Raw genomic sequence first — 229,325 nt, 5'->3', positions numbered from 1 at the left:
CAATATGGGGTTTGGCGCTCTGGAAGAGCAACTGGCGACAAACGGCAAAGGGCCCTTTATCGGCGGGGAAAATCCGGGGCTGTTCGAGTGCTGCCTGATGCCACAGATATACAATGCCGAGCGCTTTGGTCTCGATACCAAACCCTACCCGAGAATTCACCGTATTGCCGAGGCCTGCACCGCCCTCCCCGCCTTCGAGCGCGCACGCCCGGAAAACCAACCCGACAGCACGATCTGAAACGCCCAGCCCGGCCACTGACCGAGACAGGTCAGACGTCGTTTGCCTCGGCCTTGCCGACGGTGAGCGACTCTTTGAACGTCAGCGTGCGGTACGGGAAGGGAATCTCGATACCGGCATCGTCCAGGGCCTTCTTGACTGCCGTGACCACCTCTCCGCGGGATCGGCGTCCCTCCAGCGGAGAGGAACCGGACCACCAGGTGACTTCAATATCGATGCAGCTGTCACCGAAGCCTTGCGGAAAAATCTGCACAGGCTCATCGTCGCGCACCGTTTCGCAGTCGAGCACCGCGGCTTCAATGACTTTGACCGCCGTGGCGACATCTTCGCCATAGGCCACGCCGGCAATGATGGTGATTCTGCGCTTGTTGCGATCGGTCAATATCTCGCAGGGGTTCTTGAACAGAAACAGGTTGGGTACGATCACCAGCTCCCCGGTGGTTCTGCGGATCGCGGTATTGCGCACCTCCACCGCCTCTACCCGCCCCTCCACATCGCAGCACTTGATCACATCACCGGCCTCGAACGGAAAGCGCCAGAGAATCAGGATGCCGGCGAAGAAGTTTTCGAAGATATCTTTGAAGGCAAGCCCCACCGCCACCGACAGCAACCCCAGGCCACCCAGCGCCCTTCCCGGGGTAAGGCCAGGGAAAAGCACCATTGCGGTGAACAGCAGCCCAATCACCCAGATCACAATCTTGGTCAGCCGCACCATCAGGTCTTGCAGCGAGGGACGCTGGGTGGTTTTGCGCATAAAGCGCCGGGTAGCCTTACCGGCCAAGGTCGCCAGTATCCAGGTAAACACCAGCATCAGCAGGCTGGCAACGAAGAATGGCGTGTGCCCGAGAAACGCCTGCCAGATATTCAGCAGAGAGTCAGATACCGTCTGTACGATACCCGTAAGTGAAGAGGGAGCCGCCTTGGCAAGCTCAAGGGATTCCGCCAGCTCTTTCGCCTTATCCTGTCCTGGCAACTGCTGGCCTTGTGCCCATAGAGAGAGTGTGAACGCCATGGGCGGATCAAAAGAATTCATAAGGTGTCATACAATCGCGAGCGGTTTCGCCCTTTTGATATTCCAGACTAGCAAAGCCCGCTCCACCTGCGGTCTGGGGTGTAATATGAGTGCGATACGGCCGCGTTTACACGCTTTTCACCCATTCAGCTCTTTGGCCCCACTGAGGACGAATTTTGCCCCCCAATAATGCTTCTATCCGCCAACATCATTGGTTTTCCTGGTTGCGCAGTGCCATAGCCATAATCGCCATCGGCGTAATGAGCGGCTGCGCGGTACTATCTCCCGACTTCGAGAAACCGGACGTACAGATCACTTCGGTGGAGCCCCTTCCCTCCACAGGCGGCGATCTTCGCTTCCGAATCCATTTGCGGGTATTCAATCCAAACAACACCGAACTCGCGCTATCCGGGCTCTACTACACCCTGAGTCTTGCCGGCCACAAGGTAGTCACCGGCACCTCGAGCGACCTGCCTACCATCACCCCGTTCGGGCAGGACGCCATTGTGGTGGATGCCTCAGCGAGCGTGATGGGGTCCTTCATGGCGGCAGCAGAGCTGCTCAAGATGCAGGGCAATACCGTACCCTATGAGCTGGAGGCGAGACTGGGGCTGAGGCGATCGCTGGTACCGTACATCAAGGTACGCAGGGATGGACAGATCCAGCTGGACCAGTACCGATAAGGCGAAGTTGTGAAGGGTTCAAATAAAAATGGCCGACAATAGTCGGCCATTTTTTTGTGAAAGGTTGTCTAAAGATTGTCTGTAGAAGGCAGAACCCCCTCCTGATCAGCGGCGCGCAGCGACAATCCCGCCGGTCATCGCCACCAATGAGGCCAAGGCACCAACCCCCAGCAGGCTGTACAGGCTGATGCTCTGTTGCGCCAACTGGGCCAAGACAGATTCCAGAGGGAACTGCCAACACACAATCGCGGAAGCGGCAATCACCGCCCCATACTGGAAACGGCTCGCGCGACGCTGAGCGCGCCTGGCCGGCACTGCAGGCAGCGCCGCCATTACCTGCTCACAGAACCCGTCATTATCCAGATGTGGCTCGTTGAATTGCAGCTGCTGCGAAAGCCAGGTATCGAAATCCGGCTCGTCGCCGGCTCCACTGGGCATATCCACCATTCCGTCTTTACCAACCATGCCTGATTCTGTACCGGTCACTTCTGTACCAAAAGTCCTGGAATTAGCCACTGACTACCTCCTCCCGCCAGGCCTGCAGCAATGACTGCAATTTTGCCCGTGCGCGGTTAACGTGGGATTTTACCGTGCCCAGCGGCAACTTCATAATGCTGGCAGCTTCCTCGTGTGAAAAGCCTCGTTGCATACAGAGGTGCACCGCCTGTCTCTGGGCTTCGCTCAGCTCCCCCATGGCAGAGTTCAGATCTCTGGCCATCCCCAATTGTTGTGATTCTTCTACTGATTCCTGCGACTGGGCGCGGTCTACCGCCTCCTGATCCACATCCGGCGCATTCTTGCGCTTGTGGCTCATTACGAGATTGTAGGCGATCCGATACAGCCAGGTACTGAACCGCGCATCACCGCGAAACGCAGGCAATGCCTTGTAAGCCTTGATAAAGGCTTCCTGGGCCATATCGTCGGCCAGCCCCTGGTCCCCGTCGCACAACTGCCGTAACGAATAGCGCAGTTGCGACTGATAGCTGCGAACCAGCTGGGCGTACGCCCGCTGGTCCCCGTCCTCGACCACTCGCCGGATCAGTTCCTCGTCAGTGAGGTTCATGATGGGCGATCCCTAGACGGTCGGGTTGACTTGCTGGTTGTCGAGCTTCCAGTTGATATAACGCGCCACACCGATGAACAGCGGGATCAGGCCAAGACTGCCAACACCAATCCCGGCGCTGGCGCTCAGCCAGATAAATACTGCGGCACCTACCGCAATCAGGGTAAAACCACGATCCTTGGTCTTGGCCGGACTCGTCTCATCCATAGCATCCAGCAGCTCCTGCGGGATATCGCGGCCTTCCGCTACCAGGCGATTGATGTTCTCCATCATCAGCTGCTTCTTGCGGTAGCTGTTGCGGGTCACCAGCCACACGATCAGCACCGGGGTCATGAACACCGCCAGGATCGCAACGATGGCGACATTCAGCTCACTGATCTCGTCACTATCGTTATTGCGGACGCTCTGCTCTATTTCGTGCTCGTGTGCGCGGCGGTGGTTCTCCGCAATCCGGTGAGCTCTTTCCATCTCCGCCGAGATTCCGATGTCGATATTGCGCGGTACCGACTCCAGTGCAGAATCCATGGCTTCTTCCACCACTAGGCCCTGTTCATCGAGAATGCCCTTTTCCTCGAGCTTCTCGTAGATCCGGCGGGTTACCGCACCGCCGAACTCCTCGCCCAGGTCAACCTGGATATCCGCATTCTCACCGCCTTCGCCGCGCGCGATGATACGCAGCGAGCCATCATCCTGACGCAGAATCCGTACCTGTTTGCTGGTTCCATCCACTTTGGATGCCGGGGGCGGCGCCGGCACTGCGGGAGTGCTTGGCGCTTCCGGCTCGTTGCCACCGTCCTGTGCCCAGGCGGGGGCCCAGCTTCCCGCCGCCACCATCGCCGCCAGTACCAGCGCGGCAAAACGGTTTGTGATTAGAGTCATGGGTTCGCTCAGTGTCATTGGTATTATCTCGTTCAGATCAAGCAGTCCCGGTACAGGTCTCCACTCGATTGTACCTTTTTTGATCACATGCTTCAGGAAAATCATCAGGAAATTCGCATCGGGAGCGCCCGACAGGTAGGCTCTTTCCTGCTTCCCTTTCCCAGATGGACGACACGGGAAGCCTAAATGGATGCAACCCGAATAAGAATTTATCGACGGCCCAACACTCAACACCCTGTGGCCGACGACAGCAAGGAGCGGATATGTCTCAAGTCGCAACACCCGATGCGGTACTGACCTTCTGGTTTGGTGGTCACAGTCCCGACCACGCCTCTTCCCCTCAGCAGATTGGCCGCTGGTTCAATGGTGGAGACGGTTTCGACGAGGAAATCCGCACCCGGTTTGGCCACACGGTAGACATCGCCCTGGCGGGTGGCCTCGATCACTGGCAACAATCTCCAGCAGAGCAGTTGGCGCTGATCCTCGTGTGTGACCAATTCACCCGCAATATATATCGCGGCAGCGAGCGCGCCTTCGCCGGAGACCCACTCGCCCTGTCGACCAGTCAGGCGATGATCCGCGACAACCTGCAGACCGGCTTCGGTCTCGATCAACGGGCTTTTCTCGGCATGCCGCTGGAGCACTCGGAGCTGCCAGAGGTACAGGCACAGTCCGTCACCTATTTCAGCCAGCTGCAACAGGACTTCAGCGAGGACCAGGGGGTATCATCTGCCGACGCCAAGCGCGCGCGCAGTTACTACGGCTTCGCCGTTTCCCACCGCGATGTCATCGAGCGCTTCGGCCGCTTTCCTCACCGCAACGCGGCTCTGGCACGCGACAGCAGTGGCGAGGAGCAGGAGTGGCTGGACAACGGCGGCGGTTTTTGAGCAATAGCATTACAAGAGCAGTAAACAATGTATTGGATTGAGTGGCTGTCACTGGCCGGCATCTGCGCTCTGGGCGCCATGACACCGGGCCCCAGCCTGCTGATCGTCCTGCGCAGCGCCAGCGCGGGGCTCTATCAGGGGCTGGCCAGTGCCATCGCCCATGGCCTGGGCATCGGGATCTATGCCCTACTGACCGCCCTTGGCCTCGCCGTCGTGATCACCCAGACACCGATGCTCTTCAACGGTCTGCAGTGGGCCGGCGCGCTGTTTCTCGCCTATCTGGGGGTTCAGGCCTTGCGACACGCCGGTGCCCCCCAGCCGGGAGAGTCCCAATCAAAACAAGCCTCGACAGCCTCCTTGAGCGTCGGCAAAGCGGCGCTGCAGGGCTTCGGCATTGCCTTTTTCAATCCCAAGGTCGCGCTTTTCTTTGGTGCCCTGTTCAGTCAGTTTGTCTCCAATGAGCAGGCCCTGGCCACCAAGATCTCCATGGCTGTGCTGGCAGCCACCATCGACACCGCCTGGTATCTCATCGTGGCCCTGGTGGTGATCTACGGTAGCCGGCGTGGACTCACTACCGGCTCCTGGCGCCCCTGGCTGCAGCGGATATTCGGTGTACTGCTGATCGGCCTCGCCCTGCGCCTGCTGTGGAGCCTGTAAGTTGGGCGCCTTGAGATGCGCACCCGGCGGTACGCAATTGATCAGTGCTCGTTGACAGCGAACACGCTTACCAGTACTGTATATTCATACATACAAAAAACCACTAAACACAACAACCAAGCAATAAGCGGTACACATAGTACTCGTAGATACAGGAGGCCGTTATGGCGGTAGTAGCCGTTTGGAAATGCGACAGAGACGGAGCCATGTTCGATAACAAGAAAGACGCTGAAGAACACGACAAGATGCTGGAGCTGGCCGCCAATATTACCGCCCTGATTGAGCGGCATGTTGAAGGTGTCTCTGAAGAAGCCAGCGAAAATATCGGTTTGATGCTGGCCAAGCGCCGCGACGCGCTGGCCAAGGCCTGCAAAGGCAAGCCAGACGTTCTGCTGGAGAGCGACGAAGAAAATGACACTCCGGCGAGCAAGGCATCAGAAGAAGCCGCTCCAGAAAGTGAGGATGACCAGGTTACCCCACTCGCTGCGAACCAGTAATTCGCAGTGATATCAGGTGGGTCACGATTTCTCTCCAATAGAAGATTGACCCACCTAAGATTCCATCCCTGTACTCTGCCCGGTTCACCGGGCTTTTTTTGTTTCGGCCTTTTTATAGGGTCGAAACTTAGAGTGCCGAAACAATATTGATCACCGCAAGAATCAAAATAACCAGCCAACTCAGCGCAGTGCCGCCAAAACGCCCCGGATGATACCCACCTTTCCCCGACACCAGGCCGACCGCGTGCATCAGGCGGGCCAGCACAAACGTTGCACCAAGGCAGTGTAACCAGACAGCGCTTAGCCCGTTGATTTCCGCAATCATCATCAGGATGAGTGCGAGCGGCACATATTCAATGGCATTGGCGTGGGCCCGGACCGCCACCTGCCCCATGTGGTGCCCGCCACTACCGAGACCCACCTTTTCTCCACGCCGAAAAGCCACCACCCGGTAGGCCAGCGCGATCACCAATAGTGCGCAGATTCCCGCATACAACGCGGTCACTTTTATTGCCAACATCATCATTCCTTCAACGGTTTACTTCTGAATTTATATTGCCTGGTGGGCCGTGCGTAAAATGCTGCAACATGCGCATGGCCCACTCAGGCGCTCAATAACTGTACCCGTGTTCGTGTCCAGGTTTCGGATGCAGATAGCGGTCTCTCAATCGTGTGGAGCGGGTAACCAGCGATTGCGTTGCCCCATCAATCAGCACCACTTCCGGATGGGAAGTAACTTCCAGCGGGTCGCCGCTCCAGATCACGATATCAGCCACCGCACCCGGCGCGATCACACCACCATCGAACCCGAAAGCGCGCGCAATATTGACCGACACAGCCTTTAGCGCCTCATCATAGGGCAGCCCGTAGGCCACAGCATTTCCCGCCCCCTGACGAGAGAGATAGCTATTGTGCGTACCGGCGTAGCCGGGGCTGCCGATCAATATCGTAACACCGGCTTTTTGTAGTAATGCCGGGTTTTCGAGGCGGGCGCCAAGCCGCTCGAATGCGTCGGGACTGTTCCGCAACGGGTCCAGCACGACGGGAACACCGGCCGCGGCCAGTTGTTCCGCCACCATCCAGCCCTCCGCGGCACCTTCGATAATCACGTTCAAACGGAATGTGTCGGCGAGTTCAAGCACCTGCAGAATATCGCTGGCTCTGTCCGCACGGATCAATACCGGTTGCTCGCCAGAAATTATCGGTTGCAGTGCCGCCAGGTCTTCCAGTGAATAGTCCAATGTTCGCCAATCACCGCGCCGAATCGCCGCCTTGTTATCTGCATACTCACGAGCCTGAGTGAGCGCCGCCTTCACCTGTGCATAGGCATTGGCCCGGCTTCCACCGGCAAGTTCGGCACCGTACTCCCCCAGGTAAATACGCTGCGCCAACGACGGTTTTACCACACTGTCGAAACTACCGGACAGGTTGATCGCAAACCCTTTACCGGCAAAGATCTTATCCTCACTGGCGGGCATCACAATGGCGCGGGTGATCCCACCGGCACGATTGAACGGAATCAGGGTGGAGCGCGGATTGAATGCCGGTACGGGATCAAATGCGGCTCCGATATGCTCGTCCATTACCGCTGCATCGTTGGTAGAAGCCGCGGCGCCGATTTCGATCAACCCGAGTTCGGTGATTGGCGCCCAGAGCCCGGGCGTTACCAACTTTCCACTGGCATCGATTGTTCGATCTACAGGGCTGTCAGACAGATCCGCTGCAACGTTCACGATCCGGTCATCGCGCACCAGAATGTCCGCCCGCGCCAGAGTACCCGCCTCCCCCAGTGTCATTACCTTACCGCCTTTGATCAAAACGGTTTCGGCGGCGGCCGAAGTGGTCATCATCAGGCCAAGGACAAAGGCGGTGCTCAGGCGCTGCAGGAGCAGACGCGAACACTGCACCAGGGCGCGCAGCTGGTTATCCGATTTACGATTGATCAAAATCACAGCCGCTCTCCTTCTGCATCAAGAATTCCCAGTTCAAAATCGCTGCGGGGCTGGCGGGAAGGATCGTCACGGTCGAACATCAGCTCGCCGTCGATAAAGACTTTTTCCGCTTTGCTATAAACGCTGAAGGGATCGCCGGACCAGACCACAACATCCCCCATCTTGCCTTTCTCTAGTGTTCCGGTCATTTCTTCGATGCCCAGTGCCTTAGCCGGATTCAGGGTCATCCACTGCACCGCGTGTTCGGGCTGGATATCGAATCCGGCCCGACGACCTGCGGCCATAGCCTTGGCAGTCTCCTCGTTCAGGTGCTGGATACCAATGGCGGAATCGGAATGGATCATGGCGCAGGCACCAGCCTGGTCAACGATGGCAATATTGGCCTCGGTCATATCGAAGGCCTCATGCTTGAACCCCCACCAGTCCGCCCACATGGCCGCACAGACGTTATTTTCTGCCAGCAGATCCGCAACCTTGTAAGCCTCAACCGCGTGATGGAAGGTGGAGATCTGAAAATCAAATTCGCTGGCAACATCCATCATGATCGCCATTTCCTCACCGCGATAACAATGGTTGTGCACCAGGATTTCACCGCTCAGGACGCCGGCCAGAGTTTCCAGCTGCAGATCCCGTTCGGGTGCATCGCCACCATTTTCCCGGTATTCCTCCCACTTCTTCTTATAGGCAGCGGCAGCAATCCATGCCTCGCGATACCCGGCCACATTTCCCATGCGCGTAGAAGGAAGCTGGCCCTTGCCGCCGTATACCCGCTTGGGGTTTTCGCCGCAGGCCATCTTCAAGCCATAAGGCGCGCCCGGAAACTTCATGTCCTGAACCCGTCGGCCGGGGACGTTCTTCAACGTCACGCCGCGGCCCCCAAACAGGTTGGCGGAACCCGGCAGGATCTGCAGTGTAGTGACCCCGCCAGCCAGGGCCAGAGAGAACTGGGGATCCTGGGTCCACACAGAGTGCTCGGCCCACACCTGTGCGGTGTTGGGAGCCGTCATTTCATTACCGTCCTGGGAAGATTCGATGGCGGGCGCGGGGTAATCCCCCAGGTGCGAGTGCACATCAATGATGCCAGGGGTCACCCACTTTCCTTCCGCCACTACGACCAGAGTGTCCTCCGAAGCTTTGAGATCTTTACCCAAGCGAGCGATCTTGCCGTCTTTCAACAGCAGATCCGTGTCTTCCAGCCTCTCACCGGTCCCGGTCAGGATGGTGGCGCTCTGGATCAATACCGGTTTGGTCTCTTTAACTTCATAGGTCGACGGAAAAGCACTCTGACGGGCAAAGCCCCGGGTATCATCTGCGCTTTTGCTATCGTCGCCACCACATCCGGTCAGCAACACGCCCAATACCGTGAACGCCCACGCGCTACAGTAGCGTTTCAACCCGGTGCTGAGCTGCACTCTGGGCGTGCGTAAATTAGTCCTGCTTTGTATCACCCTGTCCCCCTTATTATTCTGGCAAGTACAACAGACCTTTAATGCTAGCACCGTCTACGGGATGCGATAACACCGAAAGCTACAATCATACGTACAACTTTGCACAACACGCGGCTTCATGTAGACATGCTTGCTACAGCATGTTGCAATCCTTTCACACCAAGGGTCGGGACTGACGGAATGGAAGAAGACAAGGAAAAGGTACGCTTAAAATCCACTTACCGGGACCTATCGGAGCCCAACTCTCACCTGGTCTATGAGGCGCTTCGGAAAAGTGAAGAACGCTACCGGGAGCTGGTTGAACATGCCAATTCCATCATTCTCCGCTGGAACAAGAACGGCATCGTTACCTTTTTCAATGAGTACGCACAGCGCTTCTTCGGGTACAGTGAACACGAGATCATTGGCCAACATGTAGTCGGAACGATCGTACCAGAAAGTGAAAGCACCGGCCGTGACCTTCGCCCACTGATGGATCATATCTGCAACCACCCGGATGAGCATCGATACAACGTCAACGAAAACGTCACCAAATGCGGAAAAAGAGTCTGGGTCGCATGGACCAACAAGCTGCTGCGAAATGATGACGGCGACGCTATCGGTGTGCTCAGTATCGGCAGTGACATCACCAAACAGCGACTGCTCGAAGAGGAACTGCGACAGGCGCAGAAAATGCAGGCAATTGGTGAATTGGCCGGCGGTATCGCGCACGATTTCAACAACATGATTCACGGTATCGCCGGCTTCGCTGAAATCATTCACCAGACCACATGCGATTCCAAAACTGCCGAGTACTCAAAGCAGATCCTGACAACCGCGCAGCACGCCACTGAACTCACCAAACAGCTACTGACCTTCGCCCGCAAGGGTTCCTACCACCTGAGCGACTGTAACACCCACGATATCATTCGCGACGTATGCGCCATGTTGGAGCGCACCATCGACCGGAAAATACAGGTTCAACAACAACTGAATGCCGAGCGGCCACATGTGAAAGGTGACAGTGCTCAATTGCAGAGTGCGCTGCTCAATCTGGGCATCAATGCCAAAGACGCAATGCCGGCAGGCGGCACGCTGGTTTTCAGCACCAGTGATGTCACCGTAGACAGACCCATTTCTATTTCTGACTTTCAGCTGGAAGCAGGCAAGTATCTACAGATCAACGTCAGTGACAGCGGCACGGGTATGTCGGAGGAAGTACGCCAGAGAATTTTCGAGCCCTTCTTTACTACCAAGGCCAGTGGGCGCGGCGCTGGTCTCGGGCTCGCCGCGGTTTACGGCACCACGCATTTACACAAGGGGGCCATTCAGTGTCGCTCAGAATTCGGCAAAGGCAGCAGCTTTGACCTCTACCTCCCCATCATCAAAGACTGCAGTAAAGAATTGTCCAAAGTTTCCAAAGTCAAAGCGACAGAAAGAAGCATTCACATGATGGTGGTAGATGATGAGGCCATCGTACGCAGTTATTCCAAGACGCTTTTCGAAATGCACGGTCACACCGTCGATACCTTTGCCTCCCCGCAGGAAGCTATAGAGCATTACCGGAAAAACAGCCACAAAATCGATCTGGTCTTGCTGGATATGATCATGCCGCAAATGGATGGACAACAACTGTTTGCGGAGCTGAAGCGTATCAACCCGGACATCAAGGCCATGCTGTCATCTGGATACAGCGTAGAGAGCAAGGTTCAGGAGATCCTGAAGGCAGGTATTCTGGACTGTATCAAAAAGCCATTTACCTACGATCAGCTACAGGCAAAAATTTCCACATTGGTGGCGGACGGTATTATTCCACCTGAGAATGAGTGAACCAGGGATCGAACAAAACGGCGCTACACTGTTTATCGAACTGAGCATCAGTAGTGGCGCAATTTAAGAATCTTCTCGCCATTGTCACACTCACCGACCACTTCCGGGTCTGACAACTTCGCCCCCGCCTGGATCACCTTGTCTGAAGGATAGGATATAAAACAGGCAAAATTGAAGTTGACTGCCCAGTTACAACGCAGCAGCCCGTCATCCTCGTCATAGAAGCGCTCCTGACAGAAGCTGATAGACGGACTCTGCCCCCCAGCATCTATCTGGATTGAATCCTGCCCATCCTGTGCGCCCGATGGTGTCGCAAGCAAAGCCCCGACGACCAACGTTACCGCACTGACTCCGAAAAAATGCCAACGGTGCATGCCGCCACCTGCTCGGTCAATGAACTCTCTAATTCAGACTAGCAGCCGCTGGCGCATTTTTCCTTGGCGCCCTGACTAATACTTTTATCAATCAAGCTCCCCCATACTAGACCCAGCAGTCTGCCTATCACTGACCGCCTGCGGTGCATACTGGTATCATCCCGCCCCCAGATACACGCCAACCGCAATACAGCGACCGACCAGAGACCTGCGATGCCCCAAAACTGCCCCTGTGGATCCAGCAAACCATTCGCACAGTGCTGCGACCTCTATCTTTCTGGAAAGAGCTACCCCAATACTGCCGAAGCTTTGATGCGCAGCCGATATACGGCGTTCACCACCAGCAACCTCGCGTGGCTGCGTCAAACCTGGCACCCGGACACTTGTCCGGAACTCAGTGCCGAGGACCTGACCACTGACTGGCAGCGCCTCGAAGTGGTGAAGGCCAAACAGGGCCTGAAGAAATCCATTGTGGAGTTTCGGGCGTGGTTCAATGACGGTGAGCACGAACGTGCGTTGCACGAAATCTCGCTGTTCAAACTATACAAAAAGCGCTGGGTGTACGTAGAGGCACTACCACAATGGCCCTGAACGAGACCGGGAGCCAAGCGCTGGCGCAACCACAAATCCTGTATCAGGACGAAGCGTTGGTCGCAGCCTACAAGCCCGAGGGCTGGCTGGTACACCGTTCCTCCATCGACCGCCATGAGACACGCTTTCTACTGCAAACCCTGCGGGACCAGGTAGGCTGCCACCTGTATCCCATTCACCGCCTGGACAAGCCCACTTCCGGTGTCATCGTGTTTGGCAAGAGTGGGGAGATCGCCGCCCGAGTGCAGGCACAAATGGAAAGTGACAATACGCTCAAACAATACCTGGCGGTATGCCGGGGCTACTGCCCGGAATCGGGGACCATTGATTATCCTCTACCGCCGGTGAGTGATTTCAGGCATCAGCGCAAACGCCCCAAAAGTGAGTTGCCGCGACAGGAGGCCGTCACCCTGTTTCAGCGCCTGGAGACGGTGGAACTGCCAATTGAAGTCGATCGATATCCCACCAGTCGCTATTCCCTGGTGTCGATCCAGCTGAAAACCGGCCGTCGCCACCAGATCCGCCGCCACTTCAAGCATATTCATCATCCGCTGATCGGCTGCCCGAAGTATGGCAAGTCAGTGCACAACCGGTTTTTCACCGAACATTTCGGCTGCGCGCGCCTGCTGCTCCACGCTTCCAGACTGGAGCTGGATCATCCGATGACTGGAGAACGACTGAAACTGGAAGCGCCACTACAGGGGAGCTTCCGGTTACTGATGGATCAGCTCGGCTGGCAGGTGTAACCGAGCTGATCGCCCTGGGGAAACTGCTGGGAAACAGAAACGATCAGAGAATGATATGCGGCAGATAACGGCTGGAATCGAGGGTGATCAAGCTACTGTCTTCCCGCAGGGAAATACCAGCCGCCTCGTCATCCACCAGCCAGCTGCCCACCAGGGTGTAGCTGTCGCCGAACTTCGGTAAGGGGTACATGGCCTGATAGACAAAACCCTCTTCCCCGTACGGGCCGTCAGAAAGCGATTCTATTTCCTGCTGACCATTTTTCACGATGGAGATATTGGCCCCTTCACGTGAGAAGATGGGTTTTTTCACCAGCGCATCGCAGTCCCCTGCCCTATCCAGCTCGTCTTCGAAAAACGCCGGCAGTAGATTCGGATGCTCCGGAAACAGCCGCCACAGCATGGGCAACAGCGCCTTGTTGGAGAGAATGGATTTCCACGGCGGTTCCAACCAGCGGATATTGTTGCCACCGAGGTAATCCCCAAACTCTTCGCGGAACATAAACTCCCACGGGTAGAGCTTGAACATCCAGGTGATCACCTGATCCTTCAGATCGGTAAACTGGCCTTTGGCATCGCGGCCAATATCCTCGACGAAGACAAAATACTCTTCGATACCCGCTTCCTGCGCACAATCCTGCAGGTACTGCACCGTACCGCGATCTTCCTCGGTATCTTTACAACATGCAAAGTGGAGCGCACGGCCGGGAGTGAGAAACTGCAAGTCGCGAAAGCGGTTGACCAGCTTCTCCTGTAGGCTGTTGAACTGGTCCGACTGCCGTGGCAATGCGCCGCGATCTACATTGTCCTCCAGCCACAACCACTGCCAGAACCCCGTTTCAAACAGGCTGGTTGGGGTGTCCGCGTTGTTTTCATACAGCTTGGCGGGACCGCTGCCGGTGTAGGCGAAGTCCAGACGGGAATACAGGCTGGGGTCACCGTTTTTCCAGGAATCGCGCACAAAGTCCCAGTGCTTTTCCGGAATACAGAAGCGGCGCATCAGTGCGTCGTCCGCGATGACCTGCGCCACCACTTCCAGACACATCTGGTGGATTTCTTCTGTGGGGTTTTCCAGGTCCTGCTCTATCTGTTGCAGGGAAAACTGGTAGTAGGCAGATTCATCCCAGTAGGGTTCGCCATACATGGTATGAAAGCCGAAGCCGAATTCCCGCGCCCGGTCTTTCCAGTCCGGGCGCGGTTTGATGGGCATACGCAGCAAGGATCAGCCTCCCCAGCCCCCGGAACGTCCACCACCCCAGCTGGACTTGGCCGAAGCAACAGCGCCGAAGCCACCGCGGGAAACGGTTCTGGACACCGCCGGTTTCGGCTTGGTGGCGGATTTGGGGACGGTGTAACTCGCTCGTCCGGAACGCCCCACCACACCGCCATCGGCGGTCATCAGGCGATCGTAATGGCGGGAATACGGGTTGGAGTAACGGTAAACCGGATTGTAGTAGTGGTGACGATCGCGTCCGTCCAGCATCTGCCCCACCATAAAGCCGGTCATCAGCGGCATCCAGAAACTGCCGGAATCACGGCAGGAACCAAATTCCGCCTCACACAGTTGGCGCGAATCGTACTTGGGCCCGGTGCGTTCGGCCTCCCGCAGTGCCTGCTGATACGCCGCCTCACACTGCTCCTGATCCAGCTCGGTCTGATCGACACATTCGGTCACCGAGGCAACCACTTTCACTTCTTCTTTGGAGCTACACCCCATCAGGGCCGCAACCACCCCCAGGGCAATCGGGCGCAATACCAGATTGCGGGCAGTCTTCTTGCGCATGTGGTCCAGATTGATGGACCGTGTACGTTTTGTCGGTTTCATGCCACCCCCAACTCAGTAGGACATACAGGCTGCGTTCAGCACGCCAACAGAAATGGTCGTCGCCGCCAGCATCACACCGGCACTGATCTCACCGTCTTCAATACGCTTCACAATACGCGGCATAAACACGAAACGAATAATGGCAAAGGCCAGAAGCTGGGCAATCAGGGCAATTGCCGCCCAGGTGGCAAAATCCACCAAGGAAACGGAATTGCTGGCAGCGCCACCCAGGGCAATAGCAAAGCCGAGTACCGCACCGCCGAAACCAACGGCCGCCGCGGTATTCTTATCTTCACGGATCAGTTTCCATTCGTCGTGGGGCGTCACCAGGGTATACAGAAACTTGAATGCAATCAGCAAGGCCAGAGACAGGCCAAAATAAGCAGCAAAATGCAGGATACCAGTCATAAGGTTATAGGCCTGGTCCATTGATACTTCTCCTTTTTATACGTGTTAAACGTGATTTGTAATTTATCCGTGAATCGTAATTTGTGATGGGGTTAGTGTAACACCGGTACTGAGCACCAGGCAGCGGCTGAGGTAGCCCCCAGGCTCGAGCTTTTCTTCTGCAGACAGGAACAGGGATTCCGTGCGCTGATCGGAGAGCGGGCGCTCGAACAACATGGTGAACTGATCCGTACTGGAGTGGTCACCACCCTCTTCGTAGGTGGTTTCCGCCATATGTACCGGATTGTGATAATCCCCGGCGGCTGTCCATACTCGTGTGTATTCGCGGCCATCGAGTGTATAACTACCCGCCCCGATTTCCTGCTTCAACAGTGTATTCCACGCCGCTTCGTTGGCGATGTCCCGGGTATCGTAAAAATGGAACAGCTTTACATCGACGACATGCTCGTCCCGCTGCCCACCTTCGGCCACAACCTGCAACCAGGCGTCGTCATCCGTATAAAAGCGGTATACCCAGGTGCCATCGAGGTCCACCACACCAGCGGCTTTGATGATCTGGGTAGGTTCAAACGACTCGATCGCCAGCTCATCCAATATCAGGCGGATGGCCAGAGGATCGATCTCAAAGCTGGCGCCCAGGCGCAGCCCGATGATTTCCGGGGTCTGTGGCTTGACCTCGGGCTTTTTAAATTTATTGATCAGTTTGTCAAACATTCGCCGAGCTTATCCCTGTCGGTTTTATCATTACCGGAACTTGGAACATCAAAGCAGCGCTGTTCCGGTAAACGTTTCGCGGCAATGTAATACAAAGAATCGCCAGTAGAAACATTTTCATCCAGCCCCGGATTGATCGCGATTTTCTCCTCACCTTTATGGCGCACGCCAATCATCGTCGCAGACAGGTTGTGCTTGAAGTGATCAAACAGCGCACCAACCGGCAGTGGCGTTTCGCCCCGGTACTCTACGCTGTATTGCGTCATACCGTAAGTGCTGTCGAGCAATTGGCGGTGCAACCGGGCAGAGCCCGGATCCAGCGAAGACTTCGCCAGCAACTCCACCGCCACCGAAGGGATGCATTCAATCTTCGGGCAGTGTGAGCGCAACAATTCGCCAACGCTTTCGTCCTGGAAGTACGCCGTTTTATGGCTGTCAGGGCTCATTTGCTCGCAGAACAGCGCCGTGGTAAGGGTAACGTCATCCAGTGGATTATCAATGATAATGCGTGCCGCCTTATCCAGGCTTGCGCGCAGCATACTTTCCTTGTGGGAGAAAGACTCCACCCGCACAAAATCGATCTGTCTGGGCATCGGATTTTCGATATCGGCTTCCACGCAGAGAACAATCTCTGCAGCATCGCCATTGGTTTTGGACAGCAACAACTCAATCAGGCGCAAGGTGCGGGAACCGTTCCAGCCCACAATCACCGTATGGTTTTCATGACTCATATTGCGTAAACCTTTCTTACCCCGCTGTACAAACTCGGAAACCCCGAACCCAACGCGAGTAACAATCATCGCGAACAGACTGAGCCCCAGGGGAATCACCCAGAGACTGACCACCCATTTACCCGCGGGTGTCACCGGAGAAAAATCCCCGTACCCCACAGTGGAGGCCGTCACTACCAGCCAGTAAATAAAATTACCCGGCGCGACGATGTCCGATTCTCCCACTGCGGCCAGGAACACATAGCTGCCCAACACATATATCGCAGTAGCGAGTACGACCGTGGTTCCACTAGCCCTAATAAAAAGCGACGCCAAAAGGCGTCGCACTTTATACAGCACCATGGCTTAGGCCTGGGTGCTTTTCTTGGCCAGCAGCTGCGCCAACTTGTCGCTCCCGCTGACCTGGCCTCCCGGCGCAATACCGGCAGCCTTCAGCTTGGAGTCCAGGCTGGAGCCGCTCTCTTCCGAGGCCAGCTCGTCCGCCGCTTCCAGCTCCGCAGCTCGTTGCTGCTGCTTGGCTTTGATGCGCTCCATACTATCCAGCGCGGTCTTTACTTTGCTGTTGGCCCCCATATGGCGGGTGGAAACGGCTACCTGCGCCTTCTGTACAGACTCGGTGGCCTTGATCTGGTCGATCTGCTGTTCCATGCGGCGCACATTGGCCTTCGCCTTGGAGATATTGCTCTTCAGAGAAGTCTCGGAAGATTTGAAGCCTTGCAGCAAGCCCTGCTCCACCTCGATCTGGGACTCCAGCTCGGCGACCCGTTCGGCACACTCGATCGCCAGTGCCTCATCGCCCTTCTCGCTCGCAGCAATCGCGTGCGTGGTGTAGTTATCGATATCGGCTTGCAGCGCCTTCACCTTATTCTCCGCCAGCTTGCGCTTGGCCATGATTTTGGTCAGGTTTTCATCGCAGGCTTTCAGTTCCGATTTTGCATCGCGCAGTTCCTGATCCAGGATCCGCAGAGACTGGCTGTCAGCGACTGCCTCGGTACCTTCGTTTACAGCGCCGCGCAGAGCGGTCCAAAGTTTCTTCAGGCTCATGCTACACCCTCCAGTTCAAAATGTGCCGCGTACAGGTCCAGGAAGTCACCCACGTTACCAAACAGGGTTTCCACCTCTTCAATCACCACCTCGTCCTTGCTGGACACAGACAATGCGCCAAAGGCTACGTAATAGTCCTCCCCACCGATGTTCTTGATGGCGACGGTCGTCAACGGCAGCAGCTGATGGGTTTGCAGAATCAGCTTGTTCAGCGCCGCCTCATCGTCTACCTGACTGACGGGAAACAGAATGCTTTCAACCACAATCTGGCGTTCGCCCACATAAACAAAGGCATCGACGCCCTCATCATTAGATACGCTGAGGCAATCACCCTCTGCCTCGACCACCCAGTCGGGATGCTGTTCGGCCAGCTGGCGCAGATTTTCGTTGTTCCAGGTCATTTCAACTCCCTTGTTGATATGGACTAGTTGATGTGGAATATGAGTCACAAATATATCAGTAATTTTTTCTAGGTCAATGCCTTGGCGGCACTTTTGTTGCAAATAAGACACACAAGGCTATTATGAGCAACAAAGCAGAGGAAAACCCATGGATCAGAAGCAAAGCCTCGAGAACCACCGAGCACTGACACCCTATAAACAGGCCATAGCCCGCTACGTGCGCGCCTCTATGGCACTCAAAAACGTACGCTACAACGATCTGGCCAGTGCCCTGGCTGAACGGGGCATCAGCGTCACGCCGGAAAACCTGCGCAGCAAGGTCAGCAAGTGCATGTTCTCAGCAGACCTGCTGGTAGCGATTATCGACGTACTGGGCGTAGAAGACAGCGCAGTGCCCGATATTCTCAAGCAGGCGCGGGAAATGCAAAATGAACCGCAATAACCGCCTGAGGATTATCGCACGCGATCTATTGGAAAAACGCTAAAGCGCGCAAAGTTTCATCGTTGCCAGCTTACCCGCGCCCCAAGCGCTGAAGCAGACCTCTGACACACTCTTCACGCCCCTGTTTCCACTGCCGGTAAACCAACGGAACCATGTGCACCCCCGCCCGGTGCAATACGTGGTAAGCCTGCAGTGAGAAGTGGTCAAAAAATGCACCAGGATACCCAACCAGGTCTATACCGAGCAGGCGCCCATCCCTCTCGCAGACGACATCCACTTCATGCCCGGCAATAGTAAACCCAATCCAGGAGTTGGCTCCGGCTTGCTCCAGCGCACCTTTCACTTCCTCGGCAAAACTGCAGAGAACGTCATTGCCACCGGCATTATTTTCCCGATGATCATACGACAGGTAGCGCGCGAACAGGTTCTCCGGGGGCAAACTGCCGGCATCGACCGAGTGAATCACCAACTGGCGCTTTCTCGCCCGAGTCACAGCAACGTTAAACATATCCGGCCGATTTAGATAAGCGGCAGCGCGGGTGGAATCGGCATCAATCGATATCGAGAGCACTATGAGATCCCGCTCCTCTCCCTGAAACCCATAAGGGGTTGCTGCACGAAAAGCGTACTCATCCAGCACACCCGTTGAATATGCCTTCCGCACCTCCCGGTCAAGATATTCGGCCTGTTCACGATAGGGCGACAGCACCCCTATAGATGGCTTGACTGGAGATGCAGCATGTTGCGCTATATGCGCGCCGACCACGCGGATGACCTCCTCGCATTCCACCTTATTCCGGCCATTCGAAGCTCTCCTGCCCGCTACCCGGAGAAATTCCAACGAAAGCTCTCCGGACACCCCCGGGCGTGACTGCATGATTTTCAGGCGCCCGCGGTAAAAATGCCGATTGCTAAAGTGGATCAACTCAGGCCTGCTTCGGTAGTGCTCATCCAGCATGGTCACCGACGATTGGCTACTGATCATGTCCGAGGTCAGGTCCAAAAACGCGTGTTCACGATAACGGTAGCAAGATGGGGGGCCCTCTTCTCCCGTACAGTCATACCAGATTCTTTCCTGAACACTCTTCGACAGAAAGGACACATGACGCAACTGCTTACCATCTCCGACTACCACGGCACGCTTGCTGCGCTGCACCGCTGGTAGAGCGCTGGCAATATCACACTGGGTTGCTTCGTCAAAGATCACCAAATCGAAAAGCGACCCAATATTGGGTAGTACCTGACTTATTTCATCCAGCCCGACCAGCCAGATCGGATAGGCCTGAAGGATGACATTAAAATCCAGCTGGGCGAATCGTTCCGCCTGGCGCTTGGAAGTTCGAGACCGGAGCGCCTGATTGAACAGCGACAGTGTCCCCCGCTCCGTATCCAGCAGCTGCGTCAGACGGTTTAACCAGACAGCGTTCAGGTACTGTGTCGCCGCTTTTTCAAAAGTATCCCGACGACGACCAATGGACGCCTGTTGCGCCCACAGTGTTTCTGTATCGGGGAAGGATCCGTAAACCGCCCCCAACACCTTGACCAGCCAGTTGGGCAATGTACTGGAACCGAATTTCCTTGCCCCACGCAAGGCGCGTGTAAAGCGCCGCTCTTCCCGGCACAGCGCCTCGTAGGCCTGGTCGCGATCTTTGCGGACCTCCGAGAGTGGTTTGCTCGCGGCGTCTACCCCTTCTTTGAGAACCGACTCCAGATGGGACTTCAGGCTTTGGGAAACCCCATTCTCCCCTGCCCGCACAAACCCGGCTTGCAACCCGTAACCACTGGCAAGCTTCTCGCCCACCACATCAATGGCCTGCGGTGTTTTGGATACGATAAGTACCGATTCTCCCTGCAAGATGCGATCAATTGCCATCGCCGCAATGGTGAAACTTTTCCCCGTACCCGGAGGCCCCGAGACTAAACTCAAGCCGCTCTTGGCGGCATTGTGCAGTGCCCGCTTTTGCGCTTCGCTCAGCAGCCCGGGCAGCACATTTGGGGTGCTGGCAGAGGACTTGGTCTGCTGCCCGCCCTCACTCAGCAACTGCAAGACCGGCCGAGACAAATCTTCACGCTCGGTCAGCAACGTCAACTCATGCAGGACGCCACGTACCCCCTTGCTGCGATCCGCGAGAACCACACAAGCCGTCGACGACAACTGCAAGCCTTTTTGACTCGCTCTCGCCGCCACTTCATCACCACTGAGCAATCGGGGCCAACACCCAAGCTCCTCCACATCACCCAACACACTGTACTTGTGCAGCCATCGTCCCATCGCGGCCACCTGGCTCGTATCCAGCGGCCAGCGAGGTACCGGAAATTGCTCGACAGCGGCCGAGTCTTCTTCAGGTTTCAGCAATAGCCGTAAGACTGGAAGGTTTATCCGTATATCAGTCGCATCTGCCTCGAGAAAGATGTCCTCATCACGAGTCAGGGTTGCCGGGGTGTAAATAAGCGGCGCGCACAGTTTACGCTGGGAAGCAAAGCCACCGGCACTGGCGATGCTGCCGGTAACAGAGAAAATGCAATAAACCAGCTTCCGCTCCCTACGATAGCTATCACTGAGCTCCCGCAAATTCTCAGCAGCCGAAGAAACCAAAGGCACACGCGGCAGCGAGCCGGAAGCCAGCTCATCTTCACCTTCAAGATAAATTCGACGATTTTTGGGAAGTTTCTCAATATTGGAAATAGAGAGATCGTAGCTGTCCGCCCTGTAGCAGCGGCGGAAATATTCGATTATTGGTGAAAGCTTATGCGGCATGCCGGAATCTTATTAAAAAAGCTCCGAGGCATTGTATTCGGGTTAAAACTTGGAGAACAGCTCAGTCGTACTCCCAACAGGGAGAGCACGACTCGCCGCCCCCATAAAGATTGCCTCTATCAGCCACTTCTCCCCCCTGGACCAGCAAAGAACCACAAAATCAGACCGATCACCGGCAGAATCAGCACTACCAGCACCCAGATCACCTTCTTCAGCGTGGAAGCCGAGCTTTGCAGGATCTTTACGATTGCGTAGATATCGGCAATTAGTATCAACAGTCCTAATAGCCCTTCCATATCAACCTCCCGAAGATTGACCATCCCTTAAGCATGAAGCCCAAGTATAGAATCCGGATCGAAGATTCCTAATGTTCGGAGATGGGTGTCGGAGGATAGGTGTCGGAGGTAGGTGTCAGAATTGACAGTCAGGCTGCAATAAAGGGGGGGGATTGAGGAAGGGATATCGGGGAAAGGACAGTGGAGGAAGGACAGTAAAGGCCGTGTCGTGGGCACGGGAGCCCTGCCACTCCCGTGCCGCTTTTCTGGTTTGCTGTTTGCCGCTGAAACGCTCTCCGGACTTGGCCTTCACATGAGGGCCGCCTTTACGCAACAGCGGGTTGCAGGCAACGCGATTGCGACTTGGTTTTAGAACAGCCGCGCTGCGCACAGTCTTTCGGGTAGATTTCCCCGATCGTTTTTTCGACATTAATAGTCTCTCCTTTTCATAACGATGTTTATCCTTTGATGCAGACCACCTGCTTCAGGGTATGCACCACATCCACCAGGTCACGTTGGTTTTCCATCACCCGGTCGATATCTTTGTAGGCCGCCGGAATCTCGTCGATGACGCCCTTGTCCTTGCGGCACTGTACCCCGCGGGTCTGCGCCTCCAGATCCTCCCGTGAGAAGCGCTTGCGCGCAGCGGTCCGACTCATACGGCGACCGGCGCCGTGGGCACAGGAACAGAAGGACTCCGGATTGCCACGGCCGCGAACGATGTACGAACGTGCCCCCATGGAACCCGGAATGATTCCCAACTGATCTTTCTGCGCACTGATCGCGCCCTTGCGGGTCACAAATACATCGCGCCCAAAGTGCTGCTCACGCACCACATAATTGTGGTGGCAATTGATGGCCTCAGAGGTCAGCTGGAACGGCGGCAACTGTTGCTGTAGTACGCTCACTACCAGCTTCATCATCTCCTGGCGGTTCACCCGCGCGTATTCCTGCGCCCAATGCACGGCCTCGATGTAATCGTCGAAGTGGCCGTTGCCTTCGCTGAAATACGCCAGATCTCGGTCGGGCAGATTATGCATATGCCCTTCCATGTCCCGCTTTGCCAGGCGGATAAAGTGCTGGCCGATGGCATTGCCAATGCCACGGCTACCGGAGTGCAGCATCACCCAGACCATATTGTCTTCGTCGAGACAGATCTCGATAAAGTGATTGCCACCACCCAGGGTCCCCAGTTGGGTTACCCAGGTTTCCTGTGGTTTGCGCAGCTTCTTCAGCAATTCCGGGTGCTTGGCAAATAGGTGATCCGCCCCCCCGCCAGCTGTTTTGCTGCCGCTTCACGAGCGCTTATCCGCTTGTGTCGACCAAACCCCACCGGTACACGGCGCTCAATCGCGTCACGCAGCGGCTTCAGATTGTCCGGCAGCTGGTGTGCTTGCAGAGACGTGCGCACCGCGTTCATACCACAGCCGATGTCCACCCCCACAGCGGCGGGAATAATGGCGCCGAGGGTGGGAATTACAGACCCTACCGTTGCACCAATCCCCATATGCACGTCCGGCATGGCCGCCACGTGAGAATGCACAATCGGCAACTGGGCGATGTTTTTAAGTTGTTGCAATGCTGCCGCTTCCACATCCTCGGTATAGATTTTTACCGGCACGGTATTCGGCGGTGCATTGCTGTTCAGTACCATTTTTACAGGCATAATGATTCCCTGGATTTCTCCACGATTTATAGCTTGGAAATGCCTTTCCGAGTACCAGGCGGTGTTTCCAGATAGATTACCGAATGCTCGGTATCAGAAACGAAAAAGCCCCGGCACAAGCCAGGGCTTCAGGAAGTTCCGGCTTGAAAGGCATCGATTTTCTGACACCTTTCAAGCTCGAGCGCATGAAAGGTAAATCAGTTCGATTTGTTGATTAATCTCGGGTTGTACATTTCATGGCTCCTTTGACGGGCACACAGAGTGTGCGTTAATAATTGCCGGCAAGCATATTGCCTGAAAAAAGTAAGTCAACCCCTTTTCGAAAAAAAGCAGAGACCCCGCCCGGTATGAAAAGCAACTTCTTTCGCGCCCAACCAACGCATAAACGGAATCACCTGACAACAGCACTCATTGGCGGTATCGCCCTTTTCTCTATCGGCGGCGGTGCAATGGCTGCAGATTCCATCCCTTCTATCCAGGCGCCCTTACCGCCGCTACTGCCCTGGCAAGGCGCCTCCGAGCAACTGATTGTCAGCGAAGGACAATGGGTGACACCAGCGGAGGCAACCGGCTTCAAAACTACCCCCGATTACACCGCCACCCGAGCCTTCGCAGAAAAGCTCGCCGCAGCGAGTAAAGATATCCGCGTTGAAGATATTGGCCACGCCAGCAGTGGCCGCGCCATCCAGTTGATCACCCTCAGCGCCGATGGCAGTGACCCGCGCAACAACGGCAAACCTACCCTGCTCGCCCAGGCCGGAATCCACTCCGGTGAGATTGACGGCAAGGATGCGAGCTTTATGTTGCTCCGGGATTACATCAATGGCGATCAGGAGCTGCAGCGGCTGGTGGAACGCGCAAATCTGCTGATCATCCCGATTCTCAATGTGGATGGCCACGAACGCGCCGGCCCCTATACCCGCATGAATCAACGGGGACCGGAAAATGCAGGCTGGCGCACCAACGGCAACAACCTGAATCTCAACCGCGATTACACCAAGCTGGACACGCCGGAACTGCGTGCAGTGATGGACATCATCAACGACTACCAGCCAGAGCTATATCTCGATATCCACGTCACCGATGGTGAGGACTACCAGTACGACATCACCTACGGTTACAACGGCGCTTTCGCCAGCGACTCCCCCGCAATCGCTACCTGGCTGGAACAACAGCTGCAGGGCGATATCGACTCCGCCCTCAAGGAAGCCGGCCATATTCCGGGGCCGCTGATCTTCGGAGTCAACTACGACGAGTTCTCCGATGGCATCAGCCATTGGACAGCCAGCCCACGTTTCTCAAACGGTCTCGGCGACCTGCGCCACACACCCACCGTTCTGGTAGAGAACCATTCGCTCAAACCTTACCGCCAACGCGTTCTCGGCACCTATGTACTGATCAAGGCTGCTCTAGCCTCTGTGGCGGAGCACAGCAGCGCACTGCAGAAAGCCATCGCCAGCGACCGGAAACGCCGCCCCAGGACCCAGGTTCTGGCCTGGAAAGCCAACGACGAGCCGGATCTTTCTGTCTACGCAGACAAGCCCTTCAAAGGCATGGCCTACGAGAAAACAAAGAATCCCATCAGCGGTGACGAGCGGGTAGTCTGGCTGGGCAAAGCCAAGGACTACTTCAAGCTCCCGGTATTCCGGGACGAAGTGAAAGCTGTAGAGGTAACAGTCCCCAAGGCCTTCTACATTCCGCGCCACGACGCCCTCGTGATCTCCAGGCTCAAAGCCCACGGAATCCAGTTAGGCAAGCCCAAACGGGAATCCGCAACCCTCACGCGCTTCAGTATCAGTGAACCCGAATTTGCCGAGGCTCCCTTTGAAGGGCATCTCCGGGTCAATGCAAAATTCACCAAGGAGAATATAGAAACTTCGCTGGCGAATTACATCGAGGTCAGCACCGACCAGCCGCTGGGTGAAGTGGCGGTGGCACTGCTCGACCCCAGAGGGCCGGACTCCTTCTTCCAGTGGGGATTCTTCAACCAGAGCTTCCAGCGCACGGAATACGCCGAGCCCTACGCCCTGGTCCCTCTGGCCGAAAAGATGCTGGCACAGGATCCAAAACTCAAAAAGGCGTTTGAAGAGCGCCTGCAGGACAAGTCCTTCGCCGACGATCCCCGTGCACGGCTGGCCTTCTTCTACGAGCGCAGCCGGTATTACGACCAGGCGTATATGAAATATCCGGTTTTGATGCAGTATTAATGGGTGTCGGGGAGAAATCAGGTTAAACAGTGAGCGAATTTTCCGTTAACCCTATGATTTCCATACAAATTCCCAAAGTACCTCTTGACCTCCCCGCCACCGCTCTGTATTGTTCGCCTCCTCGACGCGCTCGTAGCTCAGCTGGATAGAGTACCTGGCTACGAACCAGGCGGTCGGAGGTTCGAATCCTCCCGAGCGCGCCATACAGAAAAGGCCTGATCCGCAAGGATCAGGCCTTTTTTATTGTCTTCTACATTGTCTTCTGCCAGCTCCGGCCTCACCCCTCGGGATCAGCCGGATATACGGCAATCAGTACTGGCTGACATCAGACGGAGACACATCGCAACTGGCCGTATTCCAGCGTTCACCGTACTTGGTCGAAGAACTCCCCTTCTGCACACCCAGGTATTCCTCACATACCGGCGGATTACTGCTGCTGTAGTTCAGAATCCGCAAATCCCGGATGGTGGCCACATCGCCGTAGTTACCGTTGACCCCGGCAATAGAGCCGATATCCGCATTGATATTTACATCGTAAATCAGCGCATTGCGCGGACCACCGTTGTTGGTGCAGTTACCACAGGAGCGCCACAGCTTGCCGTGGGTTCCCACAGCGGTAAATCCGCCGGTAATGATCGTGGTGCTGTTTTTGGAGTTATGCTGAAAGATCTTGTCCGGATTGCCGCCATACCCACCATTACTGTTATAGGCAGACCCACCGACAATGGTCATTGTCCCGCCCTCTGACTTGTTGGTGGCCGCGTCCTCGCAGATATCATTCCAGACAACATCCGCCAGGGTACAGTTACCGCCCTCGCAGTGGATACCATCTGCACCGCCATTCGCGGCGAGCTTTACATTGCGGACCGAAGCATTATTGAGCCTCAGCACCGGCGACTGGGATTCGCTGTCACCGGTGCAACTGAGGCCGATTGTCTTACCGCCACAGTCCACAAAGCGGTCACTGATGGATGCGCCGGCATAGCATTCACTGGAGCTACCCACTCGCTGGAACGCCCACAGCTGGCCGGCGCCGCCCCAGTAGGTAAACAGACGGGCATCCGCTCCCGCATACATACTCATTTCCCACACATCGATGGCCTTGTTACTCAGCTTGGAGCTAATCGAGTAATAATCGCCGCCCTGATGATCAATCCACCAGCGCTGGTTGTCGCCGCCGGTGTACGTCCACTGACGAACCTCCGCACCGTCTTCGGTATTCCACTCATAAACATCGAGAGACTTGCCACTGTGCACCGGGCGGATGGAATAACTTCCATCCGACAACTGGGTGACATCGAACTGCTGATTGTTATTACCCAGCGTCAGCCAGGTCATCACATTGGCACCATCGGCGGTATCGAAGTCACTCACATCCAGCGCATTACCGTTAAGCTTGGAAACGATGACATACCGGCCCGAGGAAATGGCCGATGCGTTTGCACACAACAGCAGCAAAGAAAGAATTAATAGAACTTTTCTCATCACACTATTCCTGATTTTTTTACATTATTTTTGGATTTGGGTTCATTCAGGAACGAAGAACCAAAGCCGTCGTGAAGCCACAAGACTTCAAACGTCAACCCGGCACCAGAAACAAGATGGCAAACCGAAAGGCTACAGCGCGTTACATGCAGCATTGGTCGAGGCAAAGAAAACCTCGACGGCAGGATCATAAACAATATTATATTTTTATACTACTTATCGAACAGTATTGAGACTTCTGTTCCAATTAGCCGTAAAAAGCAATATCCACACTCCGAAAATGACGAATAGAATAATCCTTATGCCAAATACTACAGTTCACACCAAATTCTGCTGGTCAACCTTCGACCAGCTGACATCCACCGAGCTCTACGAAATCCTTCGCACCCGCCAGGAAGTATTCATCGTGGAACAGAACTGCGCCTATCAGGATGCGGACGAAATAGACCAGCGCGCCTGGCACCTCACTTGCTGGGACAGCAACGCTGAGGCACCCACCCTGCTCGCCTACCTGCGGGTAGTGATGCCGGGAGAGAAATACAGCGAACCCTCTATCGGCCGGGTGCTGACTCGAAACAGTGTACGAGGCACCGGGGTCGGTAGAGAGTTATTACGACTGGGGATTCAACACACACAGCGAGAATACCCGCAGGCCGCCATTCGTATTTCAGCGCAGTTGTATCTAAAGCGTTTCTACGAAGAGTTTGGGTTTGAACAAACTTCCGGGACCTATGATGAAGATGGCATTCCACACATAGAGATGGTGCACCACGCTTCCGGATGATATGCGCCGATAAACTGGCCCGCCGCCATCACATGGAGGACAGAGGACAGACGATGTGCAGCCTATTTGACGCTGATGACAGAGAGCCAGCGTGGCAAGAATCCGGTGGGCGGTCAGCCGCTGATGGTGCGACCCGTCGAGCGAGTGGCTCCAACTAACTACACAGGCCCTCAAAAGCGAGTCTAAAAATTCATTCCACGTGTCGCCCTAGTATGCATGCAATCTAAACTTGCCCGAGAGGCAACTTAAACCGCTTGGAAAAGAACACTCGACAAACCTACAAAGTAGGTTTATAAACCTACTTTGTAGGTTTTAAAACCCACTTTATAGGTTCATCGATGATCGAAGCAATTCTGGGCTCCCTGAGCGCCGAACGGGTTCTGCTATTCATTACCGCCAGAGAATCTGGTTACGCGGCAGAGATAGCCAAGACGTTCTCCACTGACCTCAGCCCAATTCAGAAACAGCTGGATCGCATGGAGCGAGATAGCCTGTTGATCAGCCAAAAAGTCGGGCGGACCCGAGTTTATAGCTACAACCCCCGGTACCCTTTTGTGCCCGAGCTGAAACTCTTGATAGAAAAGGCCCTAAGCATGCTCCCCGATGAACTTCGTGAACAACTGGAGCTAGATCGTCGCCGCCCCCGGAAAAAGGGCAAGCCATTATGAGCCCCATAAGTGGACTGACTCGTCTTGAACTCGCCGCCTTAATCGCAGAGACCTTAAAGAAGGCGGGCATCAACGTGGTTCTTTCGGGAGGCTCCTGCGTCTCAATCTACTCGTCAGAAAACTATGTATCCAAAGATCTGGATTTCATTGATATCAGTCTGAAGAGCAACCGCCAGATCGCCAAAGCCATTCAGTCACTCGGCTTCGAAAACCAGCCCAAAAACAGCCGTCATTTTATCCATCCCGACACAGAGTTATCTGTAGAGTTTCCCTCAGCACCACTGACTATCGGCGATGAATACATTCCATCCAGTGCTGTGAACTCGATAGCGACAGAACACGGCACCCTCAGGTTGCTGACTCCAACGGACTGCGTGAAAGACAGGCTGGCGAACTACTACTATTTCGGTGATAAACAGTGCCTGGAACAGGCCCTTTTGGTTGCCAGAGCGCACCCGGTCAATCTTGCAAGTTTGCAACGATGGCACGACAACGAGCAGGAGCAAGAGGGTTATCAGGACTTTCTAATCTTATTGAGCGAGAAGTGAGCGATATATAGATTCATAGTGCCTCCAGTGGCTCACTAGCCTATTCCTTACCAAGCAATTTAGGTGGCTAAGACGGTAGCAACTCAACGAGAAATGAAAACTTTTATTTCGGCAGCAAAAACCCGACTATAGAGATAGCGACCATTAAGGCGGGCTGAATTCGCACCACAGTTACTACCGACAAGGACTCACAATGCTCAACTTTCTACTCTGGCTCATACTATTCGTTTTCTGCTGGCCGCTCGCTCTGCTCGCTCTTCTGCTGTGGCCAATCGTCTGGCTTCTGTCACTGCCATTTCGCCTTGTGGGCATCACCTTCGAGGCCCTGTTTGCGTTCCTGCGCGCAGTACTCATGTTGCCCGCCCGTGCGCTGGGACATAAACCGACAACATAGATGGGTTATCCAGCCGCAGCGCTTTGCCCATCGAGACAAGATAGGCGCCCGTCGAGCAGCCATTCCCACAAGCCTCATCCGCTAGCGTCGACGAATGGCGCCCCGCATATTCAAATATCTTGGGACTGCCACTCCCGTTATTTCCAATCGATATTTAAAAACGCCCGTACCTGGGCATTCATCACCCTCTAAACATACTAATTATAATACTATTGTATTACCTATTAAAAATAGGTGTCGATCACGCTTAAGTAGTGCGTGCTTTCCCCAAAAATAACGAATGAATGGATAGTACAAGATGGATAGTACAATGATGAAAATGAGAGATACCTTCAGGGTATTGGGTCTATTTTTCGGCCTGCTTTGCGCTCTACAGGGCCATGCCATTACCTTAAATGGCACCACGGATATTCACGATCCTTCAACCATCGTAAAAGATGGTGATACCTATTGGACCTTTGGTACTGGCGCAGGGGCAGGCAACTTCCCGATTAACGCGCTCTATTCCACCGACCTGATCAACTGGTCGCGAGGCCCATCACCGGTGCCCCTTAATACTTATCCCAACTGGATCAATGACAAAGTCCCGGGGTTTGATGGCAACTTCTGGGCACCTGATCTGATTAAAATGAACGGCAGGTACTACCTGTACTATTCGGCGTTTTCCAACACCACCGGAATGAAATCGGCCATCGGCGTTATGGTGACCGACTCGCTGAATAACCCCAACTGGCAAGATCTAGGCATGGTGGTCTCCACCGTCGACGAACCCTATTCCGGTGGGCAGCCCGTCAACGCGATTGATGCCGGGCTGTTTCGCGATGCCGATAACAATGTCTGGATGGTCTACGGCTCGCACTACGCCGGTATCTACATGCGCCAGATCAATCCAGCCACCGGCCACTTGCTGAACGGCAACCGCTACCCCGTGGTTGGTAACAACGGCGCCTGGCACGAGTTTGAAGCCGCCCAGGTACAGTACATAAACGGCTACTACTATATGTTCGTCAATCTGGGCGAATGCTGTGCCGGTAACGAAAGTGACTATTACATTGTCATGGGACGCTCCACCAGCCCGACCGGCCCTTATATTGATCAGGGCGGCGTCGACATGTGGAACCACGGCGGCAGCCCTGTTCTTGCCACCGACGGCATCTACATTGGCCCCGGGCATTTCGGTTACCTGAACAACCACGGCCAAAACCTGGCGACCATTCATTACTACGATGGCACCAGCCCCACCGGTTGGCCTGCCCGTTTGGACATCCTGGAAATGTCATTTTCCAATGGCTGGCCGACGTTTAACCGCAACTTCTCGCTGGCCGATGAACCCGCCGGCCCCCTGTCAAATGGCCGGGTAACCTTCACCTCTGTGCACAGCGGAAAACTGTTAGAAGTGCAGTCTGGCAGCCACGACGACGGTGCCAACGTTGTCCAGTGGGAAGACAACGGCAGCGCGAATCAGAAGTGGGATATTGTCAATTTAAACAACGGCTATTACTCCATACGCGCCGCCCACAGCGGTAAATCACTGGACGTGTACGGCTGGAGCACCGAAGACGGTGGCGAGATTCGCCAGTGGGAATACCAGGGCGGCGAAAACCAGCAATGGCAGATTATCGATGAAGGCAACGGCACCTATGGCATTATTTCGCGCTTTAGCGGTAAAGCGTTGGATGTCTACGAATTCAGTACCGAAGACGGCGGTGACATTCGTCAGTGGGAGTACTGGGGTGGCGAGCCACAACGCTGGATTGTTAACTATCAATAAGGCCATCTTTTAATCAGCGAAGGCATCGCGCCACTCGGCGCGGTGCCTCCAGGGCCAAACAGCACACCTCCTACTCCAACTGCTGCGAGATGCCCACCGAGTGCGCTCAACACTCCCCGCACCACCGCCCCGCGTCTGCCCCCTCCCCCAATACGCTATCGCGTCAAGCACGTCCTTGTGGAAGAATACGCCACCTCCAAAAATGACCAGTTAACGGGGATACAACGTTGTACAAAGTATTTATGGCAGCCATCGCTGCGACGACATCCATCTCAGCCAATGCGCAAGTCAGCGACCAGCGCCCAGGCTTCCTGGATAAAGCCTACCTCCGCAGCAGCATCGGGGTAGCGAGCCTAAAACTCGACGAAAGGGCCGAAGACTTTACCAAGGACCGCAGTTTCGGCTTCTCTGTGGTTGGCGGCTATCAATACAATCGCTATATCGCCTTCGAACTTGGTCTCTACGATATCGGCGAGAGCGATACTCACATAGATTACGAATATGGCGACCTGGCACTCTATGGCGAGGAAGGCAGAGTACGGGGGACCCAGACTTTCGCCGGGCGTTTGCTCGGGGCATCCGTCCGGCTGCACACCGACATGCAACAACCCGTCTACGTAGGATTCTCGGCCGGATATCAATACTGGAGAGTCGCTACGCTTTCCAATTTGATGCAGGAATACACATACGACCTCGGCTTTTTTTATGAAGAATACTCGGAGGAACCTCCGATATCTGAAAGCTATAGGTATGAGAGCAGAAGAAGCGAGAACGGCCAGGATCCCTTTTACGGTGCCTTTGCCGTATGGAACGCGCCGATCGGGGAACTGGGACTGGAATACACCCAGTTCGCGGTAGATGGTGACCAACCTGCTCTGCTGACCGGCTCCTATACCGTTCGGTTTTGATCGATCAGCCTGTTAGCTGTCAGCAGACGAAAGGGGCCACTGGCCCCGCTCTCTGTGGGGAATGGCGGCGTGCGATGACTCGCGGCTTCGCTCCTGGATCAGAATGGGTTTACATGAAAGCTGTTGAGTCAAGGTTTGACCGTTAGCTCCTCCCTTCGCCGAGCTGTCCCGCGGCCCTACTCCAGAACGAGCCAGCCTGCCGTTGCGGGCGCTGCATGTCATCAAAGAGAGACTCAACAAGTACGGCCAAGAAGCTCAAAAATTGATTGGACTGCTATTTCAGGGGAGATCCAGGGTTATCACGCGCTTTCACGAGTGGACAGTTCGACCGGTTGCTGAATTTGAAAGTTACGGAGTGGAAGCGAGGGCAATAGGAGGGGCTAACGCCCCTCCCTTGGAGTACTGTCAATAACTGTACGGCCGCAGCTCAAAAGCCACTGTCAGCGTAATTTTCAACCTAAAAGTGCCATAACTTGAGAGTCATCACGCCATTAATGATAAGATTGTACAACCTATGGATACCTAGCTTGATAACAACTTGGAAATCGCATTTTTGACTAAAGCGCTTCGTGATCAATGCGAGAATGAATGCGTTGCCCAAGACTGTTTTGGGATTAATGTAACTGAAGTCTTGAAAAAAAGACTGGCTGATATTCGTTCAGCAACCACGGTATTTGACTTGCTGGTGGGGAAGCCTAGGCCAATACTGGAAAATGGAGATGAACTGTTTGTTCTGGAGTTAGCTGATCAATACTTAATCAAATTTTCAGCTAATCACGTTTCAAACCCTAGATTAGTCAATGATCAAATTGACTGGTCAAAAATTTACCGAATTAAAATTTTAGGGATCGAGAAATAAAATGAACAATTCCATAGCTTTTCAGCCAAATTGGGCAAGCCCTCCTGGCGATACAATAAAAGACATTTTGCATGAGAAAAATATCGAAGTTAGCGAGTTTGCACGAACAATAGAAAAGTCTGTCAGAGACACCGCTAAATTACTAAAAGGTAATTTTCCTATAGATGAAGAATTGGCACTTGATTTGGAAAAAATCGTCGGTGGCTCGATGGAATTCTGGATCAACCGTGAGAAGCAATATAGAAATGATCTACTTCATATAGCTAATAGCGAAAATGAGCAAGAGACCTGGTTGTCCAAGTTTCCAACTAGAGATATGGCAAGTTTTGGGTGGATTCCGAAGACAAGATCAAAAAGAGAAAAATTCAAAAATCTACTGGATTTTTTTAAAGTTTCATCCATGCAAGAGTGGGAAAATAAGTACAAAGGTCTAATTTTAGACACTGCATTCAGAACAACTGAAACCTTTGAGCCTGTTGTAGAGGCAACTATATCTTGGCTTAGGCAAGGGTCTATCGTAAGTGAAAATTCAAACTGCACACCACTGTGCAAGCGGAAACTTTTAAGCGCCACAGATAAAATAAAAACACTGAGTCAAGAAAAAAACCCTGCAACATTTCTCCCTCCACTTAAGGAAATACTAGCCAACTGTGGAGTTGTACTTGTTATTGCCCCAACCCCCTCTGGCTGTAGAGCAAGCGGAGCGACGTTTTCAACTCCAAATGGTAAAGCAGTGGTAATGCTTAGCTTTAGATACCTTTCCGATGATCATTTTTGGTTCACTCTGTTCCATGAAATAGGTCACCTGATTCTCCATAGTGATCGCGAGTTATTCATAGAAGAAAAGCACATATCGGAAGCTGCGGCAGAGACTGAAGCCAATCAGTTTGCAAGAAACATCCTCATTCCAGAAGAATACGAGAATGAATTCTCAAAATTAAATTCACGAAAATGGAGAGAAATCATTCGCTTCGCAAAGAAATTAAAAATTTCTCCAGGTATCGTCGTAGGGCAACTCCAGCACGCAGGATTGTTGAGGCATGACTATCTGAACAAACTAAAGAATAGATACAATTGGAAATCTATACCTCAACATTAATTAACCTCTGAATCTGACGTGCCGTTCTGGACTTTTTTGCCAATTACATAACGCATCTTCTAACACTTGCATACTCAAATATCCAAGTGACATGTTCTCATTTAGCAGGACTAGAAAGCCTTCTAAATTTTCAGTGCTTTCATTTGAATCTCGACTACCAGTGAAAAGTAGCTTTGCACCTTTTTTGGGGCCGGTGGCCATCTTCAAGTAGGCACGAGGAGGGGATATATCAACAACACCGACTTTGGCCAACATCGTCAAATAATCAAATATTGACAACCTAGAGAAACGTCGCACAAAAAACATTGAGTTATACAAGTAATCAAAGTGAGCATTCGGACAACAGTCGACTTCCTGTTGCGTAAAGGAGAAAAATGCTTGATGACTCCCGCCAACCCATTCAACGTAGCTCCGCACTACATTTATCGGGCTTCCCTGTACATTCGGTCTTAATGATTCATATTTTCGATGATTTCCGAACGCCCCACCTATATTCATATAGTTGCGTTCAAGCCATACACCAAAATCATCCAAATTACCGCACACCCTCTCCCAGGACCAAATATCGGCACCCAATGCTCCGTATAAGTCTCGAACTCTCACCCAGCCGGATCTGGCATTTTTACCTACATGGATAGCCAAGAAAACCAGCCAGCATGCCTCATCGATGCTTCCTTGCTCTTGATAGTGGACTGCCGCCTTTATAGGATCAAACATGTCATTAGTAGGATCAGAAACTTGCTCAGAAACCCCCCTCTCGCTAAGTACACGAACGTAATCAATTCTTCTAATGCTATCTATAAACTGCTCAACCAAGCAGCTACGCATATTTTCGTTACGTATCCCCTGGAGCGGAACAACCCCATCGAGCTGCTCCAGCTGGTTTCCTAGCAGTGCCCGATACTCTTCACGACTCATAATTTGCACAAATACGCCCTCATGAATAACTAGAAATCCATTTCTTAATGGAGCTTTTAACTTTTTTCGTCACTCCAAAACTGCTCTGGATGTTATGGTTAAACCCGACAACCTTTATACTCCTTCCTAATTCAACTCCGTTGACATGATCGATACTACCAACGTAAGAAACACCCTTAACATGCGCCCCATTACTCCGAGGCAGGCACCAGGAAGCCTTCTCCCTTATCGAAAAGTTAGCTTGAGTGACCTTGTTAAATTGATTGACCACGGTTGCACCGTTCAAAACAATCAGTTTTATCTTTGATATCTTTAACAAGTTAGCAAGAGAGCCTATAGAGCTCTCAAGCAAGATTTTTTTCTCTGCAGAATTTAAGCTTGACCATTTGCAGTCAGTTGCGAACGGCACTAAATCCAAATGGCATGCGGGAGACATTTCATTGTAATAAGAGAATCCGGTACCCGATATTAATTCATCCAAAGCACCAAACCACCTATCATAAGGGTTTTTCTCGAAATATTTTCTGCAAGAAATTTCAATTCGAGATAAGTGACTCCCTTTAACATCAGACCAATTTTTTACCCCCAAAGATTTTAAAGTCTCGAATCTCCGGTCCTTACCATTCAACTCCAACCCGGCATCATCAACGAACTCTTTATTGCTCGGATTCAGCCCTAACGTCGCCACATAAGACTTCACAGGATCACCAAATGAAGGAACTGGCGTACTCCAAGGTATCACTTGAACACGTGAGCGCTCCAAGCTATCCATTTTCTTAACCAAATCAAGGATTGTACTTTTAATAACCCCCTCCAAATCAGGCTCCTTCCTTCTCGAAAAGCTCTCTTTGCTTCGTCACCTCTTTCAAAACTCTCTCCCGCATTGCTATATACGGAACATATATTTCCGACGAAAGCTTACTCTTTAAATAGGAAACTACCTGAGCCCCACCCGCTGTTTTGGACTCCCTAAAAATAAGCAGAAGTATAATCAAATCCTTCCAATAACTTCCGACATCAATTTTCTCTATATCAATTTTTTCGCCCCTCCGGATTCTCCCTTCCACGTTAAGTAAAACCTCTATACTTGGCCAAGGATCGCCAGTAGGCATAGGCGGCATTGGTATGTTTGACTGGAAGCCTTCGTCAATAAAACTAACCGCCTTTGTTTCCTCTACATCGTACAAATGCAAACTTCCAACTGAGTGCTTATAAGTTCCCACCTTTACTTTTAGTGTTCTTGCGACTATCTCCTGTAAAAATGTGAATGCAAAAATATCGTGTGGCAACCCTCTAAATGCATCGTTTGACCGCATGTTTACATGCAGATGCAGCATTTCTTGACGAACGAAAAACTGTAACGTGCAGGTGCAAGGAATATCTGTATGATGTTCGAAAAGATCTTCACCATCGAAAAGCTGGATCACCGCTCTCCTAGTTGAGCTCTTCCTTTCAAGAAGCTCAATCACATTTGCTAGTTGATCGTAATGTCCTCGATGCCGAAAGATCCTGGGGCCATAACCGCCGTAAATAGTCTTGCCATCATCGGAATTCTCACCGTAACGTGGAAGGTAGTACTCAATAAAGTCCACTTCGTTTGAGCCCGAGAGATACCACAGCAGCTCACCTAAAGCGCTAAAGAGCTTTCCCTTAGTTTCCGATCGACTTAGCCTGGAAAGTGGGTTTTTAAGCTCGAGAAGTACGCCAATTAGCTCTGTAGACTTCCCGCGAGTTGAGCTAACAGAGCGACCTTTTGAAAAAAGCCTTGTAAATACCGTTTGGAGCAGATCATCCAAACTGGATTCAGACAAAAACACTTGCGATTCCTTTCTTCTTATCTTTTTTGACCGAGATCTCAAAACCCGGGTGAGCGAATTCTCCATTAGGAAAATATCCTAACTTCCAGGGTACTTGCAATGCTTTCGACGACAATGAGGGAGCGAATCTTAGATGACTTGCAGATAACCACTAGAGGATCGCACACTTACAAAAGACGGCAATAGCAGATCTGAGCTCTGGACTTAAATTCCAGACACAAAAAAGCCCGCTCAATTGGCGGGCTTCTAAGCCGTTGATTTACAACGATTGTATGGTCGGAGCGGCCGGATTTGAACCGACGACCACCACACCCCCAGTCTAGCTGGAACACTAACCCAAGTTATTGATTCTAAATGTGAAAACGACAATCACCAAGCTTCACCCGTGACCGAATAGCCGCGACGTGAGATCATACCCTGAAAGGAGGTCAAAATATGATCAAATCATGGCTTTTCGGCCGACTCAAGCCGGGCCCAGGCGGAAGAACTATAGAGGAGCCCGGCATCATACCGGATTGGCTCATTCTGGCCGGAATGGGCACTATCGCCGTTATGTTTTTGGGTTTGCTGCTCTGGATAATGGCAGGGGCACTGTTTGGATAATTTTGAATCCGTTAGTACGCCTGCTCTAGCTGCCACACCATCTCAAAATCTGCGTTGCCATCCGTCTCTACCAGCACATACCACTGAGGGTTTATTTTCTCCCAGTACAGCTGCTGTGTGACGCCGATTTCTTGACCAACAGAGACGCCCAGGGCGAGATCGTAGTCAAACCCTATTTCTGCCACCTGCTCCAGGGTTGTAGGGCTGCTGCCGACATAGAGACGGGCAGTACCGGTGACCTCCTGAAGCCCCAGAGTAACCACCTTGGACATTTTGATTGAGTAGCTAACGCGGTGCGCCTGGAACCCGGCGTGAAGCTGTTTCGGGACGTTGAATTCTGCCGCGGTGGCGACACTGCAGAACGCGGAAAGAATGATCGCTAACAGGGTGGCAGTTACTGTTTTCATGGCTGTTTTCCTATGGTGGGATTCCATCGGCAAATCCCGTGGTTGAATTGACGTAGACATACCGTTTGATGCCCCCGCCAGTGAGAGAAATAGTGGTAGCACCGTCCTCGTGGTAGTTGTGCCCCCCGCCCTGTATATCCAGGGATACGGCATTAACCGCCCACGATGTGCCCGGGCTATCGACAACAATCAGGCTGTCTCCTGGCTGCCATCCGGCGGAATCCGGGGTGAGCGTGAATGCTCCGGAGCTGGAATCAGTCGGGACGATTATTGTGCGGCTGGTGTTGTCAGGTGCGGGGATCGTGAAGCTCGAGCTCTTAATAGGCTGAACAGTGGGGACCAGCGATGTGGCTGACACTCCGTAACTGAACCGGATAATGATGTTGTCGCCGGTATTGACCGTTCCAGACCCATCCACCCGATTGATGGGAATCAGGAACCAGGTGGTGTTATCTGTCGGCGTACCGGTGATTTCAAACCGAGCCCAATTGGCACCGCTGGAGGTCTGAGCGTAAAGAATGTCGCCAGCCCGCAATGTCTGAAATAGAGCCGTGAAATCGTTCCCAGTTGAACCGGATACGCTGATAGCCATGCTGGTGGCCGACACTGGAGCGTCGTCCGTGCGAACGAATCCAAGCCCCGGATCAACCATCGTGGTATCTGCGGCGTAGAACCAGTCTCCGGTGAACTCTGACGGTGGCGCTCGGTAAACCAGCCGATCGCTGGATTCATCCACAGTCGGGAACCGCCCATCCTCGCCAGTCTTGCTATCTGGCGTGTCGGCCAGATCATCAAACCGTATCGCCACCCCGGGGCCCGGGAATGTTTGCTGGTATCGAAACACCCCAAACTCGTTGTAGGCAGAAACCTGATAGCTGACCGTATCATCAACAAATATCGCAGGAAGCTGCCCCATCCTGTCCAGGGTAACCGGCTGGGCATGCTCTATCGTTGCGCCAGCATCAGAGAAAACGGGCGCCCGGGACATGGTGTCCGAATCTACAAACTCCAGCCGCCAGCGGGGCGCGAGAACAGAATTTAGTATCAGGTCTGGCTGAAACTCTACGATCGGCATCTGGTCACCGTAAAATTGTCGCGCTCATAAAGGCGCCGCCGCCGATAGTCGCGGACTGTCCCGATCCATTGACCAGTTCCAGCTGGAACGTCTGCCCCTCTGAAACCGAAATTTCGCCGGAGGAAATGTTGAATGCCAGCGGGGCGCTGCCGCCTATATCCGTCACGTAATTACCGTCAGCCGGATACGTCGCCGGATGGCTGCCGTCGCGCAGCAATCGCAATTGATAGCTACCCTCCTGGTTGACTGTCAATTTACACCCCCCCGTTATAGATACTCGGGTCACTCCAGCGGGTATGACAATTTCATTTGATACAACGATGTCAGCATCGTCGAAATCAGTGGCTGTGAATACAACAGTGGTATCTCCGCTGGGGGCGGGCTGAGTAGCACCGCGGGTGATTTTTGCCCCGAGCCCGATATTTCCTAAATCGACCTCCTGGCCCTCTAGCGCCGTAATGCGTGACTCATGGTCCGAAACATCAGTCTGCAGCTGGTCAATATCACTCTCAGCGGTCAGTAGGTCTCCCTCTACGGCCTCAACATCGAGCTGGAGCTGCGCAACGCTCTGGGAAAGACCCGCGCTATCCTCGATGGGGTACTCGTTCGTGGTCCACCTCTGAACGTCGTTGGCGTCGTCGAGAACCACCTTCGGCGGGTTGCCGGTGGAGTCGATATAGATCGGCGGGAACCGGCCAGCAGCGTCAGCTACGATGGGCTGCGGTGCGGGAGTGGATAGGCCTGCGTCGAGGTAGACAGTCAGGTCGGTGGTGGTGCCCACCTCATAGAAATAGAGCTGGTCACCAGACTCCACAATCGTGGCAAATACTGGCTCATGGAATATTACTGCGGTCACAATTGTGCCTCCTGAAACAAAAAGCCCCGCTCAGTGGCGGGGCTTAGTTACTGTCGGTAGTGGTCTGCGGGGGTGCTGTGGTTTGAGCTGGAGGCCAGAGCTTTGCCGCGGCGTCCATGAAATCTGGCGCCTTCCATATGAACGCAAAAACAAGAATTGGGATGCAGAGCGCCCAATACCGAAGGATTGGGATGTTCATCACCAGCCTCCTAATCTCTTTGGCTGCAAGCAGCCAGCTGCTATAATCCATTTATGCTCCTTGTCTATCTCAAGGGGTGAAATAAAAAGGCCCCGCCAGCTGCAACTGACGGGGCCTTTGTTTTTTGGCATGTCTACTTTTTCTGCTGTCTATCTGTCCAGTTGCACCCATAGACGGGGGCGGCTATGATTCTTCCTGGAGCCTCAAAACTCTTCACATAGCGGTAACCGCGCCCGACAGCCAGCGGTTTTTTTGTGCCTGCGATTTGCCTCGGGGTGCATCTTTTTATGTCGGGAGGGGACGGAAATAGCCTCCGGGTAATACCGTCCGCCCTCTATGTGGGGTTTTGAGCCTCCCGGCGCCCTAATTGGGCAACATCCCTCAAAAGATGCACATAGGAGGTCTCCATGACCGCTCAACCCCTTATCCCCACTGACGCTATCGTCCTGCATGACAATCAAGTGCGCACCACCTCCCTCAAGGTTGCCGAAGCCTTCGGCAAGCGCCATGACAACGTGATACGCAAGCTGCAAACCATTGATTGCTCTCAAAAATTCAATGAACTCAATTTTGAGGGCATTGAATACACCGATGGCCGCGGCCGTCAGAAACCGGCCTTCGAGATGACCAAAGACGGCTTTGTCTTCCTGGTCATGGGCTTCACTGGCCACAAGGCCGCCCAGGTCAAAGAGGCCTATATCGCGGCCTTCAACGAAATGGCCGCTCAGCTTTATGGAGGGCCTATTCAGGGCCTCACTCCAGCCCAGCAGCGCGAGATTCAGCAGATTGTCTCCCGCCTGGCCCAGCGCCCCGGCAACACCTACGCCAGCCTGTACCGAGGATTGAAGGACCACTTTCAGGTCGGCACCTACAAGGACATCCCGGCGGAGCGGTTCGGATCGGCCAAGGCGTTTCTAATGGGCGTGGAGTCGATCGAGGGCGACTACGAACCGGCCCCGCCGACCCTGTACCACTACCCCATCGAGACCGCAAAGCCCCGGACCATGCCGCTACCACAGCAGGCGTGGCTGACGCATGAGGCCGTACTCGACCCGGGCTATGGCCGGCCGTGCGAGAAATTGCTCAACGAGCTGGCGGCGAACGGGCACGACATTTCAGGCGCGGCGCAGGAGTACAAAGCCCTGTACCTGCTGGCCCGCACCGGCAGCAGCATCATGCACGAGATGCGCGACCTGGCGGATAATGCGCTGATGCGCGGGCTCAACACCTGGTTCGGGCCGCGGCACTGACCTGTATACCTGTCCACCTTGCTCCACACTGTAATTGCCCCAGATAATGGTTCTTTTGCCGTGTGGAGCGATACGTGCCAGCCAAACAGCGCTCGTTTTTCGATAGGATCGACTGGGGATTGATCATCCCGATAGTTTTGATATCCGCGTTAGCCGTCTATACGATACATGATGAATATGGCGCCGAGATGGCGGCCTTATGTTTTTTTGGGGCTATTTTCCTGGCATTGGCCATTTATCTCGCCATGCGTCCTTGGTTTTGGATAATCGCCTTCTACTTGGGTGCTGCCGCCTGCTTCCTGACCATGCTGGCCTATGCCGTCCATTTTCAAATATTGGCGGCCTTGGGAATGTGTGTCATCGGATTTATTTCAGGATTTATAGGCCGCGTTATCGGTGTTGCTTACTATCGTCTGAACGGTTTCTTTTAAAGTTGTTGTTTTAGCAACTCCCTCATTGACCGAAACGCGGCGTCATCGTTAACCCCCCGGGCCTTCGCCAAAGCCTCAGCCGCAGCTTCTGCCGCAGCGCCGGTAACCGTTCTTTGCCCGGTGGCAAGTTCGGCGGCTCGCTTTGTTCCCTTTTCAACCTCTCCCGCCAAGGAAGTACGAGCAGTCGGGCCGAAACGCTTATCCAGCTCGTCGGCAAACAGCATCTGTGCTTTCAAGTCGTCGGTGAACCTGCCGCCATATTTCCGGCCTACAGTCTCCAGCTCATCAATTGCATCGATCAGGTTGACGCGGGATTGGGTATTGCTCATCAGCCGGCGCAGGACGGTGCCGATAGCCTTGTCGGCATTCTCCCCGTAAAGATTCACCTTGGTACCGGCCGCATCCTGGAGCGCGTCGATGGCGTTGACAGTGTCCGAATACTGGGTGTTGACGCGGTTGTATTCCTCGAACTGGCTATCCAGCGTGCTGTCCAAATCTCGGCGCAGCTTTTTGAGGACTCGCTCTGTTTTTCCTCCCAACCCGTCGGCGCTCTTCCCATAGGTAACCTGCTCGTCGATGTAGCGTTTTAGTCGGTGCAGGTCGTATGCATCCGGCGTTTTCGTGTCTCGCATCCGGGCAATTATTCGCTTGACCACCCTTTCTGCGCCTTCGACCCCCTCAATATCCGACCCTTTGAAAGCCGGCCTCAGGCGATCGTCCATGGTTACGCCCATATCGCGCAGGCTAGATAGGAAATCACCTATAGGGCCGTTGTAATTCACCTGCTGACCTTTGAGAGTTTTAGCCACAGAGTCCAGTCTCTTGCCGGCACCTTCATTGGTGCGCTTTACATGGCGAACGCGCCGCATGAGCGAATCACCGGCCACATCGGAAGCGCGGTTGTCCATCGCATAGCGGGCGTTTTTATGGCCCCGCTGACGTATTGCCAACATCCGCATCATCTTTTGGCGATCTTCCGGGGTGGCTGCCTTGACGGCGGAAATTACAGATTCATCGAACCCCTGATTAATGGCCTTTTTCGCCACTGGATCACCGGCCACGCCTTGCCATCGGTCCAGGCGGTACGGTGCCACGCTCGCATCTGTTGAGCCTTGCTCAATATTTCGAGCAATCTCCTGTTTTTGTGGAGATAAGTCAGCAGCAGATGGCCGTGCTGGCGGGGTCACACCTACACCCTGAGCGGTAGGTGTGGCGTCTATCGGCGCATCAGCGTCGCGGATCGCGGGCAATCCCCCGACCTCCTGCCTGCCGGGGTCAGTCCGTGGCCGCATGGCGCGGCCCTGTACGCCTCCATAAACCATGGATGCAATGGTGGGGAACGTGGAGGCCACAGCCCCCACCTCAGGGCCTCCAGCTCTATAGCCGGCCTCTCCGGACAGCTCTGTGGCCTTTTCCATGGCTGCGGCAGGCGCGGCTGAGGGGGCAGTGAGCACCTGTGAGGCTATTTGACCCCCGGCGGTCTTGGGCTCATAGGCCAAAGCTCCAGACACCCTTTGTCTCAAAGCTTCGGCGGCATCCGGATCTCGTGTAGCTGCAAGCTCATAAAGGCCAGCGAGGCCGCCGGCCACCTCACCAACAGCAGCGGAGCCTAGGGTTAATATAGGCTCGACCATGCTGCCAGTTAGCTGCTTCTGGACATCCATAAGCCCTGGCTCTTCCTCTTGCTGCCGGGCCTGGGCCGGCATCTGCTCAACCTCAAATCCGGCAGGGATCCCACCTGATGGCTGTGCTTGCTGCCGTTGCGGCTGCGATTCTATTTCAAACCCTTCGGGTAGTGGCATTATTGATCCCCCGCCGGTGCCCATTGGCCACCGCGCATGATCAGGCGTTCGCCCGTCTGTGGATTGCGAATTACGGTTCCATCCGGATACTCCTGTGCATCAGCTTGGCGTTGCTCAGATCCAGATTGCGACGGTCCGCCGCCAAACGCCTGCCCCAGCTGCTCCAGGTTGGCGATGGCCTGCTCGTCGCTCTGCCTGCCTACAAGGCCGCCGCCGGCAATATTGCCAATCACCTTAAGGTCGCTTTCAGACAGCACGCCGGACATGATCCCCATGTTTTCAGCGGTCGCAATATCCTGCAGCTGCTTCAGCTTGGCTTTCGCATTGAGCACATCGGGGTCGAATGTCATGCCGCGCGCAAAGTTAGTCCCCTGGAGGGGGCCAAACAGCTTTTTGGTGCTCTCGATCATCTCCGGGCTCAGCAGCTCTCGGACCAATCGCGCCCCGGTTTCCCGCATTTGAACGGCTTTCGGGTTTTCTAGTTCAGCTTGCTTTCTGGCCTCTTGTTGTGCCCTTGTGACCGCCCCAGCTCTTTCTGCCTCATTTTGAGCCACATCCTCAGCAGTGATTTGCCTGCGGCCGCCATCTGCACCCGCTTGAGGCGCGCCGCCAGGGGCCCCACCGGGAGCCCCGCCGACCTGAGTCACCTCAGCCGGGTACCACCCGCCACTGGCCGGATCAAACCGATGGGGGACGCCGCCAATATCAACGCTACGCTGAGACTCATAGCGCTGCAGGTCCCGGAAGTCGCCGCTCTGCTGGTACTGGGCCAGGGACTCCGCTGTGTAGTCGCGCGGGTTGATGGTGCCGAATCGTGGGCCGCCTTGCTCTTGCGTCCCCGGCGCCGCCACCCCAGCCACTCCCCGAAGCCTCTGCAGCACCTGCGGGCTGTACTGGTCCGGCGTGGGCTCGCCCTCCAGGTCGTAGCCGCGGCGCTGGGCCTCGCTGTACCAGCCGGCGTAGACCTGCGGCTGAGCGGTCTCAGGAACTGATTGCAGCGCCTCGACGCCCTCACGCAGGAATTGCCTCTGCTCCTCGACCTGCTGCGCCTGCGCCATTCGATTGCGATCCTGCATAACATCCTGGCGCTCCTGCTCAACCATCCGGTTGCGGTAACCCCGCTCCAATCCACGATCTACAGAGCTGGCAATTCCGGCTCCTGATCCACGCCCGAACTGCGCGACATAGTTTGAAATATCAACCATTTATATTACCTGCCTCAGGATGGCTGCGGGAGCCACGACGCCCCGTAACCTGTAACCGCATTTGTGATGCCGCTCATCAGCGAGTTTTTGATGTTTGCGTCGGCCATGTAGCCGGAGGCCCGGGCACCAGCGGCACCGATCTGGGTATTGGCCACACCGGAGGCCGTGTCCTGGTCGATTCCCGCCTGCGCGCCGGCGACATTGGCGCCGAGGCCCTGCTGGCCGACCAGCCGGTTGTACCAGTTGCCGTACTCGGTACTTGCGAGGCCCTGACCGAAACGGTTGAGGTCTTTCAGCGTGGCTCCGGACAGGTTCATACCCCGGGCAGCCGCGCCGCGCTCCAGGGCCTGCTCGCCCTGCTCCAGACGGAACTGGTAGTCGGGCGATTCGTAGAACGATGAGAAGTCCCCATCCATCACATCCTGAATCATCCTGTTGGCAGTTTGCCCAGTCTGGGCGTATGGAGCGTATCTATCGAGCGCAGAGTCACCGCCGGCCTGGATAGTCTGCCCGGCCTGCTGGTAGCCCTGGCGCTGCGCATCGGCTGCGCGCTTGGCTTCATCGGCGCCGAACAGGTTAGTTACGAATCCCATGATTCCCCCCCCCCTTACGGTGTGTGCAGCTTGCCGCCGATTGGCGCGACGTTGACGGATGATGCCTGATCGGCCAGTGCCTGAATGGATCCGCCGTTGGCGAGGCGTGGCACCGGGATGATGATGTAATCGTTTGGTGGTACGGACATGTCTACAGCGATTGCATTATTTGCAGATGCGCTACCTCCAGATGGCACGGCATGCGCAGTTATTGTCCGGGTTGCTGACGTGACGTTGGTAAATTTCAGCTGTAGATTTTGCAGAGACTGCCCGGACGGTCCGCCAGAGACGGTATACGGCGTTGATAACGTGGCTCCCAGCATCTGCGTATCAAATAGCACAGGGAATGTATTCGTACTCACTGGGTGTCCTCCAGCTGGCTGATTCTGTGTTTCAGTTTTTTGAGCTCGGAGAGTATTGCTGCGCGCTCGGTGTTGAGTTCGTCAGAAAGGTGCTCCAGAGCGCCGGAGAGGCGCTTTATATTAGCGGCAGTAACTGAGTCGCTCTCAATCTCTGCCGCCATCTGCTCGGCAATCCGTCTCGCCTGGTGCAGGCTGGCGCCCTGTTCGGTCGTTGACTGATCAATCTGGGTAATTTCGTTGACGACCTGATTCAGATTTTGGTCTGGCACTGGGCCACCGCCGGCGCGCCGCCACAGTTCCTCGAGAAAACGAACGGCTTGCTCGTTTTTCAGGTGCTGGCGCCACCAGATCCCGTTAAAAAACAGATTGCGGTCGGTCATGAGTTGCTGGGCTCAATGTCGGCGTAGGCAGCAATAACAGCCCGTTTGACCGGAGCGGAGATGGCAATGCGTGGGGTGAATGAGCGGTGCTGTCCGAGCCGGCGCCAGATGACCCGTTTATTGTACTCGCCCTTTTTGCCCATGCTGCGCCAGTTTTGGGTCATGTCGAATATTCTTGTATTCCCTGACACATCCAATATAACTTGAGGGTCCACTCCAGAATTATTAACAGCGAGATCGGACTCTTCGTACTGGCCAATTGCGCACAAATAATTTCCAGAAGAAACACCAGATAATTGAGCCTTAATCGACCAATTCTCACCATCAAAGTCAAGCGCTAGCAGCCTACTATTGCCATCATCTAAAGCGACAATAAGCCTATCAGATAGTGCGCATCCAGATTCAAAGGAAGTTCCTAACGGAAATCCTAATGTATTTCCTATCTGAGAAAAATTAGACCCATCCCAAGTTAAACATTTCACTGTCCGGCTTTCAATCCCAAATATGGCTACCCTATTATTGCCCATATATATAGGAATATTAGTGTTTCCGTCATCGAACGTGTTCCCTACCTGTGAAAAATCTTGGCCATCAAAATTAACCATATACAAGGCAAGCTGAGTATCTCCACCCAAAACAAATTCATTCGTTATAAATTTATTTGATGAATATCTAGAAAAATATACATCTGCATTCGCCCCCCCCAAGTAAAAAAGGCTATTACCCTTTTGAGACCATGTTGCTCCGTCTGTCTCCATCGCTCTTAGAAGATTGTCAGAGTTATCAACATAAACAATCAAATTATCGGTTAGAGCGCATACAGCCATCCCGCTGGGACTCCCACCAATTCCAGTGAGAGACCCAGGACTTGCTTGCTCCCAGCCTGTATTTAAATTATAAGTCCAATTTCTTATCCTAGTTGCTTGGTGAAGTGCTATATTCCTCTCGGTTAGAGGTATAGCTCTCCCCCTTAGCGTATCAATTCGCAAAATATTGGCGTTAAATCCTAATGATGTGGGGCCAGACACAAGAGATATTGAGCCACCATCTAATTTGTATGTGCTTATTGTGTCTCCATTGCTTTCAATTAGGCCAATTAAACTTGTTTCTTCCGCAACTGGAGCCTGGAAACCTTGTCCTATTCCGACTTCGCAATCAACTTGGAATTTGCGGACAATGAATCGGTTGCCGTCATTTTGTATTTGCGGGAACTGCATTTCTGCAATCAGGTGCTCGCCGTCCTCTTCGTAAACGTCGAGGCTCTGCTCGTACAGCCGGCCGCGGTCTATATCCGCAGTAATGTGCTTGCCGTAAGCGCGGGCGTAGAAGCCGGAGCGGGAATAGTCCTGACGGTAGGATTTGCGTTCGTGCCAGAGCTGGGTGGCAGCGTCGTAGACGTAGGTGCCGGCCTGCTGCGTTGCCAGGTCACGAGCGGGAACGGTCAGGACGTAGAATTGGTGGCCCTCCTCCACATAGGACCAGGCGGAGGCGTTTCCCCAGTCACCACGGGAAATGTCGAACTCAATGGCGTGGGTGGAGATGCGAACGGGTGTGCTGCCCTCCAGGCGTCGGACAATGCCCTCGTTATCCAGCCAGACCACGGTTTCGTCCAGTTTCGCGACGGACCATCGTGCGCCCAACCCTTGCTCGATAACCGAGCCCTGAGCGCGGACAAATGGGAAATCAGCCGCGCCGCCGTTGAACCAAATTTCGATTGTCTCGGAGCCGAACAGCAGCAGCTGGGAGTGATCGGCGAATACCCGTAGCAGGTTATCCGGATAACTCTCGGCGGTGGCGAAATCGGTCGCGTCGTAAACTTGGCCATTCAGTAAATCGGAAATGAAAAACTGGCCGCGATTTCCTGCCGTGGAATTGTTGAATATGAAATAGCCGTCGAGAAAAGTCACCGTATCGGCACCCGGAAACCCGTCGTCAGTGATTTCCTGCAGGCCGTCAGATACTGAATAAGTGTAACCGGTGGCGCCAGTCACGATGCACAGCTGGAGGCCATTATCTGCCATCCCTACGCGGCCAGAGCCAGCGATTGTGCCCAACGCCGTGGAATTTCCGTCAGCGTCGATAAAATACAAGGTGTTGCGGACTACGGCATATAGTCGTCCATCTGCCGGCGTCCGGTACAGGCCTCGAGTTCGGCGCACGTCGATGTCGGCAAACCGTGTCAGGCCCGGGCAACCAAGAACCACCACCGGCGATTTCGACCCAGCCGGCGCTTTCTCGGCATACATGTTGACCAGGCGCTCAGCAGTGAGCGGAATGCTTCGGCCCTGCGAGGAGCTAGTGGCTATTGGGATGCGCATCAGAAGTCACACACCGGTATATCGCGCTCGTCGACAGGCTGGGCGGACAGGCCGATCAACATTCGGTAACCCTCTTCGCCGCGGGCGACAATCTCTTGCGTGGTAGTTCCGAAATCTCCGGAAACCTTCCAGGCCATGTGGTTGATCCACGCATCCTCACAGCGCATCGGAATGCTGGATAAAGGCCAGTCGATCAGACCCATATCCAACAGTGAGGCGTGGACACTGGTCATCACGGTGATGATGTCCTGCGACTCCTCGTGCGACGGCTCCTCTCCAGATTGGAGGATTCCGAGCCGCAACATGATGCGTTTGGCAAGGTCTTTAGGCGTCGCCGCCATTCTCTTTCTCCGCCAGGGCCGCTTCCACTTCGGCGATTAGCTTTTTCAGGCCTTTTCGCTTGTCGAGGTCGATGCCGAGATTTCGTTTTGCCCAGATCTCGAGCTTGCCTTTGTCATCGGTCGGGAACGGACGCGTACCGGTGGTCTCGGTCTCGGTCTCGGTCTCGGTCTCGGTCTCGGTCTCGGTCTCGGTCTCGGTCTCGGTCAGAGATTTTGCCGACTCCTCAACGGAGAAATACCGATTTTTGCGGAGCTTTTCCGCATATTTGCCGTCGTAGTCGGTGGGCTGGCCCTGCACGAAAATCGTGCTGTCAAACTCGACCGAACGGCTCTCACCGGTGTAGGTCACTTTCATAAAATCGCTCCATATCCTCCCGGTATCGTTCCACCGCCACCGCCCGAAGTTCGGGGGTGTAGAACGATTGCCAGTCGGCATGCTGAGTTGAGTTGTGCCGGCCGATTGGCCGGGCGTTGAAGTGTTTCTGGACGTGGCGCCAGTCTTCCGCGAGGGATTCAACCCTACCGATAAAGTCGGGCTCCCCGCGGATAATTGCGGACTGGCTTTGGAAGTGCATATCAGCCCTGGAATCAGGGATTGCCGAAACCGCCTCCACGAAATAGGGAAACGGCATCCGCTCCGTCAATCCTTGGATTGCCATCCGGTGGTGAAACCGGTCGACAATCCAGTGCTGATAGCAGGAGACCAGGCGGGCTAAAGGGTGACGGACAAATGCCACCCAATATCCCTCTGGCTCCTCGCGCTCTCGCACATCGTAGAGGCGGCCGAACAGCGCCATGCGAATACTGGAGCTGCCGGCCTTGGGGGCGGCCGTAACCGTCCCCTCTCCTACTGCGAAGTGCACAGGTTATGCGTCGGCTACGCCGGCGGCGAAGACGCTGACTACACTCCAATCAACCGCGCCGGTGCTGCCCTGGCCATACTGCAGTTTGGACACCTCGCGCAGCTCCTGGAAGCCCACGCCGTAGAAGAAGCCGTAGTCATCCTCTTTCCGGGTGGTGGTCTTGGTGCGCATCGCCCACACCGCAGCGAGTGCCTGCGCGCCGCACAGATAGCACGGGGCCACATCAATGGCCGGGGTTCCTGCGCCGACACCAGACAGGGTGGCGATTTCGGGGATTTCCCGCACAATCACGCCGTCCCATTCGATAGAGGTAGGACCGGAGAACAGCGGATTTTCCTTGGAACGGCGCAGCGCGTCCTGCCAGTAGCCTTTGGCGATCATGTCTTCACGCAGATCGCGGAAGGCGAAGCTGGGGACGAACATGACGAACGACTCCATGTCCTCACCGTACTTGTATGGGCGGATACCATCACCGTTGACAGTTTGCGCTGTCTGGGCGATGCGTTTTGCCAAGGAAACGACACCGTGGGTCAGCTTGTCATCGGTGTTGTCGATGTTGGCCAGGGATGCGGCATGATCGCCGGCCACGAAGTTGGACTTCGCAGAGCCGTACAGGACCCGGTCGGCATTGTTGTCGTGCCAAGTGTTGCGCTGACCCGCTGTGGCCGTTCCGTACGCAACTCCATCGATGCTGCCCAGGGCAGTGATGGTGTCGTTGCGCAGGTAGCGCATCTGCAAATCCTTGAGGGCGACCTTGCCGGAGTTGCGGATGTTGATCGGCGAGGCCTGCTCTTCCTCGACGTTCACCACGGTCGCGTCACGCACGACGCGGACGGTTACGCGGTGGCCGTCGTTGGGTAGAGCCTTTTCGTTGCCGACCAGGTTGGATGAGCCATCGTTCGGGCCGCCACTGGCATCCAGAGCGCCCACCAGAGGGATGGTGATCGCATCGCCGCGCTTTTTGGTCAGGTCTTCTTTGACCTGGATGATGGCGTTTTCATTCGACCCCATGTACCGCTTGAAGCGGTTGGAGCGAATGTATTCCATGTGGGCTTTGTCGTCCCACTGTTTGACGCGATTCGCATCGTTGATAATGGTCTGAGCCATGATTAAATCCTCGATTTAGCGGCGCATCGGCCGCGCTATTTATTTCAAGATTTCGTCGAGGGGTGTTGGTCCTGACCAGTCATCGGATTTCAATCCGCCTCTGGAGGGAGCGTCGGAGAGGCTGGGCAAAATTGCGCCCTCTTTCTCCTGCTGCTTTTGGAGCTTGGCTTCGTACTCTGCGCGCACTTTGGCCTCTTCTTCTTTGCGTACTTCTTCGCGCAGCCTGGCTTTGTAGCCGTCCACGTCTTTCAACGCTTCCGCCTCCATCGCCTTCTTGGCTGTCTCGTACGCATATTTGGCCGGGTTTGCGGCAGAATGCAGGCCGGCACCCAATTGCGGGTTTTCTTCGAGCATTTGGAAAAATCGCGTTTCCATCTCGTCGAAATCATCATGCTGGTCACGCATGATTTCCTGACCTATCTGCGCCCGCTGCTCGAACAGCATTTGCTGCATCTGCTGTTGTTGCTGCTGGGCCGCCGTTTCCGGATCGTTGAACCAATCGGGCTTTTTCGGCTGCTCCGGCTGCTGTTGCTGCCCGCCGATGAACTGTTGGAGTTTCTCCTCCAGTTCTTTGGCGCGCGCCTCTGCGGCCTGCCGCTTGGTTCGCTCGTCCTTGACGGCTTTAAAGGTCCAGTCTTTCGGCTCCTCATCCTCAGGCGGGTCACTGGGCTTTTCCGGCTCCGGCGTCGAGTCGTCTTTTTTCGGGTCGTCACCTTCCGGCTTCTCAGGCTCTTCGCCTGTCGGCTTTTCGGGTTCCGGCTCCTCGCCCGTGGGTTCCGTCGGCGTCTCCGGTGTTTCCGGTTCTGCCGCTGGAATCTCCTTATCGCTCAGCAAATCCTCTGTACTGTATTCAGACATACACACCTCTATCTCGACCGGTTAGCGCGTCGTCCGCTCTCGCCCGTTCCGCGGCGTCCGGGCACAAAAAAACCCGCTCAGTGGCGGGTTCTTCGTGCGGGTAATTCGGTTGTCAGATATTCACGTTTGGTCTGATATCCGGCCATGCCGTTACTGTGGCGTTCTCGATTTCCGTCTGCCGGGTCTGAATCTCGGTATTGCGGGTTTCGGCCATCAGCTTGCGCACCTTGGCGGCAATCTCGGCGGTTTCCGCGCGGATCTGGTCGCGCTCGGCGGCGGTCTTCTCCAGGTCAAGCTGCGCGGCCAACTCCTGCAGGCGCTGCTGCATCTCTTGCAGTTGTGCGGCGCGGGCTGCCTGTTGTGGATCTCCCTTAAGCTCATCCAGGACGCGCTCCTTATTACGCAGGCTGGAAAGCTTGACGATGGTGGAAAATGGCACATGTTGCGGGCCGTAAATCTTCGCCAGCTCGGAGATAGTCTCGAACTGTTCCTGCTGCACCGTCACCGCGTCTGGCGCCTCACCTATGATGATGTCCACATCGGTTTCGGCGACGTTGTTGCGGATCTCGTAAACCTCGTTAAGGCGCGGATCCTGGTTGGCGATCATTTCGCGCAGCATCATGACTGCACGCTCGTCACCTTCCTGGGCCTTCTCTTTCAGGCGGTCTCCAACGGTTACTGGCTGATTCAGGCCAATCCACTTGAGGTTGTCTTCGTCATCGGTGACACGGACCCATTTCTCCTCATCCCAGAACTGCTTTATGCGGTTCCAGATCTGGCGGTAACAGCGGCGCTTCCAACCTCGGTAGGCATCCATCAACGGACCGATTTCCATCTGTGCGTTGTTCTGGATGGTGCGGAGGGCGCGGCCGCTCATCTCCGCGCCGCTGGCCGACAGGCTGTTCAGGATATTGCTGGCACCGCGGGAGTCGAACTCCGATTTCGCCTCCTGCAGCAACTCAAACTGGCCGGCGCCCATGTCGGTGTTGCGCTCTATCTGTACCTTTCCTTCAGATAGGGAGCCCGGCGGTAGCTCTACAGCGCCATCAGCCTTTTTCAGCTCGTTGGCGGTTTTGCGTGGGTCAGTCAGGGCACCGGTCTCGTACAGAACCTGTTTCGAGCTGAAACTGTGCAGCGCCTTAGATCGGCGGTGGTTGATCTCGTCCTGCAATCCCAGCATCGACAGAACCAGGCCGTAACGCTCCCCATCGCGGGTGATGTAGGCATGAACCAATTCGATCGGACACTCCGGTTCACCGTACTCATCCACGAGAGGGCACGGCTGAGGCTTTAGCAGGAATATTTGGTCGGTGAAGTGAGCGACATGCCAAACACCCTTGTGCAGGAAATAGTGCTGGCAGACCTTCACCCGCTTGCGCTTTCCATCCACCCAGCGTGGCTTATCGTCGAATGTGTCACCGCCGCTGTACTGAGTCTGCAGCTCGGATATTTTCCCGGCACTCTCTGGGTATTTACGCTTTGCCTCGGCCATATCCATCCAGACCACAAACCCCTTATAGGTGCAGTCGGAGAAATCGCGCTTGCGACTGTAGGGGTCGTAGTAGCAACGGTCGAACGGGACAAAATTGACCGCTATCTCGACCTGACCGCGCACCATCTTCGGCTCAATGATCGCGCCGGCGTAGCCCTCGACAATCATGCCCTGCTCAAATACATCGCTGGCCGTCTCGTCGAAATCCACGTTGTCGGCGACGTACCGGAGCGCGTCGGTGATGGCATCGGCCGCGTCTTCGTCTTCCCGGGTACGCGGCCAGGCCCTGGGGTCCATGCGCTGCTGCCGCTCCAGGCCACACAGGAAATCGACCTTTTCGGGGATCTTCGGAATCACCAGCGCCGCCTGCTTCCGGCGGGCAAGCTCGGCGATCTCATCACCAGACCACTGCTTTAGGTCGCGGTAATCGCGGCATTTCTCGGACCACAGACGCGCGTCACGTGTCGTATCGTCGAAATCTTCGAACTGCCGCTTCAGCTCTTCAACGGTCAGTTCATCATTCATGCCATTTTCCACGAGTCGTCGGCCTCGAAGTCGTCGTCGGTGTAGTCGTCCAGGGGGTCTTTCGCTTTTTCTTCCGGTACCGGGTCGTAACCACTGAGCCCCGCTGCAATCATCGGTTGCAGGGCATAGCGGGTTGCGTCGATATAGTGGTTATTCAGGTCCAGCGGGACAGGGAGAATATCGCCGGATAGTCGGTCGGTTTTGTAGGAGTACAGCCGGCATTCCCGCGCGGTTTCTTCGCATCGCGGATGAACGACGATCTCCCGAAAGCTGCGTAGGTATCGAATGCCATCCTCTACGCTGCCGGGGCCTTTCTTGACGCCTACCACCTGGGGCATCCCGTGGCGGCGCAGATAGCTGATTGACTCGGGGCGGGCGTTGTCAGCCCTCACCACATGCCGGTCTATGCCCGGCAGGCGCTCGCGCATAAATGCGGCGGTATCGTCCAGTTCCAGGCCGGTCTTGCCGCCCTCGTACTCAATCCATAGCCGTTGGTCATGAACCCAACACTTAACCGCTGCGGCGGGGTCTTGGGCAAAGCCGAAGTCCAGGCCGAAATAGGGGCCGTTCCAGCTGCTACCAGGCTCGAATTCCCTAACAGCCCATTTCCCGGCCAGTATCTGGGCATCAGACAGGGTTAGGCACTTGCCCTCCCATATCCAGGCGTACCGCTCCGGATCGAGGTCTTTTTGTCGGCGGCGAACTCGATCCAGCCGAGCCGGGAACCACGGATTGTCCCGAAAGTTCATCTCGACAATTTTGGAGTTCGGCGGCGGGTTGTCCTGGTACCGCTTCTTGGTCTCGGAATCCTCGCTTTCCGGATTCCAAGTTACCCAGACCTCTGATCCATCCTCTCGAACGGTCGCGTCCAGTTTGTCCCACGCCGTTTGCGATACCGGCTCTGCCTCATCGGCCCAGGCAATCAGCACCCTCGATTTGCCCTTGATGCTGTCAATGTTGTGACGCAGGCCGGCAAACCCGTACTTGATCCGACCATCCCGGCTGCGAATGTATTTCTCGCCGATCTCGTAGTATTCATCCAGCCAGGGATAGAGGAGATTGCCATCTTTGTCGGTGGCCCTGATCGCCGCCTTGATCTCCTCGAGCGAGGAGTCCTCGAGGCTGTTCATGAACTCTCGACAGCCGAGAATCATTCCGCTGACGCCAGCCATGCCAAACCGGTAGCCGAACACAGCAGACATCAGGGCAAACGATCGTGTTTTCGCGCTCCCTCGGCCTCCGTAAGCGCCACGGTAGTCCGCCTCTCCACTGAATACTGGTATCAGCTTTGGCGGAAGTTCAATTCGCGCTGTCGTCACCGGGTGCGACAAACTCTATTCGGGTGGGTTGCGGAGTCATTGAGCCGTCAGTACTGGAGTGATCCACCTGCTCCCGGAACGCACTGACTTCGATGTGCTTGCCCAGGAGCTCGAGATTCTTCAATTTGTCGGGCCATTTGATCTTCTTTAGCACACCGATAATTTCGCGCTCTTCGCCCCGGCCATCCCAAATCTCGGCCAGATCCATGCCGGCGATAAACTGCCTCCAGACCTTCGGCCAGTCCTTGATCGGCTTCAGTGAGCCTCCATCGGCCATGATGTCCAGCACGTCCATCTGGTCTATCTCCACCAGGCGGCCGAGAACGTAGTCGGCGTCGATCTTGGTGCGCTCGGACCGGCTTCTTTTGGCTTCCGCAACGAGTTTTGCGATATGAGGTTTTCTCAGGTTCTCAGCGCCCACTGCGGCAGCTGTCTTTTCGCTGTATCCAGCCCTGATAGCCGCCTGAGTGGCATTGAGATCGATCAGGTACTCATCGACGAATCGCTGCTGTTTTGCAGTCAACGCCATTACCACCACGCTCCATAGCCATAACCGTAATACGGCCACGCGTTCCAGCCACGCTCTCGATCTTCGACCTTGATCTGGACCGTGGCCGCTCTCGTCTCACCTCCGCCAGTCGCAATCACAGCCAGGTCGTACAGACCGTGCGCGCGGCCCTCGTCCAGTGTCACAGTGACAGTGGCACCGTCCTGAGTGTCACCGGTTACCGGCATGTCGCCCTCAATGGTGTAGCTGTCGATCTCGGGCAGCAGTAGGGAGAAGTCGAAATTCACCGGTGTGATATCCCGGGCCTCTTTGCTGATCCGGGTCGGCATCACTTTGCCGCGACTGTTGACGATTACGGTGCGCATTACCTGCTCCGGATTGAATCTGTCTGCGTGCCAGCGCGTTTGTCGTGGCTGCGCATTACCCCTATGCCCAGCATGCCCGTCACGATCGAAAACAGAGCACCGGTCTCCATCACCGGAGGGGGCTCTACACCTGCGGCGCCCCAGATTGCCCAAGCCCACAGGAGGGGCGGATAGATAACGAACTGGTAGGCCATGGCCATACCGCCAACCCAGCCGATCCAGGGGCGCCAGCCGGCGACAAACACGCTTTTGTGCTGCGCCTCGGCCTTGTTGACCTCCAGCTGGCCGAGCAGCAGCTTCACCTGCGCATCCAGCCGGGCCATGTCGCCTTGCTGGTGCAGCTCCTCGAGCTTGCGCACCTCCTCTGCCCGCTTTAGGGGATCCGGCCAGATGCGCTCAATGGCGGCCTTGCCGAGATCCAGTATCGAGTCGAGGGGATTCAGATCCATCAGCCAGATCTCAGCATTTCAGCCAATCGATCAGCGCGAGCGCCGACCTGGCGGGCGTAGAGGCTATTCAGGAGCTGTGCAGAGGCCTCCTCCCAATCCTCAGACTGGATCGCGGCGATCATCCGGCGAAACTGCAGCAGGCCATTAAGCCCCAGGTTGAAGCACATATTTGCGATCGCGCGGCGGCGGGCACCGGTGAGCGGATGGAACCACTGCTGCGTTTCCAGCTCTCCCAGAACCCGGGAAATATCGCCGCGTAACAGGGTTCGAGCCTCCCCCTCGGTGATCCCCACATCATCCAGGTTTCGGCCAATGCCGATGGTCAGCTTGTTGCCGGTGCAGCGATACGGTCGCAGGCGCAGCCTCTCGTCGCGCTCCAGTTCCGCAGCCAGAGTGTTCAGTTCTTCGACTTGGTAAACGGCGCTGCGGGGTTTCCGCGGGGGCTGACTGGTGCTGCTCACTGTTCCATCTCCTGCTCAAATCGAATTTGGTCCCGACGATCCCGGCGGCGCTGGTAGTACCAGTTGATCGCTAGGGCCGTGATGCTGACGACGACGGCGGCATTCGCGGCCACCAGGTCCTGCAGCTCGGCAAATACCGCGGATGCCAGACCGCCGAAGAAGGCGATGGCAGTGGACAGCTTATGAATCAGCGCTTCGACCGGTGAAACCATTTACAGCCGACCACCCACATCCCGAGGCGGATTATCAAAACGAGGACGGCGGAGGCGGCCAGAGCTGCGATAACGTACTCCATGGATCGCCTCCCGAATCGTCCCCTCCGCCATGCCGGCGCCGACGGCGGACAGCCACAGCTGATATATGCACAGCCACGTCATCAGAGCGGGGCGGGCGGCGTAAACCACTGATGCGCCTACAAAAAATTCGCAGAATACTGCCGTCGATAGCAGGGCGGACAGGATCAGGGTGGCGGCGTACTCCCGGGCGAGCCGGTGGCGAACCTTCATTACCAGCCAGACAAACACACAGTTTTGGCCGGCGTAAGCGAGGAACCACCAGGGGTCGCCAACAGGTAGATTGATCCAGGCAGCAGAGACCGCGAATTCCGCGGCGATCAGCCACAGGAACGGACTCCGGCCGCCGGCCAGCAGCGCGCAGGCCACGGCCAGGCCGATGAATATCAAATCCATGGGCGCTCCAAATAAAAAAGCCCGCTCGGGGGATGAGCGGGCGCAAGACCATTCTTGGGGAAAATGGATTTTCAGGCACAAAAAAACCGGCTCAAGGCCGGTTTCTGGTGTTCAGAGCGGAAAAACCGCATGCTGGTAAAAATGTACTGCCGTGGGACAAAATTGTCAACTCACATGTCGAGAGACTCCACTAGTGCCACGCGATCGGCGATGCTCATGCCGCGTATGCGCTCCGCCAGGTCGCGCAGAGTGGACTCGTCGGCTGCGTCGCTGTCCTCAATCTCGCCGTCCAAGTGGCGGATCAGCAGGGGCTCCACCAGCGAGCCGGACAGGGTGTTGCCGATGATGTTGCGCTCGCTGTCGGTCAGTTCCGGTACTTGCCGGCAGATTAGGGCGTAGCGCTCGGCGATTTCGCCAAGGCGGGCGCTAAAGCTCTGTCCCTCTCTGAGTGCCGCCTGCACTTTTTCCAGCGGCGGGTTCAGGTAGATGCTGGGGCGTTTTTGTTTCGACATAGATCCTCCAGAAATTAAGAGCCCCGCCGGAGCGGGGCTTGCTGTGGTTACTGAACCCGGCGCCACTCAAGGACGCGGACACCCGGAAGCGCTTCGCGAATGGCGCCAATGTAGTTCGGGCCAGCATCCGGAGCGCGCAGGGCACGGAGTTCGTTGATCGACTCATTTATGTCAGTGTCGGCCGGCAGGCTGACTTTGCAGATCAGTGCGCCCTGCACCATTGCGCCGCCGTAGTAGTCTGAGCAGCCGTCCAGTTCGATGATCACGCGGCCTGTGCGGGTAGTGCGAGTTTTAGTAGCCATGATATTTTCCTCTTAGTTCTGCGCCCGGTATGGGCCAGTTCTTCAGTTGATGTGGTCTTTTTCTCAACCACATGGATATAGTGCCACTGCAAGTGGCACCTTGCAACAAGTTTCTTTGGTTATTTGAGGAAAAAGGCGCCTTTATTTCTGAGCGCGGCATCTCTCCTGATAATCTTCAACCAGCTCCGCAACCGGCCCAAGAGCCCTGCCCGGCAACGGGTCCAGGCGCCGCTGTAGGCGCCTCCAGACCCGCACCCAATCCCTATCCCACTCCGCCTTGTCCACAGCCAGAATAATGCGCGCCTGCCGCAGATCCACATGCCGGCCATTCACATCTCGCAGGGCGCAGGCCTGGATGCAGAATACCGCCAGCTGGCCGACCTTGGTCCGATCATGCGGCTCCCCCCATGTATCGAACTCGGTCATAAGGTGCTGCAGGAGCGCCGCGCGCTCGGTTACCCTGGAGGCTGGCGGTGCGTAGGCGGCCATACCCCAGCAGTACGCCAGCGGATCGCGCTGGCGGATCTTGCCTATCACGCTTTGGACCATGCCCTTTTCACAGGCATCCATGATGCGGGCGCTACTGCCCCGCCCTACTCGCGTTTCAACCGCGTAGGTGGTCGGAACCCGGGCGCTGGCGATAACCCGGCCCTCGTCGTCGGTGATCGTGTCGTAGGTCTGCCGGCGAGTTCGGCTGCGGTCGGTCTTGCCGGCCACCATCGCCTCGTAATCGGATTCTGCCGTGGGGCTGTCATAGGCGTCGTGCCACGCCTGGCGGGCTGTTGCGAATCTCATTCACGCCTCCCGGCCAGCGCCCTCAGCTGCGACAGCGTCTCCATCACAGCCTTCATCCTGGCAATCTCAGCCTGCGCCATATCCCGAGGTATCTTTCCGTCTTCCACCAGCTTCGGGAAAAGCCTCTTGCGACGCTGATACTCTTTCTTCACACACGCAATCTGCTCGTCAATGTCCATCAGAAATACCCCACGATTTCGAGGCGTCCGGTAATACCCAGATCGCGCTGTGTCAGCATGTTCTTGTGCTGGTCCCGGTAGTACTTCGCGATCTCCGCCTTTTCCCGCTTCGCCAGCCTGCCCAGCTTCGTATCATTCGCCCGCTCCAGGACGATTTCGAACAGACCGTCTCCCTGCTGGCGGCGCACCCAATCCGAGAACTCCTGTGGACGGCTACCCAGGTACTGGTGGCATCCGTAGCAGTGCGAGAACGCGTTATCAGGGTCGAACCGTACCGACCATTTGCCGCGACCATGGAAATGCGAACAGTGCAGTCCCATGGAATTGATCTGGTGCTGCGCGCCGCAGCGCTCACAGGTCCACCCTGCCCGCTCACGAATGCACTTGCTGAATGCTATGTCTGCCGGCGTCCGCTTGATTGCCCCCATGCTACTTCGCCTCTCTGTACTGTTCGTATATCTCGATAGTCGGCGGGGTGAACGTCACACCCATATCCACGCCCTGCGCGTACAGGAACTCAATGAACGCAGCCGCTTCTCGTTTTTTGAGGTCGGTTGTACTGGGGCGCACCGTAACCACTCGACGCCCATCCAGGCTGGGAACCACCTGACCCGGTTTACTCAACGGCTCGCCCATCGACTCGCACTCTTGCTCGAATGCGTCCACCAGCATTGCCTTCCAGATCTCAGGGCGGTAGCGTTTCCCCATCACCGTGACCTGCTGGGCTATCTCACCGATTAGGGCATGGAAGTGGCGGTTCTGGTTGCCATCGCGCTTCGGGCGCCCGAGTGTTACCACCACCGGGCCGGCCTGGATTCCGCGACACACCAGATTCCAAACAGCCAGCATCCGCTCGCGGAGAGACTGCTGGTCACCAATGATGATCTCCATCAGCCCACTATCCCCAAAGTGCAAACCACAAACACCAGAGCCACCACGGCGCCGACAATCGCGTCTTTGACCTCTTGCTTGCGGATCTCCCGCTTTACTTCCGGTAACCAGTCAAAACTATCAGGGGCTTTCATCGTCCACCTCCTCAATAAATTTTCGTTCTGCCCAAATCACCCGGCAGCCGTGAACCATCCAGGCAGAGCCTAAAATCAGAATCACCTCAATGGGCATCGTCCACGACTCTCCCAATATGTGGCACAGCCACGCAAGGCCGAACGAAGTCAAGGCGGCGAATGCGGGCCCCGCCAGCAACAGCAGGGTGATGAAGAGGTTCCAAATTCTGTCATTCCCCATCGGTCGACCTCTCCAGTTTCAGCCAGTAATTGATTGTGCCGTGTGCAACTCCGATGACTTTTCCGATCTCGCGCCGGCTCTTCCCCTCGGCCAGCATCTGGCGGACCTTCGGCATTTGCTTTTGTCTCCGGGCACGGGCGGCCTCATTCAGAGCCTCAGCGTTCTTTCTGAGCGCCTCTCTGGATTTTTCCCTCGCCTGGCGCTGACGGATGCTTGAGGCCTTACCCTCCGCACTCTGGAGATTCATCTTCGGGTCAGCGTAGCAGCGGCGAGTGCCTCGGTTTTTATCCTCAACTGGTCGAATCTGCAGATTGTGGACGCTCTGTCCGCGCGGAATTTCGGTAATGCTTCCTCCGCGTTCCAGGTACGCCGCGATTTGCTCGTTAATGAGCTCGCGAGCGTTCAGAGTTTTCTGTGTAGCTGTGTGAGTTATGCTCATGCCCTACCCTCAAATAATTTGCCCGCCCATACTGGCGCGGGCCCACCCTGTGATGGTGATCGTTACGCTGCCTCGCTGACGTACTCGCGCAGCTTCTCGCGAGCCTCCGGGAGGTTGTCGCGGTGGAATGTGCCCAGGTAGTTAATATCTCCCTGCTCGATGCGGCGCTGGGTCAGCACGGTACCGGCAAACATCGTGTTGACACTGCCTGGTACCCGCGCCCGGAAACACGCTAGCGGGCTGCTCGGGTCGGTTTTCTCGATCCGCTCCAGAGCGGTTGATAGGTTGGTTACGGTCATGCGGTTTCCTCGTTGAACAGTGATTTCATCTCGTCCAGGGCTCTAGCCCCGGCCTCCTGCGCCCGCTCCTGCGCCCCTTTGTCGGGGAGCTTTAGGGGCTCGAATGACTTGTACATCTGTGATCCGGGGCGCGGGTCGCAAAACCCGAGGAACGCTGCGTAGCTGGGCGGCCACTCGTCGTCACCGCCCTGACGGGCCGCCTCCCGAACCTTGTACTCAACGTGATCCATCCCCCGGCGCCATTGCGTATCGCTCAGGTGGGCGGTCTTGCGGGCCCAGAACAGAAAGTTTCTGGAATACTCCCCGCGCTCGTTTCGGATCTCACCTTCCTGGGATACCCACTTGTGGCCGAACAGTTGGGTCATGCGTTGCCACAGGGCGTTCAGCAGCTTCTCGTGCCTCGGCAGCAGCGAATCCTGCTGCTGCCTGCTCCTCGATGCGTCGAATGGCGTTTTTCGGATTTGGTCGATGGTTTTCACGGCTTCCTCCGTGGGTCGGTAGCGGGAAATCGCCCTGCCAGTGCTTGCCAGGGCCGAAGAATGTTTTCGCTTGCTGGACGTACTCAGTCTCGATCTTGTTGGTCAGCTCACAGAACCGGCGATAGCGGAGCAATCCAGCATGGATTTCGTCAAACGGGTGAGATTTTCTCTGCTTGCGGTACGCCTTCAGGGCATCGGCCCGAGGGTTGCCACCTGCGCGTTTTGGGTAGTCAGTCCAGAGTTGATCAAATTCGGATTCGATCGGGTCGACAGGGGGTTCGTGCTCAGTAGATATATCTCCTACTGTATTGCTCTTAGGTGTATTACTCCCCTCAGCGTTTTCCGAATACCCCCCTTCGGGATTCCGAATAGGGTTCGCCGCGTTTTCCGAATACCCCCTTCGGGATTCCGAATACCCCTTTTGAACGAAAATGTTGCGCTCAACAATTCGCTTCCCGTCACGCTTTTGGGCAATTTTCAGATAGCCTTTTTTCTCCAGGCTGGAGATTATTTCTGACACTCTGGATGCGGACAGATTGAAGAATTCAGCGAATGCTTTATTCGACTTGTAACAGCCCCTGGCGGCATCCACAGACAAGCTCCTGATCTCCACCAGCATGACCTTTTCCTGCAGGCTCAGGTCCCTGGAGAGCCACAGCTCTGCCGGTATCCAAACGCCCTGAAAAGCGCGCTTATCACTCATTAACGCCCCCGTCCGCTTCTGCGGCTCTGTAATGCTCTTGATGGTGCTCGACACACCAGGCAGCGGACTCTGGCACCGTGGCGTGTGGGGTGCCGGTGGGATGTGCCCCGGCGGTAGGCAACGCCGGTGAATCCGCTATCTGCTGTGCCGATTTGTTTTACCTATTCGACTGCCGACTGGTACCCGCCATACACGGAGCGGCTGTATGGGACCGCGTCTCCCAATCGGCATGCGAATAGGTGCCGGGTATTAGCCCCCGGCAGGCAAAGAGCACCAGCACTGCGAGTTGCTGGTATTTCCCCGCGTGTCTCCAACAACACATCCCAAGCGTGCGGGGGAATTCGCGCCGGCAGCCCGGCAGCCTCACCACTCCCCAGGTGACGGGTTTCTCGGTACACTGAAAGCTCCTACACCAACAGATACCGGAGAAATTGCTATGTCCTATAACCTGTTCATCGCCTACGATTTGATGACCCCGGGCCAAAATTACGAAGCTGTTCGGGATGCAATAAAATCACTTGGCCAGTGGCACCAATTCCAACTGTCACTGTTCTATGTCCACACCCAGCACAACCCCAGTACGGCGTTTAGCATCGTTGCGGCGGCAGCTGACACCAACGACCGAATTGCTGTCATCAATGCGCACAGTGGCGTTATCAGCAACTGGGATAACCCTCCCATCGACGCGATAAACTCCATCTGGGCTGCGGGTCAAATCGAACCGGCGTTCTGAATTTTTCTGTATAGGCTGGCCCATTTGAGCGCCCCTCAATAAGTCACTTTTCAGGGCCTCTTGAGGCCCTCCGAAACTGCATGATCTTTCCGCCACTGCTTTTTGGCTGCGTTGACTTCAACTCCCTATCCAATAAATCTACGGCCAAATCTTCCGGATCTAACCCCAGGCGATGAGCCTGCCGGCGAATACGCTCAAGCTGCTCGCGACTCAACAGGTCTGCGAGTTCTTTCATAGGCCCTCCCAAGGGCCTTCAGGCCGCCTGACCTTCGTTGGTATCTTCTGCTTCCAGTCGTGATAGTTGTGCCTCGACCATATCGCGCACCAATACCGCTTTTTGGGTGCGGTGGTACTGGGCCATCGCTTCAATCAGCTGATACGTCGCGTCATCAACACGCAATTTAATTTCACGATCCCTTATGTGTTTGGGATTTGCGTACATGGGATTTCCTTATGCTTCTGTTACTGCTTCTATCAAAATCATCAGACCAACAATCAGTAGCTCTGCTGTCAGTGCGATTGCTATGGGGTCCATGGGGTTATGCTGCTCCCTGCTCCAGATGCTCCGCCAGCCTAGAAAGCGTCTGCCACCTAGGGTTGTCAGTGGCTCCGCTGGCAACTTTGGCCAGGGTGAAATAAGGCACTCCGGAGGCTTCGGCAATCTGCCGCCACTCGCCCCGACGATCACGCAATTTGGCTTTAACCTGCTGTAGCAGGTCGGCTTTGTTGTCCATTGAATCCTCCATTTACGGCTAGATTAGCCATCTATGGCTTATTCGTCAAGCCATACATGGTTAGCCATTGCTGGCAATATTGGCGCATGAAAAAAGACGACCTTTTTAAACGGATAGCCCGGCGCCTGAGGGCGCTGCAGGATGCTTATCCAGAGCTGGGAAATCAGCAGGCCATCGCGAAGCGCAGTGGCGTCGGCCAGTCAACTGTCGGGCGGATAGCCAGGGCGGCCACTGACCCACAGATAGGCACCCTGGCTGACATCGCAGGCGCTTTTGGTAAGCCTGTAACCTACCTTTTCGAGGAGGAGCCTTCGCCCCCTGACATGGCGGTCGGGGAGCCTCCCCCAGACAACAAGGTGACCTCAAGGCGCCTCAGTAAACGTCAGCAAGCCCTGGTGAAAACCTTGGTGTCAGGGTTCGAGTCTGGGGATCTGACCGACTGGGATGCGGACGCGCTGCAGTCATTCCTTGCTGGCCGCATGTCAGCGCGATAGCAGAATCAGACCCTCCTATCAAATCCGGAAAAATCTGGCATATCTTTTTGCCACTTTATAGCCATTTATGGCTTGACACGTCAATTTTGACTAGCCTAATATGGCTACACCGACAGCAACAACAACCAATCCCGAGGCAGCAGACATGAACGAAACCACAGCCCCCAAAACCATCACCCACGCCAACCTCGAATGGAGCGAAACACTCCTGGATGGCGAAGATGTAACTTTCGAAGAGGCCGAGAAAGCCATTGCAGAACTCGGCGAAGGCTGGCGCATGCCGACTCGCCTCGAGCTGGAATCCATTCTGGACCTGTCTCGAGTAGATCCCGCCGTAGATACCGAGAAATTCCCCGACACCCAAAGCGATTTTTACTGGGCTTCTACGCCCTGTGCTTGGAATGACGCTGCTGTTTGGTGCGTCGATTTCAGCCTCGGCTATGTCGGCAACTACCACCGCGACTACGGCGCGTGTGTTCGGGCGGTTCGTTCCGGTCAGTAATCTTTGATTTTTTGAATGGAGACGTGCCGTGAACTCAGCAGAACCTGTAGAGCTCAGCGAATACAAATTCCAGCGTCAGATTGAGGCCGAGCGTGAGCCGCAGATCGAAAAGATGGCGCAGTTTGTGGAGCGTCGCCTGCTTTCCTCTGCTGGGCGCCTCAGTGAGAACCAGGTGCTGGCTCAGCGGCTCTTTGAAGACCTCATCGGTGATCGCGCCGAGTCACTTTCTGCCGTAGCCATCACCGCACTGAGTGACGGCGCAGAAGCCGGAATGGCACTGGCGCGGATGGCCCGAGAAGTTGCTGACGAGATTGCGGTAACTCACTACGACGAATTTGAAAACGAAGCCCGGGAATGGGGCTGGATCGAATGATTAACAAACTTTCAGAAAAGCGCGTAATCGCGTTTATGAAGTGGTTGTCGGCACAGGGGGCAGAAATGCTCCCAACCACCAACGAATACGAAGTGTTGCGTTTTAAGTGCCAGCTCGGAACCGGGGTTATCTACAAGAACAGCAGAGGCAAGCATTCCGTTAGTGGGCCTCTCGTCACGGAGGCCCTGACTGCTTACTTCGCGGGCGAGAGCTGGAGAGGAAAAGCCCAGCCAACCAAGCGCGGAAAGATCGGCCGCAGGAAAGAGCGGCTTCTAAAGCGCGATGGTGACGAATGTTTCTTCTGCGGCGAAAAGCTCGGCGAGGACATGACAGTAGAGCACCTGATGCCGGTAAACCAGAAGGGGCCGGATCGGATTGAGAACATGGTTCTGGCTCACCAGAAATGTAATTCACTGGCGGGAAGTATGCCGCTGATCGAAAAAGTGAAGCTGCGCGAAAAGATGCGGGGCTGGATCTAACAACAAAAGGGGAAAAGTCTTGAAATTCAATCTATCAACCATCGTCGCTTACTTCGTAGCGCTCACTCGCTGGGTCACCGCTCTATTTCCGGAGCCCTCAGAGGTTGCCGGTGAAGAGGTGGCGGCCATCAGAAAGCGCTGCCAGGAATCTTTCCGGAAGTGGCACCACTGCGAACACCCCTACCCCGCCACCTGGCCTTTGCGCCGAGGCCTGTGGGTGGAGGAGACCTGCAACCTAGTGCGCGAATCACTCAGCAAGGTTGTAAACGATCCGGAATACCTGACCGCCGATTGTGTTCGGGAAGTATGCGGCGATGACGATGACGATGGCGAGGATATGCCTCTGCCGCCCGCTCCGGTACCGGAAGAAGAATTCGAGGAGGAGTTGCCGCAAGCGGCGCGGCTGATCCAATGGAATGGAGAGTTTGTGCATGTCTAACCAAATCGCAAAAACCGGCGGCTTTGCATTGCAGCCACAGAACATGGGCGAGGCCATGGAAATGGCCAACATGCTCTCCGGTAGTCAGATGGTGCCGAAGAACTACCAGAACAAGCCGCAAGACACCCTGGTGGCGATGATGATGGGCTCTGAGCTTGGACTGAACCCTATCCAGGCGCTGCAGAACATTGCGGTGATCAACGGCAAGCCTTCCATCTACGGGGACGCCCTGCTGGCGCTGGTTCAGAACCACCCATCGTTCGGCGGGATCGTTGAGTCATTCGACGAATCGACCATGACCGCAACCTGCACCGTATGGCGCAAGGGTGGCGAAAAGCATACCCAGACGTTCAGCGCTGCCGACGCAAAAACTGCGGGACTTTGGGAGAAGGCTGGCCCTTGGACTCAGTATCCAAAACGGATGCTCACTTTTCGGGCTCGCGGTTTTGCAGTTCGTGATCAGTTCGCCGATGCACTGGCGGGCCTGATCACTCGGGAGGAGGCTGAAGATATGCCGACCGAGCGCAACATCACGCCACGGAAAGAACCCGCGCAACAGAGCGCACTTGAACACTATCCGGAAGAAAAGTTCGACGCGAACTTTGAGGCTTGGAAGGGGTTGGTCGAAGCCGGCAAAAAATCGCCCGAGCAAATCCTAGCCACGGTAGAGAGCCGCGCGGCACTCAGTGAGCAGCAGCGCCAGAAAATCCTGAACATCGGCAAAGAGGAGGCCGAAGCGTGAAAATTTTGAACCTTACCCAAGGAACACCAGAATGGCATGCCGCCCGCTCAAATTATTTCACCGCCAGTGAGGCGCCGGCAATGATGGGCGAGAGCAAATATAAATCTCGCTCCCAGTTGCTCAAGGAGAAATCCACCGGCGTTGCCGAAAAGGTTTCCGAATCCAAGCAGTTCCTGTTCGACAAGGGGCACGCTGCAGAGGCATCTATCCGGCCGCATATTGAGCTGGAGTTGATGGACGAGCTGTTCCCCGCGACCGCTGTCAGCGATTGCGAAACCTGCCTGGCGTCGTTCGATGGCGTGACCATGGACGAATCCACGATCTGGGAGCACAAGCTCTACAGCGCTGGCTTGGCCGACAATGTGCGCGCCGGCAACCTCGAGCCGCACTACTACTGGCAACTGGAGCACCAGCTTCTGGTCAGCGGCGCCGAGAAGGCGATATTCACCACGTCCGACGGCACACCAGATGCCTGTTACAGCATGGAGTATGTGTCCGTGCCTGAGCGTCGCGCCGCACTGATCGCCGGCTGGCAGCAGTTCGCGCAAGACCTCGCCAGCTACCAACCAGAGGCCGAGCAGCTCGAAGCCGTTGGCCAAGCCCCTGAAACCCTGCCGGCGCTGCGTATCGAGGTCACCGGCATGGTCACCGCCAGCAACCTGAAGCAGTTCCACGACCACGCCGTGACAGTCTTCAAGGGCATCAATACCGAGCTGCAGACAGACCAGCACTTCGCCGACGCAGAGAAGACTGTGAAGTGGTGCAAAGAAGTCGAGCAGCGCCTGAGCGCCGCCAAGGACCACGCCCTGAGCCAGACCCAGAGCATTGATGAACTGTTCCGGGCAATCGACGACATCAGCGAGCAGGCGCGCGGCAAGCGCCTGGAGCTGGAGAAGCTGGTCAAGGCCCGTAAGACGCAGATCCGCGACGAAATTCGCATGACCGCCGCCGAATCCATGACAAAGCACGTCGACCAGATCAACCAGTCACTGGGTGGCGATGTGCGGCTACCACCGATTCCCACCGATTTTGCAGGTGCGATGAAGAACAAGCGGACAATCAGCAGCCTGCGCGATGCAGTGGATACCGAACTGGCGCGCGCGAAGATCGAGGCCAACCAGGTCGCCGACAAGATTCGCCTCAACCTGGAAACGCTGCGTAATGAAACTGCTGGTTTTGAAACCCTGTTCGCCGATTCCCAGCAGCTGGTGCTCAAGGAAAGCGATGATCTGAAAGCGGTTATCACTGCACGGATTGCGGATCACAAAACTGCCGAGGAGCGCCGACAGGCTGCATCTACCCAGCGGGAAAATGTAGAGCAAGCTCGGGGTGCTGAAGCGAGATCACACGGTGCTGCACCTCGAGCTGTGCCCGGTCGCGACCCCAGGCCACAACAAGAGCCTCAATTTTCCGAATACCAACGAGGATACATCGACGGCCTCAAGGCATTCGCGCACTGGAAAGACGGAACCCAATATGTCGGCACCTCCGGAAAAACGCTGAAGCAAGCGATTCAGGAATTTATCGAAGAACCGGCCGCAAGCAATTTTTAACCGCGCTCAGCGCACAGTCAGTAGTAACCATCGGGCCGCTGGTATGGGGCCCTCTTTTCAACAAACTGGAGAGAATCATGTCCACAAACGTAAGTGAGTTTCTTGGCGACCTCGACGGCGGTGTGTTCGAGGAAAAGCTGTCCCACATCCTCAGCGAGGTGGCTTCGGCGGTAACCGACCACCAGCGCAAAGGTGAGGTGACCATCACCCTGAAGATGGCGCACATCAACAACAGCAGTCAGGTGCAGATTGACCACACGCTGAAGTACAAGCGCCCGACCTCGCGCGGCTCCGTGACCGAGGACAATTCCACCACCACCCCGATGTATGTCGGCACCAAAGGCTCCCTGTCTTTCTTCCCGGAAAAACAGGACCAGATGTTCGACAAGAAAGGCGGAGTGAACGAGGTGACCCCGCTCCGTAAGTCGTAACCCAGATAAAAACAGAACCCTCAGTAACCAGTAAAACTCCTGACCATTAGAGGAAACATGTAAATGAGTATGGATAAAAGCGCAATTGAGGCCATCCAGGCGGCGCAGACAGTTGCCGACTTAACCCTGGCACTGAAAGACGCAGAGCTTAAAACGCCGCTGGCAGCCGTGCCGGATAATTTCAGGCTATCCAGCCTGGAGCAGTATCTCCCCGGCCGCTGCCGGTACCGCGGCACCATGGAGACCGTCGCCCTGGATGACTTCACCAACTACTGTGAAGAATTTTCGGCTGCCGGCGCGGCCTGTTTCGTCGACCCGCAGAAGATGACGGCCCGCAGTATTTTCAATTTGGGTGACATCGTGGAACCCGGCCACGCCGATTTCTCCGCAAAGCTGTCACTTGTCAAAACCGCAGAGTATTCGGCGCTCCTGGACATCAACGGCAGCCGTAGCAACCAGAAGACCATGGCCGAGTTCCTCGAGGACTACCAAGACTCGATCGTCTGCTACGCAGCGGATGGTGAAGCAATTCCCAACTCCAAAGCGATCGCTGCAGTTCGCCGTCTGACCATCGAAGCCTCTCGCAGAGAGGATCACGAGTCACAGGACTTCAAGGCCAGCCGCAGCGCCTTGGAGAGTATCGAGGCGCGCAGCGAACACGGTTTGCCGGCAGGGTTCCGATTCGAGTGTACCCCCTACAACGGTCTCAATATCCGCAGTTTTGAGCTGCGCCTATCGGTCCTCACCGGTGGCGACGCTCCCTCCCTGATCGCGCGTATCAAGCGCCTGGAGGCGCAGCAAGAAGAGATGGGGCGCGAATTGCAGGAGAAGCTGGCCTCTGCATTCAGCGGTACCGACATCAAGACCTACATCGGCAGCTTCGCTGCTTAACTCCGCGCCGGGCCTGGTGCCCGGCCAATCAGTCAATAACCGGAGGGGAAATGCAAAACCTAAATATCAAGATGCCCGGCAAGACCATCAGTATCGACATAAACGGTGGTGATCTGTCGATCAACATGGATTCCGGAGTCGCCAGCAATCAATCCACAGCAGAGCTGGAGTGGAGCCACACACTGCTCGAAGGAGAGGTCGTAACCTATGAGGCCGCAGAGGATGCCATCTCAGAAATGGGCGATGGGTGGCGCATGCCCACTGTCGACGAGCTCGCAACCCTGGTGGACCGAAACCGGCACGACCCGGCAATCGATACCGACAAATATCCGGATACCAAAAGCCGAGCTTATTGGACTTCTACCCCTTGTGCTTGGAATGACGCTGCTGTTTGGTGCGTCAGTTTCCGCCTCGGCACTGTCCACCACGACCGCCGCTACGACAGCGCGTGTGTTCGGGCGGTTCGTTCCGGTCAGTAATTTTTGATTTTTTGATGTGATGCCATGAAGCCTTACCAGTTGCCAGAAATCGTGAAAAAGTCCGAGCGCCTGCTTGTTGATATTGAACAGGCAGTGCGCGGATTCGCCCGATACCACAAGTACACCCTCGGAACTGACATGCGCCGTCAGGCCATGGCCGTGCTGCGCATGTGTCACCGCGCCTGGCGCGATCGCAGTCGTCAGCTTTACTGGGTAAACGAACTGGTATGGGCAATCGATGAGCTCAAGTTGAGCCTGCAACTGGGAAGCCAGCTTCATGCCTTTAAAAGCTTCAAGCAGTTCGAGTCGTTAATTCGCGCCGCCGAGGAAGTTGGCCGGTGCGCGGGTGGCTGGAAACGTCAACTTCACCGAAAGGGCCAGAATTCGGGTAGCAATGCCTCCCCGGAGCGTGCCCAGATACTGAGTGGCCGCGCCGCCTCTGCAGGGTATGTGGGGGCCAACCAATGACGAAACCGTACTACCGTGCTGGATGTTCGGAAGGGTCGAAAGAGTGCGGCAAAGCTGCTGTTTGGTGCGTCAATTTCAACAACGGCAATGTCAACAACAACCACCGCAACAACAACGCGTGTGTTCGGGCGGTTCGTTCCGGTGAGTATCACGGTGACAGGGAAGTTTCTCTTCAAGAGCTGCACAAAGCATGGCGCGGCGCCCGATCAGGTAAAAAGCCAAGCCAGAACCAGCTGGCGTTCGATGCCAGGTGGGCCGATGGTCTGCTGGGTCTTCAGCGTCGCATCAACGATGGATCATGGGAACCAGGGCGCAGCGCCTGCTTTGTGGCCACGCGCCCTAAGGCCCGGGAAATCCACGCCCCGGACTTCGCTGATCGCGTAGTCCATCACTGGCTGGTGCCCCAGCTGGAAAAGCTATGGGAGCCAGCGTTTATTTTCGACAGCTACGCCAATCGCAAAGGCAAGGGCAGCCATGCCGCCGTGCGTCGCCTGCAGAAGTTCGTTCGCCAAGTCGACAGCGGCCAGCACAGCGGCTGGTATCTGCAGCTCGACATTCACAACTTCTTCAATTCCATTCACCGCCCAACCCTGTGGGCGATGCTCAAGAAGAAGTTGACCAAAGCCAACGCATCCAACCAGGTGATGCATGCCACCCATGCCCTGCTGCGTAGGCCGCCACTACATGTCGGAGTGATCTACCACGGTACGGCAGAAGAGCGTGCAATGGTGCCACCACACAAGCGACTGGAGAATGCGCGCCCTGGTTGTGGACTGCCTATCGGAAACCTGAGCTCCCAGTTTTTTGCCAATGTTTACCTGGACAAGCTCGACCAGTTCGTAAAGCACACCTTGAAGGCAAAGAGATACCTGCGCTATGTCGACGATTTCGTGATAGTTCACAGCGACAGAAACCAGCTCGCCGAATGGCAACGGCAGATTGTGGAATTCATAGACAGAGAGCTACAACTTCGCTTGAAACCAGACATCCGATTGCGGCCCCTGAAAGATGGAATCGACTTTCTCGGTTACATCGTCCGACCAACCCACACCCTTGTGCGCCGCCGGGTTGTAACTCATGCGCGCCAGGCACTATCGGATTGGCAGAAAAAGTGTGTGCGCGGCGGAACCATCCAGGCAACGCCGGAGCAGTACCGATCCATCGCGTCTACCGCAGCCAGTTACGAGGGCCACTTTCGGCACGCCAATAGCGCAAGGCTCAAACAAAAGATGAATCGGGAATTTCCTTGGCTTCCTACCGCCATCAGAAAACGGAAGTTTGACTACCGGCTTGAAGAGCGAACAGTTCCAATAAAATTAGTTTAGTTGGGTCGCGCCGGTAGGGGCGGCTTTAGTATCGGAATGAGAAAAATGAATTCAATCTCTGTGAATAGCTATTTCTGTGGGGCCGGGTTGATGGATGTGGGTCTGCTGCAGGCGGGAGTGCAGATCAATCAGGCGTTTGAACTGGACACCGACGCCTGCAAGACCTACCGACACAATCTCGGAAATCACGTCCGCCAGTGCGACCTGACCGAAGAATTGGTGCTGGAGCAAGGCGCGGCAGATGGCATGGTGTTCACCTATCCCTGCACCAAATACAGCACCATTGCGGACATTCACGGCACGCGCACCGGTGACGAGCTGTTCCTTCACGCACTGCGCCATCTCGCTCTTGCCCGTCCTGAATTCTATGTGGTTGAGAATGTGCCGGGGCTGCGAGCTTTCCCAGTAGTGATGGAGGCCATGTGCCAGCTGCCGGATTACTACGTGCATGTGTTCTGCCCTGTCGAGTCCAGTACCTGGCTACCGCAGCGGCGCAGTCGGCTGATTATCATCGGCACCCGCCGTGAGTTCGCCATTCGGCCACCGGAGTCTGCCCGAGCGGTGAGGTTGTCCGAGATCCTCGAGGAAGAACCGCGCGTAACTCTGCCGAAGGCCATAGGCGAGCGCATGGGTGGCAAGTACCGCGACCTTCCGATTATCAGCGACCCGGCCAACGACGACCAGGCACCGACCTGCGTGGCTCACTACGCAAAGGACAAGAGCACCCGGCTGGTGCGGGATAAGCGCTACCCGCTGGGAGTGCGGCCCTACTCCGTTCGTGAGTATGCTCGCCTGCAGGGCCTGCCGGATAGCTTCACATTCCCAGTCTCGGACACGGCCGCATATCGACAGATCGGCAACGGCGTATCGGTACCGGTTGGCCGCTGGATAGGCGGTGAAATCCTGAGGTATATGAGTAAATCTACAGGGCTTAGGAGGGTCGCATAGATGTGTGACCTGATTCCCCACACCAAAGCCAACCGCGAATTTTTCGCCCCCGGAGCCGCCCCTGCACGCACTAAGTGGTGCGATTGGATAGCGCGTGGCGTGGTGCGCGGCAAGATCATCGACGGCGCACCCTACATCGACGCCAACTGGTTCGCCGCGAATGACTGCATGGCGCCGCCACCAGAAGAGGTAAAAACAACCGCAATGGACCTGCTGAGATAACGTAATGGTAAGGCCGAAAAAAACCCGCATCGTCGACGGCACGGAGCTGGTAGACAACCTCTACCCCGATCCGCGCAAACGTCCCGGTTACTACCGGTACCGCCGCGCCAATGGCACGGACAAGATTTTCCAGGCGGAAAGCGTTCAGGAAGCAAATCGTATTGCCACTGAGGCCAACGCGCTGCGCGATACTGCCGTGGCCACGCCAGAGCGCGTTCCTAATCGCCAGCAGCTGGCATTCCATGTGCCCGAGTACATCGCTTACCAGCAGCGCCTAAACCCCGCGCTGGTCGGCAAAAAGAGCTGGCACAACCGGGTCTACGCGCTGCACCAGTTCGCCGAAAAGTTCAGCGCTACCCCAGTGGGCCACATCACGTGGCAGCAGGTTTCCACCTGGTGGGACGATCTCACCTACAACCAGCAGAAGCTGCGCCATGCGGAGTTCCGCAAGCTGTTCAATTGGCTGATGGCCAAAGGCCTGATGCCAAAGCTGCAGTACAACCCGTTCACCACCGCTGACGACCGACCGCGCCTGATCGCCAAGCAAAAGCCGCCAAAATCTCGCGCCGCACTCACTGTTGCCCAGTACTGGAAAATCTACCGGCAGGCCGGGGAAATGGAGCTGGAGGCCCTGCAGGTCGCTATGGCCCTATCCCTGCTCACCACCTGGCGTCGGGAGGACATCTGCAGCCTGCAGTGGGATCAAAACATCAAAGACCGCACCCTGCAGCTCGTAGTCGCCAAAAGCGCCGCGCAGAAAGGCCACGCCCGCGCAGCCCGGCAGGCATGGAACCTGGATCAATACCCAGCGCTTGCGAGGGTAATAAATCGGGCGCGAGAACTGAGTCTGCAGAATCGCAGATGCCCATTCATCGTCAGCCACTGGCCAGAGCGTAGAATCTGGGGGAGCAAGGAACATTTGGCTCAAGTCACGCCGGAGCGGCTTAGCAGGATGTTTGCAGAGGTGCGGGACGCCTGCGGGATCAAGGGCGGGCAGTCATTCCACGAGGTCAGGGGGCTCGCATCAACGCTATACCGGATCGCGGGATATGGTGTGGAGCAAATACAGGAATTGATGGCACACGAGAGCAAGGGCACAACCCTGGGCTACCAGGACGCGGACGCCCTGCCCTATACGCCGATGAATTTTGTGTTACCGGATGATGTGATAGGTGGGGAGTTTTGAGTTTGTGTGCGGTGTTTCTGTGCAGTTAATGTGCGCCCGGTTCAAGGAACCGGGAGTTCACAAAAAACTGTTTTAAAAACAGATAGATATGGTCGGAGCGGCCGGATTTGAACCGACGACCACCACACCCCCAGTGTGGTGCGCTACCAGGCTGCGCTACGCTCCGACAAGTAGCAATCAATCGTGCCGCTTTCCTTGGAAAAATCAGCTAAGTGATTGATTTATAAGGGGCATCGCTTGGCGATGAGGCGCAAATAATACCGAAGTGCCGGGGGAATGCAAGCCCGAATTTGCGCCTTTTGGGCTTTGTGACGTTCAGGTCTCCAGCAGGGTCAGAACGTCTTCCAGTTCGGCGATCATCTGCGGGATGATCTGCTGTGCCTGTACCGTCTGCACCTTCTCTGAGGCGCCGGATTCCATCTGCAGCCGTGCACCGCCGATAGTGTAGCCCTCTTCGTACAAGAGCGCGCGGATCTGGCGGATCAGGATGACGTCCTGATGTTGGTAGTAGCGGCGGTTGCCGCGGCGTTTGACCGGGCTAAGCTGCGGGAATTCCTGTTCCCAGTAGCGCAGTACATGAGGTTTGACGGCGCACAGCTCGCTGACCTCACCGATGGTGAAATAGCGTTTACCGGGGATTACCGGCAGTTCGCTGTTATGACTCGCTTCCAGCATCTTCTTCTACTCGTGCCTTGAGTTTTTGCCCTGGCTTGAAGGTAACCACCCTTCTCGCGGAAATGGGGATTTCTTCACCAGTTTTGGGATTCCTTCCCGGGCGCTGGCTTTTGTCACGCAGATCGAAGTTACCGAAACCGGATAGCTTCACCTGCTCGTTATTTTCGAGGGCATTACGGATTTCTTCAAAGAAATACTCGACGATTTCTTTGGCTTCGCGTTTGTTAAAACCCAGCTCTTCGTACAGCTTTTCGGCGAGCCCGGCCTTTGTCAGTGCCTCTGTCATTGGTTCCTGCCAATAAGTCCAGAGGCGTCGACTCCCGGTTGTAAGCCCAGTACCGCAGCGGCTTTAACCCGGAGGCAGACGCTCTCGGGGTGCGCATATCAGGCTGCGCACCCCGAGCACTGTCGGTTAACGCAGACTGGCGTTGTATTTTTGTTCTAGTTCACGGACTACCGCATCCACTGCGGCATTGATTTCTTCGTCGTTAAGGGTGCGCGAGGGATGCTGAAAGGTCAAGCCCATAGCGACACTTTTTCTATTAAAATCAATGCCTTTGCCCTGATAGACGTCAAAAATGTTGAAGTCGGTCAAGAATTCTCCGGCAGTTTCGACGGCGGTCTGTTTGAGGCTGCCGGCGGTGACATCTACATCCACCAGCACGGCCAGATCGCGACGCACTTCCGGGAATTTGGACAGCGGCGCAAAGGCCGGCAGCCGGGTGTCGCCCATTGCCTTCAGGCTGAGTTCGAACAGGAACGCGGCCTTGGGCAGGTCCAGCGCTTTCTGCAGTTGCGGGTGCAGGGTTCCCAGTACGCCGACAGGCTTGCCGTTGCGCAGTACCTGGGCGCACTGCCCCGGGTGCAGCGCCGGGTGGCGTGCGGGCTCGAAAGTGAACTCGTCATCGGCCGACAGGTGAGAGACCAGGGCTTCCACATCGGCTTTGATATCGTAGAAGTCCACCAGGTCTTTACCGCCAGTCCAGCCTTCCGGGGCACGGGTGCCGTAGATCAGGCCTGCAATCATCGGCTCCTGCGCCAGGTTCTCGCGGGACTGATCGGCACCGGGCACAAACCGCAGACCGGTTTCAAACAGGCGAACGCGGTCTTGCTGACGGTTCAGGTTGTACTGCAGCGCTTTGACCAGTCCGGGCATCAGGGTGGAGCGCATCACGGACAGTTCGGCACTGATAGGATTCTGCAGGGCGAGCGGCTCTACGTCCGGATCGAACTGGGCGGCGGATTCGCGATCGATAAAGCTGAAGGTGATCGCCTCTTGATAGCCACGGGACAGTAGGGTGCGCTCCAGGCGCTCGCGGTCCAGCTTGTCTTCGCGCTCGGGCACAACATCCAGGGCCGCACTGAAGCTGATGCTGGGGATACGGTTGTAGCCGTATACCCGGGCCAGCTCCTCCAGCAGGTCGGATTCGATAGCGAGGTCGAAGCGGAAGCTGGGCACCAGGAAGGTCCAGCCTTCCCCGTCTTCGCTCAGCTTTTCCAGGCCCAGGCGGGTGATGATCTCGACGATCTCGTCGTCCGCCATATCGATACCGAGGCCGTTCTTCACCCGTGCGCGGCGCAGGGTAATGCGGCGCTCGGCAGGTACGGATTCTGTGATCTCACGTAGATGTACCGGGCCCGGCTCACCGCCGACGATATCCAGCAGCAGCTGGGTGGCGCGCTCTACCGCTTTCTCCTGCAGGCGATAGTCTACGCCGCGCTCGAAGCGGTGGGAGGAGTCGGTGTGCAGACCATAGGAGCGCGCCTTGCCGGCAATCGCCAGTGGGCTGAAGAAGGCGCTCTCGAGGAAGATGTCTTTGGTCTCGGTGGTTACCGAAGAATCCAGCCCCCCCATGATACCGGCGATGGCCAGCGGGCCCTTGTCGTCGGCGATGACCAGGGTGCCCTGCTGCAGTTTCACTTCCTGCTCGTCCAGCAGCGTGAGTTGCTCGCCGGCTTCCGCCATGCGTACCTGGATGCCGCCATTCAGTTTGGCGAGATCGAAGGCATGCATGGGCTGACCGAATTCCAGCAGGACATAGTTGGTGACGTCTACCACCGGATCGATACTGCGCAGGCCGCTGCGACGCAGGCGTTCCTGCATCCACAGAGGCGTAGTCGCACTGATATCAATATTGCGGATGACGCGACCCACATAGCGCGGACAGGCGTCTTCCGCCAACAGGGAGACCTGCAGGCTGTCGTCGATTTGCGGCGCGACCGGTTCAACTGCCGGGCCCTCTACCGCGGCGCGGTTGAGTACGCCCACTTCGCGCGCGATACCGGCCACCCCGAGGCAGTCGGAACGGTTCGGGGTCAGGTCGACTTCGATGATGCTGTCGTCAAGCTGCAGGTATTCCCGCAGATCGGTACCGGTGGGGGCATCGGCGGGCAGCTCCCAGATACCGTCGCTGTCATCGCCCAGTTCCAGTTCGGTCTGTGCGCACAGCATGCCGAAGCTTTCGACACCCCGCAGCTTGGCTTTCTTGATTTTGAAATCACCGGGTAGCTTGGCGCCTACCAGGGCAAACGGTATCTTGATGCCGACGCGGGCATTGGGTGCGCCGCAGACCACCTGCATTTCCCCTTCCGGGTGGCCCTGCACTTTACATACGCGCAGCTTGTCCGCGTCCGGGTGCTGTTCGCAGGCGACGATCTCGCCGACCACGACGCCGGAAAAGGTACCGGCAACCGGCTCTACTGCGTCCACTTCCAGGCCGGCCATGGTGATCTGGTCTGCCAGTTGTTGCGCTGTCAGGTCCGGGTTTACCCACTCCCGTAACCAGGCGTTGCTGAATTTCATAAGCGTTCTCTAGTTCAGAATTCTTTCTTGCTGCTGTTCGTTGGGCGGGCCTTTGGCCCGTTTGCGGAGCGGGAGCTCCGCGTTCCCGGGGGTCAGAACTGCTTGAGGAAGCGCAGGTCGTTGTCGAAGAACAGGCGCAGGTCGTTGACGCCGTAGCGCAGCATGGCCATACGCTCTACCCCGAGGCCGAAGGCAAAACCGGAGTACTTCTCGCTGTCGATATCACAGGAGGCAAACACGTTCGGATGCACCATGCCGCAACCGAGAATTTCCAGCCAGCCGGTACCGGAACATACACGGCAGCCGTCGCCGCCACAGGCAGTACATTGAATGTCCGCTTCTGCAGAGGGCTCGGTGAACGGGAAGTAGGACGGACGGAAGCGCACGGGCACGTCCGCCTCAAAGAAGGCTTTCAGGAACTGATCAATACAGCCCTTGAGGTGCGCAAAGCTCACCCCTTCATCCACTACCAGCCCTTCCACCTGGTGGAACATGGGCGAGTGGGTAACGTCGGAATCGCAGCGGTATACGCGGCCGGGGCAGATGATGCGCAGCGGCGGATTCTTTTTCTCCATGGTGCGGATCTGCACCGAGGAGGTATGGGTGCGCAGCACGGTAGTCGGATCGATATAGAACGTATCGTGCATGGCGCGCGCCGGGTGGTGCGCGGGAATATTCAGGGCTTCAAAGTTGTAGTAGTCGCCTTCAACTTCCGGCCCTTGCTCCACGGAAAATCCGAGGCGCTGGAAAATCTCTTCAATACGGCGCAGGGTGCGGGTGATCGGGTGCGCATTGCCCTGCTCTTCTCCGCGGCCAGGCAGCGTGACATCGATGGTTTCTTTCGCGAGCTTTTCTTCAATCGCGGCCTTTTCCATCGCTTCGCGGCGGGTATTGATGGCCGCCTGCACCTGCTGCTTGGCTTCATTGATTTTGGCACCAGCCGCGGGGCGTTCTTCGGCAGACAGTTTGCCGAGACCTTTCAGTAACGCGGTGAGGTGGCCCTTTTTGCCCAGGTAATCTACCCGCACCTGATCCAGTGCTGCCAGGCCATCCGCCTGGCCAACCAGTTCCAGCGCCTGATCGGTGAGGGACTGCAAATCTTGCATTGAAAGCTTCTCGTTTTGATCGATGAGTTGCGTGTTTTACGTCCGCCTGTGCGGTTTTTATACGCTGTTGCGATACGCTTGGCCAAAACCGGCAGAACAACCGGTAAAAAAATAGGGAAGAGCCATTACAGCCCTTCCCTATTTTTAAAGCATAAATCCACCCGGACGGATGGATTTATTATGCAGACGCAATTAAGCGGCCAGGGCTGCCTTGGCTTTTTCAACTACGGCAGCAAAAGCGGCTTTATCGTATACCGCCAGATCAGCCAGAACACGGCGATCCAGAGCGATGTCTGCTTTCTTCAGGCCGGCGATCAGTCGGCTGTAGGACAGACCTTCAGCGCGGGATTGCGCGTTGATACGCGTGATCCACAGTGCGCGGAAGTTACGCTTCTTAACGCGACGGTCGCGGTAAGCGTACTGACCAGCTTTGATGACTGCCTGCTTGGCTACGCGGAATACGCGCGAACGCGCACCGTAATAACCTTTAGCCTGCTTCAGAATCTTCTTGTGACTACGACGCGCCACTACACCACGTTTAACACGGGCCATAACTATATCCTCTTAAACCTTTGCGAGTGGAGCCAATTACTTGGCGCGCAGCATGCGATCGACCAGGGTGGCGTCAGACTTGTTCATGGTCTGAGTGCCGCGCAGCTGACGCTTACGCTTGGTGGTCATCTTGGTGAGGATGTGGCTCTTGTTAGCGTGCTTGTGCTTGTAGCCCGCAGCCGTCTTCTTGAAGCGCTTGGCAGCGCCGCTGTGTACTTTTGCTTTCGGCATTTTGTACTCCAAATATTAAGGCGGACCTGAAAACAGGAGCCCGTATTGATGTTGACCACCCAACCGGGTGGCTTTCTTGGGAGTGAGAAGGCAGCCGTCGCCCGATCACATCCCTAAAAGAAGACTCGGGGTTGAACCCCAGGCCTTACTTTTTCTTTTTACTGGGAGCGATGACCATGATCATCTGGCGGCCTTCCATTTTCGGCCGCTGCTCCACAGTGCCCAGCTCCTCGAGATCTTTCTCGATGCGCTGCATCATTTCCATGCCCAGCTCCTGGTGTGCCATTTCACGGCCGCGGAAACGCAGGGAAACCTTGGCTTTGTCGCCCTGTTCCAGGAACTTGGTCAGGTTGCGCAACTTGATCTGGTAGTCGCCGATATCGGTACCGGGACGGAACTTCATTTCCTTGATCTGTTGCTGCTTCTGTTTCTTCTTGGCAGCGTTTTTGGCCTTTTTGGCCTCAAAAACGTGCTTACCATAGTCCATGATCTTACAGACGATGGGATCGGAGTCCGGGGCGATTTCAACGAGATCCAGGCTTGCACTCTGTGCCTTGTCCAGTGCCTCATCCAGAGACACAATGCCGACCTGTTCACCATCCGCGCCGATCAGCCGTACTTCTTTCGCCTCGATCTGATCGTTAATGCGAGCCTTTTTGGACTTTCCTTTCATATCTCGTTTAATAACACTCTTCTCCGGTTATTCAAAAAAATGTCTGTGGGGCGCCTGATGCCTTGGCAGTTTCTGTTGCTGCCTCGGCACATTCAGGAATACGTCGACCTGATCAGGCCTCGGCACTCTCAACAGCACCCTCAATAGACGAACGGCCGCGGCGATCCACATCCTGCCGGAGGAGTTCAAGGAATGACTCGAAAGTCATTGTTCCGAGGTCCTCACCGCTTCGTGTCCGCACGGCGACCGTCTGGTTTTCAACTTCCTTATCGCCGATTACCAGCAGATAAGGAACACGCTGTAGCGTGTGCTCGCGGATTTTAAAACCGATCTTCTCGTTTCTCAAGTCGGCAGCGGCACGGAAGCCGCCATCAGTGAGCTGAGACTCAAGATTTCGACAGTATTCCGACTGTCGATCGGTGATATTCATGATTGAAACCTGCTGCGGCGCCAACCAGGTGGGGAATGCCCCTTCGTAATGCTCGATCAGGATACCGATAAAGCGCTCGAACGACCCGAGAGTCGCCCGGTGCAGCATCACCGGGGTCTGACGGGAGCCGTCTTCCGCCACATACTGGGCGTCGAGACGACCCGGCATGGAGAAATCCACCTGAATAGTACCGCACTGCCATACCCGGCCGAGACAGTCCTTCAGGGAGAATTCGATCTTCGGTCCGTAGAAGGCGCCCTCACCCGGCAGTTCTTCCCAGGGCAGTTCCGCCGCATTCAGGGCATCCGCCAGGGCTTTTTCTGCCTTATCCCAGCTTTCGTCGGAGCCGACGCGCTGCTCGGGACGGGTGGAGAGGCGGTAAATCACCTCTTCAAAGCCGAAGTCCTTGTAGACCGCGTGCAGCAGGTCCATAAAGTCGGACACTTCCGACTGAATCTGGTCTTCGGTACAGAAGATATGACCATCGTCCTGCACAAAGCCACGTACGCGCATCAGGCCATGCAGGGAGCCGGACGGCTCGCTGCGGTGACAGGAACCAAATTCCGCCAGGCGCAGGGGCAGATCGCGGTAGCTGCGCAGGCCCTGGTTGAACACCTGCACGTGGCAGGGGCAGTTCATGGGCTTGATGGCGAACTGGCGGTCTTCGCTGGTCAGCGAGAACATGTCATCGCCGAACTTGTCCGCGTGGCCGGATTTCTCCCACAGGGAGAAGTCCACCAATTGCGGGGTCTTGATTTCACTATAGCCGCAAGCGCGCTGACGCTGACGCATATACTGCTCAACGGTACTGTAGATGGTCCAGCCATTGGGGTGCCAGAACACCATGCCCGGCGCCTCTTCCTGGATATGGAACAGGTCGAACTTCTTCGCCAGCTTGCGGTGGTCGCGCTTCTCCGCCTCTTCAATGCGGCGCAGATACGCTTTGAGTTCTTTCTTGTTGGACCAGGCAGTGCCGTAAACGCGGGTCAGCATTTCGTTTTTGGCATCGCCGCGCCAGTAGGCGCCGGCCACTTTGGTCAGCTTGAAGGCTTTCAGCTTGCCGGTGCTGGGCACGTGCGGGCCGCGGCACAGGTCTTCGAAGTCACCCTGGCGATACAGGGAGATATCTTCGTTGGTGGGAATACTGGCAATAATCTCTGCCTTGTATTCCTCGCCCATTTCGCGGAAGTATTTGACCGCTTCGTCCCGCGGCAGCAGGCGGCGACTGACCGGGATATCTTGCTTGGCCAGCTCTTCCATCCGCTTCTCGATCTTCTCGAGATCTTCCGGGGTAAACTGACGCTCGTAGGCAAAGTCGTAATAAAAGCCGTCTTCGATCACCGGGCCGATGGTGACCTGAGCACCGGGGTAGAGCTGCTTGACCGCCTGGGCCAACAGGTGCGCAGTGGAGTGACGGATAATTTCCAGCCCTTCCGGCTGGCGATCGGTCACGATCGCGAGATCGGTATCGTGATCGATGACAAAACTGGTATCCACTTCCTTGCCGTCGACCACACCAGCCAGGGCAGCTTTCGCCAGACCGGGACCAATATCATTGGCAACGTCGAATACGGAAACAGGATTGGAGAACTCGCGACGGGAACCGTCAGGGAGGGTGACAACAGGCATTGCACTTCCTTTTCTATCAGTGGCGATCCCTACGAAAGACCGCGTGATTGATCATGGTGTAGATAGCGGGCGAGACGCCCGGAGCGGGTCACAACAGCCTAGCAGCATTTGCTTTAACAGAAGTAACACGCGGGAAATTGGTAGACCCGAGCAGATTTGAACTGCTGACCTCTGCCATGTCAAGGCAGCGCTCTAACCAACTGAGCTACGGGTCTGAAGACTGGCAAACCGGGAATACTCAAAAACACGCCCGGCTGCAGAGGACGCGAACTTTAGCACCAGCTTTTTTGCTTTTCAACAAGCAAAATAAGAAAATTTTTCCGCCACTGGAGGTTGTTGCTGTATCGTGCCTTATCTCCATCTAGATCGAGCCTGGAACAGGACGCAGCAGGACGCATGCAGCAGTCATCCCCCTCTTCCCCCATCGCCTCCACTACCGCCAACACCATTGCGAACAATGGTTATCTGTTGGCACTAGCTGCGGCCGCCCTATTCTCGGTGAAAGCCATCTTTATCAAGTTGGCCTATCGCCACGGCGTCGACGTGGAAACCTTCATCCTGCTACGCATGGCCCTTGCCTTACCGTTCTACCTTGCAATCCTGATGCTGCTGAAGCGGCAGCGTGCGTGGCGTCCGATAAGCCGCCGCAATCTGCTACTGACGGTCGTGCTGGGACTTTGCAGCTACTACCTGGCGAGCTTTCTCGACCTGCAGGGGCTGCGCTATATCAGCGCCAACTTTGAACGCCTGATCATTTACCTGTACCCGACGCTGGTGCTTTTTCTGGGATGGTGCTTTCTGCGCAAACCGATTTCCCTGCCACAGTTGCTATGCATCTTTGGCGCCTATGCCGGCATTCTGCTGATTTACTGGCAGGATCAGAACTTCAGCACCAGTGCCCTGCCCCCATCCTGGGTCCAGCTCGATGGCACCAGCTGGGGCGCACTGCTGACCTTCGGCAGTGCGCTGAGCTTCTCGTTTTATGTCGCATTCAGCGAGGGCGTGATTCGGCAACTGGGCAGCCGCCAGTTCACCGCGCTGGCGATGCTGGTAGCGAGCGCGGCCATCGCCCTGCACTTTGCCCTGCAGGCAGACTGGAGCAGGATCAGTCAGCCCTGGCAGGTTTACGGGTATGCACTGACGGTAGCCTTTGTGTGCACCGTGGTTCCGTCACTGATGATGAGCGCGGCCATTGCGCAAATTGGCTCCGCCAGCACCGGCGCCATCGGCTCGTCCGGCCCGGTGATCACCCTGATTGCCGCGGCGCTGGTATTGGGGGAACCATTCACCGCCTATCACCTCGGGGGAATGGCCATCATTATCGGCAGCCTGCTGCTGATGAAACGCGTGGCCAGCCAGGAGACAAAACGCCCGACCGAGAAGGCCCAGCAAGCGGGTTGAGCAAGCGCTGACCGGCAACTCCCGCAGGAGATTACCGGCCAGCACTTCAGTCGCTCTGCAATGCGTCGATAGGATTGAGGCGGGAAGCCTTGATCGCGGGGTAAACCCCGAACAGCAGGCCGATGGCAGCACACACTGTGAACGACAACAGGATTCCGCTCACGGACCAGGAAACAGCCCACCCCGCATAGAGGGCAATCACCTCGGACAACAGCACACCGAACAGAATACCCAACAGACCGCCGAGAATGGCAATGGTAAAGCTCTCCACCAGATACTGATTACGAATATCCCGCCGGGTAGCACCGACAGCCCGCAACAGGCCGATCTCGCTAGTACGCTCCAGCACGGTCGCCAGCATGATATTCATGATTCCGATCCCGCCAACCAGCAGGGAAATGCCGGCAACACAGGACATGACGATATTGAAAATGGCCTGGGTTTCCATCTTCTGCGCCATCAGGGCAGCGGGCACCACCATGGTGAAATCTTTGACATTGCTGTGGCGACGATTGAGCAGATGGGTAATGGCCCGCGCCGCCTCGCCGGCATCCGTACCATCTACCAACTGAAACTTCAGCTCACTCACTTCCGCTGCCAGCGCCTCACTGGGAAACCGTTGCATGGCGGCGGATAGCGGGATAAACACCTGACCCTGCTCTGCCCCCAGCCGCACACCTTCAAACTCGGACCCGGCTACAAACGGAGAATCCAGCACGCCGACCACGGTGAACCACAGCTGGTTGATCTTGATCTGCTCTCCCACTGCGGACCGCGCGGGAAACAACTGCTGCGCCACCGACTCGCCCAATACCGCCACCTGGGCAAAGTACTGCTCATCTGCATCGTCGATCAGACGTCCGGCGGACAGCTGAAACGGGGACATACGAAAATAACCGGGGCTGACACCGGTGGCAGCAGCCTCACTCTTGCCGTACGCGCTAAACAGACTGTAAGTCTCAATGGATTTCTGCGCAGCAAAAGCCTCCACAAAACCCAGAGTAGCAAGCACCGCTTCACCATCGCGGAAACTGAGGCCGGTAGAATGCTTGCGCTGCTCGAAGAGCTCCTCCTGCTCCAGCTCGACGCCCTGCACGATCAGATTGTTGAGCCCCATGGTTTCGATCATGCGCAGGGCCTCGCGCTCAGCCCCCTTACCGATATTGAGCATCGCGATCACTGCACCGACACCAAAGATCATCCCCAATAGCGTCAGCAGCGTGCGCAACTTGTGCTGAGCCAACTCCCCCAACGCTTCACGAAAGCTCGCCAACAGTGCCCGGCGACCCTGGGACGGCCGAAGCAATGACGACAGCCGCAAATACCAGGCCGAACTGACCGCACCATCTTGTGCAGCATCTGTCGGTTCAACACCTGCGTCTTGTGCACTCATGTTCCGACCTCCTGCGACAAGACACTACCCGGGCTGACTTCATACAGGGCAATTCGATCGCCGGGGGCCAGGCCGTCGACAATCTCCACATGGGTGGGCGTGGCACGCCCGGGGGTAACGTTGCGCCGCAGGAACTGACCGCCGCGGTATAGATAGACAAACACACCCGTGCTGTCCCGAAACAGGCACTGCGCTGGCACTTCGAGACGTCGCCCGGCATCCGCCACCCGGATCTGTGCGCGCACACCACGGCCGAGCTTGAACTGCTGCGGGAACTGCTTATCGAATACCGCGACCACCTGGTAATACTTCTGCGGATTGCCGCGTTCGATGGTAGACGGCGCCGCGCTAATGCTTTCCACTTGACCGGCAAAACGCTGCGCCGGATCCGTTTCAAACCACAGCGTGATTCCCTGCCCCTCAGTAAGGCCTACCGCTTCTCGCTCCGCAACCTGCAACTTTGCCTGCATCACACTGGTGTCCGGCAGATCCGCCACCTTGTGTCCCGGCCAGATCTGACCACCCACCTGAGGCTTTTCCCCGCGCCAATTGGCGGAATAGGTCAACAGCCCATCGTGCGGGGCAACAACTTCCAGCTCTGACAACCCCTGTGACAATCGCGCAATCTGCGCACTGTGCTTCTGTTGCTGTACGGAAAGGACCGCCAGCTCTCCTTCGGCACCCGCGGAAAAGCGCGCATTTTTCCAATCCAGGTAGCTGAGCTTCGACTGCAGATAACGGGTATCCAGCTGTTCTTCGAGAATTTCCAGGCGCGACTTGAGGCGTTCGTCATCCACTGAAAACCGCTCGGCAAATCGTTTCTCCACCGATACCTGATCGATATCCGTCAAAATACCCATTTGTTCCGTATCCAGAAGGCCACGCTTTTCCCGCAGGTCCTCCTCTGCCAAAGACAGCTCCCCTACGGCCCTGCTCTTTTGGCGCCGCATCGATTTGCCGTCAAAGCGTGCAATTACATCCCCTTTTTTGACCAGGGAATACTCCGGTGCAAGCCACGAGATAAACTTCGGTGGCCCGGAAGACGGCGCCTGAATCGAGGTCGCGGATGCCGCCTCCAGTTCACCCCGTGCCGGCACCAGCGCCTGGCGCTCGCTGTACTGGATTTGGTACAGCAGCGGGTCCGACTGTTTTTCCGCACAAGCGGATAGAAAAAGGGAGACCCCCAACCAAACGATCGCGCGTATTCTCATGGTGCCTCCCCGGTCGACGACACTTGCTGCGCCCCTTGGCTGGTGGAGGCAATCAGTGAAAGGGCCGCTGTCATACCCGGTTTCAACGTACGACTGCCATCGTCTTCCAGGCCCACCAACAGATCCACCACCCGGCGACGATCCCCTCGGGCGCGATCACGTACCACACGCCCCTGCTCCTGAATCTGGCCCCGCAGGGTGATCGCTTCGGCACCATCAATAACCACTTCCATATCCGCGCCTACGCGGAGAAAAGCCTTGTCCACCTCGTCTGCCTGTGCGCGCACCCGCATCTGGCTGAGGTCGGAGATCTGTATCACCGGCTGACCAAAACGCACCGATTCGCCCTCGGAAGGTTTCTCGCCTTTCCAGTTTGCGACGTACTGCACCAGACCACCGATGGACGCCTTTACCTTCAGCTTTTCCAGCTCCGCTTCCAGCGCCGCCACCTCTCCCTCGAACCGCGTCACCTTGCGTCGGGCCATGGAAATGCGCAGCGCACCGGTACGCTTATGCATTTCTGCCAGCTTCCGCACCAGGGCCAGATCGTTACTGGCAATTTCAAAATCAATTGCGGCTTTTTCCCGCTCATTTCTGGACATGGAATGATCGAGAATACTGGCGCGGCGTTGGGCCTTCTCGAATTCCGCCCGCTTTTCTTCAATCGCCAGAATATCGTCCTTTGCGATCTGCTTTTCCTTCAGCAAGGTATTGTTAAGCTCACTCCGCCAATGCTTCAGCTCAGATTGCTTTTCGATCAAGCGCTCCCGTACGGGCTTATCGCCAAACTCGACGACCACCATCCCTTCTTCCACGAAGCTGTTTTCCGGCACCATGTGCTTGATGTTGTACTGCCACATGCGATGAATTGCCGGCGGCGCCACCATTACCGCGCGCGCGGACTCCAACTCCCCCGAAACCGATAACGGCGAGCTCCGCACCGCTGCCACGGGTGCGCCATCAACCTTTCCCGAAGTGCTCCCGCCCGCACTGCTGTCACCCGCACTGTTGTCACCGCAGGCGGTAACCAGAAACGCCAGAATGCATACTTGCCACTTCATTGAACGGCCTCCGGGAACTCAATCCGCGCGCTCATGCCCGGCAACAATTCCAGCTCCGGTGTTTCGCTAAATTCAAACATCAACCGGTAATACAGCCCGGGGCCCAGCTCCTGTCGCTTTTGCGGCTGGACTGCGATTTCGGCGAGCTGCGCCGGGAAGCGGCGCTGGAGATAGGCATCAAAAATGAGCTCGGCTGCCTGACCACTGCGCACCCGGTCAACGTCAATTTCATGCAACCAGGCCTCTACGTAGAGGTCGCTCATGGAGGGGATCTCTGCAATCGTCCACCCCGGCTGCGCCGTCATTCCCACAAACACCCGCTCACCAGTCCAAGGGTGCTTGCCATATAGCACCGGCCCGGAACGCTCTGCATGCAGGGACATAGACGCCAGCTGTCCGCGCTTGTATTCGAGCCTGGTCTCGGCACCGGCGATCTTTACCCGTTGTTTTTTTGCCGCCACCTGTCGAGTCAATTCCGCCTGGGCCAAATCTTTCTCTGCTTTACGCACCGCGGACTCGGCCTCTTTTTTGGCCACCTGGTAGGATTCATACTCGTAGGCGCTCAGGTACTTTTTGGGGACCGCGGCATCAATAGCGGCCTTTTTCAGCAGTAACTGCGCACGCTCCAGAGCATAGGTTTTCTCCAGCTCATCCTGCGCGAATTTGCTGTCATCTTTGTCAAGCTTTTCCCGCGCGGTATCCAGAACAACCTCTTCCGAATCGATTTCCCCCTGGATGGCCGCACCGTCAAACACGGCGACAATGTCACCGGGCTGCGCCACCTGACCCTCTGGCATCAGCCATTGCACCTCTACGCGCCAGTTATCGGTCATCGGCGAGATGAAAGACTGGCTTTTCTCTGCCCGCACCTGACCACTCAGCAACAGTGGTGCTTGCTCCGCCCATACCACCGAAGGCACAAGACTCAGCAGCAAGCACGCCATCAACGGAAACCGCAGGGCTATACAACGCATTGCGTAGCCTCCGTTTTTGAATCCTCTATAACAGTGCCATCGCTCATCCGGATAATACGCTGGGCACGACTGGCCACCTCCGGCTCGTGGGTCACCATGACAATCGTCTGTCCCTCACCGTGCAGGGCGCAGAGCAATTCAAGAATTTCTTCGGAGGTTTTGCTATCCAGGTTGCCGGTGGGCTCGTCAGCAAAGATAACCTTTGGGCGATTGATCAACGCGCGCGCAATCGCCACCCGCTGGCGTTGCCCACCGGACATTTCGAATGGGCGATGATCAATACGGTGTCCAAGGCCGACCCGGGTGAGCATTTCCACGGCGCGCTCACCGGGATCCTCCAGCAGCCCTTCCGTCTCGGCGGCCCCGGTGTCGGCAAAACGCAGGGGCAACATCACGTTCTGCCGCGCAGTCAGTCGCGGCAGCAGGTGAAAGGTCTGGAAAATAAAGCCGATATGGCGATTGCGGATAGCAGAGAGGGATTCGTCATCAAAGCTCGAGACTTCGCGGCCATCGAGCCAGTAGTGACCGGCCGTCTGTTGATCCAGACAACCGAGGATATTCATCAATGTCGACTTGCCGGACCCGGAAGAGCCCATGACTGCGACAAATTCGTTTTGCTCGATGTGCAGTGAGACATCGCGAAGCGCCGTAACTCTGGCATCCCCGTCGCCATACTCCCTGCGCAGCCCTGTTATTTTTATCACGCGTCAATCCATTGAGATCGTTGAGTGCTTCTAGTTCGTTACACCACACTCGTAATACGATATTCAAATTATTACCGCAGACTACCCAATCCCTCCACAGGGCGCAACACGCGAAGACGCCGCCCGAATCGTCGCCGTACGCACCTGCCGGCAACTACTGCAGCGCTTTGAGCCGGGAGATTTCGTCGCGCAGCTTGGCGGCCGTTTCGAATTCGAGGTTCTTGGCGCTTTCGTACATCTCCTGCTCCAGCTCTTCGATACGCGCCCAGCGCTCTTTGTCTGACAGCGGTTTCTGCCCGGCATTGTAGGTGCCGCCCTTCTCCGCCACCTTGCGCTTGCCACGGGCTGGCACGCCGGGGGCAATGGCGCCCTCCATGATGTCAGCGACGCTCTTACTGATCCCTATCGGAGTGATACCGTGCTCGGCGTTGTGACTGAGCTGTTTCTCTCGGCGCCGCTCGGTTTCATCCAGTGCCCGGCGCATGGAGTCGGTTACCTTGTCCGCATAGAGAATCGCCCGGCCCTCCAGATTCCGCGCGGCGCGACCGATGGTCTGGATCAGTGAGCGATCCGAACGCAGGAAGCCCTCCTTGTCCGCATCGAAAATCGCCACCAGGGCGACCTCGGGCATATCCAGACCTTCCCGCAACAGGTTGATCCCCACCAGCACATCGAACTCGCCGATACGCAGGTCGCGAATAATCTCGACCCGCTCCACGGTATCGATATCCGAGTGCAGGTAACGCACCCGTACATTGTTGTCCTGCAGGTACTCGGTGAGGTCTTCCGCCATGCGTTTGGTGAGTACGGTAATCAGCACGCGCTGCTCCGCCTCCACGCAGCGGCGGATTTCAGACAACGCATCGTCCACCTGAGTGGCCGCGGGGCGCACTTCCACTTTCGGGTCTACCAGACCTGTAGGCCGCACCACCTGCTCCACCACGGCACCGGCGTGTTCCGCTTCATATTTCCCCGGTGTGGCGGACACAAAAATGGTCTGCGGGGATAGCTGCTCCCACTCTTCAAACTTGAGCGGACGATTATCCAGCGCCGACGGCAGACGAAAGCCGTATTCCACCAGGGTTTCCTTACGCGACCGGTCACCGCGGTACATCCCGCCGATCTGCGGCACGGTTACGTGGCTTTCATCAATAAACAGCAGCGCATCGTGGGGCAGGTAATCAAACAGGGTCGGCGGCGGCTGACCAGGATCGCGCCCGGAGAGATAGCGGGAGTAATTCTCTACGCCGTTGCAGTATCCCAACTCCTGCATCATCTCAAGGTCATAGCGGGTGCGCTGCTCCAGCCGTTGCGCTTCCAGCAACTTATTGTTGTCCCGCATCTGCTTGAGGCGCTCTTTCAGCTCCTCTTTGATCCGGTCGATGGCATCCACAATCGTTTCCCGCGGTGTGACATAGTGCGACTTGGGAAAGATGGTGATCCGGGGCACTTTTTGCAGCACTTCTCCCGTCAGCGGATCGAACAGGGTGATTTCTTCGATCTCTTCATCAAACAGCGACAGGCGTACCGCCTCCATATCGGAGTCCGCCGGATAGATATCGATGATGTCGCCGCGCACCCGATAGGTGGCACGCCGGAAATCCGCATCGTTGCGGGTGTACTGCAGCTCGGCGAGGCGACGCAGAATAGTCCGCTGATCCACCAGATCACCGCGATCCAGGTGCAACACCATCTTCAGGTACTTGTCCGGATCCCCCAGACCGTAGATCGCGGAAACCGTGGCAACGACGATAACGTCTTTACGCTCAATCAGCGCCTTGGTGGCGGAGAGGCGCATCTGCTCAATGTGCTCGTTGACCGATGCGTCCTTCTCGATAAAGGTATCCGAAGACGGCACATAGGCTTCCGGCTGGTAGTAGTCGTAGTAGGAGACGAAATACTCCACCGCATTTTTGGGGAAGAACTCTTTCAGCTCACCGTACAACTGCGCCGCCAGGGTTTTGTTGTGCGCCATGACAATGGCAGGGCGCTGCACGCGCTCGATGACATTGGCCATGGTGAACGTTTTACCGGACCCGGTCACACCCAATAGCGTCTGATGGGCGAGACCATCCCCCACGCCTTCCACCAGCGCCTCAATGGCGGCTGGCTGGTCACCTGCGGGCGCATACTTGCTTTCCACCTTGAACGGGCGAGATTCCATACACTGCTTACCAAATTAAACTGTCGTCACCCCCGATACCGGGGAATGGGAAATTGTAGGCGCACTGGTGGCAATGCGACAAATAAAGCCCCTCACCTGACCGCGGCGGCGAGAAAATAAACACTGCAAAATCAACAAGTTAATTTTGAACAAAAGGGTTGACCTGCCCAGAGGGGCTCTATAAGATACGCGCCATCTGACCGGGACGGCATCTGCAATTCGGTTCAGATCACAGTTCCGCCTTAGCTCAGTTGGTAGAGCAAATGACTGTTAATCATTGGGTCGCTGGTTCGAGCCCAGCAGGCGGAGCCAAATTTGAAAACCCCGTAGATCGTAAAGATTACGGGGTTTTTATTTAGATTTAGCGCCGCACCGCTTATAGTGCCGCTCCAAAAAATTCCGCCTTAGCTCAGTTGGTAGAGCAAATGACTGTTAATCATTGGGTCGCTGGTTCGAGCCCAGCAGGCGGAGCCAAATTCGAAAAGGCTTAACTCTTACGGGTTAAGCCTTTTTTCGTTGTGCCGCAGAAATGGGAATACTCCCCGGCTTCTGCCACCTCCCCTTTTCCAACAATCGCCCCACCAATAAAAAGCGCCCAGATGCTGCAGACACTGAGCGCTTATGGTTAGCTAGCCGACAGGCTACCTGTCAGCTGCGACCACTCTCCCCCACCGGCAACCGCTTTACCACGGCTACTGCAGCTTTCCGCTCCATCCCTTCGGTACACTGCCACACTGAATCCACCAGGCTCTGCTTGGGCGAGTAGTCTTTCACTGCTTCTGTCAGCAGTCGATGTACCTTCTCGCAATCATTCTGGGCACAGGCCTCTCTCAGATCCCCCAGGATCAATTGCAACCGTTCGCTGGTGAGGCGCTCCTCTTCCGCACGCATGATCATGGGGTGCTCGGTTCCGGCAACCTTATCCCCGAGCAGCAGCTCTTCGTAAAGCTTTTCCCCGGGGCGCAGACCGGTAATCTGAATCTCTATATCACCATCAGGGTTGGACTCTTCGCGCACCGTGTGCCCCATAATCTGGATCAGGCGCCGCGCGATATCGTAAATGCGCACCGGCTCCCCCATATCCAGTACGAACACCTCACCGTGGCGCCCCATATTCCCGGCCTGCAACACCAGCTGCGCAGCCTCCGGAATCGTCATGAAGAATCGAGTGACCTTGGGGTGCGTGACGGTCACCGGTCCGCCGGCATTAATCTGATCGGTAAACAGCGGGATCACGGAGCCTGACGAGCCCAGCACATTACCGAAGCGGACCATGCATACCCGAGTACGGCCAAAGCGGCGTCCGAAATCCTGACATACGAGTTCCGCCAGGCGCTTGGTGGCCCCCATCACATTGGTGGGGCGCACTGCCTTATCGGTAGAAACCAGTACAAACTGTTCGACACCATGCGCTTCGGCAGCCTCGAGTACCGAGAGGGTTCCCAACACATTGTTGTCGGCGCCCACCACAACGTTCTGCTCTACCAGTGGAACATGCTTGTAAGCCGCGGCGTGATAGATGGTCTGCACGGAAAAGGCCTGAATGATTTCCGCCATTCGCGCGCGATTGCGTACATCACCCAGCAATGGGATCACGTGCACCGCTGATCCCTCATCCTGTTGCTGCTGGCGCAGTTCCCGCTCGAGCTGGTAGAGGGAGAATTCGGATGCCTCCAGCAAGATCAACTGAACTGGCCCCCACTGGACGATCTGCCGACAGAGTTCAGAGCCTATCGAGCCACCCGCTCCCGTTACCAGCACCACTTTGCCGGCGATGGAGCCCGCGATCAGGTCTTTCTGCGGTTCAACGGGCGCACGACCAAGAATGTTCTCGTAGATTTGCGCCACATCGGAAACCCGGCCTGCGCTGTCGACAAGCTCCTCCATACCGGGAATCACTTTTACCACAACGCCGCGCTCTCTCAGGCTCCGGGTGATTTCACGACGACGCCGCTTCGGGACGCCCGGCATGGCCAGCAAAATCTCGGAAATATCCCGATCGGCAATGACATCAAGAATTTTTGCCGGGCTGTACACCAGCACCCCATCGATCAGGGTGTTCTGCTTTGAGGCATTGTCATCAAAAAACGCTACCGTTTTGTACATCTCGCCGTGGATCAACCCTTTATAGAGCTGCAAACCGGCAGTACCGGCACCGTAAATCGCGACCCGGGTTTTATGAATCTCCAGCGCCATCTGGTAGTAAAGGCGCACCAGCCAACGGGACCCCCCCACAAAGACCAGAGCAAAACACCAGTAAATGACCGGAACGGACCGGGGAACCCCGGCATAGGTTAGATAGGAAGCTACCGCCAGGACTACCGCAGAGGCAGTCACCCCTTGCAAGACGGCGACGATTGCCTGCTGCCCCATGTAGCGGATCACGGTGCGATACAGCCCCAAGCGCAGAAAAATCAGGCTGCTGGACATCAGGGTTATCCCCACGCACAGCGCCATGTTCTTTTCAGTGATCAGGCCGGCCCCGTTAAAGCGGACAGTCATCGCCAACAGGAATGCTACCGTCAACATCAACAGGTCGTACGACAGCATCAGTACTGGCTTGTAGTTTTTTTGTGCGAGCGTATATAAGCGCTTCACCCTTCCCCCGAGTTTTCCATTGCCAACATCTCCGGCACTTGCACCGGAACGTCTTCCGGATGCTCCCAATACCACTTACAAAAACGCCGCACCTCCCGGAAAGGTTCCCAGGCGGGCGCTCATTAGTCGGTTTCGTGAACCGCATCCCCAATTTATCGATTTTTCAGCGCCGGTTACTGCAGCCCCGATACCACCAGTGCGACAGCCGTCACCGACAGGCCGGCCATCACGATCACTTCACGCCGCAGCGTCTTCCCCACCCCGATTTTCAGCGCCGTACGCTGGTAATAGTGCTGCCGGTGCGCTTCCCACCAGCGCTCCCCCTTCCGTATACGCTTTAGCAGTGTCCAGGTGGCATCTACCCAGAAAGGCGCAAACACCAAAAGCGGGATCAGTGGACTGAAGACTTCGTCGGACCACCCGGACACCGCGACAGCAAACACCGCCAAGCCAATGACCGTGGAGCCCGCATCACCGAGAAAAATCTTTGCCCCCGGCAAGTTGAAATACAGAAAAACCAACGTACTGACTGCAATTACGGCGCAAATCCCGGCGAGCTCTCCATTTCCCTTCCAGAAACTGATCCCGCACAGCGTAGCAAAACCGATTGCGGTCATGCTGCCGGCAAACCCGTCCATGCCGTCCATAAAGTTATACAGGTTCACCACCCAGATCCCGACCACCACCAACGGCGCCAGCCACCATACAACCAGCTCCGGTACCAGCGCTGTCAAAACCAGCCACACAGAAAGTGACTGCACCAGAAACCGCACCCTGGCCGAAAGCGGTTTCAAATCATCCATCAGCGACACGGTCAGCAGCAGCGCAAATGGCAGCGCAACGTCCCAACGCAGGGCGACCGGACTCAGCGCCAGGGCTGAAGCCACCCCCGCCCAGATGGCCCAGCCCCCGGTGCGCGGTACCGGTGCCGTATGCATAGAGCGGTGATTGGGTACATCCAGAGCCAATTGACGCAACCGCGACAACAGCAACTGAATCGCACCGAAGGTACCCGCAGCAGCCACCAACATAGCCAACAGCCAGCCCTGATGATCAATCGCCATCAATTACCTCTTAAAAAATCCGCGTAAAACTGCGTGGGGTTCCAATTGAGCAACCGCCTCAAACGGCGCGCGCTGTACATTTCACTCTGCTGCAGGCGTCGATACCGACTCCCAAGGCCAATACTCAACAGCCGGGAGAAACTCCGGCTTATTCGCGGGCGGCGCCCCGCCACTGCTTCTATCATGCCTGCCATATCGTAATAACGAGGTTCAGCAGCGATAAACCGCTCTCGATCGCACTGATGCCGCTCAATCAAAACCACCGCTTGCAGCAGATCCTGCAGGCTCACGACACTCCGGTAGCCGGTACTGGGAACAAATCGCAGCACCCTGCTGTATGCGCTCAGCGCACGCTTGAGTTTATGGGTTTTTCTGGTCCCAGCTTCTCTACCAGCCTGACCAGCCTGACCAGCCTGGCCGGATGACGATCCCCCTGCAGCCACTTGCTCGCGATCCCCCGCGATACCACCAAATACTGCCGCCGGTCTGATGACATTCAAGCGACAGCTAATGTTCTCTGCAAACAGAGCAGATTCAGCCTGCCACTTGCTTGCACCGTAGGCGTCGGTAGCGGGCTCCCCGGACGTCTCATCCGCGAGAACGCCAGAGGCAATGTTGCGCGCCTTGACGCTGGAGAAATACAAAAATGATGCCACTCTGGTGTCATCTGCACGACGCAACAGCGCCACCGGCAGATCACAATTCAACCAGGACGCCTTTTCAGGGTGCTTCGCGCATTCGGCAGCGGATGCAACACCCGCGGCGTAGACCACTCGATCTCCGGGCCTGAACAGCGCCCCGATGGCCTCGGCAGTGAACTGATTAATCTTTATATGCGTACAGCCCCGCGGCCCTATTTCACGACGCGACACCGATATGACCGGTTCTCCCAGGATTTGCAAATGCCTGCAGAGCGCGCCGCCGATATACCCTGAACTCCCGATTATCACCCACCGCATGGACCACTAACCACATTATTGTTACCCATGAAGAAAGACAGCGCCGAATGGCGCTGTCTTTCAATGCAATCAAAGCTGAATGCGCTCCCGGTTTTTCTCCAGGGTCGCCATTCCTATCCCCTTGATTTCCAGCAGCTCCTCCACACTGGAAAAGCCACCCTTCTCTTCCCGGTACTGGATGATCAGTTCTGCCCGGGCCTCGCCGACGCCATCCAGCGCCTCTGCGAGCTGCGCCGCCGTAGCGGTATTCACATTGACAGATTGTATTTCAACGCTCGCCTGCGCACTGCTCTCGGCAGTAGTTTCGTCAGCGGCGTATACCGTGGCTGTCCCCAGCAGCAGGGTTGCCAATACGGCAACCAGAGTCGTCTTAATCACTTTCATGTGAAAATTCCTTTTGCAGGTTGGTCTTCAATCCCTTGGGACCACGTAAATCCCCAAGACCACAGAACTCTACCATTAAAAACGGCGCGGCTGACACACTCCCCGATTACATCTTATTACAGAAATATTTCAGACATTCGTACCAATTTCACTCACGATTGCGTCCAATGCTGCCAGAGGATCGCTGGCACCAGTGATCGGCCGACCGATCACCAGATAATCAGATCCATTTTTCAGGGCTTCCGAAGGGGTCACGATCCGACGCTGGTCGTCCGACGCCGATCCTGCAGGCCGAATGCCCGGGGTCACCAGCGCGAAGTCTTCACCACATGCCGCTTTCAGCGCCTGAGCCTCCATCGCGGAACAGACGACACCGTCGAGTCCGCTGGCCTTTGCCAGCTCCGCCAGCGCTTTCACCTGCTCTGCCAGAGGCCTGCTGACACCGATGGCCGGCAGTTCCTCTTCAGCGGTGCTGGTCAATACGGTGACACCGATCAGCAGAGGCTTATCACTGCCCAGCGGCGCCAGCGCCTCGGCCGCGGCGCGCATCATGCGCTCACCACCGCTCGCATGCACATTCACCATCCATACACCGAGCTGCGCGGCCGCCTTCACTGCCGCTGCCACCGTATTGGGAATATCGTGAAATTTCAGGTCCAGGAAAACATCAAATCCACTCTTCACCAGTGCACGCACCAGATCCGGACCGGCAATGGTAAACAGCTCTTTGCCCACCTTGACCCGACACTTGGCGGGGTCAAGACGCTCTGCCATGGCCAGCGCGGCCTCGGGGGTATCGTAATCCAGTGCAACGATCACTGGGGAAGCAACTTGACTGCTCAATACAACCTCTGACGTTTAAAATTGTTTAAAAATTACTCACCCTCGATCCCTCGGACCGAGCGCACGCTGTCCCAGCGCTTACAGCTTGGGCACAACCAATGCAACTGGTTGCCGGAAAAACCACAGTTGTTACAACGGTAGTGGGGCCGGCTGGCAATCAATTGATCGATCAGGTTTTTCAGCAGGAACAGATTTTCCCGCGCCCGGCCCTGGGTGGAATCCATATGCAGGTTGAGAAAATGCCCCAATCCGCGCAGTGACGGCCGCATAGCCAGCTGCTTGCCCATAAAGGCAGCCGCCGCGGACTCACTCTGCTGCTGATAAATACGCTCCGTCAGTGCGATCAGGACACTGTTGGAGGGATGCTCCCGCTGCAGGGATTCCAGGTAGCTTTCCAGTCCCTTTTCATCACCCACCTCCTCGTAGCAGGTGATCAGCAATTCGAGAATTTCCGGGATGTAATCCGGGTTTTGCCTGGGTACCCGCTCCAACACACGAATGGCCTCTGCCGGGCGCCCCAACAGATGCTCCAAACGCCCCAACAGCAGGTTCGCACGTACCGAATGGCGGTCGTAATTGAGCGCTGCATCCAGGTGTTTGCGGGCACTGAGATAGTCTTTCCCGGCAATCGCCTCTTCGGCGAGTTCACAGCAGAAGTGCGCCTGGATCGGCGCCCATTCCGCCGGCAATCGCTTGAACCTCCGCCCGTGAAGCAGGTTGACCGCGTGAATGGCCTTGGCCCATTCCCGCTCATCGCGGTATACCTCAACCAGATGCTCCAGGCTGACATTGCGCAGATCACTGGCGGTCTCCACCAGCTCCTGTAGCAATCGCTCCGCCCTATCCAGCCAACCGGCAGCAATGTAATCCCGCGCCAACTCCAGCTGGGCCTTCTGTTGACTGCCCCGGCTGAGACTGGGGCGGGCCAGCAGGTTCTGGTGCACCTTGATCGCCTGGTCGTGCTCACCGCGCTTGCGCAGCAGGTTACCGAGAGCGAGATGCGTGTCGAATGTGGCACTACTGACTTCCAGCGCATCGATAAATTTGTCGATGGCGTCGTCATGTCGCTCACTGAGGAGATAATTCAGCCCCTGGGCGTAAGACTGAGCCAACGCCTGATGCTGATTGCTCTTGGCGCCTTTCTTTTTGCCGCTCTTTCTACCCAGGTACCATCCAATGGCAATGGCGGCAAAAACAAAGATAAAAAATGTCAGGTCGCTCAAGTCAGTCTCCAGACACTTGACGCCTTACTGTCTGCAACTCGCGCTCGGTTCTCAGGAGCTGACGCTCCAATCCGCGGACGCGACGGCGCTCGGTATAGTACGGCAAAAGACTGGCTAAAAACCCCAACAACGCTCCAATCAATAGAAAACCGATCAACCAGAACCCTACGCTGCCAGGAAAAAGCGTATAGCCCGCAAAGCGTGGTGAGATGCTTTCAGGGTTATCCACTGCGAAATAGACACCGACGGCAATGCAAAGCAATGCGAGAACGCCAAACAAGAGACGCGACAACCAGCGCAAGAATGACAAGAGAACCTCCGGCCGAGGAGTAAATAGATGGTTATATCCGTTAAAGTGTTAGCCCACCATCAGCCAACGGGCAATTACGCGTTTTCCGGCGTTTCCCGCTGCATCTGCTGGTTGACCCTGTCCCTGAGCTCCTTACCGGGTTTGAAGTGTGGAACGTACTTACCTGAAAGCTCCACAGAATCCCCGGTTTTGGGGTTCCGCCCAGTGCGCGGCGCGCGGTAATGCAGTGAGAAACTGCCAAAACCGCGGATCTCAATCCGCTCTCCTTCTGCCAAGACACCCGACATGGTGTCCAGCATGACTTTTACCGCCAGTTCCACATCCTTTACCGGCAGCTGATCCAACCTCAGAGCAATCTTTTCGATCAGTTCAGACTTTGTCATGCACTCCGCAATCCTTTCTAAGTCATTGATTATTCTGGAATAGCGGCAATCATCTAATAGAAAGCCGGACTGGGCAACCCCAGTCCGGCTTTCGGATAGCCCCGGCTCATTGAGCCGAGACCGAGAATAGCAAAGATCTATTAATCTTTGTTATTCATTTGCGCCTTGATCAGGTCACCGATAGTCGCCGGCTGAACCTGCTCAGCCTGCTTCTTGCTGTGATCCTTGACGGCTTGCTTCTCGTCGTCCTGATCCTTGGCTTTGATGGAGAGGCTGATCACGCGGTTCTTGCGATCCACGCTGGTGATCTTGGTCTCGATCTCTTCGCCTTCTTTCAGGGCATTGCGAGCATCTTCCACCTTGTCGCGGCTGATTTCGGAAGCGCGCAGTACACCCTCTACTTCATCCGCCAGAGTGATGATGGCCTGCTTGGCATCCACTTCTTTGATGGTACCCATAACGATGCTGCCGCGATCGTTGGTGGTTACGTAGTCAGAGAACGGATCGGATTCCAGCTGCTTGATACCCAGGGAAATACGCTCGCGATCGGAGTCGATACCCAGGATAACGGTTTCCAGCTCGTCACCTTTCTTGAACTTGCGTACGGCGTCTTCGCCAGCTTCGTTCCAGGAGATGTCGGACAGGTGAACCAGACCGTCGATGCTGCCGTCCAGACCGATGAAGATACCGAAGTCAGTGATGGACTTGATCTTACCGGAGATCTTGTCGCCTTTAGCGAATTTACGCGCGAAGGCATCCCACGGATTTTCCTGACACTGCTTGATACCCAGGGAGATACGACGACGCTCTTCGTCGATATCCAGAATCATCACCTCGATCTCGTCGCCAACATTGACAACTTTGGACGGGTGGATGTTCTTGTTGGTCCAATCCATTTCGGAAACGTGCACCAGACCTTCCACACCTTCTTCCAGCTCGGCGAAGCAGCCGTAGTCGGTCAGGTTGGTAACAGTCGCTTTTACGCGGCTGTTTTCCGGGTAACGCTGCTTGATGGAGACCCAGGGATCTTCGCCCAGCTGCTTGAGGCCCAGGGATACACGGCTGCGTTCGCGGTCGAACTTGAGGACTTTTACGTCGATCTCGTCGCCAACATTCACGATTTCGCTCGGATGCTTGATGCGCTTCCAGGCCATATCGGTGATGTGCAGCAGGCCGTCGATACCACCCAGATCTACGAAAGCACCGTAGTCGGTCAGGTTCTTCACGATACCTTTGATGGTCATGCCTTCCTGCAGGCTGGCCAGCAGCGCTTCGCGCTCTTCGCTGTTCGCAGCTTCCATAACGGCACGACGGGATACCACAACGTTGTTACGCTTGGCGTCCAGCTTGATCACTTTAAAGTCGAGCTCTTTGCCTTCCAGGTGCGCGGTGTCGCGAACCGGACGTACGTCTACCAGGGAACCCGGCAGGAATGCACGGATATTGGCAACGTCAACAGTGAAGCCACCTTTAACCTTGCCGCTGATAACACCCTTAACCACTTCGTCAGCTGCATGCGCAGCGTCGAGGATTTTCCAGGCTTCAGCGCGCTTGGCTTTTTCACGGGACAGACGGGTTTCACCGAAACCATCTTCTACCGCTTCCAGGGCAACCTGTACTTCGTCGCCCACCTGCAGTTCCACTTCACCATTTTCATTCTTGAATTGGTCTGCAGGGATAACGCCTTCAGACTTCAGGCCCGCGTGCACGGTTACCCAGTCTTTATCTACGTCGATGACAACACCGGTGACGATGGCGCCCGGTGCCATTTCGACGCTCTTCAGGCTCTCTTCAAATAGATCAGCAAAGCTCTCGCTCATTACATTACCTATATAGTTGGGCTCAACCGATGGCAACTGTTGAATCAGTCAACCGCCAGTCGGAGCCCCACCGCGCTGCCAGCACGCGGGTCGAATTACAACGGCGGCCGGGCAATTCTGGCTGACCCCGGCCGCTGTCGTTAAAAATCTGTAGTGACATCCCAGCTGATAAAAGCGAGCTGTCGGAAACTGGTTTTCCAGTATGGCTCACTGGGTACGCGCATGTACCAGGTCGAGCACCTTCTGTAGTACAGCATCTATATCGATGTCCGTACTATCCAGCACCACCGCATCTTCAGCCGGTGCCAGCGGGGAGGTTGCGCGGTTCATATCCCGGTCGTCCCGGGCGCGGATGTCCTCCAGCAGGTCGCGGAGGCTAACAGAAACCCCCCTGCCCCGCAACTGCTCATAGCGCCGCCGGGCGCGCTCTTCGGCGCTGGCGGTAAGGAAGATCTTGACTGGCGCGTCAGGGAATACCGTAGTACCCATATCACGCCCGTCGGCAACCAGTCCCGGGGCAGCCCGAAAGTCGCGCTGGCGTTGCAACAATGCCTCACGCACTGCGGGAACCGCAGCCACCTTGGAGGCTGCCATACTGACACGCTCCATGCGGATATCACGACTGACATCTTTGCCATCCATCACCGCGCTCACCTCGCCATTGGCGATATCGAAACGGATATCGAGATTGGCCGCCACTTCCGCCAGCTTCGCCTGATCATTGAGATCGACATCGGCATTCAACGCAGCCAGCGCAGTCAATCGGTACAGGGCGCCGGAATCCAGCAACGCGTACCCGAGCCGGTCTGCCACCAGCTTGGCGATTGTCCCCTTCCCGGAACCACTGGGCCCATCAATGGTGATCACTGGGGCCTGAATGGAATGTTCAGTCATGTGTAATAGGTGCTTCTCAATCCGTCATTTAAACTGCCAATGGCATCCGATTCCCGCCGACTGGCCCGAACACCGCGGTAGCGTCAGCTTACTGTCAGCTTCATTCCTGCCCGACCCGCCAGTTCTGCGAAATTCGGAAAGGAGGTGGCTACGTTGGCGCAGTGGAGGATGCGGATTTCTGCCCCGGCACGCAAGGCCGCCACGGCAAATGACATCGCAATCCGGTGATCGCCGAGACTATCCACCTCACCACCGGCAAAGACCTCCGCACTACCCTGACCGCCGCGCCCTTGAATGACGATACCGTCCGGGGTGGGCTCGGCATTGATGCCAAGCACCTTCAAGCCATCCGCCATGGCCTGGATACGGTCACTTTCCTTCACCCGCAACTCTTCCGCACCGGTGAGGACTGTCTCGCCTTCAGCACAGGCCGCGGCCACAAAAATGGCCGGGAATTCGTCGATCGCCAGCGGCACCTGGTCTTCCGGGATCCGGATCCCCTTGAGCGGTGCGTAACGCACGCGGATATCCGCCACCGGCTCACCGCCCACTTCGCGCTGATTCTGAAGAGTAATGTCGGCACCCATCGCCCGCAGGATATTGATGGCACCATCGCGGGTAGGGTTGATACCCACATGCTCCAGCAGCACGTCGGACCCGGGCGCAATGGAGGCCGCCACCATAAAGAAGGTCGCGGAGGAAATATCGGCCGGCACATCGATGTGGCAGGCCGTCAACTTACCGCCACCGGTGACACAGGCGCGGGCGCCATCGCGGCGGACATCGTAGCCAAAGCCTGCCAGCATACGTTCGGTGTGATCCCGCGTGGGGGCGGGCTCCGTGGTGCTGGTGTCGCCCTCGGCATACAGACCGGCCAGCAGCACACAGGACTTCACCTGGGCACTTGCCATCGGCAATGGGTAATCAATCGCCTTGAGGGTCTTGCCGCCGCGGATCTTCAGCGGCGGACGACCACCCTCTCCGGTTTCCACGACTGCACCCATCTCGCGCAGGGGGTTGGCGACCCGATTCATCGGGCGTTTTGACAGGGACTCATCGCCGGTCAGCGTGACGTCAAACTGCTGCCCGGCGAGCAGGCCCGCCAACAGGCGCATGGATGTCCCGGAGTTCCCCACGTACAGTGGTCCCGGGGGTGCCTGCAGACCATTCATGCCGACACCGTGGATGGTAACCCGACCATTGTGAGGCCCCTCGATCACCACCCCCATGTCGCGGAATGCCTGCAAGGTAGCCAGCGCATCTTCGCCTTCCAGGAACCCTTCGACTTCGGTCACACCTTCCGCCAGGGAGCCAAGCATGATGGAACGGTGAGACATGGATTTGTCTCCCGGTACCCGCAGTTCGCCATTTACCGCGCCGCCCGGATGGGCGACAAAAGTTACATCCTTCACTTCCATAGTTTCCGTGTACGCTTTTTTGGCCAGCATTTTTGTGAAATGGTCCCGCGCCGCCTTGGCCCGGGTGAAAACCCCCATCAGGTGCTCGCTGTCGCCGCTGGCAATGGCGCCGCGCAGAGCTTCCAGGTTGGAGGTGTAAAGATCGATGGATTTCAGAATCGCATCCCGATTGGCGAGCATGATGTCCCGCCACATGACCGGGTCGCTGGAGGCGATACGAGTGAAATCCCGAAAACCACCGGCGGCGTAGCGGAAGATATTTTCGTTCTCCGCGTCATGGGCCAGGGTATCCACCAGCCCGTACGCAATCACATGGGGCAGATGGCTGGTGGCCGCCAGCACCTCATCGTGCTCGGCCACCGGCATGGTAAGCACCTCGGCACCAACCGCGCGCCACATCGCATCGATACGCCCCAGGTGCGCCGCGCCGGTAGATTCCGCGGGGGTGAGAATAATCCGGTGGGCAATATAGAGATCATCCCGGGCTGCGGTAACCCCACTCTGCTCTGAGCCGGCGATCGGGTGCCCCGGCACCAGGAATTCCGGCACCTCTCCCCAGACCTTTCTCGCCGCCGCGATCACACTGCCTTTGACGCTGGCGCCATCGGTCACGGTGACGCCTGCAGGCAATTGATCTTTCAACTGCGCAAAGATCGCCTCCACCGTCAGTGTGGGTACTGACACAAAAATGACATCGCCAGCCTCCAACTCGGGCAACACTTCGCGAACATCTGTCACTGCACGATCGGCGATACCCAATGCCACCGCCTGCTCGCAGGTTTCCACGCGCCGGGCGACACCAATCACTTCGCGGCAGCCGCTGGCCGCTTTCAGTCCCAGGGCAAGACTGCCACCAATCAGGCCAATCCCTACAACCACCAGGCGACCGACACCCTCCTGTCTGGCGACTGTCATTTACAACACTCCGCGGGGGTATGAACCCAATACTTTGATGTCTGAAGCACCAGCACCCACTTCCTTTAGTGCCGCAGCGACATTCTCGCTGTCGCGGTGGCCGACAAAATCGATAAAGAACACGTAGGTCCAGTTGCTGGACTGCGCCGGACGGGTCTCCACTCGGGTCAGATCAATACCGTGTTTCTGGAACGGCGCCAGCAGGTCGTGCAATGCGCCCGGCTCGTTGCGCATGGAAACCATCAGCGAGGTTTTATCGTCGCCACTGGCTGGCACTGCCTGAGAGCCGATAATCAGGAAGCGGGTGGAGTTATCCGGACGGTCTTCAATTTTCTCCGACAGGATTTTCAGCCCGTACAGCTCCGCGGCCATATCACCAGCGATTGCCGCCGCATTCCACTCACCTTTTACCCGCTTGGCCGCTTCCGCATTACTGGCGACTGCAACGCGTTCGACATTCGGATAATAGGAATCCAGCCACTTGCGACACTGTGCCAGGCTCTGGGCGTGGGAATAAATCCGGGTGATGGAATCTTTGCGCGTAATATCGGAGATCATCAGGTGCTGGTGAATCCGCAATTCCACCTCCCCGCAAACCTGCAGGTTGGAAGTCATAAAGCTATCCAGAGTGTGATTGACCACACCCTCGGTAGAGTTTTCTACCGGCACCACACCGTAGTTCACCGCACCCGCTTCCACCTCGCGGAACACTTCGTCGATCGCCGCCAGAGGCTTGGATACCGCAGAGTGACCGAAATGCTTCAGAGCCGCCTGCTGGGTAAAAGTGCCTTCCGGCCCCAGATAGGCCACCTTGACCGGCTCTTCCAGTGCGAGACAGGCGGACATGATTTCACGAAACAGTCGCGCCATTTCTTCATTGGTCAGCGGCCCGGGATTGCGCTCCATCGCACGCCGCAACACTTGCGCCTCCCGCTCCGGGCGGTAATACAGCGCACTCTCGCCTTCACCGCTGTGCTTTTTCACTTCCGCCACTTCCAGCGCGCAGTTGGCGCGCTCGGAAATCAGGCGCGCAATATCGCTGTCGATACCGTCGATGCGGTCACGCAATTCCAGCAGGCGCTTCACTTGCTCGGGTTTATCTTCAGACATAACTCTCGCCTATTTATCAATTCACTCGCTTTCTTTAACCGTGGCGCTGCTCGAAATCTGCCATAAACGCTACCAGCGCTTCCACGGCTTCAACGGGAACGGCGTTGTACAGGGACGCGCGCATACCGCCTACAGAACGGTGCCCCTTGAGGTTCAGCAACCCGGCCTCTTCAGACTCCTTCAGGAACTGCTGATCCAGGCGCGCATCTGCCAACACAAACGGCACGTTCATCCGGGAGCGACTCTCTTTCTGCACCGGGCTGGAGAAAAACCCGCTGCGATCAAGAAAGTCATACAGCATCTGTGACTTTTTCAAACTGAGCTCGGCCATTGCCTCAACGCCGCCCTGCGCCTTCAGCCACTGGAACACCAGACCAGACAGATACCAGGCAAATGTCGGCGGCGTGTTATCCATGGACTGCGCTTCCGCCGCAATCTTCCAGCTCAGGCTGCGGGGAATATCCGGCAGCGCCCGATCCAACAGGTCTTCGCGCACGATGCCCACGGCGATGCCGGAGGGACCGATATTTTTCTGCGCGCCCGCATAAATAAACCCGAACTTCTCCACCGGGATGGGCTGAGACAGGATGGTGGAAGACATATCCGCTACCAGCGGGCTCTGCACATCCGGGATATACGGAAACTCCACACCACCGATGGTCTCGTTCGGGGTGTAGTGAAAATAGGCTGCGTTATCACTTTCCCGCCAGGCATCCGCGGTCGGTGCATAAGAGAAATTGCGATCTTCAGAACTGGCGACAACATTGACCTCACCGTAGCGGCGCGCCTCATTGATCGCCTTGTTCGCCCATTGACCGGTATGGATGTAGTCGGCCTTCTTGCTGCCGCCACCAAATAGATTCCAGGGAATTGCGCTGAACTGACCGGTGGCACCGCCCTGCAAAAACAACACTTTATAATTATCGGGGATTGCCATCAGATCCCGCAGGTCCTGCTCCGCACGCTCAGCCACGGCGGTAAACTCTGGGGACCGGTGACTCACTTCCATCACCGAACAACCAAGGCCCTGCCAGTCCAGCAGCTCTTGTTGCGCCTGCGCCAGTACCGGTTCCGGTAACGCAGCGGGCCCCGCACAGAAATTAAACTTCCTCATTGATTCACTTCCACAGAAGAAAACAGACTTGAATTAAAACGCTATAAATCCGGCAAATATCGAAAGCCAGCAACCACAAAGGGAACCTGTGTTATTACAGGGGTTTCGAGCTTTAACGGTTCAGCCAGGCCAAAGTCAAAAAAGGCCGCGAATCATCGCAGCCTTTTCAGGGTTACAGCAGATCAGGAGTTACTCCTCGACAGCGCCGCTGTCGTCACCAGTACCGTCACCACCCTCGGCATCGGGATCCTCAGCCTCCTCGATACGCGCCAGACCGACCATGCGCTCACCCTCTTTCAGGCGAATCACACGCACACCCTGGGTGTTGCGACCGAGCACAGAGACTTCATCCACACGAGTACGCACCAATGTCCCCTGATCGGAAATCAGCATGATTTCTTCACCCGGATGAACCTGACAGGCGCCGACCAGGGCACCATTGCGCTCGCTCTCTGCGATAGCGATAACCCCCTGGTTGCCACGCCCCTTGGTGGGGAAGTCATCGGTGGCCGTGCGCTTACCGTAACCCTTTTCGGTCACCATCATCACCGAGCCGCCCTCTTCCGGAATCACCATGGCAATGACGTGAATACCTTCAGCCATGCGGATACCGCGTACACCGCGGGAGATACGCCCCATGGAGCGCACATTTTCTTCCGCAAATCGCGCCGCCTTGCCGGCGCTGGTGAGCAGCAGGATATCCCGCTTGCCATCGGTAACTGCGGTCGCCACCAGGCGATCACCGTCTTCAAGCTCAATGGCCCGCAGGCCCACGCTCCGCGGACGGGAGAATGCGGTCAACGGGGTCTTCTTCACGGTGCCCTTGGCGGTGGCAAAGAAGATGAAATGATCTTCGTCGTATTCGGAAACCGGCATCAGGCTGCTGATGCGCTCGTCATCCTCGAGCGGCAGCATATTCACCATCGGACGGCCGCGGGACGCGCGGCCGGCGGTGGGCACTTCATATACTTTCAGCCAGTAGACCTTACCCTTATTGGAGAAACACAGGATAGTGTCGTGGGAGTTGGCAATCAGCAGGTGCTCGACGAAGTCCTCGTCTTTCACCTGGGTTGCCGACTTACCCATACCGCCACGGCGCTGCGCCTGATAATCCGCCAGTGGCTGACTCTTGGCGTAACCACCGTGAGAGATGGTCACCACTTTGTCTTCCGGGGTAATCAGATCTTCTACGGACAGATCCTGACGGGAAGCGACGATATCGGTGCGGCGCTCGTCGCCGTACTCTTTCTCCAGCACTTCCAGCTCTTCTCGGATTACCTGCATCAGGCGCTCCGGACTGCCGAGAATCTCCAGGTATTCTGCGATTTGCTCCAGGCGCTCGCTGTATTCCGCCAGCAGCTTGTCGTGCTCCATGCCGGTCAGACGGTGCAGCCGCAATTCCAGAATTGCCTGCGCCTGGGCCGGAGACAGGTAATAGCCATCCTCCTGCAAACCAAACTCTTCTGGCAGGTCGTCGGGGCGACAGGCATCGGCGCCGGCGCGCTCCAGGAACTGCTGAACATCCCCAACCGGCCAACCTTTAGCCAACAGCGCCTCGCGCGCATCCGCAGGCGTGGCAGAGGATTTAATCAGCTCGATCACCGGATCGATATTGGAAATTGCAATCGCCAGGCCTTCAAGGATATGCCCACGCTCCCGCGCCTTGCGCAGCAAGTACACGGTACGGCGGGTGACCACCTCCTGGCGGTGACGGATAAAGTATTCGAGCAGCTGCTTCAGGTTCAGCAGTTTGGGCTGGCCATCCACCAGCGCCACCATATTGATGCCGAACACACTTTCCAGCTGGGTCTGCGCGTAGAGGTTGTTCAGGACCACATCGCCCAGCTCACCGCGCTTGAGCTCGATGACGACCCGCAGCCCGTCTTTATCCGACTCATCGCGCAGCTCGGAGATGCCTTCGATTTTCTTTTCTTTGACCAGTTCGGCAATGCGCTCGATCAGGCGCGCCTTATTCAGCTGGAACGGAATCTCATGGATGATGATGGTCTCGCGACCGGTCTTCTCATCCCGCACGACCTCGGCTTTGGAGCGGATATAGATACGACCGCGCCCCGTGCGGTAGGCCATCAGAATGCCCGCACGACCATTGACGATGGCGCCGGTAGGGAAATCCGGCCCCGGGATAAACTCCATCAGCTCGTCGATGGACAGCTCACTGTTGTCGATCAGGGCAAGGCAGCCGCGCACCACTTCACTCAGGTTGTGAGGCGGAATATTGGTGGCCATGCCCACCGCAATGCCGGAAGAGCCGTTGACCAGCAGATTCGGCACCCGCGATGGCAACACTTCCGGCATCTGCTCGGAGCCATCGTAGTTGTCGACAAAGTTGACCGTTTCTTTATCCAGATCCGACAGCAGCTCGTGGGCGAGCTTGTCCATGCGGATCTCGGTGTAACGCATGGCGGCCGCGCTATCACCATCGATAGAACCGAAGTTACCCTGGCCGTCTACCAGCGTATATCGCATGGAGAACGGCTGCGCCATCCGCACAATGGTGTCGTATACCGCACTGTCGCCGTGCGGGTGGTATTTACCGATTACGTCACCCACCACACGGGCAGACTTCTTGTAAGGCTTGTTCCAGTCGTTCTTGAGCTCGTTCATGGCGAAGAGTACGCGCCGGTGCACCGGCTTGAGGCCATCGCGCACATCCGGCAGCGCACGACCCACAATTACACTCATCGCATAGTCAAGGTAGGATTGCTTCAGCTCTTCTTCGATATTGATCGGAGAAATTTCTTTGGCTATTTCGCCCATATTTTCAGGCATTCCTTATCGTTAACGCCGCCCGCCATTCTGGCCCAGGGGCAGACCCCGTCTCTGGGGTTACAGCACCACCGTGGCACCAGGCTGGGGAAACCGAGGGGGCTGACTGGTCGCAGCCCCGATCAAGCGGGCGATTCTACCACAACTGTTGTTGGAGTGGCGCGCAGGTGGACGGTTTCCGCAGACTTGTTCACGCGGACCCTCGCGGCTAAAGTCTGAGCCCGGAAACAAGAATGGGAAAGGAACAAAAATCGATCAGCGACGATCAATGCGATCCACAAGCCGATCAAAGGGAGCAACACCTGAGTGCCTAATAAACAACCAATCGATACCCTGATTCACGCACGCTGGATCATCCCGGTGGTACCGGAGCAGCGTCTATATGAACACTGCTCCATCGCCATAAACGACGGCAAGATCGCCGCCCTGCTGCCTCGCAGTGAGGCCTGCCACCGCTTTGCGGCAGCAAATGAACACAGCCTCGGCGATCAACTGGTCATCCCCGGCCTGATCAACACCCACAACCACGCCGCGATGAGCCTGCTGCGCGGTTTTGCCGACGACCACCCGCTGATGACCTGGCTGGAAGACCATATCTGGCCCGCGGAGCAACAATGGGTGGGCCCCGAGATGATCGCCGACGGCACTCGCCTCGCCATGGCAGAAATGATCCGCAGCGGCACTACCACCTTCTCGGACCAATACTTCTTCCCGGAAGCCAGTGCCGCCGCCGCCCGCGACGCCGGCATGCGCGCGCAAATCGCCTTCCCGGTACTCGACTTCGCCAACGCCTGGTCCCGCAACGGCGACGACGCCCTCGAAAAAGGCCTCGCGCTCCGGGACGACTACCGCTCCCACCCGCGTATCGGCCTCGCGTTTGCCCCCCACGCCCCCTATACCGTGGGCGACGAAACGCTGAAGAAAATTGCCATCTATGCCAGCGAACTGCAGATGCCCGTACAGATGCACCTGCACGAAACCGCCGGCGAAGTGGAGCGCGCCCTCGCGGAAACCGGCGAGCGCCCCACCCAGCGCCTGCACCGTCTCGGCCTGCTGTCACCAGAAATGCTCTGCGTCCATATGACAGCGGTCGACGACAGCGATATCAAACTGCTGCAAACCACCGGCGCCCACATCGCCCATTGCCCCCGCTCCAACCTCAAGCTCGCCTCCGGCTTCAGCCCCGTCGCCAGCCTGCTGGACGCCGGCGTCAATGTCGCCATCGGCACCGACGGCGCCGCCAGCAACAATGGCCTCGACATGCTTCTGGAAACCAACACCGCCGCCCTGTTGGCCAAAGCCGTCTCCGGCAATGCCGCCGCCCTGCCCGCCCACCAGGCCCTGGCCATGGCGACCATCAACGGCGCCAAAGCCCTCGGCATCGATCACATCACCGGCAGCCTGGAAGTAGGCAAAGCCGCCGATCTGTGTGCCATCGACCTCAGCGCCCTGGAGCAGCAACCCCTGCACGACCCACTGTCACAGCTTATTTACACCGCCAATGGGCACCATGTGCGCAATGTCTGGGTCGCAGGCAGGCAGCTGCTGGACGAGCGCAGGCTGACCACATTGAATGAAGCAGAGCTGCAGCAACGGGCCGGGGTTTGGCGTGATAGAATTGCCGGTCTTGGCAGCTGAGTCCGATTATCGGATTTGCTGACGAAGTGAGACTCCCAAAATTGAAGGGAGTGCAGGCGGGGGCTTCTTGCGGGACCGTCTGCGGCCAGGACGGCCGCAGCCGAGCCCCCATGGATGGGTTCACGGCGTGTCCCGCAAGAAGCCCCCGCCTGTACTCCCGCCACAGGGCCATATAAAGCACTGACAATGGCGATAGTTATCTGATGACCAACGTAGATCCGGCGGAAATCGCCAAATTTGAACAACTGGCCAGCCGCTGGTGGGACCAGCAGGGTGAATTCAAACCCCTGCATGAAATCAACCCGCTGCGCGCCAACTACATCGACCAGCGCGCCCCCGTCGCCGGCAAGAAACTGCTCGACGTCGGCTGCGGCGGCGGCATCCTCACCGAAGCCATGGCCCAACGCGGCGCCGAGGTGACCGGCATCGACATGGGCGAAGCCCCACTGAACGTCGCCAGATTGCACGCGCTGGAGACCGGCGTCGACATCGACTACCGCCGCATCGCCGTCGAAGAACTCGCCGAACAGCAGCCCCAGAGCTTCGACATCGTCACCTGCCTCGAAATGCTCGAGCACGTGCCCGATCCGGCCTCCGTCGTCCGCGCCTGTACCCAACTGGTCAAACCCGGCGGCCAGGTGTTCTTCTCCACCATCAACCGCACCCCCAAAGGCTGGTTGTTTGCCGTCGTCGGTGCAGAATATGTATTGCGCATGCTCCCCAAAGGCACCCACGAGTACGGCAAATTCATCCGCCCGTCAGAGCTCGGGCGCTGGGGGCGGGAAGCCGGCCTGCAAACCCGCGACATCACCGGGATGACGTACAATCCCCTGACGCGCAGCTATAAGCTCGACCCGAAAGACGTGGACGTCAACTACCTGATACACGCCACCCGACCCGCTGAATAAAGCAGCTGAATAAATCAGAAGTACCCGCGAATGAAAGCAGTATTATTTGATCTGGACGGCACCCTGTTCGACACCGCACCCGACTTTGTCGTCGTGCTCAATCAACTGCGCGAACAGGAAAAGCTACCGCCACTGGCGGACACCACCATTCGCGAAGTGGTCTCCAATGGCGCGCGCGCCATGGTGCGCCTCGGGTTCGGGGTTGACGAAGGAGAGCTCGGGTACGACGAACTGCGACAGCGCCTGCTGGATCTGTACCTCGCACACTTGGCCAGTCACACCGTCCCCTTTCCCGGTATTGAACTGCTGCTCCATCAACTGGCGGAAAACCAGATTGCCTGGGGCATCGTCACCAACAAACCGTCTGCCTACACCATCCCGCTGATGAAGGCATTTACCCACCTGCCGACACCGGGTGCCATCATTTGCCCGGATGACGTCACCAATCGCAAGCCGGACCCCGAGCCCATTCTGCTCGCCTGCCGCCGCATTGGCTGCGATCCGTCGGAAGCCATTTATGTGGGTGACCACGAGCGCGACATCATTGCCGGGCGCGCCGCCGGCATGCCCACCATCGCCTGCAGCTATGGCTACATTGATTGCGAAGACGATCCCGAAAACTGGAACGCCGACCACCTGGTCCACAATGCCGGAGAAATCTGGCCACTGCTGCAGCAGCAGTACCTGAAACAGGGCTGATTCAGCGCTGACCACGCCCGGTTCGCACAGCTCTGGTCCAAACATATCAACCCCATCGCAAAATGAGCCCGATTATTGATGTCTGAAACCATCACCGATTACACCGCCCCCGCAGACCTGCTGAAAGACAAGATCATCCTGGTAACCGGCGCCGGCGACGGCATCGGCCGCGTAGCCGCCAAAACCTATGCGGCCCACGGTGCCACCGTGATCCTGCTGGGCCGTACCACCGCCAAACTGGAAGCGGTGTACGACGAAATTGAAGCCGCTGGCGGCGCCAAACCTGCGATATTGCCAGTCGATCTCTCCGGTGTGCGCTGGGAAGAGCTGGAGTACCTTGCCCAGGGAGTGGATCAGGAGTTCGGTCGCCTGGACGGCCTGTTGCACAACGCCAGCCTGCTCGGGCAGCGCACCCCCATTGCCAACTACCACTACGCCACCTGGCAGCAGGTGATGCAGGTGAACGTCAACGCTGCCTTCGGTCTCACCAAGGCCATGCTGCCGCTGCTGGAAGCATCGGATTCCGGCTCGGTGATCTTTACCGGTTCCGGTGTAGGCCTGAAGGGCCGCGCCTATTGGGGGGCCTATTCTGTATCAAAGTTTGCCACCGAGGGCCTGATGCAGGTGCTGGCCGACGAAGTGGAAGGCGTATCGAATATACGCGTCAACAGCATCAATCCCGGCGCCACCCGCACCAATATGCGCGCTGCGGCCTACCCGGCTGAAGACCCCAAGACCGTGGCGACACCGGAAGACATCATGCCCACCTACCTCTACCTGATGGGTGCCGACAGTGTTGGGGTCAGCGGCAAACAGTTCAATGCACAAGGCTGAGGAGACCTGAGCCGGAAAACAGCGCTGCGGGATTATCTGGATTAGTTCAGCAGCGCTGCTTATTCTTCCGTCTTTCCCAGCTCTCCCACCTCTCATCCTGCTCCTCATTCTCCTCACCCGGCACACGATTCAACTGAACCGCGGGATAGTTTCACTGTGAACCCACCCCCTCCCGTGATTAAAATCCAATAATTCGCGCATAGCTACCCGCAACCGCCCAGTCCCCCTGCAGGTCTGGGACCGTGAACAAGGGGATACATGAAAAATCGGCTGTTCGACGACCTCAGTGGGCTGACCAGTGAGTCCCGCAACCCGGATACCCTCGATATCGACCTGTTACCCACCATGGGTATCCTGGAGAAAATCAATGAGGCGGATACTCAGGTGCCCACCGTGGTGCGCGGCGTACTACCGCAGGTCGCCCGAGCCGTAGAAGCCACGGTAACCGCTTTTGAAAAGGGCGGGAGGCTGATCTATATGGGTGCAGGTACCAGCGGGCGCATCGGCCTGCTGGATGCCGTGGAGTGCCCTCCCACCTACGGCGTCCCCGAGGGCATGGTGATCCCTCTGATCGCCGGGGGCGAGGCTGCCGTGCACAGGGCTCAGGAGGGCGCGGAGGACGATCCAGCCCTCGGGGCGTCCGACCTCAAAGAGATTCAGTTGAGCGGCAAAGATGTCGTGGTCGGCATCGCCGCCAGTGGCCGTACACCCTACGTGGTCGGCGGGTTGCGGTATGCGCGCAGTCTCGGTTGCGCCACGGTGGCACTGGCCTGCAACAGGAATGCCGCCATTGCGGAGGAAGCGGATATCGCCATTTTGCCGGAAGTAGGCCCTGAAGTACTCACCGGCTCCACACGCATGAAAGCCGGTACCGCACAGAAGCTGGTGCTGAACATGATCACCACCGCCAGCATGATCCGCATGGGCAAGAGCTTTTACAACCTGATGGTGGACGTGAAAGCCACCAACCAGAAACTGGTGGACCGCACCCGCCGCATCGTGATGGAGGCAACGGGTGTCAGCTACGAGGAGGCCGATCGGGTGCTCGCCGATAGCGAGCACAATGCCAAGCTGGCGATCATGATGATTTTAAGCGGTCTCGAGCGCGCTCCTGCGGAAGCCGCCCTGGCGCGTGCAAACGGCTTTCTGCGACTGGCATTGCAGCAACTGGACAACGACGGTCAGAAAAACGCCGTCTGACAACATTTACCGTTACCGCCCGCCGTTCTACTCCGGACAAAAAACACCCGATCACCGGAGCAGGTTGATCGGGTATCTATTGAAACGATCTGGCGCCGCGAGCCTATTCGCTGGCGTGATCGATTTCCTCAGCGGCTTCCGCAACTTCATCCATAACGTCTTCGGCGCTGTCAGACATGGCTTCCGGCACATCGGCAAATACATCGCCGTCCGCTGCGGCCATCATCTCTTCAGCAACTTCGACATCTGTGTCCTGAGCTTCCGCTACTGCAGCTTCCATCTCATTGGCGATCGCCTCCTCTCGACTTGCGTCCTTGGCCATTTCCGGTGCGGAAGTTTCGAGATTGGTGTAATAAAGATATCCACCCACAGCAGCAATGGCGATAGCGGGAATAATGAGCTTTTTCATCTTCTACCCCTGATTGAGAGTGTGTTATTTGTGATTATTGTTTAACGCAACGCACAATCATTGTTCCATGCTCCCCAATGCCGCATTGTGACGGAAAACACAATTTGATCGGCCGGCACCCCCCAAAAATCGATAAACTACAGAACTCAACTACCGGAACTGACAATATGCGACACACCATTTCCAAGATTTTCTCCCTGGCACTTCCCCTCGCATTCCCTTTGACACTGTCATTTTGCGTCTCCGCCAGTGCAGACACGCTCCAGAGCCAGTTGCATACCTGCGCCCAGTTCAGCGATGACAGCAAACGCCTCGCCTGTTATGACAAGCTTACCGGCAATCTGCAACAACATGCTGAACAGCAGTTTGGCCAGGAGCAGAGAGCCGCGATCGAAGAAGCGCCAGACATCATCACTGCGATCATCACCGAGGCAGAAGAAGGTGCTCACGGCAAATATACCTTCCGGCTCGACAACGGACAGATCTGGCGGCAGGTAGGTAGCGGCCGGGTTATCTGGAAAGGCGGCGAACAGGTGGAAGTAGAACGCGGTGCCTTTGGCTCATTCCTGATGCGCAAGACCCGTGGCGGCCGATCGGTCAGGGTCAAACGACTCAACTGAATCTGACCCGCGCCCGCACCACCAAAGTCTGCACTCCAGATACCCGCCAGTCACACATTGACCGGCGCATAAATCAACCCTCGTCTATATTCAGAGAGACCGCATGGGAAATTACACGCCATGCGGTAATCCTGCGCAGGGATGACGCCGGTATTGTTACGGCTTGCTGAGTGGCGCGGGACTGCTGCGCTGTTCAGCCTCAGCATAAGGTTCAGAATCTTGTCCCGAGTCAATATTCACTCGAGGGATGATGAATGGCTGAAGGATACTAGCAACGCTATCGCCGGGGATGACCTCACCCAGGAACCCCCGGTGCAACCCACCCCGACGGGCCGCGCACTTTTCGACGACGAGCCCGCTGCGTCTGACGAACCCATCGCGGAGAACGTCAGTACGCCGATGCAGAACTACCTCAAGCACCTCTACCGCCTGGATCTCCTGACCCCGGAGGAAGAGCACACCACCACCTGCATGCTGCGGGAACTGGAAGACAAGATTATCGCGCTGCTGCAAAAACGTGGCGTGGAGCTGGTTGAACTGCGCAGCGAGGGGGTAGAACAGCGCGGCAGTACCGGCGCCTACGATCACGGGCTGATCATTGCCAAAGCGGAAGCATTGCTGGCGCAGGGAAATATCTCCCAGCGCGACCGCAGCAGCCTGCTCAGCCTGATGAGACGCTTCCGCGCGAATCGCAAAAAGCTTATCCAGTGTAATCTGCGCCTAGTGATCGCCATCGCCAAGCGCTTCCGCAATCCATCTGTTCCCTTTATCGACCTGATCCAGGAAGGCAACGTCGGGCTGATGAAAGCGATCGAGCGATTCAAACCACAAATGGGCTATCGCTTTTCGACTTACGCCTACTGGTGGATTCAGCAGGAAATACAGCTGACGCTGCGGCGTAACGACGATATCGTTCGTCAGCCCGCCAATGTGCAGGATGACCTGCGCAGTATTTACCGCGCCATCAACGAAGTGCGCTCGGAAGGGCTCCCTGCTTCTGACGAGAATATTGCCAGGGAAACCGGACTGGAGCTGGAGCGGGTGCAAAGCCTGTTGAAATTACCAGGCCCCACCGGCTCACTGGACGACCCGATCTCCGATGATCAAAACAGCACCCGACTGGATTACGCACCGGCCAATGAACTGTTCAATACCGATGAGCTGGTATCCAATCAGGAGCTCGCAGAACGCCTGCGGGAAGCGGTTTCCAGACTGCCACCACGACAGCGTACCGTGCTGAGCCTGCGCTATGGGCTGATATCGGATCGCGATTGCTCCTTCAGGGTAATCGGCGAACAACTGGGGCTCAGCCAGGAACGCGCCCGGCAACTGCACTCCGACGCTTTGCGGCAACTCAAGCGGCAATGGCGTTAACCCGCGCCCAGCTTTCGCCCCGCTAAAGGCGCAAGCCGGTACCCCGTACTGACTTGCGCCAACCTTATTTCCGGCTAACCTTGCAGACAACGAAAAAGATAACTGGCGATTCCCTGCATGTCTGAAAGCCACACCCCTGTCACAAAGTCGTATTTTTTCGGCCTGCTGCTGATCCTGGCAGCACTCCCGTCGCCATCCCATGCCGAGAAAGGCAATCAGGAACTGATCCTGAGTGGCGGTGGCGGTATGGGCAACTTCCTTATCCAACAAGACTCCAATGCCGGGGCCAAACTGGTTGGCGCCAACTGGTCCTATCAATTTTACGATTACCCTTCACAGCACCACCTGCAATGGTGGGCGCAGGTCAGTTACTCCTACATGTGGGACGAGCGCGCTGGCGGTATTGAGGATCGCCAGCATATTGTGGAAGTAAAACCCGTATTGCGGATGTACCCCGGTGCAGAGGCCAAAGGCTTCTTTGGCGAGGCGGGACTCGGAGCGGCGTATCTCGATGAGCGGGAGTTTGGCAACATCAGCCTGTCTACAAACCTCAATTTTTCCATGCATTTTGCCGCCGGTTATACCTTTCCAGGCGACTGCGCTGTCAGCCTGCGGTACAGCCATTTTTCAAATGGTTATACCAACACTCCGAACCCCGGGTTTGACTTTTTCTCACTCAATTGGCATATCCCTTTCTGAGCCCAAAACCGTCACAAAACGATAAAACTGTTGTCATAGTCACCGGTGATAATCCACGTCACAAAGTAACGCCTGGCATGGAAGAGGCGTTGCACCGACTGTGGATGTGCTGCCGTATGATTCAAAAACTCTGCCACCTGATCGCCAGCCGCGAGCATGGGGGCCTGGAAAAACATGTCGCAGACCTGTCAAGCTGGCAGGCGCGCAATACGGCTGCACAGATTACCGTCATCGGCCATCCGCGCTACCAGTCGACGCTGAATGAGAACGTACACTTTATTCCCCTCAATACCGATCGCAGCCGACATCACCCCAATCTGGTCTGGCGGCTGGCCAACCAGATACGCCAGGGGAGTTTTCAGATAACCCATGGCCACGGCAGTAAATCCGCACAGTTGCTCGCGGCGGTAAAACCCTACACGGATGCGCTTCAGGTGATCACCCGCCACAATGTCCGTCACCCGCGGGATAAACTGGCCAGCACCTTTGATGCGCGAATAGCCATCAGCAAAAGTACGGTCGCAAACTCAAAACTGGACTGGCACATCATTCCAAATGGGGTTCCCTTGCCCCAACCCGTCGCCAACCCCCGCGCTCTGGCCCACACCACCGGCAACCGACCCACGCTGCTTGCCGCGAGCCGCCTGATCAAAGCACGCGGTATCGATATACTGATCGAAGCGATGACCCTGGTGCCGGATGCACAGCTGCTTGTGGTGGGAGATGGGCCGGAGAAGAGCGCGCTGCAACAGCAGGCACAGGCGTTGCACTTGCGGGACCGGGTAACCTTCTTCAGTGCCGATAACGCCATCACCAGTTTCCTGCAGGCTTCGGATCTGGTCGTTATTCCCGCGCGTACCGAGGGGACACCCTACACGCTGATCGAGGCTCTGCTCCACAGGCGCCCGGTGATCGCCAGCGACACCGGTAACGCGGGGGAATACCTGCCGGAAGGTTATCTCCTGAAAGAGCTCGGCGCACAGACCATCGCTGAAAAGATTCAAATGGCTTTTGCCGCCCCGAATAAAGTCCAGCGGGACTTCACCGCGGTATTTGATCGTGCCGCGAAAGAGTTGACACTGGACTCCATGGCCCAGGCTACCTGGCGGGTATACCGCCAGCTGATTGCTTAAAGCGCGCTTTCCTTAGCGCCTCCCCACGGTTCGAATTACGCGGGAACTGCTGACTCGCCAGCGTACAGCGCCAACATCTGCCCTGTCGTTTCCTGCAGACTGAAACCGTCAAAACGTACCGGCTCCGCATGGGCAAGAATATCCAGAGTGACCGCCTGAATCTTTGCCAGGTCCGGCTCAACACAAACACCCTGAGGGAAACAACGCTGTGTCATCTCCCTGCCGACACCGTTGCTACAGGTAATCACCGGGCAGCCCATTGCCAATGCCTGTGCCACCGCGCGGCCAGAGGCGCCTTCCGAAAACTGATAGGTAATCCGCGCAGTCGCATAAAACTCACGCATATCCCGGCGGTTGCCGAGAAACAACACCTTGTCGCTGAGACCGATATCCGCCGCCCGACGCTCCAGGTTGCGGGCAAACTTTTCCTGCCCCGATTGCACCTCGCCGACTATCAACCCGAAAATATCTTCCCTTTCCGAGGATAACTGTTTCAATAATTGCAGGAACTCCTCCTGACCACACCCCGGCCCTACGGGCGCCGGCAGCAATAACCAGTGCCGCCCTTCCAACTGGGGATACTGATTCAATAGCCGCTGGTGCCAGTGACCGGAAACCGGTGCATCCCGATCCATCTCGCGGGTGTTTACGCCGCGATACACCACCGGTGGTGCGGCAGAGAGCACATTGGAGTACCGCTGGTGTAGCACATCGGAAAGCTGCTCAGACGGGGTAACCACCAACTCGCCGCGCGCCAGTGCGCGATTGACAATACGCCCACGAATCAGCCGGGGCTCAGGCCGCTCGTGAAGTGCCGTCACAAGCTTGGGGCGTGCCCCCTCTGGCATCCCGCGCCAGGCACGCCATGCCAACCAGCTGGCGCGGGGGCCATAGGCATGCAGAACGTCGGCCCCGAGTCGCCGCAACAGACGACGCAAACGGCCAGCCATACCCGGGCGTCTCCAGGATGCCTTGTGCACGGGCATGGAAATATGCTCGCTGCCATGCAACGTCAGGCGAGAAACCAGCGCACCGTCAGCAGAAATCACCGTGGACTCATGCCCCTGCCGCACCAGCTCAGTGGCAAAATCCAATACGGTATTTGCCGTCTCGCCTTTATCCATATCGGGTAACAACTGAACAATCCGCATTATCGCGACTCCGGGCATTGCAATGACAAAGCGGGATTGTACCGCTGATTTCTACGCCAGCGAGGATCTCTTTTACAGTTATGGGCGGCGGTCACAACCCCAGTGCGATACAGTTAGTGGTCCATGCGGAAGATTCTGTAACCGAATCTTCCGCACGAACCACCAGAGTCACGAAACCTGGACTACGCACCATGAAATACAGCACCTTCCTGACTGCCCGGCATTGGCTGCACCTGCCTCACCTTCTCGCTCTCGTGCTGTCGCTGGTTGCTGTACAGACGGTTTCTGCCACTGAATACCGCGGCCTGATATATGAAGCCGAAAAAGACGGGCAGACTGTTTTCTTATTGGGCTCTGTGCATCTGGCTGATGACAGTTTTTATCCAATGCCGAAGACCATTGAAGCGGCCTATCGCAGCAGTGGCGCCCTGGTGGTAGAAGCCGATATCCTCGCCTCGGCGAAAGACCCCGAATTACAGCAACAGATCATGGCGGCATCCACCTACCCTCCGGGGGAAACGCTACGAGATCATATTCCCGAGAAAACCTTCAGTGCCCTGGAATCCTGGCTACAACAGCGCCAGATTCCCATTGCCGTATTTCTACGTATGCGCCCCGCCATTGCCAGTATTACATTGAGCATGGTGGAAATGCAGCGGATCGGACTGAACCCCAACCTCGGTATTGACCGCTACTTTTTACAGCAGGCCCACAGCAGCGGCAAACAGATACTGCAACTGGAAAGTGTGGTGCAACAGCTTCAGATGCTGAACAATCTGGAGCACCCCGAGCGACTTCTGGAGCAAACCCTGGAACAGCTCAGCGAGCTGGAAAATTTTGTACCACGAATGACCGACGCCTGGAAATCCGGCAACGCGGAACAACTCTATCAGTTGGTTATCTCGGAAGGGCTGCAAGAGCACCCGGAGTTCTCCGGTCTCTACGACAAGTTATTTTTTCAACGCAACCGGGAAATGGCACAGAAAATCCTGCAACTCAGCCAGTCCCACTCCAGCCTGTTTGTCGTGGTTGGCGCCGGGCATCTCGTAGGAACACGTAGCATTATCGATCTCCTGCAGAAAGAGGGGTTCCGCATCAAGCAACTTTAAACTCCACAAAGCGCCACACCAAAGTAAGATTACGAACCACTGTATCTACGGGGGATACACCGTTGCCCGCTACGACGATAAAAAGGGCGTCTCGCACACTGCAAAGCCATCCCTGGTATCAATTACCACACCAGGCCCAACGTGCGTTTCATACTTAACCTGACTTTCGGCTACGATACTTTACCGGTAACGACACCAACCAACAGGGGCTGTGCGCACAGACCCACTGGTAATTGCCGATATCCGCCATTCACTCGCAAGGCAACATAATGTGCCTAAACTCTGCTTATGGCGAAATTGTCTGCAGAATGGAACAGGTATAACACGACAGGCCTATCGGGTCATGTATACCGTTTATTTGCCAGCACCTTCAGTTTATATATCCAGTTTGCCTATCCAGATTATATATCTGGCATAAATTCCGCTTTACCACGGGAATATTTCAACTTTATTACAGCAATATGACAAAACAACTATTTTTACTTTTTTGTTTCATATTTGTTGCTAACGGGTGACAGGTAAATTTTGGCTGATACAATCCGCCGCCATTGCAAATCACGATAACGGTTAAAGGCTTTCCGATGAAACGCGCACAGAAAACGCTATTGGCACTTTCCATAGTTGGCATGCTCCCCACCGCGGCGATGGCTGGTAATGCAGAAACCAAAGGCGGGTTAAAGATTACCTCTGATGATGGCAACTTTTCCGGGTCTCTCGGCGGGCGTATCCACTTTGATACCTATCTTTTCGATACCGATATCGAGGACCCCACCAGCACCACCGATTTCCGCCGTGCACGTATTACCCTGAAGGGGAATATTTACGACTGGCGATATGTTCTGGAGCAGGACTTTGCAGCCGGCGATACCCATGCGGGTTTTCGCGATGTATTCCTGGCCCATGAATTTCTGAACGGCGAAGTACGCATCGGGCAGTTCAAACCCTTCCGCTCCATGTCCGAAATGACCAGCTCCAATGAAATTACTTTTCTGGAACGGCCCTTTTCCAGCTCCACGGGCCTCTTTGATGGACATCAGTTCCAACAAGGCATTGGCTGGACCGGCGTTTTGGACTGCTTCACCCTGGGCATGATGGCGTTCAACCTCCGCGACGCGGGTACCCCGCGCAATGAGGGCGTAGGCGCCTCTGGCCGCCTTGCCTGGCACCCCATCAATACCGATTACAAAACCCTGCACATCGGCACCTCGGTCAGCTATGAGAATGCCAACCAGGATTCCACTGACATTCTCGCTGAGGCCGATTACGCCGGCCGCCGCGGCCCCTCCCAGCTGATGGCGCTCACCCCCGGCGATCTGGGTGGTGACGTCAGCACCGTTGGACTGGAACTGGCTGGCAGCTACGGTCCACTGTATCTGCAGGCGGAATACGCCATCGGCGACTTCGAGGGTAACTACTACCTGTCTGAATTCGATTATGAAGACTGGTTTGGCGCACCCGCCCCCTTCTCCTGCGATCCCGACTTTGGCTGCTTTATCGGCAACCAGACCGTACACACCTGGTATGTACAGGGCAGCTGGATGCTAACCGGAGAGCACAAGACCTACAACGTCAAGCGCGGGGCCTTCAATTCCGCCAAGCACACCGGTAATGGCCTCTGGGGAGGCTCTTGGGAACTGACCGCACGCTACGACACCATGGAAAACCGGGATTACGACTTTCTCGAGGCCAGCAGCACCACAATCGGCCTGAACTACTACGCCAATTCCAATATCCGCTTTATGGTGAACTTCATCTTCGGCGACGATGACTTTACCGGTGACGAAACCAATCAACTGGGCCTGCGTGCACAGGTTCGCTGGTAATTCACCCAACAAAATCACCGTTCCAAAAAAAATGGCGAGCTTTTCAGCTCGCCATTTTTTATTGCAGACGGATTAGTCTGACCCGGCATGATCAACCCACTTGTTGCGCACGCGCCGGATCGAACACCTGAACCTTCACCGCCTTGTCGTTTTCCTGCGCATCGGGATTCAGGAAGCGCTCCAGTGCCTGTGATTTCATCGCAGCCGCCTTCTCCACATTGGCATCCTTGATCAGGCCATAGCCGCGGATCATATCCGGGTAATTCAGCAACTCGATCGCGGCAGCGTGGTTATTCGCATTCAGTTTCCCAATCACCTGATCCACCAACGCTTCATATTCACCGATCAACGCGCGCTCCATTTTGCGCTCTGCGGTGTAGCCGAAGATATCCAGCGCGGTGCCACGCAGGAATTTGAACCGCGCCAGAACACCAAATGCGCGGTGCATCCAACCACCAAACTTCAGCTTGCGCGGCCGGCCCAGATTCTTGTCGAAGCGGCTCATCAAAGGCGGCGCAAGATTGAATTCCAGCTCGAAATCGCCGGTGAAGTTTTCCCGCAGGGATTCAACAAAGCGTCCGTCGGTATAGAGCCGAGCCACTTCATATTCATCCTTGTACGACAGCAGCTTGGCGTAATTGCGCGCAACCACTTCCGCCAGCGCCTCGCTACCGGGCACCTTGAGAATTTCCGCATCCCGTACCTTGTCCACCAGCCCGCGATAGCGTCGCGCCAGCGCCGCATTCTGGTAACCGGTCAGATGTGTCATGCGATGGGCGACGACCGCCTCCAATCCCCGCGGCTGCGCAACTTGCTGATCGCCGGCCAACAGGGCATCCAGGGCTTTGCGCTCCGCTGCCGCCAGACGACCAGCGGCAAACCCCTGCAGGTTGGCCTGCACCGCTACACCGTTCAGCTCGATGGCCTGCAGGATGGAGGCCTGATCCAGCGGCAGCAGGCCTTTCTGCCAGGCAAAGCCGAGCATAAAGATATTGGCTGCCAGGGTATCCCCCAGGGCGGCTTTGGTGAGCTCGTGGCCTTCCACCACATCCAGTTCCTGCACCGCATCGCGAATGGTATCCAGGACCGCCTGCGGTGAATGGATGTCTTCGCGCCCCAGCACCGATGCGGCGGTGGGACTCAGATGGGTATTGACCACCGCGCGGCTATGGGTTTCATCCAGTTTGGCCAGGCTCGCAGACAGGTTGCCGGCGGCAATCAGATCGCAGGCCATCAGGCCGTCAGCGCGGCCATCGGAAATACGTACTGCCTGTAGCGCCTCGGGCTGGTCGGCAAAGCGCACGTGGGAATACACCGCTCCGCCCTTTTGCGCCAGACCGGTCTGGTCCAGCGTACTGCAGGCCTTGCCCTCGATGTGCGCCGCCATTGCCAGCAGTGCGCCGATCGTCACCACGCCGGTGCCGCCGACGCCGGTCACCAGCAGGTTGTAGGGTTCCTGCAGGTCGGGCAACGACGGCACTGGCAGTTTGCCTGCCTCCTGACACAGGGCATCACCGACGCCTGCGCGCTTGGCCAGCTTGCCGCCTTTTACCGTAACGAAAGACGGACAGAAACCATTCACGCAGGACATATCCTGGTTGCAGCTGGTCTGGTTGATGCGGCGCTTGTCCCCCAGCGCGGTGTCCACCTTTTCCACCGCGATACAGCTGGATTGCGTGACACAGTCGCCACAGCCTTCACACACCAGCTCGTTGATAAACGGACGCCCTTCAGCCTTCGGCAGGAGACCTCGCTTGCGTTTGCGGCGCAGCTCGGTGGCACAGGTCTGGTCGTAGATAATGACGGTACAACCGGCTTGCTCACGCAATTCTTCCATCACCGCCGGCATGTGGTCCCGGTGACGAATCTCCACTTCTTTGGGGAACGTCAGCGCATCGCCGTATTTGCCGGTGTCATCCATCACCAGCACCACTTTCTGCACCCCTTCCGCCAATACCTGGCGACAGATCATATCCGGGTGCAGCTCGCCGTCGTGGGGCTGGCCGCCCGTCATGGCCACGGCATCATTGAACAGGATTTTGTAGGTGATGTTCACTTTCGCGGCAACCGCGGCACGAATGGCGAGAATGCCCGAATGGAAATAGGTCCCGTCACCAAGGTTCACGAACACGTGGGACTCACTGGTGAAGGCCGCCTGGCCGATCCAGTTGACGCCCTCGGCGCCCATCTGGGTGAAGGTGTAAGTCTCGCGATCCAGCCACTGGGCCATGTAGTGGCAACCAATGCCCGCCAGCGCACGGCTGCCTTCCGGCACGCGGGTGGAACGGTTGTGGGGGCAGCCGGCACAGAACATCGGCAGCCGCGCAACGCTGGAGCCCGCCTGGGCGGAAATCCGCTCCGCCAGGGCATCCAGTCGCATCAGGCGGTGCCTGGCCCGCTCGTTAAGTTTCTCGTCACCGAGCAGGTGACCGAGGACCTGCGCAACCACAGCCGGCGACAATTCACCATACATGGGCAGCAGCGGCCGATCGTGCTCATCGACCTTACCGAGGATACGTGGGAAATTGGGGTCGCGCAGATGGACGTTGTACAGCTCTTCTTTCAACTGCACTTCCATCAGGCTGCGCTTTTCTTCCAGTACCAGCAGGGAATCCAGCCCGCGGGCAAACTCCTGAATGCCCGGTACGTCCAGGGGGTACGTCATGCCCACTTTCAGAATGCGGATACCCAGCGCTCTCGCCTGGGCATCATCAATGCCCATATCCTCGAACGCCTGCATCAGATCCAGATGCGCCTTACCGGTGGTCACAATGCCAAGGGTGGCTTCGGGGTTGTCCAAAACCAATTTGTTCAGCTGATTGGCGCGAGCGAAGGCCAGCGCGGCCGGACGCTTGTAACGCCACAGACGCTCTTCCTGTTCCAGCGGGTTGTCCTGTTTACGGATATTCAGGCCACCTTCCGGTCGCTCGATCTCGGGGTAAGAAAACGAAACTCCCGCCGGGTTCACATCGACAGTCGCAGAGGAATCCATGTTCTCTGCCAGGGTGATCATGGCCACCCAGCAACCGCTGAAACGCGACAACTCCAGACCGTAGAGGCCGTAGTCCAGGACTTCCTGCACCGTTGAGGGGTTCAGCACCGGGATATGCATGTCCACGAATGCGAATTCGGACTGCCCGGGGTAGGACGAGGATTTACAGCCGTGATCGTCACCAGCGATGATCAGCGCGCCGCCCTTCGGCGCGGAGCCGGCGGCGTTGGCATGGCGGAATGCGTCACAGGAGCGGTCGACACCGGGCGTTTTGCCGTACCAGATGCCGCAGACACCATCGACTTCCGCGCCCTCAAACAGGCCTACTTGCTGGGAACCCCATACCGAGGTCGCGGCCAGCTCTTCATTGACACCGGGTACAAAGCGGATACTGTATTCGTCCAGCAGTTTTTGTACCCGCGACAACTGCTGGTCATAACCACCCAGGGGGGAACCCCGATAGCCGGAGATAAAGGTAGCGGTATTCATGCCGCGGGCGCGGTCAATGCGCATCTGATCGATGGGCAGCCGTACCAGGGCCTGGATGCCAGACAGCAGTACGCGGCCCTTCTCGACCGTATACCGATCATCCAGAGAGATGGACTTTGCGGCGCCTGTTTCGCTACCGGTGCCAGAAACTATCGATGTGGACTCGTGAGATGTTTTTGCTGGGGTCAGCTCGCTCATACGCCTACTACTTCCGTATTCGTGAAGCTTCGCGGTACACACGAAACTTACGGTAAATTGCGGTAATTATTGTGATTGGAGGCTTCTGTCGCGGCCTTTTGGCGCCGATTTATTCGTATTGTCTATTTATGTTTGTCACGACTACCAAGCGCTACGACGATGCGGTCAAGTCATGCTAATGCCTATGGCTCGACGAAACATTGCTTTATTTACACATTTGCACGTAGAATTATGATAACCATCTCGAAAAATGCAATTTTTGTAGGACAGGAGTTTATATGAAGCGTTCGAGCGATCTGGATGATTTTGACCGCAAGATTTTGCGGGCGCTGCAGGAAAACGCCGATTATTCCATGGCGGAGCTTGGAGACAAAGTGGGTCTGTCCCATACACCCTGCTGGCGCCGTATCAAGCGTCTGGAGGCGGAAGGCATCATCCGTGGTCGCGTCACTCTCCTGGATCCGCGTAAACTTGACCTTGGGGTCACAGTATACTGCTATGTGACCATTCACAACCACGATGAAGATTCGCTAAACAATTTCGAGTCTGCCGTACACGACGTACAGGAAGTGGTGGAGTGCTATTCCACCAGTGGTGATAAAGACTATGTGCTGCGTGTTGTAGTAGATAGTGTGGAGCACTACGAGCAGCTACTGAAGCGCTCCTTGGTGCACCTGCCAAATGTCGCCTCAGTGAATTCCACCTTCGCTTTGAAGCAGGTCAAGTACACCACCCAATTACCACTCTGAATATTGGCCCAAGCCTGGCCCTGCTCTACTCACCGGGAGTGGCGGCCAAGCATTGGCGTAACTGCGCAGCCGACCCACAGGATGCGGAGGCACCGCCACAGAACCCGGCCACGAAACTCCCGATCAGTCCTGAAGTTTGCTAACAACCTGAGCGAGCACCTGCTCCAGATCCCGCCCATCGCAATCCACCTCGATATCGGCGTAGCGACGGTACAGCGCCTGACGCTCTTCAAACAGGGCCTCGAAGCTTTGCCCCGGCGCCTTGGCAATACCACGGCTTTCGTAATTATGAATCCGCCGGCGCAGCTCATCGGCAGAACAGTTCAGGAATACTGCGGGGCCGAAGCGCAACAGATTGCGCATCCCATCTTCGCTGTATACTGCACTGCCACCGGTGGCAATGATGTGGTTCGGGAGCTTCGCCTCGGCAAGCACCTCCCCTTCGATGCGACGCAGGTTCAGGTAGTCACTCTCGTTCATGATCTCCTGCAGGGTCTTGTCTTCCCGCAGCTGGATCAGCACATCAGTATCGACAAAATCCTTTGCCAGCACCTTGGCCAGCAAGACTCCCAGGGTACTTTTCCCCGCCCCCGGCATCCCGATCAGTACCACACTACCCTGTTTATGCATTGTTATCAGACTTCCTACTGCTTTAATCCCCACGACGCGGCCACAACAGCGACCGCAGCCAGCCTATCAGATTGTTTCCTGAGAGCAGCATTTTATCCAATTCGTCGAGATTATGCGCCTGCCGGAAGCTGTCGGCGAACAGGGCCTCGCGGGTAATCATCCGCCGGCGCGGATTAATCTCCTTGATCACGCGGGCGGGGTTGCCGGCGACCACTGCATTGGCCGGCACATCCCGGGTCACCACACTGCCCGCCCCCACTACCGAGTTATCACCAATGTTCACGCCCTTGCACACAATCGCGCTATCGCCAATCCAGACATTGTCGCCAATGGAAATGGGCGCAGTACAGCGAAACGGTCGCGTGCGGTTGTACAGGCCGTGCCAGTCTGAGTCTGATATATACACATTGGCCGCGATCATGCAGGCATTACCAATGGAGATCGATTGCCCGGCAGATATGCGCACTCCCGGAGAAATCAGCACATAGTCACCAATGTCGATCGTTGCCTTCCCACCCCGATGCCCCATGGCGGTCAAACGGATACAGTTGTCGGCGGTGGAAATCAGGTGCGGGAAATTCCCCAGGCGGATATTGGATCCGAATACAATCACCGAAGCGGGATGCATGATTTCCGGCGCTTTTCCCACTGCATCGAACTGCGGTAACAGGAAGTGTCGAGTGCGCCAATCGCGCCACCACAACATGATCCGCTTCAGCCAGTATGGTCTGTGTTCTCTGCGCATTCTTGAGCCCGCTGGATTATTGTTAAAAGATTCGTCAGTGTATTTGCATGGGCTGCGCATTGCGTTCAACCTGGAAGCCCACTAATGTGCCGCATCCTGTCAAACAATATGGTCTTCCAGACCGACAAATAAGATCACAACGAAAACGATCCCTATGGAAATGAAAATTCCCCCCGACTTCGAAATCGATATCAACACCATCAAAGGCTTCCTCGATCCGATTGAAGGTGCGGCATTGCATCAACTGGCGGCCGACGCCAGTGATCTCGGCCCCAGCCTCGAAGTCGGCAGCTACTGTGGCAAATCCACGGTATATCTCGGCAGCGCCTGCAAGCGGATGGACAGTATCCTGTTTGCCGTAGACCACCATCGCGGATCAGAAGAGCATCAGCCCGGGGAGGAATACCACGATGACGAACTGTTCGATTCACGCACGCAGTTGATGGACAGTTTTCATCAGTTTCGCATGAATATGCGCGCCGCTGATCTCGAGGAACACGTGGTTCCGGTGGTCGCACCCTCAGTGGTTGCCGCCAAACGCTGGAACACGCCACTGGGATTGGTATTTATCGACGGCGGCCACTCGCTGGAAGCGGCATTGAATGATTACCGCAGCTGGGCAAGACACATCGTGCCCGGCGGGTTTCTGGCAATTCACGATATATTTCCCAACCCGGAAGATGGCGGTCAGGCGCCCTACGAGATCTATAAGCTGGCGCTCGCTTCCGGGCAGTTCGAACGCGTGGAAATGGTCAAGACCCTGGGTATTCTGCGGCGTCTATAGATTCGACGCGGGCTACTCCACGACAGGCTCTGACGCCTGCCCGATCGGCACTCCCGGCTGCGGCAACGCCACCCGGGTAAACAGATCGCTGGCGGGTGTCAGCTCCGCCAGCGCATCTGCGGCCAGCAGCATGGCGCCGACGGTCCAGGTGGTTTTCTCCTCCGGCCAGATGGCACTATCGCGATAAACATACCCGGTCCAGTAGCCGCCATCGTCGTCCTGCCAGCGATGCAGCCCACAATATATATCCACTGCTTTTTCTCTCTCACCCGCCGCCAACAGCGCCATGGTGAGCTCACAGGATTCCGCCACGGTCACCCAGGGCTCGTCATTGACACAGCGGCAGCCCAGCCCGGCCACAACAAACTCATCCCACTTACGCTGTAAACGCAGTCTCGCGCAATCCCCGGTAACGGCCCCGGTCAGCACCGGATAAAACCAGTCCATGGAAAAGCGCGCCTTGCTCTCCCAGGTACGATCGAACCTTTCCGGCATATCGCGCAACGCCTGACCCAACCGCTGGTGACCGGACACCCAGCGAGGCCGGTGATGCCCCAGCGCATTGGCAATGCGAATGCCACACTCCAGGCTCTTGAAGATTGATGCGCAACCGGTGACCAATGCATCCGCAAGCACCTTGCCCTCGGTATCCACCGCCCACTGAATATCACCGTGCGGAGACTGCAGGGAAAGGACAAACTCGAGCGCCCGCTCCACCACGGACCAGTGATGTTTCAGAAAGGCTTGGTTTTCGCTGATAAGATAATGATGCCAGACCCCGGTGGCAAAATAGGCAACGAAGTTGGTCTCCCGTCGCTCGCGGTTGTCTGGTTCGCCATTTCGATAAGCCGCCCACCAGCTGCCGTCGGGCAACTGAACATCCGCAAGCCACTGATAAGCGCGCTCCGCCGCTTCCCACTCGCCAGCAATACTGAGCCCCATGGCCGCCTCGACGTGATCCCAAGGGTCTGCATAGTGACCATCAAACCAGGGAATACTGCCGTCCGCCTGCTGGCAAGAGAGAATATAGGCGGCACTGTGCTGCACAAAATCTTGTGGAAAAATATCGGAGGAAGACTCAGCGGCCGCCAGTGGCGAACCCTCCAGACGGAGCGCGGTATTGTTTTTCACGCGGCTTCCTCATTTTTCGCCAACAGATTATCTGATTCAGCGCTTCCCGGCAGCCGGGCCTCGACACCTGATTCCGACTCGACCGGCTTTACAAAATACAGTGCGATACTTTTTCCCAGTACCGGGTTTAAGAAAGCTTCCAGCCAACGGGTCAGTCTGGGTCTATCCATCAGATCCCAGACCAGAAAGCGATGGTAAGCGGTAACCACTCGGTTATCATCCCGCCCCCAGAACAGACACTTCAACCACCAGTATGGCGCGTGAAGCGCATGCGCCTTGTGGCGAGCGAAAAAACGGTATCCGGTTTTTTCAATATCCGCACGCAGCTGCTTCTCACGGAATATTCGGATATGCCCGCCTTCCACCTCGTGATAGGCGTCGGAGAGCTTCCAACAGATCCACTCAGGAAAAAATGCAGGCACCGTCGCGGCAAACACACCACCGGGCTTCAGCACGCGGTTTATTTCTGTGAGTACACCGCAATAATCTTCTATGTGCTCCAGCACTTCAGAGCAGATGACCACATCAAAGCTGTCTGCCGAAAATGGCAGGTTCAAGGCATCCCCGACACCCAGCAACAGATGGCCAGCATTTTCCTCACTGTCAAAGAACGGCGCTGCCCGCTCCTGCGCGGTACGAATATCCTGCTCACTGAGATCAAAACCAAACACCTCCACTTCATCGGAAAGTGACAGATGAATCGCATGACGCCCTTCGCCACAGCCGAGATCCAGTACCCGCTGGCCGGGCTGCAGGTTCAACAGCGCGGGATCTACCGTAATCATCAGGCTGCTTCCCCGGGCTTACCGGCGTCTCTTTGAAGCCTACCCTGACCAGACGCCGAGAGTTTTTCACGCTCCGGCACCGACAGTTCCGACTTATTCAGACTTGCGTTGGAAATTTCAGCCTGATACTGAAGTTCGGCTTGCCGCTTCTTTCCAGAAGCCTGCGCCGCGATAATTGCTCGGTAGTAATCCACCAGGTGTTTCGCACACAACGTCCAGGAGAATTGGGACTCAATGCGTTCGCGCCCCGCAGCCCCCAATTTTTCTCTCAACGAAGGGTTATCCAGCAGGGATTGCATGGCTTCAGCCAGCGCATCGCTGTTCCCTGCCGGCACCACAATGCCCGCATCCCCAACAACTTCCGGCAGCGCGCCGCCGTCACTGGAGATTACCGGCACGCCACAGGCCATGGCTTCGCCCGCGGGTAGCCCGAACCCTTCGTACAATGAGGGGCAAACCACCATGGTCGAAGAGCGGTAGTAATCAGCCATCTCCTCATTGGAGATACCGGAAACAAACCGGACCGTACGCTCCAGATCGAGGGTTTTCAGTAACGATTCGGTGGCGCCACCTTGCTGGAGCTTTCCAACCACCAGCACTTTCAGGTCCGGATACCGCGGTTGCAATGTTGCCACGGCCTGAAGCAGGAAGCGCAATCCCTTTAGCGGCTGGTCCGCAGACGCTGTCGTCATCACCCGGGGTTGTGCGCGCTTCTGTGCGCTGCCCGGAGAAAAAATATCAGTGTCGATACCGTTATAGATGAGCTCCACCCGCTCCCGCTTTACCCCAAAGTAATGAACGATATCATCAAGGGATTGGGTAGAAACGGTAACAATATGCTGCAAACGCCGGGAAACCTTTTTCTGCATACCAAGGAAACTATGCCAGCGCCGAACCAGCAATCGGTAGCGCCAGTCCGGCGCCGCATCCAGCGCCAGCTGCCGGTCCCGGCTGATTGGATGGTGAATGGTCGCGACCACTGGCAGGCCGCTTTTCTCGATGGTCAGCAGGCCATCACACAGGGATTGGTTGTCGTGAACAATGTCGTATTGATCGCGGTGCTTGCGCAGATACCGGGCGACGCGCCGACCGAACGCATAGGGTTCAGCGAACCCGCCGGTCAACTTACTGAACCACTCCACTACGTCCGCCCAACTCAACAGGTGTCGGGGGCGCAGTGCGCGGGCGGGGTGTTCGCATTCGTAAAGATTGAGCCCCGGCATCTTGATCAAGCGCACACGGGGATCCAACTCCGGATAGGGTTGGCCCGAGATCACATCAACCCGGTGTCCCGCCTCGACCAGCGCCTTGCTAAGATAGTGGAGGTAAACCCCCTGCCCGCCACAGTGGGGATGGCTGCGATAGCCCAGCAAGCAGATATTCAGTGGCCGTGTGGCCGGTGAAGGACCGTCTGTCATATTTCCCAAGGCGGTCATAAACTCCCCGTATATTATTGTTCTGGCGAATTCAAAATCGCAGTCGCCGAAAGGGCGAAGAATACACTGGCAAAGCTGTGACCGCCAGGCGCATTTCGTCCACAATACGACCCACGGAGCAGCCCAACTCTTGCCCCTCGGTCAGCACCGACCAGCAATCATAGAATAAAGCAGCCGGTGTCCCAAAACCGAAAAAGCCCCGGTTACACGCAATGCAGCAGCCGGGGCTTCAAACTATGGAGCGATTTTCAGATCAGAAGCTGAACTTGTAACCCACACCAAGATTGAAGATCCAGGGATCCATATCCAGATCATCCTTAATACGTACCGGATAAATCGCAGGATCTGTCACCGGGTTGGTAAAGCTCGGAACACTGACTGGTGTGTTGTATCCCATTTCAAATTCCGGGTTGGCGCTGACATACATGGCAGAAGCGTTGACCTGCCAGGCACTGTCGCGGCCAAAGTTGAAATCTACACCAATCTGGGCAGTCCAGCCGAATTCGCTACCGAAGTTCAGGTAACCCTCACGGCCATATTGATCATCAAAGACCGGGCGCACAAAATCCTGGTCGATATCCACATAGGAAACACCGACACCCACATAGGGCTGGATCAAACAGGAAGCATCCAGTGGATACCAGTTCGCCAGCAAGCTGGTGGTGTTCGTTTCGAAATCACCGATACCTGCGGTGAATTCATTCATCACCATACCTTCTGCATAGGCGTCCGAGTACAGGCTGGCACTGAGATCCGCACTATGAGAGTGATAAAGCTCCACTCCCCAGTGGTCAGCAGCCATCCACGCGGCACTGATATACCAGGTTGTATCATCATCCAGGTCGACATCGACAAACACATCCGCGGGCACCATTTCATCGATCGGCACGTCGGTGGTGCCGGTCAGGGGATCGTCGGCATAAAAAGGCAGATGCTCTGAATAAACATGCTTGTCGGGTTCTACATAAGATGCGCCAACGCGGATCAGCACAGAACCATCATAGGCAGACTGCGAATATGCCGGTTGCGCTGCCAACCCGGCAAAACCCACCATGCACAGGGGGAGGTAGAGGCGCTTAAGATTCATCGGTTAACTCCTTTTAACTCTGAAAAGCTCCATGGCCGCTTGGGCACGTTCCTGACTGCGACCCATGCATGCGGTTAGCTTCAGTATAGGCGCACTTTTCAGAAATTCAGCAAGCTGCTTCTAAGCAATGACGCCACCTTGGGAAGAAATTTCCGCATTTTTTCTTCAGGCAAAAAAAATGCCCGCCAGATGGCGGGCCAGTTTTCTCGAACACACTTTCAGGAGGAGAGCTTTCGACACGCTGCTTGCACTTGCCCACAGCTGTCTGTATTTAGGTATAGCAGAGCCGGCTCCCCCGCTGTCGAACAATGTCACCAAAGCCATTTAACCCGGGTTGGAAGCCACGCCTTGTCGCACAACTCGCCGACCTCTTGCCCGGGCTTCCTATCAAACCCGCTGCAAGTAACTTTCGTATTCCACGTCCGTTACTCGGGCGGCAATTTCCGCCTGCTCCTGCTGCTTCAGCAAAACAAACAGTTCGACAAATTTCGGGTCAAAGTATTCCTGCCACAGTGAACTGTCAGCGAACCGCTCCAGCGCCCCACCCCAGGTGTTGATCAACTGATCACATCCTTCAACCTGGTAGGCATCCCCTTCCACTGCAGCGGGCGGCTGTAATTTATTTTCCAGCCCGTGACAGACGCCCGCCAGGATCGCCGCCAGTACCAGATGCGCATTGACATCGGCACCGGCAATCCGGTGCTCTATTCGCCGCGCTTTGGGCTCACTGGCGGGAACACGGAATGTGACGGTGCGGTTGTCGTAACCCCAGCACAGGTTCAGTGGCGCGTGGCTGCCTTCCTGAAAGCGGCGATAGGAATTGGCATGGGGAGCGAAGATTGCCATTGCATCATTGGCAGTCTCCATCATCCCGGCAATCGCATGACGCAACAGATCAGTCCCCTCATCTGAACCATCGTCAAATACGTTGTTGCCGTCAGAATCAATCAGGCTCATATGCACGTGCATACCGTTGCCCGCCTGATCCCCGAAGGGTTTCGCCATCGCGCTTACCCGCAGGCCATGGCTGCGGGCCACCCCCTTCAGCAAACGCTTGAACAACAGAGTCTGATCCGCGACCTTCAGCGGATCATCACAATGCAGCAGGTTGATCTCGAACTGCCCAGGTGCACACTCGGAGAGGATGGAATCCGCCGGGATCCCCTGTGCTTCACAGGCAGCGCGCACGTCGGCAAAGAAATGGCGCTGGGCATCGAGTTCAGCGAGATCGTAAACATCCGTGGATGGCACCAGCGAAGCGTCATTTTCGCTGACCGGGCGCGGTCTCCCGAGATCATCCGCACCTTCTCGCAGAAGGTAAAACTCGAGTTCCGTCGCACAAACCGCTTTATAGCCAAGCTGCCCCAACCGCTCGATCACCTTCTTCAACTGTGATCTTGGGTCTGCGTACAGATCGGAACCATCGGCCTCGAACAATTGCATCTGCAGTTGTGCTGTCTGCTCCCGATGCCAGGGTGCGAGACTTATCGGCCCAACGGGCAGGCAGACACCATCACTGTCACCACTGGCAAAAACCAGAGGACTGTTTTCAATGTCTCGCCCCCAGATATCCAGGCTGACGGCACTACGGGGCATCTGCAGCCCGCCGCCAAGTAATTTGCGAGCGGAATCAGCCGGCAACCACTTTCCTCTCGGCACCCCGTTGATATCGAAGGTAAACCCCTCGATCCATTTCAGGTCCGGATGCTGTTCGAGAAACTGTTCCGACGCTTCGATCAACGCCGGGGACGGCCGATATTGTTGTTCTGCTGCTGCCATAAATCGGTTTCACATTATTGAATAAAAAAGCGGGCCCGCCCTACGCAAGGGCGGGCGTCCAATTCCAGTGGGCCTCGCGTGAAGCCCCGGCAACAAAGACGCTGCTCCGCGTCCTGTTGCAGGGCTTGGCGTATCAGGCCATGGCCTTGGCGGTATCATCCAACGCACGATGCGCCTTTTCCACCAGCTCATCAATCTGCTCGGTGGTCATGATCAGTGGTGGCGCGATGATCATGGTATCGCCGGTGGCGCGCATCACCAGACCATGCTTGATACTCATATCACGGCAGACAGCGCCAGCGGTACAGTCGTCATCGAAGCGGGCACGGCTGTTCTTGTCCTTCACCAGTTCCAACGCACCGACCAGGCCCAGCGAGCGGGCTTCACCGACGATCGGGTGCTCCGAGAGTTCGGCCCAGCGCTTGGCCAGATAAGGGCCGGTGGTATCGCGCACATTGTCGATGATTTTTTCATCGCGCAGAATGTTGATGGTCGCAATACCGGCCATACAGGCAGCGGGGTGCGCGGAATAGGTGTAGCCATGGGTAAACTCACCGCCCTTGGCCTTGATCACATCTGCCACACGATCACTCACCATGGTGCCACCCAGCGGGAAGTAGCCGTTGGTGACTGCTTTGGCGAATGTCATCAGATCCGGCTTCATCCCGTAGTAGTCGGCGCCAAACCACTCACCGGTACGGCCGAAACCGAAAATCACCTCATCCATCACCAGCAGGATGTCGTACTGATCGAGCACTTTTTTGACTTCCGGCCAGTAGGTTTCCGGTGGAATGATCACACCGCCCGCACCCTGGATCGGCTCGGCGATAAACGCCGCTACTTTCTCTGGCCCCAGCTCCTGAATTTTCTCATCCAGGCAACGGGCGGCATAAATGCCGAACTCTTCCGGCGACATATCGCCGCCTTCGGCGAACCAGTACGGCTGCTGGATGTGCTCGATGTAATCCAGTGCCTGGAACTGCTTGTGCATACCGCCCATCCCGCCGAGGCTGGCACCACCGATGGTAGAACCGTGATAGGCATTTTTACGTGAAATCACGATACGCTTTTCAGGCTGCTCTTTCAGGTCCCAGTAGCGGCGGATAATACGCAGGTTGGTGTCATTAGCTTCACTACCGGAGCCGGTAAAGAACACATTGTTCATTTTCGCTGGGGTAACTTCCGCCAGCATGTCCGCCAGTTCGATGGACGGCACGGTCGTGCACTGGAAGAAGCTGTTGTAGAACGGCAGTTTGTTCAGCTGCTCGTAGATCGCTTCCGAGATCTCGCGACGGCTATAGCCCAGGTTGCAGCACCACAGGCCCGACATGCCATCGAGCATTTTGTGACCATCAATATCACTAATGTAGGCGCCCTCGGCGCTGGTGATCACACGGGTACCCTGCTTGCCGAGGTCGTGGAAATCGGTAAACGGGTGCAGCAGGTGCTCGCGGTCATGCTGTTGTAACTGATTCTTGTTCATGCACTCACTCCTGAATCTCAAGGCGCCAGCGGTGGTCGCCCGCAAAATGTGATCACATTCTAGAGCGCTTCCCCAAAGAAACGCAACCCACCCCATGACGAATACGGGTCGATGGGCATAACACTATAGTCAGAGCGGCCCAGCGCCCCTTTTCAAGCGTCAAGAGTCAAGCGGTTACCCTGACGGAATAATGAGGAAATACGGGTCAAAACCACCAGACTCAGAACCACCAGACAAGGAAGGGGAGTCGGGCGAGCAAGCGCCGAAAACCGAAAGACGGGGAAAAAAGAAGGGAGAAAGACAGGACAACGGGAAGCCCTGGAGGAGAATTGAGCTATCTCAATCATCGGGGCGCTGATTGCGCCCCACTGATGCACTCCGTTTCAGAACGCGCAATCCACCGCGTCCAGCAACATATGGATGACCAGCCCCATGCCCAACCAGCGCACCGGCTTCCATGGTAAGAACATCATCGCCCCATAGAAAGAAATGGGGAACATGGTGTGTAGAGGATGGAAGTTGATGCTGCAGCGATCGGGGTCGTAAATCGGGTTGGCGAGCAGGTGGTCGAGATCCACCAGGTTGGCGGCCAACATGATGAGTGCAGCGCGCTTCCATTCGGAACGGAAAAAGAACCAGGCAACTGCAACCGGTACCACAAAGTGCAGAAGGATATGGAGAAAATTGAACATCTGTTTTTACTTCAGGACTGTAATAATTCTTCGTCGGAGATAGACCCGAGACCTTCCTCGATATCCTGACGAATGGCGGTGCGCACCCGCTGGACATCGTGACTGGCAATGGCTTCGATCAAGTCCTGGTGGCGGTCAGGTAATTCTTGTACACCGAAACGCTGAAATACCAGATGCTGCAGAGGCGCAGTCTGCAACCAGAGGCTTTCGATCAGGGAGAGAATGATGTGGGGCCGCCCAAGCTTGTAGAGGGTAAAGTGGAACTCCAGGTTGGCCGCCACATAATCCTGAATATCCCTGTTCGCCAGCGCGCCGGTTACACGATCGTCCAGGGCCCGCAGTTGAGCCAGTTCGGCCTCGCCGACATTGGGCAGCGCCTGCTCTGCTGCCTGACACTCCAGCGCTACCCGCGCGGCGCAGATCTCTGCGAGCTTCTCTGGGGTCATACTGGGTACCCGCACCCGCCGGGTATCAGAGAGTTCCAGTGCCCTTTCGGATGTCAGGCGGCGCAGCGCCTCGCGCACGGGCATCGGGCTGCAATCCAGTTCTGCGGCCAGACCACGGATCGTAATGGCGTTACCCGGCAGGAACTGCCCCCGCAGAATGGCGTCACGCACCTGGTAATACACCCGCTCCTGGGTGGTACGGAACGCCTCCTGCGGCTCGGTAAACTCGGCGTCTTTCATAGGGCTTCTTCTGGCATAGGGCCTCTTCTGGGATACGGCTTTCTGGGTTAACCCGGATCAGGCGGACATTGCCAGAGCCAGCTTATGTGGGGCCTGGTCACTGCCAACTTCAATCATCTCGTCGGCTATGGCGCCAGTTTGCCACAATTCGTAGAAATCCTCCGCCACCTGTTTGCCGGCCTCGGTGACCTGATTCCAATACTTGAGCCGCTCATCGGTAGTCAGCTGGATGAAATCATCGCGATCCGGAATCTTGCCAAACGGCAGCTTCGCCACCCAATCCGGTGCCGGCGCCACCAGCAATACATTCTGCATGGCACCACCGCGCACCCAGCGCCAGCGAAAACTCTTGTCAAACCAGCCCGGTACCAGATAGGGGAAGAAATGCGGATACAGGACCAGTCCATCCGGATGCTGGAAACCCAGATCAAAGTGATAGTCAGTGATCCCGCCGTCGCGGTAATTACCCGCGGGTGCCCCTTCCGGCGTTGGCACACCGGCCATCACCAGTGGAATGGAGCCACTGGCCAGTACCGCCGGGCACACACTATCGGGGCTGAGGCGCGTATTGACGGTGGACAGATTGCGAAACGCGATCGAGGGCTGGGCCTGCGAATGGAAAACCACCCGATCCCAGAATGCCCGCAAGGTGCGACGGCTGACCGCATTTGCCAGCGCGGATGCCAACAGGGCCGGCCCCAACACGGCCTTGCGTTCACTGGCCAGGGGACCACGGCCGCGCACCGTCACAAAGTGACTGTGCCAGACCGGGTTCTCGGCCACCTCACGGGCGCCCTGCTCTCCCAGGACTTCGCGCAGAATCTTTTCTCCCGCGGCAGTAATTTCCGCCGGGGTTGGTTTTTCACTGTCGTAGACCTGGTTGATATAGCCGTATTCGAGCTTTTCCAGCGCCGCCAGCGGGCTGGCGGTGGCGTAACACATATTGCGAAAGCTGCCGATGGATGACCCAAGAGTCGCAATCGGCTGATTTCTATCGCGGAAAAACTCCCCGATCAAAACCCGATCGAGCTGACTGATCGCCAGCCACTTGGGCCCACCAGAGGCGCCCACCAGGGTGGACACCATATTCTGGTTCAGGCCTTCCTCCCGCACCCGGCGAGCGGCATTAGCGCCCGCCAGTACGACACAACTTCTTTTCTTCACAGACGTCAGGCCCTTTCCAGATCCAGCTTACCGCCGATGTTACCACTCACCGGTACTACCAATCACCGGAACTACCACTCGCCGGTATTGGCCATGGAGGCCCACGGCTCCTGCGGCTCGAGGGGTTCCCCCTTCTGCAGCAGCTCGATGGAAATATTGTCGGGAGAGCGTACAAATGCCATATGACCATCCCGTGGCGGACGATTAATGGTGACGCCCTGATCCATCAGGCGCTGGCAGGTCTCGTAGATATTGTCGACTCTATAGGCGAGGTGCCCGAAGTTACGGCCACCGCTATAGGTTTCCGGATCCCAGTTGTAGGTGAGCTCCAGACAGGGACGCTTGCTCTCCTGTGCGGTTTCCCTGTCGCCGGGGGCGGCGAGAAATATCAGGGTGAAGCGGCCTTTTTCATAGTCATCGCGGGCGACCTCTTCCAGCCCCAGCTTGTCGCAATAAAAAGCCAATGATTCGTCCAAGTCTGCGACGCGGACCATAGTGTGTAAATATTCCACTGCAACTACTCCTTTGCGGGATTACAATCGCCGAGCAACTTACTAAGTTACTCCCATAGATACCAGAGCGAAATGTACCAAAAATACTATCGTCAGTTTTTACAGGCGGCACAAAAAGCGGCCTCTGAAGACCGTTCCGGCGACTCATTCGACACCGCAGAGGCCTCCCAGGGCCCGTTGCACATGGCGTGCCACTCCCACCACTACTGGCCGGACGTAACTCTAGACGCGGTGCAACAGTACTGGCAAGACGCCGCCAGACTGGCAGACCGCAAGTGGGATTTGATTTTCGGAGACAAGATCCCCGCCTTCCAGCGCCAGATTGCCCGCAACCTGACCCTGCCGGCCCCGGAGCAGATCGCCATCGCACCCAACACCCATGAGCTAGTTTACCGCCTGTTGAGCGCTTTTGACCTCAGCCAGCCGCTGCGATTGCTGACAACCGACGGCGAATTCTACAGTTTCGCCCGCCAGCTCCAGCGAATGGAAGAGCAGCCCAATGTGGAAGTGGTGCGAATTGCCACCCAACCCTTTGATACCCTGGCGGAGCGGTTCGAACAGGCGCTGCAGTCCGGGCGATATGACCTCGCCTACGCCAGCCAGGTGTTTTTCGACTCAGGTGTCGCCTTTCCCGGCCTGCTCGACATCGCCGCCCGCAAGCCCGAAGCAACGCAGATGGTCATCGACGGCTATCACGGTTTCTTCGCCCGCCCCACGGACCTTTCCGCTATCGCTGACAAGGTGTTCTACACCGCGGGATCTTACAAATACCTGGGCGCCGGCGAAGGCATGTGCTTTATGAGCGTGCCTCGGGGCTGCCAGTTGCGGCCGCTGAATACAGGCTGGTTTGCGGAGATGGCGGAACTGGAGAACCGCAACGACAGTGTGGGGTATGGCAATGACTGGCTGCGTTTTGCCGGCGCCACCATGGATTACAGCGCGCTGTATAAAGCGCTGGCGGTACTGGAGCTGTTCGAAAAAGACGGCATTTCGGTGGCGTCCATTCACCGCTACGTACAAAACAACCAGCGCCGTTTTATAGCGGCCATGGACGCTGCGGAACACCCGCTGCTCAATCGTGACAACCTGATCTACCACGATCTGGAAAACGGACACGGACACTTCTTTACATTTCGCTGTGGTTCGGCCGAAAACGCGGAACAATTACAGCAGGAACTGCTGGCAAAGGGCATACTCTGTGACCGCCGGCAACAATTACTCCGTCTGGGGTTTGCCATCTACCATCCCGCGGACGAAAATTTCGAACGCCTGTTCACCTGATGTTCATACTGGAAAATTAACAATACACACAACATCGTAATTAAACGATCAGTTCTCCCTGGCAAAGTAAGGATCCGCCATGCAAAACACCTTTCAAACCGGCTTTCAAAACAGCTTCAAATTGCTTTCCGCCGGCCTGCTCGCAGGCCTGGTAATTTTCGGTACCGGCTGCGGCTCGGAGCATCGAGAACGCCCATCGGGCACACTGGTCTCCATTTCCGCCCAGGGCGAGGCCAGCCAGGCGCCGGATATCGCCAATCTCTCTGCTGGCGTGGTGACTGAGGCCATTGACAGCAAAGCGGCGATGTCCGCCAATGCAGAACAGATGGAAAAACTGATGGAGGCCATCGACAAAGCGGGCATCGACAAGAAAGATGTGCAGACCAGCGGCATCAGCCTGTCACCGCGCTACGATTACCAGCAAAATCGCGAACGCACCATCAACGGTTACCAGGCCCGCAACACCGTGAGCATTACTGTGCGTGAGCTGGATAAGCTGAGCAAAGTCATCGACGCCCTGACCGCCGCCGGCGCCAACCAGATTCACGGCCCCAGCTTCTCCATCGGTGAGCCGGAGCCTCTGCTGGCCGAAGCGCGCGAAAAGGCCCTCACCCAGGCCAAAGCCCGTGCTGAGTCATTTGCCAAGGCGCTGGATACCAAGGTGCTGCGTATTGTCAGCATTTCTGAAGGCAGCCACGGGGGCATGCCCCGCCCGATGATGCGCGCGGAAGCAGCTATGGTAGCGAAGGACTCCGCCAGCACACCGGTCGCTCCCGGTGAGAGCACCGTAAATGTGAATCTTGAGTTGGTTTTCGAGCTGAAAAAGTAGCACTGTCGTAATAAAAGAATCCCGCTGGCATCATCGCTAGCGGGATTCTTCATATTCAGGCTAAGCGGAAATTATTCCGGCTGTTTGTATATTTTCCCATCTTTCATAACAAACTCGACGTTCTGCAGCGTGTCGATATCCTGCAGGGGGTTGCCCGCAACCGCCACCATATCTGCCAGCTTTCCGGCGCTGATACTCCCCAGGCGATCTTGTGCGTTTAACAGCGCCGCCGCATTCCAGGTGGCCGAGCGCAAGGCATCTGCGGGGTTCATACCGGCCTCTACCATCAGCGCAAACTCCCGGGCATTGTCGCCGTGGCGACTTACGCCGGAGTCAGTCCCGAATGCAATCCGCACTCCCTTGCGGTAGGCGCGACCGAAAGTATCCATCAAGCGTGGACCGATGGTTGCCGCCTTGCCCTGAACCACCTCGGGAAAGAACCCCTCCACTGCCGACTTCTGCGAAACCCAGTCACCCGCCATCAGGGTGGGCACATACCAGGTATCGTGATCCTCCATCAACTCCATGGTTTCATCGTCCATGTAGGTGCCGTGCTCGATCGAATCGACCCCCGCGCGGATCGCGCGCTCCATCCCCTCTTTACCGTGGGCGTGCACCGCAATGGTGAAGCCGTAATCCCGCGCGGTAGCGACAATCGCCTCCAGCTCGTCGTCCATGAACTGGGGGTTTTGACCACTCTTGGCCACACTCAATACACCGCCGGTGGCAGTGATTTTGATCAGGTCAGCACCATCTTTGTAGCGCTGGCGAACCGCTTCCCGCGCACTGGCAACCCCGTTTATCACCCCCTCCGCAGGGCCGGGGCTCCCCATCAGGCTGTGGCGATGGCCATTAGTCGGGTCTGCGTGGCCGCCGGTGGTAGCAATGGATTTACCCGCAGTAAATATGCGCGGCCCCACGATATCGCCGCGGTTGATGGCGTTGCGCAAACTGACGGTAACGTTGCCGCTGTCTCCCAGGTCTCTCACGGTCGTGAACCCCGCCATCAAGGTGCGTTTGCCGGTGTTGACCGCGCGCAACGTGTAGTCCGCAGGATTCCAGGTAAAGGTTTCCACATAGGTCTTGGGGCCATACTCGTATGCGAGATGGGTATGCATATCCATCAGCCCCGGCAACAGCGCGTAGTTCCGCAGGTTGATCACCTTTTCATCGCTACGCTGGCGAAACCCGCGTTCTACCGATTCAATCCGGTCATCCACCACATGTACGGTGCGTTTTTCCAGCAGTCTGCCCCGCTCGCTATCGAACAGCCAGCCAGCCTGAATCGCCAGCTTTTCCGCGCAGACCACTGAGGAAAACAGCGTGCACGCGAGCCCGATCAGCAGTGGATTCAGCCGTGAGCTTGCGCTTCTACATGTACCTTTAAAAGGAAATTTCACTACCTACCCCCCCAATATCGGCGTGTTACCGACTACCGGACTTCCGCGTAAACGGCACACCCGATAGCGCAGTCTTGTTGTCGTGTTGTTATTATTCAGTTCGACTGCGCACAGTACCACCGGACGCGCGCAAAGGCGCCAATTTAACGCAATCCGTGCAGATAGAAAAAGGCCCGACGCGCGCCATAGCGTTGCGGCCGGGCCATAGACAGGCGAGTCAATCAGGGGTGGGGATCAATTCTCAGACGGCAACACTTCTACCGGGCCGAGCCCTAAGGCTTCTATCTCGTCCTGTATTTTGCTCAGATCCCCCACCACCACCCAGGTAAACTGATCCGGCGACAGATACTCTCTGGCGGATGCCTCGACCTGCTCTTTGTCCAGTGCGCTGACCCGCTCGGGATACTTCGCGATGTACTCCGCAGACATGCCCTTCTCACGCTGCCAGCTGATACTGGAGAGCAGCTGCCCTTTGGTCTGAAAGCGCGCACTCTGTTTCAGGACTTCATCGTCCTGGTAATCCTTCAACTCACCGTCCGTAATGGGGTTGTCACCCAGATAGGCGCGGTACTCCTTGAGCAATTCACGCATGGCGGGTGCGGTCTTATCCGTCTGCACTGGCGCGAAGACAATATACGGACGCTGGGCTTCGGTATCCATCGCCACCGCGCGGGCGCCGTATGACCAGTGCTTGTCTTCGCGCAGGTTCATGTTGACGCGAGAGGTAAATTTACCGGCGATTGCCGATGCCATGGCTTCAAATGCCTCTGCACCGTCCGGCTGCCACGGCGGCAGTACCAGTCCGGCCATGATATAACTCTGCTGGGCGCCCGGGCGATCTAGCAGGAAAATGCGGGCCTCTTCCGGACGCTCCACTACCGGCAGGTCCAGCTCGGGGATTTCACTCTTCGGAGCTACCCACCCCCCCAAGGTACTGTTGAGCAGGGGTTCCAGTTCTTTGCGGGTGACATCCCCAACCACAGTCAACTGCGCATTGTCCGGGCGCAGCCAGGTCTGATGGAATTGCACCAGATCATCGCGGGTGATGGATTTGATCGCCTCCGGGGTACCGGAACCTGTAAGCGGCGCTCCGTAGGGATGATTTTCACCGAACAGCAACGGCGGCAGCTTGCGCATTGCCAACCCCTGGGGCTGCGCCTCTTCTTGGGCAATGGAGTCCAGCCAGTTGGATTTCACCCGTGTCAGATCCTCTTCGGGGAATACCGGACTGGTGATCACATCGCGAAACAACTCCAGTGAAGGCTGTAGCTGGCTTTTGAGTGCAGACAGGCTGAGGGAATTGAAGTCGAGCCCGCTACCGGCACCGATACTCGCCCCAAGCTCTTCCTGCCGGGCGCTGAAAGCAAGACTGTCGAGGTTCCCGGCCCCCTCACTCAACATCCGTGCAACGACCGATGCCAACCCGGGCTGGTCCCCGTCGGCAGAGGCGCCACTGCGATACTGCAGATTCATCAATACCACCGGCGTATCGTGGCGCTCGGCCAGCACTACCTCGAGGCCATTATCCAGCGTAAATGTCTGCTGCTCCGGCAACTCCAGGGTGACCGTTTTATCCACCGCCGGCAGCTTGCTACGATCCACATCGCTACCCGTTACCGCGTAGCTGTCTTCGGGCTTGATGATGAGAGTGAAGCTTTCCGGTTTGAGCCACTTCTGCGCCGCATTCTGCACGTCACTGGCAGAAACTTTGGCGTAGTTCTCCAGCCCCGCAATCAGCGCCCCCGGGTCGCCATAGTAAAACTCGGAGCGGGCGAGGATATCGGTCTTACCGCCAAATCCCCCCACTTTCTCCAGACCTTTTACCAGGCTGGCAAATTCACTTTGCTTGATCCGTCGCAGCTCTTCCCCATCCACACCAGTACTGGCGAATTCAGCCAGCTCCGCATCCAGCAGCTTCTCGACTTTTTCTACCGATTGCCCGGGCTTTACATCGACCATCACGATCAACTGGCCCGCCAGCTGGCGGCCGTAGTAATAGGCGCTGACGCTGGTGGCCACCTGCTCGTCACGCACCAGTCGACGGTACAACAGAGAGTTTTTGCGATTCGCCAGCAGCGACGTCATCAGGTCCAGTGCATCCTCGTCTTTACTACCAATCGCAGGTACATTCCAGACTTTGTAAATACGCGTTTGTGGCACCTGATCGGTCATCACCTTGCGTTTATTAACCTGAGTGGGTAGCTCCCAGTTTTCAATGCGCGCGGGCACAGAGGTGCTTGGAATATCCCCGAAGTATTCCCGCGCCTTTTCCATGGCTTCTTTGACAGAAATATCACCCGCAATCACCAGAATGGCATTAGCGGGCTGGTAGTAGTCGCTGAACCACTGTTTCACGTCTTCAAGACTCGCCTGGTCCAGGTCTTCCATCGAGCCGATAGTGGTCCAGGAATACGGGTGATCTGAGGGGAAAGTACTGGTGGCAATGACATCAAACGCCGTGCCATAAGGCGCATTTTCGCCCTGGCGCTTCTCGTTTTTCACCACGCCGCGCTGCTCGTCCAGCTTGTCCTGGCTGATGGCCCCCTTGAAGTGCCCCATACGGTCCGACTCCATCCACAATGCCATATCCAGGGCACCAACAGGCACCGTCTCGAAATAATTCGTGCGGTCATTGCTGGTGGTGCCATTCATGTTGGTGGCACCGGAGCGCTGGAACGGCTCAAAATACTCGCCGGGATAGTTTTCCGAACCGTTGAACATCAGGTGTTCAAAAAGGTGGGCAAAGCCCGTCTTGCCGCGGGTCTCATCTTTGGACCCGACTTTATACCAGATATTGATGGCGACAATGGGTGACTTGCGGTCCTCATGCACGATCACCGTCAGACCGTTCTTTAAAACCTCTTTATGAAATGGAATATCGATTTCAGGGGGTTTTACGTAGGCCGCATTTCCACGAGCCGCAGTCTTGCTGCTTGCCGCAGCTTCTTTGTCCGCCGACAAAGCAGCTTTGGGATGCGAATCCACTTCCGCTTCCCGCGTCCGCTCACATCCGATCAGCAACGCTGACAATACGCAAGAAGTCGCAACAATGACGCGGGAAAGCTTACCCATTCCCATACTGAAGTATCCCGTTGTAATTACCGAAGGAGGTCTAATGTGTAGGGATAGTGTAGGCAAAAAAGCGGGCGCCGTAGCGCCCGAAGACTTCTCACAGAGAATAGAGAACTGGCGGGAAAATCAGGTAAAAATCGTGTGATGCAGCCTGGAGATCAGGCCGCCGCAGAGTCGGACTTTTTAAGCGCATCCTCATGACCAAAACGCTCTTCCGCAATCCGATCGGCAACATGCGCAGTGGTTTCGCCGCTGTCATCTGCGCGCTGGAAAACTTCTTCCATAGTGGTGCCAATGGTTTCAATATGGGCTTGCACCTGCGCGGGGTCGTAGTCACCCTGCTGTCCCAGTTGCTGGTAGTAAACGTCAATGATGCCACCGGCATTGATGACATAGTCCGGGGCGTAAAGAATCCCCTTGTCTTTCAATAGCTGGGCATGGTGGGCTTCTGCGAGCTGATTGTTGGCAGCACCGGCAATCGCACCGACTTTCAATCGAGCGATGGTGTCGTCATTTAGAATCGCACCCAGAGCACACGGGGCGAACAGATCGACGTCCAGATCAAAAATTTCTTCCGCGCTCACTGCGGTGGCACCCAGCTCATTGACGGCGCGGTCGACGTTGTCCTGGAAGATATCGGTAACAAACAGTTCAGCGCCGGAATCTTTCAACAGCTTGGCCAGACGGAATCCGACATTGCCCACGCCCTGAATGGAAACCTTCAGGCCGCTCAGGTCGGTACGGCCCCAACGGTGGGCCACCGCTGCCTTAAGGCCGACAAATACGCCGTAGGCCGTGGAGGGAGACGGGTCGCCACCGTGCTCCTGTCCGGAAGTCACCCCGGAAACGAATTCACTGCGCTCGGCTATGATCTGCATGTCCGCGACACTGGTGCCGGAGTCTTCCGCTGTAATGTAGCGGCCACCGAGAGAGTTCAGAAAGTCTCCCATGGCGTGCAGCAATTCGGGGGTCTTCTGTTTGCGAGGATCGCCAATAATGACGGATTTACCGCCACCCAACTTGAGTCCGGCCATCGCGGACTTGTAGGTCATACCGCGGGACAGACGCAGCACGTCGTTCAGTGCTTCTCCATCATCTGCATAGGGCCACATACGACAGCCGCCGAGGGACGGTCCCAGATTGGTGTTGTGTACTGCGATAATGGCCTTCAGACCGCTTTTGGCGTCGTGATAAAAGGCAACTTCTTCATGATTATCGTAGGCAGGATGGGAAAATACACTCATAACAATCCTCTCCAGAGGCCGGTTTTACGGCAGCAATCAGCTCGGCCAATTGTGTCAGCGTCGCCCGCAGACCGTGTTTTATTCTAGGGTCTAAAGCATATATGTACTGTGCCCATACGGGCATTGCATTTTTTGCTGAAACAAACCCCAATGCGATAAATTTATCACAATAGATGCAAATATATGAGACAAGCATCATCAGAACAACGTAAAAGGCCCACCAGTCACCTCATCGCTGTGCCACAGCCGTCCACCGGGCACACCGCCACTGGTCTGACCTACTCCATCTGGTAGAATCCGCGCCCAAACAGACCCACAGAGAACCGCCCAATGCTCAATGCCGATGCTCTCAAGCAGCTGACACAACTGAAAACCGACATCCGCTCCACCAAGGAGTATGCTGAAGGACGGGTACGCGGCAGCAGCGGCAAGTTTGGGTTTGTGGTGCTAGATGACGGTCGCGAAGCGTTCCTGCCACCGGCTGAAATGGATCGCGTGTTCCCCGGCGACCGGGTGCGGGTGAGCCTGAATGACGAAGACAAAGGAAAGCTCTCCGCAGAACTGGACAGCTTGATCGACAGCGAGCTGAAGTATCTGGTCGGCCAGTACGTTCAGCGCGGACAGGGCCATTTCATCCAACCCAGCCAACCGGGTCTGTCCCGCTGGATATTTCTGCCGCCCAAGGCGCGCGGTAAAGCCCAGCCCGGTGAGTTCATCGCCTGTAGTGTCACACGCCATCCCTTTAAAGACGGTCGATCCCAGGCGAAGGTAGAACGCGTTATCGGCAAACCGGAAATGCCCGGTATCGAGCACGCTTTTGTGGTGGCCCAGTACCAGCTCCCGGACCAGTTCAGTAAAGAAGCGCTGGCACAGGCAGAAGATATTCCCGCACAACTGGAAACACTCTGCGCTGAGCGCAAAGATATGTCCGACCTGGGCTTTGTCACCATCGACGCCGAAACCACCAAAGATATGGACGATGCCCTGGCGGTCACCGAATCCGACAGCGGCTGGACCCTGCACATTGCCGTTGCCGATCCCGCCAGCCTGATTGAACCTGGCAGCGCTCTGGACAAAGACGCACGCCAGCGCGCCAATAGTGTCTACCTGACCGGCGAAACCCTGCCTATGCTGCCCGCCAGCCTGTGTGAAAACAGCTTCTCCCTGCTGGCGAATGAACTGCGCCCGGCCCTGGTGATGCATATTGAGGTGGGTAAAGACGGAACGCTGAATGGCTTTGAATACGAATTTGCCGCTGTCCGTTCCCAGCACAAGCTGAGCTATGCCCAGGTTGCCCGGTTTATCGACGGTGACGAATCCGCTGTGCCGGTGGAGCAGCACGCCAGCCTGCGCCACCTGGATGCATTGAGCAAAGCCCGCGCCGAGTACCGCGCAGGCCACTCTCTGGTGATGGAAGATCGCCCGGACTACGCGCTGATTCTGAACGCCCAGCGCAAAATCGAGCGCATCGAAAAGCAGGAGCGCACCACCGCCCAGCGCATGGTGGAAGAAGCCATGCTCGCGACCAATATCTGCGCCGGCAAGAAGCTGGCGGAACTCGGTGCAGGGTGCTTCTCCATCCATCTCGGTTTCCGCGACGAACGCATGGCGGAGGTCCGCGCGCTACTGAAAGAAACCCTGCCGGAGTTTACCGAGCTGGACCTGCTGGATCTGGATAATTACCTCAAACTGGTAAAACACCTGGAATCCCACTCTGAGCCGGCCATGCAGAATGTACTCGCAGTACTCAAGCGCATGCTCCGCCCCGGCGAGCTGAGCCACACGGCTGCTGCGCACCTGGGACTCGGCCTTACCCATTACGCCACGGTCACCTCGCCGATCCGCAAATTCAACGATTTGCACAACCACCGTGTTCTGCGTGCCGCCCTTGAAGGTGAAGGCGCAAACCTCCCATCACTCGACGCCAGCAGTAGCGAATCCCTGCAACAGCGGGTCGCCACCGGCCGCCAGGCGGATCGCGCACTGCAACAATGGCTGTACTGCCAGTTTCTGGAAAACAGAATTGGCGAGACCCATACCGGAAAAATCACCCTGGTAAATGGTGCCGGCATCGGTGTGCGCCTGGAAGAGTACGGCGTCAACGGTTTTGTGCGCTTCAATAGCAAAAAGCAGCCGTTTGAATTTGATGGCAAGCACCTGCGTATCACCCGCGGTGAGGAGTCCTTCCAGCTGGAACAGGACGTTCAGGTGAAAATCAGTGCGGTCGATACCGACAAGCGCCGTATCGCCTTTGAACTGGTCACTGAAGCCACACCCGCGGCGTAATTCCCGGAGAGGTTCCCCGCCCCTCTGATGCCCCCGGGACTATATCTCTATGCTGCCGCGGCGCCAAAAGCGCCGCGGCAATCAGAGACCATCATCAATGGTCCACCAAAGTATCAAGCAAGAATCAAGGAAAACCCATGTCCACGATCGCTGAACTGAACCCCGTCCCGCTGTGGAAACACTTCGCTAAACTGTGCGAGATCCCCCGTCCCTCCAAACACGAAGACAAGGTGGTGGCATACATCGTGGATTTCGCCAAGCAGCGCGGTCTGGACGTCAAACTGGATCAGATCGGCAATATCATCATCAAAAAGCCCGCCACCCCGGGGATGGAAAACCGTAAGATCCTGGCGATGCAGAGCCACGTGGATATGGTGCCACAGAAAAATGCCGACACCGAACACGACTTCCTCACTGACGCCATCAAGCCGTATGTCGACGGCGAATGGGTTACCGCGGAAGGCACCACCCTCGGTGCGGACAACGGCATCGGCGTAGCGGCTATCCTCGCCCTGCTGGAGTCCGAAGATATTCCCCACCCGCCGCTGGAAGCACTGCTCACCATCGACGAAGAAGCGGGCATGACCGGTGCCAAACACCTGCAGCCGGGACACTTCGAGGCGGAACTGCTGCTGAACCTGGATACCGAGGATGAGGGCGAACTCTACGTGGGTTGTGCCGGCGGCGTCGACATCAATGTCACCCTGCCCTACCGCGCGCAGCCGGTACCGGTAGGCCACAAAGCGTTCAAGTTGAACGTACGCGGGTTGCGCGGCGGTCACTCCGGTCTCGATATCGATAAAGGCCGCGGCAACGCCAACAAGATAGCCAACCGCATCATCGACACTGCCCTTGGGGAAATCACCGAACTGCATATCGCCGAACTTGACGGCGGCAGCCTGCGCAATGCCATTCCCCGGGAATCTTTCAGCGTTGTAACCGTGCCGGCAGAGAAGGCCGCACGCCTGTCGGAAATTGCCCTGCAGGAAATCGCACTGATCAAGGCCGAGCTCGACAATGAAGCGAAGCTGGATATCACACTGGAAGCCACAAAAGCGCCGGAAACCGTGCTCGACAGTGATACGCAGCAGAAACTCGTCCGCGCTCTCCGCTGCTGCCCCAACGGCGTGGAGCGTATGAGCACTTCACTGGAAGGTATTGCGGAGACCTCCAACAACCTGGCTCGCGTCGTCACTGAAGAAGGCGCTCAAGAAGGTGACGGCGGCGACCATCGCGTACGTATCCAGTGCCTGGTGCGCAGCCTGTCCGACAGTGCCCGCGACCAGCACGGTCTGAACGTCGCCGCCGCCTTCCAGCTGGCCGGTGCAAATGTCTCCCTGGATAACGCCTACCCCGGCTGGACACCCAACATCCAGTCTCCGCTGCTGGCGTTGATGAAAGACGTCTATAAGGATATGGAAGGCAAAGAGCCGGAAGTGAAAGTCATCCACGCGGGCCTCGAATGCGGACTGCTGGCCAAACCTTACCCACACTGGGATATGATCTCCTTCGGCCCCACCATCCGCCGCGCGCACTCTCCGGAAGAGCGGGTACATATTGAGAGCGTGGGCAATTTCTGGGCGTACTTCCTGAAAGTGGTGGCAGCCATTCCGCAAAAAAGCTGACCATTGCTGCACGACGCCAGGATGATTGATTTACCCGGCGTCGTCCCCTTCTGTTTGTACTGCCTTGGCCGGCTACCTTTCTCAGTTCCCAACTCCGGTTTTGACTTATGGCGGCGCAATTCAGTAACTTGTTATTCTTGTGACTGGATCGCCCCCAATAACAAACCGCCTTCTAATAACAACAGGAATTGACTCTTGCCACGTATTTCAAAACCACGCTCCCTATTCACCACATTACTCGCCACTCTACCCCTTACGGCATGCGGCACCTTCACCACCCTGACCAATTCTGATCAGGAAGTAGCAGCCAACCTGAAACGTCAGAAGACGCATTGTCAGTCACTGCCCCGGGTGTATAGCGGGGTTTCTTACAACGCGTGTAAACTGAACTCCACGCAAGACTCCATGGTGTTCGGTTGGGTGCTGGGCTTTTACGTGTTCGATAGTGTCGCTTCCGCCGCTACCGATACAATCGCCCTGCCCTTCACCCTCTACCGCCAAAATAGACACGGCAATCTGCAGATCGATCAACAATGACACCCGCCATCAACACCGCCAGGAAGGCCAAGGTCCCATACACAGTACATGAGTATGTGCACGATGCGGCCAGTGAATCCTACGGGCTGGAAGCGGCGGAGAAACTATCCGTCGCCCCCGAGCGTGTATTCAAGACGCTGGTGGTAAAACTGGATGGACGCGAGCTGGGTGTGGCGGTACTGCCGGTTTCCGCCATGCTCAGCATGAAGCAGATCGCCAGAGCCGCCGGGGCCAAAAAAGCCATTATGGCGGATAAAACAGAAGTGGAGCGCACCACCGGATATGTTCTGGGTGGCGTCAGCCCGCTGGGCCAGAAAAAGCGCCTGAAGACTTTTATCGATCAGACTGCTACAGGGTTCACGAGCATTTATATCAGCGCCGGTCGCCGCGGTCTGGAGATTGAACTTCCACCAGAGCAACTGGCTGAGCTGACCGGAGCGACATTCACTGCGCTAGTGGTCCATGCGGGAAATTCGGTAACTAAAGCACACAGCCACAGGCTCCAGGGTGGCGTTGAAAAAGCGCAGGACTAGCAGCGTTAATTCTAGCTTTTTCAGCGCCGCCCTGGAGTTTGTGGCGAAGTGATCGGTTACAGAATTTTCCGCATGGACCACTAGCCCAGTAGCTTGCCGCCCTCTTTATCTCGCTTTCCCTGATCTTTTCTCACTCCCTCTCAACAACAAGGTAGCAATATGACAGAACACCAGTGGCTACTGTTTGACCTGGACGGCACTATCAGCGACCCCGCCCAGGGGTTCGTCAACTCCATGAACTACGCCCTCGCCGCCCACGATCTTCCGGAGCGCCCGGCAGAAGCCCTTACCCCACATATCGGCCCACCACTGGAGCACACCCTGTCGCACCTCTGTGGCAGCGAGGATCCGATTCTGGTGCAGGCCCTGGTGGACAAATACCGCGAGCGCTATGCGGAAGTCGGCTACGCGGAGAATGCGCTCTACGCAGGCATTCCGGAGTTGCTGGCACAACTCGGCCAGAACAACGACATCAAGCTCGCGGTCTGCACCTCCAAACGGGCGGATTTTGCCGAGCGGATCCTGGATATGTTCGGCCTGCTGGGTCACTTTCAATTCGTCAGCGGTGGCGATGTCGGCATTGCCAAATGGCAGCAACTGGAAACGCTGCTGGCAACCCGCACCATCGATAGCAATGCACTGATGATCGGCGACCGCCACTTTGACCTCACGGCCGCACATAAAAACGGGCTGCCCAGTGCCGGCGTGTTGTGGGGGTACGGCAGCCGCGAGGAGCTTGCGCAACACAGCCCCCGGCACCTGTTCAGCGAACCCGCCGACCTGCTGCAGCTGTGCGATTGAACCCCCGTTGAACCTCTGGCCCCGGCCGCGCAGAACCCGCATAATGCCCGGCCGCTTGACCCTACCAATAACCCGAACCTGACGGCCTGCTGTATGTGGTTTAAAAACCTGCGAGTCTATCGACTCACCCGCGAATTCTCCCTCTCCGCCGAACAGCTACACGAACTGCTGGAGCCCGCCACATTTACGCCCTGTGGCAGCCAGGACTCGGCCCGCTGTGGCTGGGTGCCGCCACTGGGCAAACACGGAACCCAGCTGGTACACCACACCGACGGCTACCTGATGGTCTGCGCCAAGAAGCAGGAGAAGGTGATTCCCGCGGCGGTGGTGAACGAGAAAGTCGAGGAAATGGCCCAGGCCATCGCCGATAAAGAGGCCCGCAATGTGGGCCGCAAGGAGCGGCAGAACCTGAAGGACGACGTGCTGCTGGAAATGCGCCCCAAGGCCTTCGCCCGCTCTCGCCTGCAATTCGCCTATATCGCCCCCAAAGATGGCTGGGTGGTGATCAATGCGTCCTCCGCCAAGGCGGCAGAGGAACTGCTGGAAAATCTGCGCGAAGCCATCAGCAGCCTCTCAGTCGTACCGCTGTCCGCAAAGAACATTCCGCAACAGTCCATGACCCACTGGCTCACGGCCCCGGAAGCACCGACGCATTTCGAGTTTGGCCACGAGTGTGAACTGCGCGATCCACAGGAATCCGGCAGCGTGATCCGCTGCAAAAACCAGGACCTGTGTGCGGAAGAGATTCACAACCACCTGGTGGCGGGAATGCAAGTCCACAAGCTGGGACTGACCTGGCGCGACGGGGTGGAGCTGATGGTCGACGACCAGCTGGCGATCAAACGATTGAAATTCAGCGACGCCGTTACTGAAAAGGCGGACAACGTCGATGCCGACAATGCCGCTCAGCGTTTCGATATCGAGTTCTCCGTCATGGCGCTGGAAATTTCAGCCCTGCTGAAAGATCTGCTGAACGCCTTCGGCGGCCTCAATACCGATACCGCCAGCGTCGAAGAGATCGTCGCTGGCGCCACCAGAGAAGATCAGGCCGCAGCGAGTGAAGCAGAGGAAGTCGTATTCTGACCCGGCGGTTTCCAGACTACTGACTCACAGCGCGTCGAAACTAACCTGTACCACGCCCCGAGATCCGGGATATACAGGTTATGAATAGGCGACTAGAGATGAGAGTCTGGAAAACTGCCTCCGCCATTGCGGCGGTCTTGCTTGCCGGATGTGCCGGCTCCCCCACCAACTCCACGGACCCGCTCGCGGCGTCCTGGAGCCAGTATCAGACCTTTGGCTTTGCCGAAGGCCGCCCCCCAAGCCGTGGACAGACCATTGCCCAGCAGGAAGTTGCCCAGCAACTAATGGCCCGCGGCCTCACCTTCAGCAACACCCCCGATGTCCTGGTGGATGTGAATGTGTTTGCCACGCCCGGCCCCCAGGTACGTGATCGCCGCGGCATACATGCAGACGTCAAGAGTTCAACCGCGGGCCACCTGACCATCGACCTGATGGACGCGAAACAGAAAAGCACCCTGTGGCGAGGTCAGGCACTTCAACCGGTCACCCGGCAAGGACTGAACAATCCCCAGCGTGCGCTGGACCGCGCCGTAAATGATGCTTTTCGCAGCTTTCCAGTGAAAGCGCGATAAGCGTGACCATTGCCTGCAATGAAAAAATGGCCGTAACAGCGGCCATTTTTCTGGGCAAATCAAAATGCTTACAAAGGACGTTACATCCGCCTCATCGGCCGACCGGGCTTGCTCCACTCCACGTGATACTTCTGCTGCTCCGGTTTATCCACCCGGGAAAAGGTATGCGCACCGAAGAAATCCCGCTGCGCCTGCAACAGATTCGCCGGCAATGACTCGCGGCGGAACGCATCGTAGTAGCTGAGTGCGGAAGACAACGCGGGCACCGGGATACCGCCGATGGTGGCATCCGCCACCGCACGGCGCCAGTTGCCCTGGTGCTTGGCGATCTGCTCGATAAAGAAGTCATCCAGCAACAGGTTGGAGAGCTTGGTGTCACGCTCATAGGCATCGCTGATGGACTGCAGGAATACCGCGCGGATGATACAGCCGGCGCGCCAGATGCGGGCGATCTCGGCAAAGTTCAATTCCCACCCCTGCTCGCGGGCAGCAAGCTTCATCAGATCGAAGCCCTGCGCATACACACAGATTTTGGCGCAATAGAGGGCATCGTGCAGCTGCGCAATGGCTTCTTCACGCTTTGCTGCAGGTACCGGAGTGACTTCCGGGCCCGCCAACTTTCTCGCGGCGCGGGTGCGCAGCACCTTGCGGGTAGACAGTGAACGGGCGAATACAGCTTCCGCAATGCTCGGCGCAGGACAACCCACCTGCAGTGCGCCCACGGCAGTCCAGAGCCCCGTCCCTTTCTGGCCAGCGCGGTCCAGGATCACATCCACCAGGGGCTCACCGGTCTCGGAATCCCGGGTATCCAGCACTTCCGCACTGATGTCGATCAGGTAACTGTTGAGTACGCCCTTGTTCCATTCGCGGAACACTTTGGCGATTTCCTGTGGGGTCATTTCCAGCGCGCTGCGCATGACATCGTAGGCCTCGCAGATCATCTGCATGTCGGCGTATTCAATGCCGTTGTGCACCATCTTCACGAAATGCCCGGAGCCGATCGGGCCGATATAGGCCGCGCAGGGTTCTCCCTCTTTCACCGGGTTACCGGGCTCGAAGCGCTCGATGGGCTGGCCGGTGGCAGCATCCACCTTGGCGGCAATCGCATGCCAGACAGGTTCAATCCGCGCCCAGGCATAGGGGTCGCCACTGGGCATCAGGGAAGGTCCGAAACGCGCGCCCACTTCACCGCCAGAAACCGCGGTGGTGAAGAAAATCAGTTTACCGTCGTAGCGCTTGCAGCGATCTACCGAGTCGGTCCACAGGCTGTTGCCGGTATCGATGACAATATCGTCCGCCTGCAATCCGGCATCCAACAGCTTGTTGCAGACATCATCTACCGGCCCACCGGCGGGCACAGACAGAATGATCAGATGCGGCGCTTTTACGCGCGCCAGCAGCTCGGTATAGGAATTGCAGATTTCGACCCGCGGCGGCTGGTCACCACGTTCCTGCGCATCCTGTGCGAGCAGTGCTTCGAGTCGGCTGTGGTCCAGGTCAAATGCACAGACCCGATAGCCGTTGTCTACCAGATTGAGGATCAGGTTCTTACCCATAACCCCCGCGCCGATAAAACCGATATCGCAGCGAGTGTCTGATTCTGCCATGGAAGTCTCCGGTACAAGCGGCCAATCGGCCTGGGGAAAAGGTCGCGGAGTATAACAATTGCGCTCAGGATCGGGGAGACAATCTAAAGAATGCCACTGTGTATGTCTTAGCGTGTAGGATAATATTCACCAAATCTGCCCCTCTTTAGTGGAAAAACTGGCCACACGAATGATGTATCGAACGCGCACTGACTTTTCCGCGCCGTGGTGTAGGCAACTGCGCTGGCTAACGGCAATTTCTACCGCCCTGTTGCTTGGTATGCCAATGGTGATGCTGGCACGGGCACCGGACCCGATGCCCACCAGTTACCTGATCGGGATCTGGCTGCCACCGGCCATTTTTGCCCTTAGTGTGCTGTTTGCGATTCGCGGCTATCGGCTTGAGGGGCACACACTGAAAATCCTGCGTATCGGCTGGTCGACTTCGATTCCCCTCAATGGGGTGCAGGCCGTGCACGCGGATGAACGGGCGATGGCGCAATCCTCGCGGGTGTTTGGCAATGGCGGTCTGTTCGGTTACATCGGCTTGTTCAGAAACGCTCGTCTGGGACGCTATCGTGCGTTTGCCACCGACCCGGATAATGCCGCGGTTCTGGAATACGCCGAGCGCAAGATTGTGGTCACCCCGGACAATCCACAGCGCTTTGTGCAAACAGTGCAGTCGGCGATTGATTTACCGGGGCATTGAAACCGCCCGGCGGACCATGTTTGAGCCGTCTTCAGCCCCAACCGGGTGCATGGCTTGGAGATAATTTACACCTGCATCACGCCCCACCCGATAGCCCTGCTCGAGCAAGCCGGGCTCCCGCGTGAACCGCTTGACCGGGAAATCGGGCGGCGGCGCAATGACGGATACCCGGCAATCTTCCGGCGGTGATTCGATAAAGTCCAGGGCCTGGTTATAGCGCTCTCCCCGTGTCAGTACCGCCTCAAACAACCGCGCGTGATCGTGGAAGAACTCCTTGATCAAACGGGGCGCCCTGCCCTGATGTTTTCTGTAGCCTTTGGGGCGCGAAAGTATCACGGTGATATCGCGCGCGCCCTGCTCATAGGCCTGAATGACCGGGATAGAATCCCCCAGGCCGCCATCGGTCATGGGCTCACCGTCAACCTGTGGAAAATCGCGATAGAACAGCGGAATGGCACAGGAGGCGGGAAACACCTGATGCATATTGTCTGCCGTGACTTTCAGGTAGTGTGGCCGCCCGGTTTCGGTGCTGGTGGTTACCGCGTATAAGGGAACGCCGTTATTCAGGTAACGCGCGGTATCCAGTGGGACCTCGTCAAATGATGCATGCCACAACCACCCCACGTCACAAAAGTGCCCGCCTTTGAGATAGCGGCGCCAGTTGATGAAATCCTCTCGACGCGCATGGTCCATCAGGATCCGGCGGCTACGTCCCGGATTCCCCGCCAGGTATCCGATCAAATTTGTAGACCCGGCGGACACACCGATCGCAAAATCAAACGGCTGGTAAGCGGCATCCAGGAAACTATCCAGAACACCCGCGGCAAAAATGCCACGCATCGCGCCACCTTCAACCACAAGAGCCGATTTCACGGATTCAGACACCTGGGACAACCTCTCGTTATTCCGAACTGGGTTTGTAACAACACCGCGCTTGCAGTGTGCGATTATCACATTCGGCGGTGATGGCCGCCGCGTCTCGTTCGATCACTGAAAGTAGCCAAAGTGACCAGATCCCGCCAATTATTTTCCGTTATGGTATCGATTGTTTTGCGGCAAGAGAGGGCATAAGGCAACGCCATAGGACAACGCCGTAAGACAACGTCACACTGCACGTAGAATCTGCCGCCAGACAGGCGCAAGCGCCGCTCGCCCATCAATGTCCGGCTGGTCTGAACCGGTTGAAAAATAGTAAGCTTTGCGATTCTCAGACATTATGTTGACAGGATCAGGTCAGACTGCCATGCGCGTGATTTGCTCAACTTCCCCTACCGCAAAAATACTGGTGCTTCTCGCATCCCTTTTCAGTCTGCCGGCGGCAGCCTCTGAATGCGTTATTCTGCTCCACGGTCTGGCAAAATCCGACGCGTCGATGGCCAAACTGGAGGCCGCCGTATCGGAGGCTGGCTACACCACGGTAAACGTACATTACCCTTCCACCGAACGCCGCATCGAACAGCTTGCCGGCCCCGCCATCGCACCCGCGGTAGATGACTGCAAAAAACGTACCCCGGAGCTGCAAAAGCTGCACTTTGTCACCCATTCCATGGGTGGCATTCTGGTGCGCCAGTATCTGAGTAAGGTGGAACTGCCGAATCTTGGCCGCGTGGTCATGCTCGGTCCACCCAACCACGGTAGTGAGGTGGTGGACCGCCTGGGTAACTTCCCCGGCTTCAAGATGATGTTTGGTGAGGCCGGATTACAGCTCGGTACCGGCAAGATGAGCGTCCCCAATCAACTGGGTGCAGCCCACTTTGATCTTGGCATTATCGCCGGCACCCGCAGTATCAACCTGATTCTGTCACAATTCCTCCCGGCCGCAGATGATGGAAAAGTCACTGTGGAGAGCACCAAGCTGGAAGGTATGCAGGATCATCTGGAAATGCCGGTGACCCATGTCTTCATGATGAAAAATGCCAAAGTAATCTCTCAGGTTCTGAATTACCTGGAACACGGGACGTTTCTGCGCCCCGAGTCGGAACAGAGCTGAACTTCACGCTTCCGGTTTCAGGCCTCTCTCATCCAGCGCTCTCTGAGTACAGTCCCACCTGATTACCAGGCTTTAGGTGTGCCTCCCCTCGGTTGCGCGAATTTCAACTAGACTCGAAGAGGAATCGGGGAAAGCGTCAATTCCCCTGGCAATACTCGAGGACAGTTCGCCGATGCAGAGCCTGTGGAAATTCATTCCCATCCCGCTTCTCGTCGCCATTACCGTCATCGCCGGCCCCCAGAACGAGCGGCGCAGTGAGCGCGTACGCCTCGCCGAAGCGCCCTCCGGTGCTGGAGCCGCCCGGATGTATGACGCCATCAACGGCTACCAGACGGTGGAATATCTGGTTGATGGCAAAACCGGCCAATCCATGCAGGTGCGGATTGCCAGCACCAACAGTCACAACCTCTTTCGCATCAATGCCCCCGCGGCGCCCCGGGCGATGTTTACCAGCCGGCCCGGTGGGCCAGGGTTCAGCGCCACCCTGCCCCGCGACGGCACCTATCGCGTGGTGGTTTTTCTGCTGCGCAACGCGGCAAGCGAGGGTGAAGCTGCCCGGTTCTCTCTCGACATCCGCGTTTCAGATCCAGGCTAAATGCCCGTCATGCTGGTTCCGACATCACTCCCCCGGCAGGCGGAGAAACCTCCGCAGATCGACGCGGATTATGACGCTGCCATCCAGCAGGTCGATAGCTGGGTGGATGGCACCATTCACCTGCTACCGAATATCCTGGTCGCGCTGGTGCTCCTGATAATCTTTGTCCTGCTGGGAACCTTGTGCCGGTTTCTGGTATTGCGCCAGCTCACCCGGCGGGAACGTAGCAACCTCGGAGAGGTATTGGGCGGACTGTTCAAATGGGGACTGATCCTGATCGGTTTCCTGCTTTCCGCCACTATTGTGATGCCAAGCCTGAAACCCGGCGACCTGGTAGCAGGCCTGGGGGTTGGCTCGGTTGCCATCGGCTTCGCCTTCAAAGACATTCTGCAAAACTGGCTCGCGGGACTGCTGATTCTGGTACGACAACCCTTCGAAATCGGCGATCAGATTCGTGTCAATGACTTTGAGGGCACGGTCTCCAGAATCGAAACCCGGGCTACACTGCTCGATACCTACGATGGGCAGCGGGTCGTCATCCCCAACAGCGAGATTTACACCACAGCGGTTACCGTAAAGACGGCGCATGCCCATCGCCGCAGCGATTTCGAAGTCGGCATTGGCTACGGGGATAACCTCGATGAGGCCTGTGAGGTCATTCTGAAGGCCGTGCGGGAGGTAGAGGGAGTATTACCGGAACCGGCCCCGGAGGCCCTGCCCTGGAGCCTGGATGCCAGCTGGGTCACCATCCAAGTCCGCTGGTGGAGCAGCAGTGTGCAGTCTGATGTCACCCATACCCGACCCAAAGTGATTCGAGCCATCAAGATTGCGCTGGATACCGCCGGCATCGATATGCCTTTCGAGACCCAGGTGCACCTGTTTCACGATCAAACCGACGATGACGATGGGCGCCCGGGCCAGGCACGCGAAGGCTGGCCGGTGACGAAAAAGAAAGCAGAGCCGGAATAACCCAATCTCCGCCTGCCCACGAACGTAGCGATTTCGAGGCGCAGACGTTTCCGCGAAGGTACCGCTGCCGGGGACAGCTTTGTGAGACCTTCAAAAACAGGGATGTTTTTGCAGAGCCCCCAGGGATGGGTTCACGGCGTGTCTCACAAAGCTGTCCCCGGTAGCGGTACCGCCACTGATGTGCTAATGGGGCACGCTTTTAGAAAAAACATTGAGCACCACCACACCGGCAATAATCAATCCCATACCGACAATGGCCGCCGGATCCGGAATCTCTCGATACACAACTGCGCCGATGATTGCCACCAGAACAATACCGAGCCCGGACCAGATCGCATACGCGACGCCCACGGGAATGGATTTCAGCACCAGAGTCAGCATATAAAACGCGATAGCGTAACCCACCACCACGATCACCGACGGCCACAGTCGGGTGAATTGCTCCGAGGCCTTCAACGCACTGGTCGCAGCGACCTCGGCAGCGATGGCCACCGCCAGATAGATATAGGCTGACTTCATGGCGGAAACTCCCAAATATCCCGGAACGACAGAGTTCGATTAGCCGATCTTGCGGATACCCACGGCAGCGCGGAGTTCTTCCAGGAATGGCGCGGAATACGCACGGGCTTTTTCCGCGCCCTTTTCCAGCTCGGCTTCAATCTCCGCGGGGTTTTCCAGCAGCTCGTTATAACGCTCGCGCGCCTCGCCGATCTGGCCATTGATCAGTTCGAACAGCTGCTTTTTAGCCTCGCCCCAGGCAATGCCCTCTTCGAATGCCTGACGCATCTCTGCCGTCTGCTCCGGGGTGGCAAAAGCCTGCCAGATCTGGAATACCGTGGAGGTATCCGGGTCTTTCGGCTCACCGGGCTCCAGCAAATTCGTTTTGATCTTGTTGATGTGCTTCTTGAGTTTCTTCTCCGGCAGGAACAGCGGAATGGTATTGCCGTAGCTCTTACTCATTTTGCGGCCATCCAGCCCCTGCAACACCGAAACCTGTTCGTCGACAATTGCCTCGGGCAACGCAAAGTGCTCGCCATAGTGGTGATTGAAGCGCTGGGCAATATCCCGGGCCATCTCAATATGCTGAATCTGGTCTTTACCCACCGGTACTTTGTTGGCATTGAACATCAGGATATCCGCGGCCATCAGCACGGGATAGCTATACAGCCCCATGGTGATACCGAAGTCGGAGTCTTCGCCATCGTCCCGGTTGGCATCCACCGCGGCCTTGTAGGCGTGGGCACGGTTCATCAGGCCCTTGGCGGTCATGCAGGTGAGCAGCCAGGTCAATTCGGGGATCTGATGAATATCGGACTGGCGATAAAACACCACATTATCCGTATTCAATCCCAACGCCAGCCAGGTGGCGGCAATCTCGCGGGTGGACTGGTGCACCATCTCGGGATCATGGCATTTGATCAGCGCGTGATAATCCGCAAGAAAGTAGAACGACTGGTTGTTTTCTTCCTGGCTGGCGGCAATCGCCGGGCGGATGGCGCCAACGTAGTTGCCGAGGTGCGGGGTGCCAGTGGTGGTGATACCGGTTAGTACGCGCTGCTTGCTCATAAATCCTTGAAATTCCCGTATTTCTGTTCACCCGTCTTTTTACTCAACAGGGATCGCTATTCAAATAGGCTCAGATCAATTATCCGGGCGAATGATACCCCTTTCCCGCATGGGATTGTACGTTCACGCACCCGCGCATTGACTGAGCCGCTGGCGGTACTGCCCGGCCAATTCCGGCCAGCCGAGACGGCTGACATCGGGGACCTGCAGCGATTCACCACGGGCTACCTGCTCTGCACAGCGCTTCATCGCCGCACTCAGATTAGCACCTGAGGTCTCCACATCATCGGAGTACTGCCAGCCGCCCTCACCAAACCACTCGGGATACGCGAGGCTATCCGGGACCAGTGGCGCGCACCCCGCAGCCACCGCTTCCAGTACCGCCAGCCCCTGAAAATCGTGGCGGGCAGTGGACAACACCCCGTGGCTCCCGGCCAGCAATTGCCGGTACGCCTGAGCACTTTCTTGATACCCCCAGGCACCCACTGCCCCCTGCGCCTCCAGTAAAGCCCGGATTCTGTCAAATTCAGCCGGCTGGCGACGAAACTGCTGCCCGACCATATGCAGGGTATAGGGAATATGGTGGCGGCCGAAATCCTGTAGCGCCGCACAAAGGATGTCCGGTCCCTTGTCGTACTCCCAACGATGATTCCATACGAACGTCGGCCGCGCCGGTTTGTGAGCGTAAGGAACAAACGTGTGAGCTTCCAGGGGTACTGGCAAAACCGAGGATTTATCCGCGATCTCCCGACAAACTCCCTCTGGCACAGCGTCAGGAAAACGTCGTAACAGGGCTTCTGCGCCGCTGAGCAACGTGCTGCGGTTGTACTCGGAATTAAACAGCAGTAAATCGCCGCACAGCGCGGTGTAGATGTTCAGCAACTGGGGTTCGATAGACGAAACCGCGTCATTGCTGCGGGGATAATCGAACTGGTTCTCGTGGAAATACACCGCGGTAGGTATCCGCGCGATTTCAGGTACCAGCCCTCGCAGGGCGGAAAGATCTGTCATGGAGGTGGCGACAATGAGATCCCAGCCCTGACGCAACGTATCCAGCGCTTCTCCCCTGCCCCAGCTCAGACTGTTACCCCGAACCCGCCAGCTGAAGTATCGCGGTGGCAAGGTGAGTACCGTCCACGCCCAGTCGGCCAGCGCAGCAACCAGCCCCTGCCGCCAGCGCTTGTGGCTGTCGGCATCGTAGGCAGAAAGCAGTAATACCTTCACGGCAGCCAGAATCGACGATCAGGACTTGTCTGCGGGCGCATCAAAGTCCCGCAGATTGGTGAGACGTGCCAGCAGGCTGGAGGTATCCCAGCGGCCACCTCCCAACGCCTGTACCTCGCTGTAAAACTGATCCACCAGTGCCGTCACCGGTAACAGGGCGCCGTTGGACTTGGCCTCCTCCAGTACGATGCCAAGATCTTTGCGCATCCAGTCTACCGCGAAACCGTGCTCGTATTCGCCCGCCATCATGGTCTGGTAGCGGTTTTCCATCTGCCAGCTCTGGGCAGCCCCCTTGGAAATCACATTCACTACCTGCTCTACATCCAGCCCTGCCGCTTTGGCAAAGTGCAGCCCTTCGGCGAGGCCCTGCACCAGACCGGCAATACAGATCTGATTGACCATTTTGCACTGCTGACCACTGCCCACGGGACCGAGCAGACTGGCTGCGCGGGCGTAACAGTCCAACACTGGCTTGGCGCGATCAAAATCCGCCTGAGCACCCCCCACCATGATGGTCAGCACACCATTTTCCGCACCCGCCTGTCCACCGGATACCGGCGCATCCAGAAATGAAAAACCGCGGGATTGCGCTTCCGCATCCAGTTCCCGGGCGACCTCGGCGGAGGCTGTGGTGTGATCCACAAACAGGCTACCAGCGGCCATTGCGGCAAACGCGCCATGTTCTCCGATGGTGACCGAGCGCAGGTCATCGTCATTACCCACACAGGCAAAAACCAGCTCAGCGCCTTCCGCCGCTTGTGCCGGCGTCTCAAAGGCGGCGCCGCGGTATTTCTCCAGCCACAATTGCGCTTTTTGCGGGGTTCGGTTGTATACCCGCACCTCGTGCCCCGCTTCAGACAGGTAACCTGCCATGGGAAAGCCCATCACGCCAAGACCAATAAATGTCACTTTCGCCATTGTCGGTACCTCTCTGTCTCGTGTTTCACAGTATTTGTTGAGTATTTTCAGGCATGTTCGACCGCCACCCGGTCACGCCATCCAGATCATCAGAAACAGCGCGCCGCCCAGAATAAACCGATATATGGCGAAGGGCGCCATTCCGATACGGCTGATAAATTGCAGAAAGAAATGGATACACAGATAGGCACTGATGCCGGAAAGCACCACACCAAGCAATATTGAACTCCAATCTACCGCGGGCGCTTCCAGAAGCTCCAGAGTCAGCAATAGTGCGCTGAGCGCGATCACCGGAATAGACATCAGAAAAGAAAAGCGCGCTGCCGCTTCCCGCTTCATCCCCAGCATCAGTCCCGCCGTCATGGTGATACCGGAACGGGAAGTACCGGGAATCAATGCAAGGGCCTGGGCAGCTCCAATCATCAGCGCTTTCTTCCAGGTCAGCTGCGCTAATCCCTCGCGGCGCGTACCGCGTACATCAGCCCACCACAACAGTGCACCGAACAGAATAGTGGTGGTAGCAATGACCGCCGAAGAACGCAGGTGTGTCTCGATGAAGCCCTTGAAGGTTAACCCCACCAGACCGGCAGGAATCGTCGCCAGCACGATCAACCAGGCAAGCCTGCCATCGTCGCTGAATTGGCCACTGCGGAAGCCGCCCAGACCATCGCAAATCAACGACCATACATCCTTGCGAAAGTACGTCACCACAGCGAGCAGTGAGCCGAAATGTACCGCAACATCAAATGCCAACCCCTGATCCGACCATCCCAGAACCTGGTGCGGCAAAATCAGGTGTGCCGAGCTGGAAATAGGCAGGAACTCGGTAATGCCCTGAATCAGGGACAGGATAATGATCTGGAAGATTTCCATTTTACTGCTCTTTGTAGCCTTTTCTTATCGTGGTCTGTGCATGGACAGCCCGATAATATCCTGATTAATGGCGTGTGCCCGGCGGATTACTGGCGAATCCGCTGACGTTTCTTCCACGTCACCTCATTGCGCAGATAGGCCGGCTCCAGCGCCTCTGCGGATACCATTTCCCCCCGCTGCCACAGCTCAAGCGCTAGGCGCCCGATGTCTTGCGCGTGAACATGGCATTCCTGGACTGTCTCGGTCGGGCTCAAGGGAGCCAGTCCCGGGTAGTGCCAGCCGGGGCCCGCGGCATACCAGGCTGCTCCCGCGGCCATTACCTGGCCTGACTGCAACGCGGTAACCAGCTGCTCAGGTGCCGAAACAGATTCCTCAACCAGGCTGTTTGCGGGATCGCCCCCTCCGTAAACCCCCCAATACACCTCCTGCATACGTGCATCCAGCGCCGCAACCACCGGACTGCTCCCCCATCCTGGAGATACTCTCCGTGCCCCCGAAGCCAATGCCGCCAGACTGGAAACCGGTACCACTGGCTTGTCCGCGGCAAATGCCAGCCCCTGCACACAGCTGACAGCGATTCGTAACCCGGTGAAAGATCCCGGTCCACGGCTCACTGCAAGCGCATCAATTTCCGATAATTTGCACTCACCCTCGGCCAAAATACTGTCCACCATGGGCAGCAGCCGTCGAGTGTGATCACGCTCCGCCTGCACAAACTGTTCACTGACGGCATCACCATCCAGCAGGGCTACGGAGCAGGCGCCAGAGGTGGTATCGATAGCCAGGATCTTCAAACTGAGACCTTCACGAGTTAATTAGCGAGAAAGGACCGGGACGTTCACGGGGCCGGAAACGAAGAGGCCGGAGCGTGCACCGGGCACGTTGTGGGAGGGAATTGTGGCACGCTGCACGACAAACGCAACCAGAGCCTGAAATACACCGAATATAACGAAAGACCCCGGCATAAGCCGGGGTCCATACAGGGGCGAGAAGCAGGGCCCAAAAGCGCTGCATCCATCGCGCCGGGAGAGGTAAGCTTAGGAGCTGGCCTTCTTCGGCGGCCTTCCCCGACGGGCAACGGTTTTGGTACCAGCCTTCGGCGGGCGGCCACGACGGGCAGACTTCTTGGGCGCCGACTTGACCTTTTTGGTCGCCGCTTTCCTGGCGGCAGTCTTTTTCGCCGCCGACTTCTTGGGGCGGCCCGGAGACTTCTTAGGACGACCTGGGGCTTTTTTTGCCGCAGATTTCTTCACCGCCTTTTTAGTCTTGGCTTTTTTAGCAGCTTTTTTGGCTTCGGCCTTAGCCTTGGCCGCAGCCTTTTTCTCCAGCATTTTCATTTTGGCCGACGCTTTCTTCGCCGCCGACTTCACCTTGGCTTCGGCTTTCTTTTCGGCAGCCTTCACCTTCTTGGTATCAGCCTTTTCTCGAGCCTTCTTCCAGCGGCTTTCAAAGGCTTTGACCGCCTTCTCAAACTCTTTTTCCGCTTTGCTGGAGAGTTTCTCGGCCACCTCTGTGACTTTCTGTTTGGCGGACTCTTCAGCCTGACGCACAGAGTCCATAGCATTGGCCTTGGCCAGCTGCAACTTGGCCTCAGCCACTTTCGCGCGCTGATCTTTCAACTTCGCATTGGCTGACGTCAACGCCTTCTTGGCGGCGGGAGTGCCCGATTTCTGCACTCGGGCCCGGGCCTTGCCGACACGGTCGAGCTGGGCATCCATGGCCTTCGCAGCTGAATCCACCGCTTTTTGCGCCTTGGTTACCGCTGGCGATACGCCTGCTGTGGACTTCACTGCTGGCTTTTTCCGCGCTGCGGTCTTCGCCTTTTTAGCACCGGCCTTCTTCTTTGCTACACGTGCCATCCCTTGTCTCCTCCTTCTCTAATATAAAGAAGTCTTTTTGAACACTGAATTGTGTGCCGACAGTTGCCCGGGTATCAGCCCTGGATTTATCACCGCCGGGAGCGTGATCAACTCCCGAAATTCCATTTCACTACCTGCCTTCTGAGTTGCTCGCCGGAAACTGGATGTCGATATTCCGGCTCACCCACCCATTGGACTGGGAATATTGGGAGCAGCTCCGCCATTAAAAATGACACAGCTGTATCAAAGTTAATAAAAAAAAGACGGTTTGCAAGAAGAAACCAATAAAAAAGACCCATTTAGGGCATTTTTATTGAATTTTTTGCCAATCAGCCAGTAAAACCTCCGCTGCACCAAAAAAATAACAAAATTTCAGAATAAATCTGCCGCTAAACGCTGCCGCAAAACCGACTCCAGCGCGTCAATATGATCCGCACGCGCGTTGAGTGCCGGGATATACCGGTATTCCCGACCACCGGCGTCGATAAAATTAGCGCGATTCTCCACCGCGATTTCTTCCAGGGTTTCCAGACAATCCGATGAAAATGCAGGACAGATCACATCCACGCTGGAAACCCCACTCTCGCCCCACGCAATCAGGGTTTTGTCGGTATAGGGTTGCAGCCATTCCGCTTTCCCAAAACGGGACTGAAAGCAGATTTCCCATCTCTCCCTCGGCAGCGAAAGCGCCTCGGCGAGCAGCTCTGCCGTCCCGCAACACTGGTGATAGTAGGGGTCTCCCTTGCGGGTATTGGCCTTCGGGATACCGTGAAAAGACATCAGCAGCTTTTCCGCCGCGCCGTGCTGTTCCCAGTGCTCGCGTACTGAATTGGCCAATGCTTCAATATATGCGGGGTTGCGCCAGTACTCGTGGGCCACGGAAATATCCGGAATATTGCGCTGGCCACGGATTATTTTCGCAACCTGATCGTAAATGGCACCGGTGGTCGTCGCCGAGTACTGAGGATACAGCGGCAGCACGGTGAAAGACTCAACCCCCTGCTCCCGCAGCTCTGCCACGGTTTCGGCCAGATTTGGCTTGCCATAGGTCATGGCGTGGGTGACAACCATGGAACCACCACCCGCTACCGATTTCTGCAGCCGTTCCTGCAGCAACGCAGCCTGGCGCCGGGTGTAATAATCAATGGGCGACCCGGTTACTGGCTCCCCATCCAGCCCGCAATCCCAGATCTCCTCGTAGGCGGGCGCTATGGCCTGCGGGCGGCGGGGCAAAATAAACAGGTTGAGAATCACTTGCCAGAGCGGCCTGGGAATTTCCACTACACGAGGGTCTGAGAGAAACTCCTTCAGGAATTGCCGCACCCCATCAGGGGTCGGCGCCGCCGGTGTTCCCAGGTTCATCACGATAACTGCGTGCTTCATAGCCCCACCTTCTCTCCGATTCAGCTGATTGTCACATTGTGGCTCGTTCAGCCACAAAAAAAGGCTCCGCGAGGGAGCCTTTTACAATCTTTCCGGCCCGAAAGCCATCTATACACTATTTCACGACAACGCGGAGAACACCTTCTCGCGAATATCATCCATAGTACCCACCCCCAGCACTTTGCTGTATTTGGGGGCAGACTCCGGTGCACGCTGCTCCAGCTCGCGGTAAAAGCCCACCAGCGGTTCCGTCTGCTCATGATAGACCGAAAGGCGATTGCGCACGGTGTCTTCGGTATCGTCCGCGCGCTGCACCAGTGCTTCGCCGGTTACATCGTCTACACCCTCGGTTTTAGGGGGATTGTAAATCGTATGATAGACGCGGCCAGACCCTTCATGCACCCGACGCCCGGACAGACGCTTGACGATCTCTTCATCGTCTACCGCAATTTCCAGCACATGATCGATTTTCACGTCTGCATCCAGCAGGGCCTGTGCCTGCGGGATGGTGCGCGGAAAGCCATCGAACAGAAATCCGTTCGCACAGTCCGGCTGCTCAATTCGTTCCTTGACCAGGGCGATGATCAGATCATCCGACACCAATTTGCCCGCCGCCATAATATCTTTGGCTTGCAGCCCGAGCGGGGTGCCGGCTTTAACCGCTGCACGCAGCATGTCGCCGGTGGAAATCTGGGGAATTCCGAACTTCTCTGTGATGAACTGGGCTTGAGTACCCTTGCCGGCGCCAGGAGCGCCCAGAAGAATAATTCGCATAATTAAAGTTTTCTCCAGATTATGCCGACAGGCCGCAATTCGTTATCGCCGGAGCTACTGACTAGTTGGCTATCTAAGAGCAGCTAGCTAGCTTCTACAAGCTCGGCAGGTATAGGCGACCGGTTCGTAAAAAGAGCGCTACCTTACACTCTGCCCCAGCAAGGAGCAAGCCCGCAAGCGGCCAGGCCAAATCCGGTAAATTTGCTACAAAAACTATCGAGTTCCTGACAAATTGCAGCCAGTTGAAGATTTTCGCGCTTTGGGATACCTGCCGACTGAGAGAGCCTTCCCCAGAGTGCCCTTTACCGGATTCTCTACTCTCCGGATTTGGCCTGATCCCAGAGCCGATCCAGCTCCTCAAGTGAAGCATCTGCCGGCTGTCGACCATCTTCCTTCAGGGCACTTTCCACCCGGTTAAAACGCCGCTCAAACTTGCGATTGCACTGTCGCAGCGCAGCTTCCGGGTCAACCTTGAGATGCCGTGCAACATTGACACAGGAAAACAGGAGGTCCCCCAGCTCTTCTCTTGCCCGCTCCGCCCCTTCATTGGCAATCGCCGACCTCAGCTCGCGGATTTCCTCCTCGACCTTTTCCAGTACGCCGTCGATTTCCGGCCAGTCAAACCCGACACCCGCGGCACGCTTTTGCAGTTTCAGAGCACGGGTCAATGCAGGCAACCCCTCGGCCACGCCATCGAGGGTTCCTTTCTCCCCCTTCGCTTCACGCTCCTCAGCTTTGATGGCTTCCCAGTTACGCTTTACCTCAGACTCATCGATATCCGCAATATTGTTATCGCCATAAAGCTGCCCGGAAGGAAAAACGTGAGGGTGCCGCCTCACCAGTTTGCGCACCAGCGTATCGACGATGCGCGAAAAATCGAAACGCTCCTGCTCACTACCCAGTTGGGCATAGAAAATCACCTGGAACAGGAGATCTCCCAGCTCTTCATGGAGGTGCTCGAAGTCCTCCCGCTCAATCGCCTCCGCAACCTCGTATGCTTCTTCTATGGTCGAGGGCACGATCGTGGCAAACGTCTGCTTCAGGTCCCAGGGGCACCCGCCATCCGGGTTGCGCAATTGCGCCATCAGGTGCAGGAGATCATCCACGGTAAAACGCTGCTCGCTCATTCCCCCTCCTCAGTGCAGAATTCTGCGTTGCGCCGAAGCCACGTTGGGCAGCTGATTGATACGGTGCAACACCCGGCTCAACTCTTCAAAGTTATGAATCTCAGCAGTGATCACCATATCCACAGTATGCTTGTGTTTGTTGGAGCGGGTTTCCATGGCGGTAATGTTGATTCTCTGGCTGTCCAGCATCGCAGTGATATCCCGCAGCAATCCGTGGCGGTCGTAGGCTTCCACCATGATTTCCACCGCGTAGACTTCGGTCGGTTTTTCCGCCCACTCAACCTGCAGAATCCGCTCGGGCTCTTCCCGCTGCATGCGCAACATATTGGCGCAGTCTTTACGATGAATGGACACACCCCGACCGAGGGTGATATAGCCCATGATTTCATCCCCCGGAACCGGGTTACAGCAGCCTGCAATCTGCGTCATCAGGCTGCCGACACCATCGATATATACATCCGCCTGGCCATCGCGGGAAACCGGCGCGGTCAACTGCAGCACCGGTTCAGACCGCTCAACCTTCACCATTCTCTGGGCCGCATTCAGCACCTGCCCGACGCCGATATCTCCGGCACCCACCGCTGCGTACAGATCATCCAGGGAATGCATATTGAGCTTGCCGGGAAGCTGGCCAAAGTCGAAATCGATCAATGCCAGGCGCTTGAACTCACCGTCCAGGATAGTGCGGCCCTCGGCAATGTTCTGATCCCGCGCCTGTTGTTTAAACCAGTGAATGACTTTCGCCCGGGCCCGGGAGGTCGTGATGTATCCCATGCTTTTGGAGATCCAGTCGCGACTCGGGGCTTCCCGCTTGCCTGTGAGGATTTCCACCTGATTGGCGGTCTGCAATTCGTGATTGAGTGGCACGATACGGCCATCGACCTTTGCGCCCCGACAGCGATTTCCGATCTCTGTATGGATCTTGTAGGCGAAATCCAGAGGCGTAGCACCGCGGGGCAGGTCTACCACGTGGCCATCGGGGGTAAAGACATATATCCGGGTATCGACATCACTGGCCTTGAGATCCTCCTGAAGGGGATTACCACCAATCTCCTCATGCCAGTCGAGCACCTGGCGCAACCACGAAATTTTCTGCTCGTAACCATCCTGGCCATCCAACTGCCCGGACTTTTTGTCGGTACCCTTATAGCGCCAGTGCGCGCACACGCCGTATTCGGCTTCTTCGTGCATGGCGAAGGTGCGAATCTGTACTTCCAGCACCTTTCGATCCGGGCCGATCACCGCAGTGTGCAGTGAGCGGTAACCATTTTCTTTTGGCGAGGCGATGTAATCGTCAAACTCGTTGGGAATGTTCCGCCAAAGGTTGTGCACAATACCGAGTACCGCGTAGCAATCCCGTACCGTAGGCACCAGAATCCGCACCGCACGAATATCGTAGACTTGAGAAAAGCCGATATTTTTCCGGCGCATCTTTCGCCAGATGCTGTAAATGTGCTTCGCCCTACCGTACACCTCGCCTTCGATTTCCGCTTTTGACAGCTCATCCCGCAGCATTTTCAGCACATCGTCGATGTACTCCTGCCGCGCCAGGCGCTTTTCATCGAGCAGGCGCGCGATCTGCATGTAGTCGTCTGGCTCGAGGTAACGAAACGCCAGATCTTCAAGCTCCCACTTGATGTGGCCGATCCCGAGGCGATGGGCCAGGGGGGCGTACACATCGGAAACTTCGCGGGCAACCCGGCGGCGCTTGTCTTCATCCGCGTTTTTCGCCGCACGGATTGCACAGGTGCGCTCGGCGAGCTTGATCAGAGCAACCCGGACATCGTCTACCAGCGCCACCAGCATCCGACGGATATTTTCCGAATGCTCTTCTACCGCACCCTTCTGGTTTTCCTCACCGGTATCGGCAGTACGATTGCGAATGGCGGCCATGCGCAGCACGCCGCGAACCAGCTTCGCAACCGTCTCTCCCATTTCCTCTTCAACGGTTTTCAGGGAGAGTCGATTTTCCCGCACCGCGCGGTACAACATGGCCGCACACAGGGCCTCGCCATCAATCTGCAGATCCGCGAGAATTTCCACCATCTCCAGGCCGGTCAAAAAGCTACTGGTGCCCTCCGCCCAGATGTTCTCCGCCTCGATGGCCTTATGCTCAGCTTCTTCACTGATCTCCACCGCTCGGCGCAACGTGACCAGGGTGCCGCCGTCGAGCTGGGCGAGCGCCTGCACATGTCGCAACCAGGCTTCCCGATCCAGCGTGCCATCGGCTAGGCGGGGATATTTCTTTCTGACTTGAACCAAGGTAGTACTCGCAGCCTGCAGGTTGAAATTAAGTCGATGTACGGTGACGGTGTCTTTGTGACGCTTTTACAACAGTGTCACTCTACCGACGCCGGGACACGGTGCGGACAACACAGCCCTCAAAAACGGACGACATCTTTCCGGCTATCCATCAAACAGTCCGGAAGACAGGTATCGATCCCCGCGATCGCAGATAATCGCTACGATGGTGGCATTCTCCACTTCCGCAGAAACGCGCAATGCACCCGCCACGGCGCCGCCAGAGGAGACGCCGCAGAAGATCCCCTCCTCTCGCGCCAGGCGGCGGGTCATTTCCTCCGCCTCGACCTGACTGATATCCATTACTCGGTCAACTTCGTCCGGCACAAAGATGCTGGGTAAGTATGCCCTGGGCCAGCGGCGTATTCCTGGAATCGCAGAGCCGTCCGTGGGCTGCAGCCCCACAACCTGGATATCCGGATTCTGCTGCTTCAGGAAGCGACCGCAACCCATAATCGTGCCGGTAGTGCCCATGGAAGAGACGAAGTGGGTGATTTCCCCACCGGTCTGATGCCAGATTTCCGGGCCCGTGGTTTCGGTATGCGCGCTGGGGTTGTCGGCATTGGAGAACTGATCCAACACCAGACCCCGTCCTTCCTCCTGCATTTGCAGTGCCAGATCACGGGCGCCTTCCATTCCCTGCTCAGCGGTCACGAGGATCAGCTCGGCTCCGTACGCGGTCATCGCCGCTTTGCGCTCGGCGGTCGCGCTATCGGGCATGATCAGCACCATACGGTACCCTTTGATTGCCGCCGCCATGGCCAAAGCAATACCGGTATTGCCACTGGTCGCCTCGATCAGCGTGTCTCCTGGCTGGATCTGGCCCCGCGCCTCGGCGCGCGAAATCATCGACAGCGCAGGCCGGTCCTTGACGGAGCCCGCAGGGTTATTGCCTTCCAGCTTGAGTAGGATGGTGTTGCTGGTTTCGCCGGCCAGGCGCTGTAGACGTACCAGCGGCGTATTTCCCACGCAGTCGGCGATGGTCGGATATTGCATAAGCTCAGACAGATTCATCAAAAATCGGGGGCACATTCTACCCCCCCACATCCAAAGCTGCGAATTGCTCTCAATACCCCCACCGATAAATGTCGGTTCAGACCGCTGGGATGGGGTGCTATCTGCACCTATGGCAGGTAGAATTGGGCAAAAATAACACAAACTGATCCAGTCTCCGTCATGGCCAAACTCCACAAGTCCGGCACCGCGCCGACAGCCAGCGGCGAGCGACCGCTGCCCCCAGCCGACGTCAGGCCCTCGGCTCCCCGCTCTCGCCCACGCTCCCTGCGGTCGATACTGTTCCGCTATACCCTGGCCCCCACCCTGGCCCTCGCCGTCCTGCTGTGCCTGGTTTTCACTCTGCAGCAGATGAATGACCGTCGAGATCTGTTACTGAGCCACGGGCGCGCTAGTGCCGAGCAGCTGATCGAACTGATTCACCTGAGCAGTGGTCACTCATTTGAAGAGCGCATCGAGTGGCTCGACAAGAGTCTGCTGGCGTTGATGCTGGATCGCGACATGATCCGCTCTATTCAGCTGTATCGCTCGGATCACGGCACCGACAACACGGAAACATTCACCCTGATCTCCAGTGTCGGCCCCCGGCCTCGCACCACGCACAGTCCTGACGATCTGCGCGGTAAACAGGCGCATATCCACGAAGATGTCGACAGCCTGCAAGTACTTCATCCGCTGAAAGGAGAAGGCACCAATTGCTGGCTGGTCATAGAGCTGCACCGCCCCTACTTCCTGGTAGGCACTTATCAGGTTGCCCTGATCGGTCTGATCGGTCTGATCCTGTGTGCGCTGGCCGCACTGATTTGGGCGGTGTACCTGTCCGAAAAGGCCAGCCGCCATATTTCCGGTTTCCGTGACACCCTCCGCGACATTGGCAGTGGGCACTTTTGCGCTCGGGTGGAAGCCCCGAACAATCTGGAACTCGCGCAGTTTGCCGACGAGATCAACCAGATGGCACAAAATCTGGCAGATCACCAACGGGAGTATCAGGAAAGCCTGCATCAGTCCATGGAGGATTTACGCCAGTCCCTGGACGCCATGGAAGAGCAGAATATTGAACTGGAGCTCGCGCGCAAAAAAGCGGTGGAGAACAGTCGCGTCAAGAGCACGTTCCTCGCCAACACCAGCCACGAAATACGCACCCCCTTGAATGGCATTATCGGGTTCACCAACCTGTTGCTGAAAACTGAAGTGGATGAACTGCAGCAGGACTACCTGCAGACCATTCTGCGCTCTTCGGAAAGCCTGCTCACCACCATCAACGACATTCTGGATTTTTCCCGCATCGAGTCCGGGAACCTGGTGTTTGAACACACACCGATGAATCTGGGACAGGTACTTGAAGAGACGCTGCAGATACTCGCACCCTACGCCTACGAGCACAATCTGGAGCTGGTGCCATTCATCGATCCGCAACTGCCGCCGTCACAAATCGGCGACCCGCTGCGCATCAAGCAGATTTTGAGCAACCTGGTGAGCAACGCCATCCGCTGTTCTGTCGATGGCAACATATCTGTCCGGGTTAGTGTACAAAGCGGTAAAGAATCCGAATTGATAACCCGTATCAATATCACGGACCTCGGCAACCGCATTGATGAAGCAGGCCGTCGCGAACTGAAACAGTTGTTGAGCAGCAGGCGACATCAACAGCAACAACAGTTGAGCAGCAACGGGATGGGGTTGAGCATCGCCCGCAGCCTGATCGAATCCATGCAGGGGGAGATCGGTATCAGTGACGGTGAGAGCGGTGGATTTACCTACCGCCTGTCCCTGCCCTTGGCGGTGGACCGCAATCGCAGCGCGGTTACCCGCGAGCAATTTCCCGCCTGCCGAATCATGATTGCCGACCCCAACCCGATGACACGCCAACAGATAGTCCAATTACTGCACCAGTGGCGAGCGGAGCCAATGGCGCACAATGAAAGCCAGACGCTGGAACCAACACTGGAGCAGTTGTGGCGGCACGATGCCCTGCCAGATGCGGTAATTATCGATACCGCATTTGCAGGGGAAGAATTCGATCAGTTTATCGCTACCGTACAAAAACTGGTGGACACCTTTCAGTGCCGGATCATCGTCCAGGGTTCGCCCATGGATCTTCGCCGCTGTTACGACGCGCTGCGAACCCGCGTGCTGGCTTTTGTCGGCAAGCCGGTGGCACGGGAAGGCCTGCTGCGCGCACTGAAGCGTGCAGTTCCGCATCAATCCCACCCGCGGCCACTCACCGGCAGCTTTCCTCCGCTACCCTGGCCGACAAAGCCCCGGGTTTTGGTGGTGGACGACTATGAAGCCAACCGCCTACTGATGGGTGAGCTGCTGCGCGGACAGAATATTGAGGCCATCATCGCCAGTAATGGTGAAGAGGCGATCTCACTGTGGCGAGAACAACAAATCGATATGATTTTCATGGATATCCAGATGCCGGGCATGGATGGGATTGCGGCCACAGCCAGGATCCGTTCAGAGGAATCCAACTCCCGCACCCCGATCATTGCGCTCACAGCCCATGTAGGTGCCGAGGAAAAATCCCGCCTGCTGAGTGCCGGGCTCGACGACTACCTCAGCAAGCCCGTCAGCGAAGCCCAGCTGAATCACACCATCAAGCGCTGGATGGAAATGCGTGTACAGCCGCCTCAGGAAGCAACTCCGAGGCTGGAGTCCAGGCCGGTGGACATCAGTGAAAGCCTCAAACTCAGCAACAAAAACCCGGAGTTGGGACGAGACCTGTTGCAGATGCTGCTGAAGGGGCTATACGAAGACGAGGAAGAACTGGGTCGCCTGTACCGCGCCGGGGATCACCGTGGGCTTTTTGAACGTGTGCATCGTTTACACGGCGGGTGCTGCTATTGCGGCGTACCGCGTCTTAGGGATGCAACGGAAAAGCTGCAAGAACAACTGCGCCCCTACGCCGCTCAGGAAGATGCCAGTCAAAATCACGCCGCAAATCAGGACAGCAAGGTTGACGACCAACTCTACCGCACGGTGATCCAGGAAGTTCGGGCACTGCGCGACTGGGCCGCGGATCAGGACCTGGCGGCGCTTTTTGGTCTGGAATCGGCTCAGGATCCGGGGGCGGAACCGAAGAAAGCGCTGAATTAACGCTTGGGAACGAGTTTGGAAACGAATTCAGAAACGATTCTAGAAAGCACTGAGGAATAACTCGGTAACCCCTCCCGCGCGATGTTTTCTTCGCCGTTGTGGGCCGCACCTCAACAAGCGGTGGTCGGCCTCAGTCGAGGCTGTAAACCTGGCGAAACAGTTCGCGACTGCGCAGCGGGCGATCGCCCAATTGCGGTGCCAACAGGGCGCGTGTCAGCCGTTTGGCCTCCCCCATCAGCGGCGCTACCAGCTCTGCACCATCGAGTACGGACGCCAACGCAAGTAGCGTTTCGCCCTTGAAATCATTACCCCGCGGCGCCTGTCCCTCGGGTAAAGCGACGGGCACAAGACCATCTTCCAACGTCAACCGATACACCCGTCCGGCGTGTACCGCGCCGCCATCCAGGGTGCTGTAGTTCAGTTGTGGGCAACAGCCGAGCGCGGTCAGCAGTGCCAACTCAAAGCGTCGCAGGGGCGCCTCCAGCTCCTCATTGACCTCACCGCGCAGCGCTCCCAACTCCCCCAGCAGAGTCTGGTAAGCCGCAAAGACGGCCAGTTGCGCCTCCCCCTCCTGCAGCAACCGCACCAGCAATTCGTTGGCATACAGCCCGGCGTAGACGGCGCGCCCTTTCAGCCAGTAGGCTTGCCCGGCATTTTCCAGCGGCCCCAGGGTTTTCAGACTGTGTCGCCCCAACAGGGTCACCAGCAAAGGCGCAAAGGGCTGCAGGGATTTCTGTCGACGCTGCTTATCCCGCCGCGCACCACGGGCAATACAGCCAATGCGGCCGTAGTCCGGCGTCAGCAGTTCAAGAATAAGACTGGAATCGCGATACGGGCGCGAGTGCAGGATATAAGCCGGTTGAGGTGGCAGCTGCTGCACAATAACGAACGCCCGATCGCAGAAGGAAAGGCTTAGCGCCGGTCGACGTAGCCGAGACTGCGCAGCGCGCGCTCGTCGTCCGACCAGCCAGATTTGACCTTGACCCAGAGGTTCAGCATCACTTTGCTGTCAAACAGGCGCTCCATATCTTCCCGCGCCTGTTGGCCGATCTGCTTGATACGCTCACCCTTGGTACCGATCAGGATCCGCTTCTGCCCCGTGCGCTCCACCAGAATAGCGGCGCTGATATGCAAAATCGGCCCATCCTGATCAAATTCTTCCACCTCGACCGTCACCGCGTAGGGAATTTCGGCACCCAACTGGCGCATCACTTTTTCCCGTACGATTTCCGCTGCCAGAAAACGCGAGCTGCGATCGGTAATCTGATCGTCTTCAAAGAAGTGCATACCTTCGGGCAAATGGCGGACAATCACCTCTTCCAGCGCTGGCAGGTTGCCGCCCCGAAGCGCGGAAACAGGTACGATCTCCGCATCCGGAAAACGCTCGGACAGCGCCTGTAGTTGTGGCAACAAAGCAGCCTTGTCATCCAGCTGGTCCACCTTGTTGATGGCAATGATCAGTGGACATTTGAGGCCGCGCAGCTTTTCTGCGACCAGTTCATCCCCTTCCGTCCAGCGCGCGCGCTCCACCACAAACACCACCACATCTACGTCACGGGTAGAACTGATGGCAGCGCGATTCATATAGCGGTTGATGGCCTTTTCCATGCCGGCGTGCAGTCCGGGCGTATCCACAAATACGATCTGGTTCGGCCCCTCAGTCTTGATCCCGAGCATATTATGGCGGGTAGTCTGGGGCTTGCGGGACGTGATACAGATCTTTTGCCCGAGCACATGGTTCAGCAGCGTGGATTTGCCTACGTTGGGGCGGCCGACAATAGCCACGTAACCGCAGCGGCTGGGTTGGTCGTTCAAATTCATCTCCGAAAGGTAGTTCGCCCGATAGCGGGCCTGGGACAACTGTACGCCCGGCAGCCCGTCCGGATCAATAATTGCCCGCACTTATTGTAGCGTCAGATTGCAGGATCAGTTCTGGCCGGTCAGTCGCGCATAAGCAGCTGTGGCGGCGGCCTTTTCGGCGGCGCGACGATTGCCAGCGCTACCGCGCACCGGCTCCTGTAGCCCGGCTACCCGGCATTCCACCACAAATTCCTGTGCGTGCTCTTGTCCCCCTACCTCAATCACGGCGTATTCCGGCAGTGGCTTCTGACGCGCCTGCAACCATTCCTGCAAGCGGGTCTTGGGGTCTTTGGCGCTATCGAGCGCCAAACTCTGCAGGCGGCTGTCATACCACGCCAGTATCCGCTCTCGGGCGACCTCCAGACCAGCATCTAGATAGATCGCACCGATAATCGCTTCAACGGCATCGGCGAGAATGGAGGCACGGCGATGACCGCCGCTCTTCATCTCACCTTCCCCCAGTTGAAGGCAGGGGCCGAGATCCATTTCCCGCGCCAACTTGGCCAGTGTTTCCCCACTGACCAACTGGGCACGCAGGCGGCTCATCTGCCCTTCGCGACCATCGGGAAACCGTTCAAACAGGGCAGCACTGATGGTGAAGCCGAGAATGGAATCACCAAGAAACTCCAGCCGCTCATTGTTGCGGCTGCCGTGGGAGCGGTGGGTGAGCGCCAGAAGCAGCAGGTCTTGCTGAACGAATGAATGGCCCAGCCGTTTGCTGAGCCGTTGCAGATGAAGGTCTGTCACCGGTTAGTAATCGTCACGTTTACGAAACTGCTCAAGGTCGACAAGAGGCTCACAACAGAGATCCGGCCGGGCAGTATTCAGTTGTTTATCAAATTTCATGACTACGTCCACGTTGTGAAACAACGGCTGACGCAGTTCATAATTGATGCTGACCAGAGTACTGTCAGCACCGCGAATAATCTTTACCGATTGCGTGGGCTCTCCGCGCACGTTATTGATGGTGAAAAAACGATCCAGCTCACGCTTGATCTCGGTGTTGCTCATTTCACGCAGCCCGGTGTTATCGGTCAGGCTGAGCAGCCCCTCCTCCACAAAATGTGCGTCGACATATGCGGGCCCCATTTTGGAGACCACCGTCAGACCAAACCCGAAAACCGCAATAACGAGCAACCAACCCCAGTAGCTCATCCCCTTCTGAGCAGCCAGTGACTGCGGACAATGACGTAGCAGAGACATTATGTTGTACCGTTTTGTTGTTCTGATTTATCGTTCTGACGAACGCCGGTCTTCCCTGAACACATAACCTGTCGACCGCATCGCAATCCTTACTCGATGCCCCCTGCCCGTGCAAAGCTGGGCAGGCTGAATAGTTTGTCCCAATGCATCCAGATTGCAAAGGCCTTACCGACAATGTCCTCTTCCGGCACGACGCCCCACTCGCGGCTATCCAGGCTGTTATCCCGGTTATCTCCCATCATGAAGTAGTGCCCCTCAGGCACCACCAGAGCGGGGATATTGGCGTATGGACTCGGCCTCACCTGTTTAGCCATCAGATGGCGCCGGCCGTCGATATCTTCCCACAGGATTTCCCGTTGCGGGTTATACGGCGGCAGCGCACGCTCCAGGGTTTGCGGCTGGGGCTTGCCATTGATGTACAGGGTATTGTTGACCACCTGGATTTTATCGCCGGGCAATCCGATAACCCGCTTGATGTAGTAGGTGTCGTTCATATGCGGCGGGAAGAACACCATCACATCGCCGCGTTTGGGCTCACCAATATCGACGACTTTGGTACGGGAGACAGGCAGGCGCAAACCATAGGCAAATTTGTTTACCAGAATAAAGTCGCCGACTTCCAGGGTGGGGTCCATAGAGGCCGATGGAATCTGGAAGGGTTCCACGAGGAAGGAACGCAAAACAAAGACAATCGCCAGTACCGGGAAAAACGACTTGGCGTACTCCACCAGCACCGGCTCTCGCGCACCTTGCTGCAGCGCGCCCGCGCTATCGCCGGCACCGCTACTGGCGACAGCGGCATTGCGGCCACGAGCCAGGAACAGTGCATCAAACAGCCAGATGGCTCCAGTTGCCACCACCAGTAGCAGTAAAATAAGCGGGAAATTGATATCCATTCACAGTTCTCTTGTTCTGACTGTCATCTGTTATTCGCTGCGGCCTCCTGCCGTCAGCTGTCTACTTTGAGCACTGCCAGGAAGGCATCCTGAGGCACTTCGACCCTGCCGAGCTGCTTCATGCGGCGTTTACCCGCTTTCTGCTTCTCCAGCAGTTTTTTCTTACGTGTCACGTCACCGCCGTAACACTTGGCTGTTACATTCTTGCGCAGCGCCTTGACCGTGGTGCGGGCTACCACCTGACCACCGATGGCGGCCTGGATGGCGACGTCAAACATCTGCCGCGGAATCAGCTCTTTCATTTTTTCCGCCAGGGCGCGCCCGCGCTGCTGAGCATTATCCCGATGTAGAATCACCGCCAGCGCATCCACCCGTTCACCGTTGATGAGGATATCAAGCCGCACCAGGTTTGCCGGGTCAAAGCGCACAAAGTTGTAATCCAGAGAGGCGAAACCACGGCTCACCGACTTGAGGCGGTCAAAGAAGTCCATCACCACTTCACTCATGGGCAGTTCGTATCGCAGGGAAACCTGCCCACCCACATACTGCATGTCCTTCTGGATACCGCGCTTCTCTACACACAGGGTAATTACGTTCCCCAAATAGTCCTGCGGAACAAGGATATTGGCTTCCACAATCGGTTCACGCATTTCCTCAATCATGCCCAGATCCGGCATGCGGGAGGGGTTATCCATATTGACCAGATCGCCATTGGTTAATGCCACCTCATAGACAACGGTTGGCGCGGTGGTAATCAGGTCGAGATTGTATTCCCGCTCCAGGCGCTCCTGGATAATCTCCATGTGCAGCATTCCAAGGAAGCCACAGCGGAAACCAAAGCCCAGAGCATCGGAGGTTTCCGGCTCATAGAACAGGGAGGCGTCGTTGAGAGACAGCTTGTCGAGGGCATCGCGGAAGGCTTCGTAATCATCCGAACTGACCGGGAACAGGCCAGCGTATACCTGCGGCTTCACTTTCTGGAAGCCCGGCAGCATGGAAACCTCTTCTGCGCCTTTGGCATGAGTCAGGGTATCGCCCACAGGGGCCCCGTGGATGTCCTTGATGCCGGCAACCACATAACCCACCTCACCGGCACGCAATACGCCGGTGGTCTTGCGCTTGGGCGTAAACACGCCGACGTCATCCACCACATGGGAACGACCAATAGATTTGGTCACGATCTTGTCTTTGGCACTCAGGGTGCCCTGAACCACCCGGACCAGCGACACAACGCCGAGATAGCTGTCGAACCAGGAATCGATGATCAGGGCCTGAAGTGGTGCTTCCACATCGCCTTCCGGCGGTGGCACCAGGCGCACCAGATCTTCCAGTACATCCTCCACACCGAGGCCGGACTTGGCGCTACAGCGGGTCGCGTCTGTGGCATCGATACCGATGATGTCTTCAATCTCTTCTGCGACCTGCTCCGGCTCCGCCTGGGGCAGGTCCATCTTGTTCAGCACCGGAATCACTTCCAGGCCCTGCTCGATAGCGGTGTAGCAGTTGGCCACGGACTGGGCTTCCACGCCCTGCGCCGCGTCCACCACCAGCAGGGCACCTTCACAGGCGGCCAGCGAGCGGGATACCTCGTAGGAGAAGTCCACATGCCCGGGGGTATCAATGAAATTCAGCTGATAGATTTTTCCGTCGCGAGCCTTGTAATCCAGGGTCACGCTCTGGGCCTTGATGGTAATTCCCCGCTCCCGCTCGAGATCCATGCTGTCGAGTACTTGCTGGGCCATCTCGCGGTCAGTCAGACCGCCGCAAACCTGGATAAAACGGTCGGCGAGGGTGGATTTCCCGTGGTCGATATGGGCGATGATGGAAAAATTGCGGATATGGGAGAGATCAGTTGCCACTGCGAGGATAAAACCTTTTAAAAATCAGTGAGTTAATGGGCGGCTGGGGCCGCGCTGTGGGCGCAAGTCTAACAGGTTGCGGAAAAAGTGCATCCAATCCCACACGAGCCCCCATTACAGGAGGACTCCGAGCCAACAATCCAGCACCGGAGCCCACGTGCTCACCACTATGTCCTGATTCAGTCTTCCTCGATCTGGATCGTGCGGAAGGTCGGCTGCCCGGCTCGGAAGAAACGAATCGGCAGTAGCTCACCTTCCGGCAACTTCTTCACAATCCGCTTGTAATCCGCCAGCGTCTCCACGGTTTCGAAGCCAAGCTGCGCAATGATATCGCCACTGCGCAATCCGGCATTGGCACCGGCCTTGCCCTGAACCACCTGCTTCACGAGCACTCCGGTTTCAACACCCCAGCGCTGCTTGAGGCTGTCCGGAATCTCATCCACCGCCAGGCCGAGGCGCCCACCGACATCAGGCGTTGCCGGCGCGCTGGCATTTTGCTGCGCGTCTTCGGACCCAGGCAACGCACCTACCGATACGGTCAACTTCCTTTCCTGGCCTTCGCGCATCAGGGTTACCGGCACTTTGTGACCGGGGCGGGTTTGCCCTACCACATGGGGCAGATCACCGGAGATCCGGATCTTGTGCCCATCAAAGCGCAGGATCACATCACCGACCTGAATACCAGCCTTGGAGGCGGGGGAATCTGGCTGCACCTGTCCGACCAGTGCACCGGAGGGCTTGCCCAACCCCATGGCTTTGGCCAGTTTCCGATCGACATTCTGAATCCCCACACCCAGCCAGCCGCGGTCAACGCGCCCCTTTTCTTTCAGTTGCGCCACCACGTCCTGGGCCAGGTTGGAAGGAATGGCAAACGACAACCCGATGGAACCGCCACTGCGGGTGTAGATCTGGGAATTAATGCCCACTACCTGACCATCGAGATTGAACAACGGCCCACCGGAGTTACCCGGGTTAATGGCCACGTCCGTCTGAATAAAGGGTACGTAGTTCTCCTGGCTCTCGTTGGGGATACTGCGCCCCATGGCGCTGACAATACCCGCACTGGCGGAGTAATCGAGACCAAAGGGAGAGCCGATGGCAACCACCCATTCACCCACTTTGACCTCTTCCGAATCCCCCCAGCGCACTACCGGCAGGTCTTCGGCCTCCACTTTGATCAGCGCCAGATCGGAGCGCGGGTCGGTCCCAATGACCTTGGCTTCGTATTCGCGGCGATCCGTCAGGGTTACCCGCACTTCACCCGCACCGTCAACCACATGGTTATTGGTCACGATATAGCCATCTTCGGAAATGATGAATCCAGAGCCCATGCTGGCAACCGGGCGCGGCTGTCCGCGGCGTGGTTCCAGCAAGTGACGGAAGATATCGGGAATTTCCTGCTGATACTGCGGCGGCATCGAACGCGATGGACTGCTGCGCTCAACGGTATTGATCTTCACCACAGCCGGGGAATTCTGCTCAATCAGCCCGGTCAAGTCCGGCAATCCACGCGCAGAGGCTGCGGTGGACACCAGCAGACAGAGAGCCAGCAAAAACTGTGTACAGCGTGTAACCATATTTGTTACCCCTAATAAGCCCTTCATACTAATCTATGCAAAAAGTTCGTTTACTGATCGGATCCACCCGGTGATTTGAGACTGGCCCGTCACGCGCCGGCCAGCATGGTGGATATTCGCCGACAACAGTTTGTTAGTTGGGATTTATTCGAGAAAGTTCTCAGCATCCAGTGTAAAACAGTGTTAAGTCGTCTATGAAGCAATCGCGCCAGCCGCTCGAGACCCGCCCCCGCACTGAGCGAGGCCAGTTTGACCACCGCAGACTGATCTACGGCCAGTCCGCGCTTGGCGCACCGCTGTTCTACTTTCCCGCTGACGCCTGCGACGGTCAAGCGGGGCTGGTGATGGCCGGCACTCATGGCGACGAAGTGGCCTCGGTCGTCGCCCTGTCCTGCGCCCTGCGCTCGCTATGCCCGGGCCAACTGCGCCATCATGTCATTCTTGCGGTCAATCCCGATGGCTGCCAACTGGGTACCCGTTCCAATGCCCGCGGCGTGGACCTGAACCGCAACTTCAGCACCCACAACTGGAACGGTGACGGAACCGTTTACCGCTGGAACAGTGCGGCGGAAGAGCGCGACGTCCGTCTTTCCACCGGGGAAAGTGCGGCGTCGGAACCGGAAACCCGCGCCCTGTGTCATCTGATCCGCGCGCTGGCCCCCACATGGATGGTCTCGATCCACGAACCGCTCGCCTGTGTTGAAGATCCATGTCAGAGCCCGCTGGGCCACTGGCTGGCGGAACAGCTCGAGCTCCCGCTGGTCACCGAGCTCGGGTACCCGACTCCCGGTTCTTTCGGTACCTGGTGCGCGGATAACGAGTACCCCTGTATCACTCTGGAGTTTCCGCCGATTTCCGCCGACGCGGCCAGTGAAGACTATCTGCCCGCACTGATGGAACTGCTGGTGTACCCCCATTGAGACCGGAGAATTCACCGATAACTGGCGTCATGTCCAGTACACTTTACCGGCTTCAAACCTGAGCGGTGACACATCTTTCGCCAACCAGGTCGGGCCATCCAGGTCGACAAATCGGGCGCGCGCTCCCAGAGGCCAGGCCGCCCGTATCGCCCTGGAGGTGCACAACATGCACCCCAGCATCAACTCAAACCCCTGCGTTTCAGCGGCGTCTGCCAGCAACAGCGCCTCGGTCAACCCGCCGGTTTTATCCAGCTTGATATTGACCATGTCGTAGCGCCCTGCCAGCCGCGGCAGGTCTGCACTGGTGTGACAGCTCTCGTCAGCGCAGATCGGCAGCGGATGGTCAAAGGTTTCCAGGAAATCATCGGCATCTGCCGGTAAAGGCTGCTCCAACATCGTCACCCCCAGGTCCGCCAGTTGTACGCATAGTTCCGGCAACCCCCTTTGCGACCAGGCCTCATTGGCATCGATCACCAGATCCGAGTCGGGCGCGGCGGCACTCACCGCGCGCACCCGTTCCAGTACCTGCTCCTGATCCAGCTTCAGCTTCAACACGCGCACCCCTTCGCTGACCGCCGTCGCAGCCGCCACCGCCATCGCCTCCGGACTATCGATGACCAAGGTTTGCACGGTAGGCAGAAACTGACCACTGCGATCAGCCAGTACCCCCTCTTGTGCACCCTTGCGGAATTGAAGATCCCGCAGCGCGCTGTCGATGGCATTGCGCGCCGCACCAGCGGGCAAAATGGCCTGCAGTGCATCGCAATCCATTCCGGACGCCAGCGCCGGAACCACAGTCGCAATTTCAGCCAACACGGACGCCGCACTCTCGCCATAGCGGGCATAAGGGGTGCATTCGCCAACACCTATCCGCCCTCCCTGGTCTTCAACCTCTACAACGACCACATCTGCCGTAGTACGCGCACCACGGGAAATAACGAAGGCAGTTTTCAGCGGCCAGCTTTCCGGAAAACAGCGAACCTGCAACATAGGGTGAATTCCGTTAACACACTCTCTCTTCAGTGTAGAGAACCCCGCGCTATCGCTGACAAAACCGCGGGAATCCGAAAGGAAAACAAAACAAGTCGGCGTGACCAGGGAGGTGACGGGAAGAGCGGAACAAGACAGGAGTAGCTGCCAGCCCGGAAAGGGCCTGGCGATACGATGAATGCTTTGAGGAGGGCTATTTGGGGGAGACTATCGTAACCACTTGTTCCGCCAGCGTAGTCGCACAGGGTGTTTGCCGTTCGATACGCAGAAACTGTGGCACCATCGCGGGATTATTCCGATTCCGCAAGCCATACCACCGCACGGCCAGCCCGCCCAGAACAAAACCGGACACGGCCCCCAGAATAGCGCCCGGCTCGCCCGACGGCCACCGATTGAAAACCAGGGATTCCCCCACCATCGCGCCCCCAACCAGCGCCAGCAATGGCAACAGATACACCACCAGGGCACTGACCGCGAGCGTATTTTCGTGGATACCAATCACCACGGTATCGTGCAGCGTGACATCATCTACTTGCGACTGGCTCGCAGGCACCCGCACCTGAGAAGCCTTCGACCAGAAGTCACCCAATAGGCCGGTACCACAGCCGGATTTTGCCGCACAGCCGTGACAACCGCTGCGCTGCACAGTCTCGACCCAGACGGCGTCGCTCTCGATCGCCACCACCCTACCACGCTCTTCAATCATTTAGGTTTCCACGCACGGATGTCCACCCGACTCTTGCTGGCACTGGTGTTGGTACTGACCCTGTTGCCCGTGGCGACTCACTTGACAGACACCGCCCGAACTAAAACCTGCGCTGTCTTTTCCGGGATTTCCCCGACGACAGTGACCGTATAACGTTCGCCTTTATCCTCCAGGCCATCCATGTATGCCACGGTAGCGCCGCGAACAGCGCGACCGGTAAAGCGCATTTCCGGGCCGAGGGATTGCACGAAGACCGTAAATACACTCAAACCATCGCTATAAACCAGCATTTCACCATCTGCAAGCTCCCGCGTAGCCACCGGCTTGTAACCCGGCGGCACCCAACGCAACTCCCAGCGACTGACGGTACTGCCACACCCCTCCGCACTATCCGATTCGCGCACTACTTCAGACTGAGCCTGCAGCGCCTTATCGGTAACCGGCTTCAGGTTCAACTGTACAAATTGATAACGCTCCAACACTTGGCCGTTGCTGGCCACCAGCATGGATTTCAATGGCAAGCCGGTTTGCTTGTCCAGACTGATGACCATCCCCAACCGGTGAATATCACGCGGGCGAACCTCAATCACTACCGTGTCGCGATCCGCTACACGCTCGGTGCCGCGCAGCAAAAAGTGATACAGACTCTGGACGTTTTTCTGGCCCATATTGGTCCACAGGCCCGCGCGCGACAGCGGACTTCCATCGCGCCGGCAGTGTGCTGTGTGCCCCCGGGAAACCAACTCTCTGGGCGCCCCACTCAGATAGCGCACCCGCTCCACCTGCTCGCCACTGCGCAATCCGTGCACCACTTCGAGGGTTTCGAGCATGCCTTGATGCTCAAAGGCCACCAGCCCACTGTACTCGAGACTGGTCACGGCTTCTGCGAGCTTCTCCAGCCATACACGCACTGACGCAGCGGTATCCGCTCCGGATTCCGGTAACACAGCTGCAGGCGCGGCTGTATCAGCAGGCGGCGCGACCGCCTCTGGCTCTTGCCCCGATTCAGGCTTCTCAGGCGCCGATTGATCTGGCTGCAACACCGGTACAGGAGTCTTTTCTGTCGCCCCAGAGGACTCGGACGAGCTTGTAGGGAGCTTTTCGGGAGCCTGCTGTGCCTGTAACGGAGTTGCAGGGATCAGGAACGACAAAGCCAACAGCACGCTGTTGGCTTTGAGTACATGCATGAGCTTCAAATTCGGCATGATCATTCTTAATTGGTTCTCGCCAAGCCAGCGCCCGTTCCGGGCCTGATTATTGACGTTAGTGGCACTGACGGGTGGCGCCTAGTGGTTCAGGCGGACAGTTACTCCGCTGGGCGCTCGCCATAAGAGGCTCGGGCATAAGGCAACATCCCCTGGCTACCCATCTGTGCGGCCTGCTCAGAGTGCTCGACCATCACCCGATTCAAGTGGCGCATCAACTCTGGGGACGGTACTACCTGTACCGGCACGCGCCTTTCTCCGCGCTGTTCGGACACCACCAGTGGCGCCGCAGTACCTACTGCCCGGGTGTTGAGAGACGGCACCGCAAATCCGTTGGGCTGTGGTGCAGACTGTACCGCTGGCTGCGCAGGGCGCTCGATCTCCGCAACCATTGCCGAGTTATCGCTTTCTGGCGCCTGCATCTGCTGCACACCAAGTACCGCCGCAAAAGCCACCGTGGCTGCAACGGCACCGCGGGAGAGCGGTCGCCACCAACGGCTGCGGGGCGCATCATTGGCCGCCTCAGGGACGGGAGATTCAGTGTGTGCTGGCTCATCGGCAATCGCAGCGGAAATACTGGCTGCCAACCCGAGATCCACAGGGGCCACCTGCTCATTGCGCATGGCACTGGCCGCCAACTGGTAGCGGGACCACCGCATGCGGACCTCTTCAGCAGCAGCGCCAGATTCACTGGCCTTTAACAGGCGTTGAACCTCCAGCTCACCTGCCTCACCATCCATTAGCGCAGATAGCGACTCATTGAGCCTCTGTTGATGATTCCCGTGTGTCATACGGGGCAACCCTCTTAAATGTGCTTCAAAGTATTTGAGTGCAAAACCGAGGCGCCAACTGTCGCCTCTTGTGTTGTCTGTTGAGACCACCCACCGCGTAAAAAGTTTTACTGCATACGGAGAAATCGGGGGATTTTTTACGGCTTTCGCTCAGATCACGACTCACCCACGACCATCCACCGGCTCAGGTTCACCGGCCATTGCCGCCTGGACCGCCCGGTCAATCGCTTCCCGAGCGCGGAAGATACGCGAACGCACAGTACCAACAGGGCAACTCATGACTTCTGCGATTTCTTCGTAGCTCAACCCCTCCATCTCCCGCAGCGTCACTGCGGAACGAAGATCTTCCGGCAACTCGCGGATGGCGCGATGCACCGTGGCCTCGAGCTGATCCCGGAACAACTGGTTCTCAGGGGTTTCATTGTCCCGCAGCAGATCTGCGCCGGAGTAAAATTCGGCGTCTTCCAGATCGACGTCACTTGCCGGTGGCCGGCGACTGCGAGACACCAGGTGATTCTTGGCAGTATTGATGGCGATGCGGTACATCCAGGTATAAAAGGCACTTTCGCCACGAAAGTTGCCCAGGGCACGGTAGGCCTTGATAAAAGCTTCCTGCACCACATCGTTTACTTCTGCATGATCGCTGATATAGCGGCTGACCACCGCCATGATCTTGTGCTGATACTTCAGCACAAGCAGGTCAAAGGCGCGCTTGTCGCCTTTTTGAACACGTTCTACCAGCTGGCGGTCACTTGGTGACGCCTGTTGCGCTGTCATCCCCTACTCCCACAACCGACCCCGCCGCATCGGAACGCGGAGCCGAGGATTATTCTGTTAAGTACCAGACACCAGAAGCCGGTCATAAGTTCCCCGGGCCATTGAATTTAATGCCGCCAGCGCTCTGCCAACCAGCAAATTTCAAGATCGCGTATACTACGCCCCCCTTCGGACTATGAAAACTCTATGAACGAACAGGAAAACGCACCGTCACAGGATTACGATGTATTGGTCATTGGCAGTGGTGCCGCCGGCCTGACCTTGGCTTTGCACCTCGCAAAGCGCCATCGAGTAGCCCTGTTGTCGAAACAACGCCTGCAGGATGGCTCCACCTGGTTTGCCCAGGGCGGCATTGCCGCTGTCCTGGATGAACTCGATTCGGTCGACGCGCATGTAGCCGATACTCTAGATGCCGGTGCCGGCCTCTGCCACCCGGACGCAGTGCGATTTACGGTGGAAAACAGCCGCAATGCCATTCAGTGGCTGATCGATGAAGGCGTCGACTTTACCCGCGAAGACAGCGGCGAGTACCACCTTACCAAAGAGGGCGGCCACAGCCACCGGCGTATCATCCACAGCGCCGACGCCACCGGCCGTGCGGTGCACAGCACCCTGATCGAACAGGTCCGCAACACCCCCAATATTGACTGCTTTGAGCACCATATCGCCCTTGACCTGATCCGCCAGCCAGACGCCAATACCGGCCGTTTTCGCTGCGCTGGCTGCTACGTGTACAACAAGACCAATGAACAGGTAGAGGTCTTCCAGGGCCGCGCGGTCGTACTGGCCACAGGTGGCGCTTCAAAAGCCTATCTGTACACCAGTAATCCCGACGGCGCCAGCGGCGATGGCATCGCCATGGCCTGGCGCGCAGGCTGCCGGGTGGCAAACATGGAATTCAACCAGTTCCACCCCACCTGCCTCTATCACCCCAAAGCCAAGTCGATGCTGATCACCGAGGCCCTGCGCGGCGAAGGGGCACAACTCAAACTACCCAGCGGCCAGCGCTTTATGCACCGCTTTGACAAACGTGAAGAGCTGGCTCCGCGGGATATTGTCGCCCGCGCCATCGACCATGAGATGAAACGCCTGGGGGCAGACTGCCTCTATCTGGACATCTCCCATAAGGACGCCCAGTTTGTACGCGAGCACTTCCCTACGGTGTATAAAAAGTGCCTGGAATACGGGTTCGACATCACCAAAGAGCCGATTCCGGTGGTGCCCGCGGCCCACTATACCTGTGGCGGCGTCATGGTGGATGAACACGGCCGTACGGATCTGGACCAGCTCTACGCCATCGGCGAGACCACGTTTACCGGCCTCCACGGCGCCAACCGGCTGGCCAGCAACTCCCTGCTGGAGTGCCTGGTGTATGGTCGCTCCGCCGCACTGCATATTGAACAGACCATCGGCAAAGTCACCCCGCCACGCCCCGCACTGGCCTGGGATGCCTCACGGGTAACCGATTCCGACGAAGACGTAGTGATTTCGCACAACTGGGATGAGCTGCGGCGGTTTATGTGGGACTTTGTCGGTATTGTGCGCACCCGCAAACGCCTGCTGCGGGCGCAACACCGGGTGAAACTGCTACAGCAGGAAATCCGGGAATTCTACGCCAACTACCGGATTACCAGCGACCTGATCGAACTGCGCAACCTGGCGGTCGTATCCGAGCTGATCATCCGCTCGGCACTGGACCGGCGAGAAAGCCGAGGTCTGCATTACTCGCTGGATTATCAGGGTCTACGGGAACTGGCCATGGACACCATCCTGGTACCGGAAAACTTTGCCGGCCAACAGCAATTTATCGAGCCCACATAAGCACGGGACTTCAGGTGGCGCCGGCGCGGGAATAGCGCAGCGCCGCCTGCAAGCGGCGCCAGTCATCCCCACTGACACTGTCCCGCGCCAACACCAGCTGTACCCGCCTGCCGTCCAGGTCGCGCCCATTAATGACAATCAGCCAGCGCCACAGTACCAGCTCACCGCGGAACTGGAATTCCCGCTGCAGCCCCCCTTGGCGCCAGAACCAGCGGCGCTCACGGGTGGTCAACCGCCCGCTGATGGCATTGAGGCGACGATATTCGGCTATGACGACGACAGTTGCGGCCACCAGCAATAGCACAAACACCCCCGGCGGTAGCCCGGCCAGGGCGAGAAAGGTGATCGACTGCAGCGCGGCCAAGGCGAGCAAGCCACGCAGCAACAGGGAAGGCGCCAGATTGCAGGATAACCTGGCGCTGCGCTCCGGATGAGCGCGAGGGGCGTTCTGGTGGGAGGGATTATTCCTGCAGGCCGGTGTTGTCACGGATTATCTGCACGATACGCTTGAGGTCTTCATCCTGCGGATCTTCGCGACGCAGGAACCAAGAGAACAGATCCTGATCCTGTTCATCCAGCAACTTGATATAGCGCTGCTGATCTTCTGGCGCCAGGGTCTCGTACACGTTCTCCAGAAACGGCTGCAGCACCAGGTCCAGCTCCAACATGCCGCGGCGACTGGCCCAAAACAGGCGATTGCGATCCATACTTCTTTCCAAATTGCTGTCGAAATTTCGCGGAGTATACCGCAACCTTGAAATCCTGCGGAAAATCCCCAGATACTCTTTTTCAGCAGATTTCTCAGCAGACTCTTACCAGACACCCCATTCAGACCCCCTATCAGGACCAGTGAGCGCAGTATGGATCAACAGCAGTGGCAGGACTTTCTTACCGGCATGGGCGCCCAGTGGAAGAACGGCGCCGCCCGTTTTACGGAAAGTGCCCACAACGTCGAGCTACAACAGGGCGAGCTACAACTGGTTGACCTGAGCCCGCTCGGGGCTATCTCGGTCACGGGACCGGACAGCCAGAAGTTTCTCCAGGGGCAGCTCACCTGTGATCTGGTCAACCTACCGGACGGACACAGCACACTGGGCAGCCACTGCAACCCCAAGGGACGGATGATCAGCGCATTTCAGGCCCTGAAAATCGACCAGAGTGAATTCATCCTGCTGTTGCCCCGGGACCTGGCCCCCATCGCGCTGGCGGCACTGAAAAAATACGCGGTGTTTTTCAAAACCGAACTCACCGACATCAGCGACACCTACCACTGGCTCGGCTTCAGCGGTCGCGAAGCTGGCACCAGTGCCAGCAACCTGCTGAGCCTGGCCCACCACAGCAGCGACGATCTGACTCCCGGGAAACTGGCTACTTTCGATCACAACGGCCACCGCGCCATCGCCGTCATGCTACAGGAGCGACAGGTGGCAATCGGCCTGCCGATAGACCAGGCCGCGGACCTGTGGCAAAAACTTGCAGAAAAACCGGCCACGCCCGGCAACTACTCGCATTGGGTGCAACAGCAAATTGATGCCGGCATTCCTCAGCTGTACGCCGCCACCAGCGAAATGTTTATTCCACAAATGCTGAATCTGCAGGTACTGGGCGGGGTCAACTTCAAGAAGGGCTGCTATACCGGCCAGGAAGTGGTCGCCCGTATGCAATATCTGGGCGCCGCCAAGCGTCGACTGTACCGGGCACGTATCGACAACGGCGAACTGCCCGCACCAGGCGACGAAATCTTTACCGCCACCGGCGGTTCCAGCGTGGGTAACCTGGTACTCGCCTGCGAAGGAGGATCAACGATCGACATGCTCGCAGTACTGACCAACCGCAAGGTCGCAGATGGCGAGACCCTGCAGCTGGCGGATGGACGCGTGCTGGAATTACTGGAACTGCCCTACGATGCCGAGGCGGATCCGCTGGCCAATTGACAGTTGGCTCCATGCTATTCATGGACCCTTTAACGGAAGCAGAAAAAGCCGAGTTTCGGAGTTCATTTGGAGTGAAAAATCACGTAACTCATTGACCTGAAAATAAAAAGGGCCTCGCGCGTGGTAAAGCGGCGCAGGGCCGGGCTTTCCCAGATCAGGTCGGCGAGTTCCGTGGCCCGATTGTATTGCTCTTTGATGGTACGGCGGGAATCTACAGCTCGCCGCGACGGTACTTTTCACCCAGGTCTTTGACAAGGTCTAGCATTCCAGAATCGTAAAGGAGGTTGTCTGCGAAGGTGACTTCTTGCGGTCTAAAGTGTCCCTCTAAACGCACCAATCGGCTTTTCCGGGACCAGTTAACAACAGCATAGCCACCTATACCAGGGCCCGCGTTCATCGCGCGCTCAATACAAAGCATCTCCCCTTCCACTTCCTCGTCCGGACTAGTCATAGCGCCCGCGTGCAGCCCACCTTCTGCCGGTGGTTTTTGGAATTCGGTGAGGGCCTTGGAAAACCATGGCAGAACCCCCAGTGGAAAATCGTTTTGGCTACAGGAATATATGAGTTTTCCATTTCTGAGCTTTCTCGGCTCTTTATCTGCTTGCAAAATAGACAGGTAGTCGCCTTGCCGAACGAGGACCATTATGTCGTCCTCGTTGGGCTCTATCATTCGGGCGAGTTCCACTGCTCCGGACGGAATCTGCTCATGGTGCTCGATTTTAGGTAACTGTTCTTTTACCGGGTATTTCGGTTTTTGTATCCAGCTCATTTATAACCCCTTGGAGACATAAGTTATGGCCCCGGCCTCTTCCAGTTGCTGCAGGTTGACCGGTTTTCGTTCAAAATTAAGGGTTTCCACCGCACCAAAGTTATTGTCGGATTCGGCGATGTTGTCTCTGGTTAGCCCATTGCCCTCGTAGTACTGGTTGTTTCCTACCTTGCTTTGCATTTCCATGCGTTGCTTAAGGAGTTCCATGTCTTCCAGGGAAAGGTCGGTGGTATCGAGGTATTCCCCAAATCTTTTCGTATCGGTAGACCAGGAGTTTTTGAGGAAGCCCCCATCCACCGCCGCCTGATAATGCCGCGTATACAGGTCCTGAAACTCCGGCGTCATCGCCGCATCGGTAAACTCCTTGGGGAATTTATCTGGCAATTCCATATTGGCAAACTCACTGACATTATCAAACGTGGCCGGTACGCTTTTAACGCCGGTAAGCGGTGCGGCCTTTTCGGCGTCGATTACGATCAGGGCGTATTTGTTTTTTGGGTCGTAGTCCAGCCCCAGTTTCTCTGAAATCACGCGCACATCGGTATCCGCATCTTCCAGCTGATCGAAACTGGTGGACCAGTACTTGGCGCCACTGCCGCTGACACCCCGCATGGGCGCGCCCAGTAACCCGGGCCCACCATTGAAGGTAAGGTAGCGGCTTTCCATAAAGCGTACCTGATAGCGCTCTTTGGAGACATCTCCAGCCTCCACCATGGCCTTCAGTTCCGCGTCGCTATATTTGGGCTGATAGCCGTTTCTGGCAATCTCCTTCTTCATGGAGTTGAGGCGCTCCACGGCATCATCGAGCGAGGCCGGCGGGATGCCTTTGCGCTGGCTGAAATCGGTCTTTCCCTTTGACTTGGGCTTGTCGCTTGTGGAGGCGGGTTCGACCGGTTTGGGTGCATCAGCCTCTTCCAGAACTTCAAAGTCGGCGAAGTCGGGCGCTGGCTTTTCCGATCTGCCGTGTCTTTTGAGGCTCCTGGCCTTTTTTACCTGCTCCCCAAATTCCACCAACAGCTCTCCCACTCTGCGAAAGCGGGCGAGGTGTCTGGTCTGCGCTGCCAGGCTGACCCCAAGGCCAGTTCCGGCGGTGATCGCCACCAGCACTACAGTAAAAAGTACCTCAAAGGCCGCGGCGCCCGCGAATTCGGTGATTTCGATAGGGTGCTGTGCTTTGACGTAGTCCTTTACGAAGCGGCGCAGGTCGGCCTGCAGGGCCGGGTCTTCCCAGATCAGGTCGGCGAGTTCCGTGGCTTGGTGGAATTGCTCCCGGGTGATAGCGGTGGGGTCGAAGCCGAGTACCTGTACCACTTCACGCTTTTCCGCCGTGAGATATTCATCCTGATAGGTGGCCAGAAAGCCTTCGCCTTCTTCACCATAGCTCTGCAAAGCCCGGTGACTGGCATGAATACCCCGAAGGCTGCGCTGCAGAGGGCTGATTACATCGTTGACCTCCTTGAGCCACTGGACCAAGTCCGCGCCCGCATTTCCCAAGCTCGTCAGAAAACCACCAGCGAGGATCAGTTTGCGGTTAATAGGCGTTTCCACTGCCATTGCACGCGCGTGCCGGCGGGCTTCAGCCATTTCCTGAACAATGATCGCGGCCAGGGCCTGACGAATCTTTACCCGAAGTATACTTCGGTTATCTTCTTCAACTGGTGTGGCCGGTTTGGCGGAGGCGATTTTGCTGAAACGCAGCTCGCCGTGGCGAATGGCATCGAGGATGATGCCCCAATGCCCGGGATAAAGATAGGAGGCCGCCAGACTTGCGGTGTGCAGCCAGTTTGGGCCCAGACGCTGCTCCAAGCTCTGGCGGGGTTCAATGTTGTGAGGGTGGAATATTTCGTATTCGGCTCTGAACAGTTGTCCTCCATCGATCCGCTGAACGGCCTCCACAGCCGCGAAATATTCACCTGGGTCTACAGGAAAGAATCGGTGACCTACCGAGAGATGGTACAAATTACCCAAGTCATCCGTGAGTTCGCAAAGAGACATTTCCTTATCCACTTGCAGTTCCGAAAGTGACCGCCGAGCCTAACTTAACGCTCCGGGGCAATCAACTCGCTACGGTTTACCCATCTGTCGGTGGTTTGTATTCAGCGGCGCTTACTTTAGGAGGCTAGTGGTCCATGCGAAGATTGAGGGGCGGAAGTACGCGGATCTATGACGATTTTTTTTTCGATCTGAACTCCGAAACTGGAGTATTGAGTAGCCACTCACCCCCGCAACTGCCCCAAAACCTCCCGAAAGCTGTTGAGCCCCGCCTCCAGGTTCTCGATGATTTCTTCCGCCAGCTCATCCGGTTCCGGCAGGTTATCGAGGTCGGTCAGGCTTTTGTCCTTCAGCCAGAAAACATCCAGGCTTGCCTTGTCCCGGGCAACCAACTCCTCATAGCTGAAGCTGCGCCAACGCCCATCTGTTCTTTTCTCCGGGTGCCATGTCGCTCTGCGCTTGTTGCGGTTCTCCGGCTTGTAGCACTTGATGAAATCTTCCAAATGCTCAAAGCGCAGCGGCTTTTTCTTCAAGGTGTGATGAATATTGGTGCGGTAATCGTAAAACCATACCTTCTTCGTCCACGGCTTGGGGCTGGCTTCGCGGTTATCGAAAAACAGCACGTTGGCCTTGACCCCATGGGCATAGAAGATGCCTGTGGGCAGGCGCAGGATGGTGTGCAGGTCGGTGGTTTCCAGCAGCTTGCGGCGAACCGTCTCACCGGCGCCGCCCTCGAACAGCACATTGTCCGGGACCACCACCGCGGCCCTGCCGGTGGTTTTCAGCATGGCGCGGATATGCTGCACGAAATTGAGCTGTTTGTTGGAAGTGGTGGCCCAGAAGTCCTGGCGGTTGTAGGTGAGGTCGTCGGTTTCCTGCTCGCCTTCGTCGTTGGTAAAACTCATGGAGCTCTTCTTGCCGAAGGGCGGATTGGCCAGCACATAGTCCACGGTGTCGGATGGCGGCGCCACCAGGGCATCGTTGGGCGACACCGCGCCCTCGCCGTCTATCTCGCCAATGTTGTGCAGGAACATGTTCATCAGGCACAGGCGGCGGGTATTGGCAACAATCTCATTGCCGGCAAAAGTGTCGTGCTTGAGGAAGTCTTTCTGCTCCCTGTCCAACTTGTGGTTTTCCACCAGAAAATCGTAGGCCGCGAGAAAGAAGCCACCGGTGCCGCAGGCCGGGTCGGCAATGGTCTTGCCCGGCTCCGGGCGCACGCACTCCACCATGGCCCGGATCAACGCACGGGGCGTGAAGTACTGCCCAGCACCGGACTTGGTATCCTCGGCGTTGCGCTCCAACAACCCTTCGTAGATATCGCCCTTGACATCGGCCCCCATCACCAGCCACTGGGTGCTGTCGATCATCTCGATCAGACGCGCCAGCTTGGCCGGGTCCTGGATCTTGTTCTGGGCCTTGGTGAACACCTGCCCCAGTAATCCTTTCTTTTTGCCCAGCGCCATCAGCAGCTCGACGTAATGCACCTCCAGCTCAGCGCCCTTCTTGTTCTTCAGGGTTGGCCAGGCGTACTTCTTCGGGATGCCCACCTCCCGCTCGTAGGGCGGTTTGGCGTACTCATCCGCCATCTTCAGGAAGATCAGGTAGGTGAGCTGCTCCAGATAGTCTCCATAGCCCACACCATCGTCGCGCAGGGTGGTGCAGAAACTCCAGACTTTGGAAATGATCGGGGCACTTGCGGGGCTCATTCGGGGTCCTTACTGCTTGCGGGCAAGCCACTGCCTGCCCTTTTTGGTTAATCGGTATTTCTGGGTGGGGCTGCGCGGGGAGTCGGGCTGGGTCATTTCCAAAAGGCCAGATTCAAACGCCGGTTCCAGATAGGCTTTGCTGAAATTCACCCGGTCTTTCAGGCCCAGGGCTTCCATCAATTGAGACCGGCTCATTTCTCCCGAACAGGCCGAAATCAAGGCTTCTACTTGCTGGGTTACTTGCTGGGTTACTTGCTGGGTTACTTGCTGGGTTACTTGCTGGGTTACTTGCTGGGTTACTTGTCCGGTGACTTCCCCGGTAAACCCCTCATGCACAGGCAAGCGAATCAAAAACGAGCTGCGCTCATCATCGCTTTCAAAGATCGGAGTAGGAGAGCCGTTGGCCCGCATGACCCGCAGAATCTTGGGAATGCCGGTGGAGCGGCCCTCGGTGAGATCCAGTTCCTTCAGGAACTGGCCAATGCGGCGGTTGCGGTAGCGGCGGCTGACGGCGCGGCCCGCCTGCAGATCCTCCATGCGGATGGAGCGATCCGGGCCGGGGAAGCTCAGCACCATCAGCTCCTCCGGGATGATACGCACCTCGATCGGCTCGCGGATTTCATAGGAGCGGTGATATACCGCATTTACCACCGCCTCTTCAATGGCCGCCAGCGGATAGTTCCAGAAGCGCTCGGCCTGGGGCCGGTCCGGGTGCTTGATGACGGTTTCCTTCAGGTAATTGCGGGCGATGTAATCCACCGCATCGCGGGTAATACGCCCCAGCGGGCCGCGAAACTCCTTTTCCTCGAAGCGGTCACCGCCCGGCCCATCGGGGAAATACACCACGTCGATTTGGGTGGCCGGGAAGAACTGCTCCGGGTGCTCGTTGAAAAACAGCAGCCCCACGTTCTTGGGGAAGGCCATCCCCGCCGGGCCACCCACCACATTCATGCGCCGCCCCAGCGCCTCGGCATCGAGGGTGGCGGCCTCGGCGGTCAACTCACTGCCGATCTCCTGGAGAAATTCGCGCATCAGGTGGGGTGACAGATCGGTGAGACTGGCCCCCTGCCGGTAACGGTCATCAAACGGCACCGTCGCCGCCAGCGACAACAGCTCCCGCTCGTCCGCCCCTTTGGCGCGCACGGTGCTGGTGTGCTTGCGCAGGTAGTACGCCCAATCCGCCTTCTTGTCACCCAGGCGGGTTCTGGCCTTGTAGGGCCGGGTTTCCCCGCCCGGTACCCACAGCACCAGAATCAGTTTGCCCTTCACCTCATAAGTGGCGGTGAGTGGATGATATGGTGGTTGTATGGCCGCATTGCCCAGGTTCAGCAGCTCCTTCTGGATGCCGTCGATCTGCTCTGGCTGTAAACCCACGGGCGGCCTTTCTTCCGAAATCAGGGGTTGCCCATTCTGCTCTTCGACACCCACCACCACATAGCCGCCGCCCAGATTGTGAAAATCATTGGCGAAGGCACAGATGCTGTGCAGCACTGCTTCCGGGTTCCAGCCTGTCTTGTATTCCACCCGCTCGCTTTCGATGGTGCGGTGGTGGAGCAGGGAGTCGAGGTTGATGGGGAGTTTGGAAGTCATTTTCTGGCTGCTCAAAAGTGATACTTCTCTCGCCGGCGTCTAAAAGCTTCTTCCGTGCCTTCCATGATATCGAGGACAGAGGCTGTAACACTCGCCTCGTCAAGTCCTCCTTGTGCGCGAACCGCCCCCTTTCCACCTTTGGCCTCAAGCGCATAAACCAACTCGGCATCACCGTTTACTGGCAGGTTGGCATTGTGGGTTGCCAGTATGATTTGACGACCGGCTTTCACCTTGCGAAGCATCGGTATCAGCTCCTTGAACACAAAATTTGAGTCCAGTTCATCTTCGGGCTGATCTATCACAAGGGGGCCGCCATTCTGAGCTAGCAGCAAGGCGAGCGCTGCGGTATTGCGTTGACCGTCGGAAAGGGAACCTTCAGAGATGCTCCCGGCAACTGAGCCATCAGATCGAAACAGTTTTAAATCAACGACATCCTTCACACGAGATAACCGAAGCTGGTCCCAGCTCTCTATGTTTTCCACGATGTGCTGCTTGAGGTTACCAGCCTGATTCTGAAAAAGTTGCTGAGCGCCCTCTCCGCCATTGTCATGGTAGAGATTTCTCAACAGTTCCCAGGGGGAAGTGCGATTACAGTCTGGTATCTGACTGAATCGGTCCATCAATGCCTGCCCTATATCGCTCCATGAGCGGGCCAGGGCGGTTCGACCGTCTTTAGGGCCAAAGTGACTCCATAGCTCCGAGAAACTAGCCTGGTCAAACTGATATTGCACCGTCACTTCTATGAACTTGCGCTGCTCCTCAGTCAGAACCGCTAGATCATTTGCGCGATTCGCAGCTTCAACCCGTTTTTGTAGTTGTTCCTGCCAAATTTGATGTAGTAGCTGGACCTGCACCTCGGGGTCGCCAGCCTCGTCTTTCAATCTCTTGATTTCAGCCTGAAGCTCAGTAATTTCTCTCTGCTTCTTGGCCCTGGCTTGATCAACTTCCTTTAAGTGCCCCACATCGTCAGGGGTCAGCCCCTTGGCGGCGCACGCCTGACTAAACTTGGTATCGGCCTGATCAAGATCCTGCTGGATCGCGCTCCAAGTAGGGTCATCGGCCTTGAACGACTCAACACTTTTCTGGTACTGCTCAACAGCTTGGCGAATATGCTTTGCAAGGCTCTCTTTGGCCTGTTTGACCTTCTCGTCAAGCTGCTCAAGCCAAGGACCATGGGGCGCATCTTCAATCTGAAACGAAGCATGGGAGTTCACTACAACGTCCGCGAGCTCGGCAACATCTGTGAATTGCCTCCCTTGACTTCCATAGAGAGAGTCGAGATAACGGCTTTCCGCCTTTAGTTTTTGGTGCCTGATTGCATCTGCCTGAATCTCACTTCGTGCTTTCCACTGGCGATCAAGCTCCTGATATTCTTGCTGGGATTTTTTGAGATCTTTCTCTAACGCTTTGGCTTGCCGAAGGTTGGAAAATGATGCCTGCATTTTAAGCTTCAGCTTTCTTTCCTGATCATCTAGATTAGAAAGTTCGTTTGTAGCGAACCCGTCGACCAGTTCCAACAGGCGCTGTGCCTGGGGTATCTGCCCGTCATCCCCTTTTTTTGACTCGGTGAGACGATTGAGCTGCTGTTGGCTGAAGAAGCGGATAGGCAAGCTCTGGAAGAACGTCTCAGGATCATGCATATCATCGCGTTGTACAGCAGGCTGCTCGTTTTGCCATACGATACGATCTTCCACGCCATCAGCGCTAACCCAGGACACTTCAAGCTCTGCTCCTGGTTGGTTCAGGGTGTCCCGAACCCGTTTGATTCGGCTTCTCGTGCCCGCATCAATGTCCTCTGGTTTATCCTTGCCAAAAATAATACGCAGGTATTCAAGCAAGGTGGATTTTCCGCTTCCGCGACCACCAATCACACAATTCATGTTTGATGAGAAGTGAATCTCCTGATCGCCCAGGAAAGCTACGTTCTTAATCGACAGAGACTGAATTACCGCTTGGCGAACACGATCGGCAGGATGTACATCTTTCACCACATTTTCCGGCAAAACAATGCGAGACTGGTGATCAAGAAAAGCCTGCCGAAGCGATTCTATGGAAGGGGCCGACATTTTTATCCAGGAGTATCGGTAACCAATACTGTTGGGTGTTGGTGCCTCTTCATGATCACAGTCAATTAGCTTCTTATTGTCCGAGGACATCAGCGTTGCTATCGGGCGTACACGACTCCACCCTGGTTGACAATCACCCCCTGACTTCAGCAAACGTTGATATCCCGCCGACATGAGGTGAACAGGTCTTGGAACTTCAATCGCCAGCAGTTCGGGATTGGTAAACTGATCTTGCTGCAACCAATTTGAAATAGATTCGTCATCGAAAATCCCATCATTACTCATCGCGTGTGGCATGATCACGATGCCACCATGCTTTTCTTGAACGATGCGCAATATGTCTTTGAGATTTTTGTCGGACTTTGCCAGTTGGCCGTCTGCTCCAACTCTTGGATACGCAACACCACACTCTGTGAGGATGGCATCGAGCTGGGCTAATTCAGCCTTAGGCTCAAACAAGCAGAGTATGTGAGCGCCACGCCCAACCCCGGCTGCTTCAAATTCAAATCCAGGAAATAGGAAGACGCTGTGGTTATGCTCGCGCTCAAGCTCCTCGAAGGCGGACTGCAAATGGGGAATAAAGTTCTTACTTAGGAAGTTGTGATCCGTTATTCCTACTATGTCCAACCCAGCGTAGTAACAAGCCTCGGCGAACTCCTTCGCTGCCACGGCTTCCTGGCCAGATTTAAGGCGATCTCCTTGCCAGTGACGAGAGTCAGCAGGCGTCTGCATCTGAAGATCACATTTCAGCCAACGCATTCCTTTGTAACACGGCGTAATCATTATTGTTCCTGTCTATATTTCGGGAGAAATTTGCCGGAAAAGGCTTTTTTCAGGATGGATTGTCGGAGAGCTCCGGCCTTGTCAAGTTGCGCCCCTATCTCTTCCAATGTTTTTTCGGCGGTAGAAAGTTTTTCGTCAAGCACAGTTACAATTTCCACCTGCTCATCCAAAGAGCAGAACGGGAAAGGGTATCCCTGTAACTTCTCTCCATTGATGTTTGACTGGTTGACACCATCTGTTTTGACCGTATTCCCGTATCCCTTCGCAATTAAAGAGTTCAGAAAATAATTAAGATACCGCCCATCCACGATACTTGGAATATGGTTCACCCGGATAAGATATCCAGCAAACAGCGCCTCCTGCTCACCTTTGTAGATAGCCGTTTTCCCCACCAGCTCTGGACTATTGGTTCTATTGAACAGAACGTCACCTTCTTGTAACGAGTACTTATCAATCTCTTCTTTATCAGATGTAAAGACCAAGTCAGACCAATCAATAATTCCGCCTCGAAGGTTTCCCATCCGCACGACAGGAACATCTCCCACACCAGAGGATTTAGCCGAAGTTCCATATTCAACCCCACAGGTCATCAAGCCAAGTTTTCCCCACATCCAACCTGGAGGGGTTTCTGGAAGCGAGGAAAGAACCTCGCTATCTAGGGTGGATATCTCTTTGATTTTTTTTGGTTTTGAGGGCTTCTTCCCCTCCTTGCCACTGCCTTCCCAGGCCTTAATGGCCCGCTTCCATTCTTCAAATTTCTGCTGGTAGCACTGTTCGCGCTCCTGCTGGATGCGGGCGAGGAGTTGTTCTGGGGATTCCAGTTTGTCGGGGTTTTGTTGGCGCCATTGTTTGGTGAGTTTGCCTTCGAAGGCGTGTTTTAGGACGGCTTGGCGGTAGGCTTTGAGTTGTTGCCGGGCGGTTTTCAGAGATTCGATGCCTTTGTCGAGTTCGGAAAATAGGGTTTCGATTTTGGCGACAATACCCTTTTGCTCATCAATCGGTGGCAATGGAACAGTAATAGTCACATAGTCTTTAAATTTGAGGTTTCTAAGATTGTTACTTCCTCCTTGATAGTCAGATATTTTTCCCGACTTGTAAAAGCTATGGAGGAAATAACTTAGATACTTAGGATAAACCATTGATGAAGGTCGAATAAGGCGAAAAAAGTTTGTGCACACCTTTTCAACACCTGGATGCTGGGAAAGTGCAGCCTTATCAATTAAGACAGTCCTTCCAACCGGCTGCTCAGGCCCCCCTCCAGATATTTCAACAAGAATATCGCCTTCAATTAGCGCTCGCTTCTCAAGGCTCGACTTCTTGATCTTCCTTAATGCGGCTGTTTGCCCTTTTTCCTCCTCCCATCTCTTGATTTCAGAGGCGCGAATACACCGAACAGCAACATAGTCAGGATCATCGAAAGATTCATCTTTCCCCCAATCGCCTCCCAAAGCGAAGGCAATAAGGTTTTCCAGACTTGTTTCTTTCCATCCAGCAGGCAAGCTTACCTCTGTCACGCCACCAACTCCCGATTCAATTCCTCAATCACCCCATCCATCTGATCCCCAAACAACTGATACATTCTCCCCAGGCCACCTTTGCTGTCAAAGGGCGCCATTTCCAGGTCGTCGCGCTCCAGGTGGAAGGAGCTGGTAATGTGATCGCGGATCAGGGTGAGCCAGGTCATTTGTTCCTCGTTGAATTTTTCGCCGGCGCCGCTGTGGCGCTGGAAGATCCAGCGCTTGAAGTTTTCCTTTACGGTGGCGGTGAAAGGGGTGATTTCTTTGTCCAGACCGCAAACTCGGCGGATAAGGGAGACTAACGCGGTTAGTTCAGACACTGGATTCCCGCCTTCGCGGGAATGACGGGTGTTGTCTAGGTGTTCGTAGGCTGCCCAGACTCTGAGCGGAGCCAGCTTGGGCCTGTCCTGTTGCAGGGCGTCGAGCAGGGTTCTGATCATCTCAAAAGTGACTTCACTGCGACGGGCCGGGGTCTGGAAGTAGATGGTCAGGGCTTCGATCTGGTCGCGGTTCTGGTTGAGATAGTCGGCAAAGTCCTGTACCAGGGCTTCGGCGTTGGCCCGGGTTTCACCGGCCCACTCCGCTTTCAGCACTTCGTCCAGGTCTTCGTGGACGATGGTCTGTTCCTTTTCGCGGCGGATAGTGTCTAGCAGTTCGATCAGTTCGCCATTGAAGACTTTGGCGGCCTCCCCTACCAGTTGATCGCGGGCTTTGTCCCGGGCGTCGTCGCCGGGGTTGCTGTCCGCCGGTACCCGGGCGATTTCGCAGGCTTTCTGTTCCACTACGTCCGGGTTGATGGCATTGAACAGTTCACCAACAATCAGGGTCAGTGGCGTGCCGCCGGCTTTTTCGCTGATGCGGGCTCGGTCTTTGTCGTCCAGTTGTTTGTCCAGGCGGGCCAGGCGACCGGCCAGGGAGGAGACGCTGTCCTCGTCGCGGGCGGCGCCCATCATTACGCCCATGGCCAGTTCTTTCAGGGAGATGCCGGGTTTGGTGATCAGCGGCTGGCTGGCGGTTTTTACGGATTGGGTAACGCCGATGGCATCGACGATGACGTAGTGGGTCTTGGCGCTGTTGGCGGAGGGGGTGACTTTTTTCAGGCCGTCCTTGTCCAGGGTGCGGGTGCCGCGGCCCTTCATCTGCTCGAAGTAGTTCTTGCTTTTCACGTCACGCATGAAGAGCAGGCATTCCAGCGGGCGCACGTCGGTGCCGGTGGCAATCATGTCCACGGTGACGGCTATACGCGGATCGTAGTCGTTGCGGAACTGGTTGAGCACGGATTTGGGGTCGTCCGCGTTGTGTGTGATCTTCTTGCAGAAGGCGTTGCTCTCGCCTAATTCCTCGCGCACGGTGTGGATGATGTCGTCGGCGTGGCTGTCGGTTTTGGCGAAGATCAGGGTTTTGGGCACTTCCTGTCGGCCGGGGAAGATGTCCGGCAGTTTGTCCCTGAAGGTGCGGATGACGGTGCGTATCTGGTCCGGATTGACGATGTCTCTGTCCAACTGCTTGGAACTGTAGACTTCGTCTTCGTCCTGGGTTTCCCAGCGGTGCTTACGGGTGAGGCGTTCGCGTTTCTCTACCTGTTGGCTGGCTTCGATCACGCCGCCGCTTTTGGTCTTCTGGGTTTCGATCAGGTAGACCTCGTTGCCCACGTTGACGCCATCGGCGACGGCCTTTTCATGGTCGTATTCGCTGACCACATTCTTTTTGAAGAAGCCGTAGGTGCGGTTATCCGGGGTAGCGGTAAGGCCAATCAGGTAGGCGTCGAAGTATTCGATCACCTGCCGCCAGAGGTTGTAGATGGAGCGGTGGCATTCGTCGATGATGATGAAATCGAAGAATTCCGGGGGGATCTTTTCGTTGTAAACCACCGGCAGGGGCTCTTTTTTCAGGCCCTTTTTTTCGGCCGGGTTGTCTTCTTCGGTGGCTTCATCCAGTTCTTCACCCTTGAGCAGCGAGTACATGCGCTGGATGGTGCTGATGCATACCTGGCTGTCGCTGGCCACAAAAGAGGACTTGAGCCGCTGCACTGTGTACAGCTCGGTGAATTTGCGGTTGTCATCATTGGGAACATAGGCCATGAATTCCTGCTCTGCCTGTTCACCCAGGTTTTTGGTATCCACCAGAAACAGGATGCGCTTGGCCCTGGCGTGCTTGAGCAGGCGGTAGGCGGCGGTGATGGCCGTATAGGTTTTACCGGAACCGGTAGCCATTTGCACCAGGGCGCGGGGTTTATCCTCCTTGAAGGACGCTTCCAGGTTATTGATGGCCTTGATCTGGCAGTCGCGCAGGCCATCGGTATTGAGCGGTGGCAGGCTTTTCAACCCCTCTCGCAAAGTGCTCTGGCTGTCGTCCAGGCGCTCCTGCCAGCGGGCCAGCTCTTCCGGGCGGGGGAAGTGGAAGATTTCCCGCGAGCGCGGGGCGGGATCGCGGCCATTGGTGAAGCGGGTGATGGCGCCAGTGCTCTGGTAGATGAACGGCAGGGGTGCCTTGTTGTTGATCCACTTGAGCCGGGCGTTGGCGTAGCCCTCGGCCTGCTCTTCGGCGCCAGTGATCTTGTGGCCCCAGTCTTCCGGTTTGGCCTCGATCACCCCCACGGCCTTGCCTTCGACGAACAGCACATAGTCCGCCGGGCCCACGTCGGTCTGGTATTCGCGCACCGCTACGCCGGGGCCGGCATGGGGGTTGAGTTGCTTCTTGCTCTGCACCAGCCAACCGGCCTGGCCGAGTTGGCGATCTATGCGGTCGCGGGCGCGCTGTTCGGGGTTCTGGTTAGGGGTTTCCGTGGCCATGCAAAACAGTATTCTTGTGACGTTATTCTCAGTTTGCCCCATAGGTTATGCGAGGCGGCGCTTTGGCGCAATTGGCCACGGAAAGTGTTATCGCGGCATGCCCCCTCCCTGAATCGTGCTAGCCGCCATTGTCAGGGGATACTCACATCCAAAGTACGGGGCCTTACTGCTACAACTTTATACCTCTACCGCTACCCGCTGCAGCCCCGAAGCGGCGGGCAGCGCCCAATCGATAGGCACCTCTCCGCGTTCCCGTAAATAGGCATTGGCCTGCGAAAACGGCCGGGTGCCGAAGAACCCCCGATGCGCCGACAGCGGCGAGGGGTGCGGGGCACGCAGCACCAGGTGTTTGTTGCGATCGATAAAGGCGCCTTTCTTCTGCGCGTAGCTGCCCCAGAGAATAAACACCAGCCCTTCCCGCTGCTCCGCCAGTGCGTGTACGGCGGCATCAGTAAACTGCTCCCAACCGCGTCCCTGATGCGCACCGGCTTTACTCTCCTCGACCGTGAGCGTTGCATTCAGCAATAATACGCCCTGCTCCGCCCAAGGCTGCAGGCAGCCATGGTTGGGCGGCGCGATATCCAGATCGGATTGCAGCTCTTTATAGATATTCTGCAGTGAAGGTGGAATACGTACGCCAGGCATGACCGAAAAGCAGAGCCCGTGGGCCTGGCCCGCTCCGTGGTAGGGATCCTGGCCGAGTACGACCACCTTTACCTGATCGAAAGGTGTGGAATTAAAGGCGTTGAAAATCTGGCCACCGGGCGGGAAGATGTTTTTACCCGCCTGCTTTTCCTGCTGTAAAAACTGACGCAACTCTGCCATGTAGGGTTTGTTGAATTCCGATTCCAGCACCGAATACCAGCTCGGCTCTATTTTGACGGTGTGGGAATTTTGCATATTCGTACTTTCCGAAATCTTAAGCGCACGAGATGGATTCGCCTGGGGCTTATCCACCGTACAGGTTATTGAGGACGGTGAGGCTCTAAAGAACCTTGTGAATTTGCTGGCGCAATACCGGTACCACTTCCTCTTCAAACCATGGTCGACGCTTTAGCCAGAGGGTATTTCTCGGGCTCGGATGCGGCAGGGGAAACAGTTTGTGGGGCAGTGCATCGGCGAAGTGGCGCACGTTCTCGGTTATGCTGCCATACCAGTGTGGGAGATAGTAGCGCTGGGCATACTGGCCGATCAGCAGGGTCAGTTGGATATCGGGCAATTCCGCCAGCAATCGCGCGTGCCAGGTAGGCGCGCACTCCGGCCGCGGCGGCAGATCGCCGCCTTTGCCGCGGCCGGGATAACAGAATCCCATGGGGATAATGGCAACCTGGGAGGCGTCGTAAAAGGTTTCCCGATCTACCTGCAGCCAGTCCCGCAGACGGTCTCCGGACGGATCATTCCAGGGAATACCCGTCTCGTGCACCCGGGTACCCGGCGCCTGACCGACGATCAGGACTCTTGCGGAGCGGTCCGCACTCAACACCGGATGCGGACCGAGCGGCAGATATTCTTCGCACAGCCTGCAGGCGCGCACTTCTTCCAACAGCTTGATCAGCCTGCGATCACTCAAAATACGAACCACTACTCGGGATGTGCCAGCTGCATCAGCAGGCCGCGCCGATCATCCGGCGCGCTGACACGCCCCACACCGTTGTTGTCCAGCACGATAAAGATACCGGCATCATTGATTGCCAGCCCCTCAGCCTTGGCGTAGGTCCGCTCCAGGTAAGCCTTCTCGGGGGACTCTTCCACGTGACGATAACGGATACACCACTGGGCAGTCAGATTGTCGAACGAGCGTCGGCAGACTGCGTACGCGTTGCGCTCCAGGGTGTAGAGACCACCGCGATAAAAAGCGAGACCGGTTACATCTTCGGAGCGACCATAAAAGTCCAGGCCCGCACCCGGCAGGTCATGGTACTCACTTCCCTCAATGTCTCCGTCCCGAAGATGTAACAGACCACGGGGTTCCCGCTCCAGCGCAATCCAGAAATCGCCACCGACTTTAACTACTCCTTCGCTCTCGCCGTTGAACTTCTGCAGGTATCCATTTGCCCGCGCAGACTCTGACCACCTTTGTGGCAGCCAGCGGCCGCGAAGAGTTTCACCACTATACCGCTCACCCGACCCCGAAAACGTCACCAGACGATTATGACGCTCGCTCAGCAGGTAAACGCCATCTTCGTCACAGGTAATCCCTTCAAAGTCCATCCGCCCCTGAAAGTTCGCGTAGTGTATGGCACGCGTCTTCAGGGAAACGGGTTGATCCCGGGGCAGATCCGGTGGCGCAAACAGGGTCCGCTGCACCAGCGGCACCTGCTCCTGCCCGTTTTGCGGCAAAAGTCGGTAATAGCGGTCGGAAAATTTATCCGCAACTGCCAGCAACTCTCCATTGCAAAAGCTGAGACCCGAAATATCCAGGCCCTCGCTGCCATCAATCCACCAGCTGTTCAGCAATGTTGCGTCACTTACGGGTACCGTCTGAGCACCAGCCTGCGAGCACAACCCTAACATGGCGGCAACCAGACAACGGCACGACTTCAAAGTGAACAAACGGTACCCTCCTGTGCGTATCAATCGCGGAAATTGTTAAACTGCAGAGGCTGCTCCAGTTCCTTACCACGCAACATGGCGATGACCTGTTGTAGGTCGTCACGCTTCTTGCCGGTCACCCGGACCTGATCACCTTGAATAGAGGCCTGCACCTTCAGTTTCTCTTCCTTGATGATTTTAATGATCTTTTTTGACAGTTCTTTGTCGAGACCATTTTTCAGGGACACCGGGATCTTGACCTGCTTGCCGGACTGCTCCTCATCGCCCACTTCCATCGCCAATGGATCAATATCGCACTTGATCAGGGCCGCCCGCAGCATATCGACCATCTGGTGCACCTGCATATCGGACTCGGCGCGCAGCACCAGGGAGAACTCGGACATCTCTACTTCCGCGTCCACACCCTTGAAGTCAAATCGATTGGTGATGGTGCGGTTTACCTGATCCACCGCATTGGTCAACTGGTGTTTATCTACTTCGGATACGATATCGAATGAAGGCATAATCAGCTTCCTGTTCCTGTGATGACCCCTTCAACGGGGTTAGATTATTTCCAGACTTGCGACTGCACCTCGACGCTCTGCGCATCACTGGCCAGCCAGACCTGAGCATCCTGGATGGTGGCGTTCAGATCCATATTGCGTGCCGCCAGGCCGGCGAGTGCATCGCAGGTCTCCGGCGGCAGAAAAAATACATTCAGATTGCGGTAGCGCTGCACAGCGCTTTCCAGCTTCTGCCACCAAACCGGAGCAGTGCGTTGACCGTAGGCATAGACCGTCACCCGGTCTGCGCGGGCACAAGCTTTACGAATCCGGTCTTCAGCGGGTACACCCACTTCGATCCAGTGCTCGATCTCGCCGCTCAGGCTGTGTTGCCACAGATCCGCCTCATCATCGCTGGAAAGACCGCGGGTAAACGCCAGCTGGTCGTGGGCGTTCAGCGCGAAGGCCAGCAGACGCACCATCATGCGCTCGTCCGTTTCCGACGGGTGCCGGGCGAGGGTCAAACCGTGCTCGGCGTAATAATCCCGGTCCATATCCGCAATCTGCAGCCGGGCTTTGAAGATCGTCGCTTTAAGTGCCATTACATCCCTCAGGAAAAAAGACCTGCCTTGAGCCGCCGGATAGACGACTATTATTGTCAGGTTCGGAGCCAACAGGGATGAACGGTATGAGCGCTGCACCTGCAGGAAAACGTTGTTTCGGCCAGCACCGCGCCTGGCAGACTATGGTACTGATGCTAGTCATGGTTAGCCTCAGCGGCTGCGGCATCAATAACATCCCCACCTATGACGAGAACGTCAAGGCCAACTGGGCCCAGGTGCAAAACCAGTACCAGCGCCGGGCGGACCTGATCCCCAACCTGGTAAAAACCGTCAAGGCGTATGCCGCCCACGAACGGGAAACCCTGGAGGCAGTCACCGAGGCCCGCGCCAAGGTCAACTCCATGCAGGTGGACAGCAACATCATCAATGACCCGGCAAAGCTGCAGCAGTTCGAGGCGGCCCAGTCCCAGCTCAGCAGCGCCCTGTCACGGTTGATGGTCGTGGTTGAACGCTACCCGGACCTGAAAGCCAATCAGAACTTCCTCGCGCTGCAGTCCCAGCTGGAAGGCACCGAGAACCGCATCAGTGTCGCCCGGCGGGATTATATCGCCGCAGTGGAGCGCTACAACCGCGAGATCCGCACTTTTCCGGGGCGCATCTGGCACGCCGTCCTTTACAGCGACATGCCAATCCGCGATACCTTTGAAGCTACCAGCGAAGATGCGGAAAAAGCGCCGGAAGTCGACTTCCAATAGTCGTTAACCCAGAATCGCTCATCATTTTCGCCAGCGGGAGCACTTCATGCCGGTCCGACGGATCGCTCTGGTTATTGTGGCCTGTACCGCGCTGCTCTGGGCGGCACTGGCCACTGCCGACGTCAAGTTTCCGACCCTGTCCGGCCGGGTAGTGGACAATGCCAACCTGCTCAGCCAGAGCACCCGCTATCAACTGACGGAAATGCTCCAGCAGCAGGAAAAGCAGACCAGCAATCAGATCGTGGTGGTCACCCTGCCGGACCTCCAGGGGCTGACTATTGCGGAGTACGGTTACCAGCTCGGCCGCCACTGGAAAATCGGCCAGAAAGACAAAGACAACGGCGTACTGCTGATTGTCGCGCCTGCCGAACGCGAGGTCCGCATTGAGGTCGGCTACGGGCTCGAAGGTGCACTTACCGATGCACTCTCCGCCAACATCATCCATACCAAGATTCTGCCCCAATTCCGTACCGGCAATTTCGACGGCGGCGTGATGGCGGGTGTGGAATCCATTATCGCCGCGATCAAAAACGAATATGTGCCGGAACCCACGGAGGACAGCGGTGATCGGCGCCTGGCGATACTTGTAGGTCTTTTCCTGCTCCTGGTCATGCTGCAGATATTCGGTTCCTCGGTCTTGGGGGCACCGTCTACCGGGACTTATCGGCGCGGGCGCTATGGCGGCTACTACGGAGGCGGGGGCTTTGGCGGCGGAGGCTATGGGGGCGGATTTGGAGGCGGCGGATTCGGAGGCGGCGGTGGCGGCTTTGGTGGCGGCGGAGCTTCCGGTGGCTGGTAATACAATTTCCAATCGAATTCAGGTTCTTGCGACAACCCACAACAATGAACGGACACTCCAGATGTTGAATGCAGCTGAAAGGCGCAAGCTGGCAGAAACTATCAAGGAGGTGGAAAGCCGCACCGATGCAGAAGTGGTGACGGTACTTGCCCACCAATCAGATAATTATCTGTATATATCCACCCTGTGGGCGGCGTTTCTCTCCCTGCTTCTCGCACCGCTGATACAGCTTCTCCCCTGGTGGATAGAGTATTCGCAGGTCTTCACCCTGCAATGGCTGCTGTTTATTGCCCTCGCCGTACTTTTCCGCTGGCGCCGCCTGACCATGCTGCTGGTACCCAAAAAAGTAAAATTCTGGCGCGCGTCCAATCTCGCCCGACGCCAGTTTCTGGAGCATGAACTGCACAGCACTAAAAACCGGTTGGGGTTGCTGATATTCGTCTCCCAGGCGGAACATTACGTGGAGATACTTGCCGATCGAGGGCTGGCGGAGCAGATCACGGATGAAACCTGGCAGGAAGTGGTAGAGAATTTTATCCGCGAGATTAAAAAGAATAAGACACCGGGCGCGTTCATTCACTGCGTAGAACGATGCGGCGAGCTGCTCGAAGAGGCCGCGCCCGCCACAGTGATCAAGAATGAACTACCCAACCACCTTGTCGTTCTATAATCAGGCAACACGCGCCAGATCTGCACAAATCGCGAGGCCGCTCATATGTCGAAAAATCATCCGTCGCCGGGCACCTTCCCTGCCCGCAGTTTCGCCCTGATCGCGGCTGGGCTTATGGCCGTCGCGCTCATCGGCGTTACTTTTGCCTGGCCGGGCGTTGCGGAGCGAGCAGAAAGCAACAGCACGGACGGCAGTATCCCCAGCTCCGATGAAGAAAAGAACGCGCTTTCCATTCACCAGCGGGTTCAGCAACTGGAGTCCACACTGGAGCGAACCCTGAAAATCCAGGGCCAACTGCTGGAGTTGGTCAACGAACTGAACAGTAAAGTTGACCCTACATCCGAAGATCAAAGCACCCGCCATGTTTCCGCCACCCCGCCGCCCCGGGAGCACCGCCAGCAACATCACAATCGCGCCGTCGACCGTTTCCAGCGACAGCGGGAGCATCAGATCCGCACCTTAACAGAAGCCGGCTTCAGCCATGAACGCGCCAGTTTTATCGTCGACCGGCAAGAGCGGGTGTATTACGAGCAAATGCAGCTCTCCTACCAATACCGTTACCTGGAAGACAAAACGTCGCAGGAAGCGCGGGATTTGCAGGAGAAAATCCACACCCACAGCAATCCGCGCCGGGTGCTGGAACAGGAGTTAAGCAGCGAGGAATTCGACCGCTACCTGGAAGCCTATGGCGGGCGTACGGAGTTTCAGATTGGCGACTTACTGGAGGCCGCCCCCGCTTACCAGGCAGGACTGCGCCCCGGCGACAAGATCATTCGCTACAACAATCAGCGGGTTTTCCATATGGGAGATTTGCGCTCACAGGTCTACCAGGTAGCGCCAGGAGAAAATGTGGCAGTGGAAATCCAGCGCGACGGCAGCTCTTCCACCGAAACCATTTATATTCCCGCGGGGCCACTGGGCATTCGGGGGTAGACGACCCTGCCCCGAACAAAAAAGGCGATGCCCCGAACCGGGCATCGCCTTTTTTTTGCATCAATACCGTCGCAACTATTCTGCGGCGACTTCCGGACGCATATGCGGGAACAGCAGTACGTCGCGAATAGACGGCGAGTCCGTCAGCAGCATCACCAGGCGGTCGATACCGATCCCTTCACCGGCGGTGGGCGGCAGGCCGTATTCCAGAGCGCGGATATAGTCTGCATCGTAGTGCATGGCCTCATCGTCGCCCGCATCTTTTTCAGCCACCTGCGCCTGGAAGCGCTCGGCCTGATCTTCCGCATCGTTCAGCTCCGAGAAGCCGTTGGCGATTTCGCGGCCGCCGACGAAAAATTCGAAACGTTCGGTCACGAACGGATTGCTGTCGTCGCGACGGGCCAGCGGTGACACTTCGGTGGGGTATTCGGTGATGAACGTCGGCTGATCCAGGCGGTGCTCAACGGTCTTTTCAAAGATCTCGATCTGCACTTTGCCGAGACCCCAGATATCCTTGAGCGGTATCTCGAGCTTTTCCGCCACGGCGCGGGCGCTGTCGAGGTTGTCGATATCCGATGCGCTGAGCTCCGGATTGAACTTGAGGATGGAGTCGAACACGCTGATACGATCGAACGGTTTGGCAAAGTCGTAACTGCTGCCCTGATACTCGACGGTGGTGCTACCGAGGACGTCGGTACAGATACCGCGCAACATGGATTCGGTGAGGTCCATGAGGTCGTTGTAGTCCGCGTACGCCTGGTAGAACTCGAGCATGGTGAACTCGGGGTTGTGGCGAGTGGACAGACCTTCGTTGCGGAAGTTGCGGTTGATTTCGTACACGCGCTCAAAACCGCCGACTACGAGGCGCTTGAGATAGAGTTCCGGCGCGATACGCAGGTACATGTCGATGTCGAGCGCGTTGTGGTGGGTGACAAACGGACGCGCGGTGGCGCCGCCGGGAATGACCTGCAGCATGGGGGTTTCCACTTCCATGAAGTGGCTTTTGTTCAGGAAGCTGCGGATGTAGCTGATCACTTCGGAGCGGATGCGGAAGACGTCGCGGGATTCCGGGGTGGCAATCAGATCTACGTAGCGCTGGCGGTAGCGCATTTCCTGGTCGGCGATGCCGTGGAATTTTTCCGGCAGTGGGCGCAGGGCTTTGGTGAGCAGGCTGTACTCTTCGCAGTTGACGTAGAGGTCGCCTTTGCCGGATTTGTGCAATTTGCCTTTGACGCCGACGATGTCGCCGATGTCCCAGGTTCCCCATTGTTCTTTGATATCTTTTTGGGTGGTTTTGTCGGCGTACAGTTGGATGCGGCCGGAGACGTCCTGGATGACCATGAAGGGGCCGCGCTTGGCGAGGATACGGCCGGCAACGCTGGCGACGTTGTTTTCGCCTTCCAGTTCTTCTTTGGTTTTTTCACCAAACTCCTGTTGCAGGTCGGCGGCGAGGTGTTCGCGGCGGAAGCTGTTCGGGAAGGCGTTGCCCTTCTCGCGCATGGCGCTGAGTTTGGCGCGGCGCTCGGCGATCAGTTTGTTTTCGTCTTGCGGAGTTGGTGTGTTGCTCATGATCTATCACACGTATTGATGTTTGGAGTTTTGGACTTCGTAGCTTGTTTTGAGCTCTGTCTGGGCACCGTGGCGGTGAAACACCGGGTATCCCTTTTCGAAACCGCTGTTAATACATCCCTGTACGCTGCGGCGGCGACGTCCCTGTCGCCGACGCTTTCGAAAAGGGATACCCGGCGCTCCACCTTCGCTTCGAAGTAATTGGCTTCGTAAGTGAATAATGGAACCCGAATACTTGAGGTTATAGCCCGGCTTTCAGGCTCGCCTCAATAAACTGATCCAGGTCCCCGTCCAGCACTGCCTGACAGTTGCTAGTCTGGACGCTGGTACGCAGGTCTTTGATACGCTGATCGTCCAGAACGTAGGAGCGGATCTGGCTGCCCCAGCCGATGTCGGATTTGCTTTCTTCCAGCGCCTGCTTTTCCGCATTGCGCTTTTGCATTTCCTGTTCGTAGAGTCGGGCCCGCAGCATTTTCCACGCTTTGTCGCGGTTCTGGTGCTGGGAGCGTTCGCTCTGACAGGCGACGACGATACCGCTGGGTTCGTGGGTCAAGCGTACCGCGGAGTCGGTTTTGTTGACGTGCTGACCACCGGCGCCGGAGGCGCGATAGGTATCTTCACGCACCTGGGATTTGTCCACTTCCACTTCGAAGTTGTCGTCGATCTCGGGAGAGACGAAGACGGAGGTGAAGGAGGTGTGGCGGCGGTTGCCGGAGTCGAACGGGCTTTTTCGTACCAGGCGGTGTACGCCGGTTTCGGTGCGCAGCCAGCCAAAGGCGTATTCGCCTTCGAAGTGGATGGTGGCGCTTTTGATGCCCGCGACATCACCCGCGGAGGCTTCCTCGAGGGTGGTTTTAAAGCCGTGGGCTTCGCCCCAGCGCAGGTACATGCGCAGCAGCATTTCGGCCCAGTCCTGGGCTTCGGTGCCGCCGGAACCGGACTGGATGTCCAGGTAGGCGCTGTTGGCGTCGGTCTCGCCGGAGAACATGCGGCGGAATTCGAGGGTTTCCAGTTGCTGCTGGAGGCCCTCGAGTTCGCTGGCTACCTCGTTGACGGAGTCTTCGTCGCCCTCTTCCACTGCCATTTCGAGCAGTTCGCGGCTGTCACTGATGCCGCTGTCGAGGTTTTCGATGGTTTTGACCACGGCTTCCAGAGAGGCGCGCTCGCGGCCCAGGTCCTGGGCGCGGTCGGGATCCTCCCAGACGCTGGGTTCTGCCAGTTCCAGCTCGACTTCGGTCAGGCGTTCTTTCTTGGCAGCGTAGTCAAAGATACCCCCTGAGAACGTCGGTGCGTTCTTCGAGGTCATTCAATTGATTGAGAAGCGGATTGATTTCCATAGGGTCTGCGGGCTTCTGTCTGTTTAAGCGGCCGCGCATTCTACCTCAGGAAGGCGGCAGAATTAAGTGGCAGTCACTGGCGCTGATTCACGGGAATCTTGAGCATCTACAAGAATCGGCGCTAGAATGGCCTGACCAATATAAAGTTAATATCAGGCCAATTATTAGATGGAGCTGTCGTTATGGTGAGCCGCTTTCTCTCTTCCCGGCGTTTGACGAAACGCATCAGCCAAGGTGCAGCCTTGAGCCTCCTTACTCTGGTATCGGCTTCAGCGTGCGCCGAAAACGCCCGCTACGACGCTGTCGTGGGTACAGAGACGGACAGGGCGACCGCAACCGCGGTTTACCCAACGATCACCGCAGCCCTGTCGGCGGCACCGAGAAACGCCGATGACGCTTACACGATCTATATTCCCGAGGGCCGCTACGAAGAAAAACTGCTGATCGACAAGCCGAATGTCCACCTGATTGGTGCCGGCCGCGACAGCACGGTAATCACTTACGGGGACTATGCCGGCAAGGCCGACCCACAGACCGGAGAACCGATGGGGACGTTTGCGACCGCGACCCTGACCGTTGACGCGATGGACTTTCGCGCGGAGCACCTGACCATCGAGAACAATTTCGACTTTCTCGCCTCCGACGCCCTGGCCAAGGATCACACCGATAAGGTAAACGGTACCCAGGCAGTTGCTCTGGAAGTCAGTCTGAACAGCGACCGCTCGGCCTTTCGCAATGTTCGCCTGCTCGGTTATCAAGACACGCTGTTTGTACAGGCGGGACGCAGCTATTTCGTCGACAGTGTGATTGAAGGCAATGTTGATTTCATTTTCGGCGCGGGCCAGGCGCTGTTCGAAAACTCGGACATCGTCACCCGCCCCCGCGGCAGTAAACGCGCCAATGTGGGTTATGTGACCGCCCCAAGCACCGATATCAACAATGAGTTCGGCCTGGTATTTCTCAACAGCCGCCTGCTGAAAGCGGAAGGCGTTCCCGCCAACTCATCCCCGCTGGGCCGCCCGTGGCATCCCACCACCACTTTCCCCGACGGCCGCTACGCGGATCCGGATGCGATTGGTTCGGCGGTGTTCATCAACACTTACATGGACGACCACATCACCACCGATGGCTGGGCCTCCATGCGCGGCACCAGCCGTGACGGCACCAAAAGCACGGTGTTTACCCCGGAAGATTCCCGCTTCTTCGAGTTCCAGAGTCACGGACCCGGCGCAGAGCGCAACAGCAAGCGTCGCCAGCTGACGGAGAAAGAGGTCAGGCAATATTCCCGGGAACGGATACTGGCAGGTTGGGAACCGCCGTTCACTGCGGGAAGCTGATCGGTCACAGGGACATGGCCAGCGGTCTATTGGCCGCTGGCCAGTTGATTAAGGATCGCGCACTCGGGCGAGTCGTCACCGGTACAATTGTCGGCCAGTGCGCGCAAATTTTTGCGCATTTCCTGCAGCGTCTTCATCTGCGCTTCCACTTGCTGCAGCTTCTCCTCCACCAGAACTTTGGCATCGTGGCTGCGCCGTGCAGGATCCTGATACAGCGCGAGCAAGCCCCGCACTTCCTCGACGGAAAAGCCACAGGCGCGAGCGCGTTGAATAAACTGAAGCAGGGCCAGGTCAGCACTACTGTACTCTCGATACCCGTTCTCGCTACGGGATGGCACTATGAGCGCTACCGATTCATAGTATCGTAATGCTTTGGTGCTGAGCCCGGAGCGCCGGGCGGCTTGGGAAATATTCATGGGAAATCCCTCCAGCAATATTTGCTACTGGAGGATTTTCAGGGTTACCCCGGGGGTAAGGTCAACAGGTTTGTCGCGACTCAGTACTCTCTTGGCGCGGATGGCGGCACACTCGGGCAATCGGAAAATTCGTACTTCCCCGTTTTCGCAGGATCAAATCCCAGCTGCAGGGCGCTGTCGAGGAAACTCGCCGGAATACGGTGCAGCAACAGATTGCCGGTGGCACCACCGCAGACGCTGGGATACATGCGGTCGGTGCGTACCCCACAGCGGGATTCCTGTACCTTAATGCCGTTTTCCGCCAGGTGCTTGCCACTTTGCTCCAGGGACTTACCGCCCCCCTCACACTGGCGATCTCCCCGTGCCTCCTGAACCCAGATATTGGAATCACCTTGCACTGCCATCTTGCCCTCCTGCTTATCCGTCCCCGACACGGCGTCGCCTTTGCCGCCTGCGCCGCTGGCAGCGTCATTGCCACTACCATTCGCATCCGCCGAGGGTGTCGCGGACTCGGCTCCGGACTCAGGCGTCGGATCGACGTCAGAGTTGCCCCCTCGCCCATCACACGCCCATAGTGTACTCAGCAAAACGATTGCAAAGATTCCCCTGATATAGACGCCCATGTCTCTTGCAGCCATGCCTGTGTGTCCCGTATGTATATTCCAGTAGCCTACCCTGTCAGCTTAGCGCGAGCCAGCCCCCCACGCCCAGCATCAATGTGCCAGCGATCCGGTTTAACAGGCGGACATTCTCACCTCGATGCAAAAGCTTACTCAATGCACGACCACCGGACGCATAAATCAGCATACAGCTGAATTCCAGGGTCAGTATGATGGTTACCAGTACCGCAAGCTGGGGGAGCAACGGCGCTTGCTGATTGATAAACGGCGGCAGCAACGCGATAAAGAAAGCCCAGCCTTTGGGGTTTGCGACCGCCGTTACAAAACCCTGCACAGCCAATGCCACTGCGCTGACTTTTGCAGTGTTTTCACCACCTCCTTCCATCAGCACGAGACGACCGCGCGCACGCCACATTTGAATCCCCAAATAGGCAAGATAGGTAGCGCCAACATATTTAAACACCTGGAAAGCTGTCGGATGCTTCAACATCAGGGCCGCCAGGCCGAGCACTGCCGCCAAAGCGACAGTTGCCACACCAAGCAGCTCGCCCAACATCATCCACAGAGTACGTCGCACGCCAATACTCATCCCCAGAGTGAGCGCCAGCGTCATGCACATCCCCGGCGTAATGGAGACGAAAAAGAACGTGGGCACAAACAGTGCCAGTACGGATAACTCGATTGCGCCCATATTCAGTGGTGACTCCCGGCGTGGGTTCCGTAGCGGCTGAGCAGCATGCCAGAAAGCATCAGGCCGCACCCGAGCAGCTCGTAGCCGGTAAAGACTTCACTCAGAATCAGCCACCCCGCCAACAGGGCAAATACCGATTCCAGACTCATGATCACAGTGGCATGAGAGGTGGCCGCGTGACGCAAACCTAAAAGCTGGAACGTAAATGCCACCGCGGTAGAAAAAATCATCATGTAAGCGATTGGCCAGGCGGCATCTACCGCCCCCTGCAACGTCGCCTGCTCCACCAGCAGCGAAGCGAGCGCCGAGAACAGGCCACAGAAAAGAAACTGGATTGCCGCCAGCCGCAAGGCGTGATATCGACTTACCAGCCGATCTGCCGTCAGCACCTGGATGGCAAAGGCAAACGCGCCTGCGAACACCAGCAGATCGCCAATCATCTGCGACTCTTGAGAGAAATCCCCCAGCACATAAAGCCCCGACAATGCCAGCCCCATCCCGGCCCAGGTCCAGCGATTGGTCGCCAGCCCGAACGAGAGCCCGATCAGTGATACCAGCAACATTTCCATGCCGGAAATAAATCCGGCGCGGCCAGCACTGGTATAGACCAGCCCCCACTGCTGTAGCGCAGCGCCTAGGAACAGCCAGAAGCCCAGCATCGCACCGCCGCCCATACAGTCGCGCCAACGGCTTTTGACCGCAGCGCCCTTCTCCGGTGTTGCCACCTCACGGCGGGACGACAGCCAGTACACCAGCGGTATCAGAATCAGGCCACCGAGCAGGAATCGCCAGGCATTGAAGGCCAGTGGCGGCATATGTGCCATCGCCATTTTCTGTGGCACAAAAGCAATGCCCCAGAACAGGGCGGCACACAACAGTAACAGTTCGGCTTTTGCCTGCTTTTCTTTCATACAATCAGATCCAGGTACATCATTTCAGATTCGGACAAGCCGAACTCCGCTGAATCAACGGCGGATAGTCAGAGCGGCTCCAGGTGGCTGACCATCAATTGCAACGACTGGCGGCCGCGAAATTCATTGATATCCAGTTTGAAGGCCAGGCGCACCCGGTCCACCGCTGCCGGCCACTGATCCGTATCAATATTGAAGGCAATGGCGTCAATGGCCTGTTGCGGCGCAGCCGCCGGCGCCACGGTCATTTTCAGGTGACGCTCACCGACAATACGCTGCTGCAGCAACAGGAATTCACCATCAAATTCCGGTTCGGGAAACGCCTGCCCCCAGGGTGCGCAGGCGCGTAAGATGGCCGCGGTTTCCATGGAGAATTCTGCCGGTTGCAACTCACCATCAGAATCAATCACGGCCTGCAGTTGGGTTTCGGAAATTCTGCTGCGGACCGCCGCTTCAAAAGCATCGGTAAAAGCCGCCAGGTTTTCTGCCGGCAGGCTCAACCCTGCCGCCATGGCGTGACCGCCAAACTTGCTGATCAGGTGCGGGTGAGTGGCGGCCACATCGCTCAACGCGTCGCGAATGTGCAAACCGGGAATCGAGCGCGCAGAGCCTTTTACCAGGCCATTGTCCCCATCGGCGAAGGCGATCACCGGGCGATGGAATTTTTCCTTGATGCGACTGGCGAGAATACCGACAACCCCCTGATGCCATTCACCGTCGTAAAGACACAGGCTCCACGGCAATTCGGCGCCGTCCAGCTGCAGCTTTTCCAGTGCGGCCATGGCCTCCCGCTGCATACCGGCTTCAATGGCCTTGCGATCCCGATTGAGGCCGTCCAGTTCTGCCGCCAGTTCCCGCGCCTCCTGCGGATCCTGGGTCAGCAGACAGCGGATACCGGTGCCGATATCATCCAGACGTCCGGCGGCATTGATACGCGGCCCGAGGATAAAACCGATATCCGTAGTGGAAAGCCGAGACCGATCCCGCCCCGCTACATCCATCAACGCCTGGATTCCGGGGCGACAGCGGCCGGCGCGAATACGGGCGATTCCCTGATGCACCAGTACGCGATTATTCTGATCCAGCGGCACCAGATCTGCCACGGTCCCCAGCGCCACCAGATCCAGGTATTCCGCCATATTCGGCGCGGCAATACCGGTTTCCTCAAACCACCCCTGCTGTTGCAAGACGCTCTTCAGGCGACTGAGAAGATAGAAAATCACGCCGACACCGGCGAGGTTTTTACTGGGGAAATCGCAATCTGGCTGGTTGGGATTGACGATGGCATCTGCCTCGGGCAATTCACTGCCCGGCAGGTGGTGATCGGTCACGATGACTTTCAGGCCCGCCGCTCTCGCCGCGGCCACGCCCTCGATACTGCTGATGCCATTATCGACAGTAATCAGCAGGTCCGGGTTGTACTCCCGGGCGACCTCGACAATTTCCGGGGTGAGGCCATAGCCGAACTCGAACCGGTTGGGCACCAGAAAATCTACCGGCCCCGCGCCCAGGGCGCCGAGGGCCAGCATCGACAGCGTACTGCTGGTGGCACCGTCGGCATCGAAGTCGCCCACGATCAGGATTTTGTGCTGCGCGCGGACGGCCTCAACCAGCAGCCCAACAGCCTTTTCCACCCCGCGCATGGAAGCGGGGCTGTGTAGACGGGTCAGTTGATGATCCAGCTCGTCGTCACTGGTAACACCGCGCCCGAGCAGCACACGTTGCAGGATTTTCGGCGTAGCGGAAGTAAAACGGCCAGTGGACATATCCACTGGCCGTCGTCGAATAATCGCGTTCATGGCATCCGGTCGGTTCTGTATTGTCTGGCGAGGCCGGTACCCTACCGGCAGGTCGCTATTCTACAGGCCGCCGACGGCGACTCAAACCACTGGACTCAAACCACTGGACTCAAACCACTGGACTTAAACCAATGCGCGGGCGATAAAGTCGTGCACTGCCGACAAGTCGTTGTCCAGCACCTGCAAACGCTCCTCGCGTTGCATCAGATCCTGCATATGGTGTGGCAGCGGTACTTCCGTCCCGGGCAGGGCCTTGTCCACAGCTTCACTGAACTTCGCCGGATGTGCAGTGGCCAGACACACCATGGGTTCCGCCTTCGATTTGCGCGCACGGCGCGCCGCTTCCAGGCCGATCGCGGTGTGCGGATCCAGCAGATACTCGGTGGATTCGAATACTTCGCGAATCACTTCCACGGTGCGTTCGTCATCCACGCGCTCGGACGCAAACAGGTTGCGCGCCTTCTCCAGAACTTTGTCATCCAGCTTCAGCGGTGCACTGCGGTCTGCCAGCAGCTCAGCCACCGCCGCGCCATCGCGACCGTAGAGGTCGAACAGCAGCCGCTCAAAATTGCTGGATACCATGATATCCATACTCGGTGACAGACTGTGCACCAGCGGCTTGGGAGAGTGGTCATTGGCGCTGATACAGCGGTGCAGAATGTCGTTGGCGTTGGTGGCAATCACCAGCTGGTTGATGGGCAGCCCCATGCCCCGCGCCAGGTAGCCGGCAAAGATATCGCCGAAATTTCCGGTAGGTACGGAGAAGTTTACCGGCCGGTGCGGTCCGCCCAGGCTCAGCGCGGCGTGGAAGTAATACACGATCTGGGCCATGATCCGCGCCCAGTTGATGGAGTTCACCGCCACCAGGCGGCGACCATCCGGCAGGAAGGACTGATCCGCAAAACTGGCTTTGACCATATTCTGGCAATCGTCGAAATTGCCTTCCAGCGCGATGTTGTAGACATTGTCCGACAGCACCGTGGTCATCTGTTTGCGCTGAACCTCCGACACCCGGTTGTGCGGGTGCAGGATAAAAATATCGATATTGTCGCAGTGACGGCAGCCTTCGATGGCGGCAGACCCGGTATCTCCGGACGTCGCCCCCAGGACCACGACTTTCTCACCGCGTTTTTTCAGCAACAGGTCAAACAACTGACCGAGGAACTGCAGCGCAAAATCCTTGAACGCCAGTGTAGGCCCCTGGAACAGCTCCATTACCCACTCGTTGTGGTCGGTCTGCACCAGTGGAGCGATGGCCTTGTGACGGAAGTTGGCGTATGCGCGCGCAATAGCGCCGCGCATTTCCTCTTCGCTGAGGTCTTCGGCCACAAATGGCCACATAATACGAAATGCCAGCTCCTGGTAATCCAGCCCGGCCATTTCTGCGATTTCTTCGCGGCTGAATGTGGGCAGGCTTTCTGGAACGTATAGACCACCATCACTGGCAAGACCGGTGAGGACAGTGTCGGCAAAACTGAGAGACGGCGCGCGGCCGCGGGTGCTGATAAATTTCACAGTAACTCTGGTAGTTAGGCTCTGGTATTAGATACCTGGTTCTAAATTCTGGGAGGGGGATATGGCAGGCACGCCGGGCGCACCTGCCTGAATACTTCCGGGGAAAAGCCGGGCGATCAGCCCAGCGGTTCCACCCGAATACGGACCACGGGGCTCTGAATACTGTCCAGGGCCTCAATCTGGTTGACCGCTTCCTGCAACTGCGCTTCGCGGGCACGGCTGGTGAGCAGAACAACCGGTACCAATTCCTCACCTTCCGCCGGCTCGTGCTGGATCAAGGCTTCGATACTAATGCCCTGCTCACTGCAGATGGTGGCGACTTTCGACATCACCCCGGGCTTGTCGTACGCGGAAATTCGCATGTAGTAACTGGTCTCGGTATCCCCCATGGGCAATACCGCATCCAGGTTCCCCTGACTGCCCTGGGTCACGCCGGCCAGCGGCACCCGCTGATCCGGACGCGCATGCAGGGTGCGCGCCACATCGACGATATCTGCAATCACCGCAGATGCGGTGGCCTCTGCACCGGCACCAGCGCCATAGTACAGGGTTGGACCTACCGCATCACCGCATACTTCCACGGCATTCATCACCCCATTGACGTTGGCGATCAGCTGACGCTGGGGAATCAGAGTGGGATGCACCCGCAGCTCGACGCCCTCACCAGTGCGACGGGCGATCCCAAGATGTTTGATACGGTAACCCAGTTCATCGGCGTAGCGGATATCCTCTTTGGACACACCGCTGATGCCCTCGGTATAGACCTTGTCAAAAGCCAGCGGCATGGCAAAAGCCAGAGACGCCATGATCACCAGCTTGTGCGCCGCATCAATCCCTTCCACATCGAATGTGGGATCCGCCTCTGCGTAACCCAGCGCCTGGGCCTGGGCCAGTGCTTCTTCAAAGCTGCGCCCTTTTTCTCGCATCTCGGTCAGAATGTAGTTTCCGGTACCGTTGATGATCCCTGCCAGCCACTGGATACGGTTGCCCACAAGACCCTCACGCAGGGACTTGATGATCGGAATACCGCCGGCGACGGCGGCTTCGTAGGCGATGCTCACCCCTTTCTCGGCCGCTGCAGCAAACAGTTCGTTACCGTGCTCGGCGATCAGCGCCTTGTTGGCGGTGACCACATGCTTGCCATTGGCGATGGCAGCCAGGATCAGCTCTCGGGCAACGGTAGTACCGCCAATCAGCTCCACCAGAATGTCAATATCCGGGTTGCTGGCGACATCAAATATCTCACGGGTGATGTTGTGCTGGCTGGTATCACAGTCAGGATTGTCGCGACGGGCACCAATCTGTGTAATTTCCACCGGGCGGCCGCAACGCGCCGCAATCTCCTCGCAGTTGCGCGTCATGACATTGACCGTACCGCTACCTACAGTTCCCAAACCGCAGATACCAATACGCACTGCCGGTACCGAGCCGGTGGCAGCAGATTCTTCAGTGGCCGTTTCACGGGCCTTGGTGGCTTCGTCGGTGAATGCGCTCACAACTTCCCTCCGCGCATGAAATAAGTAGAGTTCCGCGCAATATCTGGCGGATAAATCAATAAAAGGTCGACAACCTTACTGAGAGAGCAGGGAAATTGTCAATTAAATTGCGCGGCAAGGCCAAAAAGCCTACACAAAAGTGGGAGCATGCGAGCGGGAAAGCGAAGCGGACGGGAAACCCGCCCGCCGCTCCATCAGATACCCAACGCCTTGGCAAGAGTATCCGGTGGAATATAGCCAGGCACCACGGTGCCGTCTTCAAGGATGATAGTCGGTGTGCCACGCACATCAATGGCCTCGTTGCCCAGCTTGTACTGCGCCGCGACCGGATTGTTCTTGCACACTTCAATGGGCACGTTTTTACGGTTCTTGAGATCCGTCAGCGTCTGATTCGGATCATCTGCACACCAGGCGGTGGCGATTTTACGATATCCCGCCGAGTTGATACCGGCACGGGGAAACGCCAGGTAGCGCACCTCAATACCGCGGCGATTCAGCTCGGGTACATCGTTGTGGAGCTTGCGACAGTATCCGCAATCCACATCGGTAAACACATAGACATGCGCCTTGGTCTCCCCCTTGGGAGAAAACACAATCATTTCGTCCTCGGGCTGACTCTCCATAACCTGTGCCCGGGAACGGCCACGACGCTGCTCGGAGAGATTAACAACCCCCTGTGGCGCCAACTGGAACAGGTCACCGGCGATGAAGTGGTTGCCATCTTTGGACACAAACAGCACATTGCCGCCCTGGGTATCCACCTCATAGAGCCCCTCCACCCGGCTCTCCCGCACCTCACCGATTGAGGCCTTGGGGTTACTGGCGGAGAGTTTCGCCTTGATCTGCTTGGCGACAGCCTGGTCCACATCCGCATGGACACCGGCCGCCAACAGCGTGCTGGCGATCAACGCACCCAGCGATTTGGAAAAAAACGTCATGGTTCAATTCGCTCCCAATTTATTCGTAGTTTGGACCCATCGGGTGGGGCACAGTTCCCGCCCAGTATGGCACCTCCCGAGTCGGTGATCCCTGTACCGGCGCAAATGTCTGCCATTATGGCGCGTTTTACCGCCATCTGCACAGCAGCCTTTCACAGGAGACAACGAACTTCTACCGATTGCCCCCTACCCAGGGTAAGACGCTTCATCCAGACATAAAAAAACCGGAGCCAGGGCTCCGGTTTTTTATTCTGCACTAAAGAGAACTCAGTTGAGCTTTTCTTTAATACGCGCTGCTTTACCAGTCAGGTCGCGCAGGTAGTACAGCTTCGCTTGACGCACGTCACCGCGACGCTTCACAGCAATGCTGTCAACCAGCGGGCTGTGGGTCTGGAAAGTACGCTCTACACCAACACCGTGAGAAATCTTACGCACAGTGAAGGAGGAGTTCAGACCGCGGTTACGCTTACCGATTACAACACCTTCGAACGCCTGCAGGCGCTCGCGGTTGCCTTCCTTTACTTTAACCTGAACGACTACAGTGTCGCCCGGTGCAAATTCAGGCAGTTCGGCTTTCAGCTGTTCCTGTTCCAGCTGCTGGATAATCTTGTTGGTCATTTGGAGTTCTCCAAAAGGGTTTATGTAGCCTCACGGCTAGATCACCGGATTACTCTCGCCTCCCGGCGAATCCGATATTAACACTTACCTCCCGGCAACTCCTGCAGGAATTCCTCCAGCAGTTGCGACTGTTCGGGAGTCAACGCCAGCTTCTCCAACAGGTCGGGCCGACGCTGCTGCGTGCGCCCCAGGGCCTGTTTGAGTCGCCAGCGGCGAATTCTTTCGTGGTTACCAGAGAGCAACACTTCCGGTACCGAGATGCCCTGAAATGCTTCCGGGCGAGTGTAATGCGGGCAGTCCAGCAACCCCTGAGCGAATGAGTCTTCCAATGCCGACTGATCATGACCCAGCGCCCCGGGGATAAACCGGGTAATGGCATCGATCACGACCATTGCCGCAAGCTCTCCGCCACTCAGGACATAGTCACCAATGGACCACTCTTCATCCACCAGGGTTTCAATCACCCTCTCATCGACACCTTCGTAACGACCGGCCAACATGACCAGGTTACCGGAGTCGGAAAGCGCCTCTACGCCCGACTGGTCGAGCTGACGCCCCTGCGGAGACAGGTAGATCGTCTTTGCCTCAGCGGTTTCCTCTGCCCAGTTCCGGGCCTCGGTCAACGCCTGGGTCAACGGTCCCGGCAGCATTACCATACCGGGTCCGCCGCCGTAGGGACGATCATCGACAGTGCGGTGACGATCACTGGTGAAATCCCGGGGATTCCAGCAGCGAACCTCAAGCAGCCCGTCTTTGACCGCGCGCCCACTGATCCCGAAATCGGTCAGCGCGGCAAACATCTCCGGAAAGATGGTGACCAGCGCTATGCGCTTGGCCGACATCAGAACTCCGGATCCCAGTGTACGGTGATCTGGCGGGCTTGCAGGTCCACCGAGGCGATAAACTCACCTGGAAGATAGGGAATCAACCGCTCGCGATCATCCTCCCCGCCCCGCACCACCATGACATCGTTGGCACCGGTTTCCATCAGTCGCACGACCTCACCGAAGCGATACTCGCGACCTTCGTACTGGCTCACCACCTGCAGACCCTGTAGCTGATGCCAGTAAAATTCACCTTCGTCGAGCTGCGGCATCTCAGTCGCAGAAACCGCGACATCGCGCTGGCAGAACTGTGCAGCCAGGTCGCGATCATCAACACCTTTGATATGGACAATCAGGCCCTTACCGTGCCGCTTGCCCGCATCAATTTCCAGCGGCTGCCAGCCGCCTGAACCACTCGACTTGGGATTCTGCAACCACCACTGGTTGAATTGCAGAATATTTTCCGCAGGCTCAGTGTAGGAATGCACCTTTACCCAGCCACGGATACCGTATACAGAGGTAAGACGTCCGACAGTGACCAGTTCCGCACGCTCTGCCGACAAATCAGCCACAGCTCTTACCTCCCTCACACACGTGTGATCAGGCAGATTCTTTCAGCAGCTTGCTGACGCGGTCAGACACCTGTGCGCCCTGACCCACCCAGTACTCTACGCGTTCGCGGTCGATGCGCAGGCGCTCTTCCTGGCCACGGGCGACCGGATTGAAGAAGCCAACGCGCTCGATGAAGCGGCCGTCGCGAGATTTGCGGCTGTCAGTCACGGTCAGGTGATAAAACGGGCGCTTCTTCGCACCACCACGAGCCAAACGAATGGTTACCATGTAGCTATCCTGTAGTTTCAACACTTACCGGTCACGAATATTGACCGGAACATTTCCGCCTCTCGGCGGTAATCCGGGCCCCGCCGAAGCAAAACCCGTTTCAAATCAAACATCAGCGGCGCACAGGCCCGCTGAAAGGCGGCGTATTCTAATGCACCCCCCCGTGTTTGTATAGCGCAATCGTCTGCTATCCATCCCCAGGGGGTTCACCCACTAAAACCGTCTCTGACGGCGCCGGCAAGGCGTTACTTTTTACGGAAACCGGGAGGCAGGCCACCGGGCATTCCACCGCCGCCCATACCGCCCATTCCTCCGGCACCACCGGAACCTCCGCCCATGCCAGGCAGCCCGCCCATGCCGCGCATGAGCTTGCTCATGCCGTTACCCTTGAGCTTCTTCATCATCTTGCCCATTTGCTTGTGCTGCTTGAGCAAGCGATTGAGATCCTGGATCTGGGTACCGGAACCGGCCGTAATACGGCGCTTGCGCGAACCGTTCAGCAGCTCGGGGTTGCGACGCTCTTCCGGGGTCATGGAGCCAATGATCGCATCCATCCGACGGAACTCTTTGCCCATATCCGCACTCTGAGCCGCCTGAGCGAGCCCTCCCATCCCCGGCATCTTGTCCATGAGGGCACCCAGTCCCCCCATGTTCTGCATCTGCTGCAGCTGGTCTCGCAGATCCTCCAGATCAAAACCTTTACCCTTGCGGACCTTCTTGACCAGTTTTTCCGCTTTGGATTTATCAATCGTCTGCTCGGCCTGCTCGATCAGCGACAGGATGTCGCCCATACCGAGAATCCGGGACGCAATACGATCCGGGTGGAAAGTTTCCAGCGCGTCGGTTTTCTCGCCGACACCGATAAACTTGATGGGCTTGCCAGTCACATGCCGCACAGAGAGCGCCGCACCGCCGCGGG

At 56.8% G+C, this 229,325-nt stretch carries 233 protein-coding genes and 5 tRNA genes (2 of these 238 cut by a window edge); 75 read left to right on the top strand and 163 right to left on the bottom strand.

What is annotated here, in order from left to right; genetic code table 11:
- Positions 1–238: the 3' end of a maleylacetoacetate isomerase gene (gene maiA, locus LPW13_RS06190; RefSeq protein ID WP_230438574.1), read on the top strand. It extends 401 nt beyond the left edge of the window; 238 of the gene's 639 nt are visible here — the last part of the coding sequence; the start codon falls outside the window, past its left edge; it ends in the stop codon at positions 236–238.
- A 31-nt stretch (positions 239–269) separates the two neighbouring features.
- On the opposite strand, the gene LPW13_RS06185 is transcribed toward maiA, so the two are convergent.
- A complete protein-coding gene (locus LPW13_RS06185; RefSeq protein WP_230438572.1) occupies positions 270–1,271 on the bottom strand; it encodes a mechanosensitive ion channel family protein in 1,002 nt (333 codons plus the stop codon).
- A 155-nt stretch (positions 1,272–1,426) separates the two neighbouring features.
- Here LPW13_RS06185 and LPW13_RS06180 point away from each other — a divergent pair, with 155 nt between their 5' ends.
- Positions 1,427–1,933 carry an LEA type 2 family protein gene (locus tag LPW13_RS06180; protein WP_230438570.1) on the top strand — a complete coding sequence of 169 codons (507 nt, stop codon included), beginning with the start codon at positions 1,427–1,429 and terminating at the stop codon, positions 1,931–1,933.
- A gap of 105 nt (positions 1,934–2,038) precedes the next feature.
- Here the strand turns inward: LPW13_RS06180 and LPW13_RS06175 are convergent, their stop codons facing one another.
- Genes LPW13_RS06175 through LPW13_RS06165 form a run of 3 tightly spaced genes read right to left on the bottom strand, consistent with a single transcriptional unit; the run spans position 2,039 to position 3,875 of the window.
- Entirely contained in the window at positions 2,039–2,449 is a 411-nt protein-coding gene (locus LPW13_RS06175; protein ID WP_230438569.1) for a hypothetical protein, read from the bottom strand.
- A complete protein-coding gene (locus tag LPW13_RS06170) occupies positions 2,442–2,996 on the bottom strand; it encodes a sigma-70 family RNA polymerase sigma factor (protein ID WP_230438567.1) in 555 nt (184 codons plus the stop codon). The genes LPW13_RS06175 and LPW13_RS06170 overlap by 8 nt, the downstream gene beginning before the upstream one ends.
- Positions 2,997–3,008: 12 nt before the next feature.
- Positions 3,009–3,875: a DUF6249 domain-containing protein gene (locus LPW13_RS06165; RefSeq protein WP_230438565.1), complete on the bottom strand. Its 867-nt coding sequence runs from the start codon at positions 3,873–3,875 to the stop codon at positions 3,009–3,011.
- Positions 3,876–4,138: 263 nt separating this feature from the next.
- On the opposite strand from LPW13_RS06165, the gene LPW13_RS06160 reads away from it, so the two are divergent.
- The 3 genes from LPW13_RS06160 to LPW13_RS06150 all read left to right on the top strand — a co-directional run bounded on the left by LPW13_RS06160 (position 4,139) and on the right by LPW13_RS06150 (position 5,916).
- Positions 4,139–4,762, top strand: a complete 624-nt coding sequence (locus tag LPW13_RS06160; protein ID WP_230438563.1) for a DUF924 family protein — start codon at positions 4,139–4,141, stop codon at positions 4,760–4,762.
- Between the two features lie 27 nt (positions 4,763–4,789).
- Positions 4,790–5,419, top strand: a complete 630-nt coding sequence (locus tag LPW13_RS06155; protein WP_230438562.1) for a LysE family translocator — start codon at positions 4,790–4,792, stop codon at positions 5,417–5,419.
- A 164-nt stretch (positions 5,420–5,583) separates the two neighbouring features.
- The gene (locus tag LPW13_RS06150; protein ID WP_230438560.1) at positions 5,584–5,916 is read left to right on the top strand and encodes a YebG family protein; all 333 of its coding nucleotides are present in this window, start codon (positions 5,584–5,586) and stop codon (positions 5,914–5,916) included.
- 127 nt (positions 5,917–6,043) lie between these two features.
- Here LPW13_RS06150 and LPW13_RS06145 read toward each other — a convergent pair whose 3' ends face one another.
- The 3 genes from LPW13_RS06145 to LPW13_RS06135 all read right to left on the bottom strand — a co-directional run bounded on the left by LPW13_RS06145 (position 6,044) and on the right by LPW13_RS06135 (position 9,280).
- Positions 6,044–6,436 carry an MAPEG family protein gene (locus LPW13_RS06145; RefSeq protein WP_230438558.1) on the bottom strand — a complete coding sequence of 131 codons (393 nt, stop codon included), beginning with the start codon at positions 6,434–6,436 and terminating at the stop codon, positions 6,044–6,046.
- 91 nt (positions 6,437–6,527) lie between these two features.
- Complete coding sequence (locus LPW13_RS06140; protein ID WP_230438557.1) at positions 6,528–7,868, bottom strand: amidohydrolase family protein; 1,341 nt, start codon at positions 7,866–7,868, stop codon at positions 6,528–6,530.
- On the bottom strand, positions 7,865–9,280 hold the full coding sequence (locus LPW13_RS06135; protein WP_230438555.1) for an amidohydrolase: 1,416 nt from the start codon (positions 9,278–9,280) through the stop codon (positions 7,865–7,867). Before LPW13_RS06135 ends, LPW13_RS06140 begins: the two co-directional genes overlap by 4 nt.
- A gap of 216 nt (positions 9,281–9,496) precedes the next feature.
- Here LPW13_RS06135 and LPW13_RS06130 point away from each other — a divergent pair, with 216 nt between their 5' ends.
- On the top strand, positions 9,497–11,125 hold the full coding sequence (locus LPW13_RS06130; protein ID WP_230438554.1) for a hybrid sensor histidine kinase/response regulator: 1,629 nt from the start codon (positions 9,497–9,499) through the stop codon (positions 11,123–11,125).
- A gap of 47 nt (positions 11,126–11,172) precedes the next feature.
- On the opposite strand, the gene LPW13_RS06125 is transcribed toward LPW13_RS06130, so the two are convergent.
- The gene (locus LPW13_RS06125; protein WP_230438552.1) at positions 11,173–11,499 is read right to left on the bottom strand and encodes a hypothetical protein; all 327 of its coding nucleotides are present in this window, start codon (positions 11,497–11,499) and stop codon (positions 11,173–11,175) included.
- Between the two features lie 213 nt (positions 11,500–11,712).
- Here LPW13_RS06125 and LPW13_RS06120 point away from each other — a divergent pair, with 213 nt between their 5' ends.
- Together LPW13_RS06120 and LPW13_RS06115 are read left to right on the top strand one after the other, a co-directional pair.
- Positions 11,713–12,090: a YchJ family protein gene (locus LPW13_RS06120; protein WP_268932680.1), complete on the top strand. Its 378-nt coding sequence runs from the start codon at positions 11,713–11,715 to the stop codon at positions 12,088–12,090.
- Entirely contained in the window at positions 12,081–12,836 is a 756-nt protein-coding gene (locus LPW13_RS06115) for a pseudouridine synthase (protein WP_230438549.1), read from the top strand. The genes LPW13_RS06120 and LPW13_RS06115 overlap by 10 nt, the downstream gene beginning before the upstream one ends.
- A 43-nt stretch (positions 12,837–12,879) precedes the next feature.
- Here LPW13_RS06115 and LPW13_RS06110 read toward each other — a convergent pair whose 3' ends face one another.
- From LPW13_RS06110 to LPW13_RS06080, 7 genes are read right to left on the bottom strand one after another with little or no spacing between them, the layout of a single operon-like run.
- A complete protein-coding gene (locus tag LPW13_RS06110; RefSeq protein ID WP_230439156.1) occupies positions 12,880–14,043 on the bottom strand; it encodes a glutathionylspermidine synthase family protein in 1,164 nt (387 codons plus the stop codon).
- Positions 14,044–14,055: 12 nt separating this feature from the next.
- Positions 14,056–14,658, bottom strand: a complete 603-nt coding sequence (locus LPW13_RS06105; RefSeq protein WP_230438547.1) for a DUF1190 domain-containing protein — start codon at positions 14,656–14,658, stop codon at positions 14,056–14,058.
- A 12-nt stretch (positions 14,659–14,670) separates the two neighbouring features.
- Positions 14,671–15,087 carry a DUF350 domain-containing protein gene (locus LPW13_RS06100; protein WP_230438546.1) on the bottom strand — a complete coding sequence of 139 codons (417 nt, stop codon included), beginning with the start codon at positions 15,085–15,087 and terminating at the stop codon, positions 14,671–14,673.
- A 42-nt stretch (positions 15,088–15,129) separates the two neighbouring features.
- Positions 15,130–15,780 (bottom strand): YjfK family protein, encoded by a 651-nt coding sequence (locus LPW13_RS06095; RefSeq protein ID WP_230438544.1) that lies wholly within the window; start codon positions 15,778–15,780, stop codon positions 15,130–15,132.
- Positions 15,765–16,853 carry a potassium channel protein gene (locus LPW13_RS06090; protein ID WP_268932679.1) on the bottom strand — a complete coding sequence of 363 codons (1,089 nt, stop codon included), beginning with the start codon at positions 16,851–16,853 and terminating at the stop codon, positions 15,765–15,767. The genes LPW13_RS06095 and LPW13_RS06090 overlap by 16 nt, the downstream gene beginning before the upstream one ends.
- Positions 16,854–16,856: 3 nt before the next feature.
- Positions 16,857–17,555, bottom strand: a complete 699-nt coding sequence (locus tag LPW13_RS06085) for a PspA/IM30 family protein (protein WP_230438542.1) — start codon at positions 17,553–17,555, stop codon at positions 16,857–16,859.
- Complete coding sequence (locus tag LPW13_RS06080; RefSeq protein ID WP_230438540.1) at positions 17,552–17,956, bottom strand: DUF2170 family protein; 405 nt, start codon at positions 17,954–17,956, stop codon at positions 17,552–17,554. Before LPW13_RS06080 ends, LPW13_RS06085 begins: the two co-directional genes overlap by 4 nt.
- Positions 17,957–18,104: 148 nt before the next feature.
- On the opposite strand from LPW13_RS06080, the gene LPW13_RS06075 reads away from it, so the two are divergent.
- Complete coding sequence (locus LPW13_RS06075) at positions 18,105–18,398, top strand: DUF6471 domain-containing protein (protein ID WP_230438538.1); 294 nt, start codon at positions 18,105–18,107, stop codon at positions 18,396–18,398.
- 70 nt (positions 18,399–18,468) lie between these two features.
- Here LPW13_RS06075 and LPW13_RS06070 read toward each other — a convergent pair whose 3' ends face one another.
- The 4 genes from LPW13_RS06070 to LPW13_RS18305 all read right to left on the bottom strand — a co-directional run bounded on the left by LPW13_RS06070 (position 18,469) and on the right by LPW13_RS18305 (position 23,097).
- Positions 18,469–21,156, bottom strand: coding sequence for a DEAD/DEAH box helicase (locus tag LPW13_RS06070; protein WP_230438537.1), 2,688 nt, complete (start codon positions 21,154–21,156; stop codon positions 18,469–18,471).
- A 119-nt stretch (positions 21,157–21,275) separates the two neighbouring features.
- On the bottom strand, positions 21,276–21,452 hold the full coding sequence (locus LPW13_RS06065; RefSeq protein WP_230438536.1) for a PLD nuclease N-terminal domain-containing protein: 177 nt from the start codon (positions 21,450–21,452) through the stop codon (positions 21,276–21,278).
- A gap of 437 nt (positions 21,453–21,889) precedes the next feature.
- Entirely contained in the window at positions 21,890–22,669 is a 780-nt protein-coding gene (locus LPW13_RS18310) for an RtcB family protein (RefSeq protein WP_277611247.1), read from the bottom strand.
- Entirely contained in the window at positions 22,663–23,097 is a 435-nt protein-coding gene (locus tag LPW13_RS18305; RefSeq protein ID WP_277611246.1) for an RtcB family protein, read from the bottom strand. Before LPW13_RS18305 ends, LPW13_RS18310 begins: the two co-directional genes overlap by 7 nt.
- Positions 23,098–23,444: 347 nt before the next feature.
- Between LPW13_RS18305 and LPW13_RS06055 the strand changes: the two genes are divergently transcribed.
- Both LPW13_RS06055 and LPW13_RS06050 read left to right on the top strand, forming a co-directional pair.
- The gene (locus LPW13_RS06055; RefSeq protein ID WP_230438534.1) at positions 23,445–25,304 is read left to right on the top strand and encodes a M14 family metallopeptidase; all 1,860 of its coding nucleotides are present in this window, start codon (positions 23,445–23,447) and stop codon (positions 25,302–25,304) included.
- Positions 25,305–25,430: 126 nt separating this feature from the next.
- A tRNA-Arg gene (locus LPW13_RS06050) sits at positions 25,431–25,507 on the top strand.
- A 106-nt stretch (positions 25,508–25,613) separates the two neighbouring features.
- On the opposite strand, the gene LPW13_RS06045 is transcribed toward LPW13_RS06050, so the two are convergent.
- Positions 25,614–26,789 carry a pectate lyase gene (locus tag LPW13_RS06045; RefSeq protein WP_230438533.1) on the bottom strand — a complete coding sequence of 392 codons (1,176 nt, stop codon included), beginning with the start codon at positions 26,787–26,789 and terminating at the stop codon, positions 25,614–25,616.
- A 301-nt stretch (positions 26,790–27,090) separates the two neighbouring features.
- On the opposite strand from LPW13_RS06045, the gene LPW13_RS06040 reads away from it, so the two are divergent.
- From LPW13_RS06040 to LPW13_RS06010, 7 genes are all read left to right on the top strand, one after another.
- Positions 27,091–27,573 (top strand): GNAT family N-acetyltransferase, encoded by a 483-nt coding sequence (locus LPW13_RS06040; protein ID WP_230438531.1) that lies wholly within the window; start codon positions 27,091–27,093, stop codon positions 27,571–27,573.
- A gap of 338 nt (positions 27,574–27,911) precedes the next feature.
- Positions 27,912–28,241 (top strand): winged helix-turn-helix domain-containing protein, encoded by a 330-nt coding sequence (locus LPW13_RS06035; protein ID WP_230438530.1) that lies wholly within the window; start codon positions 27,912–27,914, stop codon positions 28,239–28,241.
- Positions 28,238–28,789 carry a hypothetical protein gene (locus LPW13_RS06030; RefSeq protein ID WP_230438528.1) on the top strand — a complete coding sequence of 184 codons (552 nt, stop codon included), beginning with the start codon at positions 28,238–28,240 and terminating at the stop codon, positions 28,787–28,789. Before LPW13_RS06035 ends, LPW13_RS06030 begins: the two co-directional genes overlap by 4 nt.
- A gap of 704 nt (positions 28,790–29,493) precedes the next feature.
- The gene (locus LPW13_RS06025) at positions 29,494–30,954 is read left to right on the top strand and encodes an RICIN domain-containing protein (RefSeq protein WP_230438527.1); all 1,461 of its coding nucleotides are present in this window, start codon (positions 29,494–29,496) and stop codon (positions 30,952–30,954) included.
- A 227-nt stretch (positions 30,955–31,181) separates the two neighbouring features.
- Positions 31,182–31,862 carry an outer membrane beta-barrel protein gene (locus LPW13_RS06020; RefSeq protein ID WP_230438526.1) on the top strand — a complete coding sequence of 227 codons (681 nt, stop codon included), beginning with the start codon at positions 31,182–31,184 and terminating at the stop codon, positions 31,860–31,862.
- Between the two features lie 538 nt (positions 31,863–32,400).
- On the top strand, positions 32,401–32,721 hold the full coding sequence (locus tag LPW13_RS06015; protein ID WP_230438525.1) for a hypothetical protein: 321 nt from the start codon (positions 32,401–32,403) through the stop codon (positions 32,719–32,721).
- 1 nt (position 32,722) lies between these two features.
- On the top strand, positions 32,723–33,820 hold the full coding sequence (locus LPW13_RS06010; RefSeq protein ID WP_230438524.1) for an ImmA/IrrE family metallo-endopeptidase: 1,098 nt from the start codon (positions 32,723–32,725) through the stop codon (positions 33,818–33,820).
- Here the strand turns inward: LPW13_RS06010 and LPW13_RS06005 are convergent, their stop codons facing one another.
- The 6 genes from LPW13_RS06005 to LPW13_RS05980 form a co-directional block, all read right to left on the bottom strand.
- Positions 33,821–34,738, bottom strand: a complete 918-nt coding sequence (locus tag LPW13_RS06005) for an alpha-glutamyl/putrescinyl thymine pyrophosphorylase clade 3 protein (RefSeq protein ID WP_230439155.1) — start codon at positions 34,736–34,738, stop codon at positions 33,821–33,823. It lies immediately after the preceding gene.
- Between the two features lie 19 nt (positions 34,739–34,757).
- The gene (locus LPW13_RS06000; protein WP_230438523.1) at positions 34,758–35,555 is read right to left on the bottom strand and encodes a hypothetical protein; all 798 of its coding nucleotides are present in this window, start codon (positions 35,553–35,555) and stop codon (positions 34,758–34,760) included.
- A gap of 1 nt (position 35,556) precedes the next feature.
- Positions 35,557–36,549, bottom strand: a complete 993-nt coding sequence (locus LPW13_RS05995) for a thymidylate synthase (RefSeq protein ID WP_230438522.1) — start codon at positions 36,547–36,549, stop codon at positions 35,557–35,559.
- Between the two features lie 620 nt (positions 36,550–37,169).
- Positions 37,170–37,565 carry a hypothetical protein gene (locus tag LPW13_RS05990; protein ID WP_230438521.1) on the bottom strand — a complete coding sequence of 132 codons (396 nt, stop codon included), beginning with the start codon at positions 37,563–37,565 and terminating at the stop codon, positions 37,170–37,172.
- A gap of 10 nt (positions 37,566–37,575) precedes the next feature.
- Complete coding sequence (locus tag LPW13_RS05985) at positions 37,576–38,640, bottom strand: hypothetical protein (protein ID WP_230438520.1); 1,065 nt, start codon at positions 38,638–38,640, stop codon at positions 37,576–37,578.
- 4 nt (positions 38,641–38,644) lie between these two features.
- Positions 38,645–39,496 carry a hypothetical protein gene (locus LPW13_RS05980; protein WP_230438519.1) on the bottom strand — a complete coding sequence of 284 codons (852 nt, stop codon included), beginning with the start codon at positions 39,494–39,496 and terminating at the stop codon, positions 38,645–38,647.
- 606 nt (positions 39,497–40,102) lie between these two features.
- Between LPW13_RS05980 and LPW13_RS05975 the strand changes: the two genes are divergently transcribed.
- Positions 40,103–40,945, top strand: coding sequence for a Rha family transcriptional regulator (locus LPW13_RS05975; protein WP_230438518.1), 843 nt, complete (start codon positions 40,103–40,105; stop codon positions 40,943–40,945).
- A gap of 74 nt (positions 40,946–41,019) precedes the next feature.
- On the top strand, positions 41,020–41,376 hold the full coding sequence (locus LPW13_RS05970) for a hypothetical protein (protein WP_230438517.1): 357 nt from the start codon (positions 41,020–41,022) through the stop codon (positions 41,374–41,376).
- On the opposite strand, the gene LPW13_RS05965 is transcribed toward LPW13_RS05970, so the two are convergent.
- From LPW13_RS05965 to LPW13_RS05825, 31 genes are all read right to left on the bottom strand, one after another.
- Positions 41,373–43,178, bottom strand: coding sequence for a hypothetical protein (locus tag LPW13_RS05965; RefSeq protein ID WP_230438516.1), 1,806 nt, complete (start codon positions 43,176–43,178; stop codon positions 41,373–41,375). The two genes, LPW13_RS05970 and LPW13_RS05965, sit on opposite strands and share 4 nt — an antisense overlap.
- Positions 43,178–44,383, bottom strand: coding sequence for a hypothetical protein (locus LPW13_RS05960; RefSeq protein ID WP_230438515.1), 1,206 nt, complete (start codon positions 44,381–44,383; stop codon positions 43,178–43,180). Before LPW13_RS05960 ends, LPW13_RS05965 begins: the two co-directional genes overlap by 1 nt.
- A gap of 14 nt (positions 44,384–44,397) precedes the next feature.
- Positions 44,398–44,976: a hypothetical protein gene (locus tag LPW13_RS05955; RefSeq protein WP_230438514.1), complete on the bottom strand. Its 579-nt coding sequence runs from the start codon at positions 44,974–44,976 to the stop codon at positions 44,398–44,400.
- 14 nt (positions 44,977–44,990) lie between these two features.
- Positions 44,991–45,125: a hypothetical protein gene (locus tag LPW13_RS18155; RefSeq protein WP_268932678.1), complete on the bottom strand. Its 135-nt coding sequence runs from the start codon at positions 45,123–45,125 to the stop codon at positions 44,991–44,993.
- Positions 45,126–45,334: 209 nt separating this feature from the next.
- Positions 45,335–45,718 carry a hypothetical protein gene (locus LPW13_RS05950; protein WP_230438513.1) on the bottom strand — a complete coding sequence of 128 codons (384 nt, stop codon included), beginning with the start codon at positions 45,716–45,718 and terminating at the stop codon, positions 45,335–45,337.
- Positions 45,715–48,036, bottom strand: coding sequence for a packaged DNA stabilization protein (locus LPW13_RS05945; RefSeq protein WP_230438512.1), 2,322 nt, complete (start codon positions 48,034–48,036; stop codon positions 45,715–45,717). The genes LPW13_RS05950 and LPW13_RS05945 overlap by 4 nt, the downstream gene beginning before the upstream one ends.
- The gene (locus LPW13_RS05940) at positions 48,036–48,377 is read right to left on the bottom strand and encodes a hypothetical protein (protein ID WP_230438511.1); all 342 of its coding nucleotides are present in this window, start codon (positions 48,375–48,377) and stop codon (positions 48,036–48,038) included. The genes LPW13_RS05945 and LPW13_RS05940 overlap by 1 nt, the downstream gene beginning before the upstream one ends.
- Entirely contained in the window at positions 48,361–48,732 is a 372-nt protein-coding gene (locus LPW13_RS05935) for a hypothetical protein (protein WP_230438510.1), read from the bottom strand. The genes LPW13_RS05940 and LPW13_RS05935 overlap by 17 nt, the downstream gene beginning before the upstream one ends.
- Positions 48,710–49,240 (bottom strand): sulfotransferase family 2 domain-containing protein, encoded by a 531-nt coding sequence (locus LPW13_RS05930; protein WP_230438509.1) that lies wholly within the window; start codon positions 49,238–49,240, stop codon positions 48,710–48,712. The genes LPW13_RS05935 and LPW13_RS05930 overlap by 23 nt, the downstream gene beginning before the upstream one ends.
- Positions 49,241–49,243: 3 nt before the next feature.
- Complete coding sequence (locus LPW13_RS05925) at positions 49,244–50,347, bottom strand: phage capsid family protein (RefSeq protein WP_230438508.1); 1,104 nt, start codon at positions 50,345–50,347, stop codon at positions 49,244–49,246.
- A 39-nt stretch (positions 50,348–50,386) separates the two neighbouring features.
- The gene (locus LPW13_RS05920) at positions 50,387–51,205 is read right to left on the bottom strand and encodes a hypothetical protein (protein ID WP_230438507.1); all 819 of its coding nucleotides are present in this window, start codon (positions 51,203–51,205) and stop codon (positions 50,387–50,389) included.
- 112 nt (positions 51,206–51,317) lie between these two features.
- Entirely contained in the window at positions 51,318–53,222 is a 1,905-nt protein-coding gene (locus LPW13_RS05915) for a portal protein (RefSeq protein ID WP_230438506.1), read from the bottom strand.
- Positions 53,219–54,541 (bottom strand): PBSX family phage terminase large subunit, encoded by a 1,323-nt coding sequence (locus LPW13_RS05910; protein ID WP_268932676.1) that lies wholly within the window; start codon positions 54,539–54,541, stop codon positions 53,219–53,221. The genes LPW13_RS05915 and LPW13_RS05910 overlap by 4 nt, the downstream gene beginning before the upstream one ends.
- Positions 54,522–55,070, bottom strand: a complete 549-nt coding sequence (locus LPW13_RS05905) for a terminase small subunit (protein ID WP_230438504.1) — start codon at positions 55,068–55,070, stop codon at positions 54,522–54,524. The genes LPW13_RS05910 and LPW13_RS05905 overlap by 20 nt, the downstream gene beginning before the upstream one ends.
- Positions 55,070–55,414, bottom strand: a complete 345-nt coding sequence (locus tag LPW13_RS05900) for a hypothetical protein (RefSeq protein WP_230438503.1) — start codon at positions 55,412–55,414, stop codon at positions 55,070–55,072. The genes LPW13_RS05905 and LPW13_RS05900 overlap by 1 nt, the downstream gene beginning before the upstream one ends.
- On the bottom strand, positions 55,414–55,863 hold the full coding sequence (locus LPW13_RS05895) for a holin family protein (protein WP_230438502.1): 450 nt from the start codon (positions 55,861–55,863) through the stop codon (positions 55,414–55,416). Before LPW13_RS05895 ends, LPW13_RS05900 begins: the two co-directional genes overlap by 1 nt.
- Positions 55,863–56,324 carry a glycoside hydrolase family protein gene (locus LPW13_RS05890; RefSeq protein WP_230438501.1) on the bottom strand — a complete coding sequence of 154 codons (462 nt, stop codon included), beginning with the start codon at positions 56,322–56,324 and terminating at the stop codon, positions 55,863–55,865. The genes LPW13_RS05895 and LPW13_RS05890 overlap by 1 nt, the downstream gene beginning before the upstream one ends.
- Positions 56,321–56,536, bottom strand: a complete 216-nt coding sequence (locus LPW13_RS05885; protein WP_230438500.1) for a holin — start codon at positions 56,534–56,536, stop codon at positions 56,321–56,323. Before LPW13_RS05885 ends, LPW13_RS05890 begins: the two co-directional genes overlap by 4 nt.
- Positions 56,537–57,013 (bottom strand): hypothetical protein, encoded by a 477-nt coding sequence (locus LPW13_RS05880; RefSeq protein ID WP_230438499.1) that lies wholly within the window; start codon positions 57,011–57,013, stop codon positions 56,537–56,539.
- 170 nt (positions 57,014–57,183) lie between these two features.
- The gene (locus tag LPW13_RS05875; protein ID WP_230438498.1) at positions 57,184–57,525 is read right to left on the bottom strand and encodes a hypothetical protein; all 342 of its coding nucleotides are present in this window, start codon (positions 57,523–57,525) and stop codon (positions 57,184–57,186) included.
- Positions 57,526–57,572: 47 nt separating this feature from the next.
- Positions 57,573–57,827 carry a hypothetical protein gene (locus LPW13_RS05870; protein ID WP_230438497.1) on the bottom strand — a complete coding sequence of 85 codons (255 nt, stop codon included), beginning with the start codon at positions 57,825–57,827 and terminating at the stop codon, positions 57,573–57,575.
- Between the two features lie 141 nt (positions 57,828–57,968).
- Positions 57,969–58,622 (bottom strand): hypothetical protein, encoded by a 654-nt coding sequence (locus tag LPW13_RS05865; RefSeq protein ID WP_230438496.1) that lies wholly within the window; start codon positions 58,620–58,622, stop codon positions 57,969–57,971.
- Entirely contained in the window at positions 58,619–58,801 is a 183-nt protein-coding gene (locus LPW13_RS05860; RefSeq protein ID WP_230438495.1) for a hypothetical protein, read from the bottom strand. The genes LPW13_RS05865 and LPW13_RS05860 overlap by 4 nt, the downstream gene beginning before the upstream one ends.
- Positions 58,801–59,229: a hypothetical protein gene (locus LPW13_RS05855; RefSeq protein ID WP_230438494.1), complete on the bottom strand. Its 429-nt coding sequence runs from the start codon at positions 59,227–59,229 to the stop codon at positions 58,801–58,803. Before LPW13_RS05855 ends, LPW13_RS05860 begins: the two co-directional genes overlap by 1 nt.
- 1 nt (position 59,230) lies before the next feature.
- Positions 59,231–59,692: a recombination protein NinB gene (locus tag LPW13_RS05850; RefSeq protein WP_230438493.1), complete on the bottom strand. Its 462-nt coding sequence runs from the start codon at positions 59,690–59,692 to the stop codon at positions 59,231–59,233.
- Positions 59,692–59,826, bottom strand: a complete 135-nt coding sequence (locus tag LPW13_RS18150; RefSeq protein WP_268932675.1) for a hypothetical protein — start codon at positions 59,824–59,826, stop codon at positions 59,692–59,694. The genes LPW13_RS05850 and LPW13_RS18150 overlap by 1 nt, the downstream gene beginning before the upstream one ends.
- A complete protein-coding gene (locus tag LPW13_RS05845; RefSeq protein ID WP_230438492.1) occupies positions 59,813–60,046 on the bottom strand; it encodes a hypothetical protein in 234 nt (77 codons plus the stop codon). The genes LPW13_RS18150 and LPW13_RS05845 overlap by 14 nt, the downstream gene beginning before the upstream one ends.
- Positions 60,036–60,485, bottom strand: coding sequence for a hypothetical protein (locus tag LPW13_RS05840; protein WP_230438491.1), 450 nt, complete (start codon positions 60,483–60,485; stop codon positions 60,036–60,038). The genes LPW13_RS05845 and LPW13_RS05840 overlap by 11 nt, the downstream gene beginning before the upstream one ends.
- Before the next feature lie 62 nt (positions 60,486–60,547).
- Positions 60,548–60,784, bottom strand: coding sequence for a hypothetical protein (locus LPW13_RS05835; protein WP_230438490.1), 237 nt, complete (start codon positions 60,782–60,784; stop codon positions 60,548–60,550).
- The gene (locus tag LPW13_RS05830) at positions 60,781–61,149 is read right to left on the bottom strand and encodes a hypothetical protein (RefSeq protein WP_230438489.1); all 369 of its coding nucleotides are present in this window, start codon (positions 61,147–61,149) and stop codon (positions 60,781–60,783) included. Before LPW13_RS05830 ends, LPW13_RS05835 begins: the two co-directional genes overlap by 4 nt.
- On the bottom strand, positions 61,106–61,966 hold the full coding sequence (locus tag LPW13_RS05825; protein WP_230438488.1) for a helix-turn-helix domain-containing protein: 861 nt from the start codon (positions 61,964–61,966) through the stop codon (positions 61,106–61,108). Before LPW13_RS05825 ends, LPW13_RS05830 begins: the two co-directional genes overlap by 44 nt.
- Before the next feature lie 436 nt (positions 61,967–62,402).
- On the opposite strand from LPW13_RS05825, the gene LPW13_RS05820 reads away from it, so the two are divergent.
- On the top strand, positions 62,403–62,699 hold the full coding sequence (locus tag LPW13_RS05820; protein WP_230438487.1) for a hypothetical protein: 297 nt from the start codon (positions 62,403–62,405) through the stop codon (positions 62,697–62,699).
- 43 nt (positions 62,700–62,742) lie between these two features.
- On the opposite strand, the gene LPW13_RS05815 is transcribed toward LPW13_RS05820, so the two are convergent.
- From LPW13_RS05815 to LPW13_RS05805, 3 genes are all read right to left on the bottom strand, one after another.
- Complete coding sequence (locus tag LPW13_RS05815; protein WP_230438486.1) at positions 62,743–62,934, bottom strand: hypothetical protein; 192 nt, start codon at positions 62,932–62,934, stop codon at positions 62,743–62,745.
- Positions 62,935–62,952: 18 nt separating this feature from the next.
- Positions 62,953–63,141, bottom strand: a complete 189-nt coding sequence (locus LPW13_RS05810; RefSeq protein ID WP_230438485.1) for a hypothetical protein — start codon at positions 63,139–63,141, stop codon at positions 62,953–62,955.
- A gap of 97 nt (positions 63,142–63,238) precedes the next feature.
- Positions 63,239–63,433: a hypothetical protein gene (locus LPW13_RS05805; protein WP_230438484.1), complete on the bottom strand. Its 195-nt coding sequence runs from the start codon at positions 63,431–63,433 to the stop codon at positions 63,239–63,241.
- Positions 63,434–63,519: 86 nt separating this feature from the next.
- Between LPW13_RS05805 and LPW13_RS05800 the strand changes: the two genes are divergently transcribed.
- The 15 genes from LPW13_RS05800 (at position 63,520) to LPW13_RS05730 (ending at position 73,965) form a co-directional block, all read left to right on the top strand.
- Positions 63,520–63,927, top strand: a complete 408-nt coding sequence (locus LPW13_RS05800; protein ID WP_230438483.1) for a helix-turn-helix domain-containing protein — start codon at positions 63,520–63,522, stop codon at positions 63,925–63,927.
- Positions 63,928–64,072: 145 nt separating this feature from the next.
- Entirely contained in the window at positions 64,073–64,429 is a 357-nt protein-coding gene (locus LPW13_RS05795; RefSeq protein WP_230438482.1) for an Lcl C-terminal domain-containing protein, read from the top strand.
- Between the two features lie 28 nt (positions 64,430–64,457).
- The gene (locus LPW13_RS05790) at positions 64,458–64,802 is read left to right on the top strand and encodes a hypothetical protein (protein WP_230438481.1); all 345 of its coding nucleotides are present in this window, start codon (positions 64,458–64,460) and stop codon (positions 64,800–64,802) included.
- Entirely contained in the window at positions 64,799–65,281 is a 483-nt protein-coding gene (locus tag LPW13_RS05785; protein WP_230438480.1) for an HNH endonuclease, read from the top strand. The genes LPW13_RS05790 and LPW13_RS05785 overlap by 4 nt, the downstream gene beginning before the upstream one ends.
- A 19-nt stretch (positions 65,282–65,300) precedes the next feature.
- A complete protein-coding gene (locus LPW13_RS05780; protein ID WP_230438479.1) occupies positions 65,301–65,720 on the top strand; it encodes a hypothetical protein in 420 nt (139 codons plus the stop codon).
- Positions 65,713–66,462, top strand: a complete 750-nt coding sequence (locus tag LPW13_RS05775; RefSeq protein WP_230438478.1) for a recombinase RecT — start codon at positions 65,713–65,715, stop codon at positions 66,460–66,462. Before LPW13_RS05780 ends, LPW13_RS05775 begins: the two co-directional genes overlap by 8 nt.
- Positions 66,459–68,015 (top strand): YqaJ viral recombinase family protein, encoded by a 1,557-nt coding sequence (locus LPW13_RS05770; RefSeq protein ID WP_230438477.1) that lies wholly within the window; start codon positions 66,459–66,461, stop codon positions 68,013–68,015. The genes LPW13_RS05775 and LPW13_RS05770 overlap by 4 nt, the downstream gene beginning before the upstream one ends.
- 77 nt (positions 68,016–68,092) lie before the next feature.
- Entirely contained in the window at positions 68,093–68,446 is a 354-nt protein-coding gene (locus LPW13_RS05765) for a hypothetical protein (RefSeq protein ID WP_230438476.1), read from the top strand.
- A gap of 63 nt (positions 68,447–68,509) precedes the next feature.
- Positions 68,510–69,337 carry a DUF2303 family protein gene (locus LPW13_RS05760; RefSeq protein ID WP_230438475.1) on the top strand — a complete coding sequence of 276 codons (828 nt, stop codon included), beginning with the start codon at positions 68,510–68,512 and terminating at the stop codon, positions 69,335–69,337.
- Positions 69,338–69,387: 50 nt separating this feature from the next.
- Positions 69,388–69,816, top strand: coding sequence for an Lcl C-terminal domain-containing protein (locus LPW13_RS05755; RefSeq protein WP_230438474.1), 429 nt, complete (start codon positions 69,388–69,390; stop codon positions 69,814–69,816).
- A gap of 24 nt (positions 69,817–69,840) precedes the next feature.
- Positions 69,841–70,284, top strand: a complete 444-nt coding sequence (locus LPW13_RS05750; protein ID WP_230438473.1) for a four helix bundle protein — start codon at positions 69,841–69,843, stop codon at positions 70,282–70,284.
- Entirely contained in the window at positions 70,281–71,609 is a 1,329-nt protein-coding gene (locus LPW13_RS05745) for an RNA-directed DNA polymerase (protein WP_230438472.1), read from the top strand. The genes LPW13_RS05750 and LPW13_RS05745 overlap by 4 nt, the downstream gene beginning before the upstream one ends.
- Before the next feature lie 45 nt (positions 71,610–71,654).
- Positions 71,655–72,557 carry a DNA cytosine methyltransferase gene (locus LPW13_RS05740; protein ID WP_230438471.1) on the top strand — a complete coding sequence of 301 codons (903 nt, stop codon included), beginning with the start codon at positions 71,655–71,657 and terminating at the stop codon, positions 72,555–72,557.
- Positions 72,558–72,779 carry a hypothetical protein gene (locus LPW13_RS05735; protein ID WP_230438470.1) on the top strand — a complete coding sequence of 74 codons (222 nt, stop codon included), beginning with the start codon at positions 72,558–72,560 and terminating at the stop codon, positions 72,777–72,779.
- A 4-nt stretch (positions 72,780–72,783) separates the two neighbouring features.
- The gene (locus LPW13_RS05730) at positions 72,784–73,965 is read left to right on the top strand and encodes a tyrosine-type recombinase/integrase (protein ID WP_230438469.1); all 1,182 of its coding nucleotides are present in this window, start codon (positions 72,784–72,786) and stop codon (positions 73,963–73,965) included.
- Positions 73,966–74,054: 89 nt separating this feature from the next.
- Here the strand turns inward: LPW13_RS05730 and LPW13_RS05725 are convergent.
- The 10 genes from LPW13_RS05725 to LPW13_RS05680 all read right to left on the bottom strand — a co-directional run bounded on the left by LPW13_RS05725 (position 74,055) and on the right by LPW13_RS05680 (position 82,279).
- Positions 74,055–74,131 (bottom strand) — tRNA-Pro (locus tag LPW13_RS05725).
- Positions 74,132–74,280: 149 nt separating this feature from the next.
- Entirely contained in the window at positions 74,281–74,640 is a 360-nt protein-coding gene (locus LPW13_RS05720; protein ID WP_230438468.1) for a MerR family transcriptional regulator, read from the bottom strand.
- A complete protein-coding gene (gene ihfA, locus LPW13_RS05715) occupies positions 74,621–74,926 on the bottom strand; it encodes an integration host factor subunit alpha (protein ID WP_043315900.1) in 306 nt (101 codons plus the stop codon). The genes LPW13_RS05720 and ihfA overlap by 20 nt, the downstream gene beginning before the upstream one ends.
- Before the next feature lie 126 nt (positions 74,927–75,052).
- A complete protein-coding gene (gene pheT / locus LPW13_RS05710; protein ID WP_230438467.1) occupies positions 75,053–77,443 on the bottom strand; it encodes a phenylalanine--tRNA ligase subunit beta in 2,391 nt (796 codons plus the stop codon).
- Between the two features lie 92 nt (positions 77,444–77,535).
- Entirely contained in the window at positions 77,536–78,549 is a 1,014-nt protein-coding gene (pheS, locus tag LPW13_RS05705; protein ID WP_230438466.1) for a phenylalanine--tRNA ligase subunit alpha, read from the bottom strand.
- 192 nt (positions 78,550–78,741) lie between these two features.
- The gene (gene rplT, locus LPW13_RS05700; protein WP_010131381.1) at positions 78,742–79,101 is read right to left on the bottom strand and encodes a 50S ribosomal protein L20; all 360 of its coding nucleotides are present in this window, start codon (positions 79,099–79,101) and stop codon (positions 78,742–78,744) included.
- A gap of 36 nt (positions 79,102–79,137) precedes the next feature.
- Entirely contained in the window at positions 79,138–79,332 is a 195-nt protein-coding gene (rpmI, locus tag LPW13_RS05695) for a 50S ribosomal protein L35 (RefSeq protein WP_078086020.1), read from the bottom strand.
- A gap of 145 nt (positions 79,333–79,477) precedes the next feature.
- Positions 79,478–80,005, bottom strand: coding sequence for a translation initiation factor IF-3 (infC, locus tag LPW13_RS05690; RefSeq protein ID WP_230438465.1), 528 nt, complete (start codon positions 80,003–80,005; stop codon positions 79,478–79,480).
- A 112-nt stretch (positions 80,006–80,117) separates the two neighbouring features.
- Positions 80,118–82,064 (bottom strand): threonine--tRNA ligase, encoded by a 1,947-nt coding sequence (thrS, locus tag LPW13_RS05685; RefSeq protein ID WP_230438464.1) that lies wholly within the window; start codon positions 82,062–82,064, stop codon positions 80,118–80,120.
- 138 nt (positions 82,065–82,202) lie between these two features.
- Positions 82,203–82,279, bottom strand: a tRNA-Val gene (locus LPW13_RS05680).
- A gap of 181 nt (positions 82,280–82,460) precedes the next feature.
- Here LPW13_RS05680 and LPW13_RS05675 point away from each other — a divergent pair.
- Positions 82,461–83,465: a DMT family transporter gene (locus tag LPW13_RS05675; protein WP_230438463.1), complete on the top strand. Its 1,005-nt coding sequence runs from the start codon at positions 82,461–82,463 to the stop codon at positions 83,463–83,465.
- Between the two features lie 46 nt (positions 83,466–83,511).
- Here the strand turns inward: LPW13_RS05675 and LPW13_RS05670 are convergent, their stop codons facing one another.
- The 6 genes from LPW13_RS05670 to uvrB form a co-directional block, all read right to left on the bottom strand.
- Positions 83,512–84,858: an ABC transporter permease gene (locus LPW13_RS05670; protein ID WP_230438462.1), complete on the bottom strand. Its 1,347-nt coding sequence runs from the start codon at positions 84,856–84,858 to the stop codon at positions 83,512–83,514.
- On the bottom strand, positions 84,855–86,069 hold the full coding sequence (locus LPW13_RS05665) for an efflux RND transporter periplasmic adaptor subunit (RefSeq protein WP_230438461.1): 1,215 nt from the start codon (positions 86,067–86,069) through the stop codon (positions 84,855–84,857). Before LPW13_RS05665 ends, LPW13_RS05670 begins: the two co-directional genes overlap by 4 nt.
- Positions 86,066–87,130: an HlyD family secretion protein gene (locus tag LPW13_RS05660; protein WP_230438460.1), complete on the bottom strand. Its 1,065-nt coding sequence runs from the start codon at positions 87,128–87,130 to the stop codon at positions 86,066–86,068. Before LPW13_RS05660 ends, LPW13_RS05665 begins: the two co-directional genes overlap by 4 nt.
- Positions 87,127–88,104 carry an HlyD family secretion protein gene (locus LPW13_RS05655; protein ID WP_230438459.1) on the bottom strand — a complete coding sequence of 326 codons (978 nt, stop codon included), beginning with the start codon at positions 88,102–88,104 and terminating at the stop codon, positions 87,127–87,129. The genes LPW13_RS05660 and LPW13_RS05655 overlap by 4 nt, the downstream gene beginning before the upstream one ends.
- Positions 88,092–88,808, bottom strand: coding sequence for an ABC transporter ATP-binding protein (locus LPW13_RS05650; RefSeq protein ID WP_230438458.1), 717 nt, complete (start codon positions 88,806–88,808; stop codon positions 88,092–88,094). The genes LPW13_RS05655 and LPW13_RS05650 overlap by 13 nt, the downstream gene beginning before the upstream one ends.
- 154 nt (positions 88,809–88,962) lie before the next feature.
- Complete coding sequence (gene uvrB / locus LPW13_RS05645; protein ID WP_230438457.1) at positions 88,963–90,972, bottom strand: excinuclease ABC subunit UvrB; 2,010 nt, start codon at positions 90,970–90,972, stop codon at positions 88,963–88,965.
- 236 nt (positions 90,973–91,208) lie between these two features.
- Between uvrB and LPW13_RS05640 the strand changes: the two genes are divergently transcribed.
- Positions 91,209–91,284, top strand: a tRNA-Asn gene (locus LPW13_RS05640).
- An 86-nt stretch (positions 91,285–91,370) separates the two neighbouring features.
- Positions 91,371–91,446, top strand: a tRNA-Asn gene (locus tag LPW13_RS05635).
- Between the two features lie 174 nt (positions 91,447–91,620).
- Here the strand turns inward: LPW13_RS05635 and LPW13_RS05630 are convergent.
- From LPW13_RS05630 to gyrA, 14 genes are all read right to left on the bottom strand, one after another.
- A complete protein-coding gene (locus tag LPW13_RS05630; protein ID WP_230438456.1) occupies positions 91,621–93,570 on the bottom strand; it encodes a polysaccharide biosynthesis protein in 1,950 nt (649 codons plus the stop codon).
- Positions 93,571–93,743: 173 nt separating this feature from the next.
- Positions 93,744–94,634, bottom strand: a complete 891-nt coding sequence (locus LPW13_RS05625; protein ID WP_230438455.1) for an MraY family glycosyltransferase — start codon at positions 94,632–94,634, stop codon at positions 93,744–93,746.
- The gene (locus LPW13_RS05620; RefSeq protein WP_230438454.1) at positions 94,634–95,593 is read right to left on the bottom strand and encodes an NAD-dependent epimerase/dehydratase family protein; all 960 of its coding nucleotides are present in this window, start codon (positions 95,591–95,593) and stop codon (positions 94,634–94,636) included. The genes LPW13_RS05625 and LPW13_RS05620 overlap by 1 nt, the downstream gene beginning before the upstream one ends.
- A 69-nt stretch (positions 95,594–95,662) precedes the next feature.
- Positions 95,663–95,977 carry a ComEA family DNA-binding protein gene (locus LPW13_RS05615; protein WP_230438453.1) on the bottom strand — a complete coding sequence of 105 codons (315 nt, stop codon included), beginning with the start codon at positions 95,975–95,977 and terminating at the stop codon, positions 95,663–95,665.
- A 129-nt stretch (positions 95,978–96,106) separates the two neighbouring features.
- Positions 96,107–96,820, bottom strand: a complete 714-nt coding sequence (gene pyrF, locus LPW13_RS05610; RefSeq protein ID WP_230438452.1) for an orotidine-5'-phosphate decarboxylase — start codon at positions 96,818–96,820, stop codon at positions 96,107–96,109.
- A gap of 32 nt (positions 96,821–96,852) precedes the next feature.
- Positions 96,853–98,043: a lipopolysaccharide assembly protein LapB gene (gene lapB, locus LPW13_RS05605; protein ID WP_230438451.1), complete on the bottom strand. Its 1,191-nt coding sequence runs from the start codon at positions 98,041–98,043 to the stop codon at positions 96,853–96,855.
- 1 nt (position 98,044) lies between these two features.
- Positions 98,045–98,353: a lipopolysaccharide assembly protein LapA domain-containing protein gene (locus tag LPW13_RS05600; RefSeq protein WP_230438450.1), complete on the bottom strand. Its 309-nt coding sequence runs from the start codon at positions 98,351–98,353 to the stop codon at positions 98,045–98,047.
- Positions 98,354–98,427: 74 nt separating this feature from the next.
- Positions 98,428–98,736 carry an integration host factor subunit beta gene (gene ihfB / locus LPW13_RS05595; protein ID WP_230438449.1) on the bottom strand — a complete coding sequence of 103 codons (309 nt, stop codon included), beginning with the start codon at positions 98,734–98,736 and terminating at the stop codon, positions 98,428–98,430.
- A 140-nt stretch (positions 98,737–98,876) separates the two neighbouring features.
- Positions 98,877–100,556 carry a 30S ribosomal protein S1 gene (gene rpsA / locus LPW13_RS05590; RefSeq protein WP_230438448.1) on the bottom strand — a complete coding sequence of 560 codons (1,680 nt, stop codon included), beginning with the start codon at positions 100,554–100,556 and terminating at the stop codon, positions 98,877–98,879.
- A gap of 207 nt (positions 100,557–100,763) precedes the next feature.
- A complete protein-coding gene (gene cmk / locus LPW13_RS05585) occupies positions 100,764–101,450 on the bottom strand; it encodes a (d)CMP kinase (protein ID WP_230438447.1) in 687 nt (228 codons plus the stop codon).
- Positions 101,451–101,533: 83 nt separating this feature from the next.
- Positions 101,534–103,783: a bifunctional prephenate dehydrogenase/3-phosphoshikimate 1-carboxyvinyltransferase gene (locus tag LPW13_RS05580; RefSeq protein ID WP_230438446.1), complete on the bottom strand. Its 2,250-nt coding sequence runs from the start codon at positions 103,781–103,783 to the stop codon at positions 101,534–101,536.
- On the bottom strand, positions 103,784–104,893 hold the full coding sequence (gene pheA, locus LPW13_RS05575) for a prephenate dehydratase (protein ID WP_230438445.1): 1,110 nt from the start codon (positions 104,891–104,893) through the stop codon (positions 103,784–103,786). It lies immediately after the preceding gene.
- A gap of 34 nt (positions 104,894–104,927) precedes the next feature.
- Positions 104,928–106,007, bottom strand: coding sequence for a 3-phosphoserine/phosphohydroxythreonine transaminase (gene serC / locus LPW13_RS05570; protein WP_230438444.1), 1,080 nt, complete (start codon positions 106,005–106,007; stop codon positions 104,928–104,930).
- A gap of 189 nt (positions 106,008–106,196) precedes the next feature.
- Positions 106,197–108,785: a DNA gyrase subunit A gene (gene gyrA / locus LPW13_RS05565; protein ID WP_230438443.1), complete on the bottom strand. Its 2,589-nt coding sequence runs from the start codon at positions 108,783–108,785 to the stop codon at positions 106,197–106,199.
- 315 nt (positions 108,786–109,100) lie between these two features.
- Between gyrA and LPW13_RS05560 the strand changes: the two genes are divergently transcribed.
- From LPW13_RS05560 to murQ, 5 genes are all read left to right on the top strand, one after another.
- Positions 109,101–110,432, top strand: coding sequence for a TRZ/ATZ family hydrolase (locus LPW13_RS05560; protein WP_230438442.1), 1,332 nt, complete (start codon positions 109,101–109,103; stop codon positions 110,430–110,432).
- 203 nt (positions 110,433–110,635) lie between these two features.
- Positions 110,636–111,340: a bifunctional 2-polyprenyl-6-hydroxyphenol methylase/3-demethylubiquinol 3-O-methyltransferase UbiG gene (ubiG, locus tag LPW13_RS05555; RefSeq protein ID WP_230438441.1), complete on the top strand. Its 705-nt coding sequence runs from the start codon at positions 110,636–110,638 to the stop codon at positions 111,338–111,340.
- Between the two features lie 30 nt (positions 111,341–111,370).
- A complete protein-coding gene (locus tag LPW13_RS05550) occupies positions 111,371–112,039 on the top strand; it encodes an HAD family hydrolase (RefSeq protein WP_230438440.1) in 669 nt (222 codons plus the stop codon).
- 78 nt (positions 112,040–112,117) lie between these two features.
- Positions 112,118–112,873, top strand: a complete 756-nt coding sequence (locus LPW13_RS05545; RefSeq protein WP_230438439.1) for a YciK family oxidoreductase — start codon at positions 112,118–112,120, stop codon at positions 112,871–112,873.
- 258 nt (positions 112,874–113,131) lie between these two features.
- A complete protein-coding gene (gene murQ / locus LPW13_RS05540; RefSeq protein WP_230438438.1) occupies positions 113,132–114,073 on the top strand; it encodes an N-acetylmuramic acid 6-phosphate etherase in 942 nt (313 codons plus the stop codon).
- A gap of 103 nt (positions 114,074–114,176) precedes the next feature.
- Here the strand turns inward: murQ and LPW13_RS05535 are convergent, their stop codons facing one another.
- Positions 114,177–114,482, bottom strand: a complete 306-nt coding sequence (locus tag LPW13_RS05535; RefSeq protein ID WP_230438437.1) for a hypothetical protein — start codon at positions 114,480–114,482, stop codon at positions 114,177–114,179.
- A gap of 167 nt (positions 114,483–114,649) precedes the next feature.
- Here LPW13_RS05535 and LPW13_RS05530 point away from each other — a divergent pair, with 167 nt between their 5' ends.
- From LPW13_RS05530 to LPW13_RS05515, 4 genes are all read left to right on the top strand, one after another.
- Positions 114,650–115,102, top strand: coding sequence for a hypothetical protein (locus LPW13_RS05530; RefSeq protein ID WP_230438436.1), 453 nt, complete (start codon positions 114,650–114,652; stop codon positions 115,100–115,102).
- Between the two features lie 219 nt (positions 115,103–115,321).
- Positions 115,322–116,476 carry a sigma-70 family RNA polymerase sigma factor gene (locus LPW13_RS05525; protein WP_230438435.1) on the top strand — a complete coding sequence of 385 codons (1,155 nt, stop codon included), beginning with the start codon at positions 115,322–115,324 and terminating at the stop codon, positions 116,474–116,476.
- A gap of 117 nt (positions 116,477–116,593) precedes the next feature.
- Positions 116,594–117,175 (top strand): acyloxyacyl hydrolase, encoded by a 582-nt coding sequence (locus tag LPW13_RS05520; protein WP_230438434.1) that lies wholly within the window; start codon positions 116,594–116,596, stop codon positions 117,173–117,175.
- 116 nt (positions 117,176–117,291) lie between these two features.
- Positions 117,292–118,308 (top strand): glycosyltransferase family 4 protein, encoded by a 1,017-nt coding sequence (locus LPW13_RS05515; protein WP_230438433.1) that lies wholly within the window; start codon positions 117,292–117,294, stop codon positions 118,306–118,308.
- Positions 118,309–118,343: 35 nt separating this feature from the next.
- Here the strand turns inward: LPW13_RS05515 and LPW13_RS05510 are convergent, their stop codons facing one another.
- Positions 118,344–119,459: a glycosyltransferase gene (locus LPW13_RS05510; RefSeq protein ID WP_230438432.1), complete on the bottom strand. Its 1,116-nt coding sequence runs from the start codon at positions 119,457–119,459 to the stop codon at positions 118,344–118,346.
- A gap of 191 nt (positions 119,460–119,650) precedes the next feature.
- Here LPW13_RS05510 and LPW13_RS05505 point away from each other — a divergent pair, with 191 nt between their 5' ends.
- Both LPW13_RS05505 and LPW13_RS05500 read left to right on the top strand, forming a co-directional pair.
- The gene (locus LPW13_RS05505) at positions 119,651–120,568 is read left to right on the top strand and encodes a TraB/GumN family protein (RefSeq protein ID WP_230438431.1); all 918 of its coding nucleotides are present in this window, start codon (positions 119,651–119,653) and stop codon (positions 120,566–120,568) included.
- A 581-nt stretch (positions 120,569–121,149) separates the two neighbouring features.
- Positions 121,150–122,391 (top strand): OprO/OprP family phosphate-selective porin, encoded by a 1,242-nt coding sequence (locus LPW13_RS05500; RefSeq protein ID WP_230438430.1) that lies wholly within the window; start codon positions 121,150–121,152, stop codon positions 122,389–122,391.
- Between the two features lie 91 nt (positions 122,392–122,482).
- Here the strand turns inward: LPW13_RS05500 and LPW13_RS05495 are convergent, their stop codons facing one another.
- Positions 122,483–126,070 carry an indolepyruvate ferredoxin oxidoreductase family protein gene (locus tag LPW13_RS05495; protein WP_230438429.1) on the bottom strand — a complete coding sequence of 1,196 codons (3,588 nt, stop codon included), beginning with the start codon at positions 126,068–126,070 and terminating at the stop codon, positions 122,483–122,485.
- A 278-nt stretch (positions 126,071–126,348) separates the two neighbouring features.
- On the opposite strand from LPW13_RS05495, the gene LPW13_RS05490 reads away from it, so the two are divergent.
- On the top strand, positions 126,349–126,819 hold the full coding sequence (locus LPW13_RS05490) for an Lrp/AsnC family transcriptional regulator (RefSeq protein ID WP_230438428.1): 471 nt from the start codon (positions 126,349–126,351) through the stop codon (positions 126,817–126,819).
- Positions 126,820–126,942: 123 nt separating this feature from the next.
- On the opposite strand, the gene LPW13_RS05485 is transcribed toward LPW13_RS05490, so the two are convergent.
- The gene (locus tag LPW13_RS05485) at positions 126,943–127,449 is read right to left on the bottom strand and encodes a shikimate kinase (protein ID WP_230438427.1); all 507 of its coding nucleotides are present in this window, start codon (positions 127,447–127,449) and stop codon (positions 126,943–126,945) included.
- 22 nt (positions 127,450–127,471) lie between these two features.
- The gene (locus LPW13_RS05480; RefSeq protein WP_329957933.1) at positions 127,472–128,155 is read right to left on the bottom strand and encodes an acyltransferase; all 684 of its coding nucleotides are present in this window, start codon (positions 128,153–128,155) and stop codon (positions 127,472–127,474) included.
- A gap of 193 nt (positions 128,156–128,348) precedes the next feature.
- On the opposite strand from LPW13_RS05480, the gene LPW13_RS05475 reads away from it, so the two are divergent.
- Positions 128,349–128,978 (top strand): class I SAM-dependent methyltransferase, encoded by a 630-nt coding sequence (locus tag LPW13_RS05475; RefSeq protein WP_230438425.1) that lies wholly within the window; start codon positions 128,349–128,351, stop codon positions 128,976–128,978.
- Between the two features lie 12 nt (positions 128,979–128,990).
- Here LPW13_RS05475 and LPW13_RS05470 read toward each other — a convergent pair whose 3' ends face one another.
- From LPW13_RS05470 to LPW13_RS05425, 10 genes are all read right to left on the bottom strand, one after another.
- A complete protein-coding gene (locus LPW13_RS05470; RefSeq protein ID WP_377563600.1) occupies positions 128,991–130,109 on the bottom strand; it encodes a prenyltransferase/squalene oxidase repeat-containing protein in 1,119 nt (372 codons plus the stop codon).
- On the bottom strand, positions 130,106–130,894 hold the full coding sequence (locus tag LPW13_RS05465; RefSeq protein ID WP_230438424.1) for a class I SAM-dependent methyltransferase: 789 nt from the start codon (positions 130,892–130,894) through the stop codon (positions 130,106–130,108). Before LPW13_RS05465 ends, LPW13_RS05470 begins: the two co-directional genes overlap by 4 nt.
- Positions 130,894–132,330, bottom strand: a complete 1,437-nt coding sequence (locus LPW13_RS05460) for a glycosyltransferase family 4 protein (protein ID WP_230438423.1) — start codon at positions 132,328–132,330, stop codon at positions 130,894–130,896. The genes LPW13_RS05465 and LPW13_RS05460 overlap by 1 nt, the downstream gene beginning before the upstream one ends.
- 253 nt (positions 132,331–132,583) lie before the next feature.
- Positions 132,584–133,417, bottom strand: a complete 834-nt coding sequence (locus tag LPW13_RS05455; RefSeq protein WP_230438422.1) for an OmpW/AlkL family protein — start codon at positions 133,415–133,417, stop codon at positions 132,584–132,586.
- A 387-nt stretch (positions 133,418–133,804) separates the two neighbouring features.
- Entirely contained in the window at positions 133,805–135,196 is a 1,392-nt protein-coding gene (locus LPW13_RS05450; RefSeq protein WP_230438421.1) for a glutamine synthetase family protein, read from the bottom strand.
- A gap of 133 nt (positions 135,197–135,329) precedes the next feature.
- A complete protein-coding gene (locus tag LPW13_RS05445) occupies positions 135,330–136,679 on the bottom strand; it encodes an aspartate aminotransferase family protein (RefSeq protein ID WP_230438420.1) in 1,350 nt (449 codons plus the stop codon).
- 383 nt (positions 136,680–137,062) lie between these two features.
- A complete protein-coding gene (locus LPW13_RS05440; RefSeq protein ID WP_230438419.1) occupies positions 137,063–137,371 on the bottom strand; it encodes a DUF6122 family protein in 309 nt (102 codons plus the stop codon).
- Between the two features lie 11 nt (positions 137,372–137,382).
- A complete protein-coding gene (locus LPW13_RS05435; protein WP_230438418.1) occupies positions 137,383–138,057 on the bottom strand; it encodes a GntR family transcriptional regulator in 675 nt (224 codons plus the stop codon).
- Positions 138,058–138,114: 57 nt separating this feature from the next.
- The gene (locus tag LPW13_RS05430) at positions 138,115–139,221 is read right to left on the bottom strand and encodes a hypothetical protein (protein ID WP_230438417.1); all 1,107 of its coding nucleotides are present in this window, start codon (positions 139,219–139,221) and stop codon (positions 138,115–138,117) included.
- A 71-nt stretch (positions 139,222–139,292) separates the two neighbouring features.
- A complete protein-coding gene (locus tag LPW13_RS05425) occupies positions 139,293–139,733 on the bottom strand; it encodes a VOC family protein (protein ID WP_230438416.1) in 441 nt (146 codons plus the stop codon).
- Positions 139,734–139,805: 72 nt separating this feature from the next.
- On the opposite strand from LPW13_RS05425, the gene LPW13_RS05420 reads away from it, so the two are divergent.
- Together LPW13_RS05420 and LPW13_RS05415 are read left to right on the top strand one after the other, a co-directional pair.
- Positions 139,806–141,014: a hypothetical protein gene (locus tag LPW13_RS05420; protein ID WP_230438415.1), complete on the top strand. Its 1,209-nt coding sequence runs from the start codon at positions 139,806–139,808 to the stop codon at positions 141,012–141,014.
- Between the two features lie 79 nt (positions 141,015–141,093).
- On the top strand, positions 141,094–141,843 hold the full coding sequence (locus LPW13_RS05415; protein ID WP_230438414.1) for an SIMPL domain-containing protein: 750 nt from the start codon (positions 141,094–141,096) through the stop codon (positions 141,841–141,843).
- 71 nt (positions 141,844–141,914) lie between these two features.
- Here the strand turns inward: LPW13_RS05415 and LPW13_RS05410 are convergent, their stop codons facing one another.
- The 3 genes from LPW13_RS05410 to LPW13_RS05400 form a co-directional block, all read right to left on the bottom strand.
- Positions 141,915–143,243: a metal-dependent hydrolase family protein gene (locus tag LPW13_RS05410; protein WP_230438413.1), complete on the bottom strand. Its 1,329-nt coding sequence runs from the start codon at positions 143,241–143,243 to the stop codon at positions 141,915–141,917.
- Between the two features lie 234 nt (positions 143,244–143,477).
- Positions 143,478–146,315, bottom strand: coding sequence for a M16 family metallopeptidase (locus LPW13_RS05405; RefSeq protein ID WP_230438412.1), 2,838 nt, complete (start codon positions 146,313–146,315; stop codon positions 143,478–143,480).
- Between the two features lie 158 nt (positions 146,316–146,473).
- A complete protein-coding gene (locus LPW13_RS05400) occupies positions 146,474–147,559 on the bottom strand; it encodes a Glu/Leu/Phe/Val dehydrogenase dimerization domain-containing protein (RefSeq protein WP_230438411.1) in 1,086 nt (361 codons plus the stop codon).
- A gap of 330 nt (positions 147,560–147,889) precedes the next feature.
- Between LPW13_RS05400 and LPW13_RS05395 the strand changes: the two genes are divergently transcribed.
- The 7 genes from LPW13_RS05395 (at position 147,890) to LPW13_RS05365 (ending at position 154,996) form a co-directional block, all read left to right on the top strand.
- Positions 147,890–149,845 (top strand): VacB/RNase II family 3'-5' exoribonuclease, encoded by a 1,956-nt coding sequence (locus tag LPW13_RS05395; RefSeq protein WP_230438410.1) that lies wholly within the window; start codon positions 147,890–147,892, stop codon positions 149,843–149,845.
- Positions 149,846–149,982: 137 nt separating this feature from the next.
- A complete protein-coding gene (locus LPW13_RS05390; protein ID WP_230438409.1) occupies positions 149,983–151,470 on the top strand; it encodes an aminoacyl-histidine dipeptidase in 1,488 nt (495 codons plus the stop codon).
- Positions 151,471–151,665: 195 nt separating this feature from the next.
- The gene (locus LPW13_RS05385) at positions 151,666–152,007 is read left to right on the top strand and encodes a YceK/YidQ family lipoprotein (protein WP_230438408.1); all 342 of its coding nucleotides are present in this window, start codon (positions 151,666–151,668) and stop codon (positions 152,005–152,007) included.
- Positions 152,004–152,540, top strand: a complete 537-nt coding sequence (gene ybaK / locus LPW13_RS05380; RefSeq protein WP_230438407.1) for a Cys-tRNA(Pro) deacylase — start codon at positions 152,004–152,006, stop codon at positions 152,538–152,540. The genes LPW13_RS05385 and ybaK overlap by 4 nt, the downstream gene beginning before the upstream one ends.
- A gap of 159 nt (positions 152,541–152,699) precedes the next feature.
- Positions 152,700–153,341 carry an HAD hydrolase-like protein gene (locus LPW13_RS05375; protein ID WP_230438406.1) on the top strand — a complete coding sequence of 214 codons (642 nt, stop codon included), beginning with the start codon at positions 152,700–152,702 and terminating at the stop codon, positions 153,339–153,341.
- 93 nt (positions 153,342–153,434) lie between these two features.
- Positions 153,435–154,424, top strand: a complete 990-nt coding sequence (gene rdgC, locus LPW13_RS05370) for a recombination-associated protein RdgC (RefSeq protein ID WP_230438405.1) — start codon at positions 153,435–153,437, stop codon at positions 154,422–154,424.
- Between the two features lie 98 nt (positions 154,425–154,522).
- A complete protein-coding gene (locus LPW13_RS05365; protein ID WP_230438404.1) occupies positions 154,523–154,996 on the top strand; it encodes a DUF4136 domain-containing protein in 474 nt (157 codons plus the stop codon).
- Positions 154,997–155,076: 80 nt separating this feature from the next.
- On the opposite strand, the gene gndA is transcribed toward LPW13_RS05365, so the two are convergent.
- Positions 155,077–156,603: an NADP-dependent phosphogluconate dehydrogenase gene (gene gndA / locus LPW13_RS05360; RefSeq protein ID WP_230438403.1), complete on the bottom strand. Its 1,527-nt coding sequence runs from the start codon at positions 156,601–156,603 to the stop codon at positions 155,077–155,079.
- Between the two features lie 169 nt (positions 156,604–156,772).
- Here gndA and LPW13_RS05355 point away from each other — a divergent pair, with 169 nt between their 5' ends.
- Positions 156,773–157,291 carry a PH domain-containing protein gene (locus tag LPW13_RS05355; protein WP_230438402.1) on the top strand — a complete coding sequence of 173 codons (519 nt, stop codon included), beginning with the start codon at positions 156,773–156,775 and terminating at the stop codon, positions 157,289–157,291.
- On the opposite strand, the gene LPW13_RS05350 is transcribed toward LPW13_RS05355, so the two are convergent.
- Positions 157,277–158,164 carry a patatin-like phospholipase family protein gene (locus LPW13_RS05350; protein WP_230438401.1) on the bottom strand — a complete coding sequence of 296 codons (888 nt, stop codon included), beginning with the start codon at positions 158,162–158,164 and terminating at the stop codon, positions 157,277–157,279. The genes LPW13_RS05355 and LPW13_RS05350 overlap by 15 nt on opposite strands.
- Before the next feature lie 412 nt (positions 158,165–158,576).
- On the opposite strand from LPW13_RS05350, the gene LPW13_RS05345 reads away from it, so the two are divergent.
- The 3 genes from LPW13_RS05345 to LPW13_RS05335 all read left to right on the top strand — a co-directional run bounded on the left by LPW13_RS05345 (position 158,577) and on the right by LPW13_RS05335 (position 160,845).
- Positions 158,577–159,281 carry an esterase/lipase family protein gene (locus LPW13_RS05345; RefSeq protein WP_230438400.1) on the top strand — a complete coding sequence of 235 codons (705 nt, stop codon included), beginning with the start codon at positions 158,577–158,579 and terminating at the stop codon, positions 159,279–159,281.
- 172 nt (positions 159,282–159,453) lie between these two features.
- Complete coding sequence (locus tag LPW13_RS05340) at positions 159,454–159,876, top strand: hypothetical protein (RefSeq protein WP_230438399.1); 423 nt, start codon at positions 159,454–159,456, stop codon at positions 159,874–159,876.
- A 9-nt stretch (positions 159,877–159,885) separates the two neighbouring features.
- On the top strand, positions 159,886–160,845 hold the full coding sequence (locus LPW13_RS05335) for a mechanosensitive ion channel family protein (RefSeq protein WP_230438398.1): 960 nt from the start codon (positions 159,886–159,888) through the stop codon (positions 160,843–160,845).
- A 183-nt stretch (positions 160,846–161,028) separates the two neighbouring features.
- Here the strand turns inward: LPW13_RS05335 and LPW13_RS05330 are convergent, their stop codons facing one another.
- The 12 genes from LPW13_RS05330 to cysM all read right to left on the bottom strand — a co-directional run bounded on the left by LPW13_RS05330 (position 161,029) and on the right by cysM (position 173,866).
- Entirely contained in the window at positions 161,029–161,364 is a 336-nt protein-coding gene (locus LPW13_RS05330) for a DMT family transporter (protein WP_230438397.1), read from the bottom strand.
- Between the two features lie 39 nt (positions 161,365–161,403).
- Positions 161,404–162,411, bottom strand: a complete 1,008-nt coding sequence (locus LPW13_RS05325) for a tryptophan--tRNA ligase (protein WP_230438396.1) — start codon at positions 162,409–162,411, stop codon at positions 161,404–161,406.
- Between the two features lie 123 nt (positions 162,412–162,534).
- Positions 162,535–163,635: a tRNA-queuosine alpha-mannosyltransferase domain-containing protein gene (locus LPW13_RS05320; protein WP_230438395.1), complete on the bottom strand. Its 1,101-nt coding sequence runs from the start codon at positions 163,633–163,635 to the stop codon at positions 162,535–162,537.
- Between the two features lie 18 nt (positions 163,636–163,653).
- Positions 163,654–164,553, bottom strand: a complete 900-nt coding sequence (locus LPW13_RS05315; protein ID WP_230438394.1) for an NAD(P)-dependent oxidoreductase — start codon at positions 164,551–164,553, stop codon at positions 163,654–163,656.
- Positions 164,554–164,625: 72 nt separating this feature from the next.
- On the bottom strand, positions 164,626–165,426 hold the full coding sequence (locus tag LPW13_RS05310) for an undecaprenyl-diphosphate phosphatase (RefSeq protein WP_230438393.1): 801 nt from the start codon (positions 165,424–165,426) through the stop codon (positions 164,626–164,628).
- 86 nt (positions 165,427–165,512) lie between these two features.
- On the bottom strand, positions 165,513–166,220 hold the full coding sequence (gene tsaB / locus LPW13_RS05305; protein WP_230438392.1) for a tRNA (adenosine(37)-N6)-threonylcarbamoyltransferase complex dimerization subunit type 1 TsaB: 708 nt from the start codon (positions 166,218–166,220) through the stop codon (positions 165,513–165,515).
- A gap of 243 nt (positions 166,221–166,463) precedes the next feature.
- Positions 166,464–167,144, bottom strand: a complete 681-nt coding sequence (locus LPW13_RS05300) for a hypothetical protein (RefSeq protein ID WP_230438391.1) — start codon at positions 167,142–167,144, stop codon at positions 166,464–166,466.
- Positions 167,145–167,657: 513 nt separating this feature from the next.
- The gene (hemH, locus tag LPW13_RS05295; protein ID WP_230438390.1) at positions 167,658–168,668 is read right to left on the bottom strand and encodes a ferrochelatase; all 1,011 of its coding nucleotides are present in this window, start codon (positions 168,666–168,668) and stop codon (positions 167,658–167,660) included.
- 120 nt (positions 168,669–168,788) lie between these two features.
- The gene (gene adk, locus LPW13_RS05290; RefSeq protein ID WP_230438389.1) at positions 168,789–169,442 is read right to left on the bottom strand and encodes an adenylate kinase; all 654 of its coding nucleotides are present in this window, start codon (positions 169,440–169,442) and stop codon (positions 168,789–168,791) included.
- 314 nt (positions 169,443–169,756) lie between these two features.
- Positions 169,757–170,569, bottom strand: a complete 813-nt coding sequence (gene mazG, locus LPW13_RS05285) for a nucleoside triphosphate pyrophosphohydrolase (RefSeq protein ID WP_230438388.1) — start codon at positions 170,567–170,569, stop codon at positions 169,757–169,759.
- 9 nt (positions 170,570–170,578) lie between these two features.
- Complete coding sequence (gene relA / locus LPW13_RS05280) at positions 170,579–172,831, bottom strand: GTP diphosphokinase (protein ID WP_230438387.1); 2,253 nt, start codon at positions 172,829–172,831, stop codon at positions 170,579–170,581.
- Between the two features lie 144 nt (positions 172,832–172,975).
- Positions 172,976–173,866, bottom strand: a complete 891-nt coding sequence (gene cysM, locus LPW13_RS05275) for a cysteine synthase CysM (protein ID WP_230438386.1) — start codon at positions 173,864–173,866, stop codon at positions 172,976–172,978.
- Positions 173,867–174,046: 180 nt separating this feature from the next.
- On the opposite strand from cysM, the gene LPW13_RS05270 reads away from it, so the two are divergent.
- Positions 174,047–176,983, top strand: a complete 2,937-nt coding sequence (locus LPW13_RS05270; RefSeq protein ID WP_230438385.1) for a response regulator — start codon at positions 174,047–174,049, stop codon at positions 176,981–176,983.
- 130 nt (positions 176,984–177,113) lie between these two features.
- On the opposite strand, the gene recO is transcribed toward LPW13_RS05270, so the two are convergent.
- The 7 genes from recO to LPW13_RS05235 form a co-directional block, all read right to left on the bottom strand.
- Positions 177,114–177,863, bottom strand: coding sequence for a DNA repair protein RecO (recO, locus tag LPW13_RS05265; RefSeq protein WP_230438384.1), 750 nt, complete (start codon positions 177,861–177,863; stop codon positions 177,114–177,116).
- 32 nt (positions 177,864–177,895) lie between these two features.
- Positions 177,896–178,798, bottom strand: coding sequence for a GTPase Era (gene era, locus LPW13_RS05260; protein ID WP_377563578.1), 903 nt, complete (start codon positions 178,796–178,798; stop codon positions 177,896–177,898).
- Positions 178,799–178,909: 111 nt separating this feature from the next.
- Complete coding sequence (gene rnc / locus LPW13_RS05255; protein WP_230438383.1) at positions 178,910–179,590, bottom strand: ribonuclease III; 681 nt, start codon at positions 179,588–179,590, stop codon at positions 178,910–178,912.
- Between the two features lie 3 nt (positions 179,591–179,593).
- Entirely contained in the window at positions 179,594–180,046 is a 453-nt protein-coding gene (locus LPW13_RS05250) for a DUF4845 domain-containing protein (protein WP_230438382.1), read from the bottom strand.
- 89 nt (positions 180,047–180,135) lie between these two features.
- Positions 180,136–180,942, bottom strand: coding sequence for a signal peptidase I (gene lepB, locus LPW13_RS05245; RefSeq protein WP_230438381.1), 807 nt, complete (start codon positions 180,940–180,942; stop codon positions 180,136–180,138).
- 53 nt (positions 180,943–180,995) lie between these two features.
- Complete coding sequence (gene lepA / locus LPW13_RS05240) at positions 180,996–182,801, bottom strand: translation elongation factor 4 (protein ID WP_230438380.1); 1,806 nt, start codon at positions 182,799–182,801, stop codon at positions 180,996–180,998.
- Between the two features lie 179 nt (positions 182,802–182,980).
- Complete coding sequence (locus LPW13_RS05235; protein ID WP_230438379.1) at positions 182,981–184,378, bottom strand: DegQ family serine endoprotease; 1,398 nt, start codon at positions 184,376–184,378, stop codon at positions 182,981–182,983.
- 194 nt (positions 184,379–184,572) lie between these two features.
- Between LPW13_RS05235 and mpaA the strand changes: the two genes are divergently transcribed.
- Entirely contained in the window at positions 184,573–185,298 is a 726-nt protein-coding gene (mpaA, locus tag LPW13_RS05230) for a murein tripeptide amidase MpaA (protein ID WP_230438378.1), read from the top strand.
- A 27-nt stretch (positions 185,299–185,325) separates the two neighbouring features.
- Here the strand turns inward: mpaA and ycjG are convergent, their stop codons facing one another.
- The 5 genes from ycjG to rpoE form a co-directional block, all read right to left on the bottom strand.
- The gene (ycjG, locus tag LPW13_RS05225; protein WP_230438377.1) at positions 185,326–186,288 is read right to left on the bottom strand and encodes an L-Ala-D/L-Glu epimerase; all 963 of its coding nucleotides are present in this window, start codon (positions 186,286–186,288) and stop codon (positions 185,326–185,328) included.
- 193 nt (positions 186,289–186,481) lie between these two features.
- On the bottom strand, positions 186,482–186,994 hold the full coding sequence (locus LPW13_RS05220) for a SoxR reducing system RseC family protein (RefSeq protein WP_230438376.1): 513 nt from the start codon (positions 186,992–186,994) through the stop codon (positions 186,482–186,484).
- A gap of 77 nt (positions 186,995–187,071) precedes the next feature.
- Positions 187,072–188,199, bottom strand: a complete 1,128-nt coding sequence (locus LPW13_RS05215; protein WP_230438375.1) for a MucB/RseB C-terminal domain-containing protein — start codon at positions 188,197–188,199, stop codon at positions 187,072–187,074.
- Between the two features lie 101 nt (positions 188,200–188,300).
- Entirely contained in the window at positions 188,301–188,990 is a 690-nt protein-coding gene (locus LPW13_RS05210; protein ID WP_230438374.1) for a sigma-E factor negative regulatory protein, read from the bottom strand.
- Positions 188,991–189,152: 162 nt separating this feature from the next.
- Entirely contained in the window at positions 189,153–189,767 is a 615-nt protein-coding gene (rpoE, locus tag LPW13_RS05205; protein ID WP_230438373.1) for an RNA polymerase sigma factor RpoE, read from the bottom strand.
- Positions 189,768–189,953: 186 nt separating this feature from the next.
- Here rpoE and nadB point away from each other — a divergent pair, with 186 nt between their 5' ends.
- Positions 189,954–191,588, top strand: coding sequence for an L-aspartate oxidase (gene nadB / locus LPW13_RS05200; protein ID WP_230438372.1), 1,635 nt, complete (start codon positions 189,954–189,956; stop codon positions 191,586–191,588).
- Positions 191,589–191,598: 10 nt separating this feature from the next.
- Here nadB and LPW13_RS05195 read toward each other — a convergent pair whose 3' ends face one another.
- Together LPW13_RS05195 and LPW13_RS05190 are read right to left on the bottom strand one after the other, a co-directional pair.
- Positions 191,599–192,075 carry a protein YgfX gene (locus LPW13_RS05195; protein ID WP_230438371.1) on the bottom strand — a complete coding sequence of 159 codons (477 nt, stop codon included), beginning with the start codon at positions 192,073–192,075 and terminating at the stop codon, positions 191,599–191,601.
- A complete protein-coding gene (locus LPW13_RS05190) occupies positions 192,050–192,295 on the bottom strand; it encodes an FAD assembly factor SdhE (protein WP_230438370.1) in 246 nt (81 codons plus the stop codon). Before LPW13_RS05190 ends, LPW13_RS05195 begins: the two co-directional genes overlap by 26 nt.
- Before the next feature lie 153 nt (positions 192,296–192,448).
- Here LPW13_RS05190 and ygfZ point away from each other — a divergent pair, with 153 nt between their 5' ends.
- A complete protein-coding gene (gene ygfZ, locus LPW13_RS05185; protein ID WP_230438369.1) occupies positions 192,449–193,522 on the top strand; it encodes a CAF17-like 4Fe-4S cluster assembly/insertion protein YgfZ in 1,074 nt (357 codons plus the stop codon).
- Between the two features lie 211 nt (positions 193,523–193,733).
- On the opposite strand, the gene LPW13_RS05180 is transcribed toward ygfZ, so the two are convergent.
- Positions 193,734–194,291: a hypothetical protein gene (locus LPW13_RS05180; protein ID WP_230438368.1), complete on the bottom strand. Its 558-nt coding sequence runs from the start codon at positions 194,289–194,291 to the stop codon at positions 193,734–193,736.
- Positions 194,292–195,680 carry a hypothetical protein gene (locus tag LPW13_RS05175; RefSeq protein ID WP_230438367.1) on the bottom strand — a complete coding sequence of 463 codons (1,389 nt, stop codon included), beginning with the start codon at positions 195,678–195,680 and terminating at the stop codon, positions 194,292–194,294. It lies immediately after the preceding gene.
- Between the two features lie 15 nt (positions 195,681–195,695).
- Here LPW13_RS05175 and LPW13_RS05170 point away from each other — a divergent pair, with 15 nt between their 5' ends.
- On the top strand, positions 195,696–196,316 hold the full coding sequence (locus LPW13_RS05170; RefSeq protein ID WP_230438366.1) for a hypothetical protein: 621 nt from the start codon (positions 195,696–195,698) through the stop codon (positions 196,314–196,316).
- A 191-nt stretch (positions 196,317–196,507) separates the two neighbouring features.
- Here the strand turns inward: LPW13_RS05170 and LPW13_RS05165 are convergent, their stop codons facing one another.
- The 10 genes from LPW13_RS05165 to LPW13_RS05120 all read right to left on the bottom strand — a co-directional run bounded on the left by LPW13_RS05165 (position 196,508) and on the right by LPW13_RS05120 (position 210,377).
- The gene (locus LPW13_RS05165; RefSeq protein WP_230438365.1) at positions 196,508–197,992 is read right to left on the bottom strand and encodes a class I SAM-dependent DNA methyltransferase; all 1,485 of its coding nucleotides are present in this window, start codon (positions 197,990–197,992) and stop codon (positions 196,508–196,510) included.
- 9 nt (positions 197,993–198,001) lie between these two features.
- Positions 198,002–199,582 carry a Fic family protein gene (locus tag LPW13_RS05160; protein ID WP_230438364.1) on the bottom strand — a complete coding sequence of 527 codons (1,581 nt, stop codon included), beginning with the start codon at positions 199,580–199,582 and terminating at the stop codon, positions 198,002–198,004.
- A gap of 11 nt (positions 199,583–199,593) precedes the next feature.
- The gene (locus tag LPW13_RS05155; RefSeq protein ID WP_230438363.1) at positions 199,594–202,431 is read right to left on the bottom strand and encodes a TrlF family AAA-like ATPase; all 2,838 of its coding nucleotides are present in this window, start codon (positions 202,429–202,431) and stop codon (positions 199,594–199,596) included.
- Positions 202,431–203,945, bottom strand: coding sequence for a restriction endonuclease subunit S (locus LPW13_RS05150; protein ID WP_230438362.1), 1,515 nt, complete (start codon positions 203,943–203,945; stop codon positions 202,431–202,433). Before LPW13_RS05150 ends, LPW13_RS05155 begins: the two co-directional genes overlap by 1 nt.
- Positions 203,942–206,740, bottom strand: a complete 2,799-nt coding sequence (locus LPW13_RS05145) for a type I restriction endonuclease subunit R (protein ID WP_230438361.1) — start codon at positions 206,738–206,740, stop codon at positions 203,942–203,944. The genes LPW13_RS05150 and LPW13_RS05145 overlap by 4 nt, the downstream gene beginning before the upstream one ends.
- Before the next feature lie 177 nt (positions 206,741–206,917).
- Positions 206,918–207,640 (bottom strand): uracil-DNA glycosylase, encoded by a 723-nt coding sequence (ung, locus tag LPW13_RS05140; RefSeq protein ID WP_230438360.1) that lies wholly within the window; start codon positions 207,638–207,640, stop codon positions 206,918–206,920.
- 85 nt (positions 207,641–207,725) lie between these two features.
- The gene (locus LPW13_RS05135) at positions 207,726–208,310 is read right to left on the bottom strand and encodes a uracil-DNA glycosylase family protein (protein ID WP_230438359.1); all 585 of its coding nucleotides are present in this window, start codon (positions 208,308–208,310) and stop codon (positions 207,726–207,728) included.
- Positions 208,311–208,321: 11 nt separating this feature from the next.
- Positions 208,322–209,197 (bottom strand): hypothetical protein, encoded by an 876-nt coding sequence (locus LPW13_RS05130; RefSeq protein ID WP_230438358.1) that lies wholly within the window; start codon positions 209,195–209,197, stop codon positions 208,322–208,324.
- Positions 209,198–209,313: 116 nt separating this feature from the next.
- On the bottom strand, positions 209,314–209,796 hold the full coding sequence (locus LPW13_RS05125) for a YajQ family cyclic di-GMP-binding protein (protein ID WP_230438357.1): 483 nt from the start codon (positions 209,794–209,796) through the stop codon (positions 209,314–209,316).
- 44 nt (positions 209,797–209,840) lie between these two features.
- Positions 209,841–210,377, bottom strand: a complete 537-nt coding sequence (locus LPW13_RS05120) for a YaeQ family protein (protein WP_230438356.1) — start codon at positions 210,375–210,377, stop codon at positions 209,841–209,843.
- Positions 210,378–210,463: 86 nt separating this feature from the next.
- On the opposite strand from LPW13_RS05120, the gene LPW13_RS05115 reads away from it, so the two are divergent.
- The 4 genes from LPW13_RS05115 (at position 210,464) to LPW13_RS05100 (ending at position 213,495) form a co-directional block, all read left to right on the top strand.
- A complete protein-coding gene (locus tag LPW13_RS05115; RefSeq protein WP_230438355.1) occupies positions 210,464–211,093 on the top strand; it encodes a LemA family protein in 630 nt (209 codons plus the stop codon).
- Positions 211,094–211,139: 46 nt separating this feature from the next.
- Positions 211,140–211,892: a TPM domain-containing protein gene (locus LPW13_RS05110; protein ID WP_230438354.1), complete on the top strand. Its 753-nt coding sequence runs from the start codon at positions 211,140–211,142 to the stop codon at positions 211,890–211,892.
- A 61-nt stretch (positions 211,893–211,953) separates the two neighbouring features.
- Positions 211,954–212,562, top strand: coding sequence for a TPM domain-containing protein (locus tag LPW13_RS05105; RefSeq protein ID WP_230438353.1), 609 nt, complete (start codon positions 211,954–211,956; stop codon positions 212,560–212,562).
- 45 nt (positions 212,563–212,607) lie between these two features.
- The gene (locus LPW13_RS05100; protein WP_230438352.1) at positions 212,608–213,495 is read left to right on the top strand and encodes a PDZ domain-containing protein; all 888 of its coding nucleotides are present in this window, start codon (positions 212,608–212,610) and stop codon (positions 213,493–213,495) included.
- Between the two features lie 75 nt (positions 213,496–213,570).
- Here LPW13_RS05100 and lysS read toward each other — a convergent pair whose 3' ends face one another.
- Entirely contained in the window at positions 213,571–215,064 is a 1,494-nt protein-coding gene (lysS, locus tag LPW13_RS05095) for a lysine--tRNA ligase (RefSeq protein WP_230438351.1), read from the bottom strand.
- Positions 215,065–215,305: 241 nt separating this feature from the next.
- A protein-coding gene (gene prfB, locus LPW13_RS05090; RefSeq protein WP_230438350.1) for a peptide chain release factor 2 occupies positions 215,306–216,401 on the bottom strand; the annotation gives its coding sequence in 2 pieces (ribosomal slippage) (positions 215,306–216,328 and positions 216,330–216,401; 1,095 coding nt in all).
- Positions 216,402–216,643: 242 nt separating this feature from the next.
- On the opposite strand from prfB, the gene LPW13_RS05085 reads away from it, so the two are divergent.
- Positions 216,644–217,738, top strand: coding sequence for a pectinesterase family protein (locus tag LPW13_RS05085; RefSeq protein ID WP_230438349.1), 1,095 nt, complete (start codon positions 216,644–216,646; stop codon positions 217,736–217,738).
- A 26-nt stretch (positions 217,739–217,764) separates the two neighbouring features.
- Here the strand turns inward: LPW13_RS05085 and LPW13_RS05080 are convergent, their stop codons facing one another.
- From LPW13_RS05080 to ffh, 13 genes are all read right to left on the bottom strand, one after another.
- On the bottom strand, positions 217,765–218,154 hold the full coding sequence (locus LPW13_RS05080; RefSeq protein WP_230438348.1) for a MerR family DNA-binding protein: 390 nt from the start codon (positions 218,152–218,154) through the stop codon (positions 217,765–217,767).
- 80 nt (positions 218,155–218,234) lie between these two features.
- Positions 218,235–218,792: a hypothetical protein gene (locus LPW13_RS05075; protein WP_230438347.1), complete on the bottom strand. Its 558-nt coding sequence runs from the start codon at positions 218,790–218,792 to the stop codon at positions 218,235–218,237.
- Between the two features lie 40 nt (positions 218,793–218,832).
- Positions 218,833–219,465 (bottom strand): LysE family translocator, encoded by a 633-nt coding sequence (locus LPW13_RS05070; RefSeq protein WP_241292352.1) that lies wholly within the window; start codon positions 219,463–219,465, stop codon positions 218,833–218,835.
- A gap of 2 nt (positions 219,466–219,467) precedes the next feature.
- On the bottom strand, positions 219,468–220,376 hold the full coding sequence (locus LPW13_RS05065; RefSeq protein ID WP_230438345.1) for a DMT family transporter: 909 nt from the start codon (positions 220,374–220,376) through the stop codon (positions 219,468–219,470).
- A gap of 68 nt (positions 220,377–220,444) precedes the next feature.
- Entirely contained in the window at positions 220,445–222,175 is a 1,731-nt protein-coding gene (recJ, locus tag LPW13_RS05060; protein ID WP_230438344.1) for a single-stranded-DNA-specific exonuclease RecJ, read from the bottom strand.
- 123 nt (positions 222,176–222,298) lie between these two features.
- Positions 222,299–223,690, bottom strand: coding sequence for a threonine synthase (gene thrC / locus LPW13_RS05055; protein ID WP_230438343.1), 1,392 nt, complete (start codon positions 223,688–223,690; stop codon positions 222,299–222,301).
- Between the two features lie 116 nt (positions 223,691–223,806).
- On the bottom strand, positions 223,807–225,051 hold the full coding sequence (locus LPW13_RS05050; protein WP_377563749.1) for a homoserine dehydrogenase: 1,245 nt from the start codon (positions 225,049–225,051) through the stop codon (positions 223,807–223,809).
- 329 nt (positions 225,052–225,380) lie between these two features.
- Complete coding sequence (locus LPW13_RS05045; RefSeq protein WP_230438342.1) at positions 225,381–226,124, bottom strand: DsbC family protein; 744 nt, start codon at positions 226,122–226,124, stop codon at positions 225,381–225,383.
- A 267-nt stretch (positions 226,125–226,391) separates the two neighbouring features.
- Complete coding sequence (rplS, locus tag LPW13_RS05040; protein ID WP_230438341.1) at positions 226,392–226,742, bottom strand: 50S ribosomal protein L19; 351 nt, start codon at positions 226,740–226,742, stop codon at positions 226,392–226,394.
- A gap of 77 nt (positions 226,743–226,819) precedes the next feature.
- Positions 226,820–227,584 (bottom strand): tRNA (guanosine(37)-N1)-methyltransferase TrmD, encoded by a 765-nt coding sequence (gene trmD / locus LPW13_RS05035; protein ID WP_230438340.1) that lies wholly within the window; start codon positions 227,582–227,584, stop codon positions 226,820–226,822.
- Positions 227,584–228,129, bottom strand: a complete 546-nt coding sequence (rimM, locus tag LPW13_RS05030; protein WP_230439151.1) for a ribosome maturation factor RimM — start codon at positions 228,127–228,129, stop codon at positions 227,584–227,586. Before rimM ends, trmD begins: the two co-directional genes overlap by 1 nt.
- A gap of 37 nt (positions 228,130–228,166) precedes the next feature.
- Entirely contained in the window at positions 228,167–228,406 is a 240-nt protein-coding gene (gene rpsP, locus LPW13_RS05025; RefSeq protein ID WP_091506882.1) for a 30S ribosomal protein S16, read from the bottom strand.
- 245 nt (positions 228,407–228,651) lie between these two features.
- Positions 228,652–229,325, bottom strand: partial view of a signal recognition particle protein gene (gene ffh, locus LPW13_RS05020; RefSeq protein ID WP_230438339.1) — the end only. The gene runs 760 nt beyond the window's last position; only the last 674 of its 1,434 coding nucleotides appear in the window; its start codon lies beyond the right edge, outside the window; the stop codon is at positions 228,652–228,654.

This window comes from Microbulbifer celer, from assembly GCF_020991125.1.
GTDB classification, from domain to species: Bacteria; Pseudomonadota; Gammaproteobacteria; order Pseudomonadales; family Cellvibrionaceae; genus Microbulbifer; species Microbulbifer celer.
The sequence above is the reverse complement of the archived record's forward strand: the minus strand, read 5'-3'. Positions and strand labels throughout refer to the sequence as shown.

Excerpts from the sequence above, each read along its gene's own strand:
- LPW13_RS06185 (WP_230438572.1), bottom strand. The coding sequence starts at position 1,271 with ATGAATTCTTTTGATCCGCCCATGGCGTTCACACTCTCTCTATGGGCA.
- LPW13_RS06170 (WP_230438567.1), bottom strand. The coding sequence starts at position 2,996 with ATGAACCTCACTGACGAGGAACTGATCCGGCGAGTGGTCGAGGACGGG.
- LPW13_RS06165 (WP_230438565.1), bottom strand. The coding sequence starts at position 3,875 with ATGACTCTAATCACAAACCGTTTTGCCGCGCTGGTACTGGCGGCGATG.
- LPW13_RS06160 (WP_230438563.1), top strand. The coding sequence starts at position 4,139 with ATGTCTCAAGTCGCAACACCCGATGCGGTACTGACCTTCTGGTTTGGT.
- LPW13_RS06155 (WP_230438562.1), top strand. The coding sequence starts at position 4,790 with ATGTATTGGATTGAGTGGCTGTCACTGGCCGGCATCTGCGCTCTGGGC.
- LPW13_RS06150 (WP_230438560.1), top strand. The coding sequence starts at position 5,584 with ATGGCGGTAGTAGCCGTTTGGAAATGCGACAGAGACGGAGCCATGTTC.
- LPW13_RS06145 (WP_230438558.1), bottom strand. The coding sequence starts at position 6,436 with ATGTTGGCAATAAAAGTGACCGCGTTGTATGCGGGAATCTGCGCACTA.
- LPW13_RS06130 (WP_230438554.1), top strand. The coding sequence starts at position 9,497 with ATGGAAGAAGACAAGGAAAAGGTACGCTTAAAATCCACTTACCGGGAC.
- LPW13_RS06125 (WP_230438552.1), bottom strand. The coding sequence starts at position 11,499 with ATGCACCGTTGGCATTTTTTCGGAGTCAGTGCGGTAACGTTGGTCGTC.
- LPW13_RS06120 (WP_268932680.1), top strand. The coding sequence starts at position 11,713 with ATGCCCCAAAACTGCCCCTGTGGATCCAGCAAACCATTCGCACAGTGC.
- LPW13_RS06115 (WP_230438549.1), top strand. The coding sequence starts at position 12,081 with ATGGCCCTGAACGAGACCGGGAGCCAAGCGCTGGCGCAACCACAAATC.
- LPW13_RS06110 (WP_230439156.1), bottom strand. The coding sequence starts at position 14,043 with ATGCCCATCAAACCGCGCCCGGACTGGAAAGACCGGGCGCGGGAATTC.
- LPW13_RS06105 (WP_230438547.1), bottom strand. The coding sequence starts at position 14,658 with ATGAAACCGACAAAACGTACACGGTCCATCAATCTGGACCACATGCGC.
- LPW13_RS06100 (WP_230438546.1), bottom strand. The coding sequence starts at position 15,087 with ATGGACCAGGCCTATAACCTTATGACTGGTATCCTGCATTTTGCTGCT.
- LPW13_RS06095 (WP_230438544.1), bottom strand. The coding sequence starts at position 15,780 with ATGTTTGACAAACTGATCAATAAATTTAAAAAGCCCGAGGTCAAGCCA.
- LPW13_RS06090 (WP_268932679.1), bottom strand. The coding sequence starts at position 16,853 with ATGGTGCTGTATAAAGTGCGACGCCTTTTGGCGTCGCTTTTTATTAGG.
- LPW13_RS06085 (WP_230438542.1), bottom strand. The coding sequence starts at position 17,555 with ATGAGCCTGAAGAAACTTTGGACCGCTCTGCGCGGCGCTGTAAACGAA.
- LPW13_RS06080 (WP_230438540.1), bottom strand. The coding sequence starts at position 17,956 with ATGACCTGGAACAACGAAAATCTGCGCCAGCTGGCCGAACAGCATCCC.
- LPW13_RS06075 (WP_230438538.1), top strand. The coding sequence starts at position 18,105 with ATGGATCAGAAGCAAAGCCTCGAGAACCACCGAGCACTGACACCCTAT.
- LPW13_RS06070 (WP_230438537.1), bottom strand. The coding sequence starts at position 21,156 with ATGCCGCATAAGCTTTCACCAATAATCGAATATTTCCGCCGCTGCTAC.
- LPW13_RS06065 (WP_230438536.1), bottom strand. The coding sequence starts at position 21,452 with ATGGAAGGGCTATTAGGACTGTTGATACTAATTGCCGATATCTACGCA.
- LPW13_RS18305 (WP_277611246.1), bottom strand. The coding sequence starts at position 23,097 with ATGCCTGTAAAAATGGTACTGAACAGCAATGCACCGCCGAATACCGTG.
- LPW13_RS06055 (WP_230438534.1), top strand. The coding sequence starts at position 23,445 with ATGAAAAGCAACTTCTTTCGCGCCCAACCAACGCATAAACGGAATCAC.
- LPW13_RS06045 (WP_230438533.1), bottom strand. The coding sequence starts at position 26,789 with ATGAGAAAAGTTCTATTAATTCTTTCTTTGCTGCTGTTGTGTGCAAAC.
- LPW13_RS06040 (WP_230438531.1), top strand. The coding sequence starts at position 27,091 with ATGCCAAATACTACAGTTCACACCAAATTCTGCTGGTCAACCTTCGAC.
- LPW13_RS06035 (WP_230438530.1), top strand. The coding sequence starts at position 27,912 with ATGATCGAAGCAATTCTGGGCTCCCTGAGCGCCGAACGGGTTCTGCTA.
- LPW13_RS06030 (WP_230438528.1), top strand. The coding sequence starts at position 28,238 with ATGAGCCCCATAAGTGGACTGACTCGTCTTGAACTCGCCGCCTTAATC.
- LPW13_RS06025 (WP_230438527.1), top strand. The coding sequence starts at position 29,494 with ATGATGAAAATGAGAGATACCTTCAGGGTATTGGGTCTATTTTTCGGC.
- LPW13_RS06010 (WP_230438524.1), top strand. The coding sequence starts at position 32,723 with ATGAACAATTCCATAGCTTTTCAGCCAAATTGGGCAAGCCCTCCTGGC.
- LPW13_RS06005 (WP_230439155.1), bottom strand. The coding sequence starts at position 34,738 with ATGAGTCGTGAAGAGTATCGGGCACTGCTAGGAAACCAGCTGGAGCAG.
- LPW13_RS05990 (WP_230438521.1), bottom strand. The coding sequence starts at position 37,565 with ATGAAAACAGTAACTGCCACCCTGTTAGCGATCATTCTTTCCGCGTTC.
- LPW13_RS05985 (WP_230438520.1), bottom strand. The coding sequence starts at position 38,640 with ATGCCGATCGTAGAGTTTCAGCCAGACCTGATACTAAATTCTGTTCTC.
- LPW13_RS05975 (WP_230438518.1), top strand. The coding sequence starts at position 40,103 with ATGACCGCTCAACCCCTTATCCCCACTGACGCTATCGTCCTGCATGAC.
- LPW13_RS05965 (WP_230438516.1), bottom strand. The coding sequence starts at position 43,178 with ATGCCACTACCCGAAGGGTTTGAAATAGAATCGCAGCCGCAACGGCAG.
- LPW13_RS05960 (WP_230438515.1), bottom strand. The coding sequence starts at position 44,383 with ATGGTTGATATTTCAAACTATGTCGCGCAGTTCGGGCGTGGATCAGGA.
- LPW13_RS05955 (WP_230438514.1), bottom strand. The coding sequence starts at position 44,976 with ATGGGATTCGTAACTAACCTGTTCGGCGCCGATGAAGCCAAGCGCGCA.
- LPW13_RS18155 (WP_268932678.1), bottom strand. The coding sequence starts at position 45,125 with ATGTCCGTACCACCAAACGATTACATCATCATCCCGGTGCCACGCCTC.
- LPW13_RS05950 (WP_230438513.1), bottom strand. The coding sequence starts at position 45,718 with ATGACCGACCGCAATCTGTTTTTTAACGGGATCTGGTGGCGCCAGCAC.
- LPW13_RS05945 (WP_230438512.1), bottom strand. The coding sequence starts at position 48,036 with ATGCGCATCCCAATAGCCACTAGCTCCTCGCAGGGCCGAAGCATTCCG.
- LPW13_RS05940 (WP_230438511.1), bottom strand. The coding sequence starts at position 48,377 with ATGGCGGCGACGCCTAAAGACCTTGCCAAACGCATCATGTTGCGGCTC.
- LPW13_RS05935 (WP_230438510.1), bottom strand. The coding sequence starts at position 48,732 with ATGAAAGTGACCTACACCGGTGAGAGCCGTTCGGTCGAGTTTGACAGC.
- LPW13_RS05925 (WP_230438508.1), bottom strand. The coding sequence starts at position 50,347 with ATGGCTCAGACCATTATCAACGATGCGAATCGCGTCAAACAGTGGGAC.
- LPW13_RS05920 (WP_230438507.1), bottom strand. The coding sequence starts at position 51,205 with ATGTCTGAATACAGTACAGAGGATTTGCTGAGCGATAAGGAGATTCCA.
- LPW13_RS05915 (WP_230438506.1), bottom strand. The coding sequence starts at position 53,222 with ATGAATGATGAACTGACCGTTGAAGAGCTGAAGCGGCAGTTCGAAGAT.
- LPW13_RS05905 (WP_230438504.1), bottom strand. The coding sequence starts at position 55,070 with ATGGCGTTGACTGCAAAACAGCAGCGATTCGTCGATGAGTACCTGATC.
- LPW13_RS05900 (WP_230438503.1), bottom strand. The coding sequence starts at position 55,414 with ATGCGCACCGTAATCGTCAACAGTCGCGGCAAAGTGATGCCGACCCGG.
- LPW13_RS05895 (WP_230438502.1), bottom strand. The coding sequence starts at position 55,863 with ATGGATCTGAATCCCCTCGACTCGATACTGGATCTCGGCAAGGCCGCC.
- LPW13_RS05885 (WP_230438500.1), bottom strand. The coding sequence starts at position 56,536 with ATGGTTTCACCGGTCGAAGCGCTGATTCATAAGCTGTCCACTGCCATC.
- LPW13_RS05880 (WP_230438499.1), bottom strand. The coding sequence starts at position 57,013 with ATGGATTTGATATTCATCGGCCTGGCCGTGGCCTGCGCGCTGCTGGCC.
- LPW13_RS05875 (WP_230438498.1), bottom strand. The coding sequence starts at position 57,525 with ATGTCGAAACAAAAACGCCCCAGCATCTACCTGAACCCGCCGCTGGAA.
- LPW13_RS05870 (WP_230438497.1), bottom strand. The coding sequence starts at position 57,827 with ATGGCTACTAAAACTCGCACTACCCGCACAGGCCGCGTGATCATCGAA.
- LPW13_RS05865 (WP_230438496.1), bottom strand. The coding sequence starts at position 58,622 with ATGAGATTCGCAACAGCCCGCCAGGCGTGGCACGACGCCTATGACAGC.
- LPW13_RS05860 (WP_230438495.1), bottom strand. The coding sequence starts at position 58,801 with ATGGACATTGACGAGCAGATTGCGTGTGTGAAGAAAGAGTATCAGCGT.
- LPW13_RS05855 (WP_230438494.1), bottom strand. The coding sequence starts at position 59,229 with ATGGGGGCAATCAAGCGGACGCCGGCAGACATAGCATTCAGCAAGTGC.
- LPW13_RS05850 (WP_230438493.1), bottom strand. The coding sequence starts at position 59,692 with ATGGAGATCATCATTGGTGACCAGCAGTCTCTCCGCGAGCGGATGCTG.
- LPW13_RS18150 (WP_268932675.1), bottom strand. The coding sequence starts at position 59,826 with ATGAAAGCCCCTGATAGTTTTGACTGGTTACCGGAAGTAAAGCGGGAG.
- LPW13_RS05845 (WP_230438492.1), bottom strand. The coding sequence starts at position 60,046 with ATGGGGAATGACAGAATTTGGAACCTCTTCATCACCCTGCTGTTGCTG.
- LPW13_RS05840 (WP_230438491.1), bottom strand. The coding sequence starts at position 60,485 with ATGAGCATAACTCACACAGCTACACAGAAAACTCTGAACGCTCGCGAG.
- LPW13_RS05835 (WP_230438490.1), bottom strand. The coding sequence starts at position 60,784 with ATGACCGTAACCAACCTATCAACCGCTCTGGAGCGGATCGAGAAAACC.
- LPW13_RS05830 (WP_230438489.1), bottom strand. The coding sequence starts at position 61,149 with ATGACCCAACTGTTCGGCCACAAGTGGGTATCCCAGGAAGGTGAGATC.
- LPW13_RS05825 (WP_230438488.1), bottom strand. The coding sequence starts at position 61,966 with ATGAGTGATAAGCGCGCTTTTCAGGGCGTTTGGATACCGGCAGAGCTG.
- LPW13_RS05820 (WP_230438487.1), top strand. The coding sequence starts at position 62,403 with ATGTCCTATAACCTGTTCATCGCCTACGATTTGATGACCCCGGGCCAA.
- LPW13_RS05815 (WP_230438486.1), bottom strand. The coding sequence starts at position 62,934 with ATGAAAGAACTCGCAGACCTGTTGAGTCGCGAGCAGCTTGAGCGTATT.
- LPW13_RS05810 (WP_230438485.1), bottom strand. The coding sequence starts at position 63,141 with ATGTACGCAAATCCCAAACACATAAGGGATCGTGAAATTAAATTGCGT.
- LPW13_RS05805 (WP_230438484.1), bottom strand. The coding sequence starts at position 63,433 with ATGGACAACAAAGCCGACCTGCTACAGCAGGTTAAAGCCAAATTGCGT.
- LPW13_RS05800 (WP_230438483.1), top strand. The coding sequence starts at position 63,520 with ATGAAAAAAGACGACCTTTTTAAACGGATAGCCCGGCGCCTGAGGGCG.
- LPW13_RS05795 (WP_230438482.1), top strand. The coding sequence starts at position 64,073 with ATGAACGAAACCACAGCCCCCAAAACCATCACCCACGCCAACCTCGAA.
- LPW13_RS05785 (WP_230438480.1), top strand. The coding sequence starts at position 64,799 with ATGATTAACAAACTTTCAGAAAAGCGCGTAATCGCGTTTATGAAGTGG.
- LPW13_RS05775 (WP_230438478.1), top strand. The coding sequence starts at position 65,713 with ATGTCTAACCAAATCGCAAAAACCGGCGGCTTTGCATTGCAGCCACAG.
- LPW13_RS05765 (WP_230438476.1), top strand. The coding sequence starts at position 68,093 with ATGTCCACAAACGTAAGTGAGTTTCTTGGCGACCTCGACGGCGGTGTG.
- LPW13_RS05760 (WP_230438475.1), top strand. The coding sequence starts at position 68,510 with ATGAGTATGGATAAAAGCGCAATTGAGGCCATCCAGGCGGCGCAGACA.
- LPW13_RS05755 (WP_230438474.1), top strand. The coding sequence starts at position 69,388 with ATGCAAAACCTAAATATCAAGATGCCCGGCAAGACCATCAGTATCGAC.
- LPW13_RS05750 (WP_230438473.1), top strand. The coding sequence starts at position 69,841 with ATGAAGCCTTACCAGTTGCCAGAAATCGTGAAAAAGTCCGAGCGCCTG.
- LPW13_RS05745 (WP_230438472.1), top strand. The coding sequence starts at position 70,281 with ATGACGAAACCGTACTACCGTGCTGGATGTTCGGAAGGGTCGAAAGAG.
- LPW13_RS05740 (WP_230438471.1), top strand. The coding sequence starts at position 71,655 with ATGAATTCAATCTCTGTGAATAGCTATTTCTGTGGGGCCGGGTTGATG.
- LPW13_RS05735 (WP_230438470.1), top strand. The coding sequence starts at position 72,558 with ATGTGTGACCTGATTCCCCACACCAAAGCCAACCGCGAATTTTTCGCC.
- LPW13_RS05730 (WP_230438469.1), top strand. The coding sequence starts at position 72,784 with ATGGTAAGGCCGAAAAAAACCCGCATCGTCGACGGCACGGAGCTGGTA.
- LPW13_RS05720 (WP_230438468.1), bottom strand. The coding sequence starts at position 74,640 with ATGCTGGAAGCGAGTCATAACAGCGAACTGCCGGTAATCCCCGGTAAA.
- ihfA (WP_043315900.1), bottom strand. The coding sequence starts at position 74,926 with ATGACAGAGGCACTGACAAAGGCCGGGCTCGCCGAAAAGCTGTACGAA.
- pheT (WP_230438467.1), bottom strand. The coding sequence starts at position 77,443 with ATGAAATTCAGCAACGCCTGGTTACGGGAGTGGGTAAACCCGGACCTG.
- pheS (WP_230438466.1), bottom strand. The coding sequence starts at position 78,549 with ATGCAAGATTTGCAGTCCCTCACCGATCAGGCGCTGGAACTGGTTGGC.
- rplT (WP_010131381.1), bottom strand. The coding sequence starts at position 79,101 with ATGGCCCGTGTTAAACGTGGTGTAGTGGCGCGTCGTAGTCACAAGAAG.
- rpmI (WP_078086020.1), bottom strand. The coding sequence starts at position 79,332 with ATGCCGAAAGCAAAAGTACACAGCGGCGCTGCCAAGCGCTTCAAGAAG.
- infC (WP_230438465.1), bottom strand. The coding sequence starts at position 80,005 with ATGAAAGGAAAGTCCAAAAAGGCTCGCATTAACGATCAGATCGAGGCG.
- thrS (WP_230438464.1), bottom strand. The coding sequence starts at position 82,064 with ATGCCTGTTGTCACCCTCCCTGACGGTTCCCGTCGCGAGTTCTCCAAT.
- LPW13_RS05675 (WP_230438463.1), top strand. The coding sequence starts at position 82,461 with ATGCAGCAGTCATCCCCCTCTTCCCCCATCGCCTCCACTACCGCCAAC.
- LPW13_RS05670 (WP_230438462.1), bottom strand. The coding sequence starts at position 84,858 with ATGAGTGCACAAGACGCAGGTGTTGAACCGACAGATGCTGCACAAGAT.
- LPW13_RS05665 (WP_230438461.1), bottom strand. The coding sequence starts at position 86,069 with ATGAGAATACGCGCGATCGTTTGGTTGGGGGTCTCCCTTTTTCTATCC.
- LPW13_RS05660 (WP_230438460.1), bottom strand. The coding sequence starts at position 87,130 with ATGAAGTGGCAAGTATGCATTCTGGCGTTTCTGGTTACCGCCTGCGGT.
- LPW13_RS05655 (WP_230438459.1), bottom strand. The coding sequence starts at position 88,104 with ATGCGTTGTATAGCCCTGCGGTTTCCGTTGATGGCGTGCTTGCTGCTG.
- uvrB (WP_230438457.1), bottom strand. The coding sequence starts at position 90,972 with ATGGAATCTCGCCCGTTCAAGGTGGAAAGCAAGTATGCGCCCGCAGGT.
- LPW13_RS05625 (WP_230438455.1), bottom strand. The coding sequence starts at position 94,634 with ATGGCGATTGATCATCAGGGCTGGCTGTTGGCTATGTTGGTGGCTGCT.
- LPW13_RS05620 (WP_230438454.1), bottom strand. The coding sequence starts at position 95,593 with ATGCGGTGGGTGATAATCGGGAGTTCAGGGTATATCGGCGGCGCGCTC.
- LPW13_RS05615 (WP_230438453.1), bottom strand. The coding sequence starts at position 95,977 with ATGAAAGTGATTAAGACGACTCTGGTTGCCGTATTGGCAACCCTGCTG.
- ihfB (WP_230438449.1), bottom strand. The coding sequence starts at position 98,736 with ATGACAAAGTCTGAACTGATCGAAAAGATTGCTCTGAGGTTGGATCAG.
- rpsA (WP_230438448.1), bottom strand. The coding sequence starts at position 100,556 with ATGAGCGAGAGCTTTGCTGATCTATTTGAAGAGAGCCTGAAGAGCGTC.
- cmk (WP_230438447.1), bottom strand. The coding sequence starts at position 101,450 with ATGACTGAACATTCCATTCAGGCCCCAGTGATCACCATTGATGGGCCC.
- LPW13_RS05580 (WP_230438446.1), bottom strand. The coding sequence starts at position 103,783 with ATGACAGTCGCCAGACAGGAGGGTGTCGGTCGCCTGGTGGTTGTAGGG.
- pheA (WP_230438445.1), bottom strand. The coding sequence starts at position 104,893 with ATGTCTGAAGATAAACCCGAGCAAGTGAAGCGCCTGCTGGAATTGCGT.
- serC (WP_230438444.1), bottom strand. The coding sequence starts at position 106,007 with ATGAGGAAGTTTAATTTCTGTGCGGGGCCCGCTGCGTTACCGGAACCG.
- gyrA (WP_230438443.1), bottom strand. The coding sequence starts at position 108,785 with ATGGGCGAAATAGCCAAAGAAATTTCTCCGATCAATATCGAAGAAGAG.
- ubiG (WP_230438441.1), top strand. The coding sequence starts at position 110,636 with ATGACCAACGTAGATCCGGCGGAAATCGCCAAATTTGAACAACTGGCC.
- LPW13_RS05550 (WP_230438440.1), top strand. The coding sequence starts at position 111,371 with ATGAAAGCAGTATTATTTGATCTGGACGGCACCCTGTTCGACACCGCA.
- LPW13_RS05545 (WP_230438439.1), top strand. The coding sequence starts at position 112,118 with ATGTCTGAAACCATCACCGATTACACCGCCCCCGCAGACCTGCTGAAA.
- murQ (WP_230438438.1), top strand. The coding sequence starts at position 113,132 with ATGAAAAATCGGCTGTTCGACGACCTCAGTGGGCTGACCAGTGAGTCC.
- LPW13_RS05535 (WP_230438437.1), bottom strand. The coding sequence starts at position 114,482 with ATGAAAAAGCTCATTATTCCCGCTATCGCCATTGCTGCTGTGGGTGGA.
- LPW13_RS05530 (WP_230438436.1), top strand. The coding sequence starts at position 114,650 with ATGCGACACACCATTTCCAAGATTTTCTCCCTGGCACTTCCCCTCGCA.
- LPW13_RS05520 (WP_230438434.1), top strand. The coding sequence starts at position 116,594 with ATGTCTGAAAGCCACACCCCTGTCACAAAGTCGTATTTTTTCGGCCTG.
- LPW13_RS05515 (WP_230438433.1), top strand. The coding sequence starts at position 117,292 with ATGATTCAAAAACTCTGCCACCTGATCGCCAGCCGCGAGCATGGGGGC.
- LPW13_RS05510 (WP_230438432.1), bottom strand. The coding sequence starts at position 119,459 with ATGCGGATTGTTCAGTTGTTACCCGATATGGATAAAGGCGAGACGGCA.
- LPW13_RS05505 (WP_230438431.1), top strand. The coding sequence starts at position 119,651 with ATGAAATACAGCACCTTCCTGACTGCCCGGCATTGGCTGCACCTGCCT.
- LPW13_RS05500 (WP_230438430.1), top strand. The coding sequence starts at position 121,150 with ATGAAACGCGCACAGAAAACGCTATTGGCACTTTCCATAGTTGGCATG.
- LPW13_RS05495 (WP_230438429.1), bottom strand. The coding sequence starts at position 126,070 with ATGAGCGAGCTGACCCCAGCAAAAACATCTCACGAGTCCACATCGATA.
- LPW13_RS05490 (WP_230438428.1), top strand. The coding sequence starts at position 126,349 with ATGAAGCGTTCGAGCGATCTGGATGATTTTGACCGCAAGATTTTGCGG.
- LPW13_RS05485 (WP_230438427.1), bottom strand. The coding sequence starts at position 127,449 with ATGCATAAACAGGGTAGTGTGGTACTGATCGGGATGCCGGGGGCGGGG.
- LPW13_RS05480 (WP_329957933.1), bottom strand. The coding sequence starts at position 128,155 with ATGTTGTGGTGGCGCGATTGGCGCACTCGACACTTCCTGTTACCGCAG.
- LPW13_RS05475 (WP_230438425.1), top strand. The coding sequence starts at position 128,349 with ATGGAAATGAAAATTCCCCCCGACTTCGAAATCGATATCAACACCATC.
- LPW13_RS05465 (WP_230438424.1), bottom strand. The coding sequence starts at position 130,894 with ATGATTACGGTAGATCCCGCGCTGTTGAACCTGCAGCCCGGCCAGCGG.
- LPW13_RS05460 (WP_230438423.1), bottom strand. The coding sequence starts at position 132,330 with ATGACCGCCTTGGGAAATATGACAGACGGTCCTTCACCGGCCACACGG.
- LPW13_RS05455 (WP_230438422.1), bottom strand. The coding sequence starts at position 133,417 with ATGAATCTTAAGCGCCTCTACCTCCCCCTGTGCATGGTGGGTTTTGCC.
- LPW13_RS05450 (WP_230438421.1), bottom strand. The coding sequence starts at position 135,196 with ATGGCAGCAGCAGAACAACAATATCGGCCGTCCCCGGCGTTGATCGAA.
- LPW13_RS05445 (WP_230438420.1), bottom strand. The coding sequence starts at position 136,679 with ATGAACAAGAATCAGTTACAACAGCATGACCGCGAGCACCTGCTGCAC.
- LPW13_RS05440 (WP_230438419.1), bottom strand. The coding sequence starts at position 137,371 with ATGTTCAATTTTCTCCATATCCTTCTGCACTTTGTGGTACCGGTTGCA.
- LPW13_RS05435 (WP_230438418.1), bottom strand. The coding sequence starts at position 138,057 with ATGAAAGACGCCGAGTTTACCGAGCCGCAGGAGGCGTTCCGTACCACC.
- LPW13_RS05420 (WP_230438415.1), top strand. The coding sequence starts at position 139,806 with ATGTACCAAAAATACTATCGTCAGTTTTTACAGGCGGCACAAAAAGCG.
- LPW13_RS05415 (WP_230438414.1), top strand. The coding sequence starts at position 141,094 with ATGCAAAACACCTTTCAAACCGGCTTTCAAAACAGCTTCAAATTGCTT.
- LPW13_RS05405 (WP_230438412.1), bottom strand. The coding sequence starts at position 146,315 with ATGGGTAAGCTTTCCCGCGTCATTGTTGCGACTTCTTGCGTATTGTCA.
- LPW13_RS05400 (WP_230438411.1), bottom strand. The coding sequence starts at position 147,559 with ATGAGTGTATTTTCCCATCCTGCCTACGATAATCATGAAGAAGTTGCC.
- LPW13_RS05395 (WP_230438410.1), top strand. The coding sequence starts at position 147,890 with ATGCTCAATGCCGATGCTCTCAAGCAGCTGACACAACTGAAAACCGAC.
- LPW13_RS05390 (WP_230438409.1), top strand. The coding sequence starts at position 149,983 with ATGTCCACGATCGCTGAACTGAACCCCGTCCCGCTGTGGAAACACTTC.
- ybaK (WP_230438407.1), top strand. The coding sequence starts at position 152,004 with ATGACACCCGCCATCAACACCGCCAGGAAGGCCAAGGTCCCATACACA.
- LPW13_RS05375 (WP_230438406.1), top strand. The coding sequence starts at position 152,700 with ATGACAGAACACCAGTGGCTACTGTTTGACCTGGACGGCACTATCAGC.
- rdgC (WP_230438405.1), top strand. The coding sequence starts at position 153,435 with ATGTGGTTTAAAAACCTGCGAGTCTATCGACTCACCCGCGAATTCTCC.
- LPW13_RS05365 (WP_230438404.1), top strand. The coding sequence starts at position 154,523 with ATGAGAGTCTGGAAAACTGCCTCCGCCATTGCGGCGGTCTTGCTTGCC.
- gndA (WP_230438403.1), bottom strand. The coding sequence starts at position 156,603 with ATGGCAGAATCAGACACTCGCTGCGATATCGGTTTTATCGGCGCGGGG.
- LPW13_RS05355 (WP_230438402.1), top strand. The coding sequence starts at position 156,773 with ATGATGTATCGAACGCGCACTGACTTTTCCGCGCCGTGGTGTAGGCAA.
- LPW13_RS05340 (WP_230438399.1), top strand. The coding sequence starts at position 159,454 with ATGCAGAGCCTGTGGAAATTCATTCCCATCCCGCTTCTCGTCGCCATT.
- LPW13_RS05335 (WP_230438398.1), top strand. The coding sequence starts at position 159,886 with ATGCTGGTTCCGACATCACTCCCCCGGCAGGCGGAGAAACCTCCGCAG.
- LPW13_RS05330 (WP_230438397.1), bottom strand. The coding sequence starts at position 161,364 with ATGAAGTCAGCCTATATCTATCTGGCGGTGGCCATCGCTGCCGAGGTC.
- LPW13_RS05325 (WP_230438396.1), bottom strand. The coding sequence starts at position 162,411 with ATGAGCAAGCAGCGCGTACTAACCGGTATCACCACCACTGGCACCCCG.
- LPW13_RS05315 (WP_230438394.1), bottom strand. The coding sequence starts at position 164,553 with ATGGCGAAAGTGACATTTATTGGTCTTGGCGTGATGGGCTTTCCCATG.
- LPW13_RS05310 (WP_230438393.1), bottom strand. The coding sequence starts at position 165,426 with ATGGAAATCTTCCAGATCATTATCCTGTCCCTGATTCAGGGCATTACC.
- LPW13_RS05300 (WP_230438391.1), bottom strand. The coding sequence starts at position 167,144 with ATGGATGCCCAGCTCGACCGTGTCGGCAAGGCCCGGGCCCGAGTGCAG.
- hemH (WP_230438390.1), bottom strand. The coding sequence starts at position 168,668 with ATGAAGCACGCAGTTATCGTGATGAACCTGGGAACACCGGCGGCGCCG.
- adk (WP_230438389.1), bottom strand. The coding sequence starts at position 169,442 with ATGCGAATTATTCTTCTGGGCGCTCCTGGCGCCGGCAAGGGTACTCAA.
- mazG (WP_230438388.1), bottom strand. The coding sequence starts at position 170,569 with ATGAGCGAGCAGCGTTTTACCGTGGATGATCTCCTGCACCTGATGGCG.
- cysM (WP_230438386.1), bottom strand. The coding sequence starts at position 173,866 with ATGCAATATCCGACCATCGCCGACTGCGTGGGAAATACGCCGCTGGTA.
- LPW13_RS05270 (WP_230438385.1), top strand. The coding sequence starts at position 174,047 with ATGGCCAAACTCCACAAGTCCGGCACCGCGCCGACAGCCAGCGGCGAG.
- LPW13_RS05250 (WP_230438382.1), bottom strand. The coding sequence starts at position 180,046 with ATGTCTCTGCTACGTCATTGTCCGCAGTCACTGGCTGCTCAGAAGGGG.
- lepB (WP_230438381.1), bottom strand. The coding sequence starts at position 180,942 with ATGGATATCAATTTCCCGCTTATTTTACTGCTACTGGTGGTGGCAACT.
- LPW13_RS05235 (WP_230438379.1), bottom strand. The coding sequence starts at position 184,378 with ATGGTTACACGCTGTACACAGTTTTTGCTGGCTCTCTGTCTGCTGGTG.
- mpaA (WP_230438378.1), top strand. The coding sequence starts at position 184,573 with ATGAAGCAATCGCGCCAGCCGCTCGAGACCCGCCCCCGCACTGAGCGA.
- ycjG (WP_230438377.1), bottom strand. The coding sequence starts at position 186,288 with ATGTTGCAGGTTCGCTGTTTTCCGGAAAGCTGGCCGCTGAAAACTGCC.
- LPW13_RS05220 (WP_230438376.1), bottom strand. The coding sequence starts at position 186,994 with ATGATTGAAGAGCGTGGTAGGGTGGTGGCGATCGAGAGCGACGCCGTC.
- LPW13_RS05215 (WP_230438375.1), bottom strand. The coding sequence starts at position 188,199 with ATGCCGAATTTGAAGCTCATGCATGTACTCAAAGCCAACAGCGTGCTG.
- LPW13_RS05210 (WP_230438374.1), bottom strand. The coding sequence starts at position 188,990 with ATGACACACGGGAATCATCAACAGAGGCTCAATGAGTCGCTATCTGCG.
- rpoE (WP_230438373.1), bottom strand. The coding sequence starts at position 189,767 with ATGACAGCGCAACAGGCGTCACCAAGTGACCGCCAGCTGGTAGAACGT.
- nadB (WP_230438372.1), top strand. The coding sequence starts at position 189,954 with ATGAACGAACAGGAAAACGCACCGTCACAGGATTACGATGTATTGGTC.
- LPW13_RS05190 (WP_230438370.1), bottom strand. The coding sequence starts at position 192,295 with ATGGATCGCAATCGCCTGTTTTGGGCCAGTCGCCGCGGCATGTTGGAG.
- ygfZ (WP_230438369.1), top strand. The coding sequence starts at position 192,449 with ATGGATCAACAGCAGTGGCAGGACTTTCTTACCGGCATGGGCGCCCAG.
- LPW13_RS05180 (WP_230438368.1), bottom strand. The coding sequence starts at position 194,291 with ATGAGCTGGATACAAAAACCGAAATACCCGGTAAAAGAACAGTTACCT.
- LPW13_RS05170 (WP_230438366.1), top strand. The coding sequence starts at position 195,696 with ATGAATACCCCGAAGGCTGCGCTGCAGAGGGCTGATTACATCGTTGAC.
- LPW13_RS05165 (WP_230438365.1), bottom strand. The coding sequence starts at position 197,992 with ATGAGCCCCGCAAGTGCCCCGATCATTTCCAAAGTCTGGAGTTTCTGC.
- LPW13_RS05160 (WP_230438364.1), bottom strand. The coding sequence starts at position 199,582 with ATGACTTCCAAACTCCCCATCAACCTCGACTCCCTGCTCCACCACCGC.
- LPW13_RS05155 (WP_230438363.1), bottom strand. The coding sequence starts at position 202,431 with ATGATTACGCCGTGTTACAAAGGAATGCGTTGGCTGAAATGTGATCTT.
- LPW13_RS05145 (WP_230438361.1), bottom strand. The coding sequence starts at position 206,740 with ATGGCCACGGAAACCCCTAACCAGAACCCCGAACAGCGCGCCCGCGAC.
- ung (WP_230438360.1), bottom strand. The coding sequence starts at position 207,640 with ATGCAAAATTCCCACACCGTCAAAATAGAGCCGAGCTGGTATTCGGTG.
- LPW13_RS05125 (WP_230438357.1), bottom strand. The coding sequence starts at position 209,796 with ATGCCTTCATTCGATATCGTATCCGAAGTAGATAAACACCAGTTGACC.
- LPW13_RS05120 (WP_230438356.1), bottom strand. The coding sequence starts at position 210,377 with ATGGCACTTAAAGCGACGATCTTCAAAGCCCGGCTGCAGATTGCGGAT.
- LPW13_RS05115 (WP_230438355.1), top strand. The coding sequence starts at position 210,464 with ATGAGCGCTGCACCTGCAGGAAAACGTTGTTTCGGCCAGCACCGCGCC.
- LPW13_RS05110 (WP_230438354.1), top strand. The coding sequence starts at position 211,140 with ATGCCGGTCCGACGGATCGCTCTGGTTATTGTGGCCTGTACCGCGCTG.
- LPW13_RS05105 (WP_230438353.1), top strand. The coding sequence starts at position 211,954 with ATGTTGAATGCAGCTGAAAGGCGCAAGCTGGCAGAAACTATCAAGGAG.
- LPW13_RS05100 (WP_230438352.1), top strand. The coding sequence starts at position 212,608 with ATGTCGAAAAATCATCCGTCGCCGGGCACCTTCCCTGCCCGCAGTTTC.
- lysS (WP_230438351.1), bottom strand. The coding sequence starts at position 215,064 with ATGAGCAACACACCAACTCCGCAAGACGAAAACAAACTGATCGCCGAG.
- LPW13_RS05080 (WP_230438348.1), bottom strand. The coding sequence starts at position 218,154 with ATGAATATTTCCCAAGCCGCCCGGCGCTCCGGGCTCAGCACCAAAGCA.
- LPW13_RS05075 (WP_230438347.1), bottom strand. The coding sequence starts at position 218,792 with ATGGCTGCAAGAGACATGGGCGTCTATATCAGGGGAATCTTTGCAATC.
- LPW13_RS05070 (WP_241292352.1), bottom strand. The coding sequence starts at position 219,465 with ATGGGCGCAATCGAGTTATCCGTACTGGCACTGTTTGTGCCCACGTTC.
- LPW13_RS05065 (WP_230438345.1), bottom strand. The coding sequence starts at position 220,376 with ATGAAAGAAAAGCAGGCAAAAGCCGAACTGTTACTGTTGTGTGCCGCC.
- recJ (WP_230438344.1), bottom strand. The coding sequence starts at position 222,175 with ATGAACGCGATTATTCGACGACGGCCAGTGGATATGTCCACTGGCCGT.
- LPW13_RS05050 (WP_377563749.1), bottom strand. The coding sequence starts at position 225,051 with ATGACGCGCAACTGCGAGGAGATTGCGGCGCGTTGCGGCCGCCCGGTG.
- LPW13_RS05045 (WP_230438342.1), bottom strand. The coding sequence starts at position 226,124 with ATGACGTTTTTTTCCAAATCGCTGGGTGCGTTGATCGCCAGCACGCTG.
- rplS (WP_230438341.1), bottom strand. The coding sequence starts at position 226,742 with ATGACCAACAAGATTATCCAGCAGCTGGAACAGGAACAGCTGAAAGCC.
- trmD (WP_230438340.1), bottom strand. The coding sequence starts at position 227,584 with ATGTCGGCCAAGCGCATAGCGCTGGTCACCATCTTTCCGGAGATGTTT.
- rpsP (WP_091506882.1), bottom strand. The coding sequence starts at position 228,406 with ATGGTAACCATTCGTTTGGCTCGTGGTGGTGCGAAGAAGCGCCCGTTT.